Annotated in this window: 241 protein-coding genes, 10 tRNA genes and 7 pseudogenes (2 of these 258 only partly in view); 165 read left to right on the plus strand and 93 right to left on the minus strand. The window is 57.1% G+C overall.

Going from position 1 to position 220,136, the window contains the following annotated elements; genetic code table 11:
- The 6 genes in view from CKW15_RS05815 to CKW15_RS05840 are tightly spaced (at most 27 nt apart) and all read left to right on the plus strand, a layout consistent with a single transcriptional unit that may run on beyond the window.
- Positions 1-843: the 3' portion of a glycosyltransferase gene (locus CKW15_RS05815; protein WP_095151808.1), read on the plus strand. It extends 240 nt beyond the left edge of the window; the window shows 843 of its 1,083 coding nt (coding positions 241-1,083); its start codon lies off the left edge, out of view; the stop codon is at positions 841-843.
- 15 nt (positions 844-858) lie between these two features.
- Positions 859-1,971: a polysaccharide pyruvyl transferase family protein gene (locus CKW15_RS05820; protein ID WP_095151809.1), complete on the plus strand. Its 1,113-nt coding sequence runs from the start codon at positions 859-861 to the stop codon at positions 1,969-1,971.
- Entirely contained in the window at positions 1,968-3,197 is a 1,230-nt protein-coding gene (locus tag CKW15_RS05825) for a polysaccharide biosynthesis C-terminal domain-containing protein (RefSeq protein ID WP_095151810.1), read from the plus strand. The genes CKW15_RS05820 and CKW15_RS05825 overlap by 4 nt, the downstream gene beginning before the upstream one ends.
- Entirely contained in the window at positions 3,188-4,291 is a 1,104-nt protein-coding gene (locus CKW15_RS05830) for a hypothetical protein (protein ID WP_095061207.1), read from the plus strand. The genes CKW15_RS05825 and CKW15_RS05830 overlap by 10 nt, the downstream gene beginning before the upstream one ends.
- Before the next feature lie 12 nt (positions 4,292-4,303).
- Complete coding sequence (locus tag CKW15_RS05835; RefSeq protein ID WP_095151811.1) at positions 4,304-5,341, plus strand: acyltransferase family protein; 1,038 nt, start codon at positions 4,304-4,306, stop codon at positions 5,339-5,341.
- Positions 5,342-5,368: 27 nt separating this feature from the next.
- Positions 5,369-6,535, plus strand: a complete 1,167-nt coding sequence (locus CKW15_RS05840) for an SGNH/GDSL hydrolase family protein (RefSeq protein ID WP_095151812.1) — start codon at positions 5,369-5,371, stop codon at positions 6,533-6,535.
- 70 nt (positions 6,536-6,605) lie between these two features.
- Here the strand turns inward: CKW15_RS05840 and CKW15_RS05845 are convergent, their stop codons facing one another.
- Complete coding sequence (locus CKW15_RS05845) at positions 6,606-7,022, minus strand: mannose-1-phosphate guanylyltransferase (protein ID WP_095061214.1); 417 nt, start codon at positions 7,020-7,022, stop codon at positions 6,606-6,608.
- Positions 7,023-7,069: 47 nt separating this feature from the next.
- Positions 7,070-7,903, minus strand: coding sequence for a UTP--glucose-1-phosphate uridylyltransferase GalU (galU, locus tag CKW15_RS05850; protein WP_095061217.1), 834 nt, complete (start codon positions 7,901-7,903; stop codon positions 7,070-7,072).
- A 378-nt stretch (positions 7,904-8,281) separates the two neighbouring features.
- Between galU and galE the strand changes: the two genes are divergently transcribed.
- The 7 genes from galE (at position 8,282) to CKW15_RS05890 (ending at position 16,291) form a co-directional block, all read left to right on the plus strand.
- Positions 8,282-9,298 carry a UDP-glucose 4-epimerase GalE gene (gene galE / locus CKW15_RS05855; RefSeq protein WP_095151813.1) on the plus strand — a complete coding sequence of 339 codons (1,017 nt, stop codon included), beginning with the start codon at positions 8,282-8,284 and terminating at the stop codon, positions 9,296-9,298.
- A 232-nt stretch (positions 9,299-9,530) separates the two neighbouring features.
- Complete coding sequence (locus CKW15_RS05860) at positions 9,531-9,767, plus strand: hypothetical protein (RefSeq protein ID WP_095061221.1); 237 nt, start codon at positions 9,531-9,533, stop codon at positions 9,765-9,767.
- Between the two features lie 144 nt (positions 9,768-9,911).
- Positions 9,912-10,988: a polysaccharide biosynthesis/export family protein gene (locus tag CKW15_RS05865; protein WP_095151932.1), complete on the plus strand. Its 1,077-nt coding sequence runs from the start codon at positions 9,912-9,914 to the stop codon at positions 10,986-10,988.
- A 14-nt stretch (positions 10,989-11,002) separates the two neighbouring features.
- A complete protein-coding gene (locus CKW15_RS05870; protein ID WP_095151814.1) occupies positions 11,003-11,668 on the plus strand; it encodes a YjbF family lipoprotein in 666 nt (221 codons plus the stop codon).
- Entirely contained in the window at positions 11,665-12,426 is a 762-nt protein-coding gene (locus CKW15_RS05875) for a capsule biosynthesis GfcC family protein (RefSeq protein ID WP_095061225.1), read from the plus strand. The genes CKW15_RS05870 and CKW15_RS05875 overlap by 4 nt, the downstream gene beginning before the upstream one ends.
- Positions 12,423-14,501 (plus strand): YjbH domain-containing protein, encoded by a 2,079-nt coding sequence (locus tag CKW15_RS05880; RefSeq protein ID WP_095151815.1) that lies wholly within the window; start codon positions 12,423-12,425, stop codon positions 14,499-14,501. The genes CKW15_RS05875 and CKW15_RS05880 overlap by 4 nt, the downstream gene beginning before the upstream one ends.
- A gap of 827 nt (positions 14,502-15,328) precedes the next feature.
- Positions 15,329-16,291, plus strand: coding sequence for a transposase (locus CKW15_RS05890; protein ID WP_095151816.1), 963 nt, complete (start codon positions 15,329-15,331; stop codon positions 16,289-16,291).
- Positions 16,292-16,547: 256 nt separating this feature from the next.
- Here the strand turns inward: CKW15_RS05890 and CKW15_RS05895 are convergent, their stop codons facing one another.
- The 3 genes from CKW15_RS05895 to CKW15_RS05905 all read right to left on the minus strand — a co-directional run bounded on the left by CKW15_RS05895 (position 16,548) and on the right by CKW15_RS05905 (position 19,991).
- The gene (locus tag CKW15_RS05895) at positions 16,548-17,942 is read right to left on the minus strand and encodes an undecaprenyl-phosphate glucose phosphotransferase (RefSeq protein WP_095060985.1); all 1,395 of its coding nucleotides are present in this window, start codon (positions 17,940-17,942) and stop codon (positions 16,548-16,550) included.
- 376 nt (positions 17,943-18,318) lie between these two features.
- The gene (locus tag CKW15_RS05900) at positions 18,319-18,978 is read right to left on the minus strand and encodes a winged helix-turn-helix domain-containing protein (RefSeq protein ID WP_095060982.1); all 660 of its coding nucleotides are present in this window, start codon (positions 18,976-18,978) and stop codon (positions 18,319-18,321) included.
- Between the two features lie 272 nt (positions 18,979-19,250).
- On the minus strand, positions 19,251-19,991 hold the full coding sequence (locus CKW15_RS05905; protein WP_095060981.1) for a winged helix-turn-helix domain-containing protein: 741 nt from the start codon (positions 19,989-19,991) through the stop codon (positions 19,251-19,253).
- 550 nt (positions 19,992-20,541) lie between these two features.
- Between CKW15_RS05905 and CKW15_RS05910 the strand changes: the two genes are divergently transcribed.
- Positions 20,542-21,378 (plus strand): undecaprenyl-diphosphate phosphatase, encoded by an 837-nt coding sequence (locus tag CKW15_RS05910; protein ID WP_095060979.1) that lies wholly within the window; start codon positions 20,542-20,544, stop codon positions 21,376-21,378.
- 55 nt (positions 21,379-21,433) lie between these two features.
- Here CKW15_RS05910 and dusA read toward each other — a convergent pair whose 3' ends face one another.
- Positions 21,434-22,429 (minus strand): tRNA dihydrouridine(20/20a) synthase DusA, encoded by a 996-nt coding sequence (dusA, locus tag CKW15_RS05915; protein WP_095060977.1) that lies wholly within the window; start codon positions 22,427-22,429, stop codon positions 21,434-21,436.
- Positions 22,430-22,639: 210 nt separating this feature from the next.
- Here dusA and CKW15_RS05920 point away from each other — a divergent pair, with 210 nt between their 5' ends.
- On the plus strand, positions 22,640-22,858 hold the full coding sequence (locus CKW15_RS05920) for a hypothetical protein (RefSeq protein WP_095151817.1): 219 nt from the start codon (positions 22,640-22,642) through the stop codon (positions 22,856-22,858).
- Positions 22,859-22,948: 90 nt separating this feature from the next.
- Here the strand turns inward: CKW15_RS05920 and CKW15_RS05925 are convergent.
- The 5 genes and pseudogenes from CKW15_RS05925 to CKW15_RS05945 all read right to left on the minus strand — a co-directional run.
- Positions 22,949-23,320 (minus strand): annotated as a pseudogene (locus CKW15_RS05925) (copper resistance protein CopD); the annotation flags it as partial.
- A 3-nt stretch (positions 23,321-23,323) separates the two neighbouring features.
- Positions 23,324-23,707, minus strand: coding sequence for a copper homeostasis periplasmic binding protein CopC (copC, locus tag CKW15_RS05930; RefSeq protein ID WP_095151818.1), 384 nt, complete (start codon positions 23,705-23,707; stop codon positions 23,324-23,326).
- 52 nt (positions 23,708-23,759) lie between these two features.
- Positions 23,760-24,623 (minus strand): copper resistance protein B, encoded by an 864-nt coding sequence (locus tag CKW15_RS05935; RefSeq protein ID WP_095151819.1) that lies wholly within the window; start codon positions 24,621-24,623, stop codon positions 23,760-23,762.
- A gap of 10 nt (positions 24,624-24,633) precedes the next feature.
- Positions 24,634-26,340, minus strand: coding sequence for a copper resistance system multicopper oxidase (locus CKW15_RS05940; RefSeq protein ID WP_095151820.1), 1,707 nt, complete (start codon positions 26,338-26,340; stop codon positions 24,634-24,636).
- 105 nt (positions 26,341-26,445) lie between these two features.
- A complete protein-coding gene (locus CKW15_RS05945; protein ID WP_095060969.1) occupies positions 26,446-27,147 on the minus strand; it encodes a murein L,D-transpeptidase catalytic domain family protein in 702 nt (233 codons plus the stop codon).
- A gap of 81 nt (positions 27,148-27,228) precedes the next feature.
- Here CKW15_RS05945 and CKW15_RS05950 point away from each other — a divergent pair, with 81 nt between their 5' ends.
- The 4 genes from CKW15_RS05950 (at position 27,229) to CKW15_RS05965 (ending at position 32,686) form a co-directional block, all read left to right on the plus strand.
- Positions 27,229-28,983: a murein L,D-transpeptidase gene (locus CKW15_RS05950; RefSeq protein WP_095151821.1), complete on the plus strand. Its 1,755-nt coding sequence runs from the start codon at positions 27,229-27,231 to the stop codon at positions 28,981-28,983.
- A 123-nt stretch (positions 28,984-29,106) separates the two neighbouring features.
- On the plus strand, positions 29,107-30,678 hold the full coding sequence (locus CKW15_RS05955) for a diguanylate cyclase (protein ID WP_095151933.1): 1,572 nt from the start codon (positions 29,107-29,109) through the stop codon (positions 30,676-30,678).
- A gap of 269 nt (positions 30,679-30,947) precedes the next feature.
- Positions 30,948-31,742: an exodeoxyribonuclease III gene (locus tag CKW15_RS05960; protein ID WP_095151822.1), complete on the plus strand. Its 795-nt coding sequence runs from the start codon at positions 30,948-30,950 to the stop codon at positions 31,740-31,742.
- A 113-nt stretch (positions 31,743-31,855) separates the two neighbouring features.
- Positions 31,856-32,686 carry an arylamine N-acetyltransferase gene (locus tag CKW15_RS05965; protein WP_095151823.1) on the plus strand — a complete coding sequence of 277 codons (831 nt, stop codon included), beginning with the start codon at positions 31,856-31,858 and terminating at the stop codon, positions 32,684-32,686.
- Between the two features lie 55 nt (positions 32,687-32,741).
- Here CKW15_RS05965 and CKW15_RS05970 read toward each other — a convergent pair.
- Positions 32,742-33,048 (minus strand): annotated as a pseudogene (locus CKW15_RS05970) (BrnA antitoxin family protein).
- 3 nt (positions 33,049-33,051) lie between these two features.
- On the minus strand, positions 33,052-33,243 hold the full coding sequence (locus CKW15_RS05975; protein ID WP_256583111.1) for a hypothetical protein: 192 nt from the start codon (positions 33,241-33,243) through the stop codon (positions 33,052-33,054).
- A gap of 114 nt (positions 33,244-33,357) precedes the next feature.
- On the opposite strand from CKW15_RS05975, the gene CKW15_RS05980 reads away from it, so the two are divergent.
- Positions 33,358-34,899: a nucleobase:cation symporter-2 family protein gene (locus CKW15_RS05980; protein WP_095151825.1), complete on the plus strand. Its 1,542-nt coding sequence runs from the start codon at positions 33,358-33,360 to the stop codon at positions 34,897-34,899.
- Between the two features lie 188 nt (positions 34,900-35,087).
- Here the strand turns inward: CKW15_RS05980 and CKW15_RS05985 are convergent.
- Positions 35,088-35,163, minus strand: a tRNA-Asn gene (locus CKW15_RS05985).
- A 230-nt stretch (positions 35,164-35,393) separates the two neighbouring features.
- Between CKW15_RS05985 and CKW15_RS05990 the strand changes: the two genes are divergently transcribed.
- Positions 35,394-35,624, plus strand: a complete 231-nt coding sequence (locus CKW15_RS05990) for a hypothetical protein (RefSeq protein ID WP_046027137.1) — start codon at positions 35,394-35,396, stop codon at positions 35,622-35,624.
- On the opposite strand, the gene CKW15_RS05995 is transcribed toward CKW15_RS05990, so the two are convergent.
- Complete coding sequence (locus tag CKW15_RS05995; RefSeq protein WP_095060955.1) at positions 35,621-35,830, minus strand: hypothetical protein; 210 nt, start codon at positions 35,828-35,830, stop codon at positions 35,621-35,623. The two genes, CKW15_RS05990 and CKW15_RS05995, sit on opposite strands and share 4 nt — an antisense overlap.
- A 235-nt stretch (positions 35,831-36,065) precedes the next feature.
- Positions 36,066-37,262: an amino acid aminotransferase gene (locus CKW15_RS06000; RefSeq protein ID WP_095060953.1), complete on the minus strand. Its 1,197-nt coding sequence runs from the start codon at positions 37,260-37,262 to the stop codon at positions 36,066-36,068.
- Positions 37,263-37,597: 335 nt separating this feature from the next.
- On the opposite strand from CKW15_RS06000, the gene uvrB reads away from it, so the two are divergent.
- Positions 37,598-39,613 (plus strand): excinuclease ABC subunit UvrB, encoded by a 2,016-nt coding sequence (gene uvrB, locus CKW15_RS06005; RefSeq protein WP_095060951.1) that lies wholly within the window; start codon positions 37,598-37,600, stop codon positions 39,611-39,613.
- Positions 39,614-39,653: 40 nt separating this feature from the next.
- On the opposite strand, the gene CKW15_RS06010 is transcribed toward uvrB, so the two are convergent.
- Together CKW15_RS06010 and CKW15_RS06015 are read right to left on the minus strand one after the other, a co-directional pair.
- A complete protein-coding gene (locus tag CKW15_RS06010; protein WP_177408853.1) occupies positions 39,654-41,144 on the minus strand; it encodes an MDR family MFS transporter in 1,491 nt (496 codons plus the stop codon).
- 49 nt (positions 41,145-41,193) lie between these two features.
- Positions 41,194-42,282: an HlyD family secretion protein gene (locus CKW15_RS06015; RefSeq protein ID WP_095060947.1), complete on the minus strand. Its 1,089-nt coding sequence runs from the start codon at positions 42,280-42,282 to the stop codon at positions 41,194-41,196.
- Between the two features lie 229 nt (positions 42,283-42,511).
- Between CKW15_RS06015 and gltX the strand changes: the two genes are divergently transcribed.
- The 10 genes and pseudogenes from gltX to CKW15_RS06065 all read left to right on the plus strand — a co-directional run.
- On the plus strand, positions 42,512-43,993 hold the full coding sequence (gene gltX, locus CKW15_RS06020; protein ID WP_095151826.1) for a glutamate--tRNA ligase: 1,482 nt from the start codon (positions 42,512-42,514) through the stop codon (positions 43,991-43,993).
- A gap of 217 nt (positions 43,994-44,210) precedes the next feature.
- A tRNA-Ala gene (locus CKW15_RS06025) sits at positions 44,211-44,286 on the plus strand.
- Between the two features lie 79 nt (positions 44,287-44,365).
- Positions 44,366-44,441: transfer RNA gene (locus tag CKW15_RS06030), tRNA-Glu, on the plus strand.
- A 53-nt stretch (positions 44,442-44,494) separates the two neighbouring features.
- Positions 44,495-44,570 (plus strand) — tRNA-Ala (locus CKW15_RS06035).
- Between the two features lie 81 nt (positions 44,571-44,651).
- Positions 44,652-44,727, plus strand: a tRNA-Glu gene (locus CKW15_RS06040).
- Positions 44,728-44,911: 184 nt separating this feature from the next.
- A complete protein-coding gene (locus CKW15_RS06045; RefSeq protein ID WP_095151827.1) occupies positions 44,912-45,451 on the plus strand; it encodes a TetR/AcrR family transcriptional regulator in 540 nt (179 codons plus the stop codon).
- Between the two features lie 29 nt (positions 45,452-45,480).
- A complete protein-coding gene (locus CKW15_RS06050) occupies positions 45,481-46,314 on the plus strand; it encodes an alpha/beta fold hydrolase (protein ID WP_095060941.1) in 834 nt (277 codons plus the stop codon).
- Between the two features lie 48 nt (positions 46,315-46,362).
- Entirely contained in the window at positions 46,363-46,800 is a 438-nt protein-coding gene (locus CKW15_RS06055) for a thioesterase family protein (RefSeq protein WP_095060931.1), read from the plus strand.
- Positions 46,801-46,972: 172 nt separating this feature from the next.
- Complete coding sequence (locus CKW15_RS06060; protein ID WP_095060929.1) at positions 46,973-47,932, plus strand: tRNA-dihydrouridine synthase; 960 nt, start codon at positions 46,973-46,975, stop codon at positions 47,930-47,932.
- A pseudogene (locus tag CKW15_RS06065) lies at positions 47,929-48,036 on the plus strand (heat-shock protein); the annotation flags it as partial. The gene CKW15_RS06060 and the pseudogene CKW15_RS06065, both read left to right, overlap by 4 nt.
- A 58-nt stretch (positions 48,037-48,094) precedes the next feature.
- Here CKW15_RS06065 and CKW15_RS06070 read toward each other — a convergent pair.
- Entirely contained in the window at positions 48,095-51,373 is a 3,279-nt protein-coding gene (locus CKW15_RS06070) for an EAL domain-containing protein (RefSeq protein ID WP_095060927.1), read from the minus strand.
- Positions 51,374-51,438: 65 nt separating this feature from the next.
- Positions 51,439-52,329: a LysR family transcriptional regulator gene (locus CKW15_RS06075; protein ID WP_095060925.1), complete on the minus strand. Its 891-nt coding sequence runs from the start codon at positions 52,327-52,329 to the stop codon at positions 51,439-51,441.
- Positions 52,330-52,476: 147 nt separating this feature from the next.
- On the opposite strand from CKW15_RS06075, the gene leuC reads away from it, so the two are divergent.
- The 32 genes and pseudogenes from leuC (at position 52,477) to CKW15_RS06235 (ending at position 86,563) form a co-directional block, all read left to right on the plus strand.
- Positions 52,477-53,895, plus strand: a complete 1,419-nt coding sequence (gene leuC / locus CKW15_RS06080; protein WP_095060923.1) for a 3-isopropylmalate dehydratase large subunit — start codon at positions 52,477-52,479, stop codon at positions 53,893-53,895.
- A gap of 11 nt (positions 53,896-53,906) precedes the next feature.
- Complete coding sequence (gene leuD, locus CKW15_RS06085) at positions 53,907-54,551, plus strand: 3-isopropylmalate dehydratase small subunit (RefSeq protein ID WP_053157879.1); 645 nt, start codon at positions 53,907-53,909, stop codon at positions 54,549-54,551.
- 140 nt (positions 54,552-54,691) lie between these two features.
- The gene (locus tag CKW15_RS06090) at positions 54,692-55,459 is read left to right on the plus strand and encodes a class I SAM-dependent methyltransferase (RefSeq protein WP_095151828.1); all 768 of its coding nucleotides are present in this window, start codon (positions 54,692-54,694) and stop codon (positions 55,457-55,459) included.
- Between the two features lie 51 nt (positions 55,460-55,510).
- Positions 55,511-56,593 carry a 3-isopropylmalate dehydrogenase gene (gene leuB / locus CKW15_RS06095; protein ID WP_095060919.1) on the plus strand — a complete coding sequence of 361 codons (1,083 nt, stop codon included), beginning with the start codon at positions 55,511-55,513 and terminating at the stop codon, positions 56,591-56,593.
- A 66-nt stretch (positions 56,594-56,659) separates the two neighbouring features.
- On the plus strand, positions 56,660-57,772 hold the full coding sequence (gene asd / locus CKW15_RS06100; protein ID WP_095060917.1) for an aspartate-semialdehyde dehydrogenase: 1,113 nt from the start codon (positions 56,660-56,662) through the stop codon (positions 57,770-57,772).
- A gap of 248 nt (positions 57,773-58,020) precedes the next feature.
- A complete protein-coding gene (locus CKW15_RS06105; RefSeq protein WP_095060905.1) occupies positions 58,021-59,031 on the plus strand; it encodes an aspartate-semialdehyde dehydrogenase in 1,011 nt (336 codons plus the stop codon).
- Between the two features lie 206 nt (positions 59,032-59,237).
- Complete coding sequence (locus CKW15_RS06110; RefSeq protein WP_095060903.1) at positions 59,238-61,922, plus strand: FimV/HubP family polar landmark protein; 2,685 nt, start codon at positions 59,238-59,240, stop codon at positions 61,920-61,922.
- Positions 61,923-62,171: 249 nt separating this feature from the next.
- Positions 62,172-62,996 carry a tRNA pseudouridine(38-40) synthase TruA gene (gene truA, locus CKW15_RS06115; RefSeq protein ID WP_095060901.1) on the plus strand — a complete coding sequence of 275 codons (825 nt, stop codon included), beginning with the start codon at positions 62,172-62,174 and terminating at the stop codon, positions 62,994-62,996.
- Between the two features lie 63 nt (positions 62,997-63,059).
- Positions 63,060-63,686 carry a phosphoribosylanthranilate isomerase gene (locus CKW15_RS06120; protein WP_095060899.1) on the plus strand — a complete coding sequence of 209 codons (627 nt, stop codon included), beginning with the start codon at positions 63,060-63,062 and terminating at the stop codon, positions 63,684-63,686.
- A 226-nt stretch (positions 63,687-63,912) separates the two neighbouring features.
- Positions 63,913-64,833, plus strand: coding sequence for an acetyl-CoA carboxylase, carboxyltransferase subunit beta (gene accD / locus CKW15_RS06125; protein ID WP_095060897.1), 921 nt, complete (start codon positions 63,913-63,915; stop codon positions 64,831-64,833).
- On the plus strand, positions 64,830-66,137 hold the full coding sequence (gene folC / locus CKW15_RS06130) for a bifunctional tetrahydrofolate synthase/dihydrofolate synthase (protein ID WP_095060895.1): 1,308 nt from the start codon (positions 64,830-64,832) through the stop codon (positions 66,135-66,137). The genes accD and folC overlap by 4 nt, the downstream gene beginning before the upstream one ends.
- Entirely contained in the window at positions 66,121-66,792 is a 672-nt protein-coding gene (locus tag CKW15_RS06135; RefSeq protein ID WP_095060893.1) for an SPOR domain-containing protein, read from the plus strand. Before folC ends, CKW15_RS06135 begins: the two co-directional genes overlap by 17 nt.
- A gap of 98 nt (positions 66,793-66,890) precedes the next feature.
- Positions 66,891-67,451 carry a CvpA family protein gene (locus tag CKW15_RS06140; RefSeq protein ID WP_095060891.1) on the plus strand — a complete coding sequence of 187 codons (561 nt, stop codon included), beginning with the start codon at positions 66,891-66,893 and terminating at the stop codon, positions 67,449-67,451.
- A 41-nt stretch (positions 67,452-67,492) separates the two neighbouring features.
- The gene (gene purF / locus CKW15_RS06145; protein ID WP_095060889.1) at positions 67,493-68,998 is read left to right on the plus strand and encodes an amidophosphoribosyltransferase; all 1,506 of its coding nucleotides are present in this window, start codon (positions 67,493-67,495) and stop codon (positions 68,996-68,998) included.
- A gap of 73 nt (positions 68,999-69,071) precedes the next feature.
- On the plus strand, positions 69,072-70,283 hold the full coding sequence (locus CKW15_RS06150) for an O-succinylhomoserine sulfhydrylase (protein ID WP_095060887.1): 1,212 nt from the start codon (positions 69,072-69,074) through the stop codon (positions 70,281-70,283).
- Positions 70,280-71,056, plus strand: a complete 777-nt coding sequence (locus CKW15_RS06155) for an SDR family oxidoreductase (RefSeq protein WP_095060885.1) — start codon at positions 70,280-70,282, stop codon at positions 71,054-71,056. The genes CKW15_RS06150 and CKW15_RS06155 overlap by 4 nt, the downstream gene beginning before the upstream one ends.
- A gap of 207 nt (positions 71,057-71,263) precedes the next feature.
- A tRNA-Val gene (locus tag CKW15_RS06160) sits at positions 71,264-71,339 on the plus strand.
- 53 nt (positions 71,340-71,392) lie between these two features.
- A tRNA-Asp gene (locus CKW15_RS06165) sits at positions 71,393-71,469 on the plus strand.
- A 105-nt stretch (positions 71,470-71,574) separates the two neighbouring features.
- A tRNA-Asp gene (locus CKW15_RS06170) sits at positions 71,575-71,651 on the plus strand.
- Positions 71,652-72,018: 367 nt separating this feature from the next.
- Positions 72,019-72,528, plus strand: coding sequence for a sigma-70 family RNA polymerase sigma factor (locus CKW15_RS06175; RefSeq protein WP_095058096.1), 510 nt, complete (start codon positions 72,019-72,021; stop codon positions 72,526-72,528).
- Positions 72,525-73,475, plus strand: a complete 951-nt coding sequence (locus CKW15_RS06180) for a FecR domain-containing protein (RefSeq protein WP_095058095.1) — start codon at positions 72,525-72,527, stop codon at positions 73,473-73,475. The genes CKW15_RS06175 and CKW15_RS06180 overlap by 4 nt, the downstream gene beginning before the upstream one ends.
- A 67-nt stretch (positions 73,476-73,542) precedes the next feature.
- The gene (locus CKW15_RS06185) at positions 73,543-75,966 is read left to right on the plus strand and encodes a TonB-dependent receptor (RefSeq protein WP_095151829.1); all 2,424 of its coding nucleotides are present in this window, start codon (positions 73,543-73,545) and stop codon (positions 75,964-75,966) included.
- Positions 75,967-76,044: 78 nt separating this feature from the next.
- Complete coding sequence (locus CKW15_RS06190) at positions 76,045-76,986, plus strand: ABC transporter substrate-binding protein (protein WP_095058093.1); 942 nt, start codon at positions 76,045-76,047, stop codon at positions 76,984-76,986.
- Positions 76,986-77,975: an iron ABC transporter permease gene (locus CKW15_RS06195; protein WP_095058092.1), complete on the plus strand. Its 990-nt coding sequence runs from the start codon at positions 76,986-76,988 to the stop codon at positions 77,973-77,975. Before CKW15_RS06190 ends, CKW15_RS06195 begins: the two co-directional genes overlap by 1 nt.
- Positions 77,968-78,999, plus strand: coding sequence for an iron chelate uptake ABC transporter family permease subunit (locus CKW15_RS06200; RefSeq protein WP_095058091.1), 1,032 nt, complete (start codon positions 77,968-77,970; stop codon positions 78,997-78,999). The genes CKW15_RS06195 and CKW15_RS06200 overlap by 8 nt, the downstream gene beginning before the upstream one ends.
- Positions 79,000-79,011: 12 nt before the next feature.
- The gene (locus CKW15_RS06205) at positions 79,012-79,803 is read left to right on the plus strand and encodes an ABC transporter ATP-binding protein (RefSeq protein ID WP_095151830.1); all 792 of its coding nucleotides are present in this window, start codon (positions 79,012-79,014) and stop codon (positions 79,801-79,803) included.
- Entirely contained in the window at positions 79,800-80,582 is a 783-nt protein-coding gene (locus tag CKW15_RS06210) for an IucA/IucC family C-terminal-domain containing protein (protein ID WP_095151831.1), read from the plus strand. Before CKW15_RS06205 ends, CKW15_RS06210 begins: the two co-directional genes overlap by 4 nt.
- A gap of 47 nt (positions 80,583-80,629) precedes the next feature.
- Positions 80,630-80,809: pseudogene (locus CKW15_RS28670) on the plus strand (LysR family transcriptional regulator); the annotation flags it as partial.
- A gap of 175 nt (positions 80,810-80,984) precedes the next feature.
- A complete protein-coding gene (locus CKW15_RS06220; protein WP_095058088.1) occupies positions 80,985-83,816 on the plus strand; it encodes a xanthine dehydrogenase family protein molybdopterin-binding subunit in 2,832 nt (943 codons plus the stop codon).
- Positions 83,809-84,348, plus strand: a complete 540-nt coding sequence (locus tag CKW15_RS06225) for a (2Fe-2S)-binding protein (RefSeq protein WP_007982256.1) — start codon at positions 83,809-83,811, stop codon at positions 84,346-84,348. Before CKW15_RS06220 ends, CKW15_RS06225 begins: the two co-directional genes overlap by 8 nt.
- Before the next feature lie 2 nt (positions 84,349-84,350).
- Positions 84,351-85,589 carry a cytochrome c gene (locus tag CKW15_RS06230; protein ID WP_095058087.1) on the plus strand — a complete coding sequence of 413 codons (1,239 nt, stop codon included), beginning with the start codon at positions 84,351-84,353 and terminating at the stop codon, positions 85,587-85,589.
- Between the two features lie 2 nt (positions 85,590-85,591).
- Entirely contained in the window at positions 85,592-86,563 is a 972-nt protein-coding gene (locus CKW15_RS06235; RefSeq protein ID WP_095058086.1) for an XdhC family protein, read from the plus strand.
- A 79-nt stretch (positions 86,564-86,642) separates the two neighbouring features.
- Here the strand turns inward: CKW15_RS06235 and CKW15_RS06240 are convergent, their stop codons facing one another.
- Positions 86,643-87,926, minus strand: a complete 1,284-nt coding sequence (locus tag CKW15_RS06240; protein WP_095058085.1) for an FAD-binding oxidoreductase — start codon at positions 87,924-87,926, stop codon at positions 86,643-86,645.
- 184 nt (positions 87,927-88,110) lie between these two features.
- Here CKW15_RS06240 and CKW15_RS06245 point away from each other — a divergent pair.
- Positions 88,111-88,187 (plus strand) — tRNA-Val (locus CKW15_RS06245).
- A 112-nt stretch (positions 88,188-88,299) separates the two neighbouring features.
- Here CKW15_RS06245 and CKW15_RS06250 read toward each other — a convergent pair.
- Both CKW15_RS06250 and CKW15_RS06255 read right to left on the minus strand, forming a co-directional pair.
- A complete protein-coding gene (locus CKW15_RS06250; RefSeq protein ID WP_095151832.1) occupies positions 88,300-89,439 on the minus strand; it encodes a tyrosine-type recombinase/integrase in 1,140 nt (379 codons plus the stop codon).
- Complete coding sequence (locus tag CKW15_RS06255) at positions 89,439-89,672, minus strand: hypothetical protein (protein ID WP_095058083.1); 234 nt, start codon at positions 89,670-89,672, stop codon at positions 89,439-89,441. The genes CKW15_RS06250 and CKW15_RS06255 overlap by 1 nt, the downstream gene beginning before the upstream one ends.
- Positions 89,673-89,683: 11 nt before the next feature.
- Here CKW15_RS06255 and CKW15_RS27960 point away from each other — a divergent pair, with 11 nt between their 5' ends.
- Positions 89,684-90,202, plus strand: coding sequence for a hypothetical protein (locus tag CKW15_RS27960; protein WP_143498369.1), 519 nt, complete (start codon positions 89,684-89,686; stop codon positions 90,200-90,202).
- Positions 90,203-90,365: 163 nt separating this feature from the next.
- On the opposite strand, the gene CKW15_RS06265 is transcribed toward CKW15_RS27960, so the two are convergent.
- The 4 genes from CKW15_RS06265 to CKW15_RS06280 form a co-directional block, all read right to left on the minus strand.
- On the minus strand, positions 90,366-90,806 hold the full coding sequence (locus CKW15_RS06265) for a hypothetical protein (RefSeq protein ID WP_095151834.1): 441 nt from the start codon (positions 90,804-90,806) through the stop codon (positions 90,366-90,368).
- Between the two features lie 4 nt (positions 90,807-90,810).
- Entirely contained in the window at positions 90,811-91,077 is a 267-nt protein-coding gene (locus CKW15_RS06270; protein WP_095151835.1) for a hypothetical protein, read from the minus strand.
- Between the two features lie 90 nt (positions 91,078-91,167).
- Entirely contained in the window at positions 91,168-91,404 is a 237-nt protein-coding gene (locus CKW15_RS06275; RefSeq protein WP_095059285.1) for a hypothetical protein, read from the minus strand.
- Positions 91,401-91,754 (minus strand): hypothetical protein, encoded by a 354-nt coding sequence (locus tag CKW15_RS06280; protein WP_095151836.1) that lies wholly within the window; start codon positions 91,752-91,754, stop codon positions 91,401-91,403. Before CKW15_RS06280 ends, CKW15_RS06275 begins: the two co-directional genes overlap by 4 nt.
- A 106-nt stretch (positions 91,755-91,860) precedes the next feature.
- Here CKW15_RS06280 and CKW15_RS06285 point away from each other — a divergent pair, with 106 nt between their 5' ends.
- Positions 91,861-92,610, plus strand: a complete 750-nt coding sequence (locus tag CKW15_RS06285) for a hypothetical protein (protein WP_095151837.1) — start codon at positions 91,861-91,863, stop codon at positions 92,608-92,610.
- A 90-nt stretch (positions 92,611-92,700) separates the two neighbouring features.
- Complete coding sequence (locus CKW15_RS06290) at positions 92,701-92,886, plus strand: hypothetical protein (protein ID WP_095151838.1); 186 nt, start codon at positions 92,701-92,703, stop codon at positions 92,884-92,886.
- A gap of 7 nt (positions 92,887-92,893) precedes the next feature.
- Here CKW15_RS06290 and CKW15_RS06295 read toward each other — a convergent pair whose 3' ends face one another.
- The gene (locus tag CKW15_RS06295; RefSeq protein ID WP_095151839.1) at positions 92,894-93,817 is read right to left on the minus strand and encodes a DNA cytosine methyltransferase; all 924 of its coding nucleotides are present in this window, start codon (positions 93,815-93,817) and stop codon (positions 92,894-92,896) included.
- Positions 93,818-93,869: 52 nt separating this feature from the next.
- On the opposite strand from CKW15_RS06295, the gene CKW15_RS06300 reads away from it, so the two are divergent.
- Positions 93,870-94,496 (plus strand): hypothetical protein, encoded by a 627-nt coding sequence (locus CKW15_RS06300; protein WP_095151840.1) that lies wholly within the window; start codon positions 93,870-93,872, stop codon positions 94,494-94,496.
- Between the two features lie 187 nt (positions 94,497-94,683).
- Complete coding sequence (locus CKW15_RS06305) at positions 94,684-95,217, plus strand: hypothetical protein (protein ID WP_095151841.1); 534 nt, start codon at positions 94,684-94,686, stop codon at positions 95,215-95,217.
- Between the two features lie 26 nt (positions 95,218-95,243).
- Here the strand turns inward: CKW15_RS06305 and CKW15_RS06310 are convergent, their stop codons facing one another.
- The 12 genes from CKW15_RS06310 to CKW15_RS06365 form a co-directional block, all read right to left on the minus strand.
- A complete protein-coding gene (locus tag CKW15_RS06310) occupies positions 95,244-95,567 on the minus strand; it encodes a hypothetical protein (protein ID WP_095151842.1) in 324 nt (107 codons plus the stop codon).
- A gap of 351 nt (positions 95,568-95,918) precedes the next feature.
- Positions 95,919-96,257 carry a hypothetical protein gene (locus CKW15_RS06320; RefSeq protein ID WP_095151844.1) on the minus strand — a complete coding sequence of 113 codons (339 nt, stop codon included), beginning with the start codon at positions 96,255-96,257 and terminating at the stop codon, positions 95,919-95,921.
- A gap of 81 nt (positions 96,258-96,338) precedes the next feature.
- A complete protein-coding gene (locus tag CKW15_RS06325) occupies positions 96,339-96,695 on the minus strand; it encodes a hypothetical protein (protein WP_095151845.1) in 357 nt (118 codons plus the stop codon).
- Position 96,696: 1 nt separating this feature from the next.
- On the minus strand, positions 96,697-97,170 hold the full coding sequence (gene ssb / locus CKW15_RS06330; RefSeq protein WP_095151846.1) for a single-stranded DNA-binding protein: 474 nt from the start codon (positions 97,168-97,170) through the stop codon (positions 96,697-96,699).
- A 9-nt stretch (positions 97,171-97,179) separates the two neighbouring features.
- Complete coding sequence (locus tag CKW15_RS06335; protein WP_095058073.1) at positions 97,180-97,797, minus strand: lambda exonuclease family protein; 618 nt, start codon at positions 97,795-97,797, stop codon at positions 97,180-97,182.
- Positions 97,781-98,563 (minus strand): ERF family protein, encoded by a 783-nt coding sequence (locus CKW15_RS06340; RefSeq protein ID WP_095151847.1) that lies wholly within the window; start codon positions 98,561-98,563, stop codon positions 97,781-97,783. Before CKW15_RS06340 ends, CKW15_RS06335 begins: the two co-directional genes overlap by 17 nt.
- A 7-nt stretch (positions 98,564-98,570) precedes the next feature.
- Positions 98,571-99,671 (minus strand): hypothetical protein, encoded by a 1,101-nt coding sequence (locus CKW15_RS06345; RefSeq protein WP_095151848.1) that lies wholly within the window; start codon positions 99,669-99,671, stop codon positions 98,571-98,573.
- A gap of 156 nt (positions 99,672-99,827) precedes the next feature.
- The gene (locus CKW15_RS28440; RefSeq protein WP_177450551.1) at positions 99,828-99,989 is read right to left on the minus strand and encodes a hypothetical protein; all 162 of its coding nucleotides are present in this window, start codon (positions 99,987-99,989) and stop codon (positions 99,828-99,830) included.
- The gene (locus CKW15_RS06350; RefSeq protein WP_095151849.1) at positions 99,986-100,177 is read right to left on the minus strand and encodes a hypothetical protein; all 192 of its coding nucleotides are present in this window, start codon (positions 100,175-100,177) and stop codon (positions 99,986-99,988) included. The genes CKW15_RS28440 and CKW15_RS06350 overlap by 4 nt, the downstream gene beginning before the upstream one ends.
- On the minus strand, positions 100,177-100,572 hold the full coding sequence (locus CKW15_RS06355) for a hypothetical protein (RefSeq protein WP_095151850.1): 396 nt from the start codon (positions 100,570-100,572) through the stop codon (positions 100,177-100,179). The genes CKW15_RS06350 and CKW15_RS06355 overlap by 1 nt, the downstream gene beginning before the upstream one ends.
- Positions 100,573-100,593: 21 nt before the next feature.
- Entirely contained in the window at positions 100,594-100,923 is a 330-nt protein-coding gene (locus CKW15_RS06360; RefSeq protein WP_143498374.1) for a hypothetical protein, read from the minus strand.
- Positions 100,924-101,312: 389 nt separating this feature from the next.
- The gene (locus CKW15_RS06365; protein ID WP_095151852.1) at positions 101,313-101,585 is read right to left on the minus strand and encodes a hypothetical protein; all 273 of its coding nucleotides are present in this window, start codon (positions 101,583-101,585) and stop codon (positions 101,313-101,315) included.
- A gap of 446 nt (positions 101,586-102,031) precedes the next feature.
- Between CKW15_RS06365 and CKW15_RS06370 the strand changes: the two genes are divergently transcribed.
- Positions 102,032-102,304, plus strand: coding sequence for a DUF1654 domain-containing protein (locus tag CKW15_RS06370; RefSeq protein WP_371856290.1), 273 nt, complete (start codon positions 102,032-102,034; stop codon positions 102,302-102,304).
- Positions 102,305-102,423: 119 nt separating this feature from the next.
- Here the strand turns inward: CKW15_RS06370 and CKW15_RS28350 are convergent, their stop codons facing one another.
- From CKW15_RS28350 to CKW15_RS06410, 8 genes are all read right to left on the minus strand, one after another.
- On the minus strand, positions 102,424-102,891 hold the full coding sequence (locus CKW15_RS28350; RefSeq protein ID WP_159953394.1) for a PDZ domain-containing protein: 468 nt from the start codon (positions 102,889-102,891) through the stop codon (positions 102,424-102,426).
- A gap of 897 nt (positions 102,892-103,788) precedes the next feature.
- On the minus strand, positions 103,789-104,625 hold the full coding sequence (locus CKW15_RS06380) for a DUF3037 domain-containing protein (protein ID WP_095151855.1): 837 nt from the start codon (positions 104,623-104,625) through the stop codon (positions 103,789-103,791).
- On the minus strand, positions 104,622-105,362 hold the full coding sequence (locus CKW15_RS06385; RefSeq protein ID WP_095151856.1) for a HipA family kinase: 741 nt from the start codon (positions 105,360-105,362) through the stop codon (positions 104,622-104,624). Before CKW15_RS06385 ends, CKW15_RS06380 begins: the two co-directional genes overlap by 4 nt.
- Before the next feature lie 96 nt (positions 105,363-105,458).
- Entirely contained in the window at positions 105,459-105,647 is a 189-nt protein-coding gene (locus CKW15_RS06390; protein ID WP_095151857.1) for a hypothetical protein, read from the minus strand.
- A gap of 25 nt (positions 105,648-105,672) precedes the next feature.
- The gene (locus CKW15_RS29025) at positions 105,673-105,960 is read right to left on the minus strand and encodes a helix-turn-helix transcriptional regulator (protein WP_095151858.1); all 288 of its coding nucleotides are present in this window, start codon (positions 105,958-105,960) and stop codon (positions 105,673-105,675) included.
- Between the two features lie 32 nt (positions 105,961-105,992).
- A complete protein-coding gene (locus CKW15_RS06400; protein WP_095058059.1) occupies positions 105,993-106,226 on the minus strand; it encodes a hypothetical protein in 234 nt (77 codons plus the stop codon).
- Positions 106,227-106,260: 34 nt separating this feature from the next.
- Entirely contained in the window at positions 106,261-106,518 is a 258-nt protein-coding gene (locus tag CKW15_RS06405) for a hypothetical protein (protein ID WP_095151859.1), read from the minus strand.
- A gap of 99 nt (positions 106,519-106,617) precedes the next feature.
- Positions 106,618-107,499, minus strand: a complete 882-nt coding sequence (locus CKW15_RS06410) for an XRE family transcriptional regulator (RefSeq protein WP_095151860.1) — start codon at positions 107,497-107,499, stop codon at positions 106,618-106,620.
- Between the two features lie 104 nt (positions 107,500-107,603).
- Here CKW15_RS06410 and CKW15_RS06415 point away from each other — a divergent pair, with 104 nt between their 5' ends.
- The 13 genes from CKW15_RS06415 to CKW15_RS06485 all read left to right on the plus strand — a co-directional run bounded on the left by CKW15_RS06415 (position 107,604) and on the right by CKW15_RS06485 (position 114,396).
- Positions 107,604-107,798, plus strand: a complete 195-nt coding sequence (locus tag CKW15_RS06415) for a Cro/CI family transcriptional regulator (RefSeq protein ID WP_095151934.1) — start codon at positions 107,604-107,606, stop codon at positions 107,796-107,798.
- A 32-nt stretch (positions 107,799-107,830) separates the two neighbouring features.
- Entirely contained in the window at positions 107,831-108,031 is a 201-nt protein-coding gene (locus CKW15_RS06420) for a hypothetical protein (RefSeq protein ID WP_009048020.1), read from the plus strand.
- A 19-nt stretch (positions 108,032-108,050) separates the two neighbouring features.
- On the plus strand, positions 108,051-108,263 hold the full coding sequence (locus CKW15_RS06425) for a hypothetical protein (protein WP_095058055.1): 213 nt from the start codon (positions 108,051-108,053) through the stop codon (positions 108,261-108,263).
- An 82-nt stretch (positions 108,264-108,345) separates the two neighbouring features.
- A complete protein-coding gene (locus CKW15_RS06430; RefSeq protein WP_095151861.1) occupies positions 108,346-109,143 on the plus strand; it encodes a Rha family transcriptional regulator in 798 nt (265 codons plus the stop codon).
- Complete coding sequence (locus CKW15_RS06435) at positions 109,143-109,922, plus strand: DnaT-like ssDNA-binding domain-containing protein (RefSeq protein WP_095151862.1); 780 nt, start codon at positions 109,143-109,145, stop codon at positions 109,920-109,922. The genes CKW15_RS06430 and CKW15_RS06435 overlap by 1 nt, the downstream gene beginning before the upstream one ends.
- On the plus strand, positions 109,922-110,581 hold the full coding sequence (locus CKW15_RS06440; protein ID WP_095151863.1) for a replication protein P: 660 nt from the start codon (positions 109,922-109,924) through the stop codon (positions 110,579-110,581). The genes CKW15_RS06435 and CKW15_RS06440 overlap by 1 nt, the downstream gene beginning before the upstream one ends.
- The gene (locus CKW15_RS06445) at positions 110,574-110,924 is read left to right on the plus strand and encodes a hypothetical protein (RefSeq protein ID WP_143498377.1); all 351 of its coding nucleotides are present in this window, start codon (positions 110,574-110,576) and stop codon (positions 110,922-110,924) included. Before CKW15_RS06440 ends, CKW15_RS06445 begins: the two co-directional genes overlap by 8 nt.
- Positions 110,921-111,145: a hypothetical protein gene (locus tag CKW15_RS06450; protein WP_095151865.1), complete on the plus strand. Its 225-nt coding sequence runs from the start codon at positions 110,921-110,923 to the stop codon at positions 111,143-111,145. The genes CKW15_RS06445 and CKW15_RS06450 overlap by 4 nt, the downstream gene beginning before the upstream one ends.
- Positions 111,142-111,612: a hypothetical protein gene (locus tag CKW15_RS06455; RefSeq protein ID WP_095151866.1), complete on the plus strand. Its 471-nt coding sequence runs from the start codon at positions 111,142-111,144 to the stop codon at positions 111,610-111,612. The genes CKW15_RS06450 and CKW15_RS06455 overlap by 4 nt, the downstream gene beginning before the upstream one ends.
- Before the next feature lie 199 nt (positions 111,613-111,811).
- A complete protein-coding gene (locus CKW15_RS06465) occupies positions 111,812-112,414 on the plus strand; it encodes a recombination protein NinG (RefSeq protein ID WP_095151868.1) in 603 nt (200 codons plus the stop codon).
- Positions 112,411-113,082 carry a hypothetical protein gene (locus tag CKW15_RS06470; RefSeq protein WP_095151869.1) on the plus strand — a complete coding sequence of 224 codons (672 nt, stop codon included), beginning with the start codon at positions 112,411-112,413 and terminating at the stop codon, positions 113,080-113,082. Before CKW15_RS06465 ends, CKW15_RS06470 begins: the two co-directional genes overlap by 4 nt.
- Positions 113,083-113,869: 787 nt before the next feature.
- Positions 113,870-114,199, plus strand: a complete 330-nt coding sequence (locus CKW15_RS06480) for a phage holin, lambda family (RefSeq protein ID WP_095151871.1) — start codon at positions 113,870-113,872, stop codon at positions 114,197-114,199.
- Positions 114,200-114,201: 2 nt separating this feature from the next.
- Positions 114,202-114,396: a hypothetical protein gene (locus tag CKW15_RS06485; RefSeq protein ID WP_095151872.1), complete on the plus strand. Its 195-nt coding sequence runs from the start codon at positions 114,202-114,204 to the stop codon at positions 114,394-114,396.
- A 54-nt stretch (positions 114,397-114,450) separates the two neighbouring features.
- On the opposite strand, the gene CKW15_RS06490 is transcribed toward CKW15_RS06485, so the two are convergent.
- Together CKW15_RS06490 and CKW15_RS06495 are read right to left on the minus strand one after the other, a co-directional pair.
- Entirely contained in the window at positions 114,451-114,747 is a 297-nt protein-coding gene (locus CKW15_RS06490) for a hypothetical protein (protein WP_095151873.1), read from the minus strand.
- A gap of 11 nt (positions 114,748-114,758) precedes the next feature.
- A complete protein-coding gene (locus tag CKW15_RS06495) occupies positions 114,759-115,082 on the minus strand; it encodes a hypothetical protein (RefSeq protein ID WP_095151874.1) in 324 nt (107 codons plus the stop codon).
- Positions 115,083-115,204: 122 nt separating this feature from the next.
- Here CKW15_RS06495 and CKW15_RS28675 point away from each other — a divergent pair, with 122 nt between their 5' ends.
- The 16 genes from CKW15_RS28675 to CKW15_RS06575 all read left to right on the plus strand — a co-directional run bounded on the left by CKW15_RS28675 (position 115,205) and on the right by CKW15_RS06575 (position 125,823).
- Positions 115,205-115,864, plus strand: coding sequence for a terminase small subunit (locus tag CKW15_RS28675; RefSeq protein ID WP_095151875.1), 660 nt, complete (start codon positions 115,205-115,207; stop codon positions 115,862-115,864).
- Positions 115,827-117,113: a terminase large subunit domain-containing protein gene (locus CKW15_RS06505; RefSeq protein WP_095151876.1), complete on the plus strand. Its 1,287-nt coding sequence runs from the start codon at positions 115,827-115,829 to the stop codon at positions 117,111-117,113. Before CKW15_RS28675 ends, CKW15_RS06505 begins: the two co-directional genes overlap by 38 nt.
- 2 nt (positions 117,114-117,115) lie before the next feature.
- The gene (locus CKW15_RS06510; protein ID WP_095151877.1) at positions 117,116-118,489 is read left to right on the plus strand and encodes a DUF4055 domain-containing protein; all 1,374 of its coding nucleotides are present in this window, start codon (positions 117,116-117,118) and stop codon (positions 118,487-118,489) included.
- A gap of 1 nt (position 118,490) precedes the next feature.
- On the plus strand, positions 118,491-119,606 hold the full coding sequence (locus tag CKW15_RS06515; protein ID WP_095151878.1) for a hypothetical protein: 1,116 nt from the start codon (positions 118,491-118,493) through the stop codon (positions 119,604-119,606).
- Positions 119,607-119,710: 104 nt separating this feature from the next.
- The gene (locus CKW15_RS06520) at positions 119,711-120,448 is read left to right on the plus strand and encodes a DUF6651 domain-containing protein (protein ID WP_095151879.1); all 738 of its coding nucleotides are present in this window, start codon (positions 119,711-119,713) and stop codon (positions 120,446-120,448) included.
- Positions 120,449-120,457: 9 nt separating this feature from the next.
- Positions 120,458-121,426, plus strand: a complete 969-nt coding sequence (locus tag CKW15_RS06525) for a major capsid protein (RefSeq protein WP_095151880.1) — start codon at positions 120,458-120,460, stop codon at positions 121,424-121,426.
- Positions 121,427-121,475: 49 nt separating this feature from the next.
- A complete protein-coding gene (locus tag CKW15_RS06530; protein ID WP_095058034.1) occupies positions 121,476-121,754 on the plus strand; it encodes a hypothetical protein in 279 nt (92 codons plus the stop codon).
- Between the two features lie 3 nt (positions 121,755-121,757).
- On the plus strand, positions 121,758-122,135 hold the full coding sequence (locus tag CKW15_RS06535) for a hypothetical protein (RefSeq protein ID WP_095151881.1): 378 nt from the start codon (positions 121,758-121,760) through the stop codon (positions 122,133-122,135).
- Between the two features lie 2 nt (positions 122,136-122,137).
- Positions 122,138-122,524: a glutamate 5-kinase gene (locus CKW15_RS06540; RefSeq protein ID WP_095151882.1), complete on the plus strand. Its 387-nt coding sequence runs from the start codon at positions 122,138-122,140 to the stop codon at positions 122,522-122,524.
- Positions 122,524-122,904 carry an HK97 gp10 family phage protein gene (locus CKW15_RS06545; protein ID WP_095151883.1) on the plus strand — a complete coding sequence of 127 codons (381 nt, stop codon included), beginning with the start codon at positions 122,524-122,526 and terminating at the stop codon, positions 122,902-122,904. Before CKW15_RS06540 ends, CKW15_RS06545 begins: the two co-directional genes overlap by 1 nt.
- Positions 122,901-123,293: a phage tail terminator-like protein gene (locus tag CKW15_RS06550; RefSeq protein WP_095151884.1), complete on the plus strand. Its 393-nt coding sequence runs from the start codon at positions 122,901-122,903 to the stop codon at positions 123,291-123,293. The genes CKW15_RS06545 and CKW15_RS06550 overlap by 4 nt, the downstream gene beginning before the upstream one ends.
- Before the next feature lie 8 nt (positions 123,294-123,301).
- Entirely contained in the window at positions 123,302-123,721 is a 420-nt protein-coding gene (locus tag CKW15_RS06555; RefSeq protein WP_095151885.1) for a hypothetical protein, read from the plus strand.
- Between the two features lie 73 nt (positions 123,722-123,794).
- Positions 123,795-124,715, plus strand: coding sequence for a phage tail tube protein (locus CKW15_RS06560; protein ID WP_177450553.1), 921 nt, complete (start codon positions 123,795-123,797; stop codon positions 124,713-124,715).
- A 72-nt stretch (positions 124,716-124,787) separates the two neighbouring features.
- The gene (locus CKW15_RS06565) at positions 124,788-125,273 is read left to right on the plus strand and encodes a hypothetical protein (RefSeq protein ID WP_095151886.1); all 486 of its coding nucleotides are present in this window, start codon (positions 124,788-124,790) and stop codon (positions 125,271-125,273) included.
- Between the two features lie 2 nt (positions 125,274-125,275).
- A complete protein-coding gene (locus CKW15_RS28680; RefSeq protein WP_095151887.1) occupies positions 125,276-125,515 on the plus strand; it encodes a hypothetical protein in 240 nt (79 codons plus the stop codon).
- A gap of 35 nt (positions 125,516-125,550) precedes the next feature.
- Positions 125,551-125,823 (plus strand): hypothetical protein, encoded by a 273-nt coding sequence (locus CKW15_RS06575; protein WP_095151888.1) that lies wholly within the window; start codon positions 125,551-125,553, stop codon positions 125,821-125,823.
- On the opposite strand, the gene CKW15_RS06580 is transcribed toward CKW15_RS06575, so the two are convergent.
- On the minus strand, positions 125,801-126,028 hold the full coding sequence (locus tag CKW15_RS06580; RefSeq protein WP_095151889.1) for a hypothetical protein: 228 nt from the start codon (positions 126,026-126,028) through the stop codon (positions 125,801-125,803). The genes CKW15_RS06575 and CKW15_RS06580 overlap by 23 nt on opposite strands.
- A gap of 219 nt (positions 126,029-126,247) precedes the next feature.
- On the opposite strand from CKW15_RS06580, the gene CKW15_RS06585 reads away from it, so the two are divergent.
- Positions 126,248-126,925 carry a PDZ domain-containing protein gene (locus tag CKW15_RS06585; protein WP_095151890.1) on the plus strand — a complete coding sequence of 226 codons (678 nt, stop codon included), beginning with the start codon at positions 126,248-126,250 and terminating at the stop codon, positions 126,923-126,925.
- Positions 126,926-127,064: 139 nt separating this feature from the next.
- On the opposite strand, the gene CKW15_RS06590 is transcribed toward CKW15_RS06585, so the two are convergent.
- A complete protein-coding gene (locus CKW15_RS06590; RefSeq protein ID WP_095151891.1) occupies positions 127,065-127,328 on the minus strand; it encodes a hypothetical protein in 264 nt (87 codons plus the stop codon).
- 146 nt (positions 127,329-127,474) lie between these two features.
- On the opposite strand from CKW15_RS06590, the gene CKW15_RS06595 reads away from it, so the two are divergent.
- The 3 genes from CKW15_RS06595 (at position 127,475) to CKW15_RS06605 (ending at position 130,307) form a co-directional block, all read left to right on the plus strand.
- Positions 127,475-127,771 carry a zinc ribbon domain-containing protein gene (locus tag CKW15_RS06595; RefSeq protein ID WP_095151892.1) on the plus strand — a complete coding sequence of 99 codons (297 nt, stop codon included), beginning with the start codon at positions 127,475-127,477 and terminating at the stop codon, positions 127,769-127,771.
- A gap of 54 nt (positions 127,772-127,825) precedes the next feature.
- A complete protein-coding gene (locus CKW15_RS06600) occupies positions 127,826-129,781 on the plus strand; it encodes a tape measure protein (protein WP_095151893.1) in 1,956 nt (651 codons plus the stop codon).
- A gap of 316 nt (positions 129,782-130,097) precedes the next feature.
- On the plus strand, positions 130,098-130,307 hold the full coding sequence (locus tag CKW15_RS06605) for a hypothetical protein (RefSeq protein ID WP_060543699.1): 210 nt from the start codon (positions 130,098-130,100) through the stop codon (positions 130,305-130,307).
- A gap of 353 nt (positions 130,308-130,660) precedes the next feature.
- On the opposite strand, the gene istB is transcribed toward CKW15_RS06605, so the two are convergent.
- From istB to CKW15_RS06620, 3 genes are all read right to left on the minus strand, one after another.
- Positions 130,661-131,404 carry an IS21-like element helper ATPase IstB gene (istB, locus tag CKW15_RS06610; protein WP_060543700.1) on the minus strand — a complete coding sequence of 248 codons (744 nt, stop codon included), beginning with the start codon at positions 131,402-131,404 and terminating at the stop codon, positions 130,661-130,663.
- The gene (gene istA, locus CKW15_RS06615) at positions 131,401-132,951 is read right to left on the minus strand and encodes an IS21 family transposase (RefSeq protein WP_060543701.1); all 1,551 of its coding nucleotides are present in this window, start codon (positions 132,949-132,951) and stop codon (positions 131,401-131,403) included. The genes istB and istA overlap by 4 nt, the downstream gene beginning before the upstream one ends.
- Before the next feature lie 259 nt (positions 132,952-133,210).
- A complete protein-coding gene (locus tag CKW15_RS06620; protein ID WP_060543702.1) occupies positions 133,211-133,498 on the minus strand; it encodes a hypothetical protein in 288 nt (95 codons plus the stop codon).
- A 112-nt stretch (positions 133,499-133,610) separates the two neighbouring features.
- Between CKW15_RS06620 and CKW15_RS27965 the strand changes: the two genes are divergently transcribed.
- Positions 133,611-134,651, plus strand: a complete 1,041-nt coding sequence (locus tag CKW15_RS27965; RefSeq protein WP_060543703.1) for a hypothetical protein — start codon at positions 133,611-133,613, stop codon at positions 134,649-134,651.
- Positions 134,652-134,996: 345 nt separating this feature from the next.
- Here CKW15_RS27965 and CKW15_RS06630 read toward each other — a convergent pair whose 3' ends face one another.
- A complete protein-coding gene (locus CKW15_RS06630; RefSeq protein WP_082457623.1) occupies positions 134,997-135,227 on the minus strand; it encodes a helix-turn-helix domain-containing protein in 231 nt (76 codons plus the stop codon).
- Positions 135,228-135,335: 108 nt separating this feature from the next.
- On the opposite strand from CKW15_RS06630, the gene CKW15_RS06635 reads away from it, so the two are divergent.
- The 3 genes from CKW15_RS06635 (at position 135,336) to CKW15_RS28935 (ending at position 137,672) form a co-directional block, all read left to right on the plus strand.
- Entirely contained in the window at positions 135,336-135,920 is a 585-nt protein-coding gene (locus tag CKW15_RS06635) for a hypothetical protein (RefSeq protein WP_060543704.1), read from the plus strand.
- Positions 135,920-137,305: a DEAD/DEAH box helicase gene (locus CKW15_RS06640; protein WP_060543869.1), complete on the plus strand. Its 1,386-nt coding sequence runs from the start codon at positions 135,920-135,922 to the stop codon at positions 137,303-137,305. Before CKW15_RS06635 ends, CKW15_RS06640 begins: the two co-directional genes overlap by 1 nt.
- A 73-nt stretch (positions 137,306-137,378) precedes the next feature.
- Positions 137,379-137,672, plus strand: a complete 294-nt coding sequence (locus tag CKW15_RS28935; RefSeq protein WP_060543705.1) for a BPSL0761 family protein — start codon at positions 137,379-137,381, stop codon at positions 137,670-137,672.
- 398 nt (positions 137,673-138,070) lie between these two features.
- Here the strand turns inward: CKW15_RS28935 and CKW15_RS06650 are convergent, their stop codons facing one another.
- The 12 genes from CKW15_RS06650 to CKW15_RS06705 form a co-directional block, all read right to left on the minus strand.
- Positions 138,071-139,555, minus strand: a complete 1,485-nt coding sequence (locus tag CKW15_RS06650; RefSeq protein ID WP_060543706.1) for a multicopper oxidase family protein — start codon at positions 139,553-139,555, stop codon at positions 138,071-138,073.
- 11 nt (positions 139,556-139,566) lie between these two features.
- A complete protein-coding gene (locus tag CKW15_RS06655) occupies positions 139,567-139,986 on the minus strand; it encodes a hypothetical protein (protein WP_060543707.1) in 420 nt (139 codons plus the stop codon).
- Positions 139,987-140,088: 102 nt separating this feature from the next.
- A complete protein-coding gene (locus tag CKW15_RS06660) occupies positions 140,089-140,481 on the minus strand; it encodes a hypothetical protein (protein ID WP_060543708.1) in 393 nt (130 codons plus the stop codon).
- Between the two features lie 228 nt (positions 140,482-140,709).
- Positions 140,710-141,072: a DUF3302 domain-containing protein gene (locus tag CKW15_RS06665; protein ID WP_060543709.1), complete on the minus strand. Its 363-nt coding sequence runs from the start codon at positions 141,070-141,072 to the stop codon at positions 140,710-140,712.
- 54 nt (positions 141,073-141,126) lie between these two features.
- Positions 141,127-144,285 carry an efflux RND transporter permease subunit gene (locus CKW15_RS06670; protein WP_095057875.1) on the minus strand — a complete coding sequence of 1,053 codons (3,159 nt, stop codon included), beginning with the start codon at positions 144,283-144,285 and terminating at the stop codon, positions 141,127-141,129.
- Positions 144,282-145,766 (minus strand): efflux RND transporter periplasmic adaptor subunit, encoded by a 1,485-nt coding sequence (locus tag CKW15_RS06675; protein WP_095057876.1) that lies wholly within the window; start codon positions 145,764-145,766, stop codon positions 144,282-144,284. The genes CKW15_RS06670 and CKW15_RS06675 overlap by 4 nt, the downstream gene beginning before the upstream one ends.
- Positions 145,763-147,019 carry a TolC family protein gene (locus tag CKW15_RS06680; RefSeq protein WP_060543712.1) on the minus strand — a complete coding sequence of 419 codons (1,257 nt, stop codon included), beginning with the start codon at positions 147,017-147,019 and terminating at the stop codon, positions 145,763-145,765. The genes CKW15_RS06675 and CKW15_RS06680 overlap by 4 nt, the downstream gene beginning before the upstream one ends.
- Positions 147,020-147,120: 101 nt before the next feature.
- On the minus strand, positions 147,121-147,456 hold the full coding sequence (locus CKW15_RS28685; RefSeq protein WP_082457624.1) for a hypothetical protein: 336 nt from the start codon (positions 147,454-147,456) through the stop codon (positions 147,121-147,123).
- Between the two features lie 134 nt (positions 147,457-147,590).
- On the minus strand, positions 147,591-148,058 hold the full coding sequence (locus CKW15_RS06690; RefSeq protein ID WP_060543713.1) for a DUF411 domain-containing protein: 468 nt from the start codon (positions 148,056-148,058) through the stop codon (positions 147,591-147,593).
- A gap of 161 nt (positions 148,059-148,219) precedes the next feature.
- Complete coding sequence (locus CKW15_RS06695; protein ID WP_060543714.1) at positions 148,220-149,275, minus strand: copper resistance protein B; 1,056 nt, start codon at positions 149,273-149,275, stop codon at positions 148,220-148,222.
- Between the two features lie 12 nt (positions 149,276-149,287).
- Complete coding sequence (locus tag CKW15_RS06700) at positions 149,288-151,207, minus strand: copper resistance system multicopper oxidase (protein ID WP_060543715.1); 1,920 nt, start codon at positions 151,205-151,207, stop codon at positions 149,288-149,290.
- 223 nt (positions 151,208-151,430) lie between these two features.
- Complete coding sequence (locus CKW15_RS06705) at positions 151,431-151,637, minus strand: co-regulatory protein PtrA N-terminal domain-containing protein (RefSeq protein ID WP_060543716.1); 207 nt, start codon at positions 151,635-151,637, stop codon at positions 151,431-151,433.
- 448 nt (positions 151,638-152,085) lie between these two features.
- Here CKW15_RS06705 and CKW15_RS06710 point away from each other — a divergent pair, with 448 nt between their 5' ends.
- Entirely contained in the window at positions 152,086-152,562 is a 477-nt protein-coding gene (locus tag CKW15_RS06710; RefSeq protein WP_060543717.1) for an antitoxin Xre/MbcA/ParS toxin-binding domain-containing protein, read from the plus strand.
- Between the two features lie 258 nt (positions 152,563-152,820).
- Here the strand turns inward: CKW15_RS06710 and CKW15_RS06715 are convergent, their stop codons facing one another.
- The 4 genes and pseudogenes from CKW15_RS06715 to CKW15_RS29030 all read right to left on the minus strand — a co-directional run.
- Positions 152,821-153,021: a heavy-metal-associated domain-containing protein gene (locus CKW15_RS06715; RefSeq protein ID WP_082457640.1), complete on the minus strand. Its 201-nt coding sequence runs from the start codon at positions 153,019-153,021 to the stop codon at positions 152,821-152,823.
- 112 nt (positions 153,022-153,133) lie between these two features.
- Complete coding sequence (locus CKW15_RS06720) at positions 153,134-155,497, minus strand: heavy metal translocating P-type ATPase (RefSeq protein ID WP_082457625.1); 2,364 nt, start codon at positions 155,495-155,497, stop codon at positions 153,134-153,136.
- Positions 155,498-155,499: 2 nt separating this feature from the next.
- Entirely contained in the window at positions 155,500-155,757 is a 258-nt protein-coding gene (locus CKW15_RS06725; protein ID WP_060543719.1) for a DUF2933 domain-containing protein, read from the minus strand.
- Positions 155,758-155,859: 102 nt separating this feature from the next.
- Positions 155,860-156,022, minus strand: a pseudogene (locus tag CKW15_RS29030) (plastocyanin); the annotation flags it as partial.
- Between the two features lie 97 nt (positions 156,023-156,119).
- Here CKW15_RS29030 and CKW15_RS06730 point away from each other — a divergent pair.
- From CKW15_RS06730 to CKW15_RS06815, 18 genes are all read left to right on the plus strand, one after another.
- Positions 156,120-156,809, plus strand: a complete 690-nt coding sequence (locus CKW15_RS06730; RefSeq protein WP_060543720.1) for a heavy metal response regulator transcription factor — start codon at positions 156,120-156,122, stop codon at positions 156,807-156,809.
- Positions 156,806-158,194, plus strand: coding sequence for a heavy metal sensor histidine kinase (locus tag CKW15_RS06735; protein ID WP_095151895.1), 1,389 nt, complete (start codon positions 156,806-156,808; stop codon positions 158,192-158,194). The genes CKW15_RS06730 and CKW15_RS06735 overlap by 4 nt, the downstream gene beginning before the upstream one ends.
- Before the next feature lie 255 nt (positions 158,195-158,449).
- Complete coding sequence (gene copC, locus CKW15_RS06740; RefSeq protein WP_060543722.1) at positions 158,450-158,833, plus strand: copper homeostasis periplasmic binding protein CopC; 384 nt, start codon at positions 158,450-158,452, stop codon at positions 158,831-158,833.
- Positions 158,834-158,836: 3 nt separating this feature from the next.
- On the plus strand, positions 158,837-159,775 hold the full coding sequence (gene copD, locus CKW15_RS06745; RefSeq protein WP_060543723.1) for a copper homeostasis membrane protein CopD: 939 nt from the start codon (positions 158,837-158,839) through the stop codon (positions 159,773-159,775).
- A 468-nt stretch (positions 159,776-160,243) separates the two neighbouring features.
- A complete protein-coding gene (locus tag CKW15_RS06750; protein WP_256583120.1) occupies positions 160,244-160,933 on the plus strand; it encodes a phage tail tape measure C-terminal domain-containing protein in 690 nt (229 codons plus the stop codon).
- Between the two features lie 19 nt (positions 160,934-160,952).
- Complete coding sequence (locus tag CKW15_RS06755; RefSeq protein WP_095151897.1) at positions 160,953-161,537, plus strand: hypothetical protein; 585 nt, start codon at positions 160,953-160,955, stop codon at positions 161,535-161,537.
- Complete coding sequence (locus CKW15_RS06760; protein WP_095151898.1) at positions 161,537-162,139, plus strand: hypothetical protein; 603 nt, start codon at positions 161,537-161,539, stop codon at positions 162,137-162,139. The genes CKW15_RS06755 and CKW15_RS06760 overlap by 1 nt, the downstream gene beginning before the upstream one ends.
- Positions 162,140-162,141: 2 nt before the next feature.
- Positions 162,142-162,540, plus strand: coding sequence for a hypothetical protein (locus tag CKW15_RS06765; protein WP_095151899.1), 399 nt, complete (start codon positions 162,142-162,144; stop codon positions 162,538-162,540).
- Positions 162,537-165,623 carry a DUF1983 domain-containing protein gene (locus CKW15_RS06770; protein WP_095151900.1) on the plus strand — a complete coding sequence of 1,029 codons (3,087 nt, stop codon included), beginning with the start codon at positions 162,537-162,539 and terminating at the stop codon, positions 165,621-165,623. The genes CKW15_RS06765 and CKW15_RS06770 overlap by 4 nt, the downstream gene beginning before the upstream one ends.
- Positions 165,624-165,674: 51 nt before the next feature.
- Positions 165,675-165,983, plus strand: coding sequence for a hypothetical protein (locus CKW15_RS06775; RefSeq protein ID WP_256583114.1), 309 nt, complete (start codon positions 165,675-165,677; stop codon positions 165,981-165,983).
- Positions 165,980-166,639: a hypothetical protein gene (locus tag CKW15_RS06780; RefSeq protein ID WP_095151902.1), complete on the plus strand. Its 660-nt coding sequence runs from the start codon at positions 165,980-165,982 to the stop codon at positions 166,637-166,639. Before CKW15_RS06775 ends, CKW15_RS06780 begins: the two co-directional genes overlap by 4 nt.
- Before the next feature lie 24 nt (positions 166,640-166,663).
- Complete coding sequence (locus CKW15_RS28690; protein ID WP_256583115.1) at positions 166,664-167,608, plus strand: phage tail protein; 945 nt, start codon at positions 166,664-166,666, stop codon at positions 167,606-167,608.
- Positions 167,608-167,958 carry a hypothetical protein gene (locus CKW15_RS06790; protein ID WP_095151903.1) on the plus strand — a complete coding sequence of 117 codons (351 nt, stop codon included), beginning with the start codon at positions 167,608-167,610 and terminating at the stop codon, positions 167,956-167,958. Before CKW15_RS28690 ends, CKW15_RS06790 begins: the two co-directional genes overlap by 1 nt.
- Entirely contained in the window at positions 167,955-168,236 is a 282-nt protein-coding gene (locus CKW15_RS06795; protein ID WP_095151904.1) for a tail fiber assembly protein, read from the plus strand. The genes CKW15_RS06790 and CKW15_RS06795 overlap by 4 nt, the downstream gene beginning before the upstream one ends.
- Positions 168,237-168,350: 114 nt before the next feature.
- The gene (locus tag CKW15_RS06800; RefSeq protein ID WP_143498380.1) at positions 168,351-168,896 is read left to right on the plus strand and encodes an HNH endonuclease; all 546 of its coding nucleotides are present in this window, start codon (positions 168,351-168,353) and stop codon (positions 168,894-168,896) included.
- Positions 168,896-169,321: a cell wall hydrolase gene (locus CKW15_RS06805; RefSeq protein ID WP_095151906.1), complete on the plus strand. Its 426-nt coding sequence runs from the start codon at positions 168,896-168,898 to the stop codon at positions 169,319-169,321. The genes CKW15_RS06800 and CKW15_RS06805 overlap by 1 nt, the downstream gene beginning before the upstream one ends.
- Positions 169,318-169,833, plus strand: a complete 516-nt coding sequence (locus CKW15_RS06810; protein ID WP_095151907.1) for a DUF2514 family protein — start codon at positions 169,318-169,320, stop codon at positions 169,831-169,833. Before CKW15_RS06805 ends, CKW15_RS06810 begins: the two co-directional genes overlap by 4 nt.
- Before the next feature lie 247 nt (positions 169,834-170,080).
- Positions 170,081-170,446: a hypothetical protein gene (locus CKW15_RS06815; RefSeq protein ID WP_095151908.1), complete on the plus strand. Its 366-nt coding sequence runs from the start codon at positions 170,081-170,083 to the stop codon at positions 170,444-170,446.
- 53 nt (positions 170,447-170,499) lie between these two features.
- On the opposite strand, the gene CKW15_RS06820 is transcribed toward CKW15_RS06815, so the two are convergent.
- The 3 genes from CKW15_RS06820 to CKW15_RS27970 form a co-directional block, all read right to left on the minus strand.
- Complete coding sequence (locus CKW15_RS06820) at positions 170,500-170,709, minus strand: hypothetical protein (RefSeq protein ID WP_095151909.1); 210 nt, start codon at positions 170,707-170,709, stop codon at positions 170,500-170,502.
- A gap of 605 nt (positions 170,710-171,314) precedes the next feature.
- Positions 171,315-171,521 (minus strand): hypothetical protein, encoded by a 207-nt coding sequence (locus CKW15_RS06830; RefSeq protein WP_095151910.1) that lies wholly within the window; start codon positions 171,519-171,521, stop codon positions 171,315-171,317.
- Positions 171,522-171,880: 359 nt separating this feature from the next.
- On the minus strand, positions 171,881-172,114 hold the full coding sequence (locus tag CKW15_RS27970) for a hypothetical protein (RefSeq protein WP_143498383.1): 234 nt from the start codon (positions 172,112-172,114) through the stop codon (positions 171,881-171,883).
- A 54-nt stretch (positions 172,115-172,168) separates the two neighbouring features.
- Between CKW15_RS27970 and CKW15_RS06840 the strand changes: the two genes are divergently transcribed.
- Positions 172,169-172,351, plus strand: coding sequence for a hypothetical protein (locus CKW15_RS06840; protein ID WP_095151912.1), 183 nt, complete (start codon positions 172,169-172,171; stop codon positions 172,349-172,351).
- Positions 172,352-172,504: 153 nt separating this feature from the next.
- Positions 172,505-172,960, plus strand: coding sequence for a DUF2214 family protein (locus tag CKW15_RS06845; RefSeq protein ID WP_095151913.1), 456 nt, complete (start codon positions 172,505-172,507; stop codon positions 172,958-172,960).
- Positions 172,961-173,126: 166 nt separating this feature from the next.
- Here CKW15_RS06845 and csrA read toward each other — a convergent pair whose 3' ends face one another.
- Positions 173,127-173,318: a carbon storage regulator CsrA gene (csrA, locus tag CKW15_RS06850; protein WP_053161267.1), complete on the minus strand. Its 192-nt coding sequence runs from the start codon at positions 173,316-173,318 to the stop codon at positions 173,127-173,129.
- 250 nt (positions 173,319-173,568) lie between these two features.
- Here csrA and CKW15_RS06855 point away from each other — a divergent pair, with 250 nt between their 5' ends.
- Positions 173,569-173,934, plus strand: coding sequence for a penicillin-binding protein activator LpoB (locus CKW15_RS06855; RefSeq protein ID WP_095058004.1), 366 nt, complete (start codon positions 173,569-173,571; stop codon positions 173,932-173,934).
- Between the two features lie 81 nt (positions 173,935-174,015).
- On the opposite strand, the gene CKW15_RS06860 is transcribed toward CKW15_RS06855, so the two are convergent.
- The 3 genes from CKW15_RS06860 to CKW15_RS06870 form a co-directional block, all read right to left on the minus strand.
- Positions 174,016-174,705, minus strand: a complete 690-nt coding sequence (locus tag CKW15_RS06860) for an endonuclease (protein ID WP_095151914.1) — start codon at positions 174,703-174,705, stop codon at positions 174,016-174,018.
- Positions 174,706-174,709: 4 nt separating this feature from the next.
- Entirely contained in the window at positions 174,710-174,979 is a 270-nt protein-coding gene (locus tag CKW15_RS06865) for a DUF1654 domain-containing protein (protein WP_095058002.1), read from the minus strand.
- Between the two features lie 180 nt (positions 174,980-175,159).
- Positions 175,160-176,248 (minus strand): asparaginase, encoded by a 1,089-nt coding sequence (locus tag CKW15_RS06870; protein ID WP_095058001.1) that lies wholly within the window; start codon positions 176,246-176,248, stop codon positions 175,160-175,162.
- Positions 176,249-176,874: 626 nt separating this feature from the next.
- Between CKW15_RS06870 and CKW15_RS06875 the strand changes: the two genes are divergently transcribed.
- Genes CKW15_RS06875 through CKW15_RS06905 form a run of 7 tightly spaced genes read left to right on the plus strand, consistent with a single transcriptional unit; the run spans position 176,875 to position 183,841 of the window.
- Positions 176,875-177,831 (plus strand): sugar ABC transporter substrate-binding protein, encoded by a 957-nt coding sequence (locus tag CKW15_RS06875; RefSeq protein ID WP_095151915.1) that lies wholly within the window; start codon positions 176,875-176,877, stop codon positions 177,829-177,831.
- A 54-nt stretch (positions 177,832-177,885) separates the two neighbouring features.
- Positions 177,886-179,439 carry a sugar ABC transporter ATP-binding protein gene (locus CKW15_RS06880; protein ID WP_095151916.1) on the plus strand — a complete coding sequence of 518 codons (1,554 nt, stop codon included), beginning with the start codon at positions 177,886-177,888 and terminating at the stop codon, positions 179,437-179,439.
- The gene (locus CKW15_RS06885; protein WP_095057998.1) at positions 179,436-180,413 is read left to right on the plus strand and encodes an ABC transporter permease; all 978 of its coding nucleotides are present in this window, start codon (positions 179,436-179,438) and stop codon (positions 180,411-180,413) included. Before CKW15_RS06880 ends, CKW15_RS06885 begins: the two co-directional genes overlap by 4 nt.
- A 3-nt stretch (positions 180,414-180,416) precedes the next feature.
- Positions 180,417-181,436, plus strand: a complete 1,020-nt coding sequence (locus CKW15_RS06890) for a LacI family DNA-binding transcriptional regulator (protein ID WP_095151917.1) — start codon at positions 180,417-180,419, stop codon at positions 181,434-181,436.
- A 21-nt stretch (positions 181,437-181,457) separates the two neighbouring features.
- The gene (rbsK, locus tag CKW15_RS06895; protein ID WP_095151918.1) at positions 181,458-182,375 is read left to right on the plus strand and encodes a ribokinase; all 918 of its coding nucleotides are present in this window, start codon (positions 181,458-181,460) and stop codon (positions 182,373-182,375) included.
- The gene (gene rbsD, locus CKW15_RS06900) at positions 182,372-182,776 is read left to right on the plus strand and encodes a D-ribose pyranase (RefSeq protein WP_095057995.1); all 405 of its coding nucleotides are present in this window, start codon (positions 182,372-182,374) and stop codon (positions 182,774-182,776) included. The genes rbsK and rbsD overlap by 4 nt, the downstream gene beginning before the upstream one ends.
- Before the next feature lie 36 nt (positions 182,777-182,812).
- Entirely contained in the window at positions 182,813-183,841 is a 1,029-nt protein-coding gene (locus CKW15_RS06905) for a nucleoside hydrolase (RefSeq protein ID WP_095151919.1), read from the plus strand.
- Positions 183,842-183,875: 34 nt separating this feature from the next.
- Here CKW15_RS06905 and CKW15_RS06910 read toward each other — a convergent pair whose 3' ends face one another.
- Complete coding sequence (locus CKW15_RS06910; protein ID WP_095057993.1) at positions 183,876-184,088, minus strand: hypothetical protein; 213 nt, start codon at positions 184,086-184,088, stop codon at positions 183,876-183,878.
- Positions 184,089-184,219: 131 nt separating this feature from the next.
- Here CKW15_RS06910 and CKW15_RS06915 point away from each other — a divergent pair, with 131 nt between their 5' ends.
- Positions 184,220-184,525, plus strand: coding sequence for a hypothetical protein (locus CKW15_RS06915; RefSeq protein ID WP_095057992.1), 306 nt, complete (start codon positions 184,220-184,222; stop codon positions 184,523-184,525).
- A gap of 165 nt (positions 184,526-184,690) precedes the next feature.
- The gene (locus tag CKW15_RS06920; RefSeq protein ID WP_095057991.1) at positions 184,691-185,011 is read left to right on the plus strand and encodes an I78 family peptidase inhibitor; all 321 of its coding nucleotides are present in this window, start codon (positions 184,691-184,693) and stop codon (positions 185,009-185,011) included.
- A 71-nt stretch (positions 185,012-185,082) separates the two neighbouring features.
- On the opposite strand, the gene CKW15_RS06925 is transcribed toward CKW15_RS06920, so the two are convergent.
- Positions 185,083-185,295, minus strand: a complete 213-nt coding sequence (locus CKW15_RS06925; RefSeq protein ID WP_003179963.1) for a cold-shock protein — start codon at positions 185,293-185,295, stop codon at positions 185,083-185,085.
- Between the two features lie 292 nt (positions 185,296-185,587).
- On the minus strand, positions 185,588-185,890 hold the full coding sequence (locus tag CKW15_RS06930) for a hypothetical protein (RefSeq protein WP_095057990.1): 303 nt from the start codon (positions 185,888-185,890) through the stop codon (positions 185,588-185,590).
- A 374-nt stretch (positions 185,891-186,264) separates the two neighbouring features.
- On the opposite strand from CKW15_RS06930, the gene thrS reads away from it, so the two are divergent.
- The 15 genes and pseudogenes from thrS to CKW15_RS07010 all read left to right on the plus strand — a co-directional run bounded on the left by thrS (position 186,265) and on the right by CKW15_RS07010 (position 198,631).
- On the plus strand, positions 186,265-188,187 hold the full coding sequence (gene thrS / locus CKW15_RS06935) for a threonine--tRNA ligase (protein ID WP_095057989.1): 1,923 nt from the start codon (positions 186,265-186,267) through the stop codon (positions 188,185-188,187).
- Entirely contained in the window at positions 188,187-188,738 is a 552-nt protein-coding gene (gene infC, locus CKW15_RS06940) for a translation initiation factor IF-3 (protein WP_172435341.1), read from the plus strand. Before thrS ends, infC begins: the two co-directional genes overlap by 1 nt.
- Positions 188,739-188,798: 60 nt before the next feature.
- Positions 188,799-188,993 carry a 50S ribosomal protein L35 gene (gene rpmI, locus CKW15_RS06945; RefSeq protein ID WP_002553160.1) on the plus strand — a complete coding sequence of 65 codons (195 nt, stop codon included), beginning with the start codon at positions 188,799-188,801 and terminating at the stop codon, positions 188,991-188,993.
- 28 nt (positions 188,994-189,021) lie between these two features.
- On the plus strand, positions 189,022-189,378 hold the full coding sequence (gene rplT, locus CKW15_RS06950) for a 50S ribosomal protein L20 (protein WP_007905879.1): 357 nt from the start codon (positions 189,022-189,024) through the stop codon (positions 189,376-189,378).
- Positions 189,379-189,487: 109 nt separating this feature from the next.
- Positions 189,488-190,504, plus strand: coding sequence for a phenylalanine--tRNA ligase subunit alpha (gene pheS / locus CKW15_RS06955; protein WP_007905876.1), 1,017 nt, complete (start codon positions 189,488-189,490; stop codon positions 190,502-190,504).
- 26 nt (positions 190,505-190,530) lie between these two features.
- Entirely contained in the window at positions 190,531-192,912 is a 2,382-nt protein-coding gene (gene pheT, locus CKW15_RS06960; RefSeq protein ID WP_095151920.1) for a phenylalanine--tRNA ligase subunit beta, read from the plus strand.
- 3 nt (positions 192,913-192,915) lie between these two features.
- On the plus strand, positions 192,916-193,218 hold the full coding sequence (gene ihfA, locus CKW15_RS06965) for an integration host factor subunit alpha (protein WP_002553164.1): 303 nt from the start codon (positions 192,916-192,918) through the stop codon (positions 193,216-193,218).
- A complete protein-coding gene (locus CKW15_RS06970) occupies positions 193,199-193,555 on the plus strand; it encodes a MerR family transcriptional regulator (protein ID WP_003179985.1) in 357 nt (118 codons plus the stop codon). Before ihfA ends, CKW15_RS06970 begins: the two co-directional genes overlap by 20 nt.
- An 88-nt stretch (positions 193,556-193,643) precedes the next feature.
- Positions 193,644-193,720: transfer RNA gene (locus CKW15_RS06975), tRNA-Pro, on the plus strand.
- A gap of 213 nt (positions 193,721-193,933) precedes the next feature.
- Positions 193,934-194,143, plus strand: a pseudogene (locus CKW15_RS28695) (potassium transporter TrkH); the annotation flags it as partial.
- On the plus strand, positions 194,104-194,832 hold the full coding sequence (locus tag CKW15_RS06985) for a ParA family protein (protein WP_095151921.1): 729 nt from the start codon (positions 194,104-194,106) through the stop codon (positions 194,830-194,832). The pseudogene CKW15_RS28695 and the gene CKW15_RS06985, both read left to right, overlap by 40 nt.
- A 142-nt stretch (positions 194,833-194,974) precedes the next feature.
- Complete coding sequence (locus CKW15_RS06990) at positions 194,975-195,388, plus strand: arsenate reductase ArsC (RefSeq protein WP_090454558.1); 414 nt, start codon at positions 194,975-194,977, stop codon at positions 195,386-195,388.
- Between the two features lie 424 nt (positions 195,389-195,812).
- Entirely contained in the window at positions 195,813-196,046 is a 234-nt protein-coding gene (locus CKW15_RS07000) for a hypothetical protein (protein WP_095058098.1), read from the plus strand.
- 204 nt (positions 196,047-196,250) lie between these two features.
- Positions 196,251-197,348 (plus strand): carboxynorspermidine decarboxylase, encoded by a 1,098-nt coding sequence (locus tag CKW15_RS07005; RefSeq protein WP_090454561.1) that lies wholly within the window; start codon positions 196,251-196,253, stop codon positions 197,346-197,348.
- Between the two features lie 29 nt (positions 197,349-197,377).
- Complete coding sequence (locus tag CKW15_RS07010) at positions 197,378-198,631, plus strand: saccharopine dehydrogenase family protein (RefSeq protein WP_095057975.1); 1,254 nt, start codon at positions 197,378-197,380, stop codon at positions 198,629-198,631.
- A 296-nt stretch (positions 198,632-198,927) separates the two neighbouring features.
- On the opposite strand, the gene CKW15_RS07015 is transcribed toward CKW15_RS07010, so the two are convergent.
- From CKW15_RS07015 to pstS, 6 genes are all read right to left on the minus strand, one after another.
- Complete coding sequence (locus tag CKW15_RS07015) at positions 198,928-199,563, minus strand: hypothetical protein (protein ID WP_090454565.1); 636 nt, start codon at positions 199,561-199,563, stop codon at positions 198,928-198,930.
- On the minus strand, positions 199,563-200,261 hold the full coding sequence (locus tag CKW15_RS07020) for a hypothetical protein (RefSeq protein ID WP_090454566.1): 699 nt from the start codon (positions 200,259-200,261) through the stop codon (positions 199,563-199,565). Before CKW15_RS07020 ends, CKW15_RS07015 begins: the two co-directional genes overlap by 1 nt.
- A gap of 101 nt (positions 200,262-200,362) precedes the next feature.
- Positions 200,363-201,196 carry a phosphate ABC transporter ATP-binding protein PstB gene (pstB, locus tag CKW15_RS07025; protein WP_371856289.1) on the minus strand — a complete coding sequence of 278 codons (834 nt, stop codon included), beginning with the start codon at positions 201,194-201,196 and terminating at the stop codon, positions 200,363-200,365.
- A gap of 2 nt (positions 201,197-201,198) precedes the next feature.
- Positions 201,199-202,092 (minus strand): phosphate ABC transporter permease PstA, encoded by an 894-nt coding sequence (gene pstA / locus CKW15_RS07030; protein WP_095058097.1) that lies wholly within the window; start codon positions 202,090-202,092, stop codon positions 201,199-201,201.
- Positions 202,092-203,057, minus strand: coding sequence for a phosphate ABC transporter permease subunit PstC (gene pstC, locus CKW15_RS07035; protein ID WP_090454569.1), 966 nt, complete (start codon positions 203,055-203,057; stop codon positions 202,092-202,094). The genes pstA and pstC overlap by 1 nt, the downstream gene beginning before the upstream one ends.
- Before the next feature lie 70 nt (positions 203,058-203,127).
- Positions 203,128-204,159: a phosphate ABC transporter substrate-binding protein PstS gene (gene pstS / locus CKW15_RS07040; RefSeq protein ID WP_090454571.1), complete on the minus strand. Its 1,032-nt coding sequence runs from the start codon at positions 204,157-204,159 to the stop codon at positions 203,128-203,130.
- 234 nt (positions 204,160-204,393) lie between these two features.
- On the opposite strand from pstS, the gene ppk2 reads away from it, so the two are divergent.
- From ppk2 to CKW15_RS07090, 10 genes are all read left to right on the plus strand, one after another.
- Complete coding sequence (gene ppk2 / locus CKW15_RS07045) at positions 204,394-205,311, plus strand: polyphosphate kinase 2 (RefSeq protein ID WP_090454573.1); 918 nt, start codon at positions 204,394-204,396, stop codon at positions 205,309-205,311.
- A gap of 353 nt (positions 205,312-205,664) precedes the next feature.
- Complete coding sequence (locus tag CKW15_RS07050; protein ID WP_095057973.1) at positions 205,665-206,441, plus strand: transporter substrate-binding domain-containing protein; 777 nt, start codon at positions 205,665-205,667, stop codon at positions 206,439-206,441.
- 64 nt (positions 206,442-206,505) lie between these two features.
- Complete coding sequence (locus CKW15_RS07055) at positions 206,506-207,183, plus strand: amino acid ABC transporter permease (protein WP_095057972.1); 678 nt, start codon at positions 206,506-206,508, stop codon at positions 207,181-207,183.
- The gene (locus CKW15_RS07060) at positions 207,180-207,914 is read left to right on the plus strand and encodes an amino acid ABC transporter ATP-binding protein (RefSeq protein ID WP_095057971.1); all 735 of its coding nucleotides are present in this window, start codon (positions 207,180-207,182) and stop codon (positions 207,912-207,914) included. The genes CKW15_RS07055 and CKW15_RS07060 overlap by 4 nt, the downstream gene beginning before the upstream one ends.
- Positions 207,915-207,934: 20 nt before the next feature.
- The gene (locus tag CKW15_RS07065) at positions 207,935-209,170 is read left to right on the plus strand and encodes a cysteine desulfurase-like protein (RefSeq protein ID WP_095151923.1); all 1,236 of its coding nucleotides are present in this window, start codon (positions 207,935-207,937) and stop codon (positions 209,168-209,170) included.
- Positions 209,171-209,206: 36 nt separating this feature from the next.
- On the plus strand, positions 209,207-210,067 hold the full coding sequence (locus CKW15_RS07070; RefSeq protein ID WP_095057969.1) for a MurR/RpiR family transcriptional regulator: 861 nt from the start codon (positions 209,207-209,209) through the stop codon (positions 210,065-210,067).
- A 52-nt stretch (positions 210,068-210,119) separates the two neighbouring features.
- Complete coding sequence (locus CKW15_RS07075) at positions 210,120-211,016, plus strand: allantoinase PuuE (RefSeq protein WP_095057968.1); 897 nt, start codon at positions 210,120-210,122, stop codon at positions 211,014-211,016.
- A gap of 177 nt (positions 211,017-211,193) precedes the next feature.
- On the plus strand, positions 211,194-212,327 hold the full coding sequence (locus CKW15_RS07080; protein ID WP_095151924.1) for an aminotransferase class V-fold PLP-dependent enzyme: 1,134 nt from the start codon (positions 211,194-211,196) through the stop codon (positions 212,325-212,327).
- 110 nt (positions 212,328-212,437) lie between these two features.
- Entirely contained in the window at positions 212,438-213,874 is a 1,437-nt protein-coding gene (gene hydA, locus CKW15_RS07085; protein ID WP_095151925.1) for a dihydropyrimidinase, read from the plus strand.
- The gene (locus CKW15_RS07090; protein WP_095151926.1) at positions 213,871-214,617 is read left to right on the plus strand and encodes a 2-keto-4-pentenoate hydratase; all 747 of its coding nucleotides are present in this window, start codon (positions 213,871-213,873) and stop codon (positions 214,615-214,617) included. The genes hydA and CKW15_RS07090 overlap by 4 nt, the downstream gene beginning before the upstream one ends.
- A gap of 113 nt (positions 214,618-214,730) precedes the next feature.
- Here the strand turns inward: CKW15_RS07090 and CKW15_RS07095 are convergent.
- Positions 214,731-215,266: pseudogene (locus CKW15_RS07095) on the minus strand (transposase); the annotation flags it as partial.
- A gap of 317 nt (positions 215,267-215,583) precedes the next feature.
- Between CKW15_RS07095 and CKW15_RS07100 the strand changes: the two are divergent.
- A complete protein-coding gene (locus CKW15_RS07100; protein ID WP_095151927.1) occupies positions 215,584-216,642 on the plus strand; it encodes a 3-keto-5-aminohexanoate cleavage protein in 1,059 nt (352 codons plus the stop codon).
- 241 nt (positions 216,643-216,883) lie between these two features.
- Here CKW15_RS07100 and CKW15_RS07105 read toward each other — a convergent pair whose 3' ends face one another.
- The 4 genes from CKW15_RS07105 to CKW15_RS07120 all read right to left on the minus strand — a co-directional run.
- Positions 216,884-218,140, minus strand: a complete 1,257-nt coding sequence (locus CKW15_RS07105) for a serine hydrolase (protein ID WP_095057963.1) — start codon at positions 218,138-218,140, stop codon at positions 216,884-216,886.
- 104 nt (positions 218,141-218,244) lie between these two features.
- Entirely contained in the window at positions 218,245-218,538 is a 294-nt protein-coding gene (locus tag CKW15_RS29035; RefSeq protein WP_095057962.1) for an antibiotic biosynthesis monooxygenase, read from the minus strand.
- An 11-nt stretch (positions 218,539-218,549) separates the two neighbouring features.
- Positions 218,550-219,296: an SDR family NAD(P)-dependent oxidoreductase gene (locus CKW15_RS07115; protein WP_095057961.1), complete on the minus strand. Its 747-nt coding sequence runs from the start codon at positions 219,294-219,296 to the stop codon at positions 218,550-218,552.
- 247 nt (positions 219,297-219,543) lie between these two features.
- Positions 219,544-220,136, minus strand: the 3' portion of a protein-coding gene (locus CKW15_RS07120) for a LysR substrate-binding domain-containing protein (RefSeq protein ID WP_095057960.1). 313 nt of this gene lie beyond the right edge of the window; 593 of the gene's 906 nt are visible here — the last part of the coding sequence; its start codon lies off the right edge, out of view — the gene reads right to left on this strand; its stop codon occupies positions 219,544-219,546.

A 220,136-nucleotide genomic window follows, 5' to 3' on the forward strand; every position in this document is an offset into this window, starting at 1 on the left:
AAGGAAAAACCCGATGTCGTGCATTTGCACAGCACCTTTTCCGGCGTCATCGGGCGTTGCGTCTGCGTGCTGTTGCGACCATGGCGCAAGCCGAAAATCGTTTACTGCCCGCATGCTTTTTCGTTCCTGATGGAAAGCTCGCCAACCAAGCAGAAAGCCTATGCGTGGATCGAGCGGGTATTGCAGAAGGTCACCGATGTGATCATCTGCGTCAGCCAGTACGAGCTCGACAAAGCCGCGCAGTTCGGCATCGAACGCCAGCGCATGACGCTGATCTACAACGGCATCCATCACAAGGATGACGCGCCGAAAACCACCAGTCCCGAGCCCATTCATCTGCTCTTCGTCGGCCGTCTCGATTATCAGAAAGGCTTCGACGTGTTGCTCAAGGCGTTCGCCAGCGTGCAGCGCAGTGACTTGAAGCTGACGGTGGTGGGCAGTGCGGTGAACGAGGATTCGGTCGAGTGTCCGCCAATGGAAGGGGTTGAATACCTGCCGTGGGTGACGCCGAGCGAAGTCCAGGCGCTGTACCGGAAAGCCGATGCGCTGATCGTCCCGAGTCGCTGGGAAGGCTTTGCCATGGTGCCGCTCGAAGGCATGGCCATGGGCTTGCCGGTGATTGCCAGCGACTGTACGTCGCTGCCCGAGTTGGTCACTAACGAGGTGTCCGGCTACGTCTTCCCCAGCGGCGACCACCAGGCGCTGGCCGATGTGCTGAAGAAAATCCAGAAGCCGCGGTTGCTCGACCTCGGCAGCGAAGGGCGCAGCATCGTCCGCGAACGCTTCAGCGCGGCGTTAATGATCCGCCAGACCTATGACCTGTATCGCGCCCCCACTTTTTAAGTAGAACTCAAGCTTATGAACGTAACGATTTTGCATGGCTACAGTGCGTCCAACTCCGGTGACGGCCTGCTCGTGGATCTGGCCATTGCCCTGGTGCAACGCAACTTTGGGGAAGATACGTCGATCAGTGTCGTGGCTTCCGATCCGGAGTCCTTCAACTACTTGCCGTACCCGCGTTTTGACGCACCGGTGATGGCAGCCAAGGGCTTGGGTCGGGTCAAGCAAGCGGTGTTTCTCAATCAGTCCTACGCGGGGCTGGCTGATCTGCTGAAGAAAACCGATTTGATCGTCGGCGTCGGTGGCGGCTACATGCGTTCCAAAAGCGCCTTCGAACACATCAAGTTGAATCTGGGCCACGCCAAGCAACTGGAAACCGCGATTCTCAGCAAAGTCCCGTCGGTGTACCTGCCGCAAAGCATCGGCCCGTTTCATGGCGAGAGCCGCAAGATCGTCGAGCATTACGCCAGTGCCGACGCCGTGTTTGTGCGCGACAACCGCTCCTCGGCGATTTTCGATGCCTGTGAAAATGTCTACCGCGCGCCGGATCTGGCGGTCCAGTCATTGGCCAGCAAAATCCTCATGCAACCCAAGTTCACTCGGTGCGCGTCGTCGCCCGCCACGGTGTGCGTGGTGCTGCGCAAGCCACCGGAGTGGAGCAAGGAAAAGAAGGTCGCTTACGTAGCCAACCTGAAGTTGCTGCTGCAGCGCTTGAAGAACAAAAGCAAAGTGGTTTGCGCCGTCCAGAGTGCGGTGCGTGGCAACGATGACGGTGCGTTCTATCGGGAGTTGGGCATTACCGAAGACTTGCTGCCGTTGAAGGCGACGATCGCCAAGTATCAGCCGGACCTGGTGATTTCCGTGCGCCTGCACGGCGCCATCGAATCGCTGCTGTCCGGCGTTCCGGCGTACCACATCAGCTATGAGCGCAAGGGTTTTGGCGCCTATCAGGACATGGGCGTGGAAGACTGGGTGATCAACGGCGGCGATATCGATGTCGACACCATCATCAACACGGTTTACGCGCCGAACGCACTGTCGGATTTCGGCAAGCGCCTGACCGACACCTGCCGCGAGATTGAAGCCAAAACGGTGGCCATGGACGAGATCATCAAAGGCATCGTTCGATGATATTCCGGTTGTTGCTCCGGGGCGGGGCGTTAGGCGCGAAGTTTTTGCTGGTGCTCGCCATCACCCATTACCTGGGGTATGACGCGCTGGGCTTTTACGGCGTGGTGATGGCCGCTTCGTTGATCGCCTCGAAGTTTTACAGCGTCGGCTTCAGTTCGGAAATCAATCGGCTGATCAGTGTCGGAGGCAGTTCGCGACGGGTCGTCGACAAGGTGCTGCTGTTGTACCTGGCCGTGGGGCTGCTGTTGTCGGTGGCGACGGTGCTGATCTATTCACTGTTCCAACAGGTTGAAGCACCGACCGCGCTGATCCTCTGCGTGACGCTGGTACTGCTCACCGAGCACCTGTCGTTCGAGATCAACTCCTTCGTGTTTTCCGCGCAGAAAGCCACGGCGGGTGCGCTGCTGTTTTTCATCAAGACCGGCCTTTGGGCGATGTTGGCGGTGGGTGGGATGATGCTCGGCTGGGTATCCGGGATCGCCAGTGTGCTGTGGTTGTGGGTTGCGGCCAACGTGCTGGTGATCGTGGCCGGTTACCTGATTGTGGTGAACGTGCACAAGGGGCGAGTGAGCGGGACGCTGGCCACGGCAACCGTGTGGAAAGCCGGGTTGCCGTTCTATCTCGGCACAGGGTTGATCGCGCTGAGTCAGTATGCCGAGCGCTTTCTGATTATCGACATCGAACCCTACGCCAGCCTCGGCAAGTACGTGTACGCCTGGTCGGCGGCCAATACCTTGCAAGCGCTGTCCTACGCGGTGGTGGCGGTGGTGGGTATTCCAGTGCTCGCCAAGCGTTTTCAGGCGGATCAACAGTCGTTCACGGTCCGGCACTTGTTCGTGAATAAATGGGTCATGCGTTCGCTGGTGGTTTCCGCTGTGGTGGCGGTGCTGATTTATCTGTTCTTCAACGTTGTGCTCGATTACGTCGCCACGAGCGTTCCGCGCCCGGACAACGCGATTCTCGGTGTGCTGATTTTTTCCTTTGCCCTGCGTGCGGTGGGCGACATCGTTTGGGGTGGTTTGATTGCCTCGAAAAACAGTCGTGTATCACTCGCCAGCGCGGCGATCTGCTTGTTGGTTTCGGTGCCGGTCAGTTACCTGCTGATCAAGCACTATTCGATTTACGGCGCCGCGTGGGGCAACGTTTTTGCGATCATCGTGCAGCTGGGCGTGATTGCCGTGTTGACCCGTGTAACCCGGCCGAAAGGGGCGCTGGCATGGGGTTGAAACTGCCGTGCATCGAGTTTCGCGGCAAGAAACTCGATTCCTCGATTTCGTTCCTGATCCTCTTTACCGGGTTGTTTCTGTCGGTGGCCATGCCGCTGTTGATCCCCCGCGATCCGGGGCCGGATGCCATGACCTTGTGGTCGTCCTACGCCCGTGCCGACAACTGCAATTTCTGGAACCCGTTCTCGCCGGATCGTTCTTCCTACGAGTGTTCGGCGTTTCTGCTGCGGCCCACCGGGATCAATCTGACCAATGCCTGGGCCTACGGCATGTTCTGCAATTTTTTCCTCACGGCGATTCCGGTGGTGGTCTTCCGGCGCATGCCGCTGACGATTTTCGGCACGCTGTGTCTGTGGGGCGTTGTTCGCTCGTTTTTCCTTGAAAACCTGACCAAGGAAATCATTGTGTCGGTGGCGGTGTTGAGCATTTTGCTCAGCGCTTTGACGCGCAAATATCGCGGCGGCTTTTTCTTCTCGGCGGTGATCTACGGCGTGCTGATCAGGCCCTACTGGATTCTGTTTTCACTGTCCTGGGTCGGCGTCTGCGTGATGAAGAAGTACGTCTCGCGCCTGACTTTTTTCCTGATGCTGTTCCTGTTCTACCTGGCGGTCGCCACGGCGATCCAGGTGGCGCTCGGGTTTCCGGTGTCGTCGATTCGCGCCAGTAACAACGAACTGCGCACGGCGGGTGAGGAAGGTTCCAAGTCGTTGATCGTCTCGTGGCTCAGCGGCAGCGACTTCGTTTCCCAGGCGCTGGACTCAATGATCATCTTCTTCCGGTTGTCGTTCCCGGTGGAGCTGATTTTGCTGTCGGGGCCGGGGCAGGTGATCTTCGTGGCGTTGATGATCATGACCGCGTTGCTGCTGTTCAAAGTCATCACCTCGACCGATTACAAAGGCGCGACGATCCAGACCAAACCCAAGGAACTGATCGCGATTCCGTTGGCGTTTCTGCTGGTTCAAGGCCTGTTCGAGCCGGACTTTGGCTCCTTCGCCCGGCACTTCTCGATGGTGGTGCCGGTGTTGTTCGTGGGCCTGGGCTTGATGTTGCGGGCGAACAAGCCGGTGCAGGTTGAATCAAGAATTTTGAATTGAGGCAGGTGCTTTATGTCGAGCAAGAAAAAGTCCCTGGAGATCGAAACCCTGCGTGGCCTGGCGTGCCTGTTGCTGGTGCTTTATCACGTCATCGGCCCGTTGGGCGGCGGCTTGAAAATAGACCTGGGCTCGCCGTTCCGGGTGATCGCCGACTCGATGGTGTATGTGCGCATGCCGCTGTTCACCTTCATCTCGGGCTACATCTATTCCATCTACAAAATCCGCGGCAATGACTTTTCGGCGTTCTTCTCCGGCAAGGTGCGGCGGTTGATCGTGCCACTGTTTTGCGTCGGGATTCCGTTCTCCGTGTTGCAGGCGGTTGGCCCGGGCGTGAACAAGGACGTCGGTGTGATCGACGCATTGCTGTCGTTCTGGGTGCCGATCAACCACTTCTGGTTCTTGCAGGCGGTGTTCATCATTTTCATGTTCGTCGGCCTGCTGGAATGGCGTGGGCTGTTGCGCACGGCGACCCGGTTGTACCTGCTGTTTGCGTTTGCAGCGGTGGTGTTTTTGCTGCCACCGTTCAAGGTCGATGCGTTTGGCATCAACGGGGCGATTTACCTGCTACCGTTTTTCGTGGCGGGGATGATTGGCCAGGAAAAGGTTGGCGCGTTGAAGCAATCGCTCAAGGTGGTTGGCCCGCTGGTGTTCGTGGTGATATCGCTGACGCTGCTGTATGTGGCAGCAGTGGATCGTGAGTTGATCGTCGATCGCCGCAGCCTGATCGGTTTGACGGTGGGTTGCGTGTCCTGCATGGCGTTGCTGTCGAGTGACATGCGCTCGAAGTGGCTGACCTGGCTCGGCGGGTATTCCTATGGGATTTTCCTGTTCCACGTGTTGTTCGCCGCGACTTCGCGGTTTGTGCTGGGGCGCCTGGGCGTGAAAGACGAAAGCCTTCTGGTGCTCGGTGGCGTGACGTGTGGCTTGTTGGGGCCGGTGGTTCTGTCGATGGTTTTCAGTCGATTCAACTTCACCTCCGTGCTGTTTCTGGGTGAGCGTGCGGCGGCTAAAAAAACGCCGGTAAACGTCGCCCCGGTGCCCCAGACTTGATGTTTGTCCGAGGGAAGGAAGCGATGCATGTTGGCAGTTGATGACGTCCAGCCTGTTGCAGCATCAGTGGTCGAGATTGGTGACGCTCGCGAACGGTTTGGTCAGTGGCGCGAAGGGAAGGCGGGGAAGGTTCTGTCCATCTCGGTGATTGGTGACAGCTACAGCGCCGGGCAGGATTTCTATCTGAACAAACTGGTGCAGCGGCTGGCTGGGGAAGCGGGTTTTGCAGGCCCCGGTTATGTCGGCTTCAACCACGGCGCGGCACTGGGCGGCACCCATTTCAAATACACCCGCAGCAGCGAAAAATACTTCGGCGGTGATTGGCAGGTCTCCGCGCTTGGACAGGCCAGCCCCGACAGTCGCACCCTTACCGGCCGGACTGGCGCCTGGCTGCAGATCGATGCCAATCCGACACCGGCCATCAACACGGCTGTCACCCAAGCGAAACTGCTCTACCTCGGCAATGGCGAACCCAACGAGGTGCGCTACCGCTGGAACCCTTCGCAAAACTGGCAGCCATTGACGCTGGCGGGCGAGGGTGTGCAGGAAGTGCCACTGCCAGGCACATCGGCGGCGACAGACTGGGCGTTCCGGTTGGAGGTGGTAAACGGCGCGCCAACGTTGTTCGGCCTGTGGATGAGCAACGATCAGGGCGGCGTGCGGGTATCCAAACTCGCAGCATCTGGCGCAACGTCCGCTGACTTCTACCGCAGCGATAGCGGCTGGCAGGCGCAGTGGAAGTCGGTGGTGTCGAAGATTCCCGCAGACGTCTACCTGATCATGCTGGGCGGTAACGATCAGGGTTTCGGCGTGAAACCCGAGCAATACCTGAAGAACATTCAAGGGTTGGTGGGGATGGTCCGCGAGATTCAACCGACGGCGAGCATCAATCTGATCCTGCGTCAGGACACGACGCGTTCCAGCGCTTACCCGATGTCGGCCTATGCGCAAGTGCTGGAGCCCTGGGCCCGCGAGCAGCATCTGGGTTACGCCAATCTGCAATGTGCATTCGGCACCGACGTCAAACGCTACACCGCCACCATGATCGGCCCGGACAAGATTCATCCGGTTCCGGCCACGGGTGGGCGGGTGATCGCTGATTTCTTTTATCGTCTGATCGTCGGTGACAACACCGGGCTATCAGCACAGGACGCCTGTAGGAGCGAGCTTGCTCGCGATGGTCGTCAACGATAACGCGCGAATCCTGAAGAATTGCGGTGTCATTGAGTTTTTCGTCGGAACGCCGCCCGGAGCAAGCTGGCTCCTACAGGGTCGCCGATTCGAAGTGCTCCAGATGGGTGAGCAGCTCTGCGGTTTTAAGCGGCATCAGTTGCGTAGCGCAGCGGGTTTCCACGTTGATGATGATGGCCGGGTCGTTACAGCAAATGCGCACCCGGAATCGCCAATCGCTGAAAATCACTTTCAGTCCGTCGCGGTCATCCATCTCCAGCGCCTGCCCGCGGTAGAGCTTTTTCAGGTGAGCGAGGAGGGGATAGGGGTCGAGCATCGGCCGGCGGATGTCTCCGGAAGACGGAAACATGCCGATTCGCTCCACCAGCAGCGTGGGGCCGAGCCAGGATTCGTTGGCGCTCGGCAACCGCTGATGTCGCGATACGGAGGACATCACCCCGAGGTTGCCCACCTCCATTTCAATGAATGCCGAGAGTTTTCCAATGTTCATGGTTGGCCTGCCTGAATGAAGAGTGGGCGTCGGGTGCTGGAGCCGCCTCAGCGGCCCTTGAGGTACACGTTGTCGTAGCAGAAGTTGGTCGCCTGCAAGTAACCCTCGGCATCGCCGCAATCGAAGCGCAAACCCTTGAACTTGTAGGCCAGCACACAACCGTTCTGCGCCTGTTTCATCAGCGCGTCGGTGATCTGGATCTCGCCACCTTTACCCGGTTGGGTGTCGGCGATCAGGTCGAAGATATCGGGCGTCAGAATGTAGCGGCCGATGATCGCCAGGTTCGACGGGGCGTCTTGCGGGGCCGGTTTTTCCACCATGTTGTTGACCCGGTAGAGGCCGTCGGAGATCAGCTCGCCGGCAATCACGCCGTACTTGTGGGTCTGGTCGCGCGGTACTTCCTGGATGGCCACGATCGAGCAGCGGAATTTTTTGTAGAGCTGGATCATTTGCGTAAGGACGCCGTCACCTTCCAGGTTCAGGCACAGGTCATCGGCCAGCACCACGGCGAAGGCTTCGTCACCGATCAACGGGCGACCGCTGAGGATCGCGTGACCCAAGCCTTTCATTTCGATCTGGCGGGTGTAGGAGAACGTGCAGGTGTCGATGAGCTCGCGGGTACCGGCCAGGAACTTCTCTTTCTCGGTGCCGCGAATCTGGTGCTCGAGCTCGTAGCTGATATCGAAGTGGTCTTCCAGCGCGCGTTTGCCCCGGCCGGTCACGATCGCCATGTGTTGCAGGCCGGCATCCCGCGCTTCCTCAACGGCGTACTCGATCAATGGCTTGTTGACGATCGGCAGCATTTCCTTGGGCATGGCTTTGGTTGCCGGCAAGAAACGGGTGCCATAGCCAGCAGCGGGGAACAAGCATTTACGAATCATAAAAATATCCTGGACAGTCATGGAACACAGCGGGTGCGCGCAATAACGGGTGATTGCAAGTTTCAATGATTATTGAAGGCTTACTTTAATACCTGAATTGTGCCGCTAGTGGCAAATAGCGATGTGTGGATAGCGCGGCAATGTTATGAGATGTCGGGTTGATAGTTGTTAGTTATTTTTAGTCGGTATCTGTTGATAGTGGTGAGTGCGGCGGAGTGCTAATAAGTATCCAGGAATACAGTTTGGCCTGAAAAAATATTTATTGCCAGTCGTTGAACTAATTTTGTTCTGGGTTGTTGTCGCTCTTGTTTGTGTGGTTCAGCGCACACCTTTAATAAGAGAGGCTTGACACGCACTTCTCCAACTATGGACCGCACTATGAAAATTCTGGTAACGGGTGGAGCTGGATATATCGGTTCGCACACCACGCTCGCGCTGCTTGAAGCAGGCTATGAAGTTGTTGTGCTGGATAATCTTTGCAACAGCAGCGACGCGGCACTGCACGCGGTGGAAGCCATTTGCGGCAAAAGTGCGCTGATGATTCGCGGTGATGTGTGCGACCGGGCTTTGCTGGACCGGATTTTCCAGCAGCACGCCATTGATGCCGTCCTGCATTTTGCCGGGCTCAAGGCTGTGGGCGAAAGCGTGCAAAAACCGCTTGAGTACTACCAGACCAACGTCAGCGGCAGTATCACGCTGTGTCAGGCGATGGCCGCTGCCGGGGTGTTCCGCCTGGTATTCAGTTCATCGGCCACGGTATACGGCGCGCCGGAGCAGATGCCGATCCGCGAGGACTTCCCCACGGGCAATGCCACCAATCCCTATGGCCAATCCAAGTTGATCGTGGAAAACGTGCTGCGCGACCTGAGCCTGGCCGAGCCGCGCTGGAGTATCGCGCTGTTGCGTTACTTCAACCCGATCGGTGCCCACGACAGCGGTCATATGGGCGAAGACCCCAATGGCATCCCGAATAACCTGGTGCCCTACATCAGCCAGGTGGCGGTCGGCAGTCTGCAAGAGTTGTCGATCTTCGGTAACGATTACCCCACGGTCGACGGCACTGGCGTGCGTGACTACATCCACGTCGTGGACCTGGCGGACGGCCATCTCAAGGCTTTGCAGTCCATCGCCGGGCGCTCCGGCGTTCATACCTGGAATCTGGGCACGGGCGATGGTTACAGCGTGATGCAAGTGCTGCGAGCGTTCGAGCAGGCGTGCGGTCAGCCGGTGCCTTATCGGATGAAACCGCGTCGCTCAGGGGATGTCGCCGAGAGCTGGGCCGACCCCTCCAAAGCGGCGAAAGAGCTGGGCTGGAAAGCCACACGCAACCTTCAGGAAATGATGACCGACACCTGGCGCTGGCAATCCAGTCATCCCAAGGGTTACCTCGGATGATGTCGTTTTGACCTAATGTTATTTCCAGTCAGGTTGTTAGATATCGTCGGGAAAATACACTGGCTATGCGTTTTGCAAGCCCGTAGATATAAACCTGCCGTTCGACTTTTATCAGTTGGGTAAGACTGTGAAAGAACAACGGATCTTGTTCGCACTTTTCGCGGACTTGAACTCTACCACCTCTAACGTAATGCCTGATGTCTATCAGGTTGAATGTTAGAAAGGAGTTGATATGAAGAAAGTGATGGCAATCGCCCTGTTGACGATGTTGAGCAACTGGGCGTCCGCGGTAGAAGCGCCGCTTACTGCAGCGACCAATGTATTGGGGAATGTGGCGGCGACTCAAGCCACTGCTGCCAGTACTGCAATGGTCGCCAGTGCTGTAGCGGCGTCCAACAGTGGTGGAAGTGCAAACGGCGGTACCACCGGTACGACGGGTACCACCGGTACAACCGGTACGCACAACTAACTGAAATACCTGTTGGTGCAGTACAAGGTCGCCCGACGAAAGTCGGGTGACTTTGTTTTTAGATTCGCCCTTGAATAGCGTAGTGCCATTATGACTCGTAGTTTTTCTCTTTTAATGTTGGCAAGCATCGCTTTACAAGGTTGCATGTTTTCCCCCGGCCAATACCTGAGCACCAGTGATATCACGCGCGAGGGCGCCAGCGAGAGCAGTCGGGTCGAGCTCATTCCGATCACGCCCAAGCTCATCTCCATGAACCGGGCCACGTACAAGCGCGAGTCCGTGCCGAGCGAGTTGTTGACGACCCCGGCCGAGTACCGCATCGGCAATAACGATGTGTTGTACATCACGGTCTGGGACCACCCGGAGCTGACGGCCCCCTCCGGCGCGCAACAGCAGATCGATGCCAACGGCCGTCTGGTGCGTGCCGATGGCACGCTCTATTACCCGTTCATCAAAGAAGTTCAGGCGGCCGGCAAAACGATCCAGCAACTGCGAGCAGACATCGAACAACGACTGTCGGCTTTCATCGCCGAGCCGCAAGTGGATGTCGCCGTGTTGCGTTTTTCCAGTCAGAAAGTCGTGGTGACGGGCGCCGTTTCGAAGGCCGGTCCGCAAGCGATTTCCACCAATCCGCTGAGTGTGGTCGAGGCCCTCGGTACGGCCGGTATCGATACGGCGAGTGCTGACTTGTCCGGCCTGATGCTGACGCGAAACGGGCGGGTGTACACGCTCAATCTCGACACGCTCAATCTCGACACGCTCAATCAGCAGGATTCCGAGTTGCAGAATGTCTACCTCAAGGGTGGCGATCAGCTGTATCTGCCGTACAACGACAAGAAGCGCATCTACGTGATGGGCGAGGTCAATCAGCCTCGTGCACTGAGTTTCAAGACCGCGACCATGAACCTGTCCGATGTGCTGGGTTCGGTGGGTGGATTGAGTCAGACCACCTCCAACGGCAACGCCGTGTACGTCATCAGAGGGGTTGAAAACCTCGATGTGGAACCGGCAAAGGTCTATCAACTGCAAGCCGAGTCACCGACCGCCATGGCACTCGCCACGCACTTTGAAGTGCGTCCCCAGGACGTCGTTTATGTCGGTCCTGCCAACGTGACTCGCTGGAACCGCTTCATCAGCCAATTGGTGCCGTCGGCATCCATTGTCGGTACGGGCGCGTCCGCGGCGAAGAACATGAGCGAAGTCAGCAGCAACAGCAATTAAGGCCGGGTCCGATCGTGAGAACGTTGAATGTTGGCGTCTGCTTGATAGCGGCCTTGATGTTGTGTGGCTGTAACCCGCTGATGGTCGCCTCGTTGACCAACCTCAAGTCGGCGGTGGTGGGGCCGGATGAACTGGACGTGACCGCGGCCCAGGTGGCGGATGTCCGCTATCCGCAACTCAAACTGACCACGCCGTCCGGCTCGGGTGTGCTGGCGCTGGTGCGCGAGCGCGACGACCTGCAGTTCTGGGTCGCGTCCGGCAAGCAGGTGCTGCTGATGCGCGATGGTCTCGCGGTGCGCAGCGTCGGTCTGGGCCTGGAGGGCGATCTGGACGGGACGCGTCTTACTGACGCTTCGCCGTTCAAAAAAGGCCTTCATCAAGTGCCGGATGGTTACACCAGCCAGCGCTGGATCGATCTGTATCAAGGCCAGGAAGTCGGCGTGATGTTGAACAGTCGCTTCTCCCGCAGATCCATGGAAACCCTCGAAATCCTCAACAAGGAATACACCGTGCTACGTGTCGATGAGCAGATTGACGCCCCGGCCATCGGCCTGCGTGCGACCAATCGTTATTGGGTCGATCCCGTTGACGGTTTCATTGTGCAGAGTGAGCAGCAATTGACCTCGCAGTTGCGGGTCAAGATTGTGCAACTGACCCCTGACCGCAGGCATGTCCCTTGAAGCGGGTCAGGGCGCTATCGGCGTGCCTGCTGTTGATCACCGGCATCAGCCAGGCAGCGGTCACCGTCAGCGGTGACGTTGCCCACCCGGGCGCGGTCGACCTGCCAGCGGGCGGGCGCTTGCTCGACGTGATCAGCGTGGCGCAACCCAATGCCGAGAGTTACTGGTTGGCGGGCGTCTTGCTGCGGCAGTCCCTGGTTGAAGAACAGACCCGACTCAAGGCCGGCGTGCTGTTTGATCTGGACGTGTTGCAGCGCATGGCGATGCTCTTCGACAGACCGAGCCGGGCTGCCCTGGCGTTGCGTTTGGCCGAGGACGTCAGGCGCATGCCGGTCACCGGGCGCCAGGTGGCCGTTCTGGACCCGGTCGCCGTGGAAGTCGGGTTCGCCCGCAACATTCGCCTGGACGACGGTGACCGTCTGATCTATCCGCTGCGGGTCGATGAGGTCGAGGTGCTTGGCGCTGTCGCCGAACCTTGCCGGTTGCCCTATCAAGCGCTGCAAGAGGCCCGCGAGTACCTGCAAGGCTGTGCGCCGCTCGAGGACGCTGACGCGGATTACCTGTGGTTGATCCAGCCCAATGGCGTCTCCCGGCGAGTCGGCATCGCGCACTGGAATCGCGAGAGCGGGCAGATACCGGCCGCCGGCAGCAAGATTCTGGTCCCGGTCAAAAACGATGACCTTGATCCGCCTATCCCTGAGCTGAATCAGCAGTTGGCCGAATTTATTGCCACGCAGCTGGCTGAGGTGGTTCGTTGAATTTACGTTTTGCAGCCGTATTGTTGTTTCCGTGTGGTTTGGCCTATGCAGAACCGCGTATTACCCAGAATGATTTCGGTGGCGCTGGCCTGTTGCAAACGCCGACGGCGCGGATGGCGCCGGCCGGTGAGTTGAGCCTGAACGCCAACCGCACCGATCCCTACAGCCGTTACAGCGTTTCACTTCAGCCACTTGAATGGCTGGAAGGCTCGTTTCGCTATACCGCGATCACCAACCGGCCTTACGGCCCCGAATCGCTGAGCGGCAGCCAGAGCTATAAGGACAAGGCGGTCGACCTCAAGGCCCGCGTCTGGGAAGAAACCCATTGGGCGCCCGAAGTGGCCGTGGGCTTCCGGGACATCGGCGGTACAGGCCTGTTCTCGAGTGAGTTCGTGGTGGCCAACAAGCGCTACGACAACCTTGATTTCAGTGCCGGTATTGCCTGGGGTTACCTGGGTAATCGCGGCGACTTCGAAAACCCGCTGGGCTCTATCGATGAGCGCTTCAAGACCCGACCGGACAGTGAAGGGACCGGTGACGTTAACACCGGGGCGTACTTTCGCGGCAGCCCTTCCTTTTTCGGCGGCGTGAGCTATCAGACGCCTTGGGATCGGCTCAGTCTGAAACTCGAATACGAGGGCAATGATTACAAGAACGAACCGAAGGACAACGAGATCAATCAGGACTCGCCGATCAACCTCGGCGCGGTGTTCAAAGTGACTGACTCGATCGATGTCAGCGCGGCGTGGGAACGTGGCAACACGGCGATGTTCGGCGTCACCTTTCACACCAATTTCGTCAGCCGCAAGGCACCGGCGAAGACGTTCGATCCACCGGCCGAACCCTTGCCTGCGAAGGCGCCGAGCACCGAGATGGATCAGGTCAACTGGGCCGATGTATCCCGGCGCCTGCAGCAAAATGCCGGGTACAAGATTGAGCGCATCAGCCAGCGCGATTCCGAGTTGATCGTGTATGGCGAGCAGCAGCGTTACTTCCATTCCGCCAAAGCCGTAGGCCGCGCGAGTCGGATTCTGGACAACAGCGTCAACGACGAGATCGACTGGTTCACCGTGGTGAACAAGCGCTACGACCTGCCGCTTGAAGAAACCAGCGTGCCTCGGCAAACCTTCCGCGAAGTGATCAACAACGAGGAGCCGCTGCAAACGCTGCACCGCACGACTGAGATCAATCCGGCGATGCCACACAACGAGAAAACCCTCTACACCGAAGCGATGCAGCCATTCGCTTATGGCGTCGGGTTGGGCTTCAAGCAGAACGTGGGTGGCCCTGATGGCTTGCTCTATCAATTCAGCGCCGACGCGGACGCCGAGTACCGGTTCAACCGCAACACCTGGTGGAGTGGCTTGCTCAGTGCCAACCTGATCAACAACTTTGACAAGTTCACCTATGACGCACCCAGCGGCTTGCCGCGTGTGCGCACGGACTTGCGCCAGTACATGACCACCTCCGATGTCACCATGCCGCTGTTCCAGGTCAGCCATGCCGAGCAGTTGGACAAAGACCTGTATGGCATGGTGTACGGCGGCTATCTGGAGTCGATGTTTGCCGGTGTCGGGGGCGAGGTGCTGTTTCGTCCGACCGGTGAGCGCTGGTCGTTGGGGGCGGACCTGAACTACGTCCGTCAGCGTGAGTTCGACCAAGGGTTTGGTTTGCGTGATTACTCGGTGGTGACCGGTCACATCACCGGCTACACCGACTTGCCCCACGATACGCTGGCAGCCATCAGCGTCGGGCGTTACCTGGCCGGCGACTGGGGCGGCACGCTGGACATCTCGCGGGAGTTTTCCAACGGCGTACGGTTTGGTGCCTGGGCAACCATCACCACCGCAACCGGCGCGGAATACGGCGAAGGTAGTTTCGACAAAGGCATCTACCTGTCCATTCCGTTCGACGAACTGATGAGCATGTCGACCATGCGCCGCGCCAACCTCGTCTGGTCACCACTGACCCGGGACGGCGGCGCACGGCTCAATCGCAGCTACCAACTGCACTCCATGACCGACAGCCGCGACGACGACATGTTCTACCGCAACTTCGGCAAGATCACCGAGTAACCTGTAGGAGCGAGCCTGCTCGCGATGGCGCCAGCACATCCAGCATTGATGTCAACTGACCCAACGCCATCGCGGGCAAGCCACGCTCCTACATTGGTTCTTTGGCCAACCGCAGATTCTGAAAAAACCCCAATCCCCTGTGGGAGCTAGCCTGCTAGCGATGGCGTCGGTAAATCCAGCATTGATATCGACTGACCCAACGCCATCGCGGGCAAGCCGCGCTCCTACAGTGTTTTTTTGGCAAACCGAAGATCCAGGCAATCCCCCAATCCCCTGTAGGAGCGAGCCTGCTCGCGATGGCGCCAGCACATCAGCATTGATTTCGACTGACCCGACGCCATCGCGAGCAAGCCGCGCTCCCACATTGGTTCTTTGGCCAACCGCAGATTCTGAAAAACCCCCAATCCCCTGTGGGAGCTAGCCTGCTAGCGATGGCGTGGTTAAATCCAGCATTGATATCGACTGACCCGACGCCATCGCGAGCAAGCCGCGCTCCTACAGTGATTTTTTGGGGACCCGAAGATCCAGGCGATCCCCCAATCCCCTGTAGGAGCGAGCCTGCTCGCGATGGCGCCAGTACATCAGCATTGATGTCGACTGACCCGACGCCATCGCGAGCAAGCCGCGCTTGTATGTTGAGACTTGAAGGGGTGGGTGGGACTAAAGCCTCGCTTCTGACTCTGACCAGTACAGACCGTGGGAGACATCGTCCCACCCCTTCACCTAATGCGCCGATAAGGAATGCATCGGCTCGGACCGACGATAGAAGCAAGCCAGCGCAACGGTGAACCCCACAAGCCTTTAAACCGTAGCTCGGAGGATGGGCCATGACAATCTCGAATTCGCAGGTGGTCGTTGGTGTGGATGTCGCAAAGGACGAGATCGTTGTCTATCGAGCCGATCAGCAGCAAACCCAGGTTGTTACAAACGAGCGCTCTGCGCTCAAGCAGTGGCTCAAGAAGTTGCCTGCGAACAGCGCCATCGCGCTTGAGGCGACCAATACCTATCACCTTGATACAACGGAAATGGCCCATGAGATGGGCCATGACGTTTACGTCATTGATGGTTCTCGGCTCAACCGATATCGCGATGGAATAGGGATTCGAGCTAAAACAGATGCTCTGGATGCAGTGCTATTGGCACGCTACCTGAGCAAGGAATCCGACCGGCTACGAATCTGGAACCCACCGCCCAAGGCTTACACGCAGCTCAAAAGCGTGCTGCGCCGCAGGGCCGAGCTCGTTCAGCATCGAGTTGCACTCAAACAAAGCTGGAAGGATGAACCCTTGCTCAAGGAGGCGCTGGCGAACTATCTGGCCAATATTGAGCAGACTGAAAAAGACATTCAGTCGCTCTTGAGGAGCATCATCAGTGAAGCGGGCATGGACGCTCAGGTAAAACGCTGCCAAGCCGTTGAGGGGGTAGGTGTACTGACAGCCACCGCTGCGGTAACCGCCTTCATGCGTGGAGAGTTTTCTGACAGCGATGGCTACGTTGCTTTTCTGGGGATGGACCCACGAGTCAGACAATCAGGTAAGAAAGATCAACGACGTTGCTTATCCAAACGAGGTGACTCGGAGTTTCGGCGTTTATTTCATAACAGTGCCATGGCCGCAAGCCGCTCTGCGACCTGGAAACCCTACTACCAAAGCTATTTGGCACGAGGTCTGAAAGGGACCGAGGCGCTGGTGATACTTGCCAGAAAACTGGCTCGGGTACTGTTTGCCTTGATGAAAAACCAAAGTGAATACAAGCCTATTTCTATGTTTGGGGGTTCCCCCCAAACATAGAATCTCCCACATTGGTTCTTTGGCCAACCGCAGATTCTGAAAAACCCCCAATCCCCTGTGGGAGCTAGCCTGCTAGCGATGGCGTCGGTAAATCCAGCATTGATATCGACTGACCCGACGCCATCGCGGGCAAGCCGCGCTCCTACAGTGTTTTTTGGCGATCCAGAAATCCCGGCAGACCCCAACCCCCAAATCACACCCACAAAAAAGGGGACTCACGTCCCCTTGCGGTGTTGCCTTGTGCAGGCCTAAACCATCAGTAGATGTCCTTCGACAACAACGTGAACGGCGTCTTCACCAGGATCTTCAGGTCCAGCCACAACGACCAGTTGTTGATGTACTTCAGATCGATTTCGACACGCTTCTGCATCTTATCGATGGTGTCTGTCTCGCCCCGGCAACCGTTGACCTGCGCAAGGCCGGTAATACCCGGTTTGATTCGGTGACGCGCCATGTAAGCGAGAATTTTTCCGGAGTAGTAGTTGTTGTGCGCGATGGCGTGAGGACGCGGGCCGACCAGCGCCATGTGCCCTTGCAGCACGTTGAACAGTTGCGGCAACTCATCCAGCGAAGTGCGACGGATGAAGCGCCCGACCGGCGTGATGCGCGAGTCGTTACGGCTGGCCTGCTTGACCTCGTGATCATCGTGCACGCGCATCGAGCGGAACTTCCAGACCTGAATCACCTTGCCATTCCAGCCGTGACGGTCCTGCTTGAAGAACACAGGGCCGGGCGAGTTGAGTTTTACCGCCAGCGCAATGACCAGCAGAACCGGGCTCAACAGGATGATAGCCAGCAGCGCCACGCTTTTCTCCACCAGGCTTTTACTGAGCGCGGCAGTGGGGCGACTGGTCAGCGGACTTTCGTTCAAGTAGATCGCTGGCAGGCCGTCCACGACTTTCACCGAGTGATTGAGCAACGTCAGGCTGTTCAAGTCCGGCACCCAGACCACGTCAACGTTGGCACCCAACAAATCGACGTACATGGCTTCGATCTTTGCCGCTTCCGACAGGGGCAGGGTGATGTACAAACGACGGATGTCATGGGTTTTGATCAGTTCCAGCAGATCCTCCTGGGCGCCGACGATGCGCGGTGCACCTGGTTCCAGATTGGGAAGGGCGCCGTTGCTGACCAGACCCACCAACGGCAGGTTCTCGAGGTTGCTCAGCTTGTGCGCCAACCCCAGCGCCAGTTCGCCGGTGCCAACGATCAGGGTTTTATGCTCGCTTTTGCGTGAGCGCTGGTAGAACTTCGAGAATGCATGCAGTGGCGCATACAACAACGCCTGACCGAGGAACCCGTACACCGCCCAACCAAGGATCACTTGCCGCGAAAACAGCTCATCAGCCTTGCAGACAAATGCGATGCAGGCCAGTGCTGCCATTGTCATGGTCCAGCCCATGAACAGGCGCCCCAGCCCGGTCAGATAATTGTCTCTTTTTCGATATACACCGCTAAATGTATAAGCCGGGACCGAGGCCAGTACGGCGAGTGTTGCGCACATGCGGTAGTAGAACTCGACCGCTCCCGTGTGCTGTTCAGCAAGTATGAACAACAATGAAACTACAAAGCCTTGCGCCAGCGCCCATTGCCCCCAAAAGGTCAGTCCCTTGAGGCCGGTGTTTCGATTGATACTAAGAGTAAGATCCATACAATATCCCCAAAAGACGTCCATTCAGGTTTCGACAGTTGAAAACCGAGTTGTTAAGTAGGCTTATTATTGTTATTGGAGCGAGTGTCCTGAGGTAACAACGTCGATATGCCGAACTGTCGTCAGTCAATAGACTAAGTTATTGGCAGGGATGCTGTCTGACGAGTTCTAACAAGGTGGCAAAGTGCCAATCACGCAAGTTTGTAAAAGTGCGGGCGTTAGAAAAGGTCGAATAGGAAGGGGTGAATAGTGGGTGTGGTATTTGGTACTGTAACAGGGAGGGAGTAAGAGAGTCGCAGTAGTAGGGGCGTCAAACAGAGTGCTCTTTTATTATTGTGATCGCACTTTTCTGTTTGTTCGTTCAGGGAGGACTTGCTTACGCCAAGACTTCCTGGATCAGGCAATAGCCACGGTTGCGCACGGCACGAAACAGACGTTCGCCATTACTGGCGCTTTTGAATTTGTCTTGCAGGCGACTCAGGCACATTTCCAGTCCGCGATATTGCTCTGGCTCTCTGCCGATGCTGAGGATCAGATCGTCTCGACTGACGACACGCTCCTCGTGGTGCAACATTTTCTTGATCAGCGTGGCCTCCAATCCGGTCAGGTTGATCTCGATACCCTCTTTGACCAATGCACTTTGATCATTGTCGAGTTGCCAGGCTTCGCTGCAAACAGCGTCGTTCGCGATTTTTCGGGGGGCGTCGCTTATTTCACCCGTTATTGCCGGTACGTTATGGAATGGATTCGCGGATTGTGCCGCCAGCCATTCGGACTCAAGTGTGGCGAGGATTCTTTGTGTATCGTGTTCGATACTGCGCGCGACATTTTTCCTTGAAACGCTCGGGTAAGTGAACCCCATCAGCACTGGAGCGGAAGAGGGCGAAGCAACACCTTCAATAAACATTTGTGCCTGGGACGTGCCAAACGAATTGAAGCGCTCACTGGACAGGATGGTCTCGAGTTCACGCTGCGACGTTGTGCTATGAGTCACGACGACAAAGTATTTTCTTGGGAGGGTTGTACTAATTTCCATGTCTCTCTCCTAACGTACACACCAAATTTGGCTAAAAAGATGATCGGCAGGGGAGTAACGACTCCCACGGAAGTAATCGAAAGGCAGGGTTTGGGCCCAAAATGGCCCTCGATAGGTTCCACTCGATCTTGCTATAGAATAAAACTTTTATTGTTATGGTTCGATGTTGCCACCGTCATGTAATCGATAAATCACCAACTCGGATAAACGATGAGTCGATAGGGTTGATGGCATTCGGCTAGTTGATATCAAAAGGCCTTGAACTCTTTGAGTCAGGGCGTTGAGATCAGCCCCCTCATCAGGCGGTATCCATGCCCCCGAATGCTCTGGATCGCGTTTGTACCATACATGTCCTTGATTTTTCCACGAAGACGACTGATCGACTTTTCCAGGGCTCTGGGGTCATAAAAGTTGCTGTTCAACCCCATGATGGTGGCAATTTCATCATGGCTTAGTATGTGGTTACTGGTGTGTGCAAAGGCTTCCAGAATCTTCATTTCTGCAAAGGAAATGTCCAGTTTCTTGCTGGTGCCCAGTAGGCAAATGCGAGTAGGGTCCAATATCAGATTGATATCTCTTTGCCATTCTTCACTACTAAAGAATTCGGCAAGCAGCGCCGAGCTTTCATCGGAAAGAGTAGTCAGCTTGATACAAAAGTCGGCCCCTGCCAGATAGTACTTTATCTTGTTGAAGGCGCCGCGACCCGTGATGACCGCACAAATGATGGGTTTCAAGTTGCCGGTGCGCAGGTTTTCCACTAGCGCGAGGCTTTCTTCGAGGGCTTGGGGGCTATCGATGATGATGAAGATGGCTCGATACGAACCAGAGCGTTCATTTGTCTTATATGAACTAGTGTAGGCGTTGGCCTCTAGAGCCATATCGGTCCGCACATGCCTTGCGACTAGCGCTCTAAAATGTTCAGCCACGCCACGGGTACGACCCAGAGTGAGGACTCCGGGTTCATCGTTTGTCTGGCGCTGGCTTCTAGTCGCTAAGTTCCCTGTAAGCATCATGCATTGACTCGAATAGGTGCTGACATCGGGATGTTAAAGCACCGGTTCTCATCTGTGACTGACAATTGGTAACATTTACGCGGATTTTAGACGTGGCTCCCGAGTTTTCTAACAATAACTAAGCTTTTCAAGCTTTTAGTTGATTTTCTCGGCTGTCTGAACTAGTGGAATAACGTCGTTAGATGGTGGCAATATGGAATTGTGCCACTATTTTGAATCGGTGGCGATTTGTTTTTATGTCCTTTTGCCACTGTTTTCATCAGTGGGTGCCATCACTCATGACAGAAGGCTTAGTCCCGTAGAAATACAAATAGTGTGAGCACGGTCACACTTAATAACGACTGAGACTTTTTCTGTCGAGCACTAAATTTCTTCCGGACGTATTCGTAGGCGGACGATTATTAACATGGCTTGAGTGTGTCTTTTGATAAGACATATTCTCCCTCGCCAAATCGGGTGATGGATGTCGCTACACCGATTGCTTTTCAGCATCTCAATATCTGAGTGCAGTTGACGGGCCATACTCAAAAAATGGTCTGACGGAGGATTAATGGATTTCTGGACCCTGTTCACGGTGTTGATTTTAGGTGCGGTAGAAGGCTTGACCGAGTTTTTGCCCATCTCAAGTACGGGCCACCAGATCATTGTTGCAGACTTGTTGGCGTTTGGCGGGGAGCGCGCCATGGCGTTCAATATCATTATTCAGCTGGGCGCCATTCTCGCTGTCGTTTGGGAGTTTCGCCCCAAGATCTTCGCAATCATCAAAGGGTTACCGAGCCAACGCAATGCACAGCGTTTTACTCTCAACTTGCTGATCGGATTTCTTCCGGCCGTTGTGCTGGGGGTGTTGTTCGCTGACAAGATTCATGAATATCTATTCAATCCGATCACTGTAGCCGTCGCATTGGTTCTCGGTGGTGTCGTGATGTTGTGGGCCGAACAGCGGGATCATGTGGTGCATATCGAACATGTTGACGACATGCGCTGGCCAGATGCGCTGAAGGTGGGGTTTGCGCAATGCCTGGCGATGGTGCCGGGTACTTCCCGCTCTGGATCGACGATCATCGGTGGCTTGTTGTTTGGTCTATCACGCAAGGCTGCCACCGAGTACTCGTTCTTTTTGGCGATGCCAACGATGGTCGGTGCTGCGGTGTATTCAGGCTACAAGTACCGGGACCTGTTCCAGAGCAGCGATCTGCCGGTTTTCGCGCTGGGTTTCGTGACAGCGTTTTTCTTCGCCATGATCGCCGTACGCGGCTTGTTGAAGTTCATTGCGAACCACAGCTATGCGGCATTCGCCTGGTACCGGATCGTGTTCGGATTGTTGATCCTGGCCACCTGGACGTTCGGCTGGGTGAACTGGACGGCGGCCGCAGCCGCAGGCTGACAGCAGAGCCAGGCGGATCAAACCGCCTGGCTGAAATGGCGAGAGCGACCGGGCATTAACGCCCTTCAAGCAACTCGGCAGCTTGATCGAGCAAGGCCAAAGGTTCTTTGGCCTTGTGAATATCCACCGACAACAACTGACGAAACTTCCGCGCTCCCGGGAACCCGGTGCCCAGTCCGAGTACGTGGCGAGTGATGTGGTGCATCGATCCACCCGCATCAATGTGCGCCGCGATGTAAGGTCGCAACTGCGCCAGCGCCTCGGCGCGGCTGATGACCGGTGCCGTGCTGCCAAACAGCTGTTGATCGACTTCGGCCATCACATAAGGGTTGTGATACGCCTCGCGACCCAACATCACGCCGTCGAAGGTCTGCAAATGCTCATGGCAGGCTTCCAGCGTCTTGATCCCGCCGTTGAGAATGATCTCCAGCGCCGGAAAATCAGCTTTCAACTGTGCTGCCACGTCATAACGCAGGGGCGGAATGTCGCGGTTTTCCTTCGGCGACAACCCCTCCAGAATCGCAATCCGCGCATGCACGGTAAAACTCGTGCACCCGGCATCCCGCACCGTGCCGACGAAATCACACAACTCTGCGTAACTGTCTCGCCCGTTGATCCCGATCCGGTGCTTGACCGTCACCGGAATTGACACTGCATCCTGCATCGCCTTCACACAATCGGCCACCAACTGCGGATGCCCCATCAGGCACGCGCCGATCATATTGTTCTGCACCCGATCACTCGGGCAGCCGACATTCAGATTCACCTCGTCGTAACCATGCTCCTGCGCCATCCGCGCACACGCCGCCAAATCCAGCGGAACACTGCCACCGAGTTGCAGGGCCAGCGGGTGCTCGGCCTCGTTGTGCCGCAGAAAACGCTCGTGATCACCGTTGAGCAGGGCTCCGGTGGTGACCATTTCGGTGTAGAGCAGGGCGTTTTTCGACAGCAAGCGCAGGAAGAAGCGGCAGTGGCGGTCGGTCCAATCCATCATCGGCGCCACGGAAAAGCGGCGGGAGAGCGGGGCGGGTGTAGCGTTGGTTACGGACATGGGGGATCTGGAATCGGTGAGGCTGGGAGGTGGGGGAGTTTATCAGGAATGGGGCTGTGGAGTTTGGGTGCGTCGGGATACGCCCACGCTCACGCGCAACCTGAACATTCACTGTCGCCTCGCCACATTTCATGATCCCCGGCACAGACCAGGCATAGCATGCCCACCAAAGGTCTTGTCGCCCACGCCTCAACCCACAGGAATCAAAAAATGATCGCAAACCTCGTCAAAGTCTCGCTGATTTCCGGTGCTTTGTTGTTGAGTGCCTGTTCGGGTGTGAGTGCCCATCGCGATGATTCGGCTGACTCGGTGCAGCCTGCCGGCTTCGGCCCGGGGCCGACCAGCAACCCCGACCAGATGAATTTTCATGGCAGTGCGCTCGGCAATAGCTACGGTGAATACGGTTCAGGTTTGTTGCACGACGACTGATACGTACTCCGCACAAAAAACGATCCGTTACTTGGCGCCAGGCACCGTCAGCCACAGATCCACGTAGGGAGAAATGTTCTCCTGTGTGAACAACCACATTCCGTAGAGGCTGGGTAAAACCTCATCGAGCTTCGGCCCGACGATGAACAGGTAGTTCACCACGCCCGTGACGGTGATGCCCACGATGATCAGCGCACCGACAAGCTAAAATCGCCTGACGGCACGAGCCAGCAACCGTATGTATGCTTCGGTTTGCAGGGCGCGGGGTTGTGCCATCAAGGCAAGCGCTAGCAGTGCGCCGAGCCCGGCTGTTGCCATCAACAACCGTCGAAAGGGCAGCACTGTTCCGGATAGCCGTTCCTGTCCCTTGAAGCTGTAGAGCCCGAACAGCGCGACGCCCAACAACAGCATCAAATCCACATACAACACAAACCGCAGCACGACGTTGGCCGAGTCGCTTATCGATCATTTCACTTTGAAGATGATGTTGCCGGTGATCGGGTGGGTGTCCGAAGACACTGCGCGCCATTCGACCTTGTAGGTGCCGGTAGTCAGGGGTGATGTCGGGATGATGAACATGGTCTTCGGGTCAGTGCCGCCACTGACTTTGGCCTTGACCGGCATCGGGGCGTGGGCCATGCCGGCCATTTCGGTCATCAGCAGTTTTGCGCCGGAAAACTGGGTGACGAGGTTTTCGGAAAAATGCAGTTCGATCTTTTCAGGTGATGCACCTTCTACGCCTTCCGCCGGGGTGGAGGAGAGTAGTTTGGGGTGTGCTTGAGCGAAGGTGCTGACAAGCAGGCCACTGAGCAACGCGATTGCGACGGCGGTGGGTTTGATGATGCGCATGCAAGGTCCTTTACCGCTCGAAGCGGTTGTTGTTGGTTTTGGGTGAGTCTGTTCAGAACCACATCCGAATACCGAGCACGAGGCGAGTTTCGCTGCGGTCCTCGCCTTCGTCGTTGGCGTAGTCGGCGGTGTTGCCGTAGGTGCGGTTCCAGGTCACGCCGAGGTAGGGCGCGAATTCCCGGCGGATTTCGTAGCGCAGGCGCAAACCTGCCTCGGCGTTGGACAGGCCGGAACCGATGCCGCGTTGCGGATCGTTTTTGCCGTAGGCGTTGAGTTCGGCGGTCGGTTGCAGGATCAGCCGATTGGTCAGCAGGATGTCGTAGTCGCCCTCCAGCCGCACGGCGCTCTGGCCGCCTTCGCCGATGAAGGCCGTGGCTTCGGCTTCGAAGTTGTACAGCGCCATGCCCTGCACGCCGAACGCGGCCCAGGTTTGCGGGGCGCCGGGTTTGAAGTCCTGGCGCACGCCGCTGACGACGTCCCACCACGGGGAAATGGCGTGGCCCCACAGGGCCTGGATTTCCGCGTCCTCGGTCACGCCGTTGGTGCGCTCGCCTTCGGAGCGTAGCCACAGGCGATCGATGTCGCCGCCGACCCAGCCGGACAAATCCCAGGCCAGGGTGCTGCCGTCATCGGCGTCCTGCCATTCCAGTTTGTCGGCAAGGAAAAAGGAATTGAACGTGCGGTCATGTACCTGGTGACCGGCGGGATCGACATACACCGCCGCGCGATCGGCATCGGTCAGCACCGGGATCGGCGTGCGGCTTTCGCTGGGGGCGGCGGGCTGCATCTGGCCATCGTCCATGCCTTGCATCTGTCCGAGGTCCATCTGGCTGTGATCCATGCCTTGCATGTCATTGCTGACGGCCATCGCCGTCGAGGTCGCGAGGGCCAAAAAAAACGGGGTGAATCGAATCATGGGATGCGCCTCATTCTTCCACGCGAACTTCACGGAACATGCCCATTTCCATGTGGTACAGGAGATGGCAGTGATAGGCCCAACGGCCGAGCGCATCGGGAGTGACCCGATAGGTGCGCCGGGAGCCCGGTGGCATGTCGATGGTGTGTTTGCGCACCATGAACTGGCCGTTCTCGTCCTCGAGGTCGCTCCACATGCCATGCAGGTGGATGGGGTGCATCATCATCGTGTCGTTGACCAGTACGATCCGCAGTCGCTCGCCGTACTTGAGGCGCAGCGGCTCGGCATCCGAAAACTTCACGCCGTTGAACGACCAGGCGAATTTCTCCATGTGACCGGTCAGGTGCAACTCGATGGTGCGGCCAGGCTCGCGGCCGTCCGGGTCTTCGAAGGTGCTGCGCAGGTCGGAATAGGTGAGCACGCGGCGGCCGTTGTTGCGCAGGCCCATGCCGGGGTCGGCGAGTTTCGGTGAGGTGGACATGGCCTGCATGTCCACCAGCGGGTTGTCGGTTTCCGAGGTCGGGTGGGACTGCATACCGGGCATGTCGCCCATGGCCATGTTGCTGTGATCCATGCCCGCCATGCTGCCGTGGTCCATGCCACCCATGCCCATGTCGTCCATGGTCACCAGCGGTCGTGGGTCCAGTGGTGGTAACGGCGCCGACAAACCGGCCTTCACCGCGAGGGTGCCGCGGGCGTATCCGCTGCGATCCATGGCTTGGGCGAACAGGGTGTAGCTCGCCTCGGAAGGCTCGACGATCACGTCAAAGGTCTCCGCCACGGCAATGCGAAACTCGTCGACGCTCACCGGTTTGATGTGCAGACCGTCCGCCGCGACCACGGTCATTTTCAGGCCGGGAATGCGCACGTCGAAGTACGTCATGGCGGAGCCATTGATGAAGCGCAGGCGCAGCTTTTCACCCGGGCGAAACAGGCCCGTCCAGTTCGTGTCCGGCGCCTGGCCGTTCAACAGGTAGGTGTAAGTGGCGCCACCGACGTCGGCCAGGTCGGTGGGGTTCATCTTCATCTCGGCCCACATTTTGCGATCGGCGACGGTCGCTCCCCAGCCTTTTTCGCTGACGTCGTGGATGAAGTCGCCCACGGTGCGTTTGTTGAAGTTGTAGTAATCGGATTGTTTTTTCAGGGTCTTCATCAGGCTGGCCGGGTCTTGGTCGGTCCAGTCGCTGAGCATCACCACGTAGTCGCGGTCGTACTGAAACGGCTCCGGCTCCTTCGCGTCGATGATCAGCGGGCCATAGACACCAGCCTGTTCCTGAAGCCCTGAATGGCTGTGATACCAGTAGGTGCCGTTCTGCCGCACCTTGAACTGATAGACATACACTCCGCCCGGTTCGATGCCTTTGAAACTCAGCCCCGGTACGCCATCCATGTTGGCTGGCAGCAGGATGCCGTGCCAGTGAATGGAGGTGCTGTCCTTGAGTCGGTTGCGGACGCGCAGCGTAACGGTGTCGCCTTCACGCCAACGCAGCAGCGGGCCGGGGAGGCTGCCGTTGATGGTCATCGCCGTGCGCGGGTTGCCGGTGAAGTTGACCGGAGTTTCACCGATGAGCAGGTCGAAATCGCTGCCGGCCAACACCTGCGGTTCGCCGGGGCTGGTGATCGCCCAGACCGGCGTGCGCCACAGCCCGAGGCCGGCAAAGAGCCCGCCAACGGCCAGGCCTTTGACGAAGGTGCGTCTTGATGTGGGGGTATGCATCGGTTTATCCGCCGTCAGCCTGTTGAACGTGTCGACGAGGCTAACGGTCGGTGTCTTTCAGCAAACTGAGGCGGGGATTACAGTTTTGACAGGTAGATGCGTTGTTTACTGGCGCGACGTGGTCTTGTCCGAAGACGCCACGGTGTTGCCACCGCAATTGATATAAGAAGACGATTTCAACCAGCGCTGGTCCGGGTAATAGGAAAACAACAACTGCCCGTCTTTCATCGAGTCGATCAGCTTCTGCGCAATCGCCGGTCTCACCGCCGGGCAACCCAGGCTTCTGCCGATCCGGCCGTTGGCGCGGGCCAGTACCGGGCTGACATAAGGGGCGCCGTGAATGACGATGGCCCGGTCAAATGCGTTGTCGTTGAAGCCTGGCTCCAGGCCTTCCATGCGCAGGGAATAGCCGTTCTGGCCGCGATAGCTCTGTTGCGTGCGAAACAGGCCGAGGCTGGTGGCGTGGCTTTCGTTCTTGTTGGAAAACAGCGTGGCCATGTTTTCGCCGCTGTTGCGGCCATGGGCAACCAGTTCGTGAAACAGCAACTTGCGGCGTTTAAGATCGAACACCCACAGGCGTTGTTCGGTCGAAGGCAGGGAATAATCGATCACTGCCAGCCTTTGGGCAGCAGGCTTGCCTTGGGCACGGCTGCATTGCGAGGCGCGGACGGCGAGGGCAATCACTTTAGCGTTGGCGTCTGGTGCAGCTTTGACCAGCGCGTTTTCAAGCGAATCGGCGTAGGCTGACGTTACTGAAAGGCTCGTCAGTAAAATGGCAAATAAAAGGCCAGAGCGGATTAGCGCCATAGTCGGGTCTCATCGTGATAATTTCGAGTCTAGCAGCGAGCAGGAAGCAAGCCGTTTGAAACGGGAGATTAAGGATTATCCATGGTGCAATTAACAAGGTTATTCGTCATAAGCCGCATGTTTTTTATGGGCTTTCTGATCAGCGGTGCAGCGATCGCGCAAACTTCGCCGATTGTGCCGGTATCTCCGGCAAGCAACGAAATTGATGCCGCGGCGCCGAATGATGCTATCGGCCAAGCGATCCAGGCAACGCTGGAGCCACTGCGCACGGCGTTTCCGCCGGTGCTGACCTCCAAACGCCATCAGCGCGTGGATGTCGATCGGGTGGTCATGGATTTTTACATGCATCGTCACTATCGCGCCGCGTGGACGGATGACCGCGATGTGACGCAGTTGCTGAAAAGCCTCAACGACACCCAGATCGACGGCCTGAACCCGGCGGACTTCCGCATCACGGAGTTGGCGCAGGCCCATGAAGCGCTGGTGGCGGCCATGCCTTCGACGTCGCAACGGGCGATGTTCGATATGGCGGCGACCCGCACCTTCATTACCGCGTTGCTTCAATTGCGCCGGGGCAAAGTCGATCCGTCGCGGCTGGATATCCACTGGAATTTCGACCCGGCCGGTGTTGATCCCCGCGAGGACATGAACACCCTGTTCGCCGCCCTCGATGCCCATGATGTGGCACGTGCATTTACCCAGGCGCCTCCCCAGGAAATGATTTACCGCGACCTGCGTGAAGGGCTGGCGAAGTTGCGCCAGGTTCGCAGTGCCGGTGGCTGGCCAAAAGTGACCGAGGGCCAATCGCTCAAGCCTGGCATGGAAGGGCTCGCGGTCGGACAACTCCGTGCGCGCCTGGTGGCGGGCGGATATCTGGCTCCTGGCGTGTCGAAAAAAGCCCTCTATGACGACAACGTCATCGCCGCGGTGAAAAAGTATCAGACCGAGCAATACCTGGGCGCCGACGGCGTGGCGGGGGCGGCGACACTGGCGGCGTTGAACGTGCCCGTCGAGGCGCGGATCGATCAGGTGCGGGTAAACATGGAGCGCGCGCGTTGGCTGCTGTACAAGCTGCAGGGCACGTTTGTCATTGTCGATATCGCCGGGTACAAAGTGGCGATGTATCGCGATGGTCTGCCGATCTGGCGTTCGCGGGTGCAGGTCGGTAAACCGGTACGCAGTACGCCGGTGTTCCAGGCCGAGATCACTTACATCACGTTCAATCCGACCTGGACGGTGCCGCCGACGATCCTCAAGCAGGATGTGATTCCGAAAATCCAGAACGACCCGGGCTACTTGGCCGCCAATCGGATTCGTGTGCTGGATCGGGAGGGCAATGTGCTCAGTCCGTCGAGCGTCGACTGGAGCAATCCGCGGGGCATCAGCCTGCGTCAGGACGCCGGGCCCGACAGTTCGCTGGGCCAGGTCGTCATCCGCTTCCCCAACGACTATGCGATTTACCTGCATGACACGCCGCATCGCGAGTTGTTTGCCAAAACCGTTCGGGCCACCAGTTCGGGTTGCATTCGGGTGGAAAACCCGTTGCAACTGGTTGAGTTGCTGTTCAACGACCCGGTCCGCTGGAACAGTGCAGGCATCCAGAAACAACTGGCCAATGGCAGGACCGAAAACATTCGGCTACCGGTGAAAGTGCCGGTGCTGTTGGCTTACTGGACCGTAGACCTGAGCAACGAGGGGCGGGTGACATTCAAGCCGGATATCTACGATTACGATGCCCGGGTGCTGAAAGGGCTGAATGGTCCGACCCGATTGCCGGCACTGGACCTGCGTCGTACTGAAGCGCCGCTGGCGGTAACGGGGGAAAACAGGCAATAGGGCGCGAACAGCGCGCGCCACCCGGCAAGTGGTCGGCTTTTATCCCGGATAACCCCGTAAACTAGGCTCACACCGAGGGATTTGGGTTTTCGCCCATGCCTTGCCCCCAACAGGATGAGCTTTTTGCCTACACGCCTTCACGACTCGCACCACACCCCCGGTGTTGCATTGAAACGCATACCGCTACGCAAGGCGGCGGTGTTGTTCATTGCCACGGTGTGTCTGTGCCTGTGCGGGCTGCTTTACCTGCAGTTGGAACAATCCCGGCGACATGACCTGAGCCTGGCGCAAGTGGCATCGTCGAACCTGACGCGGGCCATGGCGCAACAAGCCGAAGACACGTTCATGAAGGCTGACCTGGTGTTGAGCAGTCTGGTGGACTGGATTCAGCTGGACGGTTTTGGTCCGGAACAGCGGCCGCTTTTGCAAAAAACTTTCGCCCGGCGAGTGCTGGCGCTGAAGCAGCTGCACGGCATCCTGCTGTTCGATCAGAAAGGGCAATGGGTGATCAGTTCGTTTGAAGACCTGCCCCGTGGCGCCGGTGTCGCAGATCGCGATTACTTCAAGTTTCACCAGCAGAACGTGACGTCCTTGGTGCACATCGGCCCGGCAATCCGCAGTCGGGAAAGTGGTGAGTGGATCATTCCGATTTCCAAGCGGATCAACGACAAGAACGGTCACTTCCAGGGCGTGTTGATGGCCGGCATCAAGATGTCGTACTTCGATCAGTTTTTCAAAAGCTTCAGCCTCGATGACAAGGGTTCGATGTTTCTCACCCTGACTGATGGAACGTTGCTGGCGCGTCGTCCTTTTGTCGAGGCGCAGATCGGAACGTCATTGGCGCAGGGCGATATCTTCCAGAAGTTCCTGCCGCTGTCGACCGCCGGCCATGCGACGTTCACTTCCATGATTGATGGCGTCGAGCGCCTCTACGGCTATCGACAACTGGAAACGTATCCGCTGGTGGTTTCGGCGGCATCGTCCCTGGATGCCATTCTCGCCGGCTGGTACGACACCGCGTTTCGCTCCAGCCTCATCGTTGCCCTGGTATTGCTGGGTGTGGGGCTGTTCGGTTGGGTGTTCATTCAACAGGTGCGGGTCGGCGAACGGGTCGAGGCGGATCTGCGTCGCGCGCAGGAAGCGCTGGAGTTGATCGCCACCCATGACAGCCTGACCGGTTTGGCCAACCGTCGCTTGTTCGAGCGGGCGCTGGACGTCGAGTTCGGTCGCGGTGCTCGTCAGGCCAGCCCGCTGAGCCTGATCATGCTCGATATCGATTACTTCAAACGCTACAACGACACCTATGGCCACGTGGTGGGGGATCACTGCCTGGCCGAAGTGGCGCGGGCGCTGAAAAGCTGCTGCCACCGCAAGGCTGATCTGGCGGTGCGTTACGGCGGTGAAGAGTTCGCCGTGTTGCTGCCCGATACCGACATCCATGGCGCCATGACCATTGCCGAGCAAATCCGCCGCAGTGTCATCGACAAAAACATCAGCCACACCGGCTCGCCACATGGCTATGTGACGATCAGCCTCGGTTGCTATTCGTTTGTGCCGAGCGGGCGTGACAGCATGGACGTGTTCATTGAGCGGGCGGATGCGGCGTTGTACCGGGCCAAGCATTCGGGTCGCAACTGCACGGCAACGTTGTTGAGAGAGGTGGGCGTCGAAACGCTGATGCGTTCCGACCGTTGAAGGCTTTTCGACGGTGTTTCACTGGCTTGACACCCGGCCCAAAGGTCCGTTTAACCTGACCATGCGTTTGTACGGGCCGAAGCTTGATGCGTTGAACGGTAAATGGAACCCGGCACCGGTCAAACAACTGTGAATCCTGGGTAAGAAAGCAGCCGATAGCGCTGGATTCAGTTGAGGCGCCGCACGTAGCCTGGACAGGGCAACAGACGCAACCACCGAAAGGGTCAAGTGTCAGACATTGGGCATCTCGTCCTCAGGAGAGTCCGTCCATGAAGAAGCTGCGTATCGCGAAGTTCAACGTCAATGGCATACGTGCCCGGTTGCCAAACCTGTTGGCGTGGCTTGAGCGCGAAAAACCCGACATCGCCTGCTTGCAGGAGCTGAAATCGGTCGACAGTGCGTTCCCTGTCGCCGAACTGGAAGCGGCCGGTTATGGCGCAATTTGGCACGGTCAGGCGTCCTGGAACGGCGTAGCGATTCTGGCGCGTGAGGCGCAGCCGCTGGAGAGTCGGCGAGGCCTGCCGGGCGATGAAGGTGACAGTCATAGTCGCTATCTGGAAGCGGCGGTGCATGGCGTGTTGGTCGGCTGCCTGTATTTGCCTAACGGCAATCCACAACCGGGGCCGAAGTTCGATTACAAACTGGCCTGGTTCGAGCGCTTGATCCGCTATGCCGAGTCACTTCAAAGCAGCGAGCATCCGGTCGTGCTGGCCGGTGATTACAACGTCGTGCCCACCGACCTGGACATCTACAACCCGCGCTCCTGGCTCAAGGACGCGTTGTTGCAACCGGAGAGCCGCGAGTGCTACCAGCGCCTGCTGGACCAAGGCTGGACCGACTCGTTGCGCCACGTGTATCCACACGATCGGCTCTACACCTTCTGGGATTATTTTCGTCAGCATTGGCAAAAGAACTCCGGATTGCGCATCGATCACCTGCTGCTCAATCCCGCCTTGAGTCCTTATCTGCAAGAGGCCGGGGTCGATGCGTGGGTGCGCAACGAACCCCGTGCCAGCGACCATGCGCCGACCTGGATACAGTTGAGCTCGCGCAAGCTGCGTTGAGTTTTTCATGCAGGGCAATTGGCTAAATCAATTGTCGGCGGCACCGGTTCATCCCTTATACATAGCGCCCATTGGCGGAAAGATCCGCCGCTTGCGTGCAAAAGGATTGAACGATGAGCGAACCACGCCTCACACACCTTGCGTTATACCTGCAACGGCTGGGCTTCGATGAGCCGCCAGCGCCGACCCTGGAAAACCTGCGACGGCTTCAATTGCGCCACACTGGCGAATTCCCGTTTGAAAACCTCACCACGCTGTCCGGCGAACCGGTGCTCATCGATCTGCCGTCGATCGAGCAAAAAGTCCTGCACGACGGTCGTGGGGGTTACTGCTACGAACTCAATAATCTGTTCCTGGCCTTGCTCCAGGAATTGGGTTACGACGCCCGCGCCATCAGTGGCCGAGTGGTGATGGGGCAGCCGGAGGGGGCGTGGACGGCGCGGACTCATCGCTTGAGCCTGGTCATCATCGATGACATTCGATACATCACCGACGTCGGCTTCGGCGGCATGGTGCCCACCGCTCCACTGCTGCTGGACTCTCGCGTTGAACAGCTCACGCCTCACGAACCGTATCGCATCGAACCGCACGTCGACGGCTACACCCTGCGCGCTCTTGTCGGTGACGAGTGGCGCGCCATGTACATCTTCGATCTGCAACGCCAGGAAGACATCGATTTCACGGTCGGCAACTGGTACGTCTCGACCCATCCCGAGTCTACGTTCACCCGGCAGCTGATGGTGGCGCGCACCGGGGAGGGCTGGCGACGCACGCTCAACAACGGCAGCTTCGCCATTCACCGTGTCGGCGAGGACAGCAAGCGGCGGCAGGTAAGTGATGTGCAGGCCCTGATTGAGTTGCTACAGACCGAGTTCGGCATTCGTGTTCCGGGCCATGCGCAGTTGCAGCAGACGCTCGAACGATTGATCGAGGTGCCGAAGTAGGCTCAGCGTTGTAAACACCTATCGGGCTGATCTGATTGATCGGCCCGTTTTCGTTTCAGGGCCGAACGCTCGGCTCGATTACGCGTTGAATTTCTTGAAGCGCTTCTGTCAGTTTTTGCTGGAGGTTTTTCAGTTCGTCAGCCGTGATGTCTTTTTTTGAGCAGGCCTGCTTTGTCGCCACCGAGCAATGCCCGGCGCAACGTGTTGTTGATCACCGTCTGGTAACCGTATCCCTCGCTTTCTGCTACTGCCCGTGCGGCCTCGATGACAGCGTCATCAAGCATGATGGTGATGCGTGTCTTGCCTTTGCTGGTGGCCATCGCCCCACGCTTGGCATCGCTGAATTCGTATTCATCTTTCATTGTTCATGCCTCCAGATATTGATGGCGCTCGCGTATACAGGCTAGACACGCGGAATTGATTCGTACGAAATTCGGGTCGCGGTAGATGTGCGGAACGACCAGCAAACGACCTTTTGCATCCATTCCCATGGTGACCCAGCGCTGCTCGTCATGAAATACCGCTTCGGTTTCGGCGAGGCTGACGCCTTGATGCATGACAAATGGACCGGTATCCATTTTGTGACTGATAAGTTGTATACAACTCTATAGACATTTGTCCCGTGTCTTGCATACAGTGTGCGCATAACAAAAACCAGGGAACCCCCTAACATGAAAACGCCCCATGTTTCACACAAACGGCCCGAGGACGAAAACCTAGGGATCGGCGCGAATATGGCTTACGGCCTGCAACATGTTCTGACCATGTACGGTGGCATCGTCGCCGTGCCTTTGATCGTTGGTCAGGCTGCCGGGCTGTCGCCGGCGGACATCGGTTTGTTGATTGCTGCTTCATTGTTTGCGGGGGGGCTGGCAACGCTGCTGCAAACCCTGGGTCTACCGTTTTTTGGTTGTCAGTTGCCGCTGGTTCAGGGCGTGTCGTTTTCTGGCGTCGCCACCATGGTGGCAATTGTCAGCAGTGGCGGGGAGGGTGGCTTCCAGTCGATTCTGGGGGCTGTCATCGCGGCGTCGCTGATAGGTTTGTTGATCACGCCGGTGTTCTCGCGAATCACCAAGTTCTTTCCACCGTTGGTCACGGGGATCGTGATCACCACCATTGGCTTGACGCTGATGCCGGTGGCCGCTCGCTGGGCCATGGGTGGCAACAGCCATGCGCCGGACTTCGGTAGCGTGGCGAACATCGGTCTGGCAGCGGTGACGCTGGTACTGGTGCTGCTGTTAAGCAAAATCGGCAGTGCGACCATCTCGCGTCTCTCGATTCTGCTGGCCATGGTCATCGGTACCATCATCGCAGTGTTCCTCGGCATGGCGGATTTTTCCTCCGTTGGCGAAGGTCCGATGTTCGGCTTCCCGACCCCGTTCCACTTCGGTATGCCAACCTTCCACTTCGCCGCGATCCTGTCGATGTGCATTGTGGTGATGGTGACGCTGGTGGAAACGTCCGCCGACATCCTGGCGGTGGGCGAGATCATCGACACCAAGGTTGACTCCAAGCGTCTGGGCAACGGCCTGCGTGCCGACATGCTGTCGAGCATGATTGCACCGATCTTCGGCTCCTTCACTCAGAGTGCCTTTGCCCAGAACGTCGGGCTGGTGGCGGTCACCGGGATCAAGAGCCGATACGTGGTTGCCACTGGCGGTGTGTTCCTGGTGGTCCTGGGCCTGTTGCCGTTCATGGGACGAGTGATCGCTGCGGTGCCGACTTCGGTGCTCGGTGGTGCCGGTATCGTGTTGTTCGGTACGGTCGCAGCCAGTGGTATCCGTACCCTGTCCAAGGTCGATTATCGCAACAACGTCAACTTGATCATTGTCGCCACTTCGATCGGCTTCGGCATGATCCCGATCGCGGCACCGAACTTCTATGATCATTTCCCGAGCTGGTTCGCGACCATCTTCCATTCGGGCATCAGTTCTTCGGCGATCATGGCTATCTTGCTCAACCTGGCTTTCAACCACCTCACGGCGGGTAACTCCGACCAGCAGTCGGTGTTTGCGGCAGGTACCGAGCGGGTGCTGCGCTATCAGGATCTGGCAGCGTTGCGTGAAGGCGACTACTTCAGCGACGGCAAACTGCATGACTGCGATGGCAAGGAGATTCCAATTGTTGAGCCTGACCATGGGCATGGTCATGGTCATGGTCATGGTCATGGAGAGTCGCCAGCGCTGCATTCGAAAAGCAGTGAGCATGTCTGACGTTTACGTCGACTGAAAAAGGGCCGATCTGTTGAATAGACAGATCGGCCCTTTTTTGTAGATCAAAGGATCGCAGTCTTCTGCAGCTCTTACATAAAACGTAGCCGTGGGCTGCGATCCTTTGTTTTATGCGGACCACAAAAAAGCCCCTGAACCTTTCGGTTCAGGGGCTTCTTGATATTGCTGTCTGGCTCCACGACCTGGACTCGAACCAGGGACCCAGTGATTAACAGTCACTTGCTCTACCAACTGAGCTATCGCGGAATGGCGCCTATGTTACTGATTCAAAAAGAGAAGTCAAGCGCCGGATGATCAGGTGAGCCATTCAAGGGGACGGAAGGTGATTTGTCGGTGATTGGCGGTTACCGGATTCGCTTGCGGGGGCTAACATGGCTGCCCGGAAGTGGTAACACGCGCTGCCGGCCATTCGCCGAAAAGGTACGCGCCATGACTTGCTTGACCACAACACCGCCTCGCAACAACGAGGTGTTCGCATGAGCATCGCTCAAATCAGCCTGCCCAAAGGGGTCGGTCCTCACGCTGAAAAACTGTTCGATGCTATCACTCAGGCCAGCAACGCCGAGGAGTTGAACCGTGCAGGTGGCAAGGCTGAAGGTTTTGTTCTGGGCCTGGAAAGTACCAAAGCGATCAAGAGCCAGGTCGCCGAGTCGCTGTACGTGGCCTATGACGACGCGGCCAGCCAGCGTGCGACCGAACTGGCTTAACCGCCGAAGGTAATCGTGCCTAGCATCAGTTTGGCATAGAGCGCGGTGGCACCCAATTGCACCAGCCACAGGGCCAGGCCACCGAGAAACACACCGGCAGCGACTTGCATGACCAGGTTGTTGCCGCGTTTGGCCGGGGCGCGGGGGATGAAGCGATCCAGGTCATCCAGATCGTCGCGGTCGGCGCGCAGGTCATCGTTTTTCATATCGGCACTCGTCAGAATAGCGGGGCGTACACGAAACCTGCAGGAGCCGGCTTGCTGGCGAAGAGGTCAGAATCTCCGACATCGATGTCGGTCTCCCGAACGCTATCGCCGGCAAGCCGGCTCCTACAAGGGTCTGTGTGCAGTCTAAGGGCTTGGTCCCGTTATTGAGCAATCAACAGGACAAATAAAAAACGGGAAGCCAAAGGGCTTCCCGTTTTTCGTCTCACGGCGTGATTCAGATCACCTGAACGATGGCGTCAGTCACAGCCTTGATGTTGCTCTGGTTCAGCGCGGCGACGCAGATGCGGCCGGTGTCCAGGGCATAGATGCCGAACTCGTTGCGCAGGCGGGTCACTTGCTCAACCGTCAGGCCGGAGTAAGAGAACATGCCACGCTGACGGCCAACAAAGCTGAAATCGCGCTGCGGCGCGTTCTTCGCCAGGGTGTCGACCATCTGGATACGCATGCCACGAATGCGCAGGCGCATTTCGGCCAGTTCGGCTTCCCACTGGGCGCGCAGTTCCGGGCTGTTCAGCACGGCGGCGACGATGCTTGCACCGTGGGTCGGCGGGTTGGAGTAGTTGGTGCGGATCACGCGTTTGACTTGCGACAGCACGCGCGCGCTTTCTTCTTTCGATTCGCTGACGATCGACAGCGCGCCAACGCGCTCGCCATACAGCGAGAACGATTTGGAGAACGAGCTGGAAACGAAGAAGGTCAGGCCCGATTCAGCAAACAGGCGCACGGCGGCGGCGTCTTCGTCGATACCATCGCCAAAGCCCTGGTAGGCCATGTCGAGAAATGGCACGTGACCTTTGGCTTTCACCACGTCCAGCACGTTGTTCCAGTCCGCCGGGCTCAGGTCGACGCCGGTCGGGTTATGGCAGCAAGCGTGCAGCACAACGATCGAACCGTTTGGCAGCGCGTTCAGATCTTCCAGCAGGCCAACACGATTTACGTCGTGGGTCGCGGCGTCGTAGTAGCGATAGTTCTGCACCGGGAAACCCGCGGTTTCGAACAGGGCGCGGTGGTTTTCCCAGCTTGGGTCGCTGATCGCCACGACGGCGTTCGGCAGCAGTTGCTTGAGGAAGTCGGCACCGATTTTCAGGGCGCCCGTACCGCCAACGGCCTGGGTGGTGATCACGCGGCCAGCGGCGATCAGCGGCGAGTCATTGCCGAACAACAGTTTCTGCACAGCCTGGTCATAGGCGGCAATACCGTCGATTGGCAAATAGCCACGGGAAGCGTGTTGAGCAACGCGAATGGTTTCGGCTTCGACAACGGCGCGCAGGAGTGGAATTCGCCCCTCCTCGTTGCAATAAACACCGACCCCCAGGTTGACCTTGTTGGTACGGGTATCGGCGTTGAATGCTTCGTTGAGGCCCAGGATTGGATCGCGTGGTGCCATTTCGACAGCGGAGAACAGGCTCATTATTGCGGCGGCTCTGAATGGAAAATGGAGGGACGTGTCGCGCTCCAGCCGAATGCACTAGAGCGGTGCACAAACGGGGAGCTAGTATAGAGGCCATCTGCGATTGATGGCGACAGGCGAATCGGCTTTTCCCGTAAGTTTTTCCGATTATTTTTTGACCGTTAGTCGATTGTTGTCATCAAAGGCTTTACGCGTTGTAGGACGTTTGCCTTGAAAGCGACGGCAATCGGCTCCACATTGAGCGCAATCCAGTTTTTTCCTCGGGCGACAACGGTCGTTTGCGGTCTTTCTCGTTCGTGTCGGTTTTGCCGGCAAGAGTGATCCAGAGGTATTTCATGTCTGAATTCCAGCTAGTCACCCGTTTCGAGCCCGCCGGCGATCAGCCGGAAGCCATCCGCCTGATGGTCGAGGGTATCGAAGCCGGGCTGGCGCACCAGACGCTGCTCGGTGTGACCGGCTCGGGCAAGACTTTCAGCATCGCCAACGTGATCGCCCAGGTACAGCGCCCGACGCTGGTGCTGGCGCCGAACAAGACCCTCGCGGCGCAGCTGTACGGGGAATTCAAGGCGTTCTTCCCGAACAACGCGGTCGAGTACTTCGTTTCCTACTACGACTACTACCAGCCCGAAGCCTATGTGCCGTCCTCCGATACCTTCATCGAGAAAGACGCCTCGATCAACGATCACATCGAACAGATGCGCCTTTCCGCGACCAAGGCGTTGCTGGAGCGCAAGGACGCGATCATCGTCACCACGGTGTCGTGCATCTATGGTCTGGGCAGTCCGGAAACCTACCTGAAAATGGTGCTGCACGTGGATCGGGGTGACCGACTCGATCAGCGGGAGTTGCTGCGGCGTCTGGCCGATCTGCAATACACCCGCAACGACATGGATTTCGCCCGTGCGACCTTCCGCGTGCGCGGCGACGTGATCGATATCCACCCGGCGGAATCCGATTTCGAGGCGATCCGCATCGAACTGTTCGACGACGAGGTGGAAAGCCTGTCGGCGTTTGATCCTTTGACCGGTGAGGTGATCCGCAAACTGCCGCGCTTCACCTTCTACCCGAAAAGCCACTACGTGACGCCCCGGGAAACCCTGATGGGCGCCGTGGAAGGGATCAAGGAGGAATTGAAGGAGCGCCTGGAATACCTGCGTTCGAACAACAAACTGGTGGAAGCTCAGCGCCTGGAGCAGCGCACCCGTTTCGACATAGAGATGATTCTCGAATTGGGTTACTGCAACGGCATTGAAAACTACTCGCGCTACCTGTCCGGACGCGCATCCGGTGAAGCGCCGCCAACCTTATACGATTACTTGCCAGCGGACGCCTTGCTGGTGATCGACGAATCCCACGTCAGCGTCCCGCAGGTCGGTGCGATGTACAAAGGCGACCGCTCGCGCAAAGAGACACTGGTGGAATACGGATTCCGTCTGCCGTCGGCGCTGGACAACCGGCCGATGCGCTTTGACGAGTGGGAAAGCATCAGCCCGCAGACGATTTTCGTCTCGGCGACACCGGGCAACTATGAAGCCGAGCACGCTGGGCGCGTGATTGACATGGTGGTGCGTCCGACCGGGCTGGTGGACCCGCAAATCGAGATTCGCCCGGCACTGACCCAGGTCGACGACTTGTTGTCGGAAATCAGCAAGCGCGTGGCGGTCGAAGAGCGGGTGCTGGTCACCACGCTGACCAAGCGCATGGCCGAGGACTTGACCGATTACCTGGCCGATCACGGCGTGCGCGTGCGCTATCTGCACTCGGACATCGACACCGTGGAGCGGGTCGAAATTATTCGCGATCTGCGTCTTGGCACCTTCGATGTGTTGGTGGGGATCAACCTGCTGCGCGAAGGTCTGGACATGCCTGAAGTGTCGCTGGTGGCGATCCTCGATGCGGACAAGGAAGGCTTCCTGCGGTCCGAGCGTTCGCTGATCCAGACCATCGGCCGTGCGGCGCGTAACCTCAATGGCCGGGCAATTCTCTACGCCGACCGGATCACCGGCTCCATGGAGCGGGCCATCGGTGAAACCGAGCGTCGTCGCGACAAGCAGATCGCCTTCAACCTGGCCAATGGCATCACCCCCAAAGGTGTGTTCAAGGACGTTGCCGACATCATGGAAGGCGCGACCGTGCCGGGTTCGCGCAGCAAGAAGCGCAAGGGCATGGCCAAGGCTGCCGAGGAAAACGCCCGGTACGAAGCGGAATTGCGCTCGCCTGGCGAGATTGCCAAGCGCATCAAAGCCCTGGAAGAGAAGATGTATCAGCTCGCTCGCGACCTAGAGTTCGAAGCAGCGGCGCAGATGCGCGATGAGATTGCCAAGTTGCGCGAAAGACTGCTGACGGTCTGAACTTAAAATGCGCTCGCCACATGTTGTGTATGGCTCAATATCAATGCGCCTCGCCAGCCTTCAACCCCTCCGGCAATTTCTTGGTCAGCAACACCGCCAGCATGCTGATCCCCAGTGCAATCCCGACAAAATGAAACGCATCGTTGTAAGCCATGATCGACGCCTGCTGATGGGCGATTTCACTGAGCTTGGCCAGCGCCGCCGTTTCATTGCCCAATCGATCGCTCAACGAGGCGATGCGCTCGGCGACCTGCGGATTGCTCGGCACCAGGGCCTCGCGCAAGTAATCGAAGTAAACCTTGGTCCGCGCATCCAGTAGCGTGGCGAGGAGGGCGATGCCAATGGCGCCGCCGAGGTTGCGCAGAATGTTGAACAGGCTCGACGCCGATCCCGCGTCCTGCGGAAGAATGTACGCCGTGGCGATCAACGAAATGGTGACCATGATCAGCGGCTGGCCGAGGGCACGGACGATCTGGATCTGATTGAACTGCGGCCCGGCAAAGTCCGGGTTCAGCACACCCGAGGAAAAACTCGCCAGTCCGAACAACCCGAAGCCCAGCGTGCACAGCCATTTGGGCGAGACATACTTCATCAGCTTCGGCACCAGCGGAATCAGAAACAGCTGCGGCACGCCCATCCACATGATCACTTCGCCGATTTGCAGGGCGTTGTAGTTCTGGATCTGCGCCAGATACAGCGGCAACAAATAGATCGAGCCGTACAGGCCGACCCCCATCCCGACACTGGAAATGCTCGATAAGCCAAAGTTGCGATTGCGCAGGATGCCGAGGTTGATCAGCGGATTGGGCTTGGAGGTCTGCACGATCACAAAGGTGATCAGGCTGATCAGCGCGATACTGCCCAAGGCCACGATCAGGCTCGATTCCAGCCAGTCTTTGCGATGGCCTTCTTCCAGGAATACCTGTAAACAGCCGAGACCGATGCCCAGCGTGAGGATGCCGGCGTAGTCGGTGCTTTTGAGTAACTCCCAGTGTGCTTCTTTCTTTTCGAGGCCGTACATCAGGCCGGCGATCATGAGCAAGCCGGGCGGGATGTTGATATAGAAGATGTATTCCCAGCCCCAGTTTTCCGTCAGCCAACCGCCGAGGGTCGGGCCAATGGAAGGGGCGAAGGTCGCCGTCATGGCAAACATCGCCATGCCTTTGGCGCGGTGATGCTCCGGGAGTTTGATCAGCGTCAGGGTGAAGGCGAGCGGGATCAGTGCGCCGCCGGTAAAACCCTGCAGGGCACGGAACACAATCATGCTTTCCAGGCTCCACGCCATGGAGCAGAGCAGGGAAGCGAACAGAAATCCGATGGATACCCACACCGCCAGGCGTCGCGCCGAGAGCAGTTGAACCAGCCACGCGGTCAGCGGGATCATGATGATCTCGGCCACCAGGTAGGAAGTGGAAATCCACGAGCCTTCTTCCAGCGTCGCCGACAGCGCGCCTTGAATATCCTTGAGCGACGAGTTGGTGATCTGGATGTCCAGCACCGCCATGAAGGCGCCGAGCATCACGCTCATCACCGCAATCCAGTCCCGCCGGGTCGGCTCGCCGACCGGGCGGATCAGTTGATCACCGGCCATCGGCAGGGGCGTCTTTGAGGCTCACTTTCACGGTGACGTCTTCCGGGGCGTCCTTGATGTTCACCTTGGCGGTGACCGACATGCCCGGACGAATCTTGCCGCGCAGCGGATTGTCCGCAGCGAAGGTCAGTTTGACCGGAATCCGTTGCACGACTTTGGTGAAGTTGCCCGTGGCATTGTCCGGAGGCAGCAGGCTGAATTGCGCGCCCGAGGCGGCAAACAGGCTGTCGACCCGGGCTTCGATCGGTGTATCGCCATAGGCATCGAAGGTCAGCTCGGCTTTCTGGCCGGGCTGCATGTGACCGATCTGGGTTTCCTTGAAATTCGCCTGAATCCAGATGTCTTCGTCCGGCACGATCGACAACAGATAGGCACCGGCCTGCACAACTTGACCGTTACGCGCAGCACGCTGGCCGATCAGGCCGCTGATGGGGGCGTGGATCTCGCTGCGGGTCAGGTTCAGTTCGGCCTGGGCCAGGTCGGTTTTGGCGTTGGCGATCTGCGCGTCGAGGCGTTTGATGTCGGCATTCAGTGCATTGACTTGCTGGCGCTGACTTTGCGCATCGGCTTGGGCTTTGGTGACTTGCGAGCGGGCGATGTGGTTTTCTGCGGAAAGGCTCGTCACGCGTTCTTCCGAGATATAGCCGGGTTTGCGCAAGGTTTCGGCGCGAATCAGGTCGATTTGCGAGCGACCCAGGCTCGCCTGGCTGGACGAGACTTGCGCTTCGCTGGCGGCAATCAGGCTGCCTTGCTGAGTCAGTTTGCTCTGGGCTTGCAGGCGTTCGGCCTGGCGGGTGGCGAGGGCGGCGTTGGCACGGTCGACGGCGAGGCGGAAGTCTTCGCCTTCGAGCCTGATCAGCAATTGGCCTTTCTCGACATGCTGGTTGTCCTGCACCAACACTTCGTCGATGCGTGCGCCCAACTGGCTGGACACGCGGGTGATTTCACCCTGGACGTAGGCGTTATCGGTGCTTTCATAAAAACGACCGTTGAGGAACCAGTGGGCAAACAATCCCCCGGCAATCAACAGGACAATCAGCAGGAAGGTAAGCAGGCGACGCTTGAGTTGGGCAGGCATGGGCAAACTGTAGTCAAGAAATTGTAAGAGAAGTTTACAGCACCCAAATCTGTCATATCACCGATAAGCGGTAAATGCCGACGACTGATATTCGGCCATTCACCACGCCATACAGGCATTCCAGTCGCAACCTTGGCTTAAATGCCCTGTTAGCTGGAGCCGGGCGGGTGTCGCCTGTTACCATTCGCGCCTTGTTTGAACTTCGCTTTTATTCTTTTCGAGACATGCCATGACCACCGTCCGCACTCGCATCGCGCCATCGCCTACCGGGGATCCCCACGTAGGCACCGCTTACATCGCATTGTTCAACTACTGCTTTGCCAAGCAGCATGGCGGTGAGTTCATCCTGCGGATCGAAGACACCGACCAGTTGCGTTCGACCCGCGAGTCCGAACAGCAGATCTTCGACGCCCTGCGCTGGCTGGGTATCAACTGGAGCGAAGGCCCGGACGTTGGCGGCCCGCACGGTCCTTATCGTCAAAGCGAACGCGGCGATATCTACCAGAAATATTGCCAGCAGTTGGTAGAGCTCGGTCATGCCTTCCCGTGCTTCTGCACCGCCGAAGAGCTGGACCAGATGCGCGCCGAGCAAATGGCTCGCGGCGAAACTCCGCGTTACGACGGCCGCGCCTTGCTGCTGTCCAAGGAAGAAGTCGATCGTCGCCTGGCTGCCGGCGAACCGCACGTGATCCGCATGAAGGTACCGAGCGAAGGCGTCTGCGTAGTGCCGGACATGCTGCGTGGCGACGTTGAAATCCCGTGGGACCGCATGGACATGCAGGTCCTGATGAAGACCGACGGCTTGCCGACGTACTTCCTCGCCAACGTCGTCGACGACCACCTGATGGGCATCACCCACGTATTGCGTGGCGAAGAATGGCTGCCATCGGCGCCGAAACTGATCCTGCTTTACGAGTACTTCGGCTGGGAGCAGCCCGAGCTGTGTTACATGCCGCTGCTGCGTAACCCGGACAAGAGCAAGCTGTCCAAGCGCAAGAACCCGACTTCGGTGACGTTCTACGAGCGTATGGGTTTCATGCCTGAGGCGATGCTCAACTACCTGGGTCGCATGGGTTGGTCGATGCCGGACGAGCGCGAGAAGTTCTCGCTGCAGGAAATGGTCGACAACTTCGATCTGAAGCGCGTCTCCCTTGGCGGGCCGATCTTCGACATCGAGAAACTGTCGTGGCTCAACGGTCAATGGCTGCGTGACCTGCCGGTCGAAGAGTTCGCCGCGCGGGTGCAGAAGTGGGCGCTCAATTCCGAATACATGATGAAGATCGCACCGCACGTGCAGGGCCGGGTTGAAACCTTCAGCCAGGTTGCACCGTTGGCCGGGTTCTTTTTTGCCGGTGGCGTGAACCCGGATGCCAAGTTGTTCGAATCCAAGAAGCTCTCGGGCGATCAGGTTCGTCAATTGATGCAGTTGATCCTGTGGAAGCTCGAAAGCCTGCGTCAGTGGGAGAAGGACAGCATCACTGCGACCATTCAGGCCGTGGTCGAATCGCTGGAACTGAAACTGCGCGACGCCATGCCGCTGATGTTTGCGGCGATCACCGGCCAGGCCAGTTCGGTGTCGGTGCTCGATGCGATGGAAATCCTCGGGCCGGACCTGACCCGTTTCCGTCTGCGCCAGGCGATCGACCTGCTGGGCGGCGTGTCGAAGAAAGAAAACAAAGAGTGGGAAAAGCTGCTGGGCGCTATCGCCTGATCCCACAGGGTTGACCTGTAGGAACCGGCTTGCTGGCGAAGCGACCTTGCGGCCGCCATCGCTGGCAAGCCAGCTCCTACAGTTGGGGAAAACCCCTGATTTTTCGGGGGAGGGCGGTAAGTGATTGTTATGTCGGCAAAAAATTTCAGTTTATTTGCAAAATAAGTTTGACAGACTTTCGATGCGCCCTTAAGATTCGCCCCGTCCTCAGCGATGAGGGGCTATAGCTCAGCTGGGAGAGCGCTTGCATGGCATGCAAGAGGTCGACGGTTCGATCCCGTCTAGCTCCACCAATTTACACTTCAAGGTCTGGCCACACCGGCTTTGAAGCGATCAACACTCAGCGTTGATCTGTTGTATAGAAGGGTTTGCGTCCCCTTCGTCTAGTGGCCTAGGACACCGCCCTTTCACGGCGGTAACAGGGGTTCGAGTCCCCTAGGGGACGCCAGTTTTACAGAAGTGATGTTGCAAGATGTCACTCCGCCGCGAGGCGAAAAATCCGGGGCTTTAGCTCAGCTGGGAGAGCGCCTGCATGGCATGCAGGAGGTCAGCGGTTCGATCCCGCTAAGCTCCACCAATTTTACAAGTTCAAGGTCTGGCCACACCGGCCTTGAATCGATCAGCTCTCAGCACTGATCAGTTGTATAGAAGGGTTTGTGTCCCCTTCGTCTAGTGGCCTAGGACACCGCCCTTTCACGGCGGTAACAGGGGTTCGAGTCCCCTAGGGGACGCCACGATTACCCGCTCTGCGGGATTTTATAAGGGTCATTCAATTATTGAATGGCCCTTTTGTTTGTCTGGCGTTTGGCAAAATCTCCCTTTCTCTTTCAAACTGTTCTTCAGACCAGCGGTCACATCCACGACTTGCGAAAAATTATTATGAGAATAATATTTGAGTCGTAATATTCGGAGGCAACGATGAACGATAAAAAAGCTCAAACCCGCGAACGCATCCTCAAGGCCGCCAGCTCCGCGCTGATTCAGCGTGGCCCGGCCGAACCGAGCGTGGGCGAGGTGATGGGCGCGGCGGGCCTGACGGTCGGCGGCTTCTACGCGCACTTCGAAAGCAAGGACGCCATGATGCTGGAGGCGTTCAAGCAATTGCTCGGTCACCGGCGTGACCTGATTGCCGACATGGATAGCGAACTGACCGGCGAAGAACGTCGTGCGTTGGTGGCGGCGTTTTATCTGTCGCGCAAGCACCGTGATTCCTCCGAGTCGGCTTGCCCGATTCCCGCGTCGGTCGGTGAGCTTGGCCGGCTGCCGGATGCCTTCCGTGTCGCCCTCAACGAGCACATGGAATTGATGGTCGCGCAATTGGCGGCCAGCCCCGAAGAAACCGATAAAGCCTTGGCCGACATGGCCTTGATGGTGGGTGGTCTGGCTCTGGCGCGGGCGCTGGGGCCGGGAGAATTGTCCGATCGATTACTGCGTGCCGCCAAATCGGCAGTGCGTTGACCTGAAGGCTGCGGCCTGGGGAGAATGCGATGAGCACGTTGAAGTGGGTTCGTGGCGTTAATGGCACCTTGGGCTGGGTTGCACCGAAACTGGTTGCAAGCAAAATGCGACTGGCTTTCATGACGCCGCGGGATCTGCCGCCGCGTGACTGGGAATTGCCGCTGTTGGCGAAGTCCGAACGCATCACTTTGCGATTCGGTCTTTCAGCGTTGCGCTGGGGGCAAGGCCCGGCGGTTTTGCTGATGCACGGTTGGGAAGGGCGGCCGACGCAGTTCGCCAGCCTGATCACGGCGCTGGTCGATGCCGGATATTCGGTGGTCGCGCTGGACGGTCCGGCCCACGGCCGCTCACCGGGCAGTGAAGCGAATGTGGTGCTGTTCGCCCGCGCCATGCTTGAAGCCGCCGCTGAATTGCCGCCGTTGCAAGCGGTCATTGGCCACTCCATGGGCGGTGCCAGTGCCATGCTGGCCGTGCAGCTGGGCCTGCGCACCGAAACACTGGTCACCATTGGCGCCCCGGCCCGCATCCTCGGCGTGTTGCGCGGGTTTGCCCGTTATGTTGGGTTGCCACCCAAAGCCCGTTCCGCGTTCATTCGCCAGGTCGAGAAAGATGTCGGCATGCGCGCAGCGATGCTCGACGTCGCCCATTATCAACTCGACATGCCCGGCTTGATCGTCCACGCCGAAGACGACAACTTTGTCTCGGTCAAGGAGTCGCAACTGATCCACGAAGCCTGGTTTGATAGCCGCTTGCTGCGCCTGCAGGAGGGCGGTCATCAGCGGGTACTGGCCGATCCTCGGGTGATTGACGGGGTGTTATCACTGCTGGCCGGTCGCAGCCTGCAATCGCGCCAATCGGCCTGAGCATCCGTTACACTGCCCCGGTCGAAACTATCTGACCGGGAGTGGGGCATGGGCTGGGATCGGGAAACGCCATTTATCATTGATCTGCAAGTGGGTGCCGAGGACATCGATGGGTTGGGCCACGCGAACAACGCGGTGTACGTGACCTGGCTGGAGCGTTGTGCCTGGCGCCACTCCCAGCGCCTGGGCTTGGATCTGGTCGAGTACCGTCGGCTGGACCGTGCCATGGCGGTGGTGCGGCACGAGATCGATTACCTGGCGGCCGCCTACGAGGGCGACGAGTTGCAGTTGGCGACCTGGATCGTCGATTGGGACCAGCGCCTGAAGATGACCCGGCATTTCCAGCTGATCCGCCCGAGTGACAACACCACGCTATTGCGCGCACAGACCACGTTCGTTTGCATCGAGCTGTCCACGGGCAGACCCAAGCGGATGCCGGCAGAATTTATCGAGGGCTACGGCCCGGCGTTGCAAGTCCCGGCCTGACACGGCCCTGTGGCGAGGGAGCTGGCTCCCGTTAGTGCGCAGCACTCTTCATTTGCAGGGGGACCGCTTCGCGCTCCAGCGGGAGCAAGCTCCCTCGCCACAAAGGTATGCGCAAGTCTTTCGCTCGATAATCCAGTAAACTGCCGCACGTTTTTCGTTGAGTGTGTTTTTCATGCAAATTGCTTTGGCGCCCATGGAGGGGTTGGTCGACGACATCCTGCGCGACGTGCTGACCCGAGTGGGCGGCATCGATTGGTGTGTGACCGAGTTCATCCGGGTCAACGACCAGTTACTCACGCCCGCCTACTTCCACAAGTTCGGACCGGAGCTGCTCAACGGCGCGCGGACCGCCTCTGGCGTGCCGCTGCGCGTACAGCTGCTGGGTTCCGACCCGGTGTGCCTGGCGGAAAACGCCGCGCTGGCCTGCGAGTTGGGTTCCGAGGTGATCGACCTGAACTTCGGCTGCCCGGCCAAGACCGTCAACAAGTCCCGTGGCGGTGCGGTGTTGCTCAAAGAGCCTGAACTGCTCAACCAGATCGTCGAGCACGTGCGTCGTGCCGTGCCTGCACACATTCCCGTCACCGCCAAGATGCGCCTGGGGTTCGACAGCCCGGACGGTTCGCTGGTCTGCGCCACGGCCTTGGCCGAGGGCGGTGCCGAGCACATCGTGGTGCACGCGCGAACCAAGGTTGACGGGTACAAACCGCCTGCGCACTGGGAATGGATTCCACGGGTGCAAGACGTCGTGAAGGTTCCGGTGTTCGCCAATGGTGACATCTGGAGCGTCGAGGATTGGCGCCGGTGCCGTGAAATCAGCGGCGTGGAAGACATCATGCTCGGCCGCGGCCTGGTTTCGCGCCCGGATCTCGCCCGACAGATCGCCGCTGCGCGTGCCGGTGAGGAAGTGGTCGAGATGACCTGGAGCGAGCTGCTACCGCTGATTCAGGACTTCTGGCTGCAAGCCAAGGCGCAGATGACAGCGCGTCAATCCCCTGGTCGCCTGAAGCAATGGTTGGCGATGTTGACCCGTAATTATCCCGAAGCCGTAGAGCTGTTCACCGTCCTGCGACGCGAGACAGAACTGGATCAGGTCTCGCGTTTGCTGGGATTGCCGGTGGCGGAAGCGGCCTGAACAACGGTCTGTTGAGCATTGACCTGCTGCGGGTGATTCCTGAAGAGGCGAAAGCCAGGCGCATCCCGATCAACGGGACGCAAAAGCCAGCTCTGCAACACTAAGCCAGAGCAAGAAAAGGGCGCCAACGGCGCCCTTTTTTGTACCTGTTCTTTGTAGGGATCATTTCAGTAATTTCTGAAACTCTTCAACCGGCAGCGGCTGGCTGTGCAGATACCCCTGATAGAAGTGACATTCCAGCCCTTGCAGAAACTCCAGCTGCTCCGCCGTTTCCACCCCTTCGGCAATCACTTTCAAGTCCAGGCTGCGGGCCATCGCGACGATAGCGCGAATGATTTCGGCGTCGTTCGGGTCGCTGGTCGCATCGCGGATGAAAGATTGGTCGATTTTCAAGGTGTCGACCGGCAGGCGCTTGAGGTAGGTCAGCGAGGAGTACCCCGTGCCGAAGTCATCCATGGCGAAGCTCACGCCGAGTTTTTTCAGGCGGCGCATTTTGCTGATGGTGTCTTCCAGGTTCTGGATGACGATGCCTTCGGTAATTTCCAGTTTCAGTATCGAGCAGGGCAGGCCTTGGCTGGTGAGGCTGCTTTCGACGCGTTCGACAAAATCGTTCTGACGGAACTGACGCGGGCTGATGTTGACGCACAGGCTGAACCGATGCGGGTCCACCAGGTGTTTATCGACCAACTTCTTGAACGCCAGGCAGGCTTCATTGAGGATCCAGTTGCCGACCTCAAGAATCAGTCCACTGTCTTCCAGTACTTTGATGAACTCGTTGGGTGATTGCGCACCGAGTTCCGGATGAGTCCAGCGCAGCAATGCCTCGGCACCGACGATACGGTCGCCCCGGGCGTCGATCTGGGGTTGGTAATGCACACGAAATTCGCCTCGGGAAAGGGCCAAGCGCAAGTCGGTTTCCAGGCGCAGGCGTTCGCTCGCGGCCTTCTGCATGGTGTTGTGGTACATCTGCGCGGTATTACGCCCCGAGTCTTTTGCTCGATAGAGCGCGATATCGGCGCGTTTGAGCAGGTCCGTTGGTGTCGAGCCGTGATCAGGAATCAGAGCAATGCCGATACTCGGTGTCACCTGCAGGCGATGGCCGTCGAGGAACATCGGTTCGGATAGCAGTTCGCGCAGGGTGTCGGCCAGTTCCCGCACCTGATCGCTGACTGCGCTGCGCGAACCTTCGAGGCCGCTGAGCAGCACGACGAATTCATCACCGCCCAGGCGTGCGACGGTGTCTTCCATGCGCACGCTCGCCTCAAGGCGGGCGGTGATGATTTTCAACACGGTATCGCCCACCGGATGACCGAGGGAGTCGTTGATGTGCTTGAAGTGGTCGAGGTCAAGGAACATCAACGCGCCGCGCAGATTGTGGCGTTTGAGCAGGGCGATCTGTTGGCTCAGGCGATCCATCAGCAGTGCGCGGTTGGGCAGGTTGGTCAGCGGGTCGTGGTAAGCCAGGTGACGAATTTGCGCTTCGGCATTTTTCAGCAGGCTGACGTCCCGCGCGGTCAGCAACAGGCATGCGGTTTCGTTGAGGGTGATCGGCTCAACCGAGACTTCGACGGTCAGCAACTCACCGCGCTTGTTGCGTGCGAGCATTTCCCGGTGATGGACCCGGCCCTTGGTGTGCAATTCGGCCAACAAACCCGACCGCTGTTTTTCTTCGGCCCAAATCCCGACCTCATAGACCGTGCGGCCCACCACGTCCTCGGTGCGGTAACCGGTCAAGCGGCAAAAGCCGTCGTTGACCTCCAGATAGAAGCCGGTGTCGCGCTCGGTGATGGTGATGGCATCGGGGCTGGAGTGGAACGCCTTGGCGAACTTCTCTTCGCTGGCCTTGAGTGCCGCTTCCGAGCGCTGTTGCTGGGTGATGTCACGCAATGTGGTGACGATGCAGGGCTGTTCGCCAACGCTGATCTGGCGGCTGGAAATCACGCAGGTCAGTGACTGTCCGTCCTTGTGCTGGACCTGTATCGCGACATTGCTCAGGTCTTGTTCGCGGATGACTTGTTCGATGCGTCGCAAGCTTTGGGCCGAGGCATCCCACAGGCCGATTTCATCGGCGCTGCGATCGATCACGTCGGCGGTGTTCCAGCCGAAAGTCTGGGTGAAACTGGAATTGATCTCGATGAAGTGGCCGGTGTCCTGGCGAGTGACGCAGATCGGGTCTGGGCTGACTTGAAACAGGGTGGCGAACTTCTCTTCGGAGGCCACCAGTTTCTGTTCGCGTTCAACCTGATCCGTGATGTCGAGCAGGGTGCCGGCCATGCGCAATGGCGCACCGTTTTCATCCCGATAGAGGCGGGCTCGGCTTTCCAGGTAGCGTGAACTGCCGTCCGACAGTTGCACACGATAGGTCAGTTGATAGTTGCCGGCCGGGCCTTCGCGCAGGCTGCGGTAGGCGTCGCGCATGGTGTCGCGTTCTTCGCCCGGTACCCCTTCGAAAAAATCGTCAAAGGACTCATGGAACGGTATGGCTTCCATCCCGTGCAGTTGAGCCGCGCGTGCCGAGCCATAGAGCATGCCGCTGGGAATGTGCCAATCCCAGGTGCCGAGTTGCGCCGAGTCCAGGGCCAGGTCAAGGCGTTCCTGACTGTCCTTGAGGGCGTGTTCGGCGATTTTTCGTTCGGTGGTGTCGAGGAAGGTGCTCAGCAAGTACGGCTGGCCTTCGAGTTCGACCTTCTGGGCGCTGAGGATGCCGTCGTGAATCTGCCCGTTGCTGGCGCGAAATTGCACCTCCATGCTGACCAGATCGCCTTTGGCCTTGGTGGCCTTGACCAGTTCTGCCCGCTGTTCAGGGTGCACCCATAGGCCCAGTTCCAGCGTTGTGCGGCCGATCGCATGTTGTACCGGCCAGCCGAACAGGCTTTCGAAATACTGGTTGGCTTCGGTGATCAGGCCATCTTCCTGGCGGGTCAGCAGGACCATGTTCGGACACAGATGAAACAGCGTGGCGAAGCGTTTTTCCGAGCTGCTCAGCGCGTGCTCGCGCTGGCGCTGTTGGGTGATCTCGCGGATCACACCAATCATGCGTGGCCGGCCGTGCTTGTCCGGCAACAGGCTGCCGCTGACTTCCAGCCAGTGCAAGCTGCCATCGGGCCAGCGAATCCGGTGGTGCATGGCCTGTTCCAGTGGCGCGCCGGCGATCACCGCATGGAACGCACGAATGGTTTTCGCCCGGTCTTCCGGGGGTAGCAGGTCGAGGTATTCCATGTCCGCCGGCAACGGTCGGCGGGGGTCGAAGCCGAACAACGCCTGTGTGCCTCGTGACCAACTGATCTGCCCGCGTTCAATGTCCCAATACCAGGCACCCAGGTGCGCGCCGTTAAGTGCGGCCAGCAATTGCGAGGCACTTTCCCAACTCTGCTCCGAGTTTTTAGGGTCAATCGCCTGTATACGCGGCATCGGCGGAATACGGTCAACAGATTTCGGCATTGGCAAGCCTTAGGCTGAATGGGCGTTTGGCACAGGTGTTCGCGGCTTTATAGGCTTAGCACAATTTAGCCTTGAGTCCCTGGCAGATCGAGTTGGGCGTCCAGCAGGGCCATGAAAGCCCGGGCAGCATTCGACAATGTCCGTTCGGTGTGCAGGATATAGCCTAGCTGGCGAGTGAGCTGTATGCCCGGCAAAGGTATCCTCGCCACCTGATCGTCGAGCATGGTGCGCGGTAAAACACTCCAGGCCAGGCCGATCGAGACCATCATCTTGATGGTTTCCAGGTAGTTGGTGCTCATGGCGATGTTGGGCGTCAGGCCTTGGGCTTCAAACAGGCGCTGCACGATGTGATGGGTAAAGGTGTTGCCGCCGGGGAAAACGGCGGGATGCCGGGCTATGTCCGCGAGGGTGACCTTGCCGTTGTTGAGGAGTGAGTGCTCCGGGGCAACCACGAAGTCCAGCGGGTCGTCCCATACAGGCGTGGCTTTGACCAGTGTGTGGGGTTCCGGCGCGAGGGTGATGACAGCCAGTTCAGCGCGGCCGTGGAGAATTTCCTCGTAGGCGACTTCTGAGTCGAGGAACTGAATATCCAGCGCCACCTCGGGATAGCGTCGGGTGAACTCCCTTAATAAGGGCGGCAAGCGGTGCAGGCCAATGTGGTGGCTGGTGGCCAGGGTCAGACGACCGGTCACTTCGCCCGTGAGGTTGGTCAGGGCGCGGCGCGTATCATCGAGGACATTCAGAATCTGATACGCCCGTGGCAACAGGGCGCGGCCAGCCTCGGTCAGCCCGACCTCGCGGCCCAGTCGATCGAACAGTCGCACCTTTAATTGCTGCTCCAACCCGGCGATGCGTTTGCTGATCGCCGGTTGAGTCAGGTGCAGCCGTTCGCCCGCACCGGAGAAGCTTCCGGTCTCGGCGATGGCAATAAAGGCATTGAGATTGGCCAGGTCCATGGTTGTATTCCAGTTGGTTATCCAAAGCATAAAAAATATGAATTTGAGTTATTTAATGTAACCCCATAGGATCAGCCTCACAAGCCAAAGGGTTATTGAGACTTTCAAGGCCCGGGGCATAGAAACAAGCTGATGAGGAACCGTCTGATGGCCGGCAAAACGCTCTACGACAAGCTCTGGGATTCGCATTTGGTCAAACAGCGCGATGATGGCTCTGCGCTGATCTACATCGATCGTCACATCATTCACGAAGTGACCTCGCCGCAAGCCTTCGAAGGCCTGCGTCTGGCCGGGCGCAAGCCATGGCGCATCGATGCCAACATCGCGACCCCGGACCACAACGTACCGACCACCCCGGAGCGCAAGGGCGGCATCGAGGCGATTGTCGACCAGGTCTCGCGTTTGCAGGTTCAGACCCTCGACGACAACTGCGATGAATACGGCATCGTCGAGTTCAAGATGAACGACATCCGCCAGGGTATCGTCCACGTTATTGGCCCTGAGCAGGGCGCGACCTTGCCGGGCATGACTGTGGTCTGCGGTGACTCCCACACCTCGACCCATGGTGCATTTGGCGCTCTGGCTCACGGTATCGGCACCTCCGAGGTCGAGCACGTGCTCGCCACTCAGTGCCTCGTCGCCAAGAAAATGAAGAACATGCTGGTGTCCGTCGAAGGCCAATTGCCGTTCGGCGTGACCGCCAAGGACATCGTCCTCGCGGTGATCGGCAAGATCGGCACCGCCGGCGGTAACGGCCATGCCATCGAATTTGCCGGCAGCGCCATTCGCGACCTGTCCGTCGAAGGCCGCATGACCATCTGCAACATGTCCATCGAGGCCGGCGCTCGCGTAGGCCTGGTGGCCGCTGACGAAAAAACCGTGGCTTACGTGAAGGGCCGTCCATTCGCCCCGAAAGGCGCGGAATGGGATTTGGCCGTCGAAGCCTGGAAGGACCTCGTCTCCGACGCTGATGCCAGGTTCGATACTGTGGTCGAGCTCGATGCGACCCAGATCAAACCGCAAGTCAGCTGGGGCACTTCGCCTGAGATGGTGTTGGCGGTAGACCAGAACGTGCCAGATCCTGCGAAGGAAATGGACCTGGTCAAGCGCGATTCCATCGTCCGCGCCTTGAAATACATGGGTTTGACCGCCAACCAGGCGATCACCGACATCCAGCTCGACCGCGTGTTCATCGGTTCCTGCACCAACTCGCGGATCGAAGATTTGCGCGCTGCGGCCGTGATCGCCAAGGGCCGCAAAGTGGCTTCGACCATCAAGCAGGCCATCGTGGTGCCGGGCTCGGGTCTGGTGAAGGCGCAGGCCGAATCGGAAGGTCTGGACAAGATTTTCCTCGAAGCCGGTTTCGAATGGCGCGAGCCGGGTTGCTCGATGTGTCTGGCGATGAACCCGGACCGTTTGGAGTCCGGCGAGCATTGCGCGTCGACCTCTAACCGTAACTTCGAAGGCCGTCAGGGCGCCGGTGGCCGTACCCACCTCGTCAGCCCGGCCATGGCCGCGGCCGCCGCTGTGAACGGTCGTTTCATTGACGTCCGTGAATTGATCTAAAGGAGCGCAGCATGAAAGCTTTTACCCAGCACACTGGACTTGTCGCGCCTTTGGATCGTGCCAACGTCGACACCGACCAGATCATCCCGAAGCAATTCTTGAAATCGATCAAGCGCACGGGTTTCGGCCCGAACCTGTTCGATGAATGGCGCTACCTTGATGTAGGGCAGCCGTATCAGGACAACTCCAAGCGCCCGTTGAACAAGGACTTCGTCCTTAATGCCGAGCGTTATCAAGGCGCCAGCGTACTGTTGGCCCGTGAAAACTTCGGTTGCGGTTCCAGCCGTGAACACGCGCCGTGGGCACTGGAAGAGTACGGTTTCCGCAGCATCATCGCGCCGAGCTACGCCGACATCTTCTTCAACAACAGCTTCAAGAACGGCTTGCTGCCGATCATCTTGAGCGACGCCGAAGTCGATGAACTGTTCCAGCAGGTCGAGGCTAATCCGGGCTATCAGTTGCAGGTCGATCTGCAAGCCCAGACCGTGACTCGCCCTGACGGCAAGGTGTTGAACTTCGAAATCGATGCGTTCCGCAAGCATTGCCTGCTCAACGGCCTGGACGATATCGGCCTGACCTTGCAGGACGGCGATGCGATTGCGACGTTTGAGGCCAAACATCGTGCGAGCCAGCCTTGGTTGTTTCGCGACGCGTGATTTTGTGTAAGGCGTAATGACGCCATCACCGGCAAGCCAGCTCCTACAGTTGAAACGCATTCCCCTGTAGGAGCTGGCTTGCCGGCGAAGAGGCCCGCCCAGACAACACCAGGCTAAACCCCAAAAAGGAAGAAGTCCCCATGACCAGCACCGCCCAGCACAGTCAGGTAGTCCAAAAGCAATTCGGTGAACAGGCTTCGGCCTACCTGAGCAGCGCCGTTCACGCTCAAGGTACCGAGTTCGCGCTGCTACAGGCTGAGCTGGCGGGGCAGGGCGAGGCCAGGGTTCTGGACCTGGGCTGCGGCGCCGGCCACGTGAGCTTTCAAGTTGCCTCGTTGGTGAAAGAAGTGGTGGCCTACGACCTGTCGCAGCAGATGCTCGACGTGGTGACGGCCGCTGCCATCGATCGTGGTTTGAACAATGTGTCCACGGTCAATGGTGCCGCTGAGCGTCTGCCGTTTGCCGATGGCGAATTCGATTTCGTCTTCAGCCGTTATTCGGCGCACCATTGGAGTGATCTCGGCCTGGCATTGCGCGAAGTGCGTCGGGTGTTGAAACCGGGTGGCGTCGCCGCGTTCATCGACGTGTTGTCACCGGGCAGCCCGTTGTTCGACACTTACCTGCAAAGCGTCGAAGTGCTGCGCGACACCAGCCATGTGCGCGATTATTCCGCCGGCGAGTGGTTGCGCCAGGTCAGCGAGGCGGGACTGCACACCCGCAGTACCACTCGTCAGCGCCTGCGCCTGGAGTACAGCAGCTGGGTCGAACGCATGCGCACGCCTGAAGTGATGCGCGCGGCGATCCGCGAGTTGCAGCAGTCGATGGGCAACGAAGTGCGCGAATATTTTGAGATTGAGGCTGATGGTTCGTTCAGTACCGATGTACTGGTACTGATGGCCGAGCGATAGAATTTTTCCGGGTGCGTCCATGGGCGCACCGACTGATGACATGAGGAAAGCATGAGCAAGCAGATTCTGATTCTCCCAGGTGACGGTATTGGCCCGGAAATCATGGCCGAAGCGGTCAAGGTGCTGGAGCTGGCCAGCGACAAGTTCGCCCTGGGCTTCGAGCTGAGCCACGACGTGATCGGTGGCGCTGCCATCGACAAGCACGGCGTGCCACTGGCCGACGAGACCCTGGAACGTGCCCGTGCGGCCGATGCCGTGCTGTTGGGTGCCGTTGGCGGCCCGAAATGGGATGCCATCGAACGTGACATCCGCCCTGAGCGCGGTCTGTTGAAAATCCGTGCGCAACTGGGCTTGTTCGGCAACCTGCGTCCGGCAATCCTCTACCCGCAACTGGCCGAGGCTTCCAGCCTGAAGCCGGAAATCGTTGCCGGCCTGGATATCCTGATCGTTCGTGAACTGACCGGCGGCATCTACTTCGGCGCGCCACGCGGTACCCGCACCCTCGAAAACGGCGAGCGCCAGTCCTACGACACGCTGCCGTACAGCGAAAGCGAAATTCGCCGTATCGCCCGTGTCGGTTTCGACATGGCCATGGTCCGTGGCAAGAAGCTCTGCTCGGTGGATAAAGCCAACGTGTTGGCCTCCAGCCAACTGTGGCGTGAAATTGTCGAGGAAGTGGCCAAGGATTACCCTGAAGTCGAACTGAGCCACATGTATGTCGACAACGCCGCCATGCAACTGGTGCGTGCACCGAAGCAGTTCGACGTGATCGTCACCGACAACATGTTCGGCGACATCCTGTCCGACCAGGCTTCGATGCTCACCGGTTCCATCGGCATGCTGCCATCGGCGTCCCTGGACACCAACAACAAGGGCATGTACGAGCCGTGCCACGGTTCGGCGCCGGACATCGCGGGCAAAGGCATCGCCAACCCGCTGGCGACCATTCTGTCGGTGTCGATGATGCTGCGTTACAGCTTCAATCAGCAGGCTGCAGCCGATGCCATTGAGAAAGCCGTCAGCCTGGTGCTGGATCAGGGCTTGCGCACCGGTGACATTTATTCGGCAGGTTGCACTAAAGTCGGTACGCAGGAAATGGGTGACGCAGTAGTCGCCGCGCTGCGGAATCTGTAATCTCTCGGGCCCGCTGCCAAATTCAAGACAAAGCAGCGGCCCACATTTCAAGAAGGTGTAGTTGCGATGAAACGTGTAGGTCTGATCGGTTGGCGCGGTATGGTCGGTTCCGTGCTCATGCAGCGGATGCTGGAAGAGCAGGATTTCGATCTTATCGAGCCGGTGTTTTTCACCACTTCCAATGTCGGTGGCCAAGGCCCGTCCGTGGGCAAGGACATTGCTCCGCTCAAAGACGCTTACAGCATTGAAGAGCTGAAAACCCTCGATGTGATTCTGACCTGCCAGGGTGGCGACTACACCAGCGAAGTCTTCCCGAAACTGCGTGAAGCCGGCTGGCAGGGTTACTGGATCGACGCCGCTTCCAGCCTGCGTATGCAGGATGATGCGGTGATCGTTCTGGATCCAGTGAACCGCAAGGTCATCGACCAGCAACTGGACGCGGGCACCAAGAACTACATCGGCGGCAACTGCACCGTCAGCCTGATGCTGATGGGCCTCGGTGGCCTGTTCGAAGCTGGCCTGGTGGAGTGGATGAGCGCCATGACTTATCAGGCGGCCTCCGGTGCCGGCGCGCAGAACATGCGTGAACTGATCAAGCAAATGGGCGCGACCCACGCCGCTGTCGCCGATCAACTGGCCGATCCGGCCAGCGCGATCCTCGACATTGACCGCCGTGTGGCCGAAGCCATGCGCAGCGACGCGTACCCGACCGAAAACTTCGGCGTACCACTGGCCGGCAGCCTGATCCCGTGGATCGACAAGGAATTGCCGAACGGTCAGAGCCGCGAAGAGTGGAAGGCCCAGGCCGAGACCAACAAGATTCTCGGTCGCTTCAAGAGCCCGATTCCAGTCGACGGCATCTGCGTGCGCATCGGCGCCATGCGTTGCCACAGCCAGGCTTTGACCATCAAGCTGAACAAAGACGTGCCGATCGCCGATATCGAAGGGCTGATCAGCCAGCACAACCCTTGGGTCAAGCTGGTGCCGAACAACCGCGAGACCAGCATTCAGGAACTGAGCCCGACCAAGGTCACCGGTACCCTGAACGTGCCGGTGGGTCGTCTGCGCAAGCTGAACATGGGTTCGCAGTTCATCGGTGCATTCACCGTCGGCGACCAGTTGCTGTGGGGCGCGGCCGAACCGCTGCGTCGCATGCTGCGGATCCTGCTTGAGCGTTGATCGATTGATGCAATGAAAGAACCCGCGCCTTGAAAGAGGTGCGGGTTTTTTTATGGGAGTTGTGTCGCCAGTCAGGCCGCCATCGCCAGCAAGCTGGCTCCTACAATGATGAGCTTACTCACACCTGTAGGAGCCGGCTTGCTGGCGATGGCGATCTCATCGGCGCCGCATAACCCCCTGCGGAAATTGCCTGTGTGCCACCCACCCGGTAAAGTGCCGCTCCCCCCGTTTCGCCAGAGGTAAAACCCATGAGCCAGACCATTGATATCGCCGTGATCGGCGCCACCGGTACTGTCGGCGAAACGCTCGTGCAGATTCTGGAAGAGCGCGATTTTCCAATCGGTAACCTGCACTTGCTGGCCAGCAGCGAATCCGCCGGCAGCTCAGTGCCGTTTCGTGGCAAGAACGTGCGTGTGCGCGAAGTCGATGAATTCGATTTCGGCAAAGTGCAGTTGGTATTTTTTGCCGCAGGCCCGGCGGTAACCCTGAGTTTCGCTTCGCGCGCCAGTGCTGCCGGTTGCTCGGTGATTGATCTGTCCGGAGCCTTGTCGGCCGAACAAGCGCCGCAAGTGGTGCCGGAAGCCAATCCACAGGTACTGGCCAACTTGAAAAAGCCATTCCTGGTCAGCAGCCCGAGTCCATCGGCCACCACCCTGGCGGTAGTGCTTGCACCGTTGCTGAGCTTGATGGAATTGCAACGTATCAATCTGACCGCCAGCCTCGCGGTGTCTGCCCAGGGCCGCGAAGCGGTGAGCGAGCTGGCGCGGCAAACCGCCGAACTGCTCAATGTGCGCCCGCTTGAACCGAAGTTCTTTGATCGGCAGATGGCATTCAACCTGCTGGCACAAGTCGGCAAGCCGGATGATCAGGGCCATACGCTGCTGGAAAAGCGGCTGGTACGTGAACTTCGCCAGGTCATGAACCTGCCGTCGTTGAAGATTTCTGTCACTTGCATTCAAGCCCCGGTGTTTTTTGGCGATAGCTTTAATGTGACCCTGCAGTCGGCAAGTGATATCGACCTGGCGAAGGTGAACGCAGCCCTGGAAGACGCGCCGGGTATCGAGCTGGTGGAAGCCGGCGATTATCCGACCCCGGTTGGCGATGCGGTGGGGCAGGATGTGGTCTACGTTGGTCGGGTTCGCCAGGGTATCGACGACCTGTCGGAACTTAATTTGTGGCTGACGTCAGATAACGTACGCAAAGGCGCTGCGCTCAACGCTGTGCAACTGGCTGAGTTGTTGATAAAAGACCTGCTGTAAAAGATACTTTGCTACAAATTGTCGAATGTTTCCGGGCGAGCCTATGCTTGCCCGAATGCTGACGGCAGAGCCACTCTGCGTGGCTTTGCGGAGCAACAATGAAATGACCGCGCGCGACGACCTTCGCCGTTGCGCGCAATGCCTTGCGGCAGCGACTATCAATACCTTCTCGCTGGCCGAGGAATGTTCAAACTAAGGATGAACTAATGGTTCAAGTTCGCAAACTGGTGTTAGCAATAGCGGCCGCCTCGGCGCTGTCCTCCGGTATGGCGCATGCCCTCGGGCTCGGGGAGCTGACCCTGAAATCGACGCTCAACCAGCCGCTGGTTGCGGAAATCGAGCTGCTTGATGTCAAGGACCTCACCGTTGCCGAAGTGGTGCCAAGCCTTGCTTCGCCTGACGATTTCGCCAAGGCCGGTGTCGACCGCCAGGCGTTTCTCAACGACTTGACCTTCACCCCGGTACTCAACGCCAGCGGCAAAAGCATCCTGCGCGTGACCTCCAGCAAACCACTCTCCGAGCCCATGGTGAAATTCCTGGTGCAGGTGATGTGGCCGAACGGCCGTCTGTTGCGCGATTACAGCGTGTTGCTCGATCCGTCCAAATTCTCACCACAAACCGCTGAAGCGGCTGCGCAACCGACGTCTACGGTTGCCGCGCCTGTCACCGGTGCGACCAAACCGTCCCAGCACACCACCTCGCCACGCGATACCCTCTGGGAAATTGCTGCGAAGGCGCGTAACGGCGGTTCGATCCAGCAGACCATGCTGGCCATCCAGGCCTTGAACCCGGATGCGTTCATCGATGGCAATATCAACCGCTTGAAAACCGGCCAGGTGTTGCGCCTGCCGGATCAGGCGCAGAGCACCGGTTTGCCGCAATCCAAAGCCATCGCCGAAGTGGCAGCCCAGAACACCGCATGGCGTCAGGGCCGTCGTTACGTCGCCAAGCCAGGGGCAGGGCAGCAGCAGATCGACGCCACCCATCGCGCCCGCGGTGAAGATGCTCCGAAACAGGCGGCCACCGATAAGCTGAGCCTGGTGTCTGCCGAATCCGGCAAGAACCTTGGCAAAGGTGCGGCCGGTGATGCCAAAGCCTTAAACAACAAGTTGGCGGTAACCCAGGAAAGCCTCGACACGACGCGTCGTGACAACGCTGAACTGAAAAGCCGCATGACCGATTTGCAAAGTCAGCTGGACAAGCTGCAACGCCTGATCGAGCTGAAAAACAATCAATTGGCCAAGTTGCAGGCCGAAGGGGCTGCGGGCGCACCGGCTGCCACAGCGCCAGCGATGTCGGCTGAGCTGGCTGCCGATCCCGCGGCAACGCCATCGCAGACTGCTCCAGCCCCGACGCCAGCTGTAGCTGCGCCTGAGGCGACGGCTCCAACGCAGGCACCCGTCGAAACGCCAGCAGCCACATCCGACGATCAAAAATTCAACGAACTGCTGACCAACCCATTACTGCTCGGCCTGATGGGTGGTGGCGCTGTAGTGCTTCTGCTTCTGCTGCTGTTGTTGGCTCGTCGCCGCAAAGCCCAGCAAGAAGCTGAAAAACATCTGCGCATGGCCCGTGCGCTGGCTGAAGAACAGCCGTTTTCGGCTGACCTTGATCTGCCGGAAAGCAGCTTTGAAGGTCTTGAGGTTCCATCGCCAAGTGTGAAACTGGCGACTGCACCGAAACCTGCTCCTGCGCCAGTGGTTGCACCGGTTGTGATGACCACGCCAATCGCTGCGCCGTTGGTTGCACCGTCTGCCGAGCGTTCCGATGATGTGCTGGGTCAGGCGCAATCGCACATCAACGCCGGTCGCCTGAATCAGGCCGCAGCGTTGCTGGAAGACGGCGTCAAGCAAGAGCCCCAGCGCAGCGATGTGCGCTTGAAACTGATGGAAGTCTACGGCCAGCAAGGCGACCGCGATGCGTTCGTTGCGCAGGAACGTCAGTTGGTGGCCAATGGCGACAACTACGCCCAGGTTGAAAAGCTGAAAAGCCGCTTCCCGGCGATGGTACTGGTTGCTGCCGGTGGAATCGCCGCCGCCGCGGCTACCGCCGAACTGGACGCGCAATACGTCAAGGATCTGCTGCTGGATGAGCCGCAAGCACCGGCCGCCGTTGATGACGATCTCGACAGTGCTTTCGACTTGAGCCTGGACGATCTCGAAAACGTGACACCGGCGCCGGCTGCTCCGGTCCCGGCCGAAGATGGTCTCGACAGCGCCTTCGACCTGAGTCTCGATGACTTCGAAAACATTGCTCCAGCGACACAACCTGAGCCGGATGCGACCCTGGGCGAGCTGGAAGAATTCCCGCGGGATGACGATTTGAGCTTTGAGTCGGTATTGCAGCAGCAGACCGATATCAGGGACAACCTCGACGACCTGGCAGACTTCGATCTGGATTTGGATCTGGGGGCGGAGCCAACGCCAGCCATTCTCGCTGAAGACGACTTCTTGCTGGATCTCGACGAAGGGGTGAAAGATCTGCCGTCGGTTGACGCTCCAGCGGTTGCTGAAGCACCGCTGGACGACCTGGAGCTGCCATCTGACTTTGATCTGTCACTGGCTGACGAAATGGACGCCACGGAAGCTGCAGATGCGCCGGACGCCTTTGCCGTCGAGCTGGACGACGTCAACGCCGAACTGGATCGCCTGTCCCAGAGCATCAGTGAGCCGAGCTTCACCGTGGACGATGCTCTGGCCACAGTTGACGAGGAACCCGAGTTTGACTTCCTGTCGGGTACTGATGAAGTCGCTACCAAGCTCGATCTGGCCCAGGCCTACATCGACATGGGTGACAACGACGGCGCCCGGGACATCCTCAATGAGGTGGTGACGGAAGGCGATGCCGGTCAGAAGAGCGAAGCCGAGGAAATGCTTTCGCGTCTGGTGTGAGTCAATCGTTGCAAATGAAACGGCAGCCATTGAGGCTGCCGTTTTTGTTTGTTGAGTCAAAAGATCGCAGCCTGCGACAGCTCCTACAGGGGATTGCATGCTTTTTTGTAGGAGCTGCCGCAGGCTGCGATCTTTCGATCTTCAGTCGACCAACTCTGGCATCCCCGCCCGAGCGCCTTATAATGCCCACCTTTGCGTCAATCAGCAGGCTGTCACTCCTTGGCAAATATAGATAATCCGGCCGCCGAAATGGCGGCCGACGGCTTTTTCCGGGTCGCGTTGGGCGTGGAATACAAAGGCTCGCGGTATCGTGGCTGGCAGCGTCAGGCCTCTGGCGTGCTCACCGTGCAGGAAACCCTCGAAAACGCCTTGTCCAAAGTCGCCGACTCCCCGGTGTCGCTGCTTTGTGCCGGTCGTACGGATGCCGGAGTGCACGCCTGCGGACAAGTGGTGCATTTCGATACGCAGGTCGAGCGCTCGATGAAGGCCTGGGTCATGGGCGCCAATATCAATTTGCCCCACGACGTCAGCGTCAGTTGGGCCAAGGTTATGCCGCCGCACTTCCATGCGCGGTTCAAGGCGATCGCCCGGCGCTATCGCTACGTGATTTACAACGATCAGATTCGTCCCGCGCATCTGAATGAAGAAATCACCTGGAACCACCGTCCGCTGGACGTCGAACGCATGGCCGAAGCGGCTCAGTATTTAGTCGGCACCCATGATTTCAGCGCTTTTCGCGCCGGTCAGTGCCAGGCCAAGTCGCCGATCAAGGAGCTTCATCACCTGCGCGTCACGCGCCACGGCAAGATGATCGTGCTGGATATTCGTGCCAGCGCGTTCCTTCACCACATGGTGCGCAACATTGCCGGCGTGCTGATGACGATTGGCGCCGGCGAGCGTCCGGTGGAGTGGATGAAAGAAGTGCTGGAAAGTCGTATACGCCGTTCCGGCGGGGTGACGGCGCATCCGTTTGGTCTTTACCTGGTGCAGGTCGAGTATCGCGACGAATTCGAGTTGCCCGAGCGTTACATCGGTCCACACTTCTTGACCGGTTTCTCGGAACTTGACGGCTGACGCCCTCGAACGCTTTTGCTACCATCCGGGACTTTCCCGGATTTGTCTTGGAGTTGTGCCGACATGTCAGCCGTTCGCAGCAAGATTTGTGGGATTACCCGCATAGAAGATGCGTTGGCAGCCGTCGAGGCCGGGGCGGATGCCATTGGATTCGTGTTCTATGCCAAGAGCCCCCGGGCAGTGACGTTCCAGCAGGCGCGCTCGATCATCCAGGCGCTGCCGCCGTTCGTGACCACTGTCGGTTTGTTCGTAAATGCCAGCCGTTGCGAATTGGGGGAAATCCTCGATGCGGTGCCGTTGGGCCTGCTGCAGTTTCATGGCGATGAAGTCGCCGCGGACTGCGAAAGCTGGCACCGACCCTACATCAAGGCGCTGCGGGTCAAGGCCGGTGATGACATTGCGGCAGCCTGTAATGCTTACCCGAGTGCCAGCGGAATTTTGCTCGATGCCTATGTCGAAGGCATTCCCGGGGGAACCGGTGAAGCGTTCGACTGGTCTTTGATACCGCAAGGCCTGAGCAAACCGATTATCCTGGCCGGTGGCCTTACGCCCGATAACGTCGCAGAAGCCGTGGCGCGGGTTCGGCCCTATGCCGTGGACGTCAGCGGCGGGGTAGAGGCAAGCAAAGGCATCAAGGATCATGCAAAGATTCGCGCCTTCATCAAGGCAGCCGTAGGAGCTGTCTCGTGAAACGAGGCTGCGATTTGTCGATGTGACGGCTGGCACACTGCCGCCGTCTTTAACTGCACTTGCACAAAGCAGGCAAGGCTGAGGGTTTTCGGGGTTGCACGCAGGTCATGTTTCGCGCTGACCGTGGCGACCCTTCGATCATCGCCGTACACATGAATTTAGCTCAAGGGCATACACGGGGTTGCGAACCAGAGCGTTCGGGCCACCGGTACTGGAGAAAGAAAGCATGAGCAACTGGTTAGTAGACAAACTGATCCCTTCGATCATGCGTTCCGAGGTCAAGAAGAGCTCGGTGCCTGAAGGTCTTTGGCACAAATGCCCGTCTTGCGAGGCGGTGCTGTATCGTCCCGAGTTGGAAAAGACCCTGGATGTTTGCCCCAAGTGCAACCATCACATGCGTATCGGCGCCCGCGCCCGTATCGACATCTTCCTCGACGTCGAAGGCCGTGCCGAGCTGGGTGCGGACCTGGAGCCGGTTGACCGCCTGAAATTCCGCGACGGCAAGAAGTACAAGGATCGCCTGACCGCTGCACAAAAGCAGACGGGCGAAAAAGACGCCCTGGTCTCCATGAGCGGTACCTTGCTGGGTATGCCGGTTGTGGTCTCGGCGTTCGAGTTCTCCTTCATGGGTGGTTCGATGGGCGCCATCGTCGGTGAGCGTTTTGTTCGCGCCGCCAACTACGCCCTGGAAAAACGCTGCCCGATGATCTGCTTCGCCGCTTCCGGTGGTGCGCGAATGCAGGAAGCGCTGATTTCCTTGATGCAAATGGCCAAGACCTCCGCGGTGCTGGCGCGTCTGCGTGAAGAGGGCATCCCGTTCATCTCCGTGCTGACCGATCCGGTCTACGGCGGTGTTTCCGCCAGTCTGGCGATGCTGGGCGACGTGATTGTCGGTGAGCCGAAGGCGCTGATCGGTTTTGCCGGTCCGCGTGTTATCGAGCAGACCGTTCGCGAAAAACTGCCGGAAGGCTTCCAGCGCAGCGAGTTCCTGCTGGAGCACGGTGCCATCGACATGATCGTTCACCGTCAGGAGCTGCGTCCGCGTCTGGGCAATCTGCTGGCGCAAATGATGGGCCTGCCGACGCCGACATTCGTCGCTGCACCTATTGAGCCGATCGTGGTTCCACCGGTACCTGCCAACGTATGACCGAGCGCACCCTTGGCGAATGGCTCGCCTACCTTGAGCAGTTGCACCCTTCGGCCATCGACATGGGCCTGGAGCGTTCGCAACAGGTAGCGTCCCGCATGGGACTGGGCAAGCCGGCGCCTCGGGTGATCACCGTCACCGGCACCAACGGCAAGGGTTCTACCTGTGCCTTCGTGGCGTCATTGCTGCGGGCGCAGGGCCTGAAAGTCGGGGTGTACAACTCTCCGCACCTGCTGCGATACAACGAGCGGGTGCAGGTTGATGGCGTCGAAGCCACTGACGCGCAGCTGTGTGAAGCCTTTGCTGCGGTGGAAGCGGGTCGCGGCGAAACCTCCCTGACTTATTTCGAGATGGGCACGCTCGCGGCATTCTGGCTGTTTCAACAGTCAGCGCTCGATGCAGTGGTGCTGGAGGTCGGTCTGGGCGGGCGTCTGGACACGGTCAACGTGGTGGATGCCGACATTGCGCTGGTCACCAGTATCGGCGTCGATCATGCGGATTATCTGGGTGATACCCGCGAATCCGTGGCCTTCGAAAAGGCCGGCATTTTCCGCCAGGGCGCGCCTGCACTCTGTGGTGACCTGAATCCCCCTCAACCCCTGCTGGATAAAGCGCGCGAGCTCAGCTGCCCGTTTTTCCTGCGTGGGCGTGATTTTGATCTGGGTGTCACCGATCACAACTGGCAATGGCGCGGTCTTGATGCTCAAGGTCGTGTGGTTGAGTTGCACGATCTGCCGTTGCTCGACTTGCCGATGGAGAATGCCGCGCTGGCTCTGCAGGCTTACCTGTTGCTCGGTTTGCCTTGGGTGGATGCGCAGATTGTCAAGGCGCTGCAAGCGACGCGTGTCGTTGGTCGTCTGGACCGTCGTGAGATCGACTGGCAGGGTAAACGCCTGAATTTGTTGCTGGATGTAGGGCATAACCCCCATGCGGCGGAGTATCTGGCCCGTCGTCTGGCGAGTCGTCCTCCGGTTGGCAAGCGCCTGGCGGTGTTCGGGCTGCTGGCGGACAAGGATCTGGATGGTGTTGTCGGTGAGTTGAGTGCTAGTGTCCAGCACTGGGCCGTTGCGCCGCTGGATTCTCCGCGCGCTCGGCCGGTTGCTGAGTTGCAGGGCGCGTTACAGAGCCTTGGCGCGTCGGTAACGTGTTACGACAGTGTGGCCGCCGCCCTGGAAGGGCAGTGCGCGCAAGCAACGAACGACGATGAAATCCTGTTGTTCGGATCATTTTATTGTGTCGCCGAGGCCCTTGAATGGCTGGCCCGGCGCTCCACGGAGGAAGCGGCAAATGGCATTGCTGGATAAAGCATACAAACAGCGTATGGTCGGCGCCCTGGTGCTGGTAGCGCTGGCGGTGATTTTTCTGCCCATGCTGTTTTCCCGTCAGGATGAACAGCGTTCGGTGACGGTTGACGCTCCGTCGGCACCACAGGCTCCGGCGATGCCCCAGGTACAAGTGGAGCCAGTGGTGGTGCCTGAGCCGCAAGCATTGCCTCAAGAGCCGGTGCCTAGCGATGACGAAATCGCTCAGCAGGAAACGCCTGTTGTGCCGGCTGTACCGAGTGCGCCAGTGGCGCCGGTTCCCGCGGTCAAATCGGCAGCGCCTGCGCTGGCCCCGAATCCAGCGTTGGCCGCCAAGCCTGCTACTGCGCCTGCTCAGCCGATCACCACGGCACCGAGCAAACCAGACACCACACAAAGCCGCGTCGATGCCAATGGGCTGTCGGTCAGCTGGTCGGTGCAACTGGCCAGCCTGTCCAGTCGTGAAAGCGCGGAAAAACTGCAAAAGTCCCTGCGTAGCCAGGGTTACAACGCCTACATTCGTGCTGCTGACGGCAAAAACCGGGTGTTTGTCGGGCCGTTGATCGAGCGCGCCGAAGCGGATCGCCTGCGTGACTTGCTCAGCCGTCAACAGAACCTCAAGGGGTTCGTCGTGCGCTTTCAGCCAGAGCGCGGTTAAAACTATCGCTCCTATTTGAAATGCACTGACAATCGCAGCTTACCGATAAGCATGGGCTCTGCTAAAATGCGCCGCCTTATCCGTCTGTAGGCTGCACTGTGCCATTTACCTGGGTTGACTGGGCGATCGTTGCTATCGTCGCCATCTCCGCATTGATCAGTCTGAGCCGCGGCTTCGTCAAAGAAGCTTTGTCGCTGGTGACCTGGATCATCGCAGGAGTCGTTGCCTGGATGTTTGGTGGCTCATTGTCCGAGTACCTCGCCGGATACATCGAAACGCCATCGGCTCGTACAATCACGGGCTGTGCCATCATGTTTGTCGCCACGTTAATCGTAGGCGCAATGATCAATTATCTTATCGGCGAATTGGTACGCGTCACCGGGCTTTCCGGGACCGATCGATTCCTCGGCATGGCCTTCGGCGCCGCACGCGGTGTGTTGCTGGTGGTTATTGCTGTCGGGCTGTTGAGCCTGGGGCCGGTACAGCAGGACGGGTGGTGGAAAGAATCACAGCTCGTGCCAAAATTTCTATTGGTCGCCGACTGGTCCAAAAACCTGATTCTCGGGTGGAGCAGTCAGTGGCTTGCCAGCGGTATCAGCGTACCCGCTGAAATACCGTTCAAGGAACACCTCTTGCCGATGGCCAAAACGCCTCAGTGAGCAGTGTTCAGTTCAGATCCATTAAGTAGGGGTTGCGTCGCATGTGTGGCATCGTCGGTATCGTCGGTAAGTCGAACGTCAATCAGGCGCTGTATGACGCGCTAACCGTGCTCCAGCACCGCGGCCAGGACGCTGCCGGTATCGTGACCAGCCATGATGGCCGGTTATTCCTGCGCAAGGACAACGGCCTGGTGCGTGATGTGTTCCAGCAGCGTCACATGCAGCGTCTGGTTGGCCACATGGGCATTGGCCATGTGCGCTACCCGACCGCGGGCAGCTCGACTTCGGCCGAAGCGCAACCGTTTTACGTCAACTCGCCTTACGGCATCACCTTGGCGCACAACGGTAACCTGACCAACGTTGAACAACTGGCCAAGGAGATTTACGAATCTGACCTGCGCCATGTCAACACCAACTCCGACTCGGAAGTGCTGCTCAACGTGTTCGCGCACGAACTGGCCCAGCGCGGCAAGTTGCAGCCAACCGAAGAAGACGTTTTTGCTGCCGTCACTGATGTGCACAACCGTTGCGTCGGTGGTTATGCCGTTGTAGCGATGATCACCGGCTACGGCATCGTCGGTTTCCGCGATCCGCACGGCATCCGTCCGATCGTATTCGGCCAGCGTCACACCGACGAAGGCGTCGAGTACATGATCGCTTCGGAAAGCGTTTCCCTGGACGTGCTCGGTTTTACCCTGATTCGCGACCTGGCACCGGGCGAAGCGGTCTACATCACTGAAGAGGGCAAGCTCTACACCCGTCAGTGCGCGACCAACCCGTCCCTGACGCCGTGCATCTTTGAGCACGTCTACCTGGCGCGTCCGGACTCGATCATCGACGGCGTGTCGGTCTACAAGGCTCGTCTGCGCATGGGTGAGAAACTCGCCGAGAAGATCCTGCGCGAGCGTCCGGAGCACGACATCGATGTGGTCATCCCGATCCCGGACACCAGCCGCACCGCGGCCCTGGAGCTGGCGAACCACTTGGGCGTGAAATTCCGCGAAGGCTTCGTGAAGAACCGCTACATCGGCCGGACCTTCATCATGCCGGGCCAGGCAGCACGGAAAAAATCCGTACGCCAGAAACTCAACGCCATCGAGTTGGAATTCCGCGGCAAGAACGTGATGCTGGTGGACGACTCCATTGTTCGCGGTACTACTTGCAAGCAGATCATCCAGATGGCCCGCGAAGCCGGCGCCAAGAACGTTTACTTCTGCTCCGCGGCCCCGGCTGTTCGCTACCCGAACGTCTACGGCATCGACATGCCGAGCGCTCACGAGCTGATCGCCCACAACCGTACCACTCAGGACGTGGCCGACCTGATCGGCGCCGACTGGCTGATCTATCAGGACTTGCCTGACTTGATCGAAGCGGTCGGTGGCGGCAAGATCAAGATCGACAAGTTCGATTGTGCGGTGTTCGACGGCCATTACGTCACCGGTGACGTCGACGAGGCTTACCTGAACAAGATCGAGCAGGCACGCAACGATGCCTCCAAGGTCAAGACGCAGGCAGTCAGTGCGATCATCGATCTGTACAACAACTGAGTAATTACCGGCCCTGAGGGGCCGGTTTTGTATCTGGCTTTTAAACTACGAGAATAGGGAAAGGAGTGACAGCATGAGTCAGGATTGGGATGCCGGTCGGTTGGACAGCGACCTCGAAGGCGTAGCGTTCGATACCCTGGCCGTACGTGCCGGTCAGCACCGCACGCCGGAAGGCGAACACGGTGATCCGATGTTCTTCACCTCCAGCTACGTATTCCGTACCGCCGCCGACGCCGCTGCGCGTTTCGCTGGCGAAGTGCCGGGTAACGTTTACTCGCGCTACACCAACCCGACCGTGCGCGCCTTTGAAGAGCGCATTGCCGCGCTGGAAAGCGCCGAGCAGGCCGTGGCCACCGCGACCGGCATGGCCGCGATCATGGCGGTGGTGATGAGTCTGTGCAGCGCTGGCGATCACGTGCTGGTGTCGCGTAGCGTGTTCGGGTCGACCATCAGCCTGTTCGAGAAGTACTTCAAGCGTTTCGGCATCGAAGTCGATTACGTAGCCCTGGCGGACTTGTCCGGTTGGGACGCGGCGATCAAATCCAATACCAAATTGCTGTTCGTCGAGTCGCCGTCCAATCCACTGGCTGAATTGGTGGACATCGCGGAACTGTCGAAAATCGCTCACGCCAAAGGCGCGATGCTGGTGGTCGACAACTGTTTCTGCACGCCGGCATTGCAGCAGCCGCTGAAAATGGGCGCAGACATCGTCGTGCACTCGGCCACCAAGTTCATCGACGGTCAGGGCCGTTGCATGGGGGGCGTCGTTGCAGGTCGTGGCGAACAGATGAAAGAGGTGGTCGGCTTCCTGCGCACTGCCGGGCCAACGCTTAGCCCGTTCAACGCCTGGATCTTCCTCAAGGGCCTGGAAACGTTGAACCTGCGGATGAAGGCGCATTGCGCCAACGCCCAGCAACTGGCCGAGTGGCTGGAGCAGCAGGACGGTATCGAGAAAGTCCATTACGCCGGGCTCAAGAGCCATCCGCAGCACGAGTTGGCCTTGCGCCAGCAGAAGGGTTTCGGGGCGGTGGTGAGTTTCGAGGTCAAGGGTGGCAAAGAGGGCGCCTGGCGCTTTATCGACGCCACGCGACTGATTTCGATCACCGCCAACCTGGGCGATAGCAAAACCACCATCACGCACCCGAGCACAACTTCGCACGGACGTCTGGCGCCGCAAGAGCGTGAAGCAGCCGGTATTCGTGACAGTCTGATTCGCGTTGCTGTCGGCCTCGAAGACGTGGCCGATCTGCAAGCCGATCTGGCACGCGGTCTGGCTGCGCTGTGATCGAGTTGTCCACGCCGTCCGCTGGCTCCAATGGTCGTGTCGCACTGGTAACCGGTGCGGCGCGAGGTATTGGCTTGGGGATTGCCGCCTGGCTGATCAGCGAAGGCTGGCAAGTCGTATTGACGGACCTGGACCGCGAGCGCGGGTCGAAAGTGGCGAAGGTCCTGGGTGATAGCGCCTGGTTCATTGCCATGGATGTCTCGAACGAAGGGCAGGTGGCACTCGGTGTTGCCGAGGTGTTGGGCCAATTCGGGCGTCTTGATGCGCTGGTCTGTAACGCCGCGGTTGCGGATCCGCACAACATCACTCTGGAAAGCCTTGATCTGGCCTACTGGAATCGTGTGCTGGCGGTAAACCTCAGTGGGCCGATGTTGTTGGCCAAGCACTGTGCGCCGTACCTGCGCGCTCACAGCGGGGCGATCGTCAATCTGGCTTCGACCCGTGCCGGGCAGTCGGAGCCTGACACAGAGGCTTACGCGGCGAGCAAGGGCGGCCTGCTGGCCCTGACTCACGCGCTCGCAATCAGCCTGGGCCCGGAGATTCGGGTCAACGCCGTCAGCCCTGGCTGGATCGATGCGCGCGACCCTTCGGCACGCCGTGCCGAACCACTGACTGATGCCGATCATGCCCAGCATCCGGCGGGCAGGGTGGGGACGGTTGAGGATGTGGCGGCGATGGTGGCGTGGCTGTTGTCCAGGAACGCAGGGTTCGTTACGGGCCAGGAGTTTGTGGTCGACGGCGGTATGACCAAGAAAATGATCTACAGCGAGTGACGCTGGCGGATCTGATCAACCGTAGGAGCGAGCCTGCTCGCGATCGGTCGGAACATTCGGCATCCAGGTTGGCTGGCAGGCCGCCATCGCTGGCAAGCCAGCTCCTACAGGTTTTATGCGGATTTCGTCTTTTTCAGAAAAACTTCAATCCTACTATTGACTTAGGTTCGCTACCTGCGTAAATTTCGCGGCCTCGGAGATGCAAACGGGTGATTAGCTCAGCTGGGAGAGCGTCTGCCTTACAAGCAGAATGTCGGCGGTTCGATCCCGTCATCACCCACCACTTCCGAGAGACTTGCGAAAGCAAGAGGTAGGCTGAAATGCCTCCACCGACGCGCAGCGGTAGTTCAGTCGGTTAGAATACCGGCCTGTCACGCCGGGGGTCGCGGGTTCGAGTCCCGTCCGCTGCGCCATATTTTCCGAGTCAGGTTCGCCCTGATTCGAGATTAAAAGAGAGATTGAAAAGTCTCAGAGCTTTTAATCAGACGAGTTAATTGAGCGTCAGCTCAAAGCGATACGCAGCGGTAGTTCAGTCGGTTAGAATACCGGCCTGTCACGCCGGGGGTCGCGGGTTCGAGTCCCGTCCGCTGCGCCATATCTGCCCCGAGGCCCACTGAACGCCTTGGAGCTACGAAGAAACCACTGGTTACTTCGAGTCGATAGCAAAGACCCTGGTCGAAAGACCGGGGTTTTTTGTGTCTGCGATTTGTCTTTTTCTCCTTCCTCACGACCTTCAGGGTTTCGCATCTGCCGACCAAGCGCGGATGGCCGATGCCTCTTGAAAATCCCCTCAATAGTCCGCTGCCTCGATAAACCGGCGCCGCGCGGCCGATATCTCGGTCTGTGATCAAATTATTCAAGCCTTTACCGGGTGCAATTCGCACAAAGGACTTGGTTTGACCTCTCAACACTAATTAGAATGAGTCGCATTTAAAATATTTCTTCGCGCAGGGTTTCTTTAGATGAGTGATGCAGCGTTGCCGCCGGAGCAAACCTTCCACGACCTGTACCGCGACCATCGGAGCTGGCTCGAAGGATGGTTGAGACGACGCATGGGCAATGGCAGCGACGCGGCGGATCTGAGTCAGGATACCTTCGTTCGTTTGCTCGCCAGCTCCCAGCGCATCGCCGACCTGCAAGAGCCTCGCGCCTACCTGGCGACAGTCGGCAAGCGGCTGCTGGCCAACTTCTACAAGCGCCGCAGCCTGGAGCAAGCTTATCTCGATGCATTGGCGTTGCTGCCCGAGGACTGCGTCCCGTCTCCCGAGGAGCGCTGGATCCTGCTGGAAACCCTGCAAGCCCTGGACGAATTGCTCGATGGGTTGCCGGGCCCGGTACGCCGAGCATTTCTTTTGAGTCAACTGGAAGGCCTGGGCTACCAAGAGATTGCCGAGCGTCTGCAAGTATCGGAGCGCACGATCAAGCGCTACATGGCTCAAGCCTACGAACATTGCCTGCTGGTGGAAATGTGATCGGCTCGCCACCTTCGGCTGAAACCCGCCAAACCGTGCGGGCCGCCGCGCAGTGGCTAGCCCTCATGGAATCCGGCTACGCCAATGAGCGGGACCGGGCGTTGTTGCAGAGCTGGCGCGATAGCGATTCCAGCCATGAGCAGGCCTGGCAGAAAGCACAACTCTTGCGCCAACGCTTTGCCGTTCTGCCTTCGGCCTTGGCCATGGCCAGTCTCGACCGACCACAAGCCAGTCGACGTACGGTGCTCAAGCGCGCCGTCGGGGCGGTGGCTTTGCTGCCGACTGCCTGGCTGATCAGTCGACAGTTACCTCTGGATGTCTGGAGCGCCGACCTTCGGACCGCCACCGGGGAAAGTAAAAAAGTCCGGTTGGTCGATGGCAGCGCTGTGCAACTGAACACCGCCAGTGCCGTCGATATCGACTTGAAGAGCCGGCACCTGACCCTCGTGGAAGGCGAAATGGCACTGAATGTACCCGGGATGTCGCCGCTGACAATTCTCACGCGCTTTGGGCAAGTGGTCGTCAGTCAGGGCGAGGTGTGTGTTCGTCAGGGGCAGATGGGCTGCAAGGTCTCGGTGCTCAAGGGCACAGTGCAGTTGCAGCCTCTGCACGGACCGGTCTTTTCGTTGCGCGGCGGCCAGCAGGTCAGCCTTCAAGCGGCGGGTGCTAGTGTCGTAGAGCCATTTGACGTACTCGCCCCGGGCTGGCGTGAGGGTGTGCTGATGGCGCAGAACCAACCCTTGGGGGATTTCCTGCGCGAACTCCGCACCTATCGTCCGGGCGTGTTGCGCTGGGAACCCGAGCTGGAATCGTTGCGCATCACCGGCAGTTTTCGCCTTGAAGACACCGATCGTATTCTGGCTTTGCTGGCGGCCAGCCTGCCACTGGAAGTGCATTCACGTACGCGTTACTGGGTAACGCTGGTACCGCGCAAAAATAGTGTTTAAAGCGTGTCCCCTTTTTTCGTGTCGCTTGTCATTCAAGGCAAGTGAAACGAAATCAGAGAGATTCTCAATGCTCGCAGTGATGTCTAGCAGTATGCGTCCGGCTCCATCCAGGTTGCGCCCGTTGTTGCACTTGAGTCTGTTGTTGAGCCTGAGTGCCTGCCCCTTATTCATCACTGCCGGTTGGGCCGAAGACGCGCCTCGGCGCAGCTATCAGGTGCCAGCCGGTAGCCTCGACGCTGCGCTGACTCGTTTCGCGGGGTTGGCCGGGGTCAATCTGTCAGTGGACCCGGCACTGGTGAGGGGGCGCACCAGCCCCGGTCTGTCCGGCGACTTCGCGGTGGAGGAGGGCTTCGCCCAATTGCTGCAGGGTTCCGGTCTGCAATTGCAGCCGGTGGGTGAACAGGCGTACATGCTGACCCCGGCACCAACCGGCGGCAGCCTGCAATTGGGTGCTACCTCCATTTACGCGACGGCGGACACGGCGGACGGTGATCCGTATGTCGGCGGGCAGGTGGCACGCCGTGGGTCGCAAGGCTTGCTGGGCTCGAAAGATTTCATGGAAACGCCGTTCAGCGAGACCACCTACACCAGTGAGTTGGTGAAAAACCTGCAGGCGCGTACCTTGGGCGACCTCGTGGCCAGCGATCCCTCGGTTCGCGCCACCAACCCGGCGGGTGGGCGGTATGAGCAGTTCACCATTCGCGGAATGAGCCTGTTCAACAGTGACGTCTCCTACAACGGTCTCTACGGCATTCTGCCGACATACACCATCGATATGGAAATGGCCGATCGCGTCGACATCCTCAAAGGCCCGAGCCAGCTCATAAATGGCATCTCGCCACGGGGTAGCGTGGGTGGCGGGATCAACGTGGTGCCCAAGCGCGCCACCGACGTGCCCATCACTTCGTTTACCGGCAACTACGCTTCCGACAGCCAGGTCGGCGGGGCCGTGGACATCGGTCGGCGCTTTGGTGAGGGGGACATGTTCGGTGTTCGTTTCAACGGCGTGAAGCAGTCCGGCGATACCGAATGGGATCACCAGAGTGTTGATCGCGAGATGGCTGTGCTGGGCCTGGATTTTCGCGGTGAACGCCTGCGGCTCTCGACGGACGTCGGACATAACGAACGTGACACCGACGCCCCGCAGGAACGCGTGCAGGTCGGCGCCAACGCTCAGGTTCCGCACGCCAGCGATGTTCGCCACAACTATGCGCAGCCGTGGAGCAATGCGCGTACCAAGGACACCTTCGGTACGGTGACCGGCGAGTACGATGTCAGCGATGCCGTCATGGTGTACGCCGGTGCGGGCGCGCGTAAAAGTAATCATGACTTCCTCCGGCACGCCGTAGCGGTCACCAACAACGCAGGTAACTTCAGCGTTCTGCCACGTGACTTCACTCGTGACGAAAATGTCCGGACGGCCAACGTCGGGGTGCGCAACTGGTTCCATACCGGTCCGGTGAGCCATGAGGTCAACCTGGCTGCCAGTTATTTCTATATGGATTTCGAAAACGGCGGCGCCCGTTATGCCGCTGCGCCGAGCAACATCTACAACCCGGTGCAGACACCGACCCCCATCAATCCCACGCGCCTTGATTCCGAGGTGTATACCGAGAACCGCTCCAGCAGCGTCGCGTTGTCCGACACACTGGGCTTTTTCGATGATCGGGTGCTGCTGACCCTCGGCGCTCGCTGGCAGCGAGTGCAGGTCGATGATTGGGCGGACGATGTCAAAGGCGACACGGCCTACGATGAGGAAAAGGTTTCGCCCTCGGGCGGCATCCTGTTCAAGGCCACCGACAAGCTCTCGTTGTATGCCAACTACATGGAAGGCCTGAGCCAGGGCAAGATCGCGCCTTCGACCTCGGTGAACGAAGACGAGATATTCCCGCCGTTCATCAGTCGGCAGGTCGAGGTCGGTGCCAAATATGATGCGGGGGCGTTTGCCATCACCACCGCGGTGTTCCGGATCAAGCAACCGGCTTATGAAACCAACGCCACGACGCGGGTTTTCGGTCCGAACGGCAAACGCGAAAACAAGGGTGTGGAAGTCAGTGTGTTCGGTGAGCCGCTCGAAGGTTTCCGTCTGCTCGGCGGTGTCATGTACATCGACAGCGAGCTGACCGATACCACCAAGGGCACCTTTGACGGCAACCGCGCGCCTGCCACGCCGGAATACAACGTCAACCTGGGCGCCGAGTGGGACGTGCCGAATGTACAAGGCCTGACCTTGACCAGCCGCAGTCTCTATTCCAGCTCGCAGTACCTGGACCAGTCCAATAACAAGGAAATCGATTCCTGGACGCGTGTCGACGTGGGCGCGCGCTATGCCTTCAAGGTCGAGGAAAAGAACATCACCCTGCGGGCCAATGTCGAGAACGTGGCTGACAAGCGCTACTGGAGTTCCGCCGGGGCCTCGGATGACAGTGAGCCTGGATTGACGCTCGCGACGCCACGAACCTACCTCCTTTCGGCAACCGTCGACTTCTGAATCGATTCAACCGTGCGTTGCGCCACAGGGAAGGGCGCTGCCGAGTTGTGTCATGCATCGATTGCAGAGGACCAGAGCATGCCCAGCCTCACTTGCCCGCTCAAGAACGGACAGATCAACACGCCCTCCAGGCGTACGCTGTTGCGCCTGTCTTTGGGCGTACTTGCACTCAAGTGTGTCCCGTCGGCGTGGGCCCGGGCCGACGTCGCGCCACTGCGGGTGATCACCCTGTTTCAGGGCGCCACCGACAGCGCCGTGGCGTTGGGTATCACACCTTGCGGCATCGTCGATTCCTGGAGTGAAAAGCCCACCTATCGCTATCTGCGCTCGACGCTGGAGCTGGTGCCCCATGTCGGCCTGGAAACCCAGCCCAGCCTTGAGGACATCGCGCTGCTCAAGCCGGACGTGATCATCGCCTCGCGCTTTCGCCATGAGCGCATCGCACCGCTGCTCGGGCAGATCGCCCCGGTAGTGATGCTGGAGGAAGTGTTCGAGTTCAAAAAGACCTTGGCGTTGATGGGCCTGGCCTTGCACCGCCAGCAGCGGGCCGAGGAGGTGTTGGCCCGCTGGCAGCTACGCACGGCACAACTGCGCCAGCAACTGCAGCACAAGTTTGCCGGGCGCTGGCCGCCAACGGTGTCGATTCTGGATGTCCGTGAAGACCATATCCGCAGTTATTTACCGGCAAGCTTTCCTGGTTCGGTGATCACCGAGCTGGGGTTCGGTTGGAGTGACGCCAGTCGGGCGGCGAATGGGGTATCGATCAAACTCACCAGCAAAGAGAGTCTGGCGGTGGTCAATGCCGACATTTTCTTTGTCTTCTTGCGCGAGGATAAACCGGCAGTGCAACGAAACTATGAAAGCCTGGTGCAGCATCCGTTGTGGCAGCAAATGCGAGCACCGCAGCAGGCGCAGGTGTGGCGGGTCGATGGGGTGGCCTGGAGTCTGTCGGGCGGAATGCTCGGGGCGAACCTCATGTTTGATGACGTTGCGCGGCTGATCACGGCGGACCTGTCCTGATGAGCAATGGTTTGAAGCTGTGCTGCGCCGGGATCGTGTTGCTGCTCAGCGGCGTAATGAGCCTGGCGGTCGGAGCGACCTGGATTCCGTTGTCGCACATTGCAGCAGCGTTCGTGAATCCCGACCCGCTCAGCGTCAGCCATGTGCTGGTGACCACCACACGCCTGTCGCGCACCTTGATGGCGATGGCCGTGGGCGCGAGCCTGGCCGTGGCGGGGGCCTTGATGCAGGCGCTGACGCGCAATCCGCTGGCGTCCCCCGGTTTGTTCGGGATCAATGCCGGCGCGACCTTCTTTATCATCCTGTGCTCCTCGGTGTTTTCCCTGTCCTCTCCGGATACCTGGCTGTGGTGTGCGTTCATCGGCGCGGCCGTGTCCGGTAGCATCGTGTGGCTGATCGGCAACATGGGGCAGGGCAGTCTCAGCCCGTTGCGCATTGTGCTGGCGGGGGCGGCGATGGCCGCGTTGTTCTCCGCATTCAGCCAGGCGTTGCTGGTGGTCAATCAGGAGGGGCTGGACACGGTGCTGTTCTGGCTGGCGGGCTCGTTGACCGAGCGCAGCCTGTCGGTCGCCGCGCCCCTGCTGATATGTGGCGTACTCGGGCTGTTCGGCGCGATGTTGCTGGCGGGGCAGGTCAACGTGCTTAACGCCGGCGAGGAGATCGCCACCGGCCTGGGCCAGCGCACCGGGTTGATCCGGCTGCTGATGAGCGTGCTGGTGGTCTGTCTGGCGGGCAGTGCCGTGGCCTTGGCCGGCAGCATCGGGTTTATCGGCTTGCTGGTGCCGCACATGGTACGCAAGGGCCTGTCCATCGATCATCGCTGGTTACTGCCGGGTTGCGCGCTGCTTGGTGCGATTGTCCTGCTGCTGGCCGATACCTTGTCGCGGGTGTTGATCCTGCCGCAGGAGGTGCCGGTGGGTGTGATGACGGCATTGTTCGGCGCTCCTTTTTTCATTCTGCTGGCCCGGCGTGGAGGTCGTTATGGATAAGGTCCTGACCTGGCGCCGTAGCGGGTTTTCCCGGCGGATCAACGTCACCACTGTGTGGCGGTTGCTGTCGGCATTGATGGTGACGGTGCTGATCATGCTCGGCTCGCTGTCGCTGGGCAAAGTCATGCTGTCGCCGCTGGAGGTGCTGAGGGTTCTGCTGTCGAACCAGGACGCCAGCCTGACGTTCATTGTCGAGCAACTGCGCTTCCCACGCATGCTGCTGGCGGCGTTGGTGGGGGCGGCGTTGTCGGTGTCCGGGCTGATTCTGCAAAGCATCATCCGCAACCCGCTGGCGTCGCCCGACCTGCTGGGTATCACCAGCGGCGCCAGTGCGGCGGCGGTGCTGTATCTGTCGTTTTTCTCCGTCGCATTGGGCCAACAGTATCTGCCGCTGGCGGCGATGCTCGGGGCGGGGCTGGCGGCATTGGCGATTTATTTGCTGGCCTGGAAGCAGGGGGCCTCCCCGCTGCGCCTGGTGTTGATCGGGGTCGGCATCAGCGCGATGTTGACCGCCGCGACCACCTTCATTCTGGTCTTCAGCCCGTTGACCACAACCCTGTCGGCGTATGTCTGGCTGACCGGCAGCGTGTACGGCGCCAGTTGGCCGGAGCCGTTGGCGCTGGGTGGCTGGTTGTTGGGTATTTGCCCGCTGCTGGTGCTGCTGGCCCGGCAGGTGAGGGTGCAACAGCTGGATGACTCTCTGGCTCAGGGCATCGGCGTTCGCGTGCAGTGGCTGCGTGCCGGTTTGTTGCTGGTGAGCGTGGCATTGGCCGGTGCGGCGATTGCCTGGGGCGGGGCGATAGCCTTTGTCGGGCTGATTGCGCCGCACATTGCCAGGCGTCTGGTGGCCCCGGGTTTCGGTGGTCAGGCAGCGATGGCGGCGCTGGTCGGGGCGAACCTCGTGGTGCTGGCCGACCTCGCCGGGCGTGTCCTGTTTTTGCCGCTGGATCTGCCGGCCGGGATTTTTGTCGCCGTGCTGGGCACACCCTTTTTTCTCTATTTGTTGATCAAACAGCGTCATTGAGGAATTCAACGTATGACGTCGATTGCAAGTCGCGGCCTGACCCTGAGTTATCAGCGCCAGGTGATTATTGATGCGCTGGACATGCAACTGCCCCAGGGCAAGATTTCGGTACTGATCGGCAGCAACGGCTGCGGCAAAAGCACCTTGCTCAAATCCTTCGCCCGACTGCTCAAACCGCAACAGGGCATGGTGATTCTCAACGGTGTGGATATCCAGCAAAAGTCCACGGCCGCCGTGGCCCGGGAGTTGGCCATTCTGCCTCAGACCCCCAGCGCGCCGGAGGGCATCACCGTCAGGCAGCTGGTGGCGCTGGGGCGTTATCCGTATCAGAGCTGGATGCAACAGTGGTCGGCGCAAGACGAAGCCATGGTCAACCGCGCTCTGGCGCAAACCAGTCTGCAGGCCCTGGCGGACCGACCGGTGGACGCGTTGTCCGGCGGGCAACGCCAGCGTGCGTGGATCGCCATGACCCTGGCCCAGGACACCGGCATCGTGCTGCTTGATGAACCCACCACCTTTCTCGACCTGGCGCACCAGATCGAAGTGCTGGACTTGCTGCGCGACCTCAATCGGCTCGAAAACAAAACCATCATCATGGTGCTGCACGACCTCAACCTGGCCTGTCGTTACGCCGACCACATGGTCGCGGTGCACAACCGGACGGCCTTTGCCCAGGGGCGACCCGACGAGGTGTTGACCGAGGCGCTGGTCAAGACCGTGTTCGACCTCAACTGCCGAATCATTCCCGATCCGTTCTTCGGGACGCCGCTGTGCATTCCCTTCGGTCGGGAGTTGCCGCAATGAGTCTGGCGCGTCATTTCACGGCAAAGGAGTGGGCGGTGCTCTCGGGTGGGTTGCGGCTCAAGGACGGCACCGGACGCGATCCGTTGCGTTCGCTGATGGCCCGGGATTTGTTGCAGGAGGAACGGTGCGAACAACTGCTGGACGCCTTGGGCCCGATGATCGGCTCGCCAACCCGGGCGATTACGGCCTCGCTACTGGGCAAGCGTTTGTCGTTTCTGGCGACCGGTGCCTGTTTGTATGCGATGTCGGCGTATGACAAAGGGCTATTGCTGACGCTCGACAACACGGTGATCGAATACGGTCACGATGAGGGGCTGTGGACGTCTTCGATACCGCTGCATCATGGTTCGCCGCTGACCTATGGTCTGAATGAGCGCGAGGCCTGGCGGGAAGCCCTGGTGCAGGGACTGTTCGCCGGACTGCTGAAGCCGTTGTGGCAAACCTTCAACCGGGTCGGTGGAGTTTCCCGGCGCATTCTTTGGGAAAACACGGCTGTGCGGGTGTATTCGCTGTATGAAAAGCGTATGGCGAAAATCGAGGACCCGTCAGTGCGCGAGCGCTGTGAAGCGGATTTCAATTGGCTGCTGACACAAGCCGAGCCTGCGCTGTTCGGTCTGGATTACAACCCGCTGAGCCATTTCCGCCGACCGCCGACGCTGGTGGACGAAGGGCAGCGTAGCATTCGCTTTCGCCGAACCTGTTGCTTCTATTACCTGGCCACCGAGCCCGCTGATTACTGTTCGACCTGTCCGTTGCTACGTCCGGGGAAATGCCGATGAGTGAGCGGATCGACCCTCGCCAGCAAAGAGATAGCCGCTGTTCAACGACCGACGCGATCATGGTGCTGTCGTAAACTGCATTGCGCGACTATCTTGAAATGGGCCAGGTGATGGCGCTGGATGTCTAGATGACGCCATTCGGGTTGATGTTGCGCAAGGGCGAACATATCAGTCGGGAGTTGGGCTTGTTCATTGATCTGCTGCGTCGAAAAGCCGCGGTTTTTTGATTCTTCAGTCAGTTTTTTGTTTTCCATAAGCCCATAAACCTTTAAAGTTAACCTTTCGGTCAGCTTTGCACTGTCATCACAGCCCTTTGCTTCGTCAAAAAGGGCTTCTGCAAGACTCGAGATTTCCAGCACATAACCAGAAGGGCGGACCCCATAACCGCCCAGAGGATGATCCATGTCCAACCGTGAAATATCCCGGCGCTCGTTCCTTCAAGGCGGGCTGGTAGCGGGTGTGAGCGTGACGCTCACACCATTGAGCAGCCAGGCGCTGGCAGCCTTGATGGAAAACAGCGTGACCGTGCCGTCCGAACAGTGGCTCGGCAACAACGGCAAGGCGCGTGCCCGTAACGATGCCTTGTCCAAGGTCTGCGGCAGCAAGGTCTTTGCCCGCGACATCCGCGCCAAGGACATGCCGGGCTGGCCGCAGCAGCAGGGCCACGCCATGTTGCTGAAAACCATCAAGGCCGACCGCATCTACGCAGGCTACGACCTGTCGTGGCTCGGCGCCGATTTGCAGCCGGATCGCATCGTCACCGCCGAAGACCTGATCAAGGACGGCATCGTGTTCCCCGAAGAACACGCCCCCGATCCGTTGCTGCCGGCCGGCAAGGTGCCGATGTTCATCGGTCACCCGGTGGCGATCCTGATCTGGAACGATTTCGAGCGTTTCCGCCAGGCCAAGAACCAACTCAAATTCAATGACAAAGCGATTCGTTACGGTGCTCAGGTGCCGTTCTACGAAGGCGATCCGTACGGCAGTTTCCGTTACGTGCGCGTCGGCGGCGCGACCTCGGCGGACGAAGACGAGTTTGCCAGTCTCAAGGATTCGATCCTGTTCCCGATGTTGAAAAACCGGCGTCCGGTGTGGAACTCCCAGCCCAATCTGCACGGAAACCTGACCGAGCGCGGGTTGTTCTACGCCGAGCGCATGAAGCAGCAGATCGACACGCCACCGGATAACTGGCTGGTATTCGACGAGCGCTACAAGACGCCGTCAATCGAACCGGCCGCGATGGAGCCGGACAACGGCAATGGCTGGTACGACCCGGCGACCAAGACCCTGCATTTCGTGGTGGCGACACAGTGCCCGCTGGAAACGGCGACCGAGACCGCGAAGATGATCGCGCCGTCGCGTTTCGGCCTGGCCAACCTGAACATGCACCCGGGTTACACCGTCGGTTACGGCTCGAAAGACCACAACATTTTCGTCTACTACGCAGCGCTGGCCGCGTTGTACGGCGCCGGTGTGCCGGTGCGCCTGGCCAACGACCGCTACGAGCAGTTCCAGAGCGGCATCAAGCGTCACCCGTTCGATATTCGCTACCAATTGGCGGTGGACAAGACCGACCACAGCTTCAAGATTTTCCGCTCCGAGATGAGCGTCGACGGCGGCGGACGGATCAACTACAGCCCATCGGTGGCGGCAGTTGGCGCCACGGCGGCGCAGTCGATCTACTACATGCCGCAGAACGATTTGCAGGTCACGGCCTATCACTCCCGCGCCGTCGAGGCCGGGTCGATGCGCGGTTACGGCACCCTGCAGAGCATGGCGGCCACCGAGATGATGGTCGATGAAATCGCCGGTCGCCTGGGTGTCGATGCCATTGAGCTGCGCCGCAAGAACGCACTGCGCTCGGGCATGAAAAATACCCAGGGCGCGATCCCGGCCGGTGCTTTGCGCCTGCACGAGATTCTCGACAAAGCGGCCGTTCACGACACCTGGAAAAACCGCGACGCGATCAAGAAACAGCGTGAAGCCGCGGATCCGGATAACTGGTACGGCGTCGGTTTTGCCATCTGCCAGAAAGACTTCGGCACCGGTTCCGAAGCGCCGATGGCCAGCGTCGAGTTCACCGCCGATGGCCGTATCAATCTGCGTCACATCGGTATCGAAATCGGCACCGGTATGTCCACCTCCCAGGCGATGGTGGTGGCCGACTTCCTCGGTCTGCCGGCGCATGAAGTGAAGACCGGCGAAACCGAATGGAAAGAGTTGCAGCTGATCAGTGGCGGCAATCCGTACATCATGAGCCAGGCCGAGCAGGACAGCTTCCTGCGCAATCCTCGTTGGGTTGGCAAGGTTGCATCGGCCTCGTCGGCGACCAACTCGGCGTACTACTTCAGCCACGCCACCCGTGAAGCGGCGCGCGTGCTGTTCAACCACGGCTTGTGGCCGGCGGCGATGGAGATCTGGCGACAAGGTCCTTACGGCGGCCAGGCCAACCCTTACGTGGTGCGCCGCGAAGACGCCCATTGGGTCGACGGCAAACTCACTGCCAACGGCATGGAGCCCCTGCCTTTCGCCGTGCTGGCCAAGCGCGCTCACGAGCGCGGCCTGGTGACCGGCGCAACCGTGCATGGCTTCAACCGCTGGAGCTGGGCCGAAGCCGAGTACAGCATCGATGGCGTGCGTGAGCGTTTGCCGCTCGATGGCCTCGCGGTCAAGTACGGCGACGGTGCGCCGAAGGCGAAGCTCGCGCAGATGAACAGCGCCGGTTTCCATCTGCTGGATCGGCAGAACATCGCCTACCCGGCAACCCAGTTGAACAACGCAGCGGTGACTTACTACAGTCCGGTCGCGACGCTGGTGGAAGTGAAGGTCAACAAGGGTTCGAACGAAGTGTCGGTACTCAACCATCACTCGTGGGTCGAGTGCGGTCGGGTGCTGGTGGAAGAGCTGGTCAAGGGGCAGCTCGAAGGCGGCATCGCCATGGGCATCGGCCATGCGCTGATGGAAGAAATGCCGTTGTACGAAGGCGGGCCGGGGGAGGGTGACTGGAACTTCAACCGTTACCGCTTGCCGATGGCGCGCCACGTTGCGGTGTGGAAACAGACGGCGGAAATCCTGCCGCCATTGTCGCCAAGCGATCCATCGAAGGGCATCGCCGAAGTGGTGATGATCCCGGTGGTGGGTGCCATCGGTAACGCCGTGGCCCATGCCATCGGTAAACGTGTCCGCGACCTGCCTATCACTTCTGCTCGCATCAAGGAGGCCCTCAATGGCTAACCGTCCGCTTCAACTGACCCTCAACGGTCAATCCGTCGGCCCGGTGGACATCCCTGATGACCTGCCGATGATCGACTACCTGCATGAATACAAGAACCTCACCGGTTCGCGCCTGGGCTGCGGCCAGGGCATCTGCCACGCCTGCGTGGTGATCGTCGACAACCCGGACGGCACCAGCGAAGAAGTGCGCACCTGCATCACCGGCGCGCACTATTTCGAAGGCAAGAAAGTACGCACCATCGAAGGTCATGCGACCCGCGACGAACAGGGCAAGGTCACTGAACTGAACCCGATCCAGCAGCGCTTCGTTGATGAGTTCGCCTTTCAGTGCAGCTACTGCGCGCCGGGCTTCGTCAATGCCGCGACCGTGCTGGTGGAAAAACTGCAGCGTCAGCCGATCGTCAAAAGCCAGCTGGAAAAAGTCATCGAAGACAGCCTTGGTCATCACATCTGCCGTTGCACCGGGTACGTGCGCTACTACAGTGCCACGCGCAACGTGCTGACCGATCTCGGCCTGGTCAAGGAGGGTTAAGCATGAAGCATCTACTGTCCCGCCTGACGTTGGCGGTCGGCCTGGCCGCGCCGGTATTGCTGGCCCACGCCGATGACACGCAGGTCAAGCAAGGCGAATACCTCGCTCGCGCCGCCGATTGCATGGCGTGCCATACCGCACCGGGTGGCGCGCCGTATGCTGGCGGCCTGCCGATCGTCTCGCCGTTCGGCACGATCTACGGCACCAACATCACCCCGAGCAAAGAGCACGGCATTGGTTCGTACAGCGATGAAGACTTCTTCGCCGCACTGACCGAAGGCAAGCGTCGCGATGGCGCGAACCTGTATCCGGCGATGCCTTACACCTCGTATCACCTGATCCCGCGTGCAGACTCCGACGCGATTCATGCGTACCTGAAAACCGTCGAGCCGATCGAGCGTGCCGCGCCGGTCACCAGCCTGAGCTTTCCGTTCAACGTGCGCCTGGGCCTGATGGGCTGGAACATGATGTACGGCAAGGATGTGAAGCTGGAGTCTGCCGAAGGCAAAAGCGAAGACTGGAAGCGTGGCCAGTACATGGTCGACGTACTAGGTCACTGCGGTGAGTGCCACACACCACGTGGCTTGCCCGGTGCGATGCAGATGGACAAGCGCATGACCGGCGGCATTCTCAATGGTTATCTGGCGCCGAGCCTGCTGGCCAATGACCTGGCGGCTCGCGGCTGGAACCATCAGGACCTGAGCTCGTTCCTCAAGCACGGCATGAGCGCCCAGGGCACGATGTTCAACGAGATGTTCCCGGTGTTCCACAACAGCACTCAGGGCCTCACGGACCCTGACTTGGCGGCGATGGCGACCTTCCTGCTCGGCGATCAGCCACCGGCGGCGAAAGTCCTCACCGAAGTGCCTTTCGACAAACTGAGCCCAAGCGCCCAGCGTGGCCGTCAGGAATACTTGAATGTCTGCGCCGGTTGCCACGCGCCAGGTGGCGAGGGCAAGCCGCACATCGCGGTGGCCATGCGCGGCAACACTACGTTGCGCCTGGAAGATCCGCGCAATCTGGTGCGTGTAATCGACGACGGTATCGGTGAACAGAAATTCTCCGGGTTCGAGCACATGCAGCCGATGCCGGGGTTCGTCCAGAAGCTGAACGACGAACAGCTCACCGACCTGCTGAACTATCTGCGTCAGGGATGGGGCGGTCAGCCGGGTGATCTTGCGGTGAACAACGTGCAGAAGTTGCGGGCCGATGCGCCGCCGCTCGAGCACAAGGCGCACTGACCATGCAGCATCTCGATCTGCAAGTGATACGCCGGGCGCTGGAGTGGTCGACGGCCGGTCAGCGCATCTGGCTCTGCACGGTGCTCGCGACCTACGGCTCGGCGCCGCGCGCGCCGGGCTCGTTGTTGGCGGTGAATGCTCACGGGCAATGGATCGGCTCGCTGTCCGGTGGCTGCGTTGAAGAGGATTTCCTCGAGCGCGTCGCCGAGGGGGCGTTCGAGAACGCAGTCAGCGTCGTTCGTTACGGCGAAGGCGATGATCCGCGCTCGCGGGTGAGCCTGCCCTGCGGCGGTGTGCTCGATGTGTTGGTGGAGAAGCTTGAAGCCGATTGCGAGGTTCAGGCGCATCTGCGAGAACTGGAGTCAGCGCTGTTGGGGCGACGTCGGTTGATCCGTGAAGTCGACCTGGCCAACGGTGCGCGCAGTCTGTTCGATGATCGTGAACAGGGCGTGCGCATCGAGCGTGAAATCGATCGGGTTCGCGTGCGTATCGGCGCGGCCCAGCGCTTGCTGCTGGCTGGGTATTCCAGCGTCGCTCAAGCCTGTGCCGAGTTCGCTGTCGGTCTGGGGTTCGAGGTGATCCTGTGTGATCCGAGGGACGAAGTGCTTGAAGGCGTCGTGTTGGATGGCGTGGAGATTCGTCGTCAACTGCCGTCGGTGTTCATCGCCGATGGTGGCTGCCACAGCGATACCGCGGTGGTGGCGTTGACCCATGATCCGCGCATCGATGACCTGGCGATGATGGAAGCGGTTCGCACAGATGCGTTTTACATCGGCGTGATGGGTTCCATGCAGACGTCGCAAAAGCGTTTCGAGCGCTTGCGGCGGATTGGTGGGCTGGGGGATGCAGAGTTGGCGCGGATTCACGCGCCCATCGGCCTGAACCTGGGCAGCAAGACGCCAGCGGAAATTGCGCTGGCGGTGCTGGCGGACATTCTGCGGATTCGCAGCGGTATCCCACGGGATCGTCTTTAAGATCAGAAGAACGCAGCCAAACGCATTCCCATGTAGGCGCTGCCGAAGGCTGCGATCTTTCGATGCTGATCTTTAGCAGTCAATACCCGAACTTGTCCCGCAACCCGTAATACCACGCGCCCAATGCCGCAAACGGCGTGCGCAGCATTTGTCCGCCGGGGAATGGGTAGTGAGGGAGGTCGGCAAACGCATCAAAACGTTCTGCCTGACCGCGTAGTGCTTCGGCCAATACCTTGCCTGCCAAATGCGTGTAGGTCACGCCGTGGCCACTACAGCCCTGGGAATAGTAGATGTTGTCGCCCAACCGTCCGACCTGGGGCAGGCGCGACAGGGTCAGCAGGAAATTGCCGGTCCAGGCGTAATCGATTTTCACATCCTTGAGCTGCGGGAACGCCTTGAGCATCTTCGGGCGAATGATCGCTTCGATGTTCGCCGGATCCCGCGCGCCATACACCACGCCACCACCGAAAATCAGACGCTTGTCGCCGCTCAGGCGGTAGTAATCGAGCAGATAATTGCAGTCTTCGACGCAGTAATCCTGTGGCAGCAGGGCTTTCGCCAGTTCTTCGCCCAACGGCTCGGTGGTGATGACCTGCGTGCCGCAAGGCATCGATTTGGCGGCGAGTTCCGGAACCAGATTGCCGAGATAGGCATTGCCGGCCACGATGATGAACTTGGCCCTGACCTTGCCTTGCGGGGTATGCACTACCGGGTTCGCGCCGCGCTCGATGCGCACCGCCGGCGATTGTTCATAAATCGTTCCACCCAGGGACTCGACTGCCGCCGCTTCACCCAGCACCAGATTAAGCGGGTGAATATGGCCGCCGCTCATGTCGAGCATCCCACCGACATATTGATCGCAGGCCACGACTTCACGAATTCGGCGTTGATCCATCAGCTCGAGTTGAGTGTGGCCGAATCGCTCCCACAGACGCTTCTGGGACTCGAGATGACCCATCTGCTTGGGAGTCATGGCGGCGAACACGCCACCGTCCTTCAGATCGCATTGAATGTTGTAGGTGGCAACCCGCTCGCGAATGATCCGTCCACCCTCGAACGCCATCTGACCCAGCAACTGCGCCTGTTTTGGGCCCACGGTGCGCTCGATCACATCGATATCACGGCTGTAGCTGTTAACGATCTGGCCACCGTTACGCCCCGACGCCCCAAAACCTACCTTGGCCGCTTCGAGTACAGTCACCTTGAAACCGTTCTCCAGCAGGAACAGGGCAGCGGACAACCCGGTATAACCGGCGCCGATCACGCAGACATCCGTCTGGACTTCATCCTGCAATGCCGGCCGTGGCGGAACCGCATTGGCCGATGCGGCGTAGTAGGACTCTGGGTAGGGAGTGTTCGCCATCCGGCAGCCTCTGTTTAATATATTTTACGAGTGCGTTGATCCTACCCGAGATAAAAATCCCCCGCCAGCCACCCGGAAAATCCACTTCGCACTCGCGAAATTAAATATTTTGCATATTCATAGGGTTAGCGCGAAAAAAGGTGTTGACACCCCTCCGGAATTCCGTAGAATGCCGCCTCACAGCAGGCACGTAGCTCAGTTGGTTAGAGCACCACCTTGACATGGTGGGGGTCGTTGGTTCGAGTCCAATCGCGCCTACCAAACAAAATCCGCTCTGCTGGGCGGTCTAGAGGGGTCACCGGAAACGGTGACCCCTTTTTGCTTTTTTCCTTTGGGCAAACTTTGGGAATATTTTGGGCAAACGACCACTGCGTTACACCTTCAGGTCGGCTTTCACCTTCATATAAACCACCGTTTCATCACCGTGCCCCGCTTGGTAGTGCTCGGTCATCTTCACGTCAGCGTGACCCATCAAGCCTTGGATGTATTCCTGCTCGAAACCCTGTTGCTCATACAGCCACGCGCCGAGCGCCCGGATCTCGTGAAAGGTAGGGCGCTCGCCAGCTGGTATGTCGTCGTAAGCGTGTGAATCGTCCCGCGCCTGGGCAAATGACTTGGTAAGGTAGTCCGCTGTCACCGCATTCCAGTGTAGCTTGGCGTCCAGCTGGCTCCGCTTGCGTGCTTTCGGCGAGTAATGGATCAGGTAAGGGCAGACAACCGGCGACTTTATGCACTCCAGAACCACCTCCCGCAGCGCCTGGCCCATGACGATCTCAAGGTGCACGGGCTTTCCGTAGTTCTGCGTCTTCCCGGGCGATACCTTGATGGTGTTCTGCTCGAGGTCCACGGCCGATTTCGGCCACACCACGATATCCTCCCGCCGCTGAAGACTCAGCAACCCAAGCCGAATGGCGCGTTTCAGCCAGATCGGCGTCCCCACGTATTCCAGAATCGTGTTCAGTCCCTCAACGGTATGGCGCTGGCGCTTCTTCTCGGCCTCCTTCTTGACCAAGGTCAGCTCGGCTGAATTGCGCTCGCATAGGCCCTTGGCCACGGCGAACGCGAACACCTGGACCAGCAACCCGCGGTGCTTCGTGTAGGCATTGTTCTCGAAACCATCCAGGTACTCCGCGATAGTCAGCACATCCAACTGCCCCATCATCAAGTCGCCCAGGTCCTCGCGGTACCGGGCCAACTTGAATTTGATTTCCTTCAGCGTGCTCGCGGCGTAAGTTTTGGTGGTCAGCCATTCCTTTTCGAAGCGCTCCAGGCAGCCGCTGAACTTCGGCGCCGCGTCACCGGTGATCATCGCCAGCAACGCCCCGTCGTCTGCCAGCAGCGGCAGCAGCTTGGCGTTGGCGGCATTGGCCAGCTTGATGGCCTCGGCCATTGGCTTATTGATGCTGGTCTTCTTGCCGGTGATCGGGTTTTTGTACTGCCAGTACTTCCCGTTCGGGTAGAGATTCGCTGGCAGGTCCCGGTTCTTCACTGTTCTGGCGCGCGGCGGAGCCATTAGCCCACCTCCATCATCTTGGCGAGCAACGGATCGTTCGATCCAATCACGGCCGCCTGCAAATCTACGAAGTACATCCCGCCCTTTACCTCTCCAATCACTTCGCCTTCCTCAATCCATTTTTTCAACTGCTGCACACTCGGCTTGCCGCCGGCGTAACGCAACTTCCTGTACTCGCTCACCTCCATCAGGCGCGGGAGCTTTACCGTAATCTGGGCAATGACTTTTGCCATGATGATGCTCCATGCCGCGCGTGGCGGCAGAAGGTGGTGAAGGGTTAGGGCTTGGCGATCTTGTTCCAGCCGCCCTGGCGATGGGTTTCGTGGTAGGTGTCGGTTCCGCGGTGCTGTCCGTGGCTGATTCGGCAGAGCCTGCAGGTTCTGGAGTTACCAAAATCGCCATACTTGACTGCTTCGAACCTGGTCCAGCGATGGCCGAACGGCTTGCATATCAGTGTTCTGGCCGTCATCACGATGGCGTTCCAGAGTTTCGGGTGCTTGGAGTGAAGGTCGTTGTGGATGTGGTTCAGTCGCATCCCAATGCGCCAACGCAATGGTCGGCTCTTGTCGGCCTTGCGAAGCGGTTCAGTGATGAGTTTTCCGATTTGTTTGAGCACAGGAATACCTCGCCCGCTGGTCACCGGCAGGCTTATGGTTTAATGAAATTGATCTTGAACGGGAGGCGGCGATGCAAAAGGCGTTTCGAAACCCTATTTTTATTACCGGCGTTCCAATGGCGATTTTCGGTCTCGGCGTTGGTCTGAACCATTTGCTCAGGGGGGTGCCATTCGGTTATCTCGCTTTTGGCTTACTAAGCTCAGGGTGCACCTTGTTGTTGATTGGGTGGATACAAAGGAATGACTGAGGCTCTCGCCCTCACAGCCGGCCCCTTGTAGATAAGCCCGAGCATGTAGAGCGGGGCGAAGATCATGGGGTCACCTGCTTGATGTTCGACTCGACCCATTTGCGCATGCGCTGCCAACGATGCTCTGGGGTTTCGGCAACCCACTTCCCGCGACCATCAGCCTGCATCTCGTAATTTCCGGGGTGCTCGTCATTTTCGTAGACGATCTCGGCTGCCATTGCTTCGGCGATACCGAAAGCCTCTGACACGCTTTCTCGACAATGCGAATCAATGGAGCTCATTTCCAGCCCGCGCCTGGCGCCGAGAACGCCCAGCGTGCAGAACTGGCCATCCGCTTCGAGCGTGTCGGTCACCAGTTGCTTATCCGGCATCGCATCGAGTGCGTCGCGCAGCTCGACCAGGAACGACTGGCCGCGCTTCCCGCTCAGTGCCGACTTCACGGCGCCCCGCCAGCACACCAAACCCCATCCGCCGCAATCATCGCTATATCCGCTTCTGCTCATGGCGTCACTCCGTACCGGCCAGATAGGTCGGCTCAGTGGCGGCGGCGAGATATTCACGCAAGGTGCCGACAATCTTCGTGCGGTCATCCTCGTCGCACCAAGGCTTGTCGAGCCATTTGTCGCTGACCAGATCAACTTCCCATTCGCTATAAGCGCCGGACTCTTCGCCGTTCATTTCCTCAAGCACTCGGCGCGCTCCAGCCTCATCGAACGCGGCGACCCAATCGCAATCACCTACCGCGTAACACTTGAGTGCATTTTCTTCAGGCATGACTGTTCCTTTGCCGCTATAGCGGCTGACTTTGAAGGGGGAGGGAGTAAATTGCGGATGGAGTACAGATGTACTCCTCTTGCTGCGGGCTTATCCGCGCAGCTCGACATCCGTTGTTATCGCCTTCACAACTACCGGGCCAAGTATCCGGACGCCACGCTGGTCGTCTTTGAATGCTCGATTGATGCGACCGATTGCCGCTTCACGGGCCTGCCGATAAACCTGATCGATCATGCAGTCTGGCCCCCAACTGCCGAGGTTGGTCAGCTCGATCGTGAGCGTCACCGTCGCACCGGTGGTGGTTCGGACTATTGGTCGCTTGGTCATGGCAGTTCGTCCCCGACGATCATCTTGCAGGGGCCTTGCCGCACTTTTGCAATTTCCGCCAGCAGCTCATCAATGCGCTGATCCGCTGCGTTCAGGCGCTGTTGCAGCTCATCGGCGCGACGCCAGAGATTGAAGTCTGGAACTGGCTTGCCGGCCATTCGATGCTCGATCATGGCCCACACAAGGTGGTACTCAGGCCAGTCGTGCTCGACCACTACGCAATCAACCATCGCTTTTGACTGGCAGTCGCGTAGATATTCGGTCTCGTCTTTCGGCAGGCGATTGAGTTTCAAAACGATGTAGCGGTCTTCGCGCAGGAACGGCTCGGCCGGTTTGTTTTCTGTGGGCATGGGCGTCCTATGCCGGGGCATGCCCGGGCGGTCGATGAATTAGATTTCTCGCTGCCAGAAACCAGCTTCGGCATAATCAGCAGAATCACGATTTCTGGAGAATAAAATGAAAAAGGACTGGGTTATTTGGGTAACTTGTATTTGCCTGTTTTTTGCGGGAGGCGTTTATTTCAATATGCTTGATGGGATGTCCTGGAAGAAAGAAGTAGGGCTTAGCGATGTTATTGGTGGTATTTCCGCTGTTGCGGCTGCTGTAGCTGCAATTGCTGCTTGGCAGTCTGCGAGAATATCAAGAGATTCGGCCGAGCAAAGCCGGCTGTTTTCTCGGATGCAGGCATATGTAATGCACCGACAGCAATTTGAAGCCTTATTGGCACAGATTGAGCATGACTGTGCGATAAAGTTTAGGAAAAAAGATGCGCTTTACAATGATATTTTTCCAGATAACCGCCATATGGGTCGTGCTTTTGACATGTCTGCGCACGGAGTGGAGGTTTTCTCTTGGAAGCAGTCGTTTCTCAACCTTAGAGAAAGATCTAATAAATATCCCGGAATGGGGATTCGCGAGCTGAGCACTTGGATGATAGATCAGGTTTTCCTTTATTCTAATTCTCTGAGGTTCGAATTTGAGGCTGAAGGTAAAGTGTTTTATCTCGGAGGGATAAGAACAAATATTGGTCTTGAGCAGCCTATGTTGCCGCTAAAAAAAATTAGCGATGTACTTAATCAGATTCTTATCTTTGGGATGGTTGACGAATACATGGCGATGTCGTCTCCGCCAAACTGGTTTGATGAAAGTCTCAAGTCACTTGCTGATTCCTGCCCAAACTTAAAATTCGAAGTAGAGCTAAAGTAGCCCCTCTTTTAAGCGCCTGCCTCGACGACTAGCGTGATTCGTAAATTGGGACGATGATTTGCACCTGGCGCAAACCTGACGGTGGTTGCGATGAGTGCGAAAGTCGATGTGATGGCGTTACGACTGATCGGCGATGAGGTGGTACGGCTGCTCAGCCTTCCCGATGACAGGCTTGATGAAGCCGAGACTCGCGCAGGGCTCAAGGTGATTGCTGAGCTGGCCCGATGGCGGGACGTTGTCTATCCGGATGAGCTAGCGCTTCAGCGGAAGGGGTGAGGGTGGGTTAGGCCGCGGCGTTCAGTGCTTCGATGATTCGCTGACCAGCCAGCGGCGGTACAGCGTTTCCAGCCATATGCATCGTCAGTCGGTGATTGTCCGGTCGCTTGGTGTCGGCAGGGAACGACATGGCAGCAAGGGCTTCGTTCGCCGAGAGCATTCGCATCTCATCGCCGCGAACCAAGGCCCACCGGTCCAGGGTGGTGATGGTGCCGATGGGGCGCTCCAGGCAGCGACCGGTCAGGCCTGATCCAGAGCCGTAGTAGGGCATGATGAATCGGTCACCGAAGCGCTCCCGGCCATTCTTCACGCGGAGCAGCGTCGATTCTGCGCGGCCAGGCTTCACGACCTTGCTCCACTTGCCCGCGTCGAAATCGATAAAGGATGAAGCTGGAACATGCCGGCGCTGGTGCAGTTGAAGGTCCAGCGGTGCTTTGCTTCTGGTGCAGACCAGAAACAGGCGCACACGGTGCTGGGGCACACCGAGATCTGCGCAATCAACGACATGCGGCGCGAGCATGTAACCGAGCGCTGCCATGGCCTGCGACCAAGCTGGGTACAAGGCCCAGTCCGTGAACTCTTCAACGTTCTCGACGAGCACCACTTCCGGTCGGTGGAACTCTGCAGCCGACACAACCGCCCAGGCTGTCGAACGCGACGAGTCGTGCTGAGCGTTACCGGACTTCTTGCCCCGTGCCTTCGAATGCCCTTGGCAACAAGGCGAGGCCAGCATGATGTCGTGGGCCGGCACCTTCGACCAATCAGCCTGGTGCAAGTCTTGGCAGATATGAATCGCATCCGGGTGGTTAGCACTGTGCCACTCAACCGCGACCGGCCAGTGATTGGCGGCCCAGAGTACGTCGATACCGGCATTGCGGGCACCGGTAGACCATCCGCCGAGTCCGGCGAACAAATCGATTGCTGTAGGCATTGAGAATCTTCTCCGCGTATATTTGCCCGTCAATTTTTATGGTGGGTAAAGGATGTTAAACGACTACGGAAAGGAGCTGTTTAAGCCCTGGATATCAGTGCAAAACATTGTTTTGGTTATTGCAATGATTTTCGTGATCGCGCTGCTGAAGCTCACAAGGAGTGAACTGGCAAGCTGGGTTCAGGCTGTTGGGTCGATTGCAGCCATTTGGGCAGCATTAAGAGTAGTTCAAATCCAGCAAAAAAAAGCTCAAGAGCGTATATCTTCTGAGTTGATTGCAATGGCTGAATCTATTCTACTATTGGTTAGAGAGGCGGGCATGCAGTCCGCTATTTTGGCATCAGCTGTTAATTGCGGTACTCCCTTGAAGGTATTTAGAATGAATTTTCTAAGGAGAAATAAAGAATTAATGAGATTCACGCTTTCTGCACTGGAGAGTGTTTCAATTAGTGATCTCGGGTCGCCGCTATTACTTGCGATGTATCTGGAGATCTCTGCTGCTATGTCATACATGTATCGCATTCTTGAAGAGGTTAATACGCTTGATGAAGACGGTGTAGAGCGCTATCAAATGCTCTGTGTTGATATAAATTCCAATAATTTTTGGTTGCAAAATATGCTTAAAGGATTCGAGGCTGCTCATATAACTAGACTGGAAAGCATTAATGATTTCAAGTGACTGTCAATTAATAGCGAAACCTAATTCGTCACCTTTAGGTATTGTGTTTTTTGTCGCAAGCGTCCTTGCGCAGATCAATATGACCGTTGGTGCTACTTGCAAGGCGCCAGCTCAACCGGCTGGCGTGATTCGTTGAAGTGGGGTATTTGTGTTCTGCCCGGCCTGGCGCCGGAACAGAGGGTGCGCTATGAAACAGCTCGTTCAGAAAAATGACTTGCCGGCCTACCTGAGAGGCCTAGCTGCAGCATCTATGCTCGTTGTCAGCATGAGTACGCCAGTTATGGAGATAGCCTCGACAGTGAGGTCGACCTATGAAATGGCTTATCTCGTGGAGAACTATGGCCAGTACATTGGTGAGGGCCCATACATGATCGAAAGTAAAGACGGTCATGAGTGGAAGGACGCGCCAATTCCAGATCCGGTAATCACGGGTTACGCATTTGCGTTCACCGTTTGTGCGAGGCTTGTTCGTTCAGGTAAAGAGATTGGTGGTCACCATTCCCTACGAAAATCTCTGGCTGGCTATGAATACATCCAAATGGATAGGCTAGATGATGCAATGGTCTCATCGATTCTTATAAAGATGCCGACTGATCCTGCGGAGCTTCAAGCACTTCGCGATCTTCTCGCCGAAACCACTGTCATGTTTTCGATAGATGATGGGTCTGGTTTTTTTCACCTTGGTAACACGATGATGGGAAAGGGGATTTACCATTCCTGACTAACAGCGCAATAGGTGAGGGTGGGTCAGCGGGCGAAGTCCGATATCTCGTCAATCACCTCATCAACCGCCTCAGCCAGTTCACCAGCGCTCATATCGGCATGACCTTTCAGCAGGTAGAACACGCGCTGAATGCAGTCCTGCATTTCATCTGCCGCGCCGCTGTATCCCTCGGCATCTTCGAGCTGAGACCGGAGATCTTCAATCTCCCCCTTGAGCATATTGACCTCGCCGAGGTAGGTGCCGCGGTACTCGACTGATCGGCGCGCCATTTCTTGCTGAGCATCCTCGTCGATGCCCGCGTAATGAATCAGCTCTTCATCACTGAGAGCTGCGACAGGTAGTCCCATGGGTTATCTCCAGTCAGGCGCCGCCCTTTGTGACTGGATGCGACAGTAGGGTGGGTGGTTTATTCGGGTTGGTCTACGCTTTTGACTACATCTCAATGCCGGCTTCGGCGAACCAGTTGGCTCAGGCCACTGCTCGAAAGGACTCATATGAAATTCAATATTGTTACCTTGGGCTTGTTCGCTGTTCTGGCCGGCTGCACAAGCGCCGGCCCATACGTCACTAATATTTCCAGTGATGGCCGTAACGGCTTGAACATCGAGAAGTGCTCTGTGGAGATGAATGCTTTCACGAATACCGTTAGCACCTCCGAATGCACGACCCAGAACGTGCAACTCAGCCGAGGTAACTGATCACGGTAAGGTCGCTAGTGGCGCGAAATGTTCGTCACCGGGATCGCGCTTCAGCTCGGCCAAGCTCTCATTCCGAAACATCCGCGCCACGTTTTCGCTTATCTGCACTTTGTGGCGCGGACTTTCCATCGCCTGGAATGAAAGGGTCGGTCCGAGCGCATAAGCGTTCAGAATCAGGTTCTGCACCGCCTCATTGATTTCAGTAATTCCGTTCCAGGCCATCAGTTCGTCAAGCTTCTGCCGGGTGCCTAGCCGGCACCGGTGTCGCAATTCTTTCTCGTCGTATTCGATCCGCTTCTCGGCAGCCTTCGCCGATCGCTCTTGTCCACTCTTGGCCATGGTCAACCTCTTCTATTCCGCTGGCCGGCATTCCCAGCCAGGTCTGCCGTTTGCGCTGCTGAACTCGAACCATCCTGCGCATCAGGCTGATGCCGGGAAGTCGAGCGAGTAATCGGCGATCAGCCGGCGGCATAGCGTTTCGCTGATGCCGAGGTGCTTACTCGCTTTGTACCGAGACATGCCGGCTGCTTTGCACTCCACTAACTGTGCGGCCAGGGCGGCCTTTACCTCACCGCTGATGGGTCGCCCGCGCTTGCTTTTTGCCGCGTCGATGGTGCGATAACCGTATGCCGGCTTCGGAAGTGCCTCTATGCCGGGACTGTCCTTTCCGACGCCTATTGGGATCAGTTGAGCCTGACCTCCGGATGCAAAGAAGGCAGCTTTCGCCGCCTCCAGTCCACTTTGCCGCCTTGCGGCTTCTACGAATTCTTGGTCCATGTCAGGCACCGTTTAAATGGTGGAGGGGCGCGAAGGGGATGTCGTCGTCGAAGCTGTCGGGCGGCGCGGCTTGCTGGTTTTGCGCTGGCTGAGCTGCCGCCTGTTGCCGGGATTGTTGCGGCCTGGCCTGCTGCTGCGGTTGATTGGCCGCCTGAGGCGGTGAGCCGACGAACTTGATCAGGATGATTTTGCCGGTCAGCTTGAAGCCCTCACCGCCGCCGGTCTTGGCGTAGGTTTCGATGTGGGCGTCGTCCATGGTGAAGTAGACCTGCTGGCCCTTGAGCAGATAGGGCGCCATGGCTTCGGCCTGCTTGCCCCAGAGGGTGGCGTCAACCCATTGGGTCGGGCGCTTGCCGTCCTGGCCTTTGCGGCCGTAGTCGCAGGCCAGCGCCAGATTGATCACGGGGTCACCGCTAGGGGTGAAGCGCAGTTCAGCGTCACGGCCAATGCGGCCGACGTCGGTAAGTGTTGGCATGGAATGTCCTTAAGCGGCGATGCCGAGCACGCGATTCATGCGCTCGTCGAGGATTTCGTAGAAGGTTTTGACCCGTTCGCCCATCTTGCGAATCATCACTTCGTCGCGGTAGGCACGCTTCACGAACAGCTTCATGCCCGGCCAGTAGCTGACGAAGTCGATCCACTCTCGGTCCGACACCCAGAGGCCACCCTGGCACTGCGCGATGTGTTCCTTCGGTATCTCGCCGGACAGGATCACTTCCACCTGAAATTTAGGCAGCTTGGTTTTGATCTCGCACAGGCCGTCTTCGCTGATCAGCGAATCTGGCGAGTAGCCAATTCCGTGATTCAGGATGATGCCGACCTGCTCGGTGGTGACATCCAGTTGCGACTGGTACAGGCCGCGGGCAATGCCTTCGTACTCATGACCGCGCTCGGTGTGCCGGTTACCTTGGAATGGGTCGGCAGCTTCACCGGTGATGCGTTCGCCGATGAGCGTGTTCATGTAGGTGAATGCGCCGGCGCCGAAACCAGCTTCGCCCTTGCCGTTGACCAGCAAGGTGTCCAGCTCCGAGCAGGTCACGATACCCAGGCGCAGATCCAGCCACTCTTGAGTCCCTTGCTCAACGTTACTGATGATTTTCATCGTCTTTCCCTTCGGTGGTTTTGCTGTTTTGGGTGGCTGACTTGGTGAGCATGGCCAACACCTGGTCAAACATGGATTTCTCAACGGAGGTCGGTGTGCCGTGGATGCCGGCGAAAGCGGACTTCGCTTTGTCGCTGCACTTCTCCAGCAGCATGGCGAGCTGCGCGGCCTGGGCAGAAGTCACGCGCGGCGTTACCTGTGCGGCCGGGCCGTTGCCGTCATCGTCTTCGCCGGTAGTGGTGATGTTCAGTAGCAGGCCTGCGGTGTACCGCTTGCCGTAGCTGACGCTGGAAGCCACGGCCTGCACGCCGTTCTTGCTGCCGGAGGTATCCACCGGCAAGACGATCGATGTCACTTCACGGTGCCCGGCCCGGTGGCTCAGTACGCCCTCAACCTCGATGCCTCGCTCGTTGCGCGGCGTGCGAAAGGTGAGGGCAAAGCCATACTTGGCCATCACTGGCTTGATCATTTCGTTGATGTCTTCCCAGAGTGCGTAGGTGCTCTGGATTCGGCCGCTCTTGTCCTTGATGCCACCGCGCTCGCCGATCACCGGCATTTCTTCCTGCATCTGGGCCAGTGCATCGTCGTACTGCTGCTTGGCCTGCTGCGCCTGGAAGCGCTCATGCATGGCCATCAGGCGCTCCATCTTGTCGATGTCAGCGTCGGGGCTCATGGCCACCTGCTGGATGATCGACATGATGGTCGCCGACTCGGTTTGAATGGCCGGCACGCGCTCGACCTTTTCTGTCACTGCAAGATTGCTCATGGCGACCTCAGTACTGAATTGAAATGGCGGGGATCTTGCGCTGGTGGATCAGGATGATGACGGCCTTCGCCACTTCTTCATCAATGCCACCAGCTATTAGGGCTTTCTGTGCGGCGAGGCAGATGGTCTTCTTGTGTTCCTTGTCGGCCTCGCGCAGCCGCTCTTGGCGCAGGATTTCGTCTGCTGCTGCGTCCGCCCTGGCTTTTTCATCCAGTCGCGCCTGCTCGACGGCTTGTTTCTGTCGCTCGACCGCTTCCAGGCGGTCATGCTCAGCCTTCTGCTCTGCCTCAAGCTGCTCGCGTTTTGCCTGTTCGGCACGACGTTCTGCTTCAGCGGTCTGCAACTTCAGGTCGTTCTCGCGCTTCTCAGCGGCTGCCTGCTCGTCACGGACGCGCTGAGCTTCGGCGTCACGCTCACGCTGAGCCTTTTCCTCAGCCTCCCGCGTGGCACGCTCAGCGGCCTCGCGGGCGATGCGGTCCTCGTTGTCCTTCTTATCTCGGGCTTCCTTCTCTTCGCGCAGGCGGACCAGTTCAGCCTGTTCGGCTTCGTACTGCTGGCGGGCGGCGAGGGCAGCGCGAAGCACACCCAGTGCCTTGTCCTTGGCTCGGGCGGCTTCGGCTTCGAACTCTTCCCAGGCATCACCCAGGGCAATCGCTTCAAGTTGTGCGACTCGTTCGGCAAGGTCTTCGGCGGTAATGCCGTCCAGATCCACGGACAGAAACCGGAAGCGCTCAATTGCATCGTTGTGTTTTTCGACTCGAGCATCCTCGGCGGCCTGCCATTCATTCAGCGGGCGGCGGACTTCTTCTTGCCAGGTGTCCAGGGTGTCGCGAACGCGCTTACGCTCGGCGTCGATCTTCTTAGGGACTTCCTTCAGGTCGGCGACCAGCTTCTTACCTACGTCGTCCAGGGCGGTCTTGGAGCGGGCGACCCTGTAGGCCATCGAGGCAATTGCTTCGCGCCCCTTGCGGGTGCTGATGTCCGGCGTGAAGCCGTCGATCTCGGTGCGGATCACCTGAAGCCAAGGCTCCAGACCTTTTTCAGCGGAGTAGACGGCGAGGGCGGTTTCTTGCGGCGGCACAACGGCCAGTTGCTGTTCTGCGGACATGACAAATCCTTGCCGCGATGCTCGCAGCGTTTGAAGGTGTTGGTTATTGGGTGAGTTGCGAGCAGTAGGAGCTGGCCAACATTACGAAGGTGGTGCCAAGGAGGACAACTGCCGATCCTCGCCAGAACCAGTAGCGTTTGGCTCTCTGATAGTTGGTCATCGCCTCGCCACCGGACGGCGCTTGAGCCATTCAGCCTTGATCGGATACGGCAAGTCAGCGACTCGCATGCTGAGCGGAAGCACGATGGTGCCGCGCACCTGGGCCTTCACTTCGTCAAGCATTTCGTCGATCAGGCTTTTCACTGGCGCAGTACTCATGACAACTCCTTGCGCTGCCTGCAATGCTTCAGCAGGCGTCGGCAGTAGTGGTTGAATTCTTCGAGGGTGATCTTCTGGTCGGTCATCAGGTTGGTGATGATCTGCTGAACCAGAATGCTGTTGCCGGGCGGGATGTCTGGATGCTCAAGACCATCCAGCGCCTCATCGATCAGGATATGAGGGCTCATCAGCCCCAATCCTCTGCGGCCTGCTCAACGGCCAGATCAAACCAAGGTTCGACCAGCTCCAGAGCGATGTCCTGAAGGTCGTGCGGGCCGAGCAGTTTTTCCGCGAAGCCCCTTACGTTGCCGCCCTTGATTGCAGCGACCACCAACTGAGCAAAGAGGTCTTCATCGTCCTCTCCGTCGATCTGGCGCTGATTAAGCTGCGTCTGAACCTTGCCGAGAAAATCCCCGTACCCGATGACCTTCGTCTGGCGACGAGTGCGGATCACAACGTCACAGCCCAACACAAGCTGCTCGGCGGCGTTGTACGACCAATCGTCTGCCGCCTCGTCGCGAGCTGACGTGTCTACGGGAGTCATGTGGTCCCAGCGGGACTGTGCTGCTGCGAGTGCGCTCATGGCGACCTCCAGTGTTTGGGGTTAGGCGGTGGCCTTGGTGATGGCGGCGTCGATCTTTTTTACAGTGACGTGTTGCGCAACCTTTTCATCGCTATCAAACCAGTCAGGCGCGCCGACCTTGAGCGCAGTAGCGATCACTTGGCGAGACTCGATGAGCGCCGCCAGCAACTCAGGCGCGGCAGCGATCAGCTTGGCGTTGGCTTCGCCTTCTGCGATTAGGTGGTTGTAGGAAGCGATTACGATGTCGCCGCCTTCAGCTGTCACCTGAGCCTCTATGCGGTCATAGGCGTTGTATCCAGACCAGTAACCCCAAGGCCCCGGCGTGTGTTTCGTTTCCATGACTTGCTCCATCTGGTTGATCCGCACCCACTCGAAAGCACTCAGCCGCCCGTTTTATGCCGTTGGGCGCAGGGGTGAGTGCTTGCGGGTGAGGTTGGAGGGGGAAGGGTGCAGATGACCGGAGCTGACCCCGGCATGACAGGACTCAAACCTGCCTACGTTTAACGATCTGTAAGTGTCAGTTCACTAGCATCAAGCGGGTCTGACCGTTCCGCCGTCTCCAGCGGACTATGCTTTCGCATCCGATCCCTGAACTACATCAGGGGTGTTTTCCCGTACGTGAGCCCATCAGCCTGGGCATTCATCTGCTTTGTCTCGGTGATACAGGTGTCCAGCGTCTGCTGGGTTGGCTTCCGCATCCGTCTGCCCACTCGCTGAATGGACAGAGGTGATGCTGTCGATCAGTCTTCTTCGCCCTGAGCGAGCATCTTTTCGATGTCTCCAGCGGTTGGCTTCTTCCAGTTCTTGATCTGGCCGGTTTCCAGATCGATGTTGAGGATGAGGTAATCGCCGTAGTGATCGCCGGGGAAGAAGTCCGGCACGTAGCCTTCGTAGCTGCCCACTTCTTCGCCCTGTGCATCCTTCAGGCCGGCAGTGAAGCCGTCGCGCACCTTGATGTGCAGGTGCAACTCAGTCACGTCGACCTGCACCGTTTTCTGCTGATTGATCTGCATGCTGCTGTCTCCGGTTGATTTCCCAATGCACCCGGGTAACCAGGTGCATCAGTGAAATGTTCCGTTCTTGCTGGCACTGCTTATCGGGTCATTCACGCGGTTCGAGCCTTTCGCTCTAGTCAGCCGTCGAGGTGGTCCTCGCGTTGGTAGCCTTTCGGGGCTATCTGATCTCCGGTCGCCGTAGAGGCAGTGCCGTCTTTGTTCGTATTGCGCTGATTGTTAAAGAGCGACTCCTGATCGGAGCGGACCCTTTGAGGCCCTTCGCAGTGGCTGTGTGTCGCTGCGATGGGCTTAGTTAACCATCGGTATATTTTAACGTCAATACCGATGGTTAATTTATTTTTGATGAGCGTGGAGTATGCTTCCTTCACAACTGGACATATATACAGTATTAGGGGTGATGAATGAGCAAGGCGCAGAAGTCTAAGCCGGCAGTACGAACTGAGATGTCCGGGGTAGAGCGTCTAGGGTTACGCGTGTCAGCAATGATCAACTCGCCGCGCTCCCAGGACAGGTGCTCGGTGCTAATTCATCGCATGGACACGGATCAGGATGCTGAGTGGGACGAAGTCATGGGGCAGATATCCGAGACGGATGGGGTGTCCATGGTCTTTCAGGATGATGGCGGGGTTCTACTGGAATGGGAGGCGCCAAGCGACGAGGATAGGGTGCTTGAGATGGGCGAGGTCGACGCCGTGGTGGAGGCGGTTCCTTTCTAGGCTCCCCAAAAAGCCCGCCACTGTGCGGGCTCATCGATGGGGCAGGGTGGTCGAGCGGGGAATGGCAGGCAACAGAAAGCCCGCTCAGTGGCGGGCTCTCTGTAGATGGGGGCAAAGCGTTATTGACCTATTAGGACGGGCGCATCGTAGAATTTTTGTGCATGCCAGACCTTAAGTCTGGCTGTAGACCCGATGGCTGATTGGCCAATGGCTAAGCGAAAGTCAGCTGTATCTTTAATGGGGTTGTCATTGATTGCCACCACGACATCACCTCTTGATAGCCCGGCCTTTTCAGCGTTACTGCCAGGAGAAACACTATTAATCCATACGCCAGCTGTTGGAAGCTTTAGCTGTGGTGCTTTAACAGGATCAATTGTATCGATGGATGCCCCGATGCGGCCTGCCAGCGGGGACAGCGTAGGGCAATTTCTATCTTTAAGTGATTCCGTCACTGCAGATTTTTGAGCACGTCCCACTTGCGGAGCTATGGGGCCGGTAGAGGCTATCAAAGAGTCCGCGTCAGCCAAAGAAAGCTGTAAGTAGTCGCACGATCGGCCCTGATACTTTGCAACCGTTTCTCTGGCCAAAAACTCCTCCAGCGACGAGCCCTGCACAGACTTATTGGTGTTTGTTGTGGGGGTGGCGAGGGCTATTGGCGCTGTCACAGGTGGGACGACGGCCGCTGATGGCGCGGAAGGCGTAGTGTTCGTTTTTACATCGTCACCCCCAGACATAGACGCCGCGACCATCAGACCCGTGCCGACTGCAGCCGCACCTAACAAGGCCCCCGAATCCATGCTCGCCGCCCCTATTACAAGGCCCACTACGGCTAATTCTCCTGCACCGCCATCGGAAGCACACCCACTTACGCCTGCAAAACAGTAAGCTGCCGCTAATAAACGGACTGACTTTGAGACGTCTACGAGCATTTAAATCCCCAGGGTGATGGACGATACGCACTCGTATCTCCATGCATAATGGCCATTCGCCTTGATTTTGTACACTTTCGAAATTTTCTAAGGCGTTGCGTTGGGGGGCGGGAGAGGGGCTGATACCGAATCGCAGGCAAAGAAAAGCCCGGCGCTTGGTCGGGCTTTCTGTGCGGGGTCAAATCCTTTTGTCTTTTCAATCTGCACTCCGATATGTGAGCGCTTCGTGAAAAGCATGTCGCAGAAACGAATGGGCCGATCAGTGGCGGGACCATGCTTTCAAAATGGACGTCGGGGAGGGCGAAATCAGGACGAAAAAGACCCGCATGGGCGGGCAAAAAAGCATTCGCTGATCCTTCAGCAGTCTCGTGGTCAGTGTAGATCCAACGAGGGAGGGTGCAAGGCTAGAACGAAGTAGCCCGGCGCAGTGGCCGGGCTTCTGGTAATCGATGCCAAATCCCTTTGGCTGACTGCATTGTGCTGGGTGGATATGACGATGGTGTGACAAGGGTAAAAATAGAAAGACCAGGAGGCGGGCCGGTGCCCGACCAAGACTCAATGAATCCTGGCGATACCGGCAGCGGCTTCCATTTTCTGGATATATGCAATTTTGTCAGTAGCACTATTTAGATTGTATATAAAATCTGACCCTTCGTTGAGAAGGTCAATTGCCTCTGACTTATCTTTCTCATCTGAAGATGATGCGGAATAAACAGCATAGCATCTTGTTTTATTTCCAAGCTCAAGCTTCGCTTTGGCAAGGATGAAGGACTTTAATCCCGCCTCCTTAAATTTCATGGAGGAGTCGCGCGCAGCAAGATCGATAGTTTCTGTAATGTGATATACGCCATTCTTCATGGCAAAGTCGGCATGAAGATTTGCTCGCTCGGAAATCGGGAATTTTTCAACGATGCGATGGTTCATAATATCTTCGATGCTGGTGCTGAAAAGATTATGCTGCTGGAACAGTTTACGCAGGTTGGTGATTATTCTGGTTCCAGAGGCCCGCGTAGCCCTAGGTTTTGGAGGTATCACCAAATCCTCCATCAGGTTGGCAATCTTAAGGTTTACTTGTTCATCTGCGTCGCATTTGAAGTAACCAAGAGAGGTTAGTTGGTACGAGCTAGGTAGCATGCTACGCAGAAAATCAAACTCGCTTTGAAAACTTGCCAGGCTGGAGTCGATTGAGCTGAATATTTTTTTGATGCGGGCTTCAGCAATTTTTAATTCGTTAGCAGTGGTAATACCATCTACGGCTCTGATTTTCCTGATTGACTCACACATATGAATTGAGACTTCATTGTGCAGAAATACGAGAAGACCTATATTGACGGTTTCATTGCGTTTTCTATCCGGAGTGAACTGAATTAAGCTATATCTAACTATGCTCATTTGAGCACTCCTCTAAGTTGTTCGCAACGATCCAGCCTTTCTTGGCTGCCCCACCATCCCACTGCTAAATCAATATTATCGCCCTGCTTCCATTGCTCAGGTATAGCCGCTGCGCTAGGAACGATCCAATTGTCAGGAAGCCCGGCAATAGAATCTATCATCTTAAGGGCCACTGACGCGTCAAAACCATACATCCGCTCAAGAAAACGATGGGCCATCATCGTATTCGAGTCGGCTGGTGGAAGTCCTCGTAATTGAGGGCTATGGGCAAGCCATGCCAAGCTAAAATCGAATGCAAGCAAAACAACTCTGTCTAAACTGGTACGAAACAAATAATTTTTGCCATGCCGATCAGTGTTGTTCAAAAAAAGATCGAGCGCGTAAATCGATGAAAGACGCTCTTTTAGGTTGGATATCTTGCTGTCCATCTCTCCAGCCTGAAGCGCCAAAAGGCAGTCATCTTCATCGAGTTTTCCCCCTTCTATGCGCGACCCAAACCAAGGCTCGCCCTTTTCAGAGAAAATTATTTCAAATGGCGGGGTGGCCACTCGACAGGCTCGAGCCAGGTTGGTGCATAGCCATTCTGTGGCCGGAACGTATTTGTGGTCAGGATGACTCGCCTTATAGGCATAGTCCATGCCGTCGTCACATCGGCAAAATCCGCCCGCGTGTGCGGTACCGGTTTTTTGCGGATAGACCTCCTCCACGTTTATTTTGACAAGGCTTTGCTGAATCAAAAACACTACTCCAATGTGTGCTTGCCATCCGGCATCTTGCGCCAAATCCCAGCCGCGCTATCTACTCAGCCTTCCCCCGCACAATCCTTCCCGCCCTCAGCCAGCCATAGCAATTCTCAGTGCTATCGAAGCCTCAAGGAGCTTTTGCGCCTGCGTTGTGACAGCCCACGCCAGCTCATCATTCCCAGCTTCTTTGAACGCTGTAGCCAGATCGAGCAGTTTCTCCACCTCAGCCTCGATGACGCGAACGGATTCACCTATCTGGTATTGAAGCGAGTGCGCCATGCCGTTAACCCTCGATCTGGATCACCTACGAATTACCTCCGTGCTTTAGCCTTATGTCGTCAGCTAGCCGCGGACTGAATTTGTCGACCTGAATGCCGGTAAGCTTGAGCACTGCTTGAGCCACTGCAATGTTGAGAGCTCTTTTTCCACGAAAGTAGGCGTTCGCGGCGGCAGGGCTTATCCCTAATTCACTCGCCACATGGCATTGGGTGATGCGCAATTTCTTGGGCCTGCTCTCGTTGTACTCAGCCATAGCTTTGCACAGGGCCAGGCACTCATCTTGTTCCCATATCCACAACCTGCTACGAAACATAAATACTCGCTCAAGCGCTCAAAGCCTCCTGGCTATGTGGTTCGTGTTATTTGCCCGCTCTTGACTTCATCCGCAAGCGCCATCAGCCGATCCTCGGTTTCTTGGAAACTCACGGCGATCCTCATGAGCTCCTGTGCGTCGTTTTCTTGTCCCGCCTCTGATAGCTTCGTTGCAACTTGGAGCAGATCGACACCTGACCACTTCAGTAGAGCGGCGGCCTGCTTCAGGTCGCGGCGCAGATCCTGGTTGGGCTTGGTGAGTGACATGAAGGCTCCTGCAGGTCTTCAGATGTGCCAGACATTAGCTGTGGGAAAACCATTTCTTGATCCTCTGCCGCACTGAGGGGCGAGGTGGATGGTGATCGCCAACCAAGCTTTCAAGTGCGAGAGTCGCTTTCGTGGTTCGCTCCCTTAGTGTGCTGAGTCGACTATGCAGCTCTTTCTTCAGGTGCTTTCGCTCGTCGGGCGGAGACAGCTCTATCAGCTTGCGAGCCATGAAAAAGTTCAGCTCCATCTGCTGGTCCAGAGCTTCGGTGATTTCGTTGATCGCGTCTTTCATCCAGAGCCCACTCAATTGAAACCAAGCTCACACCGGCGGGTGGCTTGTTGAAGCATTCACGTCTACCGGTCACCGCCGCACCAGGCTACCCGGCCAGCCTCAAGCCTTTCGCGCATTCCAAATCATCAGAACCTTGGCGTGGATCGTCACGTCCTCAATCCTGGCTTCTTGGTCTTTAAGTTTTCCGTTGTCAGAAATCAGCCAGAATCGCTCCGCGTCCATAACTTGGACGCGCTTTATATACAAGTGATCAAGCCACGTAAGTACGTAAATGCCATCGCCTGCGAATTCATTTACCCCTTTATCAACGATCAGTGGGTCTTTGTCGTTGATCGTGCCTTCCATGCTCTGTCCCCAGCCTGTAATCATGGCTAAGGAGTGGGGTGATGTGTACGACACGCCTTTCTCGCGCAGGACATCTTCGCGAATGATGAGGTTTCTGATGACCTCGTTATATTCGGCCGGGACCTGACCATGGCCCATAGCAGCGCGTACATCGTATTGGCGAATAACGATCTCCTCCGGTCTGGCCTTTAGCCCGGAAAAGTCTGCCTGAATAACCTTACCCTGCACTTCCCCGGCCGCCGTGAGCGCAGCTGCCGCAATTTTCTCTTGCGCTTCCGCATCGAGATTCTTGCCGGCGTGCTTGCGAATCATCTCCATGACTTTCTCGGCGGCGCTCGACCCACTCGACACTATTGTCTTGGTCGGCGCGCTGGTCAGGGCTGCTATCTCATCAGCCAGGCGCTGACTGAATGCCGAAACTGGCTCATCAAGCATGCGCGCAAGCACGGCAGCGAACTTGGTGTTCAGGGGGTTGATGCCCTTGAAGTACAGGTTCACGGCAGCCGGCGTCATTCCCGCCTCATCGGCGATCTTCTTCTGGCTGAGCTTCAGCTCGTTCTTCTTCGAGAGGAACAGTTTGTGCGCGGCCGAGCACTCAGCGAGAAGCTCGGGCGGAAGGATTCGTTTCTTGGTCATCGCGCGAATGTATACCAATGGTTAAAAATAAGAAGAAACCATCGGTATTGATTAAAACTTAACAGATGGTTAATATCGGCCTCATCACCAGCAGAGGCACGACCATGAATGAGACTCCCCTCGACGAGTTCGTGGCTGACAAAGGGCAGTCCGAAGCCGCACGACTTCTTCGGGTTACTGCGCCAGCCATCCACAAAGCCTTAACCGCGAAACGGGACATCCGAGTGCTTGAGCTTCCAGATGGAAGCTTCCAGGCGAAAGAGCAGCGTCCGTTCCCATCACAGAAATCAGCCGCTTAACCAATCTCATCAGCCACACAGGAAAACCCAGCATGTACATGGACCCCAATCAAAAGCGCGCCATTCCGGTGAAGGTTCGTTTCGAACCTGTTCTTGATCGGATTCTGCGTCGAGCCGCAACGAAAACCCGCATGCAGCATGCGACCTATCTCTACGAAATCATCGAGTGGGCCGTTGCGAACGGCGTTATCGAGGAACTCATGCAGGACAAACAAGAAGATATCGCGGGCTGAAGCCCCTTTGGAGGGCCAAATGACCGTAGAGCTTGAAAGGCTGCCTCCGCAGACGCGGAAGAGGGTGGAAGAGCTAATGCATGCCAACGGCTGGAGCCTCAGCCAAACCATCAATGAAATGACAGAGCTCGCCATTGCTTACGGGGCACTTTCAGAAGTGGGCCGCAAAAAAGCCAAGGTGCTGCAACTGGTGACCCCAATGAGGGCCTCTTGCAGGGACTCTTCCGGGTAACCAAGAGGGCCTCTGCCAAATTCGAGACGAAAAAAAGCCAGGTTCGTGGCCTGGCTCTCTTAAAACGCTTGTGGAGCAAATCATGCACCAATCAATCCAAACGATCAATACCCAGGCCAGTGTCGCGACACAATTTGGCAACGGTGAAAACGTGTCGCGTACCACCATGTCGTCTCGCGAGATCGCCGAGCTCACAGGGAAGGCTCACTTCCATGTGAAGCGCGACGTCTTGGCGATGCTCAAAGACCTCGGCGAGGATGCATCCAAGTTTGGATGCATCTATCTCGACGCGCTGAATCGCGAGCAGACCGAGTACATGCTCGATCGTGAGCATACCGACTGCCTGCTGACCGGTTACAGCGCCGCCATGCGGATGACAGTGATTCGCCGCTGGCATGAGCTGGAAGCACAGGTTGCAAAGCCTCAGCAGCTCTCGACTATCGAAATCCTGCAGATCGCCATGGAGTCTGAAAAGGCCCGCTTGTTGCTGACGGCGCAAGTCGAGCAGCAGGCCGAGAAAATCCACTCCATGGAAAACCTGTTCAAGGAAGGGATGACCCACACCCAATTCTGCAAGGGGCTCAATGGGGTCAACGTTATGCAGGTTGGCAAATACCTCGAAGCACGGAACTGGCTGTTCAACGAGAGCAAGTCCGGTCTGCGCTTCCGAGTGGCCTCGTACGCTCGCGACAAATACATGACCGAGCATCAGCACGAAGTCACCCCACACGGCAAAGAGCCGTTTGTTTCCTTCACGCCAGTTCTGCTCAAGAAGGGAGCCGTCCGCCTGTACGACCTGTACCTGGCTGGCGAGCTGCCAATGAAGAAGACCTGGGACGGCCTTTTCACTCACGACAAAGCACTCAAGGGGGCCGCGTGATGGCTCGCATTCGTACCGTCAAGCCCGAGTTCTGGTCAAGTGAGCAGGTCATGTCCTGCCGCCCCATGGCTCGCCTACTGTTCATCGGCATCTGGAACTTCTGTGATGACGGCGGCAATCACCCGCTCGCACCGCGGACCATTAAGGCCCTGGTGTTCCCCGGTGATGACATCACCACCAACGAAGTCAGCGAATTGCTGGGCGAGCTTGAAGGTGCTGGTCTGACTTTGAGCTACCAGGTAGACGGCAAAACCTACCTCCACGTAAGCGGCTGGCGGCATCAGAAGATCGAGAAAAAGAACTTCAAATACCCACCTGTGCCTACCGAATTCGATGACCAGTCGGAGAGCGGTCGTCGACAATTCGCCGAGGAGTCGTCGACTAGTCGCCTACCGGTAGACCCCGGAAGGGAAGGGAAGGGAATAGGAGAAGATCAACACAACTCACTACACGCTAGCGAAGCTGATTTTGCCGATCCAAGCCTGCCGACTGAAATGTCGCTGGATTGGGTGCCCGACGAGAAGCTGCTGAAGAACTACGCCTTGCGCATGGCGTTGCCTGTCGCCCTGTTCACCACTGAGGCCATCGGCGGGTTTGTCTGCCACTACACGGCAAGTGGCCGCGCAGAGACGCAGGCGGGCTGGGTGAGTCTTCTGGTGAAGTGGATCAAGCGCGACAACGCAGCGGCAAACAATGTTCGTCAGTTCCCTCTGAAGCGCCAGGCCAACGGCCCCGACTTCGACGACAAGAGCTGGGCTGATGACTTGGGGGCGCTGTGATGAAAACTCCGAATCAGCTCATGCAGACCCTTGGCAACTTGCCTGCGGTGGAGGCTGCTCCGCTCAAGATCGACACCGGTACCGCCGACGTCGTGAACTCGCTGTTCAAGGAGTTGCAGGCGATCTTCCCGGCGTGGCGACAGGCTTGGCCAACCGATGAGGCGCTGATGACTGCCAAGCGCACCTGGGTGAAGGCGTTCATGACCGAGGGTATCAAGCAGATCGAGCAGATCCGCTTCGGCCTGCAGAACTGCCGCAAGCTGGGCAGCGACTTCGCGCCGTCGGTTGGGAAGTTCATCCAGATGTGTCAGCCAACCCCGGAAGCCCTCGGCATTCCGTCTCACGAAGCCGCATACGCCGAATCCGTCGCCAATGCTCACCCGAGCAAGGCAGGCAGCCGGGAGTGGTCGCATCAGGCCGTGTACCACGCTGCGAGCCAGTGCGGCTTCAACGCGCTGAACACGATGAAGGCCGAGGTCAGCCGCAAGCTGTTCGACCGTAACTACGACATCACCATCCGCATGATGCTCGCCGGTGAGCGCCTGCGGAACATTCCGCTGGCCCTGCCTGAGCGTGTCGACGGCCGCACAACACCAGCGATTGGCAATCGAGCGTTGGCGGATCTTCGCAAGAGCCGGGGAGGGCATGCACATGGGTAACGAAAGGATGCGTGAAGAGTTCGAGGCGTGGGTGCTGAGTGAATATCCCAACCAGCGTATGAGCAAGTTCGCTGACGGTGAGTACCACAGCACCACGATTCAGTACTGCTGGCTGGCATGGCAGGCGGCGCGCCTTCCTTCCGGCGTCGTATCAGCAACTGCATGGCGCGTGATCGACGCCAAAGGCAAGCGGTTCACCGTTTACAACAAGGATTTGGCGATGGCTATCAGCGATGCGGGGCTGCACGTCGCTCCGATGTGTGACATTCCGCCAGAGGGTTGGGAGTGCAGTCGAACAAGTGGTCACGAAGGCCCATGCGCCGCTTCGGAGGTGCAACTATGACCATCGACATAAGCGCGCTGACTATCCGTGAGGTTGCGCACTACAACGGCGGCAAGGCCTTTTTCGCCTATGGCTATGAGTGTGTACAGCACCCACGGCTGACGCTGTTCAGGCGGTTTGACAAGAAGCCGAAAACCGTCACGAACACTTGGCGAGTTGATGGTGCCGATCAGGCCAGCCTTGAGGCCGCGGTCGCAGCGCTGGGCGAGGTGACCCAATGACGGACAAAATTAGCGTCAACAGCCAGGCCAAGCTCTCCGAAGCCATCACCAGCCTGACCACCATGTACCGCGACAAGAAGTTCGTCGTCGTGTCGCTGCGCCCGGGCAAGGACCGCACGCTTGACCAGAACGCCTTGTGGTTCAGCTTGTACCAGCGCATCGCTGCGATGACGCAGATCGGCGACGTGGAAGACGCTCGCCGCTACTGCAAGTTGCACTTCGGGGTTCAGATCCTGCTGAACGAGGAAGACGATTTTCGAGCAGCTTGGTACCAGACCATGCGTCACCTGACCTACGCACAGAAGCTCGACATGATGGGGGGCTGTTCGCTGTTCGGTCCTGACGGATTCCCGGTAACTCGGTTGTTCAGTCGCGTCCAGGGTATCGCTTACACCGATCGCATCGTTGCCGACTTCACGGAGCGCGGCGTGGTGTTCACGGATCTGCTGGGCGAGGTGGCTGCATGACGACCCACCAATGTGAATGCCATCGCTGCATCGATGAGCACAAGATTGGCGCCGAAGGGCCTTTCGGATGGCTACCGCTGTCCTACGTGAAAATGATCCTTTGCCCAATTTGCGGCTGCAAGCGATGCCCGCGGGCGAGTGATCACGACCTTGCCTGCACTGACAGCAATGAGCCTGGCCAGCCAGGGAGTGTGTACCAATGAGTCTGGCAGCCAAACAGCCACGCCCGAAGAAGTGCAAGAACCCCGCTTGTGGCATCAGCTTCCCGCCGCAGCGCCTGGGTCAGGCCGTGTGCAGCCCCAAGTGCGGACTGGCCATCAAGGACGTGAACCAGGAGAAGGCGCGTAAGTCGCTGGCTCAGGTCGAGCGCCGGGAGATCAAGGTTCGCAAGGAGAAGCTGAAGAGTAGGGCGGGACACCTTCGCGAGGCCCAGGCCGCGGTGAACGAGTTCGTCCGCCTGCGTGACGCGCACCTGCCCTGCATCAGCTGCGACTCAATGCCAAGCGATCACGACCTGATAACAGGCAGCCGCTGGGATGCTGGTCACTATCGTTCAGTTGGTGCCTGCCCAGAGCTGCGCTTTGAGCCGCTGAACATCCATCGCCAGTGCGTGAAGTGCAATCGGAACCTGTCCGGTAACGCGGTGGAGTACCGCATCCGGCTGGTGAAGCGCATCGGCGCCGACAAGGTGGATTGGCTGGAAGGGCCTCATTCGGCCCGCAAGTACACCGTGGAAGAGATCAAGACCATCAAGGCCGACTACCGGGCACTGACCAGAGAATTGAAGGGAGCAGCAGCATGACCTATCGCAACGTGGTATCCGCAGTAGTTCGGGCGCTGGCCGCCGAAACCATCAACTCTGCCGGCGGGTGCGACTTTGAGCCGAAGGTGCAGTGCGCCAAGCAGAAAGGGGAGATCGTCGGCAAGGAGGCCGCTTTCCTCACCGACTGCTGGGTGTTCGGTCGTCTGCACAAGTCTCTGTCGGCTGCACACTGGAGAGCTCTGGTTGCGAAGTACTCCACGCACGACGAACGCAAGCATGGCGCCATCCTGGAGCTGCTGAACTCGGTCAAGTCGCCAGCACCGAAGCGGTTCCGGGAGTGCGCGATTCTGACATGGGCCATTCCGCAGGTTGGCGGCAGGCATGAGTCAGCCACAGTCGAAGTGGTCAGTCGTGAGGCCGAGGCTATTGCCAAGAACAAGGCCTTGGTTGATTCGTTCAATGAGAAGGGCTTGCGCGGTATGGATGACACCGTGGACCGCAAGCAGACGCTGAAGCGATCAACAGCCGTGCTGCCTGCCGCCTGGTACAACATCGACAACTGGGACAACGACGGCAAGCCAGAGTCGACCCGGTACCGGTGGCGCTCCTCGATTCGCAAGAGCCTGGATGATCTGGTCAACGAAGCATTGACTGCAGCGCAAGAGATCATGGATGCAGAAGGTTTAATCGAAAGTTGCGCGGCATAGCGAATAGTTATTGCAAGTAGTGAGAGAATGAGAGAATATTTACCCATCCTGTCGATCTTGCGCGTTAGGGATTGACACATAGAAGCCCGGCCACTGCGCCGGGTTTTTTATTGCGCTCAGATTGCACGAAGTCGAAAATAGAGCTTCCAACTACACACTGGGAGAGCTTTATGGTTTTGCGTGGCATGGCACAGATGCATGTCGACGACTTGGCGGAAAGGTTCAAGAAGTTGGTGGTAGGGCAGGCTAGCAGTGCGGATATCCAATTTGCGTGGGTTGTTTTTTATCAGGGTCGAATGTTCGGGGCTTATTCAACGGCCGCGCTTGCGCTGCAGAAAATAACGGACATTGAGCGCTGCATTAGCCTTGATGAGGTCCCAGTCCCTCAGACCTCAAGCGACTAAAGTTTTCATCAAGACCCCGCCTAAAGCGGGGTTTTTTATTGCCAGAAATTTACCTGTAGCCAGGACAGCCCTCGGGATGGTCTGGACGTCGATAGCCGGATAGTGCGACGTACGGAATCAGCACCGGCAGCCCGCGCACTCTGAAAGCACCATGCTTGCCAGAGTGGCGCGAGACCGGATCAGCGAGACAGATGCAATGGGGCGTCGGCGTTGTGGATGTCTTTGGCTGGCAGCGTGGGAAGACACGCGCACCTTTTCAGGGCCTCTGCATCCGCAGGGGCTTTTCGTATCTGGTACCCACGCCATCGTCTTTGCTCCGAGCGGATGAGAGAGGCGTGGAGTGCCGGACCTATTCTCGCGCTCCCCGAGAGGGAGGAATCCGGATGCCAAACATGCCTGACAAACCAGACACCTGGCTCATCGTCATGGCCTGGCTTAGCCAACACTCCCCGATGTTCTACGCCGCGGCGTTGTCGTGCTGGATCGCCTTCTTGCGCGTCATCTACGGGGGAGGCGGGCGGCGACAGGCCCTGCTCGAATCCTGCCTGTGTGGCGCGATCACAGCTGGGGCGTTCCCGCTGCTCGAATACTTCAACCTGCCTTCAAGCCTTGCAGCTGCCCTCGGCGCTGTCATCGGTACCCTCGGCGTGAAGAAGGTTGCCGACCTGGCCGACCGATTCACCGACTTCAAATTGCCCAAGCGGCAGGAGTGACTATGCAACTGATCGACAACTGGAAAAAAGCGCTGAGCATGACCAGCGTTCAGGCGGGTGGTGCCATTGCTGCACTGGGTATCGCTGAACAGCTGATGCCGCAACTACAGGCCGTGCTGCCACCGGTGGCCTATGGCGTGCTGGGGCTACTGGTGATGATCGCTCGCGTGGTGCTTCAGCCGAAGCTGGCCAAGTAGGCAGGAAGGTGTGCCGCAGGTGAGTGCGGCACAACAACCAAGCTCCAGAGGTTATTAGCTTTTCTTGGGCTGGCGCGTACCTTCATACGCTGCTGTGATCTCTACATAGGTAAAAGGTCGGGACAGGTTGTCCTCATCAAAGACCTCCGCGCCGTCAAATCTTTTGTGGCTCAGGCCGTTAAACGCAATTGGCTTACATTTTGGATGCGTGACTTGGTAATGAGGCTTTAGGCCTGTGCCTGTCGTGCCTAGCTTGAGTAATGAGCCCTCGCGCATTTTCTCGCACATACTCCTGAGGCGTAGAAGCCCAAGGGTCAGCAGTCGATCGTGATCCCACTCCAATTTGCTCATATCGACCCCCCTCAAGGATGTTTGGTGTAGCGTGCGGCGGTCCTATACAGGTCCCCGACTCTAATCCCGACATCGGTTTGATCTAAAGAATAGCCGCGGCTTTCCATGACTTGGCGAACCATTCTGCCGGTCATTCGCTTGACGCGGTCGGCCCGGATCTCATCCCCGAACTTAGCCAGCAGGTGGGGCTGAAGACCCTCAAGAGCTGGGCGCTTCAGGTACGTTGTCGTTTCCATACAAGCGATTGAAGACTCGGCATGCAGGTAGGTCCATATAGCTTCGCCAAGTGGCGTGCTAGAAACGTCAGAGAATGTGCCCGGGTCAAACTTGTTCATCGTAGGTGACCTCGCTTCAAGACTGGATGTTTGAGATAGTAGTTACTACCCGGCTAATATGTACTGCTGTTATTGGCAGGTCAACACTTTTTTGCGAGGCACCAAAGTCTCAAGGAATCCCTATGGCGCTGACAGCAAAACAGCAGCGCTTCGTCGATGAGTACCTGAAAGACCTGAATGCCACGCAAGCCTCTATCCGTGCGGGTTACAGCAAGAAGACAGCCGCATCCATCGGACAGGAGAACCTGACAAAACCTGAGATTGCGAAAGCATTGAAGGAGGCGATGCAGGGAAGGTCGGAAAGAACAGCCATAACCCAAGACATGGTGCTGCGTGAGCTCGCCAAGATCGGCTTCAGCGACATCCGCAAGCTAGTGCGCTGGGGTGAGACTCAAGTCCGGATGGTTGACGCTGAAGAAGGTGGGGATGACGACCTTGTCCCGTACCACGGCCTTGCACTTATCGACTCAAGCGAAGTTGACGATGACACCGCCGGCGCCATCGCCGAGGTTTCTCAGGGGCGCGATGGGCTCAAGGTAAAGTTGCACGACAAGAAAGGCGCGCTGGTCGACATCGGTCGCCACCTCGGCATGTTTGCACCACCTGGTCACGCCGACCTTGATGCCGAACTGAAGCGCATCGAGGTCGAGAACAAGCGCCTGCTGAATGAGAAGCTGCGCCGCGAACTGGAAGACCCGGATAAGGGCCTGCCCGAGCCCAAGCAAGTAATCATCGGGGTTGAAGATGCAAGCGATCCTGATGCTGAACAAGCCTCAATTTGAGTTCATCAAAAGTCACTACAAGTTCATGGCCTTCGTCGGAGGCTACCGCAGCGGTAAGACCTTCGTCGGCTGCGTGCGGATGTGCATCAATGCTTTGGAGTTCCCTGGTATTCCCCAGGGCTACTTCGCTCCCACGTACCCGCAGATCACCGACATCTTCTACGACACGCTCCCGGGAGTCGCAGAGGCGTTCGGTTTGTTCGCTGACATCGTGGCGAGCAACAAGCGTGTGTATCTGCGGGACAAAAAAGGCAGGTGTCTTTCCACCATCGTCTGCAAGAGCATGGAGCACCCGCACCGCATCGTCGGTTTCAACATCGCTCACGCGCTGGTCGACGAGATCGACTGCATGCCGATCAAGAAGGCCGATAGCGCGTGGAAGAAAATCATCGCACGGATGTCGACAGTCTGGCCTGGCCGTGAGCAGAACACCATCGACGTCACGACGACGCCTGAAGGTTTCAACTGGGTCTATCGCAAGTTCATCAAGGAGCTGGCTGCCGACCCGTCGCAGCGCGAGTTCTACGGAATCGTGCACGCTTCGACACGGCAGAACGCCAAGAATCTACCGAAGGACTACATACCGTCCCTTCGCAAGTCATACCCAGCAAACCTGGTCGATGCGTACATCGACGGTAAGTTCGTCAACCTGACGTCGGGCAGCGTGTACCCGAACTTCAATCGGGTTACCTGCCATACCGATGAGGAAATTCGCCCGGGCGAGGATCTGCATATCGGGATGGACTTCAACATCAACCGGATGGCGGCCTGCGTATTCGTCATTCGCAACGGCGAGCCGCTGCTACTGGATGAGCTCACCAACCTGTTCGATACGCCGGCCATGATCGAGGCGCTGGATACGCGCTATCAGGGTAAGCACAAGATCACCGTCTACCCGGACGCCAGCGGCAAGAACCGCAAGAGCGTCAACGGCAGCGAGTCGGATCACAGCCTTTTGAGACAGGCCGGCTACTCGGTGCGTGTCAACCCATCAAACCCGATGGTTCGTGACCGGGTTCTGGCAGTCAACGCCATGTTCCTCAATGGCGAAGGCCATCGCCGCCTGAAGGTCAATACGGACAAGTGCCCGGTAACCACTCAGGTTCTGGAGCAGCAGGCCTACAACGAGCAGGGCGAGCCCAACAAGGACGGCACGGAAGACCCGGCCGACGCCTTTGGCTACTTCGTCGTGCATCGATACCCGATCGTCAAACCGGCGAAAACCCAAACCCAAGACCTGAGAATTTAACCATGAGCAACGACGACCCGAGCATCAAGCTCCCGGCGGTAGACCGCATGCGCGAGTATTGGGCCATTGTCGATCCGCTGATGGGCGGGACTCAGGCCATGCGGGCGGCTGGCAAGGCCTTGCTGCCTCAGTACCCGGCTGAAAAGGATGACACCTACAAAGAGCGTCTAGCCCTGTCCACGCTGCTCCCGGCCTATGCCGAGACGGTAAGCAGCAGCACATCCCGAGTATTCGCTGAGCCCCTTCAGTTGGGTGAAGACATTCCAGAACCGGTCAAGCTGCTTTGCGACGATATCGACCTGGGCGGCAATGACCTCAATTCGTGGTCGGTCGAGTGGTTCCGCTCGGCGCTGGCCAGTGGCTTGTGTCACGCGATGATCGAGCATCAGCCAACCCTCGATGCTGAGGGCAACAAACTGTACAAGACCGTCGCCGAGGAAGAGGCGGCAGGGGTTCGCCCTTACGCCGTCATCATCAAGCCGGGCCAGGTGCTCGGCTGGCGCTTCAGTGGCGGCAAGCTGATGCAGGTTCGCTACATGGAGTCGGTCGAGGTCGCAGACGGTGACTTCGGCATCAAGTGCGTGGATCAAGTCCGCGTGCTGGAGCCGGGCAGCTGGCGTACCTACCAAAAGGCCGAGAAGGGTGGCGCCTGGGAGCTGAACGGGCAGGGCCCGACCAATCTCACATACATTCCATGGGTGACGTTCTACACGGGCCGCACAGGGCCGATGACGGCTAAGCCGCCACTGCTTGAGCTGGCCCACCTGAACGTCAAGCACTGGCAGTCACAGAGCGACCAGGACAACTTGCTGCACGTTGCCCGCGTCCCGCTGCTGTTCGTGTTCACCGACAATGAAGAATTCCAGCTGACTATCAGCTCGGCCAGCGCGACCCGCATGCCGAAGGACGGCAACGCCAAGTACGTCGAGCACACGGGGGCAGCAATCACCGCCGGCCGCGACTCACTGAACGATCTGGTCGACGATATGCGCATGGCCGGGGCGAAGCTTCTCCAGAAGGACAAGCAGGTCGTGAAGACGGCGGCACAGGCTAACGAGGAAGCGGCGCAGGAATTGTCCCCGCTGGCTCGCCTGGCTGGCCAGTTCGCTGACTGCATTGCCCAGTTGCTCCAGATTCTGGCCGATTACGGCAGCCTGGGCGAAGGTGGCCACGTCGAAATGCGAGGCAACTTCGACAGCGACTTCGCGCCTGAAGTGTCTCTGCCCAACCTGATCAGCATGGCCAACTCCGGCAAGCTCAGCGACGAAACGCTCTACTCCGAAATGCAGCGCCGTGGCGTCATCAGTGACGAGATCGACTGGGAGTCCGAGAAGGCGCGCATCGAGGAACAAGGACCAGCACTAGGGGCGCTCTGATATGGCAACGGTCAACGAGCAACTGCAATCGGCATCGATCGGTCATGCGGTTGACCTGCAACACCTCAGCAATTCCGAGGCGCGCAAGGTCATCAAGCTGCTGAACAGCGTGGATGCCGACCTTCGCGCCAAGCTGATCGATGCCATCGAGCGCCTGGGTGCCGACTCCTACACGGCCAAGCACCTCAACGCCGTGCTGGTCTCGGTGCTGGAGCTGAACAAGTCGATTTATGCCTCGATTGGCGAGGTCATGGCTGAGTCGGTCGTCGACATCGGCCAGTACGAGGTCGAGTATCAGGGGGCGCTGTTCACGCGGGTCATTCCCGGCCAGGTTCTGGTCGAGGTCAAGCTGAACACGGTCAACCTGGCGCAGGTGCGAGAAATCGCGCTCAGTCGACCATTCCAGGGGCGCTTGCTCAAGGAATGGATAGGCGACCTTGAGGCAGGCCGGGCGGCGAAGATTCGCGACGGCATCCGCATCGGCATGACCGAAGGCCAAACCACTGACCAGATCGTTCGTCGCATCATGGGTACCAGGGCCGAGGGCTACGCTGACGGCTTGATCGAGCGCAGTCGGCGCGACCTTGATTCAGTGGTGCGGACGGCGATCAGCCACACAGCACAGGGCGCCCGCGAGGCCTACTACCAGCAAAACGACGACCTTGTCGACGAGGTTCGCTGGCTCAGCACCCTAGACAACAAAACATCCGCCCCGTGCAGGCTGCGTGACCGTCTCGTCTACACCAACGACAGCAGGCATGCGCCAGTCGGCCACAAAGTCCCCTGGCTCAGCGGACCGGGCAAGCTGCATTGGTGCTGCCGGTCGACCTCGATGCCGATCATCAAGAGCTACGAGGCACTGAAGCTGTCAAAGGGCCTGCCAGAAAGCACGCGGGCGAGCATGGATGGTCAGGTGCCGCAGTCCACGAATTACGGCGACTGGATCAAGTCGCAGAGCGCAGCAAGGCAGGATCAGGTGCTGGGTCCGGCGCGCGGCAAGCTGCTGCGTGATGGCGGGCTCGATCTGGATCAGTTCTACAACGACAAGGGCAAGCTGCTCACCCTTGATCAGCTACGCGAACAGGACGCCGCGGCATTCGCCCGAGCCGGCCTGTAACCACAAACCAAATCATTCAGCCCTGGCATACGCCGGGGCTTTTTATTGCCTGTCTGTTCGGATGAGCGGGGCGCACTGGGCCGGATGGCTCGCAAGGAGACAAGATGAAACTCAAGCTCGACGAAAACGGCCATGTAGTTGTCCAGGAAGGCAAACCGGTTTACGTGCACGACGATGGGAAGGAAGTGGTTTTCGATGCCCCTGGCACCGTGTCCACCATTACCCGCCTGAATGCCGAGGCCAAGAGTCACCGCGAGCGCGCCGAGACTGCCGAGAAGACCCTGAAAGGGTTTGATGGTATCGCCGACCCTGCCGCGGCTCGCAATGCGCTGGACGTTGTGTCCAAGTTGGATCAGAAAAAACTGGTGGATGCCGGCGAGATCGACACGGTACGCAGCGAAATCAGCAAGGCCTTCCAAACCCAGCTGGATGAAGCCAACGGCAAGGCGCAGACCTACGAGCAGCAGCTGTATGCCGAGAAGATCGGCGGCAGTTTCGCCCGCTCGAAGTACATCGCCGACAAGTTGGCTGTGCCGGTGGACATGGTTCAGGCCACCTTCGGCCAGAACCTGAAGATCGAGGAAGGCAAGGTCGTCGCTTATGACACCCAGGGCCAGAAGATTTTCAGCCGTGCGCGTCCGGGCGAACTGGCCGACTTCGACGAAGCCATCGAGACACTTGTTTCGCAGTACCCCCACCGCGACCACATCCTGAAGAGTTCCAACGCCAATGGCGGCGGCGCTCAAGGCGGTGATGGCGGCAATTCCGGCGCCAAGGGCAACTTTGGCGGCAGCAAAGCAGATCGCGTAGCAGCCATTAAGGCCATGACCGCAACAAGTTAAGGAGCAACTATGTCCCTGTCGAACATGAAGGTATTCAACGAATACCTCAAGAAAACCACCATCGAAACCCTGGCGCAGGACGTTGAAAAATTCAACGCCGCCTCCGCTGGCTCCATCCGCCTGACCACTCAAGGTATCGACGGCGACTTCCTGCAAGAGTCGTTCTGGGCTGGCCTGCACAGCGCTCAGCGCCGTGTTGACCGCTATGCCGCCAACGGCGCGCAGGCTGCAACCCCGCTGACCCAGAAGCAGTACGACTCGGTGAAGATCGCCGGCGGCTTCGGCCCGATCCTGTGGGAGCCTTCGCAGCTGTCGTGGGTTGAGAAGAACCCGGAAGAAGCCCTGGAAGTGATCAGCCGCAACCTGTCCGAAGCCATCATGTCGGACCAGCTGAACACCGCCATCGCCGCCCTGGTCGCCGCCATTGGCAACCAGCCAACCGCCACCAACGATGTGTCCGCCACTCTCGGCGTGGACTACGTCGCCATCAACAACGCTCACGCGCTGTTCGGTGATGCCTCGCAGCGTCTCATTGCGCAGGTAATGACCGGCGCCATGTATCACAAGCTGATCGGCAAGAACCTGGTCAACGCCGAGAAGCTGTTCACCTTCAGCGGTGTGCAGGTTGTCGACATCCTGGGCAAGGCCGTGATCATCACCGACGCCGCCGCGCTGTACGAGGCTGGCACCCCGAACAAGCAGAAGGTGCTGAGCCTGGCCGACGGCGCTGCGATGGTGATGGATGGTTCCGACCTGATCACCAACATCCAGACCTCCAACGGCAAGGAGCGCATCGAGACCACCATGCAGGCCGACTACACCTTCGGCATGGGTCTCAAGGGCTACACGTGGGACACCGCCAACGGCGGCAAGTCTCCGACCAGCGCTGAGCTGGCCACCGGCACCAACTGGGACCTGGTTGCGAACAGCATCAAGGCCTCCGCTGGCGTTATCACCATCGGTGACGCCACCAAGTAATCGAGACGGCGGCCTTCGGGTCGCCTGATCCACCTGCCAGGAGTCCACCATGGACGAGAAAGTCGTTTACGAGAAACACCCGGTGACCGCTGAACGCAAGGCTGAACTGCGCCAGAAGGGTTACAAGATCATCGACGCCAAGTTCGCGCCGGATGACTACAAGCACCCTGAGCCGATGAAGAAGGGGGCTTCGGGTGGTGACAAGCCGTCCAAAGGACTGCGGGTCGAAGAGATCAAGGTGAAGCTGACCGAGAAAGGCATTCAGTTCGATGCTGAAGCCGAGCGGCCAGCCCTGGCCGAGTTGCTCGACAAGGCTGATCAGGAATAACCCATGACCGACTTCATCACTGTTGCAGACGTTGACGCATTGCTGGGGTCGGGCTGGGCGGGTGCCGGTGATCCGGTTATGTCTGTGATGCAGGCCAACGCCTGGCTGACCAGCAAGATTAAGCGTCCTGTTCCCGCCGAAGTACCGGCCGAGATCAAGCAGGCCGGCGCCCAAGTTGCAAAAGTCGCCTCGACTGGATCCCTGTACAAGGCCACCGACCGCGAGACGGCCAGCGAGTCGGTATCGGCTGTCTCTGGCACGTCCGTCAGTGAAACCTACGTTCAGGGCTCTGTCGCGCTGTCTTCTGGGGAGAACTTCGCCTTGGCGCTGATCTACCCATGGACCACCGGCACCAATTCCATTCCGATGGTGAGGGGCTGAGCATGGGCCTACAGGAAAAGCTTCAGACCAAGCTGGCCAAGGCGTTCGACGGGAAGCTGGCCGATGCTGTGTCGGCGTTCACTGGCTCGTATCAGGGGCCAGGCGTGTGGGACCCGGTCGAGGAAACCACCACGGCCATCACCGTGACCTACACCGGGCGCGGCGTGCTGGCCAAGTACGAAACCAAGCGCATCGACAACATCAACATTCTGTCGGGCGACCTGCAGCTGATCGCGCTGACCAATGAGGTCACGGACCGTCCAGCAGAAGGGCACACGATCGCGGCGCCGGATCTGGCCGACCGGGCCAAGAGCGTCAGTTACGTAGTCAAGGGCGTGCAGGTTGATCCGGCGTCAGCTACCTGCCAGATACAACTGAGGGCGCCGTAATGGGCACGGGGTGGAGCTTTCCGCCGAGCGCCTTTGTGGTGCAGATCGATGAGGAAGTCAGCAAGAGGGTCAGAAATATCGCCTTAGCGCTGCTCGGCGAAATCATCGAGAAATCACCGGTTGATACTGGTCGGTTCCGTGGCAACAACATCGTCAGCATTGGCTCGCCGGTCTACACATCCACAACTGAAGTTGATCCGAGCGGTAACGAAACGATCAGGCGAGGCGGGGCAGTCCTGTCGGGTCTGGAGCCGTACACCCAAGTCTTCATACAGAACAACTTGCCATATGCCGAGCGCCTCGAAAACGGCCATTCAAGCCAGGCGCCGACCGGTATTTATGGGCTGTCCTTCATCGGCGTGAGCGAGGTCTACAAGTGACATATGAAGACATCCGCAAGCTGATCACGGCGCGCATGGTCGCCTTTGCCGGACTGCCGCAGTCGAGCATCAACTACCCGAACACCCAGATATTCACGCCGCCAGCTGACGGCCTCTGGTGCCGCCTGAACATCCAGCACGCAACGGCCTTCATGGCTGGCATGGCTGACAAGCCGTACACCCGCAAGCCCGGGCAGATCAGCATCCAATGCTTCGCCCGGGTCGGCACCGGCATGAAGGCGCTCAACGTCCTGTCGGATCAGCTCGAAGCGCACTTTGCCTACTGGCAATCGGGCGATCTCGAATGCATGGAGGCGAGCCAGATCCCGGCCGGAGAGTTCGAGGGCTTCTATCAAATCAACGTCAACATCCGGTTTCGCGCCGGCTGAGAGGGAAAATGCAAAGCCACAATTTCAAGCCAGGCGTGTCAGGGTGGAAGCTCCACAAAAATGGCGCGTTTGAATTTCACTCGTCGGGCGACCCATGCCTTGCCAGTCTTGGCAAAAAGGAACAGCCAAAGCCATTTGTCGTAGTCGACGGCGTGACCTACATCAGCGAGGCCGAGGTGGAGCGCGGATCAATCACCAATGCGAAGATCGGCGATAGCTGGTCGATCAAGATGGAGTTGCGCGACGGGCAATATTTCGCGGACGGGATTGGTCTTGGAGTAGGTCAGTGTTTTTGTAAGGGCGGATTCACCGGTGACGGCCCGAAGTCTGCTGATCTAGGCCTCGTTGATCTGATCCGAGAAGCCGCATCGAAAGGCGCGAGCGACGGATACCGCGCAGTGCTGGAAGATCTCAAAAAGTCCACCTGAGCAGAACGCCTTCTGATTCATTTCTTAACCCGCCTTGAGCGGGATTTTTTATGCCCGCAAATAGGAGGCTCCAATGAGCTCTGGCGCAAAAGTCGTTTCACACATCATCGCTGAGGTGACGCCCGGCGTGACCCCGGCCGGCACTTGGGACACGCTTCGCTTGACTGGCAATGCGCTGACCCCGACGGTCAACACCCAGGTCAGCGACGAAATCACCGACACCCGGCTCAGCCAAGGTTCGGTGGCCACCAGCATCGATATCGGTGGCGATCTGTCTGCCGAGCTCTCGTTCGGCTCGTTCGATCAACTGCTGGAAGCGGCGTTCTACGGTGCTTGGACTGCTGACGTCCTGCGCGTTGGCGATACCCGTCACACCTTCAGCATCGCAAAGGGCTACAACGACGTCGGCGTCTACGGTGTGTTCAAAGGCGCACATGTGTCGACCTTTGCACTGGACATCCCGTCCGACGGCAAGATCACTGCCACCTTCAACATGGCATGCCTGGACTACACCGACAGTGAAGTGTCGATCGTAGTCGCGCCGAACGCACCGACAACCACGCCTTTCCTGTCGAACAACAACGTTGGCACGATCCTGGTGAACGGTCTGTCGCTGGAAGGCGTGGCCTGCGTCTCGGCCATGACTGTGAATCTCGACAACAGCTTGCAGGCTCAGCGCTGCCTCGGCTCCGACAGTCTTGGCCCGGGCGCGCATATCGCTACCGAGGCCGCCATTACCGGCAGTATCACTCTGGCGTGGTCCAAGCGGGCGTGGGAGATCTGGAAGAACACTTTCACCCGGACCCCGATTGCCGTGGTGTTTCCGATTACTGATGCCCTGGGCAATAAGTACACCTTCAACTTCCCGGCCGTGGAAGTGGATGGCGAGCTTCCGAATGGCGGTAAGCGTGACCTGATCGAGATTACGTTGGACTACACCGTCGCCAAGCTCAGTCCGACCATCACCCGCGAAGCTGCTGACCCTACTCCGTAACACCATTTGACCGCTCCGGCTCAAGCGCCGGCCGGGGCGGTCCTTTTATTGGCGTGGCGTTGAGGAATATCCATGGCTTTGCGACTGATCAAGAAAGACCAAGCAGGCACCGGCCTGCGCTGGGCGAAGTTCGACGACGACACCAAAGTGCTGCTGGCCGGTATCGACAACTCCGAATACCAGGTCGCGTTGGAGCGCATGCGCCGCCGTATTCAGCGCAACGATGCGCGGTTTGAGGAAGGGCAGGTTGGCGTGATCGCGGGCGAGATGACCGAGCATCAGAACCATTCCATGCTGCTCAGCCACTTCATCGTGAAGGACTGGGAAGGCGTACTGGACGCCGAGGGCAACCCAATCAAGTACAGCCCAGCGATCGCCGCTGAACTGCTGGAAACCAATATCGAGTTCTTTGTCTTCGTTCTGCGCGAAGGCGCGGCAGCTGCCAATGACGCAGCAGAAGAGCGAGCCGAGTCGGTGGGAAAGCCGTTGCCCGCTTCGAATGGGAGCAAGAGTGGGGCGGGGAAAGCGAAAAGCGTCGGGCGGTCTACTCGCGCCTGAAACTGGCCGTACCTGACGAGCCAGAGAGCGACCCGCTCACGGCCTACCTGCTGAACCTTTATCGCAACGTCTGCCGAGGTCGCCGGTACATCGCTGGCATGGCCGGTGCCTTCCCGTTACCTCTGTCGGCGCGTGAGATATCTGATTGGCTGGAATCGCATCCATCGCCATTACCGCGTGATGAAGTCGACGAGGTGGTGTTCGCGCTGGATGCGGTGTGCCTGGCGGGGAGTACGGATTGAAATTTCATGATGCGGCAGGGCCGCAGGAGAATGGGATGAGCAAGCATTTTTTAGTTGAAGATGATGGGTCGATTTCTATCAATGGGGCAGAGGTTTTGAGGTCGCAGCGGGTTGTCTCGGCTGCCGGTGTTTCTTTGCCGGCTGACTTCGGCAAAAAGCAACAAGAAAAAGCCGACCTGCTTGGGCGTCGGCTTTCCGATTTAGAGGCCGGATTGGAACGCCTCAAGCGTACCGACGAAGAAATTCGTCAGCACGCGACTCAGTTCAAGCAGTTCATCGAGAAGCTTACGGCTGCTGGTCCCGAATGAGGCACGCGGATTTCGCTGTCTCGATCACTTGGTTGTAAGTTTTGTTCTTCCCCGTTTCGTCTTCTTTATGCGGTACGCGCATCTGCTCAATGAGATCGGTAAATAGTGTGAGGTCCAGCGCGTCTTTCTTCCTCACCGCTGCAATTAATGCGGTGATGATCTGGCTTTGGGCGATTACGGTTTCTTTGAGTGCTTCGTTTGACATCTTTACTTTCCTTGCTTCATCCGCGCCGAAATTGGCGCTACCCCAGTCCTTGGGCTTGCAGGCAAAGGACTGAGTAATCCTATTGTGGGCAGAAGGCTACTATTCAGAGGCAGCAAGTAGCTACTGGGGATTCGTACAGGCGCACCTCAATTGGACAGGTTCATGCCAAAACAGTAGCTTTCAATTCACAAAAGAAAATCACCTGCATCAGGGAAGGCTATGTCGATCAAGCTCATGACGTTAATGGTTACAGCAACCCCACTACTGGTGAGCTGCATTTTCCTTCCGATGAGCGCCGAGGAAAAAGCGAAATACGCTGAATTTCATCGCCAAACCGAGTCTCCGGCAACTTACGAAGCTATGGACTGCAATACACTATTAATTACGCAAACGAGCTACGAGCAGTACGCAACTCCCAGAACGGAGAAAATCCGGCAAGTGATTGGTCAGGTAGTTACTCAGCGAGGATGTACGGGCACGGTCGCAACCAATCCAGGGGTTGCAACGAGCGCTTCACCAGCCACGCAGATTGTTCCAAGAGCTACCCCAAGTCAGATTCCTTTGGCGGCGGTGCCGGCACCGGCTGTCAAACCGGTTCCTGTAGGACGTTTAGGGGCGCATATAAGTCCAGTGACTCCGGCAGTAGTCAAAAGCTTCGGTTTAGCCTCTGAAAAGGGTGTTTTGGTTTTCGGGCCAGAGACAGGAATCGATGCCGCGAAAATGGGGCTTCTACCTGGCGATATTATTTTGGAGATCGCAGGCACTCCGGTGAATAGTCCTCCTGAGGTTACAGCCATCATTAGCCGCATGACCCCGGGTGATAACGCATCAATAAAGGTATGGCGCTATCGTGCCGTCACCGACGTTTGGATCGAGGTTTCCGATAGCCAACTGTGAGCCAACCTTGGTAAAGCCACAGCGTCGTGCAATCTCGGTGATACAGTCACCTCTTTCAGGGCGAGGAAGAAGCATAAAGCCCAGCCACCCGCTGGGCTTTTTGCGTCTGGTGGACGTGGGGCTCGCCCGGCGAGCCGGGCTAATCTTGGATTGCGTTAACCTGCTGATCGAGAAGCTCCAGAAGCATCTGGTCGTGTGATGCGCGTGTTGCCATATAGAACATGCATCGATCCAGAAGGATCCGTTTCATGCTCCTGGCCGACGCAAGGTGCCTGGGTTCGACAGAGATCGTCGCGGTCTTGCCGCTGCGAGTATCGGTCACTTCCAGGTGATAGCGCCCAATCAAGCCGTCGTCTCGTTTGGTGTGGCCGAGGCATTTGAAGTTGAGGGCAGTCTCTGTCATACAGGTCTCCATGTTGACTGAATGTGTGTAAATCCTTCATCTCAAGCCCAGCTCGCGTTGGGCTTTCTCGTGCCGGGGATGCGTACAGGCAGTTTTGGCGCTTCCTGTGGATGGTGGTAAATTGCTGCCATAAACAAGGAGACGTCATGGAATATCTCATCATCTGGATTGCTATTGCAGCGCTCAGCGGTTACTACGCGAATCAAAAAGGTCGAAACGTGGTTGGCTGGGTGGTTCTTGGTTTCTTCTTGTCTGCCTTGGCGCTCGTTGTTCTTTGGTTTCTTCCGCCGCTGGGTATTGATGATGAAAAGAGCAGAGAGATAGCGAGAAAGTTTGGCGTGTCAGCCCGGTATAGAAAATGCCCTGCATGTGCGGAGCTGGTACAAAAAGAGGCAGTCAAGTGCAAGCACTGCCAGACGGATTTGCCGGCTCTTGCCGAGTAAACGAAACATCACAAAGACCCGCTTCGGCGGGTTTTTTTGTACCTGGAGATTGATATGACGCAGACCTCACGCCTAGTTATTGAAATTGATAGTCGCGACGCAGAGAAAAAAGCGGAGGACACTCGAAAAGCATTAAGCGAACTTGAGGATCAAGGTTTGCTGATAAATCCGGCACTAAGCTCGGCGAGTAAGGCTATCCAGAGTGTGGGGGCCAGCGCGCAGTCCACAACACCACAAGTTAAGGGGATGGAACGTCAATTCCGTTCATTGGCGGCCATGGCTTCCGGGCTTGCTGCCCCCCTAGCAGCCGCCTTTAGCGTGACCAAAATCAGTCAGGCTGCCGCCGAGTACACCAATATCACGAACCGCTTAAGGCTGGTCACCGAAGGAAGCCAGCAGCTCAGCAAGGCGCAGCAAGACGTATTCCAGGTGGCACAGAATTCGCGGCAGGCGCTCGACACTACTGCCCAGGTTTATCAGCGCATTGCGCAAAACGGCAAGCAGCTTGGGTTGTCTCTGGGCCAAGTAGCTAGCATCACCGAAACGGTAGCCAAATCCGTTGCTCTCAGCGGGGCAAGCGCTCAGGCAGCTGATGCATCAATGGTCCAGTTCGGACAAGCTCTTGCATCTGGCACGCTTCGAGGTGACGAGCTTAATTCGATCATGGAGCAGACACCCGCTCTTGCCCAGGCAATCGCGCGCGGCCTTGGCGTTACGATCGGCCAATTGAGAACGATGGGGGCGGAGGGAAAGCTAACCTCGGAAAGCATCGTTCGAGCCTTGGAAAACCAGAAGGGGAAGGTTGACGAGCTCAGCGCAAGCTTGCAGGTAACGTCTGGGCAGGCCATGACCGCGTTCAACAACTCCCTGATTGTGACCATTGGCAAGCTGGATGAGGCTACAGGTGCCAGCAGCAAATTTGCCAATAGTATTCTGGCGCTCTCGCAGGCAGTAGATAGATACAACTCCGGTGAATTCCTGGACTTTTTCAGGGATGACAAGCAAACCGTGGCCGGCTTGAATAACCAGCTAAACGTGACGCTGTCCCAGGTGCGCGACTTGACCGACGCCCGCGCCAAGCTGGACAAAAATAACGCAAGTGACACCGTTTTCTTCAAGTTCAAGTTCTATGATCGCGCCGAGATAGACGAAGAAATCTCCGGCCTACAGGCAAGGGCTGGCACTATTTCTGCGCTAACCAATCGCATGCAGAAAGGCGCTGTCGATCTTGGCTCTCAGAAGCCAGCCGGTGATGCACCGAGCGCAACCGTAAATCCGGCCTACGAGAAGCTTCTAACCGACCTAAAAAAACAGGCGGCGCTCCAGGGCGAGAACACCGAGGCGGCGAAAGTTCGATACGCGATCGAGAGCGGCGAATTAGGAAAATTGTTGCCGGCGCAACAGCAGCTCCTCATCCAATACGCGAAGGAAAAGGACGCCAAGGCCGCTAGCGAGGCCGCCACGAAGAAGGCGGTCCAAACCAGCGAGCAGGCGCGGAACGCAACGCAGCGCGCATTCGATACTGCGGGCGAGAACTACCAGCGTCAGATCGAATTGATAAACGTCACAACCGATAAGCAGAACGAAGCATCCGAGGCTACGAAGCTAGCCTTCGAATTGGAGAGCGGCAAGCTCGCCGGCCTAACTGCGCAGCAACAGACCTACCTTCGGGGCAAGGCCGACGAATTGGATGCTTTGAAAAAGATCCAGGCAGCCAACGAGGCGGACGCCAAGTTCAACGCATTCCTCTCTGCCCAGGAGAGCCAGACTCAAACGCAGAAAAACGGCTACGACATGGATCTGGCAGGGCTCGGATCGAGTGATAAAACTCGCGAAAGGCTCCAGCAGGAGATGCAAATAAGGCAGCAGTACGAGAATGACTTAAAAGCGCTGGCAGCTCAGCGAACCAGCGGCGACCTCACCCAAAATGACTACGTCCGCCAGACTGAAGCGTTACGTGAGCAACTTGCAGAGAGATTGGTGATTCATGGGAAATTGCACTCCACTTGACCACCTATTTGCATTGCATCTGACCAGTCAATTGCATTCGACTTGACCACCCGTTTGCAATCGACTTGACCAGTCAATTGCATTCGACTTGACCAAGATGATTTAAATTGAGGTCTCACCAACTACGGGCCGGCTGGCAGAAAATTTTTGCCTCAACCTCCCTGACTATCGCCCCCTAAGTTCTGATGGGGGCCGCATGAGAGAGCTGGAGATAGCACCTGGATTACGCACCTGAGCTCCGTTGGGGCTAGCATTGAGGAAGACAATCGAAGTATCCGTCTTCAGGTCGATCATCTGTGGCAAGGATCATTCATCGATGGGCATCGAGCAGACAAGAACGTTGATCAGCACCCGCAGCGAAGAAAACGCCAATCGACTATTGACGGCAGGATGGACTCTGTTACTTGTGGCAGACCGCTGCGAGGGTGAGCACCAATGGCTGGTCTATCAGTTCGCGTGGCAGCGTGAGGGTGAGCCAGTGGAGATCACGTTTACTGGCGTCGAGCCTGGCCCAGAAGCTTTCTAAAATTGATCCGCCTGTTGTTGTTCATGGCGTACGAAGCGGAGCCACCAATCTTATTCACGAGTTGTTAATTCGTAAATGCCGAAGGTGGTCCAGTTAAGCAGCGTAGCGCAACAGTTGCCGTAGTGGCCTCCGTCGCATAACGTACGTTGACTCCAAGGAATGCTACCAAAGCAGCTGATACATTGTGCAGTGGGCGCGTGAACGCCTCACCGCATAGATAGTGCTAACAAACAATTAGTTACACGCCGATTGACCGAGCGTTTGCATTCGATTTGACCAGGTATATTGGATATAACCAGTGCCTGCCATTGACGCGCGCACCACCCGCACCAGCCACTTGCCTGGCGAAAAGCTCAGCGCTTGCGGCTTTTGATTTTGCGCATAGACTCCCCTTTGAGCTGGATAACATGAGATTTATGCACGATTCGATCAAGGATAGCGTCCGCAATCGTTGGGTCAGTAAACAAGTCATACCAACTCTCCTTTGGATACTGGCTGGTAATAAGCAACGAGCCGTTTTGAGACTGTTGATCAATGACATCCAGAAGGAAGGGACCAAGCTGCGCATCAATTCCACCGATACCAAGATCATCAATGATCAAGAGCTCGGTTCGGATCAATTGTCGACGAAGTTTGGGGAGTGTGTGATCCGCATAAGAAAGAGATATTTCTTCGAATAGACTTGTTGCTGTACGATACAGAGTATGTGAGCCAAGTCGGCAAGCCTGATTTCCAAAGGCACAAGCCAGCCAGGTTTTCCCAGTACCTGTTGCACCGGTGATGATTATGTTTTGTCGACGCCGTAGCCACTCGCATTCACCTAAGGTCATGACTACGTTGCGATCCAACCCGCGATTGGCTTTAAACTCGATATTTTCAAGGGTCGCTTCTGACTCACGCAGCTTGGCCGCCTTTAGCAAACGCTCAATCTTTCTGGTCTCGCGCTGACATGTCTCTGCCTCCATCATCAAACCAAGCCTCGTATCGAAAGGCTGTTTAAGCAGAGTAGGTTCTTCAAGCTGACGCTCATAAGCGATCGCCATTCCCGTTAACCCAAGATCCAGCAGTCCCTGAGCGGTGTTCAATGCTTGTTTCATACCGGTTCATCTCCCTGTACGGAGTAGTATTTGGCACCGCGAATATTTGAGTGCTCAATTAGCGGCGTTGAAACTTTGAACACAGGACGCCGGTCAGACCCGTTACGTAAAATTGACCGGAGTCGTTCCGTGCTCAAAATGTTAAGCGAGTTTGCATAGGCACAAGCCGACTCCAATCGAGACGCTTCAATTTGTCCTTTGCGCACGTCGCGTCTGAGCGCGACTACAGCCCGAAGCCCTGTGGCGAAGTCCCTTCTGTCATCGAGATTCTTTTTAGCGAAAAACAAAGTTTCTGAGCCGATACTCTGTGCCCAAGCCAATAACATCTCTGGTTGTGAATCCTGAAAGTGTTTGTGGTTACGAGGCAAATGCTCTCGTAATGTGCTGACTCCTCGACTGTGTTCCACACGATGTGTGCTGATGATTTGCCGTTGGAAACTGACGTCAAGCCACTCATCGTTTACGCGTAGATCTACAATTTGGTTAGCAAAATGAAAAGGGACCGAATAATGATGCTCGTTGAATTCAACGTGATAATTGCTACCGACCCGGATATGGTAAAACCATTGGCTATAGTTGTAGGCTCTCTCAGGAAGTGGCTGCAAAGCTGGTGACTCAATTTCAAGAAACCGCACCATTCTGCTTTTGGGATATGTTTTAGTAACTCTGTCGTTCAAAGCTCTTGCCCAATAAGTAATTTGCTCATTAAGTTCGTCTAATGAGAAAAATGTACGTTCGCGGAGCCTCGCGAGAACAAATCTTTGTACAATTTGAACACCTATCTCGCCCAGCGATTTGTCTTTAGGCTTGCGAGGCCTCGCAGGGGTGATGGTTATGCCATAATGTTCAGAGAGTTCTGAATATGCGCGATTCAATACAATTTGATCACGAGTTGTTTTGAGCACCGCAGCTTTCAAATTATCGGGGACAACAAATTTTGGTACACCTTCAAAAAACTCTAGGGCTCGCACGTGACAACGTAGCCAGTCCTGAGTTGTCTGACTTGCGACAGCTGTCGCGAATGTATATCCCGAGGCTCCCAGAACAGCGACGAAAACCTGAGAGAAACTGACCGTACCTGTTAATGGATCTGTTATAGGCATCGTGCGTCCGCAAAAGTCGACGAACATTTTGTCACCAGGCAGGTGCACCTGTCTCATGCTGACCTTTTGTGTGCTCAGCCAATTACGATAGAGTCGAGTGAACTGAGCATAGGAAACACCAAAGGGCTCTTCTTCCCTAAACTCCTGCCACAACAGCTCAAGCGTCATGTCAGGCAATCGAAGCTGTTCGTGGACATCCAGCCAAAGTGGACAAGCCTTTCTGTTAGCTGCCCCCTTTGTTTCGCTACACAGACGGGTAACAAGCATCTTATTGTCTAGTTCCCTGAGATTTTCCCAGGTTTCGCCGCTTTGTTTCAGCTGATCCCGAATTGTGCGAACCGTATTGTGAGATACCTTCGCTAGCCTGCCTATGGCCCGGTTGGACAGATTATTATCCTCCGCAAGGCGTAGTACCTCGCGTTGCTTTTCTATTGGTAGCCTCATCGTTGCTCCCCGCGATGGGCGCGTGAACGCCTCACAAATCGCGCCGTGTGGAATTTAAAGATGAACGGGGTTTGGCCGGCTTGACGCCGAACGCAGGGGAACACAGAATGGCAATGTCTTGGACTTGAAACCTGACATCACCTTAAAAAGCCTGGGGCGCCAACCCCGGGCTTTTTTGTGCTCCTGAACTGTCGCTTTACGGTTCAGTCGTCTTTCATGTCGTTACCTCTTTTTCCTATGGCTGATCTTATCGATCGCGTCATTGAGCTTCTATTTGCACTGCCTCGGGCAGCTGTGTCGATGTGAGACGCTGCCTGGCAATCCATGTCGCCACCTCTTTAGATAAGGCAAAGGCCCCGCGCCGGTTTGGTACGTCGAACAGAGGCACCTCGATTCGCCCTCTCTGCTTGGCCTTGCGAAATGCTTCGTGGGACGCGTAGCCCAATTCCCGCCACAACGCGGTACTACCGAGCATGAGTCCGTAGCGCTCTACAAGGTCGTGTTCCAGTTCGGAGGCGAGTGCCTCTATCTCGTTGTGTTCATTCATGACGCGGTTTGTCCCGTGTAGTCACGCTGCATATTAGTAAACGGCTCACTTGCGTTCCAGCCGTAAGTCACCTACATTTTTTACGGTACAGTTTTTCACGAGGCCACAGTAAATGACTGATATTTCTAGAGTAAATGGGGTCGATATCGAGGATACGCAAAAAAAACGGAACAAATTTTATGAAAAAAATTCTACCCCGCGGAGCCCAATTGAAACGATGCGAGTACGCTACTGGTACGAAGGGCTAAAGCAGCGCACTCTCCTATCTTCTGCATATGCATTGGAAAAATACTTTGAGAAGGAGTCGTTTAAACGAAATGGTAATGGGACAATCCGTCATTATCGAAGTAAATGGTCAGGTTATGACAAAGACCTAAACACCCCGAAGTCCGAAACTCTCAAGCGCGTTGAGCTTCTCGCACCTGGTTCAACTCGAGAGTTGGGACATCCACTATGGGAAATAATGCGGTCGGTAGGTAAAAAGAGTGTCGATGCAGATGCATACATGAGAACACTTAGTGTCGACATACAAGCGGTAATTTTTTCGTCAGAATTTTCAGGCTTGTCTGCTTACTCGAAACGAGTGCCTGTTACACAACGACTATTAGAAATGCTTGAGAAGCGAGCCAGTCTCGACTGTGTAGCTTGTCTCATTTGCTTGATACTTGAAGCGACACAGCAAAAGCGCAGTGCAACTGCTGTGAAAGCGGCGCGTGCTTTGCACAATGTACTTCTAATGATTGCAATTGAACTCCAAGCCCGAAAAATTGCGTCTCCATTCTTGGATTGGGTAATTGAGCACATCTTGCCTCTAGGGGTTTTACCTCATCTTAAATTATGGATGATAACTAGCGACTACGTGTTTGCGTCCGCCCATGTAAACGTGATGGTTTATCAGACTGCGTCTCGACAGGGGAAAAGCCTGGATTGGCCTCATCGTGTCAAGGTTATGCAGCGGTTGATTCAAGGGAGAATGGGGTTCGATGTCTACTATGCCATGAGACCTCATTTTGAAATTAGGTCTGACCTTAAAGACATCCCAATTAAGCTGGTCAAGGATTTCGAGCGTGCCTCTAAACTTCGGACCTGGGGCTGGAAATGTATTCTTGAAGGGCGATCAGAACGCGTCCCTCCGAAGGAACTTTTCCAGTAAAGGGGGCCGTACTGAAAGAATACCCACTTCGAAAAACGATGGGGCTTGGCCGGAAGGAGCGAATAAAACATGAAGAGACTTTGTAGTTATCAACGATGCCGGGACACGGCGTTAATTTTTTTGGCCGAACTGGCGTCAGCCCACATTTGAATCGATCAGAGATAATTCAGTTGTACCAATGTATCAAAAGATGGCTGATTTCGCGCTAGGCTTTTGAACCGTTCTGAAGCCCACGATTGGTATCCATTCAGCTTTCGAACTGTGATGCTAGATGTCGAACCAGTTCGGTTGTGCAGTCCGGTGCGCGAGTTGTTTTTCACAAAAGCAGTGGGTCCAGTTGTTTTCTTACAGGTATAAGTCTGAAGTTAGAGGTGGCAATAACGTTGCTGGTTCACACTCCAATATGCCGGCTATTTGGTATAGCTTTTCTATCGTTATATTTACCTCTCCTCGCTCAATACGTCCCATATAGCTACGGTCGACTTTGCAAATGAGTGCCAGATTATCTTGTGAAAGGCCTTTGGCCTTTCTTTCTGCCCGAATGTTTTTGCCCAACACCTTTGCCAGTTGCTGCATAGCCGCCTCAGCCCACTTGAGACGGCACTATCCTGTGTTTGCGGACGAATCGACCACGGACTATAATCCGTATTTTGGCCGTTCCGTGATTCTCCCTCAGGTACCTGTATGAAATCTGATTCTTTCACCTTCGACAGGCAGCTGTATGCCATGCTCCAGCAAGAGGGTTTCGAGCATTTTACGACCCGTGATGTGCGAGATGCCTATGCTAGACACCTCGAAGGAATGAATGTCCGCCTGAGTGACGTACGACGGTATGTCTATAAACAGATTCGACGTATGTTGCACGTAGGCTGGATTGTCCAAGATGAAGATCGCCGTAAGCGCGGACAGGTCTATCACATGCGATCAGTCCCAGATCATTTACGGCTGAATCTCGTCGACTCCGAGTTTGTAAGCAAACCCGCCTGCACAACCAAGGTTAGGAAAGGGCCCGCACGTGACCTTCCAGCCACACCCAAGGCATCGCCAGATACAAATGTGACTCAGCATTTAGAGACCCTGCTTAAGGAGGTCCGACTGGATTTCCTTTCGTCAATGGGGGAAGCGGAACGCTATAAACAGATATTAGAGGAGATGCCACACATTAGAGAGCAAGTAGAGGGTGAGTACCTGCAAGCACGAGATAGAAGCTCACGCCTGTTGGGCCACCTGCGTGCGGTCGAGAAGACATTGAAGACACTCACATCATGATGAATGGATCACTGAGGAATTGGCAAAGTAGGTGCATTGATACGGCTCTGAACCATTATATCTCTAGCCCTCATCTTTTCTGTCAGGCGACGCCGGGCGCTGGGAAGACCCGAATGGCGGCAGAATTGGCAAGCCGTCTTCTGGAGCGCGACAAGATTGATCTGATTCTCTGCTTTGCACCTTCATGCCAGGTAGTAGAGGGTTTCCGGACTACATTTTCTAAAGTGCTCGGTCGGCGTCTGGATGGTTTGTTAGGAGCAATTGGTGCTGCTTGCACCTATCAAGCGATGGAATATCGAGAGGAAGCCTTTTGGAAGCTTTTTGATGAGTATCGAGTTTTTGCTGTTTTCGATGAGATTCATCACTGCGCGGGGCACGACTCACTATCAAGCAATTCGTGGGGGCAACAGATCATTCAGCGTGTACAGGACCGTGCAGCGTTCACTCTGGCGCTATCGGGTACACCTTGGCGCTCCGATCAAAATGTTATTTCTCTGGCACGGTATTCAACCCCGGAAGGTGAGTTGATTTGTGATTACCGCTATGGGCTTAAAGAGGCCATCACCGATCGCGTTTGCCGGTCACCTCGCATCGTTTTAATGGATAACCAAGAGGTACGCCTTATGGAGGACGGGGATAATTACGGTTCGGTTAGGCTGTTTCCTAGCATTGCAAATCTTTTAGACGAATCTCCCGTTTCTTACGAGGACCTGCTTTACCACGATGACATTCTCTGTCAGCTATTGAGCAAGGCATGCGAAAAACTTAACGATGTCAGAAAAGAGAAGCCGGATGCGGCAGGCTTGGTAGTTGCCACAAATATTAAACATGCTCACCAAATAGCTTTAGAGTTAAAGGCAAAGGGCGAAATCTGCTGCGTCGTGACAAACAAAACGCCGGATGCCCAGCAGATAATAAATAGTTTTAGAAATAGTCATTGTCGATGGATAATTTCAGTTGGGATGATTAGTGAGGGTACAGATATTCCTCGGCTTCAGGTCTGCTGTTATCTGAGTCGCATTCGCACCGAACTGCACTTTCGACAAGTACTGGGAAGAGTTCTTCGGCGGATAGGGGAGTCTGATGATCAAGCATGGTTTTATGTTTTAGCCGAGCCATTACTGCAACGCTATGCGCAGCGACTTGCCGATGATCTACCCGAGGATTCAGCAGTCTGTATCCAGGTTAAAGTCCCAGCAAAAGAAGCCCGTGGTGAGGAGTTAAATGTTGAGGATCCTGATGAATATTTCGAGATAAATAGCTCTGGATACTTGGAGTCAAAATATCAGGTTGGTGATTTAACACCTGATGAGTTTCGATTGGAGTCGACCTTCGCCGTAAATTTTTCGCAGCACTTTCGACATCAGTTGCTGAGTGTTTTCTGATTGAATAATGCGCACTTAGTCTGCGCCGACGGACGCAGCTGCTTCAGCGACTTAACAGGAGCGATAAATCTTTATGACTAAGGTACATGAGCGTACCCGTAGCGTTGTCCAGACAGAGAGATTTCTACAGGATCTTGCCCATGACGCGAGCGTGCCCGAATCCTTACGACTTCGTGCCAAAGGCCTGCTGCGTCATTACCCCGCTGCGAGTGATATTTGGCTCGCTGGCAAATTAGAGGAGCGCCGGAAAGCCGAGCTGTATCTCGTTGAGGAGAAACATGGACCTCTACCGCCGGTACTAGGCGTCTGGTTGGTTACTGAGCTCCTGTTCTCTGACGACGGCCCAGATAGCGTTTCTCGGACTTAGCGATCCTCCATTTCGTAGCCATTTCAGTAGGTAAAGTGCTGTCAATTTCGTAGGTTGCAACGCTGAACATAGTTATGCCGGCCGTTCGAGCCTTCCGCCTTATGACTGCGATAGCTACATGCCAATGTGTAATTGTCACTCAGTCTCATAATTGGGAACCGCTTGGCAGGGTGTAATGCGTGCGCACTTATACCAAGCGATAGTCCGGTGAGTGCAACGTCAAGAGCTTGAGCCGGAGTAATTTGGGATGGCTATTTCTGCGCGGCAGTTTATCGATATCAGCGGTCGATGAACCTGCTTCGCGGAAATGATCAAGCCAATACCTGCCTAACTCGAAACTTCTCCGGCTTGTTGGAATCTGACGAATGTTCTGCCTATGACGACATTGTTGTCTCCGCTCAAACCACCTCAAGCTGTCCCATCATGCCCATTGCCTCATGTTCGAGGATGTGGCAGTGAAACATGCGTAAGCCGGGCCATCGCTGTACTGTTTTAATACGTACGACTTCATTCGCGCGCAGGTTGACCGTATCCTGCCATGCACGGAATGGAGCGGGCGTGACCACTCCCTCAAACTCGCGCTCAACTACTTGGAATTGGGTGCCGTGTAGGTGAAAGGGATGGTCCATGTCGCTGCGGTTGACGATTTCCCAAAGCTCCACTTCATTGACTCGGCTGGTCAGATCGATCCGTTGCATGTCGTATTCCTGATCGTTGACTAGGAACTGAACGCTATGGCGACCATTGGCCATACTCATGCTTTCACTGAATACTACCTGCTTAGAGGTTGACGTCGGGCCAAGGTCGTCCACTGAGCCAAGATGGGCAGGCAAGTCTGCCTGTACCTTGGAAGTGACGGCTGCAAAATCAACTGTTAGCAGGGGGATGATTCGATCAGGCGCCACATTACCCATCTTGCCCCGTGGATATACATTAGCAATTAGCTCTGCTTTGTCTCGACGGTTACTGGCGTCGACTATGAGTTCGGCCCGTTGGCCGGGCGCCAGTAAGTATTCGGTCAGTCCTGGCTGTGCAGCTTCCAATAAACCACCGTCCGTTCCTACTAGAGTCAGCGTACTACCGGGCAGCGTGAGTTGTAGATATCGGGCACTACAGGCATTCCAAACGCGCCAACGCTCGCGTCCTCCTGTATCGAATGGCAATACCGGTTGACGCTGGGCGTTGACCAAGGCGAACTGACCTTCGCGACCATTCATCCAGTCGTTTTCTTCATTTGGTGCAATGGCAGCATAGCGGTCCAGTTTGAGATCAGAGATCACTAACAGTCGTTCCGGCAGTGTGATCAGTGGGTCTTTGCGCGATCGGACCACCAGAGCCCCAGCCAGTCCACGGAAGGCTTGCTCGGCGGTATATTGGTGTGGATGAGGGTGGTACCAGTAGGTACCGGCACTACCCTCGGGCAGATTGAAACGATAGATACGGCTTCCGCCGGGTGGCACTGGGTCTTTCGGGTTACCGTCCTGCTCCGGCGACACTGGCAAGCCATGCCAGTGAATAGTGGATGGCTGTTTAAGCTGGTTCACGAAGGTGATTTCCACCGTGTCCCCCTCAAATAGCTCAATCAAAGGACCGGGCAGAGTGTCGTTATAGGCCCAGAACTCGGTCGAAGCATGACCGGGGATAAACGGCAGCGTTACAGGTGCAGCGATCAGCTTGCCTTGGAAGTTGCCTGGCTGATTGCTGGTGTTGGTCAGTTTGGTGAGTTCCCGAAGAGTACCACCTTTGGGCAGTGACTCTGATGCCAGCAATGGCAGCCCAAGAGGCGACGACGGGGAGCCCATGGTCTCGACCGACCAGGCGCGCAACCAAGGAGTTACCAGTCCTGCTACAGCCATCCCGCCGAGAAAGGTACGTCGTTGCATCTGGGTCACCTTCACTTAGTCATTGGCATGTTCATCATGTTTGACTGCTGATCCATCATTTTCATCATCATGTCCATCATCCCCATACCTCCACTGTTCTTATCCCCAGACATGTTCATACAGCCCATTGCGCTATGATGTTTGCTCATCATGGCCATGCTGTCCTTCATCGTTTTCATGCCTTCTTGCATGGCCGCATGGCGCTCGGCGGGAGTCTTTGCAGCCGCTGCTTTGTCATGTGCAGCCTGCATTTTCTGCATTTGATCGGTCATAGCTTGAGTCATGGCCGCCGACTCTGGTGCTGGTGCTGGTGCTGTATTCTCGGCTGAGTTGCTTGGTACGTCGGCTGGGTGGTGCGCATCTTCGGCAGAGGCCATGAACGCACTGCTTGCCAAAATCGTGGCTAGAACCAATTTGGAAATTGCTTGCATGATGAGCTCCGGAGATTGTGAAGGGTAAGCAGGAACAACTGAGTCGCAAAAAAGCGGCGCAGCAAGACAGAGCGACCGGTGCCGGCCACTTTGAAATTGGGGTTAATCGTTGGAACGAACGAAAGTCAGGCGGGCTGGCCTCCCCGGCGGTGCGGGGCGCTTCAGTTGAAGAGCGGCGAAGGAGAATTTCTCTTCTGGGATAAGTAGGAGTACTGCCGCAGTTAACAGCAAAAGGACTACCCAGTTGATGGGGTCTAATACTGGAATCTGCGATGAAGGTTTAATCGCCGTGGCAACGTCCTCACACGTCTGGAGGCAACCATTGGCGTGGAGAACATGATCAGGCTGCAAATACTGCTCGGCAGTGTGTGGCGTAGCTACATTGTGACCTGTCTGCACCAGACAACCCTGGATTGCCATTACCGCCACAGCCAACACCCACACCACGAGGGTGAGGTGCAATAGGCTTTGACGATGACGGCGGAACCAGTACATGGAGTACTTCCTCGACTTTTTACGTCGTAACAATTTTCAGTCTAGCTTGCAAAGAAATAGAAACATTGATCGAAGTCAAGCAAGCGAGGGGTGACGACCAAGTTCAAAACTCATCTTGGATCACCCCTAGCTTTGGGCTGGGCTCGGCATCGATACCTTACAACTGCGCCAAGCGCAGATCGTCTGGTGCGAAATCGGTATGGAATACCTGCTGCGAGCGAGCGGAGCTTAGATGCCCTCTTCAGAATTAGCCGATGCCTTTGGCGACGTCGCTGTCTCTTCCAGGCGCTCAATGCGCTGTTGCAGGTCTGTGATCTGTTGCTCCAGGTGAACGACATGGTTTTTCGGCGATTGTCCATCGCTGAAACCCCACCCTCGATCTTCCCTGTACAAGGTTGCCCAAATCCACAGAAACGGCCAGAGCACGTGTAAGGTGAACATGCTTACCCAAGCAGTCGCATGGATCGCATCCTGATGAGGGTGATTGCGGCTCACGGCGATGTTATAGGGGATGTCATGCAACATGAGGATTCCGTAAAACAAAACCAAACCGACAAATATTAAGAGGCCCAAAGCGAAGTAATCGAGCATGACTCCCTCCGTCGTCTTCAGTTACGGTGCTAGAAACTGCAATCAGGGTCAGTTTCATACGATCTTTTCTAAAGTGTTGGTGGGTTCAGCAGATAGGTGTCGACGGCGCATCAGACGATAGGCCGCAGGGATGACAAACAGAGACAATAAAGGCGCAGTGATCATGCCACCGACCATAGGTGCGGCAATGCGGCTCATCACTTCGCTACCGGTACCACTGCCCAATAAGATTGGTAACAGACCAGCAATGATGACCGCCACGGTCATAGCCTTGGGTCGAACACGCTGCACGGCGCCTTCGCTAATCGCGGCGATTAACCCACGCTCGGTACTGTCGTCTGCCTCTTCGCGTTCGGCCCAGGCGTTTTTCAGATAAAGCAGCATGATCACGCCAAATTCGGCAGACACACCTGCTAGAGCAATGAAACCGACGCCGGTAGCCACCGACAGGTTGAATCCCAATAGGTAGAGGAACCATGCGCCACCCGTAAGAGCGAATGGCAGGGTGGCCATGATCAGCAAGGCCTCGTCGAAACGGGAAAAGGTCAGGTAGAGCAGTACGAAAATGATCAGCAACGTGGCCGGTACCACCAACTTGAGCCGTGCGTTGGCTCGCTCTAGAAACTCGAACTGCCCGGAGTAGCTCAAACTCATGCCTGGCTGCAACTTGACCTGCTCACCGACGACCCGGCGCAAGTCGGCGACCACCGAGGCAATATCCCGGCCCCGCACATCGATGTACACCCAGCCGGAAGGCCGTGCATTCTCGCTCTTGAGCATCGGAGGCCCTTCACTGACTTTGACCTTTGCTACTGTTCCGAGGGTAATCTGACTCCCCAAAGGGGTGTAGATCGGCAGCTGCTCCAATGCACCGAGCGAGTCGCGCCATTCTCGGGGATAACGCACGTTGATCGGAAAGCGTGCGAGCCCTTCAATTGTCTCCCCGACGTTTTCACCACCAATAGCACCGGCCACGATCGACTGCACATCGGCGATGTTCAACCCGTAGCGGGCAGCTGCCTTACGATCGATATCCACATCGATGTAACGCCCACCCGTCAATCGTTCGGCCAGAGATGAACTGACCCCAGGCACGTCCTTCGCCACGCGCTCGACTGCCTGAGTAACTGCATCGATCTCCGTGAGGTTGGGACCGGTAACTTTTACCCCGATTGGACTCTTGATACCGGTGGCGAGCATGTCGATGCGGTTGCGGATGGGCGGTATCCAGATATTGGTCAGCCCCGGGACTCGCACCGCTCGATCCAGTTCTTCCACCAGCTTCTCTTGGGTCATCCCGGGGCGCCACTGCTCGCGTGGTTTGAATTGGATGGTGGTCTCGAACATCTCCAAGGGGGCTGGATCGGTCGCGGATTCAGCGCGGCCGGCTTTGCCAAAGACATGTTCGACCTCTGGCACGGTTTTGATCATGCGGTCAGTCTGTTGCAGCAGTTGCGCGGCCTTCTGCGCCGACAACCCCGGTAGGGCCGAAGGCATATAGAGTAAATCGCCCTCGTCCAGCGCAGGGAGGAATTCGCCGCCCAAGCGAGAGACCGGCCATAGCGCGCTGAGAAAGACCAAGAGCGCGACCAACAGGGTGATTTTCGGACGATGCAGTACCGCGTCCAGGGCCGGTTGATAGATCCTGATCAACCAGCGGTTCAGAGGGTTCTGCTCCTCTCTGGGGATTCGTCCACGAATCCAGTAGCCCATCAGCACTGGCACCAAGGTTACCGATAGTCCGGCCGCAGCGGCCATGGCGTAGGTCTTGGTGAAGGCCAAAGGACCAAACAGACGTCCCTCTTGATCCTCCAGTGTGAACACCGGTATGAACGAAAGTGTGATGATTAACAGACAAAAAAACAGTGCCGGCCCTACCTCGGCCGCCGATTCGGTCATTACATGCCAGTGTTGTTCACCCTTCAGTTCCTTCCCCGGGTGGGCCGCGTGCCAGGCCTCGATCTTTTTGTGAGCATTTTCGATCATCACCACGGCGGCATCGACCATGGCGCCAATGGCGATAGCGATCCCGCCAAGCGACATGATGTCGGCATTAATCCCTTGGAAGCGCATAACGATGAAGGCAATCAGCACCCCCACCGGCAGAGAGATGATAGCCACTAGGGATGAGCGAAAATGCCAAAGGAATATCCCGCAGACCACCGCGACGACGAGGAATTCCTCAAGCAGTTTGTAGCCAAGGTTCTCCACGGCACGATCAATCAGCTTGCTGCGATCATAGGTGGTGACGATTTCTACTCCGGCTGGCAGACTGCTCTTCAGGTCGTCAAGTTTGGCTTTGACCGCAGCAATGGTTTGGCGAGCGTTCTTGCCACTGCGCAGAATCACCACGCCGCCGACGGTCTCACCTTCGCCATCGAGTTCGGTGATGCCGCGACGCATTTCCGGCCCCATCTGGATAGTCGCGACGTCGCCGAGGGTCACTGGTACACCACCAGCGCCAAGCTTGAGTGGAATCGCACGGAAGTCATTCAGTGTCTTCAGGTAACCGGAAGCGCGCACTATAAATTCGGTTTCCGCCATTTCCAGCACCGCACCACCGGTTTCCTGATTGGCCTTACCGATAGCCTCGGCCACCTGCGCCTGGGTGATGCCCTGACTGGCAAGTTTGAGCGGATCGAGCTGCACCTGGTACTGCTTGACCATGCCGCCCACAGTGGCGACCTCCGCCACATTGGGCAGGGTCTTGAGTTCGAACTTGAGAAACCAATCCTGTAGTGCGCGTAGCTGCGCCAGATCGTGCCCACCACTGCGATCCACCAGTGCGTACTGGTAGATCCAGCCCACCCCCGTAGCATCCGGACCCAAAGCCGGTTTGGCGCTGGCCGGCAGACGGCTTTGTATCTGGCTCAGATACTCCAATACCCGTGAGCGAGCCCAATACAAGTCGGTACCGTCTTCAAACAACACGTAAACAAAGCTGTCGCCGAAAAAGGAATAGCCGCGAACTGTTTTGGCCCCTGGCACCGATAGCATGGTGGTGGCCAGTGGGTAGGTCACCTGGTTCTCGACAATCTGCGGCGCTTGCCCCGCATAAGGAGTGCGAATAATCACCTGAACATCGGAAAGATCTGGCAATGCATCGATGGGGGAGCTCTGAACCGCCCAGACACCCCAGGCCGTGACGAACAGCGTGGCGAGCAGTACCAGGAAGCGGTTGGCTACTGACCAGCGGATCAGGGCGGCAATCATGGCTGACCCCCTAGTTTTTCCAGGCGTTCAACGCGCAAACCATCATCGGTTTGACGCAGTGAAATCCTAACCTTGTCCCCCGCTTTAAGTCCTTGTCTGAGAACAGGGTCAGCCAATGGAAAGGTCATGGTCATGCCTGGCATGCCCAGCGTTTTGAATGGACCATGGGCGAGCGTCACGTCTTGGTTGTTGATCTCGACAATCTGGCCTTCGGCCTCATGCAAGGCGGCAGCTGCGGCAGTGGATGGCGGAACTTCCAGAGTCGGCGCGACAAGCCCCTTGAGGCTGGCCTCCGAGTCGAGCAGGAACTGCCCTGAGCTGACTACCTGCTGACCTTCTTCCAACCCCTTCAATACCACTGTCTTGCCTTCGTTTTCCTGCCCGAGTTGCACTTCTACAGGTCGGTAGCGGCCAGCGCCTTCAGCGAGCATCACCAAGACACGTCGGCCAGTGCGGATGATTGCCTCGCTCGGCACCCACAATACGCTTTGATCTGTCGAACGATTCAGGTGCACCCGGACTGTCATGCCCGGCCGCAGTTGCCCATCAGGATTGGGCAATTCAACCCGCACGCGCACGGTCCGGCTGTCTGGATTGGTTTCGGGCAGAATCGCGCTGACGGTGCCACTGAGTACTTTCCCCGGAAAGGCTGGCAAACGTGCTTCGACCGCTTGCCCGACGATGATCGATCCAGTCTCCGACTCTGGAACAGCCACCGCTAGCCAGATACTACTCAAGCCATTAACCCGAGCCAGAGTCACGCCGGCGGCCACAGTCATACCTGAACGGACACTCAGCTCTAACAGCACACCGCTGATGGGGCTGGTGAGTGTCAAGATCGGCTGAACCTTGCCGCTTCGCTCGACTTGAGCAATCAGCGTCGCTGGCATCCCGGTCAAACGCAGCCGTTGTCGTGCTGCCGCCAGCAAGTCGGCATCGCCGATGCGTTTGAGTGCGAGAAACTCTTCCTGAGCAGCGGCCCATTCGGGTACCAGGATATCGGCCAACGCCGCATTGGCTTTGAGTACATCGCCTGGAGCATGGGCATACACCCGCTCCACAAAGCCGGCAGTACGCGATTGAATGACCGCGACATCCCGCTCGTTGAATGCTAGCGCACCCACCACGTCCAGACTGGAAGCAAGGAGTCCACGGGTGACGGTGGCCAAGCGCAAGCCGAGATTCTGGGTCAGGCCAGGGTCGATGCTCATGGCCGCATTGTCCGCCGAGGAATCAGCGTATCGGGGCAACAGCTCCATATCCATGAAGGGCGACTTGCCCGGCTTATCGAATTTCTGTTGTGGCTGCATCGGATCGTACCAATACAGAACTTTGCGTTCGTCTTGCGTTTTAGGTGCTTGCTCAGCAGTTGTTTCAGGCGTTGCACTCATGCGCTGGTGAGAGATCCAGTAACCTCCGATAGCGCCCAAAGCAATCAAAAAACCTGCCAGTGAAGCCCCTTTCCAGATTCGAGTGCTCATTGTTTGGTATCCCCATAAGCAAAATACAGGCGAGCACTGGTGAGGGCGCGTTGTTCTTCGTAGTCGATCTGTTTGAGGCGGGTTTCGATAAGCGCACGTCGAGCCGTAATGACTGCTGCCAAGTCGCTTTTACCTGCGCTGTAGCTGGCCATAGTCAAATCCACTTTTTCCTTGGCCAGCGGTATTAAGCTGTCCTGACTGCGGTGCACGGCACGGTTCAGACGCTCGTACTCCGCCAGATCGTCCTCCAGTTGCTGGGTCTTTTCACGTACAAGAGCTTCGCGCTCCGCCTCCAGCTGATTCAGTTCGGCGTGTTTGGCGGCGATTTTCGGGTTTTGTCGAGAGTCGGGGAACAGTGGTAGGTCGAAAGTAAATTGCACGCTGACCATATCGCCGAACTGACTGTCGCGGTGCTGGTAGTCGAGCTCCCAACTCCAATCGGACTGCTTTTCCGACTCGGCTTCACGCACCTTGGCCTGCGCTTCGCGAGTCATTGAAGCGGAAGCCGCCACGGCAGAGTGCTGTTGCAGCTTCTGGGAATAACTTGAGGCATCGATGGGCCAATCGGGAAAGCTGCCGACGAGCTTGTCATTGGCCGCTGGGCCAACCCAGCGCTTGAGTGCCGCTCGGGCTTTCGCACGTAGACGAATTAGCTCGTCCTGTTGTTCCGCCAACTGAGCCGCCTCCTGTTTGGGCGTGATCGCATCGGCAGGTTGAGCTCGGCCACCGGCAATCTGCGCCCGAACGGTATCAGTCAATAGACGGTTCTCCCGGTAAAAATCCTGAAACAGCGCCTCTTTCCGTTCGACGGAGTAACTGCTGATCCAAGCTGATGCCGTGGCCTCACGAACGTTCAGTCGCTCGAAACGGCTTTCGGCCTCAGCTCGCGCTACGGACGCCTCAGCAACTTCAATGCGTGCTTTACGCTTGTCACGGTTGGGTACCTCCTGCATGACCCCGACCATCTGCATGGTCATGGGGTCCTGCTTCAGGTGCCCACCCTCAGGGCCGCTGATGGGATAGTTTTGTACGCCCAGCAGGAGCTTCGGATCGGGTAGTTCACCGGCTGGAATGGCTGCGCTACGGGCTGCTTGCTGTTTAGCAGCTTGAGCGGTCAGTGAAGGGGCGTTGTTTTCAGCCAAGCGTAAGGCTTCGTCGAGTGTTAGGGGCGCAGCAAGGCTGGGCAATGCCAGAATGCTTGCCACCAAGGCGACCAAGAGGGGCCAACCAGTGCAGTAACACTTGGAATTCATGCTCACGATTCCTGTGAGGATCTACTGCGCGCCACGTTAAACATGCGCACAGATATGCCATCCCGCGCCAAAGCAGGATGAGATTCAGTGTGGTACAGGAATCAAGCGCGAGGCGGTCGCCAAACTCTCGACGGGGCATGAATAGGCAGGGAATCGTTGAAAGTTGTCAGCATTTGTGGACTGGACAAATGAGTGACAGGTTTCCGAAACGACACTTGTAGCAAAACGGCGCTCCTGCAATCCTGGCCAGGATTGCAGCATTTACCATGATCGACGGAGCAGTTCATGTCGACGCCGCAGTCCTGGTTCATCTCACTCATCATAATCATGGTTTTCATGGGGCAAGGTTCTAGCGGTGACTGAATGCCCGCCATCCCACTCAAGGGAAGCGCCAAGTTGATCAGGAGAATGAGGCAACACCGCAGATAGCGTCTCATGCGAGGGAGTCTAGACGCTGAAAATTGGCTGTACAAATACGTATCTATCAGGAGAACCAGCCAAATAGCGTCTGTAGGTCAACATGCCCTATGCTCCCTCTTGTCATAAAGGCGGCAGAGCCGCCAAACACTGATTAGTTTGCCGGGTACTCAGCGATCACTTGGTCAGTACCGGCTTTGCTCAGACCGATCACCTGATAAGCATCCTGCTTTCCATCGACTTCCATACCAGGCGAGCCTGCCGGCATACCCGGCACAGCAATCCCTATAAGGTCATCACGTTTGCTCAAGGCAACTATTTGCTCAGCAGGTACGTGGCCTTCTACAAATTTTCCGTTGACCACTGCTGTGTGGCATGACGAGAGACGCGGAACAACGCCCAAGTCTTGCTTGATCGTGCTCATATTGGTTTCTACATGATCAACGACGGTGAAACCGTTAGCTTCAAGGTGCTGGATCCACTTCTTGCAACATCCACAGTTCGCATCACGATGGACGTCGATCGTCAGCGACTCTGCTGCATGACCAACTGAACTGATAAACAGAGCCGCGAATGCGGCGAGGCGAAGTGCCCGGCTGGGACGAAGAAAGTTATTTCGCATGGGGGGTGCTCCTTCCCATCAGCATGGGTACGAATTTTAGGCTGAGCGGCCGAAGTTGCTTGGGCATCATGTGAAGCCTTCACAACCTGAGGATGGCCTGGCTTGGTATCTTCACCCTGAGAAGGCGCAGCGTCCTCATCATGGGCATGGGCGCTGCTTTCTTAAAACCACATCCGAATACCGGCGACAAATCGCGCCTCGTTCGTATCTTCTCCTTCATCACTAGCGAGGTCGGCAGTCTCGCCATAAGAGCGACTCCAGGTCACCCCGATATAGGGCGCAAACTCGCGGACAATCTCATAGCGCAACCGTAAACCCACTTCCGTATTGGCCAAACCAGAGCCAATACCGCGCTGAGGATCGTCTTTCCCGTAGAAGTTCACTTCAGCGGTAGGCTGCAAGATCAGGCGATTGGTGAGCAGAATGTCATAATCACCTTCCAGCCGAGCGGCGGTCTGGCCGTTTTCGCCGATGAATGCGGTGGCTTCAGTTTCAAAGTTGTAGAGGGCCATGCCTTGGATGCCGAAGGCACCCCAAGTCTGCGGTGAGCCTGGTTTGAAGTCTTGGCGCACGCCGGTAACAACATCCCACCATGGACCGATTGAGTGCCCCCAAAGCGCCTGGAGCTCGGCGTCTTCCGTCACACCGTTGGTGCGCTCACCTTCCGAGCGCAGCCATAAACGATCGACGTCACCGCCGATCCAACCTTTGGCTTCCCAATTCAGAACGCTGCCGTTATCCGCATCCTGGTATTCGAACTTGTCCAAGAGGATGAAAGAGTTGAGTTTTTTGTCATGAACACCATGACCTGCAAGAGGCGGAAACGCCGCTTTACGATCAGCCTCGGTTAACACGGGGATTGGCGTTCGACTCGTACTGGTCGCCTCAGTATCCATATTCATTTTGCTGTGATCCATGCCTTCCATTTGACCCTGGTCCATCCGGCCATGATTCATATTGCTGTGGTCCATCGCCTCCATCGAACCATGATCCATGTTGGAGTGATCCATCTGGCCGTCTTTGGCGGGGATTGGCTTTTGAGGTGCGGCCGGTTTCGACTCCGCTCCCGAAGACATAGTCATCGACGGATCCATCTCTTCAGCGGCACTGGCCAAACCAACAAAAGCGGCACTGAAGGAGACCGTCAGTGCCATCAGCGTCGGACGTAGAAGCTTCCAGGTCATGATCTCAATCCGTTTTTTTGGTTTTTGGGTCATATCCCGTCTCCTTTACTCATCAACCCGTACTTCACGGAACATCCCCATCTCCATGTGAAACAGCAGGTGGCAGTGATAAGCCCAGCGTCCCAGCGCATCAGCTGTTACTCGATAGCTACGCTTAGTGCCTGGCGGCATGTCGATCGTATGCTTGCGCACCATGAAATTGCCGTTCTCATCCTCCAGGTCGCTCCACATACCGTGGAGGTGGATGGGGTGGGTCATCATGGTGTCATTCACCAAGGTGATGCGCAGACGCTCGCCATACTTGAGGCGCAATGGTTCAGCATCAGAGAATTTGATGCCGTTAAATGACCAGGAAAACTTTTCCATATGACCGGTCAAGTGCAGCTCAATGGTGCGATTGGGCACGCGACCATCCGGGTCCTGGAACGTGCTCTTAAGGTCAGAGTACGTTAGAACTCGACGGCCGTTGTTCCGCAAGCCAATGCCGGGATCGTTTAGCTTCGGCGCTGTGCTCATGGCTTGCATATCAACCAACGGGTTGTTGGTTTCGGATGCCGGGTGAGACTGCATAGCGCCTCCGCCCATGCCCGCCATCGTGCTATGGTCCATACCGGCCATGCCGGACATATCGCCCTGATCCATGCCAGTCATCTTGCTGTGGTCCATACCGTTCATACCGGGCATATCGCCCTGATCCATGGCCGTCATCTTGCTGTGATCCATACCGGTCATGCCGGACATATCGCCCTGATCCATGCCCATCATCTTGCTGTGGTCCATACCGGCCATGTCGCCCGGTTTCATTGTGCTGTGATCCATGCCTGCCATATTGTCGTGATCCATTCCTCCCATCCCCATATCATCCATGGTCAACAGAGGACGTGGATCGATCGCGGGAACAGTAGCTTTGAGCCCTTCGCGTACTGCCAGGGTTCCGCGGGCATATCCGGTTCGATCCATGGACTGGGCGAAAATGGTGTAGGCCTCCTGACTGACAGGCTCCACAATTACGTCATAGGTTTCTGCCACGGCAATGCGGAACTCATCGACGCTGACCGGATTGACGTGTTGGCCGTCGGCGGCCACCACGGTCATTTTCAAGCCTGGGATACGAACGTCGAAATAGCTCATTCCCGAACCGTTGATAAAGCGCAGTCGCAGCTTCTCGCCCGGTTTGAAAATACCGGTCCAGTTACCGTCAGGGGCCTGGCCATTCATGAGGTAGGTGTAAGTATCCCCACTGACGTCTGCAAGATCGGTGGGGTTCATTTTCATTTCGGCCCACATCTTGCGATCCGCCACTGTCGCGGACCAGCCTTTCTCGCTGACATCGTTGATGAAGTCGCCGACGGTAGGTTTGTGGTGGTTGTAGTAGTCCGACTGTTTCTTGAGTTTGGCTAACACGCGACCAGGATCTTCATCAGTCCAATCGGTCAGCATCACCACATAATCGCGGTTGTATTGAAATGGCTCTGGCGCCTTCGAATCGATCACGATTGGACCGTAGACGCCTGACTGTTCCTGAAAACCAGAGTGGCTGTGATACCAATAGGTACCATTCTGATGGACTTTGAATTTGTACTCGTACATGCCATCGGGAGCGATACCGTGGAAGCTCAAGCCGGGTACACCATCCATGTTGGCCGGCAGAATGATCCCGTGCCAATGGATGGAGGTGTCCTGGTCCAGTCGGTTTTTCACCCGCAGCGTGACCGTTTCTCCTTCACGCCAGCGCAGCAGCGGTCCCGGCAAAGAACCATTGATGGTCATCGCCGTGCGCGCCGAGCCTGTGATGTTCACTGGAGTTTCGCCAATGAACAAATCAAATTCATTGCCGGCCAATACGTTCGGGAAACCGGGACTAGTTACTGCCCAGACAGGGGTACGCCACAGGCCGAGACCGCCGAGAATGCCACCAGCGGCCAGGCCTTTGACGAAGGTCCGCCTAGAGGTTTTGGAATGCATGCCGTTTATGTCCACTCAGTCAAAAAGAAAGCCGTGCGAAGCACTTTGTGCGTTTCGCTTATCGGTTCGGGGGCAACTTCTCTGGAGTTCTTCTAGCATCTTTCCTGAGCCTTGCCCGCCGCCGAAATTGACAACACTCATACGGCAGACGAGCTTAGAAATTGCCACACTTTAACTATCAGGGTGATTACATTTCTGTCAGCTTGGGTATGTGCCAAATGGATCAGCAGCTGGTGTGGTCGGCAGCTTTAGCTTTGCTCTCGGCTACGGGGAGCTGAGTGCCTTGCTTCTGGGCAATTTGGTACGACTCCATCGAGTCCTTTCTGGCCGCCTCCATACGTTCAAATGCCCGATCACCACCGCCTGCGGCCATAGCCAGGGAAGAGACGGTCAAAGCTGCAATGGCAAACAGGGTTTTCATAGATTTCATTTGGATATCCTTGGATGAGTTTTCAGTTACCCCATTAAATCCACATCGAGAAAAATGGTTTTGGGGCTGAGCTCAAGGCTCGGTGCCACCTTAACCGTCGTTCCCTGTCAGGAACCTTAGGTGAACATTACAGGTGCGTAAGGTTGCGCTTTTCTTCCTGAACAATCGTCTGCGTACGTTGAAACAGGGAAAGCATCCGGCCAAGTCACCTTCCGAACTCCCGCATTGATGCGAATGCAAATGGGCGGCCGGTGGGAATGCAATTTGCTGGTCAATAGGGCCCCACGTTACAGTCGGTCCATGGGTAAGCGACTTTTACTTCAACCCAATCAGCACGGTAGATGGTCAGTGCAGAGGGGCAGGACGAAGAGCTCACGAGGCAACCTAAACGCAGCGCCCATATGTTGCCTTTGCGATAGAAAAACCCAATTGGTTTGATGGAGTCGTGATGACCACTACAACGACCACTCGACGCCGAACAAAAAAGGAAGAAAAAGCGCGTGATTTATTGATTGCCATGTTTTGGAGCTTCAGCGCAAATCGAGGTTTTCTCAATGAATCGGAACGATTACTCCAGATCAGTGAAGGGCTTCCCTCTCAACTTTTTCAAGCCCTTTGTGCGAACTTTGCTCTTCAGGAAAGTAGCTTGGAAATGTTGTTCAATATTTCGACCTCCACGCTCAAACGACATAGGCGTCAACAAAAGCCTCTTGATCCTGTTGCGTCCGGACGACTAGATCGAATTGCGGCTGTTTGTCACTTGGCTGAGGAGGTCTGCGACAGCAGACAAGCAGCCACCGACTGGATGTCAAAGCCGAATCAAGCCCTCGGTGGTAGTAAACCCATAATGCTCTGCAAAACTGAGCGCGGAGCCGTGCAAGTTAGCCGTGTGCTTCAAGTTATAAAATGGGGTGGAGTAGTCTAAGTTTGTAAGCGTCTGCCAAACACACCTTGCGTGTTTTCTACTGCCGCGATGCTTAGTGTATGGAAATTAGCAAAATTATGTCCTGAGCATAAACTCGCTAATTTCGATACACATGCTGGGTGCGACGGAAATTGCTCATCGGCAGAATAGCGCTCGTGAGCGCAGGGCTGAGTTGACCGCCGAGACCTGCGCTCACATCTGAAATGCGGCATGGAGAGCTTATGCATGAGGGCATTAACGCGGAGCAAGATCACCGTCTCAGGCACTAACCGTGGAAGGAAAACCCAACGCTTCAACAGCCGCACGGACTCGCTCTGGGCTTTCGATACTTTCAACGTTGACCTTGCCAGCAGCAGGATCCACTGAAACAGCAGCCTCGCTATCCAACGACTGAATAGCTTTGGTGATTTTGCTGACACAGCTACCGCAAGCAATGCCTGAAACATTCAAGACGAACATAGTTATTCCTCTCATGGTGAGCGGCCTTTTTAGCCGCAGGAACAGCATCAACGTTGCCACGATAGGAAGGTCAAGAGTTCTTTACATCCTAGTTTGAATGGATGCCTGGGCCTCAATCTATACGGACGTTTCTCAACCGCAATGCGTTGAAAACGACGGATGCGGAGCTGACGCTCATCGCGAGGGCCGCGACCATTGGTGATAACAGGTGTCCGGTCAGTGGATACAATAGGCCCGCAGCGAGTGGTATCCCCATCGCGTTGTAGAGGAAGGCGAAACCAAGGTTCTGCCGCATGTTTTTTACTGTTGCGACAGAAAGAGCACGCGCTCGAAGAATTCCCATTAAGTCGCCTTTAACCAAGGTCAATTGTGCACTGTTCATCGCGACGTCTGTCCCTGTCCCCATGGCGATGCCCACATCTGCTCGGGCCAAGGCAGGCGCATCATTGATACCGTCGCCAGCCATGGCAACCCGACGACCGTGTTGCTGAAGGTCCGCGACCAGACGCTCCTTGTCCTGAGGTTTCACTTCGCCGTGGACTTCTTCGATCCCCATTTCCTTGGCTACAGCTCGTGCCGTGGTGAGTCCGTCGCCAGTGGCCATGATGATTTTTACATTGTCAGCCTTGAGCTTAGTGACGGCCTCTTTGGAGGTTGGCTTAATCGGATCTGACACCGCGAGCAATCCAGCCAGCACTCCGTCGACAGCCACATAGATGATGCTGATACCTTCAAGTCGTAACAGCTCCGCACGATGTTGGAGAGGGCTGATACTCACGCCTGCCTCCTCCATCAAGGCGGTATTACCCATTTGGATTTTCTTGCCGCTAACCATGCCGCTGACTCCGATTCCAGATCCAGACTCGAACGATTCAGGCTTGCTCAATACAAGGTTTTCAGCTCGGGCGTGATCAACAATTGCGTGAGCCAGAGGATGCTCACTGCCTTGATCGAGGCTGGCAGCCAATTGAAGGACATCATTGGGGTCGAAAGGCGTTGTGGCCTCTACACTGTGGAATACCGGACGCCCCTCTGTCAGGGTGCCGGTCTTATCGACGATCAGCGTATCGATCTTGCAAAGGTTCTCGATGGCACTGGCATCCCTGAACAGTACCCCCATGCTGGCTGCCTTACCCGAGGAAACCATGATCGACATGGGGGTCGCGAGCCCTAATGCACAGGGGCAGGCGATGATCAGCACGGCCACTGCATTGATCAGACCGAAAACCCAACTGGGTTGAGGACCAAAAAAACCCCACCCCAGAAAAGTCAGTACCGCAATTGTGATGACACCCATTACAAAGTAGCCGGCGATGACATCGGCCATGCGTTGCATGGGGGCTTTGGAGCGTTGAGCACGAGCTACCATCAGCACGATTTGCGATAGCACCGTCTCGGCGCCAACTTTCTGCGCCTCCATCACCAGACTGCCATGTGTATTGAGCGTGGCGCCGATCAGGCTATCTCCAGCTCTCTTCATTACTGGTACTGGCTCGCCGGTCAGCATCGCCTCGTCGACTGCGCTTTCGCCTTCCAGTACTAAACCATCAACAGGCACCTTTTCACCTGGCCTTACCCGGAGGTGGTCACCCTTGTGGACATGGGTCACCGGGATATCTTCCTCTTGGCCATCGGCGTTGATTTTGCGTGCCGTTTTGGGTGAGAGCCCCAGAAGAGATTTAATGGCAGCGGAGGTTTGCGATCGGGCTTTGAGCTCAAGAATCTGCCCAAGTAATGTTAATGAGATGATTACTGCTGCGGCTTCGAAGTAGACCCCGATGCGTCCATCTTGCGTGAAGCTGGCGGGAAAACTCTGGGGGAAGAGCGTGGCTACAATACTGTAAAGATAAGCAGCCGCTGTACCCAGGCCAATCAAGGTCCACATATTTGGACTGCGAAGCCGAATAGAGGCTACACCCCTCACAAAAAAGGGCCAACCAGCCCAGAGAGTCACCGGGGTTGCAAGAAGCAGCTCCACCCAGTTCTGTTGGGTTCCGTGGAAGAGTTGTAATGAATGTCCCGCCATCGCGAGCAGAGTCACTATCACAGTTAATGGCAATGACCACCAAAAACGACGGGCAAAATCCTTGAGTTCGGGGTTTTCCTCCTCTTCCAACCCTGGCATGACCGGTTCCAATGCCATTCCACAAATCGGGCAAGTGCCAGGGCCTGGCTGTCGTATCTCAGGGTGCATGGGGCAAGTGAATTCAGTACCCAACTGTGGCTCAGCCGAGGGCTCGATGTGACTAGAGGGATGGCTATCAGACTGATCAGCAGCGTAATGTTGAGGTTCTGCTCGAAATTTCTCTTGGCATTTCAAGCTGCAAAACTGATATGCCTGTCCCTCATAAAGCTCACTGAACGGGCTCGGCCGAGTAATAGCCATACCGCACACTGGATCATGTAGACCTCCATCATCGGAGGACTTTACCGAATGGGCGTGATTTTGGTCGCGGTGATCCGTGGCGTCAGACATGGTTAGTTTCCGTTTTCGTCCTTGTTGGCTTCCGAACTTCCGTGTCGTCCATGACCGCCGTGCCCGTGCCCGTGCCCGAAAAAGTGCATCAACGGACAGATCAACAGAATCAAATAGGGGAGATAAGGTGAAACATGGCCGAAGTGTTCCCGGACCACGTAAAAACCCCCGATTGCAACCAGCATGATCAGCACTACACCTGTTTTGCTCCTCCAGAAAGGTGAAGCAGCGTTTTCAACCGAATGCCGATGGTTAGCCATGACTTTGCTCCTATTGTCCTGCCCAGAGTTGCAGTGGCATCTGCGTCTGAGAGTAGTCCACGCTCGCCTTGAGGCTATGATCTCGATCAATCAATCCAAGCTTTACTTCACTTCAAACTGGCCAACCATTCCTGATTGATAGTGGCCTGGTACATTGCTGGAAAACTCCAGGTCTGTGCTATGGGAGACGGTCCAGGTAGGGTCTTTGTTTGCGTCAGGCTTATTCAGAGGATGTTGGATCGTTGTGCTCCATCCTGACCATCTTCGTCCACCTGAGGCCAAGATTACTTTTCTGTCAGTTTCTGGTTGGCTCGACGAATTCGATGCAAACTCAGCCAATGACAATTTTGAGAGCCACCTCTATGAGACTTCTGATTGCCGAAGACGAACCGAAAATAGGTATCTATTTGCAGCAGGGTCTTACCGAGGCTGGGTTCAATGTCGATCGTTACACCAGCGGCACTGAGGCTCTTCAACATGCTTTAAGCGAAGCATATGACCTGCTGATTCTGGACGTCATGATGCCAGGGATGGATGGATGGGAAGTCCTTCGGAGGGTACGCCTGTCAGGAAAGGACGTTCCGGTACTCTTTCTGACGGCACGAGATCGTGTTGAAGATCGAGTCCACGGTCTTGAGCTCGGAGCTGATGATTACCTCATCAAACCCTTCGCATTCTCTGAATTGCTAGCTCGAGTCAGGACACTGCTCCGCCGTGGTCACGGCATGCCCTCGCAAACTCATATGAAAATTGCCGATCTTGACGTTGACCTGCTCAAACGCAGGGCCATTCGGGCAGGCAAACGCATAGATCTTACGGCCAAAGAGTTTGCACTCCTGGAACTACTGCTCCGTCGCCGAGGCGAAGTGCTACCAAAGTCGCTCATCGCCTCGCAAGTCTGGGACATGAACTTCGACAGCGACACCAATGTAATTGAGGTAGCGGTGCGCAGGCTCAGGGCGAAGATTGATGATGGCTTTGAGGTCAAGCTGATCCAGACCTCGCGAGGTATGGGTTATATGCTCGATGCACCAGATTCGGAATCGGAATGAACCGTCTATCCCTGACTACGCGCATGAGCCTGATGTTCATGCTTGCAGTAACGGCTGTGCTCACCATCGCCGGCCTCGGTTTCAACAACCTGAGCCGGCACCACTTCAAAATGCTGGATCAGCAGGCCCTGAACGAAAAGCTTCACTCAACTCAAAGAATTTTGGGAGAGCTGAAAAATATCGATCAATTCAACGAGTTAAAGCCCGAGTTACAAGCGTTGCTTGGGGCTCACCGTGACCTGACGGCCCTAATTCTGGATGTCGACGATAAACTACTTTTCGCTGATCCCCAGCCCATGAAGGTTCCGAAAGAGTTCCTCTCGGTGACAACCAACACTGTATGGGAATGGCAAGACCAAAAGCACATGTTCCGTGGTTTGACAGCACAAGCGATGGTCAATGGTCATGACAAGCCGTTGACCGTAATCTTGATCCTTGATGTTACTCATCATATGGCCTTCTTCGAGACCCTCCAGCGATGGTTTTGGATCGGGCTGGCGATCAGTGCGCTTGTCAGTGCCGCTTTAGGCTGGATGGTTGCACGCAGTGGTATGCGTCCAATCCATCAAGTGACCATGGTCGCGGCGTCGATGTCAGCCAAATCACTCAAGGATCGTATCCCCCTGGGGCCGGTCCCAAAAGAGCTGCAACAGATGGTATCGTCGTTCAATGCGATGCTGTCCCGACTAGATGATGCGTTTGTGCGGTTATCAAATTTCTCAGCAGACATTGCTCACGAACTGCGTACCCCAGTCAGCAATTTGATGACTCATACAGAGGTGGTGCTCTCTAGAAAACGGAATATTGAGGACTACGAAGACAATCTGTATTCGAATCTCGATGACTTGAAGCGAATGTCGCGAATGATCGACGACATGCTTTTCCTTGCCAAGTCCGACAACGGGTTAATCAAGCCTGAAAACAAACAGATCGACCTGCTGGAGGTCGTGGAGAAACTGCTTGAGTATTACCGCCTATTGGCTGATGAACGCGACATCAACCTGGCTGTTTCAGGAGCAGGAAGTGTACGGGGCGATGTATTGATGATTCACAGAGCCATTTCGAATTTGCTTTCGAATGCTTTGAGGTACACCCCAGAGGGAAGGACCATCAGTGTCGATATCAAAGAGAGAAGTACGTCCACAGTAGTGACGGTGGAAAACCCAGGGATTGTCATCCCCCCCGAGCACTTAGAAAAGCTCTTTGATCGATTCTTCCGAGTAGATCCGGCACGACGCGAAGGAAGCCCCAGCAATGCCGGACTGGGACTGTCAATTACGCGGTCGATCATAGAAGCTCATGAGGGCAAGATCTGGTGCACCTCATCCAATGGAAAAATAGCCTTCCATATGGAGCTCCCTGGCGTCGGCCTGAAAGGCGCTTAAACCCAGGGCAGCGTTTAGCCTGCGAAGTGTGGCACATCCCAAGCTTACTGAATTGTAATCGAACGGTCTGTTCTCATGTGGCATCGTGTACCAGCACTGTGGCGTGGGAGTCTTGACCTGTTCCCTGAGTGCAGTGCTTACCAGGACGCGACATACGCTCGATTTCCGTCTCTGGTTTTTATAAGAGTCGAGAAGTAAAAACAGATCTCCCCAACCAAACCTCGAATCAACAGCTCAAGCTGTGAGGAGTCTTGCATGTCCTTCTTTAAAGCTACCACCGTAGCTGTTGCGCTTACCGCCGGCTTACTTCTGAGCGGGGTTGCTCAAGCGCATCCGAAACTGCTTTCTTCCACTCCTTCGGAAGGTTCGACCTCCGTCGCACCTGCCAAGATCGAGCTGCACTTCTCGGAGAACCTGACGACTCAGTTCTCAGGTGCAAAACTGATCATGACCGACATGCCCGGCATGCCGAATTCCCCCATGGGCGTCAAGGCTGGGGTCTCGGGCGGTGATGATCCGAAAATGATGGTCATCACACCGGCGGCTCCATTGACCACTGGTACTTATAAAGTTGAATGGCGTGCAGTCTCTTCGGACACTCATCCGATCACCGGTAACTTTTCTTTCAAAGTGAAATGATTCATGAGCGACTCAATCAATATCCTGATTCGCTTAGCTCTTTATCTGGACCTGATGCTGCTTTTTGGATTGGCTATTTTTGGTTTGTACAGCCTCAGGGGAAAGGAGCGGGTATCCGGCGCAGTCTTGAATTTTGAGTCGCTCCTTTTCAGCACCGTTGTTGGTGGTTTACTTCTGTCTTTTGCCGCTATGTTGTTGCTTGCGAAAGCAATGAGCGGCGTTTCAGAGTTTACGGAGCTTCGCCAACATATCTTCGAAATGGTGCTTACTGGTACCGATGTCGGGCTCACCTGGATGGTCCGAATTGCAGCGCTTGTTTTGGCAGGTATAGCTGTCAATCTCAACAAACGCTTCCCAACCTCCAGCCTTTGGGTCGTTACTCTGGCTGGTGCCATTGCGCTCGCTACCTTGGCATGGACAGGCCATGGCGCGATGGACGAAGGCAATCTTCGTTATATGCATTTCATTAGCGATATCTTTCACCTTTTGGCAGCCGGCGGCTGGATGGGAGCACTGGCCGCATTCGCTTTACTGCTGCATACTAAAATTCTAAATGGTGAACAAGAGTTACGAATTCTCTCCCGAGCTCTTACTGAGTTTGAATTGGCTGGTGCAGTGATCGTGGTGAGTCTAAGTGTTTCGGGCGTTGTGAATTATCTTTTCATTGTAGGTCCAACAATTGATGGGATAACGCTCAGTACTTATGGTGTATTACTTAGTTTAAAGGTTTCACTGTTTGCAGTAATGATGGCATTAGCTACGTTGAACCGCTTTCACTTGAGCCCACTTTTAGAACGATCGATCCAGGGCGGTCAATACACTGGAGCTGTTAATGCTTTGCGACGCAGTATGGCTGTAGAGCTCACGCTAGCAATAATCATACTTTGCCTAGTCGCTTGGTTAGGAACCTTGAGCCCAGAGATGGGTATGAGCATGGAGTAGAGTGTTGGCGCTGTTTGCAAATTACCCCCAGGGGATTGCTGATTTTTGTATCAGAAATTATGGATAAGCTCAGCAGCATCTCGATGACAGAACCTCACTCCATCAAGTATCACCAGGACTGTCCGAAGCAGTCTTTGAGTGAGCCGACCTACTGTTCATGCTTCGACAAATTGGACAGGTCCATCGTGGCGTAGACCCGCTCGCAGCAGCGAAAATCGATTCGGCCCCCCACTGATCAAACAAGTGCAAAAATTTGCACCGTGAATGCGACACAACCATCAAAGGCGGTGGGCTTTGGCATCATTTCAGCCCTGTCTAGCTCCAAGGCAAGCGTGTGCCAAGCTTTTTTGGTCGAAGAAATACGTTATCCATCGCTGGTCAAGTCGATTGCAAACGGGTGGTCAAGTCGAATGCAATTGACTGGTCAAGTCGAATGCAAACAAGTGGTCAAATCAATGCAATTACCCAATTCAGCAGGATTATTACAATCAGCTAGATAAGGCGCAGTCTGATTGGGCGCTTGGCGCCTCAGCAGCATTTCAAACCTACGCCGATGAGGCGGCGGATGTCGCTGGCCAAACGAAGACGCTGTTCACCAACGCCTTCAGCAACATGGAAGACGGGATTGTCGATTTTGTGAAAACCGGGAAGCTGTCCTTCAGCGATCTGGCTGACGGGATCATTGCTGACTTGGTCCGCATTAGTGTGCGGAAGGCGGCAGTCGGCATATTCAGCAGCTTTGCCGGTGCCGGGTTCGGTATGGGCTTCTCCGATGGCGGTTATACCGGTGACGGCGGAAAGTTCGAGCCGAAGGGCGTGGTGCACGGCGGCGAGTTTGTTGTTAACAAGGAAGTGGTCAGCCAGCCTGGCGCCCGAGAATTCCTTGAGCGCATGAATGCGAATACCAAGGGCTATGCGGACGGCGGCTATGTCGGGTCGGCAGCTTCGGCTACGAAATCCAGCGTTACGCCGATCTCGTCGGCATCAACCGCCGCTCCGGTCATTCACCAGCACTTCAGCTTCCAGGGTACGCCCGACGACGCGACCGTCAACATGGTCAAAGAAGCCGCGATGCAGGGGGCGAAAGGTGGCTACGAGCTTGTCGTCCGTGACCTGAAAATGAACGGAACCATCCGCCAGCTGATCGCGCGGCGCTAAAGCATTTAAGGAGTACTGCATGGCTCTCACGTGGCCGGCTTCGCTGTGCCCGTCAGAAATGACGTGGGGCATCGTCAACAACAGCAGGGCGTTCACTTCGACGCTTTCGAATGCCCAGCAGATCGTCGGCTACCCGGGGGCGTACTGGCAGTGCACGCTGACCTTCGGATTGCTGACCAGAGCCCAGGAGCGCGAGCTGTCGGCGTTCCTCGGGCGACTGGATGGGATGTTCGGCACGTTCAACCTTCCAGCCTTCACCCGGCGTCGAACGGCGAGCATTGGCGCGCTTACGGTCGTCACCGGCAATGCGCAGGCGCGCAACATGCTCATCGCCGGAGCCGCGCCCAGCACGGCCATTTTCAGCGCAGGCGACTACATCACCATCGCCGGCGAAATGTTCGAGGTCACCGATCCGGCATCATCGAACGCGCAGGGAAATGTGACGGTCCTGCTCAACAAGCGGATTCGCAAGTCTCTCACGGCGGGCGCCGCAGTCGAGTACCTGAACCCGTACTCGGAAATGCGCATGACCACCGATACATGGGCGATGTCCGTCAAGCCGGTGATCGCAAACGGCAGCTACCAATTCAGGGAGGCGTTCTGATGCCATCAGCATTCCCGTTTAGCCAGAACGTCGTGAACATCATCGCCACCGGCAAGTTCATGCCTGTATACGCGGTGCAACTCGACTTCGTTGACGGCATGGTCTTCGCGCACACCGGTACCGGAGATCTTGTGGTCGACGGGATCACGTACCTGGGCGTTGGCAATTTCGGCCAGGTCAGTCAGTCGCAGGAGAGTGACAACTCAGGCTCGCCAATGTCGGTCGAGCTGACCCTGAGCGGCCTGGATGCGTACATCCTGCCCGAGACGAACGTGCGCGGCTGTCGCGGGCGTGCAGCCAAGGTCATGTTTGTCGTGTTCGACGAGGCTGGCAATTACGCGGCGGACATCCTGTTTTCGGGGCGAATGGATGCTTCCAAGTTCTCGTTCGCCGGTAATGGCCAGGACGGCAACAACATTACCGTCCCGGTCATCGATCGCATGGCCGAGTGGAGTCGTACCGGCACCGAGCGCTTCACCGACGAAAACCACCGCGCGCGCCATGAAGGCGACCGGTTCTTCTACGCGATCGCCCAGATGTCCGAGTGGCCCATTTACTGGGGCTCGAGGAAGGACGCACCGACATTCACCTATGGAAGCTAGCCATGCGCTACCGAGACTGGACAACCCGTCTGAACGACGTGATCAAGGCCGCCCAAGAGCGGCCTTTTTCATGGGGCGAATTTGACTGCTGTCTGTTCGCTGCTGACTGCGCGGCGGCGGTGTGCGGAGTGGATCCAGCCGCGCAGTACCGCGGCAAATACACGACAGAGACAGGCGCAAAGCGGCAGCTGAAGAAGCAGCACGGCAGCCTCGAAGCTGCGTGGGACGCCTGTTTTGTGCGGGTTCCGCTGACCTTTATCCAGCGCGGCGACGTGGTGATGTACGACGCACCAGGTGGCCGAAGCATGGCTGTTTTCTGGGCTGGCGATTTTTGGGCAACAACCGACGACGGAGCAGTCCGGGTCGAATGCGAGCCACTGGCCGCGTGGAGAATTGAATGAGCAGCGGCGTAAAGAAACTTGCTCAAGTCGCGGTCGGCGCTGCCATTGGCTTTGCTCAGGGCGGTCCGTGGGGCGCGGTCGCTGGCGCGGCACTGGCTTTCTACGCTTCCGAGCAACAGGAAAAGCTCAACACCAAGTCGCCGCTGCGCGACAACGAGCCGTCGGCGCAAACCGTGCGCTCGTCAAAGGCACCGGTGCGCTTCATCCTTGGCCGGGTTTCAACCGGTGGCGTACTGGTCTGGGCTCAGGAGCAATCAGGCGCGCAGGGTGAGGGTGAATGGTTGCACCTGGTCTACGTGTTGTGCGAAGGCGCCATCGATGCGCTGGAAAGCATCTACTTGGGTGAAGAGGAAATCTCTTCGTTCGGCGCGCTGGCCAGCTACGAGCTGGTCGTCAACCCGACCCAAGTTAACGCCTTCCTGAAGGCCAACTGCCCAGACTGGAAGGACTCGCAGATCGGCCGCGGGCTTTCCTATGTTCGGGTGTCGCTGCGGTATAGCGCAGAAAAGTTCCCGTCTGGGATTCCGGATACCCGTTTCGTGGTTCGCGGGCGTAATGACATCTACGACCCGCGCACCGGCACGGCTGTGTACAGCGCAAACACCGCACTGCACCTGCTTTGGTTCCTGCGCAACCGCTGTGGCGTGCCGGACGATGAGATCGTGTTCGAGACCTTCGCCAGTGCCGCCAACGTCTGCGACGAGGCTGTCAGCAACGCCGATGGATCGACCAGTCAGCGCTATCGAACTGCCTGCGTTATCGGCGCCGACGAGCAGCGCACCGGTGTTTTGCAGAAGCTAGAAGCTGCTTCCGGTGGTCGCTTGATCCGTGTCGGCGGGCGCTGGATGTTTCAGGCCGGCGCTTACTACGGCCCATACGATTTCGAGATCACCGAAGACATGGTAATCGGCACGGTCACGGGCAGCACTGAGCCAACCAACGACTCAGCAATCAACACCGTGCGCGGCACGTTCATCGATCCGGAACAGTCCTGGACTGAGACCGACTACCCAGAAGTAAGCGTGTCCGAGTGGATTGTTGAGGACGGCGGCGAGGCAGCGGAAACGCTGACCTATTCGTACGTCACCGATCCATATCAGGCCCAGCGCTTGGCGAACATGGAGCTGCGCCGGCGCCGTGCGGGTGGTGCGATCAGCATCCCGATGAACTTCTCCGGTTACAACTGCCGGCCAGGTCGGGTGGTACGGGTCAACCTGCCGTCGCTGAACATCCTCGGCGAGTTCATCGTTTCAGACTGGTCGATGGGCGACAGCGAAGGCTGCACTGTGCAGGTCAAACAGTACGAGGCGGCGATATTCGACGACGCAGTTGGTCAACCATACAACCCGATCGGATTCATCAACCTACCGGCTGGCGGTCTTGGGTCTCCAACAGGTTTGGCCTGGACGCAGAACACGGGGGCGGAGGTTGTGCAGGGCGTCCTCGCCTGGGCTCCACCTACCGGGATCGTGTCTTCGTACGTCGTCATCGTTCGCCAGGGTGCGACCGCCATTCAGTCGCACTCGGTGCCAGCGACCTCGACACAGTGCGCCATCAACAGCTTGCCGTCCGGTAACTACACGATGAGTGTGGCGGCAGTAGGGCCAATGGCGAGATCTGGTGAGGCGAGTATTTCCGTCAGCATCAACGGGCCGCCAATCCCTGAGTCCTGCGTGGTGCAGTCCTCGATCGACAACATCGTGTTGATCCCACAGAACACTGCGACCGGCCTGAACGGTGGCACCTACGAGTATTTCTTCAGTACGTCACCGACGGGCACGGCGAATGACGCAGATTATCTGGGTCAGGGCCTTTCCTTCACGCACACCGGCCTGGCGTTCTACACGAACTATTACTACTTCATTCGCTCATCGAACGCCTATGGGAAAAGCTCATTCCTTTATGTGCCGACTCAGACCTCGAACGATGTGTCTGCATACCTTTCGGCGCTGGGCGGGGAAATCACCGAGACGCAGCTTTATCAGCACCTGAATGATCGAATTGACTTGGTCGACGGCGACGGACCTGGCTCGGTGAATGAGCGAATAGGAGAACTGCAGACTGAAATAGACGGTCTGGTGGACGCCCTGGCTTACGTTCCGACAGACGCATATGTCAGGGACAACACCGTTCGGGTAGGGGATAACCTTTGGACCGCGATTGTTGACGTGCCTGCGGCAGCTGACGGTTCAAACTCCCCGCCGAATCCGACCTACTGGGTTAACAGCGGTCAGTCGATTAGGGCGGCGAATGCCCAGGCTGCACAGGTCACCAAAAACACTGCCGACATTGCAACCGTTGAGGGGAAAACAACAGCGACCGCAACGCAGCTTCAGGCGCTACAAGCCTCGTCCCGCGATGACAATGGGGAAGGGGAGTTGGCGGACGCGCTGAAAGGCTGGGACAGCACCGCATCGGCGGCCACGGAAACCAAAGTTCGGACCTCTGAAAACTATGCCATGGCTCAGCGACTTACCACTCTCGACGCAAGCGTCGGCGAGAACGAGGCCAACATCACCGAGCTGGAGCAGGTGGTTGCGACCAATGAGTCGGCGACGGCTACGAAGATCTCCCAGCTGAATGTCTCGGTCGCGAACAACACCGCCGCCATTCAGGAGACCTCAACGGCGTTCGCCGACACCAATGGCAAGTTGTCGACAATGTGGTCGGTGAAGATGCAGGTCGCAGCAGACGGCAAGTACGTCGCCGCTGGCATCGGTCTCGGCATCGAGAACACCGGCGCCGGACTGCAAAGCCAGTTCCTGGTTGCCGCAGATCGGTTCGCCATCGTCAACACCATCGCCGGCGGCGGCATCTCGGTTCCGTTTGCGGTGCAGGGCGGGCAGGTGTTCATGAATCAGGCGTTCATTCAGGACGGCACCATCACCAACGCGAAGATCGGCAGCTACATCAGCTCGACCAACTACATCGCTGGACAGCAGGGCTGGATTCTCAATAAAGACGGAACGCTTGAGATCAATGGCATTATCCCTGGACAAGGGCGAATGGTGATCAACGCGCAGAACGTATCGGTTTACGACGCCAACAACGTGTTGCGTGTTCGACTCGGCTATCTGGGGTGAAAAATGGCTTCATTTGGCCTTCGCGTTTTTGATGAAAACGGTGGCCTATCCATGGACACCAACTCCTTTACCTACCAGGTGATCTGGCAGGGCGTGATCGACTTCAGTGGCGCCACGCCCAGCTACACGCTGAACATCCCGGGCTTCAACCCGGCCAACTGCGTGTTCATGATCATTCCGACCAGAGCACAGGATGTGCAGTCGGCAGAGAACGATGGTTTGGGTAACACCAAGTCGTACCCCTACGTAACCACGGCAGTGGGGCAGGTAGTTGTCCTGCCTAAAAACCCATCCGCCGGTGCGTCCACCGGGCAGACAAGGATTGTCTCAAAGGCCTACGCGATAAGGTTTGCGACATGAGCTATGGATTCCAAAGCATCAATGACAACTCCTTTGTCCAGATCGATTCTGAAGCGCCACGGCTGTGCTTGTTGACCAAAGGCTCGTACTCAGGGACGACCAATGCGTCGGGGACATTTGCCCGAGCAATCACCAGCCAGGATCCGCCGCTGGTGTTTATCCGGCCGGATGCAGGTGTGATTCAGGTGCCAATATCGGTGTGGTTCACCGGCGGGCCTGGCAACTGGACAGGCTTCGCCATGAAGGCGTCCAACATCACGGCAACGCTGAGCGGTCAGTATTTCGTGGCCGCGTGGGCTTCGATGGGCACCGCGGCGTACGGACTGCGGCTGTGGGATCAGAGCGCCGCGCTGGTCTATGACAGTGGCGCACCGGCTGTTGTCGTGACCTTCGCAGCGGGCAACTGGACGTACGTGGGGAGCGATGTGCTGGCTGTTGGTCGCCGTTACATCTGGGCAATTACCAAGGCTCTTGGGGCTGGCGAGTACATCTCACTGAACCCGTTTGCCATGAATTGCCACAACGACGCTTCAGGTGGAGGTTGTGGGTTGGCCGTCGACTACACCGCCGGCCGAATCATGATGTACAGCCTCGCCACCACCGCCTGGACCGACCAAGGTCACCGGCCATTTCTCTGCGCCAAATTACTGGCCTGAACACCTTATTTCTGGAGATATTCAATGCCCTGGTACAAATCAGGAACGGTCTCTGTCACCCAAAATTCCAATGCCGTGATTGGCACCGGCACCGCTTTCATTTCCAATGCCAGGGTCGGCGATGCCTTTCGTGGTCCGGACGGTGGCTGGTACGAAGTCACCAACATCGCCAGCGACACGGCCTTAGCGATCTCGCCGAACTATCAGGGGGTGACCAACTCCGCCGGTATCTACGCACTGGCACCCATGCAGGGCTACGTAAAGGACTCGGCCGATGCACTGCGGGCGCTTGTGAATCAGTACGGCACGCAATTGGCCGCGCTGGGAACCACCGGCAATTACGACATATTGCCGCCCAACAAGGGTGGCACCGGGATTACGGATCTTTCGGCGTACATCCAAGGACTGCTCAATGACCCGGACGCATCTTCAGCTCGCCTCACCTTAGGTTCCGCCAAATCTGGCGCAAACAACGACATTACATCGTTGACCGGACTGATCACTGCGCTGAGCGTGGCGCAAGGTGGCACTGGCGTTACCTCAATTGCCGCGTTGCTGGCTGCACTACAAGCAGCAGGTGCTTACGGAAAGAGCAACGCAGTTGGTGCGGTATCGCAGACAGGTGGAATTCCAACTGGGGCGATTGTCGAATCAGGCAGCAACAGCAACGGCACTTACGCTAAATACATCGACGGGACGCTGATCTGCAGGTCACCTCCGATGGCCTTGACAGGGCCGACTATCAGTTTCGGCGCGCTTTTTCTTTCGCCATTAGCAGCTGATTGGACTTTTCCTGCGTCCTTTGTTGGTGTTTCGCCAGCTGTTTCAGGCAGCACCGGTAATGATCCTGCTTTTATAGTGAGCGGTCGATCAACCAGCATATCTTCGGCAAGTTTCGTAGGCATCTATCCGGCATCTGCACCGCCTGCCTGGACCATTTATACAACAGCTATCGGAAGGTGGTTCTGATGAAAATTAAGCTCTCCCCAGTACGGAGTGATGATGAACTTGAGGTATCCAAAGCTGGCGATGTATTGACCATCAATGGCGAACTCTTCGACTTCACACAGCTGCGTGAAGGCGACACCTTGCCCGCAGTCGCCATATCATCTAAATGGTTTAAGGGCGAGATAAACAGGGTAGGGGCTGAGCTTGAACTCACCCTTATTCTGCCTTTGCCGTTGAACTACAGCCAAGAACAGGCATTTCCAGAGCCGCTGCTTGAGGTTCCAGACGGCTTGGTCAATTTGCCGGGGCCGCTGCCACCTAAGGCGCAGGAAGTTTTCTCAGGCCCGCAAACTCAGGACGCCAAAGTATGAGCGGAAATATCGATTGGTCGTACTTGATCACCAGTGCAATGAAAGAGCAGGCGGCAAAGGATCAAGTGCTGGCTGCCGCCGTAGCTGAGAACGCTAAGCGGCGGGCGGTAGCTGATAGGGCCATTGCCCCACTACAGGATGCCGTGGATATCGACGAAGCTACCGATGCTGAAGTGTTGCTGTTGAAGGCTTGGAAGAAATACCGAGTCGCTCTGAGCCGTGTGCCTGAACAGGTCGGCTATCCCTCCACGATTGAATGGCCAACTGCTCCGGCCTGAGTTTCGACGAACACCCACACCCGCCATTGAGCGGGTATTTTTTTGCCTGGAGAAAGTGATGACCGAATCCGATAAGGACCGCGACATCCTCGCCCAAACGCTTTGGGGTGCCCTGTGAGAATTCTGCCGGTGCCCGCCGGCGTGAACCTTGATGCGCTGGAGTGGCGTCGATGCCATGCCTCCAATGATTATGAAGTCAGCGAGTATGGGCACGTCCGGCGGCGCACTCCGGGCCGCCGAACCTATCAAGGCAAGATACTTTCTTTCTGTTGGCACAAGGCCGGGTACCCGCGCTTCAAGCTGACGATCAATGGCGAGCACCAGCACTTCGAAGCACATCGGCTTGTTGCGATGGCGTTCCTTGGGGCGCCGGCCGGCCCGGGTATGGAAGTTGCACACGGCGATGGGAGGCCGAGCAACAACCATCACAGCAACCTCTCATGGAAAACCCGGATCGAGAACGAGGACGACAAGATCGCCCACGGTACACGGCCGACCGGCTCGCGCAACGGCGGCGCAAAATTGAATGACGGAGCAGTGCTGCTTATTCGCGCAAGACGCGCAGCCGGCGTAACACTTTCCGCAATCGGTGAAGAGTTCGGAATCGCCTTTCAGACCGTTTCGAAAATCGTTAATAGAAAGTCTTGGAGTCATATCTGATGAGCGTGACTGAAAAAGATCGCGACGTTTTGGCGCGCACGCTTTACGGCGAGGCTCGCGGCGAAGGAGTTGCCGGCCAGATTGCCGTGGCCTGGACGATCCGCAACCGCGTAAACGACGGCAAGACCAAATCGTGGTGGGGGGAGGGCTATGTCGGTGTGTGCCAGAAGCCGTACCAGTTCAGCTGCTGGAACAAGAACGACCCGAACTACCAGTCCCTGATCGGCGTGAAGCAGATCCCATTCCGTGAGCTGGCGCAATGCCGTATCGCTGCTGACCAGGTGATCGATGGCAAGGTGCCGGACCCAACCGGTGGCGCCACGCATTACTACGCGACCACCATGCCGAAGCCACCGACGTGGGTGAAAGGCGCCAAGGAGACATTGAGGCTCGGTCACCACGTATTCTTCAAGGATGTGCCATGAAGCCGTTGTGGTTGCGTTGCCTTCCTTATTTTGCGGCGCTTGTGCTGGCGGTCGGCGCATTGTTTGGTTCCTACCACCACGGTCTGTCGGTGAAGGATGCCGAGTGGCTTGGTAGATGGAACGACCGCAACACCTTAGACGCCAAGGCTCTGGCTGCCAGCGTGTCCGCCGAACGCGCCAAAGAACAGGCTCGTCAACAATCCATCAATAAGGCAATTCAAGATGGCCAACAGATCATCGATCAAGCAATGGCTGATGCTGCTGCCGCTCGCGCTGCTGCTGACGGCGTGCAGCTCGCCGCAGACAATCTTGCCCGTCGACTCGCAGGTAGTGAAGCCAGCGGCAATACCTGCGCTGCCTCCGCAAGCAAGGCAGCTGCCCGTGCCGCCGCCGTGCTTGCCGACGTGTTCAAGCGCGCTGACCAGCGAGCGGGAGAGCTGGCTGCAATTGCTGACCAAGCCAGAGCTCGGGGGCTGACTTGCGAGCAGGCGTATGACGGGCTTTCGAAGTAGGGATTGTGTTCAGTCGGCAGAACGCCGTAGATGGCTGGGCCAATTCTTGGGCCAATTTTTCGGGGAAGGAGGGAGTAGGGCGGGGAAACTTCGGGAATTGGCCCTTGATTTCAAGGGCTGATCCCCCGTGCATCCCCGTGTTGACGTCATAATTAAATGTCGCGTCCTTCTTGATTCCGGCTTCGTTGGCGCTTATTGGCCATAATGGGATGGAGAACTCTGAAGCTACCTGCCTAAAGGCCTTCTTATGATAAAGCTATTCCCCACAGCGATACTCGCCACAGCATTGCTCTCTGGATGCGCCCTTTATGCGGATACAAACTTTCAGCCATATGAAGCAAAAAATGGAACATTTGAAGGGCAGGGTGGTGCAAAGGAGACCATCGATGGCATCGATTTTTGGACAAACGGTGAGCCGCCTCGAAAATTCAAGATGCTTGGCGTTATTAACGATGTCCGCGTATCCAATCCGATCACCATGAACGGCTTGAAGGGGGCTGTTGCTCAAAAAGCCAAGGAGGCCGGCGGTGATGCAGTGATCTGGAATGGTGAGTCAAATCGACATGGCGACCGTGCCAGCTCAAAGTTTGCCGTAGTCAAATATCTTGATTAACAGAGTCCACAGCATGGGGGGGTTAAAGACCTTAGCGTAGCAATCAATTGTTTTCACTCCGGTGCCATCATCACTGCGAGCGTCATTTTGATGAACTCTTCATTCTTGTCGATGGCTTCCAAGGCGCCGCGCACGTTGTCGGCGACGTCGGCCGATCCGTGCTGCTCGACCCAGTTCGAAAGCTCCATGATGGCGGCTTCCAAAGCGAGTTGATTTTCGTTGAGCTTGTAAAGCAGGGAAGGGAGCAGATCAGAGTTTGGCATCGCGAAATCCTCCGTGGAGATTTCAGCGTAGCACTCGAGGGTTGAGGTGGTGTGTGGTCGGGGGATGTCGGGTAGGAAGGTTCAGAAAAAGCAAAGCCCCAAAGGTTCGCGGCTCCGGGGCTTCTATTTTCGCCAGCATCCCTTAATGTCTGGCGAACGTGGCGGCGAGAATACCAGCGTTAAATCTGTGATTCACTACTGCGATTGGTTAATTGTGTTCGTTCGGCAGGACGCCGCTGGAAGGGCACTACTGTAGGAATATACAACGCTAAGTTATTGATTCTTATAGAGTGAAATCTCTTTTTTGCACCCTATCTAAAACACTTATTTTTTCTTATGAATCAATTGCTTGCGTTGGTTTCGGGGTCACCTTGACATGGTGGGGGTCGTTGGTTCGAGTCCAATCGCGCCTACCAAACAAAATCCGCTCTGCTGGGCGGTCTAGAAGGGCTCACCGAAAGGTGGGCCCTTTTTTGTTGTCGATTCGAAAAGCGACTCACCTAAAAGCCAGATCGGCACCCGTCTCCAGGTGCCTATATATGCGGAGGTAGGCGATCACGTGCGGCAGAGTCCAGTCAGCAAGTGATCGCAGCTTCGGCAACCGGTCAGGGCGCGTAACCGACTGTATGGACGTTGTGACTGTCCTGCACGCTCGCGATCAAGTGCAATGGAACGTCCTGTTGCGCACCAAGTGGTGCTACTTCGAAGCTCACCACGATGTGCACACGTCGGTCGCTCAAATCGGTCATCTCTTCAGCCTTTTGCTTGGCCAATCTCGCGTGGTTCATGGCGATTTCATTGAGCGTTGACACGTTACATCTCCTGGTGACTGCCCAGCGCTTGCTGGAGTTTTTAAGCGTTGATTAGAGGTTGCTGCGTCAGAATTATGTCGTTCCTGGCTGCTACGAGCGTCCTGTGCAATCCTTAAGCCACTGCGTGTCAGGAATGTGACATCGAGTCATTAGAAGCGACGAATGGCGAGTGGCAGAGCGCTTTTCGGACATACCAAATAGCCATCGTTTAAACTGCTTGGATGTTGGGGCCAATGCATCGTGGCCTCTTTGTTGAAACAGCGCTCTAAGAGGCCATGGAAGTGCCAAACGAAAACTCCCGACCCCTTCAGAAAAACTCCGACGCTAAACGAGCCCAGTGGTATTGGCGGGCTCTGTACTTAAAGGTGTGGATGCTCGCGACATTTTTGATAATCGCTTTGTTCAGCTTGGGTGTCATGGCGCTCACGGCAGCTTTTGAGATGGGGCTTGAATGGCATCAGCGATTGGTCGCGTTCGGTCTCGGCGCCGTAATAACGGCTGGCGGACTGGCGATATTGAAGGCGATCCTCCCGCAAAATTCGTTTGTCAGGCTGTTTAAAAGACGTGGATGAGTTCGGGCCAGTTGCGCTCATGCGCATCCTTTCGGGCGTAAACTGGCGGTGCTACCTCATCAAAAGGAGCCGCACATGAACGACGATCAAATGAACAGAGACAGGGCTGTTTGGGATCAATACTTCTGCGCTGCATTGATTGCCGAGAGCAATCTGACGGCCCCGGTTGTCGGTGGGGCCACTCACGAAGACAGGCAGAACCTGTTGATCGAGAGAGCAAAAGCCCTCGCTGACAAAATGATGGAAAACCGAAAATAACCAGAGCCCAGCCTTCGCGCTGGGCTTTTTGCGTCTGGGGCTGAGCCGATTCCTGCGCTCAATGAGTACGCAGAGTCTGTAGACATGCAAGCTGCCCGTTCATGGACTACTACTGACTGGCTGATTCAACTTCGTCCTGAAAGGAGTTTTCCGATGCTGACTCACTGGTTTCTTGCGGCGGTTCATCTTCTGGCGGTTGCCCTGGGATTGTGGGCGGTGCTGGCGCGTGGCGTGGCGCTTCGGCGTCTGGGCGACGGCACGGGCGAGGCGCGCAGTGTTCTGATTGCGGACAATGTGTGGGGTGTTTGCGCAATCACGTTGCTGATCAGTGGCGGGGTGCGAGCGTTTGGCGGGTATGAGAAAGGCACGGACTATTATCTGCATCAGCCGCTGTTCCACCTCAAAATGACGCTTTTCGTTCTGATCTTGCTGCTGGAGATTGCGCCAATGGTGACGCTGATCAAGTGGCGGATGGCTTTGGCGCGAGGAGTGGCTATCGATACCAATCGTGTGGGACTGTTCGCACGGATCAGTCATATCGAAGCGCTATTGGTGCTGCTGATGGTGGTGGCCGCTACCGGGATGGCGCGTGGCGTGATGCTCGGTTAGGTCTGCTTGGGGTAAACAGGAAACGTCTGACAGTCAGGGCCGGCGCTTGCCGGTAGTATCAGGCGTGCAACGTGCTTGTAGGGAGGTGCAAGGCGGGTACAGCGCTTGAATCTTTAGCCAGCCGTGATTCCGGAATGAACGGGCTGGCTACTGACTGCAACAGGATTCAGGGCTGTGGCTTTTCCGGGGCGGTGAGGCCGGCCTGAATGCGTTGATAAATTTCTTCGCGGTGAACCGCAACGTCTTTCGGGGCGTTGATGCCGATTCTTACTTGCTGGCCGCTTACGCCCAGGATGGTGATCGTAATGTCATCACCGATGTTTATGCTTTCACCGACTTTGCGGGTGAGTATCAGCATGGTCTTCTCCTTGATTGCTTTATGGGGCACCTGATTCGGACAGTGCAGAGGTCGGTGGTATGTATAGATTAGTGCGAAGTCTCACAATTTGGGTGCCTCTTTCTGACGTGCAGATGCAGCATTAATTCCCAAGGCGTAACTATACAGAGGCCGCAACCATCATTCTCGCTGTTTTGTGCCCATTTTGTGGCACTCGCGAAGGATTCATGGGTGTTAAAATCACCGCTTTAAGCATTTTGAGGGAAGCGCTGTGCGCAAAATGGTCGGGATGTTCGTTGTATTGGCGCTGGCGGGATGCGGTGAAGGCAAAAGTGTCGATGCGCAAAAGCCGCAGCCAGCCGTGGCGGCCACGCCGGCGCAGGTGTCGGGGCCACAGTGGGATCTTGAAGTGCGAGGGGAAACACCTCAGGCGGTCAGCGATCTCAGTGGCTGGCTGATCGAGCACAGTTTCATGTCCAGCGTGGTCAAGGAAAACGGCAAAACCCGAATTCTGCTGGGGCCGTTCACCTCGAAAGCCGAAGCCGAGGCCAAGCAGGACGAAGTCCGCGCAGCACTGACCCGGGCGAAAAAACAGAACATTGAAGTACTGCTGCTTGAGCGTCCTGCCGCTCAGTAACAATCAGTTTGTTGCGGGCATCGAAAAAAGGCCTCGGGGTGCAAACCTCGAGGCCTTTGTATATTCGGTGTCGTTTCAGATTCAGCCGCAGGCTTTCAGGTCGACTGCCCCGACAAACTCGTTGCCGCGGCCCATGACGCACGCCACGCTCTGATTGCGCTGGCGCTCCCATGCCTGGACAGGGTATGTCTTGTTCCAGGCCTCATAGAGTTGCCGATCCTGCTTCGACAAGCGCAAACCATACTGCTTGCTCATGTAGAAATAAGTCCGGGCGATCATCCCGCGAATGGAAGGCCGGGGCATGACTTTCTTGGCCTTGAAATCAACCTGGGTCAGGCATGAGCCGTATTGACCCGGCTGCTCCGGCAACCAGCCAAAACTGAAGTTGCTGCGATCTCCATTCACCTCTCCGATGCTGGGCACCAGGTTATGCAGATCGGCCTCGGCTCTCTGATAAGCCGGATCGTGACTTGAGCAGTTCTTGCGCCCACCCTCTTGCCAGCATTGGCGCTGATGACCGATTTGCCAGGCTGGAACAATGTGCTCCCACTCAATGCGGGAGGCACGTTTGGCGTTTTTGCGTGGTACATACCCGCAGGCCTCAAGATTCACCCGATTGCCGGTGTACTTGCAGCCACAGTAGAACTCGGTGGATTGCGGGGCATAAAGTTTCCAGGCGACTTTCTTCGCTTCGTTGAAAGTGCGCGGGGCATCGGCTTGAGCCCCCACGGCGAAAAACAAAAACAGCAAAGCTAAACAACGGACGCTCATTGACTCAATCTTCCTTCGGCACAACCCAGAAAATCTGCACGCCACCATCGTCGCGATAGGCGAGGGTGACGTTGTCGTTCTCATCGATTTCTTCGAGCAAACGCTCCCATTCATCCACGGGCTCGTCCGGAAGGCGGAAGATCAGCGCTGCTTTGGCTTTTTGTGCAGTGGGGGAGTTGATGATTTTCTGAACGCGAACGCCCATGCGTACATAGGTGTCGGGGGAGGCAGAGGTAGTGTCCACAGGATTATCCTTATTAAGCTGTACGTGCATACAGTATTTAACTGTAGGCCTTTTCGCAACTGCTTAAAATTCAAGAAAATCCTCTGACAGCGGTTTGTCCCGTTTGGTGTAAGACAACTGCAGATTTTTTGTCAGACTTGAGCAAGCCACTCGCCGAAGCTGGCGAGTGGTGCTGGAGGCGCCCGATCGGAACCGATCGGGCGAAGTGAATCAGTATTCCCAGAACATCCGTTGCAGCTCTTTGCTGTCGTTGGTTTTGGTCAGTGCGACCATCGCCAGGATGCGTGCCTTCTGCGGGTTCAGGTCATGAGCCACAACCCAGTCGTACTTGTCGTCCGGCTGTTCGGCGTTGCGCAGCACGAAGCCACCGGCGTTGACGTGGGAAGAACGGATGATTTGCACGCCATCTTTACGCAGGGCTTGCAGGGACGGAACGACACGTGAAGAGACCGAACCATTGCCGGTGCCAGCGTGGATGATGGCTTTGGCGCCCGATTGAGCCAGGGCTTTGTAGGCGGTGTCGCTTACGTTGCCATAGGAGTAGGCGATTTCAACATCCGGCAGGCTCTTGATGGTTTTGATGTCGAATTCCGAGTCCATGGTGTGGCGCTTGGCTGGAAGACGGAACCAGTACGATTTGCCTTCAACCACCATGCCGAGAGGACCCCAGGCGCTTTTAAACGCTTCGGTCTTGATGTTGATCATTTTGCTCACATCACGACCCGACTGAATTTCGTCGTTCATGGTGACCAGGACGCCTTTGCCGCGAGCTTCTTTGCTGCTGGCGACGGCCACGGCGTTGTACAGGTTCAGCATGCCGTCGGCGGACATTGCAGTGCCCGGGCGCATGGAGCCGACTACGATGATCGGTTTGTCGGTTTTTTCCACCAGGTTCAGGAAGTACGCGGTTTCTTCCAGGGTGTCGGTGCCATGGGTAATGACGATGCCATCGACGTCGTCGCTGTCGGCCAGCTCCGCCACGCGGCGACCCAACTGCAGAAGGTTTTCGTTGGTGATGCTCTCAGAGGCGATTTGCATGACCTGTTCGCCGCGAACGTTGGCCACTTGGCTCAGTTCCGGTACGCCGGCGATCAATTTATCGATGCCGACTTTCGCCGCTTGATACGTAGCGCTGTTGGCGGCGCTGGCGCCAGCGCCGGCAATGGTGCCGCCGGTAGCGAGGATCACCACGTTCGCCAGTTTCTGTTGGGTTTCGGCTTCTTTTGCCTGAAGGGCGGTAGGCAGGAGCAGCAGAAGGGCCAAAGCGCCCGGAACAAAGGTCTTGAGTGCAAGTGTCATTATTCTTCTCTTCTAGTTGTGAGACGGTGCTGATGCAAGTTCATCTAGATTCGACCCAAGCGCATCTGAGCGCTCGGGGTGCAGGAGAAGAGCAGGATATGTACCAGTTACACGGAGCGTTTAAATAAATCACATAACATGATGATTTTAAACAATATTTGTTGCTTTATGTTTGGGTGGTGTCGCCTGCGGCTGTCCGGGTTTCCGAATATTTTTGGCTTCTCCGTTCGGCTCACCGAAACAGAAACAGCGCTTGGGCGCTAAAGAAATCCCCGCACTGGCCGATGTTGTTTCAAAGGACTTTTTCAAGGTGTTCACATATCACCATTCAAGGGCAGATAGCCGATACCAGCGGCACCATCCTTCAGGTGAGCGTCAGTCTGATCAAGGAGCTGGCCAAGGGTTCCAGCACCGGATCGGTCGTTAACACGACGGTATGAAGTGAATGCCGTGTTCCCCATTCTGCGTTGAGTACGTTTTTTCGGTCGTTGACAAGTTTCGGCAAGATTCGCATAGTTCGGTTCACGCAAACGTTTGCGCGACTCCGGCGACGGCTCTTGTCGAAGCCGTGTTGCTGACGCCAGTGCAAGCGTTGCTCACAATAATCATAAGATCGGAGTGAACCCATGAAGCTGCCATTCGCTGGACGCCTTCTTGCTGTCGCTATGCTGGTTGCCGCATCCGCTTCTCTGCCTGTCTCTTCGGCTTTCGCCGAAACACCTGAAAAACCCAAAGTCGCGCTGGTCATGAAATCCCTGGCCAACGAATTCTTCCTGACCATGGAAGATGGCGCAAAGGCCTATCAGAAAGACCATTCCGGCGAATTCGACCTGATCTCCAACGGTATCAAGGACGAGACTGATACCGCGGGCCAGACACGTATCGTCGAGCAGATGATCCTGGCCAAGGTCAATGCGCTGGTCATTGCGCCGGCGGACTCCAAAGCCATGGTTCCAGTGATCAAGAAAGCCATCGATGCCGGGATCACCGTGATCAACATCGACAACCAACTGGATCCGGCCGTCGTCAAAAGCAAAAACATCAGCGTGCCATTCGTGGGTCCGGACAACCGCAAGGGCGCACGTCTGGTGGGTGACTACCTGGCCAAGCAACTGAAGGCAGGTGATGAGGTCGGCATCATTGAAGGCGTGTCCACCACCACCAACGCCCAGCAGCGCACTGCCGGTTTCAAGGATGCGATGGAGGCGGCGCAGATCAAAGTGGTGTCCTTGCAGTCTGGTGACTGGGAGATCGATAAGGGCAACAAGGTCGCCGCGTCGATTCTCAGCGAATACCCGCAAACCAAGGCCCTGCTGGCCGGTAACGACAGCATGGCGGTGGGGGCGGTTTCTGCCGTGCGTGCGGCGGGCAAGACCGGCAAAGTACAAGTGGTGGGCTACGACAACATCAATGCCATCAAACCCATGCTCAAGGATGGTCGAGTGCTCGCCACCGCTGACCAGTTCGCGGCCAGGCAAGCAGTATTCGGCATCGAGACTGCGCTCAAGATTCTCAAGGGCGAGAAGGTCGGCAGCGGCACCAACGGCGTGATTGAGACGCCTGTAGAGCTGGTTACCCAGTAATCCTCTGACGACACAAAAGCGCTCGTCCTTCCGGGCGGGCGCGTGGAGAGTTTTATGTCAGTTTCCACTCCGGACGTTGTCCTCACGGTCAGTGGCATCGGCAAGACTTACGCGCAACCGGTCCTGACCGGGATCGACCTGACGCTCAGGCGCGGTGAAGTACTGGCGCTGACCGGTGAGAATGGTGCCGGCAAAAGCACGCTGTCGAAGATCATTGGCGGTTTGGCTACGCCGACGACCGGCCAGATGCAGTTTCTTGGGCAGGACTACCGTCCGGGCAGCAGGGCACAGGCGGAAGGCATGGGCATCCGCATGGTCATGCAGGAGCTCAATTTGTTGCCGACCTTGTCGGTGGCGGAAAACCTGTTTCTCGACAACCTGCCCGGCATTGGTGGGTGGATCAGCCGCAAGCAACTGCGCAAGGCAGCCATCGTAGCCATGGCCCAGGTAGGGCTTGACTCGATCGACCCCGACACGTTGGTCGGCGAGTTGGGTATCGGTCATCAGCAAATGGTCGAGATCGCCCGCAACCTGATCGGCGATTGCCATGTGCTGATTCTCGATGAGCCGACCGCGATGCTTACGACGCGCGAGGTCGAGATGCTGTTCGAGCAGATCACTCGGCTGCAGGTGCGCGGCGTGTCCATCATCTATATCTCCCACCGCCTCGAAGAGCTCGCCCGCGTTGCTCAACGCATCGCAGTGCTGCGCGATGGCCATCTGGTTCGCGTCGAGCCGATGGCCAACTACAACAGCGAACAACTGGTCACGTTGATGGTCGGTCGTGAGCTCGGCGAACACATCGATATGGGCGCGCGCGAAATCGGCGCTCCAGCCTTGACGGTCAAGGGACTGAGCCGTTCCGACAAGGTTCGCGACGTGTCTTTCGAAGTTCGCACCGGTGAGATTTTCGGCATTTCAGGGTTGATCGGAGCAGGGCGCACCGAGTTGCTGCGCCTGATTTTCGGGGCGGATCTGGCAGACAGCGGCACGGTGGCACTGGGCTCGCCTGCGCAGGTTGTCAGCATTCGCTCACCGGTCGATGCAGTTGGTCACGGTATCGCGTTGATCACTGAAGATCGCAAGGGCGAGGGCTTGCTCTTGACCCAATCGATCAGCGCCAACATCGCATTGGGCAACATGCCGGTTATCTCCAGTGGCGGCATCGTCGACAACAACGATGAACATGCGCTGGCTCAGCGCCAGATCGATGCCATGCGCATCCGAAGTTCCGGTCCGGGGCAATTGGTGTCCGAGTTGTCTGGCGGCAATCAGCAGAAAGTGGTGATTGGCCGTTGGCTGGAACGTGATTGTTCGGTGCTGCTGTTCGATGAGCCGACGCGGGGCATTGATGTCGGCGCCAAGTTCGACATTTACAACCTGCTGGGTGAACTGACCCGCCAGGGTAAGGCGCTGGTGGTGGTGTCCAGTGACCTGCGTGAGTTGATGCTGATTTGTGACCGGATCGGTGTGTTGTCGGCGGGGCGTCTGATCGAGACGTTCGAACGCGACAGCTGGACTCAGGATGATTTGCTTGCCGCTGCATTCGCCGGCTACCAAAAACACGATGCGCTGCTCAACGAAGCTGCGCCTAGGGATCTTCCATGAAAACCGCTTCTTCCGCCGGCAACCGCAGCGGCAACTTCTACGGCCTCGGCACCTACATGGGGCTGGCCGGGGCCTTGCTGGCGATGGTGGTGCTGTTCTCGACCCTGAGCAGTCATTTCCTCTCCTACGACACGTTCAGCACGTTGGCCAATCAGATTCCCGACTTGATGGTCCTGGCGGTCGGCATGACCTTCGTGCTGATCATCGGCGGTATCGATCTGTCGGTAGGGTCAGTGCTGGCGCTCGCGGCTTCGACGGTCAGCGTGGCCATTCTCGGCTGGGGCTGGAGCGTCCTGCCCGCAGCGTTGCTCGGCATGGCCGCGGCGGCGTTGGCCGGGACCGTCACCGGTTCGATCACTGTGGCGTGGCGCATTCCGTCGTTCATTGTGTCCCTCGGTGTGCTGGAGATGGCCCGGGGTGTGGCGTATCAAATGACCGGTTCGCGCACGGCCTACATCGGCGACGCGTTTGCCTGGTTATCCAACCCGATCGCCTTCGGCATTTCCCCGTCGTTCATCATCGCTTTGCTGATCATATTCATCGCCCAGGCGGTGTTGACCCGTACCGTGTTCGGTCGTTATCTCATTGGCATCGGTACCAACGAAGAGGCGGTGCGTCTGGCTGGGATCAATCCCAAGCCCTACAAGATTCTGGTGTTCAGCCTCATGGGGCTGTTGGCCGGTGTTGCTGCACTGTTCCAGATTTCGCGCCTGGAGGCGGCGGACCCCAATGCCGGTTCCGGTCTGGAGCTGCAAGTGATCGCAGCGGTCGTGATCGGCGGGACCAGCCTGATGGGTGGACGCGGCTCGGTCATCAGCACATTCTTTGGTGTATTGATCATTTCCGTATTGGCGGCCGGCCTGGCGCAGATTGGCGCCACTGAACCGACCAAGCGCATCATCACCGGTGCGGTAATCGTAGTGGCGGTGGTGCTCGATACTTATCGCAGTCAGCGCGCAAGCCGGCGGTCCTGAGTCATGGCAACGATCAAAGATGTGGCTGCGCTCGCGGGAATTTCCTACACCACGGTTTCCCATGTGGTGAACAACACCCGGCCAGTCAGCAAGGACGTACGGATCAAGGTCGAAGAGGCGATCAAGACCCTCGACTACGTACCCAGTGCCGTGGCCCGCTCACTCAAGGCCAAAACTACGGCGACCATTGGTTTGCTGGTGCCCAACAGTCTCAACCCGTATTTCGCCGAACTGGCGCGGGGCATCGAGGATTACTGTGAGCGCAATGGTTACTGCGTGATCCTCTGCAACTCTGACGACAATCCGCAAAAGCAGCGCAGCTACCTGCGCGTATTGCTGGAAAAACGCATCGACGGCCTGATCGTCGCCTCGGCCGGTGGAGACATTAGCCTGGCGCAAGGTTTGGCGGGTGTGCGCACGCCGATGGTGATCGTCGACCGAGGCTTGGAAGGCGTCGATGCCGATCTGGTGCGAATCGATCATGAATATGGTGCTTATCTGGCGACCCGGCACTTGCTGGAGTTGGGGCATCGAGATATCGCAACGATCAGCGGCCCGGCAACCACCAGTGTGGCGCAAATGCGTCTGTCCGGTTTTTGCCGGGCCCTTAAAGACGCAGGCGTGGAAGTGCCCCGCGAACGCATGCTGGAAAGCGACTTCACCAGCACCGGCGGTTACAACGCCGCGGCAATCCTGTTGGCCCAGAACCCGCCCAGCGCCATTTTTGCGGGCAACGACATGATCGGTATCGGCGTGTTACGAGCCGCCGCCGAGCGCAACATCCGTGTGCCGACGCAGCTGTCAGTGATTGGCTTTGACGATATTCAGATGAGTCGCTACGTCTATCCGGCGTTGACCACTGTGGGACAGTCGATCCTGCAGCTGGGCGAGATGGCCGCAGAAGTGCTTTTGCGGCGGATCGCCACGCCGGATCTGGCCACGGAGCAACGGATCGTGACGCCGAGCATTGTTGTGCGCGAATCGACAGCTCCGTTGCCCGGCGTATTCGACGAATACCGCTGAAACTGAATGAATGAGTACTGTATGTCAGCAAACGTAGTGGTAATAGGCAGCCTGAATATGGACCTGGTCACCCGGGCGCCACGTCTGCCGCGTGGCGGTGAAACCTTGATCGGCGAATCGTTTGCCACGGTTTCCGGTGGAAAGGGCGCAAACCAGGCCGTGGCCGCGGCACGATTGGGAGCACAAGTCTCGATGGTCGGTTGCGTGGGGAGTGATGCCTACGGCGAAGCGCTGCGTGGAGCCTTGCTGGCTGAACAGATCGATTGTCAGGCGGTCAGCACGGTTGATGGCTCCAGTGGCGTGGCGTTGATCGTGGTCGACGATAACAGCCAGAACGCGATCGTTATTGTCGCTGGCGCCAATGGTGCGCTGACACCCGCGTTGATCGGTTGTTTTGATGCCGTACTGCAAGCTGCCGATGTGATCATTTGTCAGCTTGAAGTGCCGGACGCCACGGTCGGCCACGCGCTCAAGCGCGGTCGTGAGTTGGGCAAAACCGTGATCCTGAACCCGGCGCCGGCCAGTCAGCCGCTGCCGGCTGATTGGTATGCCTCGATCGATTACCTGATTCCCAACGAAAGCGAAGCGTCGGCCTTGAGTGGTTTGCCGGTGGATTCTCTGCAAAGCGCTGAAGCCGCCGCGACCAGACTGATAGCAATGGGAGCTGGCAAGGTGATCATCACGCTTGGTGCCCAAGGATCATTGTTCGCGAGTGGTGATGGTTTCGAACACTTCCTGGCACCTGTCGTGAAAGCGGTTGATACAACGGCGGCTGGGGATACGTTTGTCGGCGGCTTTGCTGCAGCGTTGGCGGCTGGCAAAGGCGAAGCCGAAGCGATTCGCTTCGGACAGGTCGCCGCAGCGCTGTCGGTCACCCGTGCTGGTGCACAACCCTCGATTCCCACCCTGTCCGAAGTCACGGTGTTCAAAACCTCATGAAAAAGACACCGCTATTGAACGTTGCGCTGTCGCGGCTGATCGCGTCATTGGGGCATGGCGACATCGTGATAATCGCTGACGCCGGTTTGCCGGTGCCGCCGGGTGTGGAGCTGATCGACCTGGCCTTGACCCAGGGTATTCCGGATTTTGTCAGCACCTTGAAGGTTGTGCTCAGCGAAATGCAGGTCGAAAGGCATGTGCTGGCGCAGGAGATTCTCGAGAAAAAACCGTCAGCGCTGGCTGTGCTTGATGAGCTGAGCGCTGAAGGGGCGCTGGGACAGCGGGAGTGGCTCAGTCATGAGCAGTTCAAAGCCCTCAGTCGCCAGGCGAGGGCGATTGTTCGGACCGGTGAATGTCAGCCGTACTGCAATATTGCTCTGATTGCCGGAGTAACGTTCTGAATCGTTTTTGATTTTCCAATGCACAAGGAGTGCGCCATGTACCGCTATGCTAAGAAACTGCACCATTTGTTCCGGAGTCTGCTGCTTTTGTCCGTTATTGCTGCAACAAACGCCCAGTCGGCGGAAAAAATCGACCTGATCATCGACACCGATCCGGGGGCCGATGACGTGGTCGCCTTGCTGTTTGCGCTGGCTTCGCCGGATGAACTGAATGTTCGTGCGTTGACCACTGTTGCAGGCAATGTTCGTCTGGATAAAACCTCGCGCAATGCACGGCTCGCCCGGGAGTGGGCAGGGCGGGAGGAGGTGCCTGTTTATGCGGGCGCGCCGAAACCGCTGATGCGCACACCGATCTACGCCGAGGACATCCATGGCAAGGAAGGTCTGTCGGGTGTCACCGTGCATGAGCCGAAAAAGGGCTTGGCCGCAGGCGGCGCGGTGGCTTATCTGATCGAGACCCTGAAGGCGGCCAAACCCCATAGCATCACCATTGCCATGCTGGGCCCGCAGACCAACCTGGCCCTGGCGTTGATCCAGGAACCTGAAATCGTCCAAGGCATCAAGGAAGTGGTGATCATGGGTGGTGCACACTTCAATGGTGGCAATATCACGCCCGTGGCGGAGTTCAACCTGTTCGCCGACCCGCAGGCTGCCGAAGTGGTACTCAAAAGTGGCGTGAAACTGACCTACCTGCCGCTGGACGTGACCCACAAGATTCTCACCAGCGAATCGCGACTGCAGCAAATAGCCGTCCTGAACAATAAGGCCAGCAAGCTCGTGAGCGACATTCTCAATGAATACGTCAAGGGTGATATGGAGCATTACGGCATTCCGGGTGGTCCGGTGCACGATGCCACGGTCGTCGCCTACCTGCTCAAGCCCGAGTTGTTCAGCGGTCGCTCGGTCAATGTGGTGATCGATAGTCGCGAGGGGCCGACGTTCGGTCAAACCATCGTTGACTGGTATGACGGACTCAAGGCGCCGAAGAACGCTTTCTGGGTTGAAAGCGGAGACGCTCAAGGCTTCTTCGATCTGTTGAGCGAGCGCCTGGCGCGATTGAAATAGGTTTTAGCGCCCGCAGGTGCTGGCCCTGCGGGGTTTACCCCCGCCCGATATCCGTTGCGGCCCGTTGGTCTGCCAGATGCTTTTCGAAAACCTGTTCGATAAACGATTGGGCGGCGTCGGCTCCCAGGTCCCTGACCAACAGATCGATACCGATAATGGCCAGCTCTTCGGTGCTGCCGGGGCTGTATGAGCTGTGGCCGTCCTGCCACTTGGCCTTGATGTCGGCGTCGATGCTTACAGTGGTCATGATGGCGCTCGTGAAGTCTGGGGGATTGAGCGTCGAGTTAAGCATTTTGCGGGGCGTTTGGCACTCCGACTTAGGCATGATTGGAGCGCTATGCGACACTTGGTCTTTGACGAAAATTCAAGGAACGTGCCGTGCAGATCGATTTGAACTCCCCAGATGGCCTGACCCTTGACGCTGTGCGTCAGATGCTGGCAGGTGCCAGTGACGATGAACATACCCAATTGCGGGTCACCAAGGGAGGGGTTGCCTATATTTCCTCGGGTGTCGTGGGCGGCACCGATATCGACGGGTTGTTGTTTCGTCTCGAAACGTGGGCCAAGGGTTCAGGCTACGTCGGGCTGGTTGCAGCTAGCGATGAAGTCTGGGTCATGCAAATCTTCAATGCGTTGAAAGATAACTGGCCAAATCCTGCGTACGACTACATTGACGTTTATTGACCGTCGTTCATATTCAGTCACGATTGAATGGTTAAGGGGAGGGCGGCACTCAGGCAGAATCGCGGCTCGTCCGGATCAGGGGCGCGGTGTCAGTGCTCCTTGTGAAACCAAACGCCAGCCTGGTTGTCGCACGATCTCAGCTTAATCATTGAATAAGGAGGCTTCATGCCTTGGAAGCTCGCGTCATTGGGTGCTTTGTTGGCCGCTGCCACACTGGCCGGTTGCAACACTACCTCCACGGAGTCGACAGCAGGCACTGCTACGACAACTGACACGGGTCACAGCCGTTGTGAGGCAAAGGCTGCCGAATTCACCATTGGCAAAAAGGCATCGCCAGAACTTTTGGAGCAGGCGCGTACTCGCGCCGGGGCACAAAATGCACGGTTCCTCTTGCCAACCGATATGGTGACGCTGGAATACCGTTCCGATCGACTGAATCTGAACACCGATGCCAATCGGGTCGTCACCCGCGTCAACTGCGGCTGACCACTCACGCTTTTGTTTCATCCATAAAAAACCCCGTCACATGGACGGGGTTTTTTTAGTGCGCCTGGAAATTACTCTGGGCGAACTTGAGCAGCTTGCATACCCTTTTGGCCTTTCTCAGCCACGAAGGAAACAGTCTGGCCTTCTTTCAGGCTTTTGAAACCGTCGCTTTCGATAGCTTTGAAGTGTACGAACAGGTCGTCACCGCCACCTTGAGGAGTGATGAAGCCGAAGCCTTTTTCATCGTTGAACCATTTAACGGTGCCGGTTTGGCGATTAGACATGGTGTATCTCCAAGAAACATATATTTTCAGTAGTACTGTGCTGCTCAGGCCAACTGGGCACACCCGAGTATCATAGTCGAAATGTTCGCTTTGGGAGCCCCCCGGACGCACTGTTTGCCAACCAGTCGTGTTTTCTTTGTGTCCTTTGGCGGCTGAAAGCCCCGTTCTATAAGGCTTTCAGTCGAAAGTTAAGGCGATAAAAAAAGCTGAAAAACCTGAATAAATTGTACGAAAGGGCCTGTTTCAGCAGCTTTTTAACAGTATTTCAGGGGTTGAAAGCGCGAGGGCGAGCTTATTTTTGCTCTTTGTTGGTGGCCTTGCAGGCTGCAATTTTGCTCAGTGCCTGCTGCTTCAAAGTGTCGCTGGCCGTGTTGTTCATCAGGGACTGAATATCGGCGGCAGGGTACGACTTGATCGCATCGGCACCGCAGGCGCAGTGGGATTTCGCTGCGGGTGTACCAATCTTCTCGGCAGCGGCAGGAACACACTGAGCCATGTATTTCTCCCGTTCGCCTTTCGGCCATTCTGCATGGGCGGCCAGTGGCAGCAGGAGAATGACGGGGGCGACGACTGCGAATAAACGATTCAGACGCATGCTGAGATACTCCTTGTGGGTCAAATGTCTTGTTATCTGAGAGCGATAGTGCACTTCAAGTTCAGCACTCTGGCATAAAAACAGCCATTTTACCCAGCTACAAAACCTGCACGCCGTGGCAACCGTTCATCTGTGCTAGCATGCGTCGCTCGGGCGTTTGCAGGCTCCGGTTGACCTTCAGTCCCGGCAGCGGCTAAAGCACGATTAACCCTGATTTGAACCCCAGTCACTCTGGTTCGGTTTCCGGTTGGCCGCAAGGCTCCTGCCGCTGTAAGGCAGGCGTTCGTCATTGAATGGCCTGGATCGGATCTTGTACTGGCTCATCCCAACCCACGTGACCTTTGGTAGGGGTCACCACTAGGAGAGGAGGCGCCATGCCAACTATTACTCTTCCCGACGGCAGTCAACGTTCATTCGATCATCCGGTTTCCGTAGCCGAGGTCGCCGCATCCATTGGTGCCGGCCTGGCCAAGGCCACTGTAGCAGGCAAGGTCGATGGCAAACTGGTCGATGCCAGCGACATCATCAACAGCGACGCCACGCTGCAAATCATCACGCCCAAGGATGAAGAGGGGTTGGAGATCATCCGCCACTCTTGCGCCCACCTGGTCGGTCACGCAGTCAAACAACTGTATCCGACGGCCAAGATGGTTATTGGTCCGGTCATTGATGAAGGCTTCTATTACGACATCGCCTTTGAGCGTCCTTTCACTCCGGACGACCTGGCTGCTATCGAACAGCGCATGCAGCAGCTGATCGAGAAAGATTACGACGTGATCAAAAAAGTCACTCCGCGTGCCGAAGTGATTGAAGTGTTCAAGGCCCGTGGCGAAGACTACAAGTTGCGCCTGGTCGAAGACATGCCGAACGAGCAGGCTATGGGCCTGTATTATCACGAAGAATACGTCGACATGTGCCGCGGTCCGCACGTGCCGAACACCCGCTTCCTGAAATCCTTCAAGTTGACCAAGTTGTCCGGCGCCTACTGGCGTGGCGATGCCAAGAACGAGCAATTGCAGCGCGTTTACGGCACCGCATGGGCCGACAAGAAACAACTGGCTGCGTACATTCAGCGTATCGAAGAAGCTGAAAAGCGCGATCACCGCAAGATCGGCAAGCGCCTGGGCCTGTTCCACACCCAGGAAGAGTCGCCGGGCATGGTGTTCTGGCACCCGAATGGCTGGACTCTGTACCAGGTACTTGAGCAGTACATGCGCAAGGTTCAGCGCGACAACGGTTACCTTGAGATCAAGACACCTCAGGTCGTTGACCGCAGCCTGTGGGAGAAATCCGGGCACTGGGCCAACTACGCCGACAACATGTTCACCACCCAGTCGGAAAACCGCGACTACGCCATCAAGCCAATGAACTGCCCTTGCCACGTGCAGGTGTTCAATCAAGGTCTGAAAAGCTACCGCGAGTTGCCGATGCGTCTGGCCGAATTCGGCGCTTGCCACCGTAACGAGCCGTCGGGTGCATTGCACGGCATCATGCGCGTCCGTGCATTCACTCAGGATGATGCTCACATCTTCTGCACTGAAGAGCAGATGCAGGCTGAATCCGCTGCGTTTATCAAGCTGACCATGGACGTCTACGCCGATTTCGGCTTTAAAGATGTCGAGATGAAGCTGTCCACTCGTCCGGAAAAACGCGTCGGTTCCGACGAGCTGTGGGATCGCGCCGAAGCTGCATTGGCCGCAGCCCTTGATAGTGCGGGCCTGCCGTACGATCTGCAGCCAGGTGAAGGTGCATTCTACGGTCCGAAAATCGAGTTCTCGCTGAAAGATTGCCTTGGCCGTGTCTGGCAGTGTGGTACTCTGCAGCTCGATTTTAACCTGCCTGTCCGTCTGGGAGCCGAATACGTCTCCGAAGACAACAGTCGCAAGCACCCGGTAATGTTGCACCGGGCGATCCTGGGCTCCTTCGAACGTTTCGTCGGAATCCTGATCGAGCACTACGAAGGGGCATTCCCCGCGTGGCTGGCTCCGACCCAGGCAGTGATCATGAACATCACTGATAAGCAGGCAGATTTTGCCGCCGAAGTTGAAAAAACTCTCAACGAAAGCGGATTTCGTGCCAAGTCTGACTTGAGAAATGAAAAGATCGGCTTTAAAATCCGCGAGCATACTTTGCTCAAGGTTCCTTATCTCTTGGTTATCGGAGATCGGGAAGTCGAGATGCAGACTGTCGCTGTGCGTACTCGTGAAGGTGCTGACCTGGGCTCGATGCCCGTCGCCCAGTTCGCTGAGTTTCTCGCGCAAGCGGTTTCCCGGCGTGGTCGCCCAGATTCGGAGTAATTATTATTAAGCGTGAAATGAGACAAGATAAACGAGCTGCACCGAAAGCCCCGATCAACGAGAATATCTCGGCACGCGAGGTTCGGTTAATTGGGGCTGAAGGTGAACAGCTTGGGATTGTGTCAATTGAAGACGCGCTTCTTAAGGCTGAAGAGGCCAAGCTGGATCTGGTGGAAATTTCCGCCGATGCAGTACCCCCTGTTTGCAAACTGATGGACTACGGCAAATCGATCTTCGAAAAGAAGAAGCAGATTGCTGCGGCCAAGAAAAACCAGAAGCAGATTCAGGTTAAAGAAATCAAGTTTCGTCCAGGGACGGAGGAAGGGGATTACCAGGTAAAACTGCGCAACCTGGTACGTTTCCTGAGTGATGGGGACAGGGCCAAGGTATCCTTGCGATTCCGCGGCCGTGAGATGGCCCACCAGGAGCTGGGGATGGAACTCCTCAAGCGAGTTGAAGGTGACTTGCTCGAGTACGGTTCGGTCGAACAGCATCCTAAGATGGAAGGACGCCAACTGATTATGGTCATCGCCCCGAAAAAGAAGAAGTAATCAACAGGGCACGGCAGGCCTTCTGATTATGTTTATCAACTGAATGCGGAGTATCCGAACATGCCAAAAATGAAGACCAAAAGTGGTGCTGCTAAGCGGTTTCTGAAAACTGCTAACGGTATCAAGCACAAGCACGCTTTCAAGAGCCACATCCTGACCAAAATGTCGACCAAGCGTAAGCGTCAACTGCGCGGTAGCAGCTTGCTGCATCCGTCTGACGTGGCAAAAGTCGAGCGCATGCTGCGCCTTCGTTAATTTTAGTCAAGAATAGAGGAAGTAACTCATGGCTCGTGTAAAGCGTGGCGTCATTGCCCGTAAGCGTCACAAAAAAATTCTGAAACTTGCTAAAGGCTACTACGGCGCACGCTCCCGCGTATTCCGTGTTGCCAAGCAAGCGGTAATCAAGGCAGGCCAATACGCCTACCGTGACCGTCGTCAGAAAAAACGTCAGTTCCGCGCTCTGTGGATCGCTCGTATCAACGCTGGTGCTCGTATCAACGGTCTGTCCTACAGCCGTTTCATCGCCGGCCTGAAAAAAGCGTCCATCGAGATCGACCGTAAGGTTCTGGCTGATCTGGCAGTGAACGAAAAAGCGGCGTTTGCTGCGATTGTCGAGAAAGCTAAAGCCACCTTGGCTTAAGTACCCCCGACAGTCACCCGGCCTCGCATCTGTGGGGTCAGGTGTTAAACGTCATAAATAGGGGAAGAGCCTTCAAGCTCTTCCCCTATTTTGTATCTGGAGTCTGTACATGGAAAACCTGGATGCGCTCGTCTCTCAAGCACTAGAGGCTGTGCAAAGCGCTGAAGATATCAATGCCCTGGAGCAAATCCGGGTTCACTACCTTGGCAAGAAGGGTGAATTGACTCAGGTGATGAAGACCCTGGGGAATTTGCCGGCAGAAGAGCGTCCGCAAGTCGGCGCGCTGATCAACGTTGCCAAGGAGCGTGTCACAGAGGTTCTCAATGCACGCAAGGCACTGTTTGAGGAAGCCGACCTGGCTGCCAAACTGTCTGCGGAGTCCATTGACGTAACCCTGCCTGGCCGTGGTCAGACCTCCGGTGGTCTGCACCCGGTTACTCGTACTCTGGAACGTATTGAACAATTCTTCACCCATATCGGCTACGGCATCGCCGAAGGCCCTGAGGTCGAAGACGATTACCACAACTTCGAAGCGCTCAACATCCCAGGCCACCACCCGGCCCGGTCGATGCACGATACCTTCTATTTCAATGCCAACATGTTGCTGCGCACCCATACCTCGCCGGTACAGGTCCGCACCATGGAGTCAAAACAGCCGCCGATCCGCATCGTCTGCCCAGGCCGTGTGTACCGTAGCGACTCGGATATCACCCACTCGCCGATGTTCCACCAGGTCGAAGGCCTGTTGGTCGATCGCGACATCAATTTCGCCGACCTCAAAGGCACCATCGAAGAATTTCTGCGGGTGTTCTTCGAAAAAGAGTTGGCCGTGCGTTTCCGCCCTTCGTACTTCCCGTTCACTGAGCCATCCGCTGAAGTCGACATGGAATGCGTGATGTGCAGCGGTAAAGGCTGTCGTGTCTGCAAACAGACCGGTTGGCTGGAAGTCATGGGCTGCGGCATGGTTCACCCGAACGTGCTGCGTATGTCCGGGATTGACCCGGAAGAGTTTTCGGGCTTTGCCTTCGGCATGGGTGTTGAGCGTCTGGCCATGCTGCGTTACGGCGTGAACGACTTGCGTCTGTTCTTCGACAACGACTTGCGGTTCCTCGCGCAATTTCGCTAGTCGTAACGAATTCTTAGGAGAGCAGGATGAAATTCAGTGAACAATGGTTGCGTGGCTGGGTTAGCCCGCAGGTAAGTCGCGACGAGCTGGTTGCTCGTCTGTCGATGGCCGGTCTTGAGGTCGATAGCGTAACGCCGGCCGCCGGTGTTTTCAGTGGCGTGATCGTGGGCGAGGTGCTTAGCACCGAACAGCACCCGGACGCCGACAAGCTGCGCGTTTGCCAGGTCAGCAACGGTTCGGAGACCTTCCAGGTTGTATGCGGTGCACCCAACGTGCGCCCGGGCCTGAAGATCCCGTTCGCTACCATCGGTGCCGAATTGCCGGGCGACTTCAAGATCAAGAAAGCCAAGCTGCGGGGCGTTGAGTCCAACGGCATGCTGTGCTCGCAAGCCGAGCTGCAAGTGGGCGAGGGTAACGATGGTCTGATGGAGCTGCCGGCAGATGCGCCGGTGGGTCAGGACATTCGTGAATACCTGAACCTGGAAGACGCCAGCATCGAGGTCGACCTGACCCCGAACCGCGGTGACTGCCTGTCTCTGGCGGGTCTGGCCCGTGAAGTTGGCGCGCTGTATGCCGCTCAAGTCACTCGTCCGGTGGTTGCAAGCGTTCCAGCGGTCCATGACGAAGTGCGATCGGTTGAAGTGCTGGCGCCGGCGGCCTGCCCGCGTTACCTGGGTCGTGTGATCCGTAACGTCGACCTGTCAAAGCCTACACCGCTGTGGATGGTCGAGCGTCTGCGCCGTGCTGACGTGCGCAGCATCGACGCCGCCGTCGATATCACCAACTACGTGATGCTGGAGTTGGGTCAACCGCTGCACGCTTTCGATCTGGCCGAAATCAATGGCGGCATTCGTGTGCGCATGGCTGAAGAAGGCGAGAAGCTGGTACTGCTTGACGGTCAGGAAGTTAGCCTGCGTAGCGATACGCTGGTGATCGCCGACCACACCCGCGCACTGGCAATTGCCGGCGTCATGGGGGGCGAGCATAGCGGCGTCAACACCGCGACCACTCGCGATATCTTCCTGGAAAGCGCGTTCTTCGATCAGATCGCCGTCGCTGGCAAGGCCCGTTCCTATGGCCTGCACACCGATGCATCGCACCGCTACGAGCGTGGCGTGGACTGGCAGCTCGCCCGTGAAGCCATGGAGCGCGCCACTGGCCTGCTGCTGGAAATCACCGGTGGCGAAGCCGGCCCGATCATCGAAACTGTGAGTGAGCAGCACCTGCCGTCGATCGCCCCGATTACCCTGCGGGCTCAACGCATCACCCAGATGCTGGGCATGGAAATGGACTCGGCTGAAGTTGAGCGTCTGCTCAGCGCTTTGGGCCTGACCATTACCGCTGATGGGGCAGGGCAGTGGCGCGTAGAAGTGCCAAGCCATCGCTTCGATATCAGCCTGGAAGTCGACCTGATCGAAGAGTTGGCGCGTCTTTATGGTTACAACCGCTTGCCGGTTCGTTATCCGCAAGCGCGTCTGGCGCCGCAAGCCAAGGCGGAAGCCCGTAGCGACTTGCCGGAACTGCGTCGTCTGCTGGTTGCTCGTGGTTATCAGGAAGCGATCACCTACAGCTTCATCGATCCGAAACAGTTCGAGCTGTTTAACCCGGGTGTTGAACCGCTGTTGTTGGCTAACCCGATTTCCAACGATATGGCTGCCATGCGTTCGTCGCTGTGGCCTGGTCTGGTCAAGGCGCTTCAGCACAACCTGAACCGTCAGCAGGATCGCGTTCGTCTGTTCGAGAGCGGACTGCGCTTCGTCGGTCAGCTCGAGGGCTTGAAGCAAGAGCCGATGCTGGCCGGTGTCGTTTGCGGCAGCCGCCTGCCGGAAGGCTGGGCGCAAGGTCGCGATGTCGTCGACTTCTTCGACGTCAAGGCTGACGTGGAAGCGGTGCTGGGCTTCGCCGGTGCGCTGGGTGCATTCACTTTCGTGCCTGGTAAACACCCAGCGTTGCATCCGGGTCAAACCGCGCGCATCGAACGTGACGGGCGTCTGGTTGGCTTCATCGGCGCAATTCACCCTGAGTTGTCGAAAACCCTGGGTCTGGATCGTCCAGTGTTTGTTTTCGAGATGGTTCTGGCGGAAGTGGCCTCGGGCAAAATGCCGAAATTCCACGAGTTATCGCGCTTTCCTGAAGTTCGTCGTGACTTGGCACTGATCGCGCACAAAGACGTCGCAGCCTCGGCTGTATTGGACGTAATCCGTGAAAATGCAGGCGAATGGCTGACAGACCTAAGGCTATTTGACGTGTATCAGGGTAAAGGCATTGATCCTGATAGAAAAAGCCTTGCAGTTGGCTTGACCTGGCAGCATCCATCGCGCACTCTTAATGACGATGAGGTGAATACCACGACGCAAAACATCCTCACCTCGCTCGAAAAAAGGTTGGACGCCACGTTAAGGAAGTGACGTATGGGGGCTTTGACGAAAGCTGAGATGGCGGAACGTCTGTATGAAGAGTTGGGCCTGAACAAACGGGAAGCCAAGGAATTGGTTGAGCTGTTTTTCGAGGAAATCAGGCACGCTCTTGAAGACAACGAACAAGTCAAATTGTCCGGTTTCGGCAATTTCGACCTTCGGGACAAACGCCAGCGGCCTGGCCGCAATCCGAAAACGGGAGAAGAAATCCCGATCACGGCTCGCCGTGTGGTCACCTTTCGTCCAGGGCAGAAGTTGAAGGCCCGAGTTGAGGCTTATGCTGGAACCAAGTCATAACGACGAGCTACCCGTCATCCCAGGCAAACGCTACTTCACCATTGGTGAAGTCAGCGAGCTTTGTGCGGTCAAACCGCATGTGCTGCGCTATTGGGAGCAGGAGTTTCCTCAACTCAACCCCGTCAAACGCCGCGGCAATCGTCGGTATTATCAGCGCCAGGATGTGCTGATGATCCGGCAGATCCGCGCGCTTCTTTACGATCAAGGGTTCACCATCGGCGGCGCACGCTTGCGTTTGTCCGGCGATGAAGCCAAAGACGACACCACGCAATACAAGCAAATGATTCGCCAGATGATCGCTGAGTTGGAAGATGTTCTGGTGGTTCTCAAGAAATAATTTCCTGCTTTTAAATACTTCCAGTTTTCAAAAGCTTGCGATATATTCTTGAGCGTCCTTCGAGGTGAAGGACGGTTTCACGCCTAGTCGGGGCGTAGCGCAGTCCGGTAGCGCACTAGCATGGGGTGCTAGGGGTCGAGTGTTCGAATCACTCCGTCCCGACCATATAATTCAAAGGGTTGCGAGATTTTATCTCGCGACCCTTTTTATTTTTTGTCGTTTTTACCCCTACAAAACGACTGGCACTGGGTGGAATCTTTGGCTGATACAAAGGCCAGAGCATGTCCCGGAAGGCACAAGCAGCACGTCAATGCGTCCAGTCAGACCTTCAGACCGGCAGCTTCCCAATGGCACTGATGCCACTCTGCGCGTTGACCGCTGCTGGTCAGTAGTTTGAAGCAGTTGATCCATCCTCGAGCCGTGATTCAGAAGAAGTACAACGGTCATCCCATTGATGAGGAGATCGTGCGCTCGCTTTTGACCTTCTCGTTTTTCTTCACCATCACGATTGCCGCCATCGCCTTGGGCTTGGCTCTCATTGGCCTTGATTGGACAACGGCATTGAGCGGCGCCGCTACTGCGGTGTGTACCGGACGCTGGTTGTCGACCTGGACGCCCAGGCCAACTCCACGTATTACCTCACCGGCCTGACCGGGGATGATATTTCGGTGGGTATTGCGGACTTTTTCAAGCAAACGCTGTCTTCTGGGCCGGCAGCCAAAAAATGTCGCGCTCATATCGTTGAGACACCCTACGACAATCTTCACCTCATCACTGCCAGCCACGAGCTTTCGGATTTACAGCCCAAGCTGGAAGCGAAGTTCAAGATAAACAAGCTGCGCCGGCTGTTGGATGACATTTCACAAGACTACGACCGGATTTACATCGATACGCCGCCGGCGATGAATTTCTATGCGTTCAGTGCGCTCATCGCCGCCGATGCGGTTTTGATTCCATTTGATTGCGATACCTTCGCTCGCGAAGCGTTGTACCAGGTGCTGGCACAGGTGACCGAACTTCAGGCTGACCATAATGAATCACTGGCCGTTGAAGGAATTGTCATCAATCACTACGTCAGCACCACTGGCGTTCACCGCAATCTGGTCGAGGAACTCATCGGGGAAGGGCTGCCGATTCTTCCGGTGTATCTCAGCAGCTCGGTCAAGATGCGTGAATCTCATGAGCGGTGCCTGCCCTTGATCTACCTCGACAGGCATCACAAGCTGACAGGCCAGTTCGTTGATCTCTTGCATGTGCTGGAGGCGGCAACTGAGTGAACGCTACTGTTACGGCCGGCGGCTGCCGAGAATTGAAAGATCTGGAGATAATGCATTCTATCGACTTGAAGGTGGGCGATCAAAACGCTGCTTAACTGAACAGGGCGTTTTCTCGGATCACTGTTCGAGCGAGGAGAAAGAAATGGCTGACAAAATTCGGGTGCTGTTTGTCTGCGCTAAAAATGACGTCCGTTCGTTGCTGGCCGAGGCTATGCTTCGCCACACTGACTCTTCAAGCTTCGAAGCTTTCAGCGCTGGCCTTGAGCCCGGTGAGGTTGATCCTCGAACCGTAGAATCTCTCGAACACATCGGCATAGAGACCAACGGTCTGCGTAGCAAATCGATTAATGAATTTGACGGGCAGCAGTTTCACTACGTGATCACGCTGTGTGATAAATCCTCGGAAGACGCTTCACGGATGCCGTCCTCCGGTGAGGTGATCGTGTGGTGTTTTGAGGACCCGACGACCAGTGAGAAACATGAGCCTTTCCGCCATGCACTCCAAGAGATTCACGACCGCATCAAAATGTTTGTCACAGTGAAGACAAGGCAGTGAGCTTGGATTCAGTGAAAACGACTACAAACTGTTGTTAGACTTGCATTCCAATGACCGCTATTGGCATGTGGATTCAAGCGGCCAGCAGCGGACTGAATGAGTTTCTCGATTCACTTTGAAGGAAAGCTTGCGCTCACTCATAAAACTTACCACCAAGCAAAATTGCTGCACAACGCAGCCATACGTTTAGCTTTTGCTACTGGCGGTCGCTCCAGTAGCCGCTGCATCAAAAAACGTATCCACAGATCCATTTTCCGATCCCCGGCGCCTGGTCCATAGGGAGATAATGACATCGTCTGCTCCAAGATACGCTCACTGGTAAAATCAGAACCAAGAGCTCCGATAAACCCGATGAACGATTGCTCATTGTTTACACCTTCCAACAACTTATAGGTACAGACTGGAAAAAAACAATGGTGATCCCATGAGCTGTCTTATTTGTGCAGGTGTCGCTGAACGCATTCGGTGCCGTGGCCCGTGGGAGGAAAGAGATTGTCCCGCCTGTGGCCACTATCGAGTTTCCGATGCGCTCGTGTTGGCACTGATGGAGCAGGGGCAAATTTTTGATGTGAGCAAAACAAGGATTTGGCTGGCCAGTAAACGCAAGGAAGTAGCCATTCCATCTATTGAGATCGACCAAGCGCTTTTGGTGCCATGAAGTGTCTATTGTCTAAAGCTGACTGCCCTCGCTTGCATTCGCCTTTATATCCGTGAGTTACGCGTCGTAGTAAGTCACGTTCTGGACGCTCGAATCACGTGGCTATATAGACTCAGTGAGCTGTACCTTCTAGCTCTTTCGATATGTAGTCAGCGAAGGCACAATGCCTATCCTTTTTTGGCTGGCCTTGCAGGAGGCCTTGAAATGATCAAAACGCCGTACTACCTCATCGACAAACAGAAGCTGCTGGTCAACATGCAGAAGATCGCCTATGTGCGCGAGCAGTCGGGGGCCAAGGCCCTGCTGGCGCTCAAGTGCTTCGCGACCTGGTCGGTGTTCGACCTGATGCAACAATACATGGACGGCACCACCTCGTCGTCCCTGTACGAACTCAAGCTCGGTCGTCAGAAGTTCGAAGGCGAGACCCACGCCTACAGCGTGGCTTGGGCCGATGACGAGATCGAAGAGATGCTCGACAACAGCGACAAGATCATCTTCAACTCCATCAGCCAGCTGCAACGCTTTGCCGAGCGCTCGCAAGGCAAGGTCCGCGGCCTGCGGGTCAACCCGCAAGTAAGCAGCTCCGACTACCTGCTGGCCGACCCGGCGCGCCCGTTCAGCCGGCTGGGCGAGTGGGACCCGGTGAAGATCGAAGGCGTGATCGATCAGATCTCTGGCTTCATGTTCCACAACAACTGTGAGAACGGCGATTTCGGCCTGTTCGACCAAATGCTGTGCACCATCGAAGAACGCTTCGGCGAGCTGCTGCACAAGGTCAACTGGGTGAGCCTGGGCGGCGGCATTCACTTCACCGGCGAAGGCTACGCGCTGGACGCGTTCTGCGCGCGGCTCAAGGCCTTCTCGCAAAAATATGGCGTGCAGGTTTACCTGGAGCCGGGCGAAGCGGCGATCACTAACAGTGCCTCGCTGGAAGTGACCGTGCTCGACACCCTGTACAATGGCAAGCACCTGGCGGTGGTGGACAGCTCCATCGAAGCCCACTTGCTGGACCTGCTGATCTACCGCCTCAACGCCAAATTGGCGCCGAGCGACGGCGAGCATACCTACATGGTGTGCGGCAAGTCGTGCCTGGCCGGGGACATCTTCGGCGAGTATCAGTTTGATAAACCGCTGGCCATCGGCGACCGCCTGTCGTTCGTCGATACCGCGGGCTACACCATGGTCAAGAAGAACTGGTTCAACGGCCTGAAAATGCCGTCCATCGCAGTGAAACAACTCGACGGTACCGTCGAGGTGGTTCGTCAATTCGATTTTGAAGACTATCTGTCCAGCCTTTCCTGAAACGGACAGATAAAGGAGAAGTAAAGCAATTGAAAAAGAACGTTCTTATCATTGGTGCAGGAGGTGTCGCCAAGGTGGTGGCCCACAAGTGCGCGCAGCACAACGACGAACTTGGTCGTATCGCTATCGCGTCGCGCAACATCTCCAAATGCCAGGCCATCATCGACAGCGTCAAGGCTAAGGGCAGCCTCAAACAGCCCGCCGAAATCCAGGCATTCTCGCTGAACGCCCTGGATGTCGAAGCGACCAAGGCGCTGATCCGCGAAACCGGATCGCAGATCGTCATCAACGTCGGTTCCGCCTTCCTAAACATGTCGGTGCTGCGCGCCTGCATCGATGCCGGCGTGGCCTATCTGGACACCGCCATTCACGAAGAACCGGGCAAAATCTGCGAGACGCCGCCCTGGTATGGCAACTACGAGTGGAACCACCTGCAGGAATGCCAAGAGAAGAACATCACCGCCATTCTCGGTGTGGGCTTCGACCCGGGTGTGGTCAACGCCTATGCGGCGCTGGCACAACAACAGTATTTCGACCGCATTGATTCGATCGACATTCTCGACGTCAATGCCGGCTCCCATGGCAAGTATTTCGCCACCAATTTCGACCCGGAAATCAATTTCCGCGAGTTCACCGGACAGGTCTGGAGCTGGCAGAACAGTCAGTGGACCAGCAACACTATGTTCGAGGTCAAGCGTACTGATGACCTGCCGGTCGTAGGCGCGCAGAACCTGTACCTGACCGGCCACGATGAAGTGCACTCGCTGTCGAAAAACCTCGACGTGCCCAACGTGCGTTTCTGGATGAGCTTCGGCGAGCACTACATCAATGTGTTCACCGTACTCAGGAACCTTGGCTTGCTCTCCGAGCAACCGGTCAAGACCGCCGAAGGCCTGGAAGTCGTGCCGCTGAAAGTGGTCAAGGCCGTGCTGCCTGACCCGAGCTCGCTGGCGCCTGGCTACACTGGCAAGACCTGCATCGGCGACCTGATCAAGGGCACCAAAGATGGGCAGCCGCGCGAGGTGTTCATCTACAACGTGGCCGACCATGAAGAAGCCTACGCAGAAACCGACAGCCAAGGCATTTCCTATACGGCTGGCGTGCCGCCAGTGGCTGCAGCGCTGCTGGTCGCCCGCGGCGAGTGGGACGTGCAACGCATGGCCAACGTCGAAGAGCTGCCGGCTATGCCGTTCCTCAGGGCGCTGGACGTGATGGGCCTGCCGACCCGCATCAAGGATGAGAATGGAGACCGCCCCTGGAGCGGTAACGCCGAAGGCTCGTAACATACAACTGAGCTTCATTGCCTGCTGCAAAAACGCCGCTCAATAAGCGGCGTTTTTGTTTGTACGTGACTTTTTTGAATACGCCGAAGAGAGCTCACAACCTATGCTTTTGTTCCGGCTCTTCGTACTGGAGCGGCATCTAACACCGTTCTTAAAAACTGTAGATACAGGCAGAAGGCCAAAGACTGCCTAATGCTGACTGGTTTTTTTCATCGATTCCAATTGAGCTCAACTACGCCCAGTGTGAATTGGTGATCGCTCAGCGAGCGATCTAAATATTTCAGATGTACTAAAAATCAGGAGGAAAAAACTTCCGAGCGTTGTTGCGCTGGCGCCTTGTGTCTGAGCGGTTGCTGCCAAGCTAGCTGCGCCTGGAGTTCAGCTACTGCATCCAAGACTCTCTGTGCCCAGCGCTCGTCTTCCGGATGTACGACAACCACGCGAAAACCGTGGTCATGACCTTCAATCTGCACACCTTCGGAATCATCGACATGCAAGTCGATATCGAATGCTGGCGGAAATTTCGAAGGGGCGTTCGACAGCCCATGCATCGTCAGGGCATGGTTATGCCGCACACTGTTGACCACGCCGTCGACGCGGATACCGTAAAGTAATAGCCAACGCCGGATGTAGGAAGGCGTGCGACCCGATGACGTGTAGACCCAGATACTGCAGCCCTGGCGACGTAACTCTCGGGTCAGGGAGCGTGTTCCGATACGCAACGGCTCACCCAGCCAACGGTGGACACAGGCCGGCAGCCGGTTTTTCTCTACTGCGCACTGGTGGAGTTGGCAGGCCAGCGTGTCATCGATATCGAACGAAATCCGTATGCGCGGACGCCTGAACACGGGCATCGGGATGGCACACTGGATGGCTTGCCATACACGGCTGCCGAAAGTTCGGCATTTAGCGAGCATTGGATGCCAGCTCATCAACGGCCTTCCTGATGGACGGGCAAGGGCTTGTCTTTGAGAAAAAACTTCATTGGATCAGGCGCCTGTTCTTCCAGGAAGGCTGCATATTTTTTCTTGATCTTGGGCAGTTCGTACAGCGCCTTGATTCCATGCTTGGCGGAGTTGCGTATGACTGAGGATGGGTTGAAATAGCCCTCGGCGTTTTCCAGCGTCAGCACGAACGGCGGTAAACCTGCGCGCATGAGCAAATAGCTGACGATGAGCGACCCACTGCGGTTGTTGCCTTCTATGAACAATTGCGGCTTGCTCAGGATGCGCACGTACACACCCGCGGCACGCTTCCAGACTGATTCACTGCGATACGCGCTGTACCAATTGAACAAGTCTTTGATTCCACCCTCCACGTTGTTGAAGAAGTGTTCCTCGGTGGCAGCAAGGTGTTGAGCGAATTCCAGCCGGCGCGCCGGGTCTCGACCGCACAGGACCGTGGCATTGATCTCCAGCATCAGATTCAACTGCTGAAGATCAAACAGGTCGACGCCACGTGCAATGTAGTCGTCAATCAGGGCATAGCCATCAAGCACGTTCTGAAGCACTTCGTCCGTCAAGGGATCTCGTGGCTCGGTGAAGTGCCTGCTGAGCTCAGCAAAACGACTTTGCACCTCACGCAGCGCACGTTCAATCGCAGACAAATCAAGACGACGCTTTGCAGACATTGGCAATCCTGATGAAAGAGGGGTGGGAAGGTAAAACGACCAAATGCATGCCAATGTCGTTTGGCCCTTGGCTGCATTCGGTCTGACCGGACGGTTTTTGCCTAGCTGAATTTTCCGCTGATGTAATCGCTGGTCATTTGCTCGCGCGGATTGTCGAATATCTGGGCCGTGGGGCCCATCTCAACCAGATAGCCGGTACGCGTGCCCAGTGAAATATCCACCGAGAAAAATGCCGTCGTGTCAGCGACACGGATCGCCTGCTGCATATTGTGGGTGACCAGAGCGATGGTGTAATCCTTCTTCAACTCGACCATCAATTCCTCGACGCGGCGGGTGGCAATCGGGTCGAGTGCCGAGCACGGCTCATCCAGCAACAGGACTTCCGGTTCGGTGGCGATGGCGCGGGCGATACAGAGTCGTTGCTGCTGGCCCCCTGAGAGGGACAGACCGCTGACCTTGAGCTTGTCCTTGACTTCATCCCACAGCGCGGCGCCCTGCAGGGCGTGCTTGACGCGGTCGCCCAGATCGCCCTGGTAGCGATTGAGGCGTAGGCCAAAAGCGACGTTATCGAAGATGCTCATCGAGAACGGGTTTGGTTGTTGAAACACCATCCCGATATAGCGGCGCACGACCACGGGATCAACGCCCTTGCCATAAACGTCTTGCCCGAGGAAATGCACATGACCCTCGAAGCGAAAGCCTTTGACTAGGTCATTCATCCGGTTGAGGCTGCGCAGTACGGTACTCTTGCCGCAGCCCGAAGGACCGATGAATCCGGTGATCTTGTTTTTTTCGATCGGCACATGGCTGTCACGCACCGCCATGAAATTGCCGTAGAAAATCTTGTCCAGCTTGCAGTCCATGACCACAGGGACCTGTGTCTCGAGCGGGGCAACTTTTTGCGCAGATAATACATTCACACTATGTGCTCCCATTCTTAAAACTTTGGCTTGCCGAAGATTCGGCTGACGATATTCACGATCAGCACGATCATCACCAACACCAGCGAGGCCGCCCAGGCGAGCTCAAGCTGATTGTCGAACGGCATGCCGGAGAAGTTGTAGATCAGTACGGCGAGCGATGCGGTCGGATTCATCACCGCCAGGCTGCCGTCGTGGTAGATCCAGTAATTGCTGAACAGGGCGGTAAACAACAGCGGCGCGGTTTCGCCGGCTGCACGGGCCACCGCCAGCATCACGCCGGTCAGGATCGCTGGCAGGCCGGTAGGCAGTACGATTTTCCAGATCACCTGCGATCGGGTGCAGCCCATACCGTAGGCAGCATCCTTCATGATCTTGGGCACCATCCTCATCGATTCTTCAGCCGTCAGCACAACGATGGGCAGCATCAATACTGCCAGCGCCACGCCACCTGCCGGTGCCGAGTAGGTGCCCGTGGTCATCACCACCAGGGCGTAGGCAAAAACCCCCGCCAAAATCGAAGGCAATCCGGTGAGCATCTTGGCGGCAAAGCGCGCGGCGTTGGCCAGCTTGCTGTCCGGCCCAAGCTCAGCCAGAAAGATGGCCGCCATGATGCCGACCGGAACCGCGATGGCAGCGGCGATACCGACCATAACGAAGGTGCCTGCCATCGCGTTGCCGAAGCCGCCACCCGTCTCGAAGCCGGTCGGCGGCAGTTCGGTGAACACCTCTACGCTGAGGCGGGCACCACCACGTGTGATCAGCATGTAGAGCACGGAAATCAGGGGCACGCTGGCCAGCAGGGCGCCAGCCCAGACCAGCGTAGTTAACACTAGGCTGCGCAGGGCGCGTCCTTCAAACTTGCGCTGCAGACTGGGCAAAGCGGCTGTCGAAGAAGTGATGTCAGTCATCATTTAGTACCACGCTGGGCATAGACCATGATCATGGAGCCGATGACGTTCACGATCAGGGTGATCAGCATCAGGACCAGTGCTGCATACATCAACACCTCGATCTCGGTCGGTCCCGCCTCGGGGAAGTTCAGCGCCAACAAGGCCGCGAGCGTGTTGGCGGGTGCAAACAGAGAAAGGGAAATGTTGTTCGAGTTGCCTACCAACATGGCCAGGGCCATCGTTTCACCCAAGGCCCGACCCAGACCCAGCACCAGCGAGCCAAAAATGCCGGTGGCAGCGGAGGGCACCATGACCTTGAGAATCGCTTCCCAGTGGGTGGTTCCCATGCCATAGGCCGCCTGCTTGGTTTTCATCGGAACGCCGGTGAGGGCATCCTGCGAAACAGCGGCAATGGTCGGCAGAATCATGATGGCAAGCACCAGCGCGGCAGGTAACAGCCCCGGGCCACTCAAGGTCGTGCCGAAAAAGGGGATCCAGCCAAGTTCACTGTTCAGCCAATCCGTGAGGGGACGAATGGCCGGGATCACCACGTAGATGCCCCACAGGCCATAAACGACGCTGGGAATGGCCGCGAGCAATTCGACAATGGTGCGAAAAACGGCCGCCAGTTTCGCGGGCAGGAAATCCTGGGTCAGGAAAATCGCCATGCTGACGCCGAAAAAGCCTGCGATCATCAAGGCGATGAAGGCGCTGTAGAGCGTGCCCCAAATGGCCGGCAGGATGCCGTACTTGCCCTGGTTCACGTCCCACACGGTTCCCAAAAGGACGTCAAAACCGTGTTTCTCCATGCCTGGAAGTGCTTTGCGTCCCACCTCGAACACCAAGGCAAAGACCAGCGCCAGAACGAGAACCACACCGATGCGCGCCAGTGCGCGGAAGGTGCGATCAACCAGAAAATCCTTTGCAGACGGTGGACGGCAGGCGGAATCCGGATTGACCGGTACGACAAATGGCTTGTTCATGGGCTATTCCGGCGTAGGGGAGAACGCTCTCGGCGAGGCTGGAAGCACACGCCGAGAGGTCTCGCGAGCGTCACTGGATGTTGGCGGAAGCTTTGCGAACCTGATCGACGACCGATTGCGGCAGGGGGATGTAGCCCATCGAATCGGCGATTTTCTGACCTTCAGTCAGGCTGTACTCAACCATTTCACGCATGGCTTTGGCCTTGGCCGGGCTTTCGTTCTGCTTGCGGAAGATCATCCAGGTGTAGGAAGTGATCGGGTAGGACTTGGCGCCATCCGGATCAGGCAGCCAGGCCACCAGGCTTTCAGGCATCTTCACCGCAGCCAGAGCTTCGGCACCGCTCTCGGCATTCGGCACAACGTAGTGACCGGCCTTGTTCTGCAATTGGGCAAAGTCGACCTTGGCCAACTTGGCGAAGCCGTACTCGATGTAGCCAATGGCGCCCGGGGTCTGACGTACGGTAGCGGTCACGCCATCGTTTTTAGGCGATTTGATGAATTTGTCGCTGGCTGGCCAGTTGACGGTGTTGCCTTCACCTAACTCTTGCTTGAACGCCGGGTTGATTGCCGCCAAGTGCTTGGTGAATACCGCGGTGGTGCCGCTGGAATCTGCACGCACGACAACGGTGATCGGTGTAGCAGGCAGTTTCAGCTCCGGGTTGGCCGCGACGATCTGCGGGTCATTCCATTGGGTGATCTTGCCCAGGAAGATGTTGGAGTAAACATCGCGTGGCAATTTCAGCCCTTTAGGACTGCCTGGCAGGTTATAGGCCAGGACGATTTCACCCGCTGTCATCGGCAGCAACTGCGCGCCTTCGGCAACCTTGGCGATGTCCTCGTCTTTCATCGCCGAGTCGCTGGCGGCGAAATCGACCGTTTTGTTCAAAAAGTCCTGCACACCTGCACCGCTGCCCTTGGATTGATAATCCACGGTGACGCCAGCGGTTTTCTTGCTGAAATCCTTGAACCAAGTGAGGTAAATCGGAGCCGGAAAACTGGCGCCGGAACCTGTCAGTCGAACGCTTTCAGCAGCGAAAGACACTGAGGTTGCACAAAGAGAAACCGTAATGGCGAGCGCAACAGACTTCATCAAATTTTTCATCGAAGGAACTCCTTGTGATAGCGGGCTCCGAAACTCTGCAACAATCTTGTTACGCCTTTATGAAAGTCCGATGGCACAAGATCTCGCTGATTGACTTGTCTGCCAGCTCGATATCGCCTTGCACCCGTAGCCGCCCTTGATACGGGCCTGCTTTGAAGCAAAAGTTTTTGTAATTACTTCGTAACCAAGTACGACTAACACTGAGTCAGGCCCTTCCCGACGCGAGTTGCTCCTATGCTATCAACCGAAGACACACTGATACAGCGCATCCGCCGCGAGCTGCTTGATCACAGTGACGAAGAGCTGGAACTGGAATTATCCGAAGACGGCACTGACCTGAATGCTCTGTTCGATGAGCAGGTAGAGGAAGGAAGTGAGAAGGAAGCTCGAAGAGTTTATTTCAGCGAACTATTCCGCCTGCAAGGCGAATTGGTGAAGCTGCAAAGCTGGGTGGTAAAGACAGGCCACAAAGTAGTCATTCTGTTCGAAGGTCGTGATGCCGCGGGCAAAGGTGGTGTCATCAAGCGCATTACCCAACGGCTCAATCCTCGCGTGTGTCGAGTTGCCGCGTTGCCTGCACCCAATGACCGCGAACGTACTCAGTGGTACTTCCAGCGCTACGTCTCACACCTGCCGGCAGCGGGTGAGATCGTGCTCTTCGACCGTAGTTGGTACAATCGCGCAGGCGTCGAACAGGTGATGGGTTTTTGCAACGCCGATCAGTACGAAGAGTTCTTCCGCACTGTGCCAGAGTTCGAAAGAATGCTTGCACGCTCCGGCATTCAGCTAATCAAATATTGGTTCTCCATTTCCGACCAGGAACAGCACCTGCGCTTTCTCAGTCGCATTCACGACCCGCTCAAGCAGTGGAAACTCAGCCCAATGGATCTGGAGTCCCGTCGGCGCTGGGAAGCCTATACCAAGGCCAAGGAAGTAATGCTGGAACGCACCCACATCGCCGAAGCGCCATGGTGGGTGGTGCAAGCCGATGATAAGAAGAAAGCAAGACTTAACTGCATCCACCACCTGCTCGGGCAGATGCCCTATGAAGAAGTAGAGTTACCGGTGATCGAACTACCGCAACGCGTAAGACAGGAGGATTACTCCCGCAGTCCGACGCCACCGGAACTCATCGTTCCTCAAGTCTATTAAAGAGAGGCTGGAGCGAGGCGCCCTTCGATTGGAGAGCAGCATTTTTTCGCATGTCAGATGGTCTTGCCTGACGCCTTGTTTTCGGGCCGTTAGGGCGTTTTCCCTCACTCGCTCCGCGACGCTAAACCCTGGAAGCAGACCCAGCGCGACAGCCGTATCGCAATGATTTACGAGGGTTCTGACCGTAACTAGCCTTTTGGACGTGACGTTTAAGGAAAGCTGAAGACGATTTTGGAGTAAAAAATTCACAGATAAAAGGCATTGAAATAAATACTCCAGTGTTTTACTCTCGTCCCTAGTTGTACGAGATCAACCGCTGTTAGCACCTAAAAAACAAACAATCGGGAGCAAACATGAAAGCGAAAGTGATGTTGGGATTGTTCATGACCGCCGCAGTTGCACTGCCAGCGTGGGCCGCGGACTGGACCGTAGGTGCTAACGTGGGCAACGTGCCTTGGGAGTTTCAGGATTCCAAAGGTGAGTTTGTCGGCTTCGAAGTTGATGTCGTAAAAGAGGTCGCCAAACGAGCCGGAAAAAGCGTCGAGTTCGTCAATATTCCCTTCAACGGCCTGTTCAGTGCCGTGCAATCGAAGCGTGTTGACATCGCTATCTCATCCATCACCATCACCCCGAAACGCCTGGAGTCGGTTGCCTTCGCACAGCCTTACTTTGACAGTGATCAGTCCCTCACCGCACTGACCACGTCCAAGGTCAAGAGCCTGACCGACATGAACGGCAAAGTGGTTGGCGTCGATACCGGCTCGACCGGCGACATGTGGATCGGCCAACACAAGGACGAATACAAGTTCGCCGATGTCTCGCGATACGAAGGGCTTTCGCCAGCCATGCTTGACCTGGCGTCCGGGCGCATCGATGGCTACCTCAGCGATATTCCGGCGCTGCTCTACTACATCAAGGACAAGCCGCAATACACCATCGTCGCGCGTATTCCCACCGGTGAACGTTACTCGCTGATGCACGCCAAAGGCTGGGCAATGACTGATCAGGTCAACGACATCATCAGCAAGATGAAAGAAGACGGCACACTTGGAAAGATCCACAAACAGTGGTTTGGCACCGAAGCCGATAAGGATTCGAGCACCATGAAAGTGACCGCGGTCCTCAAGTAAGCCCTGCCGATGCTGCATGTAAGTGGCGACATCTGTTCGCCACTTGTAATGACCGAGGTATCCCATGGATCTTTTGCAGACATTTTTTAACTGGAACGTACTCGTCGAGTCGCTTCCGCTGATGATGCGCGGTCTGGGCGTGACCATTGTGCTGGGGGTGGTGAGTATTGCCCTGGGCTTGGTGGGCGGGCTTTTGCTGGCGTTGCTGCGGTTGTACTCCTACGCACCTGTTCGAGCACTTGCGCGCATCTACATCGATATCATGCGCTCCATTCCGTTGCTGGTTTTGTTGGTGCTGATCTATTACGCGCTGCCTTTTGTCGGCATCCGACTGTCGTCTTTTGCTGCTGCTGCCAGTGCACTCTCTTTGGTCTCATGCGCCTACAGTGCAGAGATTTTTCGTTCGGGCATCGAAGCCATTCCCCGTGGCCAGTTCGAAGCATCGGCTTCTCAGGGCATGAGCTTTTTCAACACCATGCGCGACGTCGTTTTGCCGCAGGCCATTCGCATCGTAATGCCGCCCATGACCAGCAATTGCATCAACGTCATGAAAGACACCGCGCTTGCCTCGGTGGTTGCGATGCCTGACTTGCTAAAGCAGGCCACCCAGGCTCAGGCACTGGCGGCCAACCCGACACCGCTGGTAGGGGCTGCCTTGCTGTACCTGTTGCTGCTGTTGCCGTTGGTGCAGATGGTCAGCTGGGTTGAGCGGCGTAATGCCTCTGGAGGAAAAACTGCATGAGCACGTTGATCGACATTGAAAAACTCGACAAGTACTACGGCAACTTCAAGGCGTTAAGCGATATCAACCTGCAGGTTGAAGAGGGTGAAGTGGTGGTCATTCTTGGCCCGTCAGGTTCGGGAAAATCGACCTTGATTCGCTGCATCAATCTGCTTGAAGACTACCAACAAGGCGATATTCGTGTAGGGGGTGAGCGGGTTGAAAACGGTCCGCGACTGAGCGCCATCCGTAGTGAAGTGGGCATGGTGTTTCAGAGTTTCAACCTCTATCCGCACCTCACTGTGCTCGACAATGTGTCGCTGGCGCCGATCCGTGTTCGCGGGTTGAGTCGGCGTGACGCGCACGCCAGGGCCAAGGAGCTATTGGTGAAGGTCGGTATGGGCGATCACGCGCACAAATACCCGAGCCAATTGTCTGGCGGCCAACAGCAGCGTGTTGCTATTGCCCGCACCATGGCCATGGAACCTCGCGCAATTCTATTCGACGAACCGACGTCGGCACTGGACCCGGAAATGGTTGGCGAGGTCCTTGATGTCATGCAGAACCTTGCTCGCTCCGGCGTCACGATGGTCGTGGTCACTCACGAAATGGGCTTTGCCCGTCGGGTCGCCGACCGGGTGATCTTCATGGAAAGTGGACGCATTGTTGAGCAGAACATCCCGGAACCGTTTTTTACCGCACCTAAGGAACCTCGCACACAAGCGTTCCTTCAGGCCATCTTGCACCATTGACTCAGGCTGGAGAAAGTAGAGTGAATCCTCTCGATATCGATTATGTTCGCAAGCAATTTCCAGCACTGGCCGATGGTTATGTCTACATGGATAACGCTGGTGGTTCGATGGTACTGGGCACCGTGGCTGGGCGGGTCTGTGATTACCTGCTGAACAACAGTGTGCAACTGGGCGCTTCTTACCAACCTTCCGTTGTTGCTGGCGAGCGAGTGATGCAGGCGCGCCACTCGGTCATGCAGTTGATCAATGCTGAACATCCCGAAGAAGTGATCATGGGCGGCTCGACCACCCACTTGTTGCAAATTTTGTGTCGCGCCATCGCCCCGTCAATCGTTCCGGGTGATGAAATTATCGTCACCAATTGCGATCACGAGGCCAACATCGGCCCATGGGTCAAACTGTGCGAAAGCCGTGGTGCGACCTTGCGCGTGTGGCAGGTCAATCTCGACAGTTGTGAGCTGGAGCTCGATGACCTGCAGGTCTTGCTCAATGACAAAACCCGCTATGTTGCGATGACCCACACCTCGAACATTCTCGGCTCGGTCAATCCCGTCGCCGAGGTTGCGCGGCGTGTCCATGCGGTGGGCGCCAAGCTGTGCGTGGACGCCGTCGCTTATGCGCCACACCGTCTGGTCGATGTTCAGGCCAGCGGCGCCGATTTCTACGTCTATAGCTTCTATAAAACGTTCGGCCCGCACTTTGCCGTGCTCTGGGGGCGCCGTAATTTGTTGCTGGAGTTGCCGAGCCTCAATCACTTTTTCATCGGCCAGGACGTTGTGCCTTACAAATTGCAGCCGGGCAACGTCAACTACGAGTTGTCATTCGGCTGCATTGGCATTACCGACTACTTGCTCGACATCGGCACCCGGCTTGGAGCACAAGGCAGCGAGCGCCAGTGCATGCAGGCTGCGTTCGATGCCTTCGAGGTGCAGGAAGATTTGCTCGCCGAGCGTCTACTGGCGTTTTTGCGCCAGCGCGAGGGTGTTCGGATCATTGGCAAAGCGCATACCCCCAATCGAGTGCCAACCATCAGTTTCGTGGTTGAAGGCATTCGCTCGGAGTTTGTTGTGCGCAGGGTCGATGAGCACCGGATCGGCATTCGTTTTGGTGACTTCTATGCGCGGCGCCTTATCGAAGCCCTTGGGCTTGCCCAGTTTGGTGGGGTAGTGCGGGTGTCGTTGGCGCATTACAACACGCTGGAAGAAGTCGACCGCCTCATCACGGCGCTGGATCAAACCATCAATGCGTTGCGTTGACCGGCGTACACACTTCCATTTTGACGAGCCTTGATCATGGCCTTACCTGAAACCCTTGCAGAGCTGCGTGACAGTATTGCGGCCCAGCACGAACAACTGACAGGTCGCCTGCGCGATGCTGCACGATTCCTGATCGACAACCCGCATGAGGTTGCACTCAATACGGTGGCCGAACTGGGTAAGCGTTCAAGCATCGCGCCTTCCGCTTATATTCGGCTGGCTCAGGCCCTTGGGTTTTCAGGTTTCAAGGACTTGCAACGATTGTTTCGCGCACCGCTGCAACAGGTTGCCGACACCCACAGCGAACGTATTCGGCACTATGGCGGTGAGACGTTGCTGGAGGACCCGAGTGACGTCGGCGGGATTTTGCGGGAGTTCAGCCAGGCCAACATCGTTTCTCTGGAACACCTGGCTGAAGGCGGCGAACAGGCCAATATCGAAGCCGCGATCGCCCATCTGCAAGTGGCTCGTACCACCTTCGTGATCGGCATGCGTCGCGCGTTTCCGGTGGCGGCGTACCTCAGTTATGCATTGAGCCGCATTGGTCAACGTACCGTGCACATCAGCGGTGCTGGCGGCACGTTGCCGGAGCAGGTCAGTGCCATAGCCGATGATGATTTGTTGATAGCTATAAGCTTCCCGCCGTACGCCCATGACACCGTTGAAGCCTGTCGCCAGGCACGGGAGGCGGGTGTGACGCTGGTGGCGATCACTGACAGCGTTCTGAGTCCTATCGGGCAGATGGCCGATACGGTGATTGAGGTCAACGACGCCGAATTGCTGGGCTTTCGTTCTCTCACAGCTTCGTTCTGCATTGCCCAAACCCTGGCCATGGGGCTGGCGTTTCGGGAGTGGGGTTCCCTGAGTCATGACCGGTTGAACGATATCGACTGTTAAACCCCTGTTTTTACCCTTGATCCAATAGTCAGAATTTCAGGAGTACATTCCGATGGTTTCACCTGCCCGCGATTTGATCGGTTACGGTAAAAAACGCCCTCAAGGCACTTGGCCCAATGGTGCGCGTTTGGCCGTCAGCCTCGTCATCAACTACGAAGAAGGTTCCGAGCGTTCGCTGGCCATGGGCGACCCGGACCAGGAGTCGATGACCGAATGGGGCAGTTACGCCATACCCGACGGCACCCGCAATCTGGCAATGGAATCGATGTACGAGTACGGTTCCCGCGTCGGAATCTGGCGAATTCTGGATATTCTCGACCAGCAATCGGTTCGCGCGACGTTTCATGCCTGCGCAGTGGCGTTTGAGCAGAACCCCGATGTCGCCCGTGCGGCGGTAGCCGGTGGTCATGAAATTTGCAGCCACGGATATCGCTGGGAGGAAGTGTTTCGCCTGACCGAAGAACAGGAGCGTGAGCACATGCGCCTGGCAATCGAATCGTTCGAGCGCACCTGTGGCAAACGCCCTGTGGGCTGGTATTGCCGCTATGGCGCCAGCGTCAACACCCGACGGCTGGTCGCGGAAGAGGGCGGTTTTCTCTACGATTCCGATGCCTACAACGACGACGTTCCCTACTTTGTCGAGGTTGAAGGTAAGCGTCACTTGGTGGTGCCTTACACCGCCGACGTGAACGATTTCCGCTACTGGAATTCTCCGGGGCTTTCGCAGGCATCGGACTTTTTCGAATACATGAAAGAAAGCTTCGAGGTCCTTTATGAGGAGTCGGCTGACGGACCCCGCATGATGTCGATTGGACTGCACCCACGTATGGTGGGCCGTCCCGGGCGGGTAAGGGCGATCAAGCAATTTATCGAGTTTGCCAAGCAACACGGCGGTGTCTGGTTTGCCACGCGCGAAGAAATTGCCCGTGCCTGGCTTGAACGAGCGTGATTGCGTGGCAATCACGCCGGATCAAAAAATGATGCTATCCCCACTGTGGTGAAAGAGTTCAGGGGGAACAGCCAGCCGCTCGACAGAAGTCGCCATTCAATCCCGAGCAATCTTGTCATTTGCCAAGGCTTAGGGCAGGGTCGATACCACTGACATCTCTGCCAAAGGAGTCACCCCATGTCAAAGCTATATCCCAGTATCGATCCTGAGGGGCTGGTCGAGTACTCCGTGGTCTACACCGACCGCTCGCTCAACCACATGTCGCAGTCCTTTCAAGGTGTGATGAAGAACATTTCCACGACCCTGAAACAGGTCTACAACGCCCAGGCTGTTGCGGTGGTCCCGGGCAGCGGCACATTCGGCATGGAAGCGGTGGCGCGACAGTTCGCCACCGACCAGCAATGCCTGGTGATACGCAACGGCTGGTTCAGTTATCGCTGGAGCCAGATCCTTGAGATGGGCAACATCCCGGCGGCCACTACGGTGCTCAAAGCCCGACCGATCGACACGGGTCGCCAGGCTGCCTACGCCCCACCCCCTCTGGACGAAGTGCTGGCAGCCATTGCCGCTTCGAGGCCGCAGATTGTCTTCGCCCCCCACGTTGAAACCTCATCAGGGATTATCCTGCCCGACGACTACCTGCGGGCCGTCGGCGACGCCGTGCATGCGGTGGGTGGCCTGTTCGTGCTGGACTGCATCGCCTCAGGCACGATCTGGGTTGATATGCACAAATGCGCAGTCGACCTGCTGATCAGCGCACCGCAGAAAGGCTGGAGCGCCTCCCCTTGTTGCGCCCTGGTGATGTTCAGTGCTTTGGCACTCGAGCGCATTCAGCAGACGCAAAGCAGCAGCTTCGCCTGCGACCTGAAAAAGTGGCTGCAGATCATGCAGGCCTACGAACAGGGCGGACATGCCTACCATGCGACCATGCCCAGTGATTCCCTTGCGCGATTCAACGAAGTGATGAAAGAGACCCAAGCCTACGGTTTCGACAAGGTCCGCGGCGAGCAACAGGCACTGGGCGATCGGGTGCGCGCAATGTTGACCGGCAAAGGCTTCAAAAGCGTGGCCGCCGCCGGCTTTCAGGCCCCTGGCGTCGTGGTGAGCTACACCGATGATGCCGACATCAAGAGCGGCAAGAAATTTGCCGACCACGGCCTGCAGATCGCCGCTGGAGTGCCGTTGCAATGCGACGAGCCGGCCGACTTCCAGACCTTCCGCATCGGTCTGTTCGGACTCGAAAAGCTGCACAATATCGAGTGCACCGTCAGCACCCTCGAGCAGGCGCTGGACGAGGTGATGGTTAGCTAAGCGGGTATTCGACACCGTTACCACCGTGGTCCCGGACATGTTGAAAAGCACGGGCGTAGACATGCGCCGCCTGACCGGCCGGGGCCGGTTACTTCTGGAGGAGGGCTGGTATGCAACCTTTTGATACGGTGATTCGCAACGCCCGCGTGGTAACCGCCGCGGACACGTTCACCAGCGATATCGGCATTCGTGATGGGCGCATCGTCTCCCTTGGCCTGGATCTGGCGCATGGTCTCCAGGAAATCGACGCGGCAGGCCGGCATGTCACCCCCGGTGGCATCGACAGCCACGTGCACCTCGACCAGCCAACGGGCGACGGCTCGGTGATGGCCGATGACTTCTTCAGCGGCACGGTCTCGGCGGCCTGCGGCGGCACCACCACCGTCATCCCGTTCGCCTGCCAGCAGAAGGGCGAAAGCCTGCGCTCTGCCGTCGATGACTACCATCGTCGGGCGGGCAACAAACCGGTGATCGATTATGCCTTCCACCTGATCGTCACCGATCCTACCCCGCAGGTGCTGCGTGAAGAACTGCCGGCCTTGATTGCTGAAGGCTATACCTCGTTCAAAATCTATATGACCTACGATGCGCTGAAACTGGGCGACCGGGAGATTCTCGAGATGTTGTCGGTCGCGCGTCGTGAGTGCGCCATGGTGATGCTCCACGCCGAGAACAGCGACTGCATCGCCTGGCTCACCGAGCGACTACTGGCGGCCGGGCTGACTGCACCGCGCTACCACGCCGCGTCGCGGCCGATGCTGGTGGAGCGCGAGGCGACCCATCGTGCCATCGCCCTTGCCGAGTTGGTGGATGTGCCGATCCTGATCGTGCACGTGTCGGGTCGCGAGGCCGTGGAACAGATTCGCTGGGCCCAGAGCCTGGGGCTGAAGGTGTACGCCGAAACCTGCCCGCAGTACCTGTTCCTGACCGCTGACTCGCTGGGGTGTGACGACAGCTTCGAAGGTGCCAAGTGCATCTGCAGCCCGCCGCCGCGTGATGCCGCAAACCAGCAGGTGATCTGGGATGGCCTGGAGAACGGCTCGTTCGAGATTTTTTCGTCCGACCACGCACCCTTTCGTTTCGATGGCCCGGATGGCAAGAAGGCCCACGGTGAAGAGGTGTCGTTCGACCAGATCGCCAACGGCATTCCCGGTGTCGAAACCCGCATGGCACTGCTCTGGTCCGAAGGCGTGCGCAGTGGGCGCATCACCGCGCAAAGCTTTGTCGCGCTGACCTCCACAAATGCCGCCAAGCTGTATGGGTTGTATCCGCGCAAGGGCAGCATCGCCATTGGTGCTGATGCCGACCTGGTGATCTGGAACGAAGGTGAGTCGGTTCACCTGAGCAACGAAATGCTGCACCACAACGTCGATTACACGCCTTACGCCGGCATGACGCTGAGCGCCTGGCCGGCCATGACCCTGTCTCGCGGTGAGGTGGTCTGGGACGGCGAGCCGCGCGGTGAGGCGGGTCGCGGCCGGTTTCTGCCATGCGAGCGCCCGGCGCCCGCGCAACTGCGCCGACGCAAGACCGAGCTGGATTTGTGAGTGCGGTCGCGCAGGTGGCCGCCAGCCTGATTCGTGGTTGGCGTGAGGGTCGCCAACAACCGTTGCCAACCCTGGAACTGGCTAGCGAAGCCGAAGCCTATGCCGTGCAGCACCAGGTAGCGGATGCCCTCGGCTGGTTCGCCTCCGGGCCACCAGTGGCCTGGAAACTGGGTGGCGCGCCCGGAGGGCTGATCAGCACCGCCGGAGTACCTGCAATGGCGGTACACCCGTCGGGTTGGCAGGTTCCTCCGGGCGATGCCTTCGGTTTCGGGATCGAGGGAGAACTGATCGTGCGCCTGTCCCGCGACCTCGACGAACACACTGATCTGGCCATGGCCTGTGCGGCGGTCGATGTGTGGATGCCGGGCATCGAGCTGTGTGGCACGCGCTGGCTGCAGGGTGACCAGGCCGCGCCACTGCTTCGGCTGGCCGACCAGCAACTCAACCGCGCGCTGATACTTGGTGCAGCGCAAACGTTGGGGGAAATGCCGGATTGGTCAAGACAACAGGTGACGTTGCGGGTGGCCGGGGAGCCTGAGTTCGTCGGCGTAGGCAGCCATCCATTCGGTGAGCCGCTGAGTTCGCTGCCATGGCTGGCGCGTCACGCTGCAGCAATGGGCAGCCCGTTGCGAGCCGGTGATCTGGTGGCTACTGGTAGCTGGACCGGCATCTACTGGGCATCGGCCGGGGTGCAAGTGGAAGTTGAGTTTGCCGGGATAGGACGGGTTGCCTTGTCGACGTGATGCGTTTCAACGGCTTGCTGATTTCCAGTTTACGGAGCGAGCCGACGTATTGCTCCTGCTTAAAAGGCGTGGATTTTTGAGGCTTGCCTAGGGGCACTCCTTCAGGCTCCTCTCTCGACCTCCGCCGTGCGATGAGCCGGTGTGGGTTCCACATCCAAGATGACGCCTTGCTCGGTATCGATCAGATATTCGTGGAGTAAGCGTAGAACGCGGGCCCACCTGGAGCTGCGGTCCAGCAGGCTTGTGGATCATTCAGCGACAAACACTTCGGCAGTGTTTCGGCCAGAGCCTCTTCGTCGAGTGCCTCAAGATATTCACGCACAGCGAGGCTGCTCAGGGCCGGATCGCTCCCGTTGATCTGTTCATCGCCCGGTATGCCGCGCTGCCGACTCTCATCCGCCTTGATGATGCAGGCGTCCACAGCACAGCCTTCACCCTTGACAAGGCCAGCGTCCATGCAGCGACGCAGCACTTCATTGAATAACCAGCGAAACAGATCACTGCCCAGAAAACGGCCATGGCGGTTATTGGAAAAGGTCGAGTGATTGGGTACTTCGTCTTAAAGGCTCAACCGGCAAAACCAGTGATACGCCAGGTTCAAATGGGCCTCTTCGCGTAACCGCCGCTCTGAGCGAGTGCCGTAGTTGTAATAGATCCGAGGTCTCTGCTTCATCTGCAACACTCCTTCTGCTTACACAGAATTTAGTTGTGTTGCGCCCACCGGTTGAATCCACACTAAAAACCGGTCCACCGGCGCCCATGCTAGAAATTCACTTTTCGCAACATATGTCATGAAATGAAATGCCATTGTCGCCTGATGAAAAGCGACTGATCAGGCCCTCGGCTTACAGTCCAATCAGCCAACATACCTACCCTGTCATCGCAAGATGGAACGCGCCACCATAATCGGCACCAAGCCTTGCTGACGTTCCGCTCAACAATAATAAGTATTTTAGAGACCCCTATATGAACTTCCTTGATGGCCACCTCTTTGTCGAGAACCAGCAGCCTCTGATCATCACTGCAGCGCCGTATGCACCGTCGTGGCAGCCTTCAGATTTCCCCGAGGACATTCCGGTGTCCATGGCCGACCAGGTGCAGAAGGCCGTGGATTGCTACAACGCTGGGGCTACCGTGCTGCATTTGCACGTGCGTGAACTGGACGGCAAGGGCTCCAAGCGCCTGTCGAAGTTCAACGAACTGATCGCCGGTGTGCGTGAAGCCGTTCCAGAGATGATTATTCAAGTCGGCGGCTCGATCAGCTTTGCGCCGGAAACCGAGGGCGCCGCGGCCAAGTGGTTGAGCGACGATACGCGCCATATGCTGGCCGAACTCGATCCCAAGCCAGACCAGGTTACGGTCACCGTGAACACCTCGCAGATGAACGTCGTCGAGCACTGGGATGACGCCGACATCAAGGGCACCTCGATGGAAGACCCTGCTGTCTACAGCGCCTACAAGGAAATGACGGTGCCGGCGCAGCCGGGCTGGGTGGAAGAGCACGTGCGACGCCTAACGGCCGCGGGCATCCAGAGTGCCTTCCAGTGCTACAACATCAATAGCTTCGACTCGGTCGAGCGCCTGATGCGCCGCGGCATCTACAAGGGCCCGCTGGTCATGAACTGGGTGGCGATCGGCGGCGGGATGGACGTGCCTAACATCTACAGCCTGGCCAACATCGTGCGTGCCGTGCCGGACGGCGCAGTGCTTACCGTGGAAAGCTCGACGCGTAACGTGCTGCCGGTCAACATGATGGGCATTGCGATGGGCCTGCACGTGCGCTGCGGCATCGAGGATAACCTCTGGAACCAGGCGCAAACGGATAAAATGTCCACCGTTGAGCAGATCGAGCAACTGGTGCGCATTTCCCGCGAGTTCGGTCGCCCGATCGCCACCGCCCAGCAGGCGCGCGAGATCAGCAAGATCGGCGTGTTCTATGACACTGTGGAAGAAAGCCTGGAGGCCAATGGCTTCGCGCCTAACCGCAACGGTGCCCAGCAAGGGTTCTTGCGCAAGAAGGTCTGAGCCATTTTGTGAGGGCGCGAATATGGGGCTGGACTGGATGGATGAGTCCGGCCCCATTCGCTCATGAACTATGAACAAAAGGTGGGAGTTGTCGAGCCCCAGCCAGGCTGCGATGGGGCTGGCGTGGCAAACATAGATGTTGCCTTGCCCACCGCTATTGCAGCCTCGCTGAGGCTCGACAACTGCCACAAGGGTTTCACTTCGCTTACCGGATTCAATCCTTAAGCGAACAGCATTGCGCTTATTGAGCGGCCTTGGTGATGGCGTCAAAGGCGACCATGTCGTCGATGACCTCGCCACCGGTGGATTTGGTCTGTGCTTGCCACACCACAATCACCACATTGTGGGTTGGATTGATGTAGACGTACTGACCAAAAATGCCGGCAGCGGTGAACGCTTTATCTGCCTTCGAAGCCTCTGTCCAGGCAGGCCACCACATGGAAGCAAAGTCGCCATATGCCGCATCCGCGCCAGTGGTTGTACTGACGAAACTCATCCAGTCTTTGGGCAGTACCTGCTTGTCGCCGGCCTTGCCGCCGCTGAGTACGAACTGTCCGAAGCGCCCGTAATCTTCAAGCGTCGCACTGATACCGCTGCCGCCCACCTCATTGCCATTGGGGCCGTCGAGCCACCAGTTGGCGTCGCTTTGCATGCCATACGGTGCCCAGATTTTTTCACTCAAGTAATTCGCCAATGGCTTGCCCGTGGCGGCGCTGACCAATTGCCCCAGTACTTGTGTTTCCCCGGTGCTGTAGTTGGTCAGCGTACCTGGGGTCGCGATGCTTGGCCGTGTGGCCATGTACTTGAGTGCCGAGCCGGGTACTTGCGCGATTTGCAGCTTGAGCATCATTCGCCGGTCTGAGGTCGGATCCGCGTATTTCTCACTCCACTTGACCCCAGAGCGCATGGCCAGCACCTGGCGTACCGTCGCCTGTTCGTAACCACTGCCAGCCAGTGAAGGCAGGTATTTGGTTACTTTGTCATCCAGGCTTTTGATCGAACCGTCTTGCAACGCTGCGCCCACCAGCGTCGAGGTGATGGACTTGGCCACCGACATCGACATCCACCGGGTGTCCGCGGTATTGCCCTTTTCATAGCGTTCAGTAACGACTTTACCGTCCTTGAGCACCAACAGACCCGTTACATGGTTAAGCGTGACGTAGTCATCGAGGCTGTATTGCTTACCTTTGTAGTCAAAGGCAACTGGCCCGAGCGGCTGGCCGCTGCGCGGTAATGGAAAGGGATGACCGCCGGCCTTGATGGTGCGCACAGGGAACAAGCGATCAATGTTGCGGAAGGTGTTAACGGCCATGTCTTCGCTGAGCTTGCCGTTGTACATAGTCTCGACGTCACCAATCGGCTCCTGTGCATGGCGGTAGGGCTTCGTTGTATCCGCGTGGCTCGAACAAACTATTAACGACAGCACCAGTGCCGAAACGCACGTCACCGCCTGAACACGGCGTCGCTCAGCGATTGATGAATGATCAGAGTGCAACATGAAAGATTTCCTTATTATGGTTTTTGTGGTTGAACAAATAACATCCGCAAGTAACATGCTAAAAAACGCTTCCCCGGCGGCCTGCGGACCCTGGGATCACGTCGTCAAGGGGCGACCGCGGACCAGTGATGCAGTTGACGCTCCGCGTTCCACATAGGATGGACTCGCGCAAAATAGAGGGCGTAATAGGGACGTTTCATCTGTACATTTTCAAAATATGCTCGACTACTCCATGTTTCAACGAGTAACACATGATGGGGACAATCCTCGCTCTGCAGCACGTCAAACCCCAGGCAGTCAGGCTCACGTTCGATCAGCGTGCGCAAATTCGACAGCTCGTGCAGAAAGTCCGCGAGACGCTCAGACCGGATCTTTAGCTCTACCGTGAGAACATACATAACTGTTCAACTCAAAGTGAGTCAGTCAAGCCGCCATCGGTCAGGAGCGTGCGCCCCGTGATCCAGCGCGATTCGTCCGAAGCAAGGAATACGACCACGTCCGCGATGTCCTCGGGCTCACCGATACGCGCTGCGGGTGTCGCTGCGATCACCGCTTGCCGACGCACGTCGGGCGTCGCCGCAGTCATGTCCGTGCTGGTCATCGAGGGCGCTACCGCATTCACCGTGATCCCACGCGCGCCGAGTTCCTTTGCAAAACCATTTGTCAATACGGACACTGCCGCCTTGCTGGCTGCATAAATGGCCGTACCTGGACGGGGGGAATAGATCAAGTTAGTCGAGACGTTCACAACGCGCCCGCCGGTGGACGGAAAATGCGGAACCGCTGCCTGCATCATGTGCAATACGCTACTCATGTTGACGGCAAAGAGCCGGCTCACATGGTCCGCATCGATGTCCGCAAAATTGCGTCCCTCGAAAATGCCGGCGTTGTTCACCAGAATATCGATGCGGCCAAAACGCGCGACGATCATGTCGATAGCACTGCGCACAGCGGATGCGTCCGCTACATCCGCAGCAAAAGCCTCTGCCGCTCCCCCCGCCTCCCTGATCGCCCGAACCACCGACTGTGCCTGATCGAATCCGGATTGATAGACAACCGCAACGATTGCGCCCTCAGCTGCGAGCTTTCGGGCGATGGCAGCGCCGATGCCACGTGAGCCTCCGGTAACAACCGCAATTCTGTTTACAAGCTTCATCATTTGCTCCTGAAGATAGGTTGCTTCTGGCTCATCTATGCGCTGGATACAACCAAGACCAAGGGGCCAACGGAATGGCTAGCGCATCGGGAATTCACCGGACTTCAACGGCGATGACTCTATGATCCGCCGGCATCCAGAATGAAAGAGCCCGTAGGGTACGTTTGAACATGTAATGGGAATAAGACGGGGAAACGAGAAAGATTTTTTCCCTAGGGAAGAAATCTCCCCCGATTTGACATTACGGCTACGGTCCTTCAACCGCGCTGGGCAAACGCTCGATCAGAAAATCGGCAAAGGCCCGAACCGCTGGCATCAGCCCTCTGGCGGAGGGCAGGATCAAGCTCAATGTTCGTCGAGAAACCTCCCATTGGGGAAGGACCCGCACGAGCGTTCCATCGGCCAGTTCCGTCCGGCAGGTATGCAGTGGCACGACGGCAACGCCCTGGCCTGCAATAGCTGCTGCCTTGAGCAGCGAAACATCGTCTGAGCCGAGACGGTTTTTTAACCGTACCGTGGCCTGTTCTTCGCCCGGCCCCCGCAACGTCCAGACGCTTAAGCTGCTATGCGTCGCCAGGTGAAGACCGTCGACTCCATCTACATCTGTAGGATTGGCAGTCCGACGCTCGCCAAAGTAGTGGGGGCTGGCTACCAGCACCATCTGCAAGGTGGCCAGTTGGCGCGCGACCATCGACGACTCGACCAGGTCCTGTTCATGCGAACGCAGGCCAAGATCAAAGCCGTCTGCAATTAGATCGGTGTAACGGCTGCTTGCGATGATGTCGACGCTGACTTGGGGATAGCGGGCAAGGAATTCCGGCAGCAGTGGCGCAAGCAGCG

The sequence above is a fragment of the Pseudomonas sp. Irchel s3b5 genome (genome assembly GCF_900187435.1).
Lineage (GTDB): Bacteria > Pseudomonadota > Gammaproteobacteria > Pseudomonadales > Pseudomonadaceae > Aquipseudomonas.

What these genes read in the sequence shown, in the direction of transcription:
- CKW15_RS05820 (WP_095151809.1), top strand. Translation starts at nt 859, where the DNA reads ATGAACGTAACGATTTTGCATGGCTACAGTGCGTCCAACTCCGGTGAC.
- CKW15_RS05825 (WP_095151810.1), top strand. Translation starts at nt 1,968, where the DNA reads ATGATATTCCGGTTGTTGCTCCGGGGCGGGGCGTTAGGCGCGAAGTTT.
- CKW15_RS05830 (WP_095061207.1), top strand. Translation starts at nt 3,188, where the DNA reads ATGGGGTTGAAACTGCCGTGCATCGAGTTTCGCGGCAAGAAACTCGAT.
- CKW15_RS05835 (WP_095151811.1), top strand. Translation starts at nt 4,304, where the DNA reads ATGTCGAGCAAGAAAAAGTCCCTGGAGATCGAAACCCTGCGTGGCCTG.
- CKW15_RS05840 (WP_095151812.1), top strand. Translation starts at nt 5,369, where the DNA reads ATGTTGGCAGTTGATGACGTCCAGCCTGTTGCAGCATCAGTGGTCGAG.
- CKW15_RS05845 (WP_095061214.1), bottom strand. Translation starts at nt 7,022, where the DNA reads ATGAACATTGGAAAACTCTCGGCATTCATTGAAATGGAGGTGGGCAAC.
- galU (WP_095061217.1), bottom strand. Translation starts at nt 7,903, where the DNA reads ATGATTCGTAAATGCTTGTTCCCCGCTGCTGGCTATGGCACCCGTTTC.
- galE (WP_095151813.1), top strand. Translation starts at nt 8,282, where the DNA reads ATGAAAATTCTGGTAACGGGTGGAGCTGGATATATCGGTTCGCACACC.
- CKW15_RS05860 (WP_095061221.1), top strand. Translation starts at nt 9,531, where the DNA reads ATGAAGAAAGTGATGGCAATCGCCCTGTTGACGATGTTGAGCAACTGG.
- CKW15_RS05865 (WP_095151932.1), top strand. Translation starts at nt 9,912, where the DNA reads ATGTTTTCCCCCGGCCAATACCTGAGCACCAGTGATATCACGCGCGAG.
- CKW15_RS05890 (WP_095151816.1), top strand. Translation starts at nt 15,329, where the DNA reads ATGACAATCTCGAATTCGCAGGTGGTCGTTGGTGTGGATGTCGCAAAG.
- CKW15_RS05895 (WP_095060985.1), bottom strand. Translation starts at nt 17,942, where the DNA reads ATGGATCTTACTCTTAGTATCAATCGAAACACCGGCCTCAAGGGACTG.
- CKW15_RS05900 (WP_095060982.1), bottom strand. Translation starts at nt 18,978, where the DNA reads ATGGAAATTAGTACAACCCTCCCAAGAAAATACTTTGTCGTCGTGACT.
- CKW15_RS05905 (WP_095060981.1), bottom strand. Translation starts at nt 19,991, where the DNA reads ATGATGCTTACAGGGAACTTAGCGACTAGAAGCCAGCGCCAGACAAAC.
- CKW15_RS05910 (WP_095060979.1), top strand. Translation starts at nt 20,542, where the DNA reads ATGGATTTCTGGACCCTGTTCACGGTGTTGATTTTAGGTGCGGTAGAA.
- dusA (WP_095060977.1), bottom strand. Translation starts at nt 22,429, where the DNA reads ATGTCCGTAACCAACGCTACACCCGCCCCGCTCTCCCGCCGCTTTTCC.
- CKW15_RS05920 (WP_095151817.1), top strand. Translation starts at nt 22,640, where the DNA reads ATGATCGCAAACCTCGTCAAAGTCTCGCTGATTTCCGGTGCTTTGTTG.
- copC (WP_095151818.1), bottom strand. Translation starts at nt 23,707, where the DNA reads ATGCGCATCATCAAACCCACCGCCGTCGCAATCGCGTTGCTCAGTGGC.
- CKW15_RS05935 (WP_095151819.1), bottom strand. Translation starts at nt 24,623, where the DNA reads ATGATTCGATTCACCCCGTTTTTTTTGGCCCTCGCGACCTCGACGGCG.
- CKW15_RS05940 (WP_095151820.1), bottom strand. Translation starts at nt 26,340, where the DNA reads ATGCATACCCCCACATCAAGACGCACCTTCGTCAAAGGCCTGGCCGTT.
- CKW15_RS05945 (WP_095060969.1), bottom strand. Translation starts at nt 27,147, where the DNA reads ATGGCGCTAATCCGCTCTGGCCTTTTATTTGCCATTTTACTGACGAGC.
- CKW15_RS05950 (WP_095151821.1), top strand. Translation starts at nt 27,229, where the DNA reads ATGGTGCAATTAACAAGGTTATTCGTCATAAGCCGCATGTTTTTTATG.
- CKW15_RS05960 (WP_095151822.1), top strand. Translation starts at nt 30,948, where the DNA reads ATGAAGAAGCTGCGTATCGCGAAGTTCAACGTCAATGGCATACGTGCC.
- CKW15_RS05965 (WP_095151823.1), top strand. Translation starts at nt 31,856, where the DNA reads ATGAGCGAACCACGCCTCACACACCTTGCGTTATACCTGCAACGGCTG.
- CKW15_RS05975 (WP_256583111.1), bottom strand. Translation starts at nt 33,243, where the DNA reads ATGCATCAAGGCGTCAGCCTCGCCGAAACCGAAGCGGTATTTCATGAC.
- CKW15_RS05980 (WP_095151825.1), top strand. Translation starts at nt 33,358, where the DNA reads ATGAAAACGCCCCATGTTTCACACAAACGGCCCGAGGACGAAAACCTA.
- CKW15_RS05990 (WP_046027137.1), top strand. Translation starts at nt 35,394, where the DNA reads ATGAGCATCGCTCAAATCAGCCTGCCCAAAGGGGTCGGTCCTCACGCT.
- CKW15_RS05995 (WP_095060955.1), bottom strand. Translation starts at nt 35,830, where the DNA reads ATGAAAAACGATGACCTGCGCGCCGACCGCGACGATCTGGATGACCTG.
- CKW15_RS06000 (WP_095060953.1), bottom strand. Translation starts at nt 37,262, where the DNA reads ATGAGCCTGTTCTCCGCTGTCGAAATGGCACCACGCGATCCAATCCTG.
- uvrB (WP_095060951.1), top strand. Translation starts at nt 37,598, where the DNA reads ATGTCTGAATTCCAGCTAGTCACCCGTTTCGAGCCCGCCGGCGATCAG.
- CKW15_RS06015 (WP_095060947.1), bottom strand. Translation starts at nt 42,282, where the DNA reads ATGCCTGCCCAACTCAAGCGTCGCCTGCTTACCTTCCTGCTGATTGTC.
- gltX (WP_095151826.1), top strand. Translation starts at nt 42,512, where the DNA reads ATGACCACCGTCCGCACTCGCATCGCGCCATCGCCTACCGGGGATCCC.
- CKW15_RS06045 (WP_095151827.1), top strand. Translation starts at nt 44,912, where the DNA reads ATGAACGATAAAAAAGCTCAAACCCGCGAACGCATCCTCAAGGCCGCC.
- CKW15_RS06050 (WP_095060941.1), top strand. Translation starts at nt 45,481, where the DNA reads ATGAGCACGTTGAAGTGGGTTCGTGGCGTTAATGGCACCTTGGGCTGG.
- CKW15_RS06055 (WP_095060931.1), top strand. Translation starts at nt 46,363, where the DNA reads ATGGGCTGGGATCGGGAAACGCCATTTATCATTGATCTGCAAGTGGGT.
- CKW15_RS06060 (WP_095060929.1), top strand. Translation starts at nt 46,973, where the DNA reads ATGCAAATTGCTTTGGCGCCCATGGAGGGGTTGGTCGACGACATCCTG.
- CKW15_RS06070 (WP_095060927.1), bottom strand. Translation starts at nt 51,373, where the DNA reads ATGCCGAAATCTGTTGACCGTATTCCGCCGATGCCGCGTATACAGGCG.
- CKW15_RS06075 (WP_095060925.1), bottom strand. Translation starts at nt 52,329, where the DNA reads ATGGACCTGGCCAATCTCAATGCCTTTATTGCCATCGCCGAGACCGGA.
- leuC (WP_095060923.1), top strand. Translation starts at nt 52,477, where the DNA reads ATGGCCGGCAAAACGCTCTACGACAAGCTCTGGGATTCGCATTTGGTC.
- leuD (WP_053157879.1), top strand. Translation starts at nt 53,907, where the DNA reads ATGAAAGCTTTTACCCAGCACACTGGACTTGTCGCGCCTTTGGATCGT.
- CKW15_RS06090 (WP_095151828.1), top strand. Translation starts at nt 54,692, where the DNA reads ATGACCAGCACCGCCCAGCACAGTCAGGTAGTCCAAAAGCAATTCGGT.
- leuB (WP_095060919.1), top strand. Translation starts at nt 55,511, where the DNA reads ATGAGCAAGCAGATTCTGATTCTCCCAGGTGACGGTATTGGCCCGGAA.
- asd (WP_095060917.1), top strand. Translation starts at nt 56,660, where the DNA reads ATGAAACGTGTAGGTCTGATCGGTTGGCGCGGTATGGTCGGTTCCGTG.
- CKW15_RS06105 (WP_095060905.1), top strand. Translation starts at nt 58,021, where the DNA reads ATGAGCCAGACCATTGATATCGCCGTGATCGGCGCCACCGGTACTGTC.
- CKW15_RS06110 (WP_095060903.1), top strand. Translation starts at nt 59,238, where the DNA reads ATGGTTCAAGTTCGCAAACTGGTGTTAGCAATAGCGGCCGCCTCGGCG.
- truA (WP_095060901.1), top strand. Translation starts at nt 62,172, where the DNA reads ATGGCGGCCGACGGCTTTTTCCGGGTCGCGTTGGGCGTGGAATACAAA.
- CKW15_RS06120 (WP_095060899.1), top strand. Translation starts at nt 63,060, where the DNA reads ATGTCAGCCGTTCGCAGCAAGATTTGTGGGATTACCCGCATAGAAGAT.
- accD (WP_095060897.1), top strand. Translation starts at nt 63,913, where the DNA reads ATGAGCAACTGGTTAGTAGACAAACTGATCCCTTCGATCATGCGTTCC.
- folC (WP_095060895.1), top strand. Translation starts at nt 64,830, where the DNA reads ATGACCGAGCGCACCCTTGGCGAATGGCTCGCCTACCTTGAGCAGTTG.
- CKW15_RS06135 (WP_095060893.1), top strand. Translation starts at nt 66,121, where the DNA reads ATGGCATTGCTGGATAAAGCATACAAACAGCGTATGGTCGGCGCCCTG.
- purF (WP_095060889.1), top strand. Translation starts at nt 67,493, where the DNA reads ATGTGTGGCATCGTCGGTATCGTCGGTAAGTCGAACGTCAATCAGGCG.
- CKW15_RS06150 (WP_095060887.1), top strand. Translation starts at nt 69,072, where the DNA reads ATGAGTCAGGATTGGGATGCCGGTCGGTTGGACAGCGACCTCGAAGGC.
- CKW15_RS06175 (WP_095058096.1), top strand. Translation starts at nt 72,019, where the DNA reads ATGAGTGATGCAGCGTTGCCGCCGGAGCAAACCTTCCACGACCTGTAC.
- CKW15_RS06185 (WP_095151829.1), top strand. Translation starts at nt 73,543, where the DNA reads ATGCTCGCAGTGATGTCTAGCAGTATGCGTCCGGCTCCATCCAGGTTG.
- CKW15_RS06190 (WP_095058093.1), top strand. Translation starts at nt 76,045, where the DNA reads ATGCCCAGCCTCACTTGCCCGCTCAAGAACGGACAGATCAACACGCCC.
- CKW15_RS06195 (WP_095058092.1), top strand. Translation starts at nt 76,986, where the DNA reads ATGAGCAATGGTTTGAAGCTGTGCTGCGCCGGGATCGTGTTGCTGCTC.
- CKW15_RS06200 (WP_095058091.1), top strand. Translation starts at nt 77,968, where the DNA reads ATGGATAAGGTCCTGACCTGGCGCCGTAGCGGGTTTTCCCGGCGGATC.
- CKW15_RS06205 (WP_095151830.1), top strand. Translation starts at nt 79,012, where the DNA reads ATGACGTCGATTGCAAGTCGCGGCCTGACCCTGAGTTATCAGCGCCAG.
- CKW15_RS06210 (WP_095151831.1), top strand. Translation starts at nt 79,800, where the DNA reads ATGAGTCTGGCGCGTCATTTCACGGCAAAGGAGTGGGCGGTGCTCTCG.
- CKW15_RS06220 (WP_095058088.1), top strand. Translation starts at nt 80,985, where the DNA reads ATGTCCAACCGTGAAATATCCCGGCGCTCGTTCCTTCAAGGCGGGCTG.
- CKW15_RS06225 (WP_007982256.1), top strand. Translation starts at nt 83,809, where the DNA reads ATGGCTAACCGTCCGCTTCAACTGACCCTCAACGGTCAATCCGTCGGC.
- CKW15_RS06230 (WP_095058087.1), top strand. Translation starts at nt 84,351, where the DNA reads ATGAAGCATCTACTGTCCCGCCTGACGTTGGCGGTCGGCCTGGCCGCG.
- CKW15_RS06235 (WP_095058086.1), top strand. Translation starts at nt 85,592, where the DNA reads ATGCAGCATCTCGATCTGCAAGTGATACGCCGGGCGCTGGAGTGGTCG.
- CKW15_RS06240 (WP_095058085.1), bottom strand. Translation starts at nt 87,926, where the DNA reads ATGGCGAACACTCCCTACCCAGAGTCCTACTACGCCGCATCGGCCAAT.
- CKW15_RS06250 (WP_095151832.1), bottom strand. Translation starts at nt 89,439, where the DNA reads ATGGCTCCGCCGCGCGCCAGAACAGTGAAGAACCGGGACCTGCCAGCG.
- CKW15_RS06255 (WP_095058083.1), bottom strand. Translation starts at nt 89,672, where the DNA reads ATGGCAAAAGTCATTGCCCAGATTACGGTAAAGCTCCCGCGCCTGATG.
- CKW15_RS27960 (WP_143498369.1), top strand. Translation starts at nt 89,684, where the DNA reads ATGCCGCGCGTGGCGGCAGAAGGTGGTGAAGGGTTAGGGCTTGGCGAT.
- CKW15_RS06265 (WP_095151834.1), bottom strand. Translation starts at nt 90,806, where the DNA reads ATGAGCAGAAGCGGATATAGCGATGATTGCGGCGGATGGGGTTTGGTG.
- CKW15_RS06270 (WP_095151835.1), bottom strand. Translation starts at nt 91,077, where the DNA reads ATGCCTGAAGAAAATGCACTCAAGTGTTACGCGGTAGGTGATTGCGAT.
- CKW15_RS06275 (WP_095059285.1), bottom strand. Translation starts at nt 91,404, where the DNA reads ATGACCAAGCGACCAATAGTCCGAACCACCACCGGTGCGACGGTGACG.
- CKW15_RS06280 (WP_095151836.1), bottom strand. Translation starts at nt 91,754, where the DNA reads ATGCCCACAGAAAACAAACCGGCCGAGCCGTTCCTGCGCGAAGACCGC.
- CKW15_RS06285 (WP_095151837.1), top strand. Translation starts at nt 91,861, where the DNA reads ATGAAAAAGGACTGGGTTATTTGGGTAACTTGTATTTGCCTGTTTTTT.
- CKW15_RS06290 (WP_095151838.1), top strand. Translation starts at nt 92,701, where the DNA reads ATGAGTGCGAAAGTCGATGTGATGGCGTTACGACTGATCGGCGATGAG.
- CKW15_RS06295 (WP_095151839.1), bottom strand. Translation starts at nt 93,817, where the DNA reads ATGCCTACAGCAATCGATTTGTTCGCCGGACTCGGCGGATGGTCTACC.
- CKW15_RS06300 (WP_095151840.1), top strand. Translation starts at nt 93,870, where the DNA reads ATGTTAAACGACTACGGAAAGGAGCTGTTTAAGCCCTGGATATCAGTG.
- CKW15_RS06305 (WP_095151841.1), top strand. Translation starts at nt 94,684, where the DNA reads ATGAAACAGCTCGTTCAGAAAAATGACTTGCCGGCCTACCTGAGAGGC.
- CKW15_RS06310 (WP_095151842.1), bottom strand. Translation starts at nt 95,567, where the DNA reads ATGGGACTACCTGTCGCAGCTCTCAGTGATGAAGAGCTGATTCATTAC.
- CKW15_RS06320 (WP_095151844.1), bottom strand. Translation starts at nt 96,257, where the DNA reads ATGGCCAAGAGTGGACAAGAGCGATCGGCGAAGGCTGCCGAGAAGCGG.
- CKW15_RS06325 (WP_095151845.1), bottom strand. Translation starts at nt 96,695, where the DNA reads ATGGACCAAGAATTCGTAGAAGCCGCAAGGCGGCAAAGTGGACTGGAG.
- ssb (WP_095151846.1), bottom strand. Translation starts at nt 97,170, where the DNA reads ATGCCAACACTTACCGACGTCGGCCGCATTGGCCGTGACGCTGAACTG.
- CKW15_RS06335 (WP_095058073.1), bottom strand. Translation starts at nt 97,797, where the DNA reads ATGAAAATCATCAGTAACGTTGAGCAAGGGACTCAAGAGTGGCTGGAT.
- CKW15_RS06340 (WP_095151847.1), bottom strand. Translation starts at nt 98,563, where the DNA reads ATGAGCAATCTTGCAGTGACAGAAAAGGTCGAGCGCGTGCCGGCCATT.
- CKW15_RS06345 (WP_095151848.1), bottom strand. Translation starts at nt 99,671, where the DNA reads ATGTCCGCAGAACAGCAACTGGCCGTTGTGCCGCCGCAAGAAACCGCC.
- CKW15_RS28440 (WP_177450551.1), bottom strand. Translation starts at nt 99,989, where the DNA reads ATGAGTACTGCGCCAGTGAAAAGCCTGATCGACGAAATGCTTGACGAA.
- CKW15_RS06350 (WP_095151849.1), bottom strand. Translation starts at nt 100,177, where the DNA reads ATGAGCCCTCATATCCTGATCGATGAGGCGCTGGATGGTCTTGAGCAT.
- CKW15_RS06355 (WP_095151850.1), bottom strand. Translation starts at nt 100,572, where the DNA reads ATGAGCGCACTCGCAGCAGCACAGTCCCGCTGGGACCACATGACTCCC.
- CKW15_RS06360 (WP_143498374.1), bottom strand. Translation starts at nt 100,923, where the DNA reads ATGGAGCAAGTCATGGAAACGAAACACACGCCGGGGCCTTGGGGTTAC.
- CKW15_RS06365 (WP_095151852.1), bottom strand. Translation starts at nt 101,585, where the DNA reads ATGCAGATCAATCAGCAGAAAACGGTGCAGGTCGACGTGACTGAGTTG.
- CKW15_RS06370 (WP_371856290.1), top strand. Translation starts at nt 102,032, where the DNA reads ATGTCCGGGGTAGAGCGTCTAGGGTTACGCGTGTCAGCAATGATCAAC.
- CKW15_RS06380 (WP_095151855.1), bottom strand. Translation starts at nt 104,625, where the DNA reads ATGAGCATAGTTAGATATAGCTTAATTCAGTTCACTCCGGATAGAAAA.
- CKW15_RS06390 (WP_095151857.1), bottom strand. Translation starts at nt 105,647, where the DNA reads ATGGCGCACTCGCTTCAATACCAGATAGGTGAATCCGTTCGCGTCATC.
- CKW15_RS29025 (WP_095151858.1), bottom strand. Translation starts at nt 105,960, where the DNA reads ATGTTTCGTAGCAGGTTGTGGATATGGGAACAAGATGAGTGCCTGGCC.
- CKW15_RS06400 (WP_095058059.1), bottom strand. Translation starts at nt 106,226, where the DNA reads ATGTCACTCACCAAGCCCAACCAGGATCTGCGCCGCGACCTGAAGCAG.
- CKW15_RS06405 (WP_095151859.1), bottom strand. Translation starts at nt 106,518, where the DNA reads ATGAAAGACGCGATCAACGAAATCACCGAAGCTCTGGACCAGCAGATG.
- CKW15_RS06410 (WP_095151860.1), bottom strand. Translation starts at nt 107,499, where the DNA reads ATGACCAAGAAACGAATCCTTCCGCCCGAGCTTCTCGCTGAGTGCTCG.
- CKW15_RS06415 (WP_095151934.1), top strand. Translation starts at nt 107,604, where the DNA reads ATGAATGAGACTCCCCTCGACGAGTTCGTGGCTGACAAAGGGCAGTCC.
- CKW15_RS06420 (WP_009048020.1), top strand. Translation starts at nt 107,831, where the DNA reads ATGTACATGGACCCCAATCAAAAGCGCGCCATTCCGGTGAAGGTTCGT.
- CKW15_RS06425 (WP_095058055.1), top strand. Translation starts at nt 108,051, where the DNA reads ATGACCGTAGAGCTTGAAAGGCTGCCTCCGCAGACGCGGAAGAGGGTG.
- CKW15_RS06430 (WP_095151861.1), top strand. Translation starts at nt 108,346, where the DNA reads ATGCACCAATCAATCCAAACGATCAATACCCAGGCCAGTGTCGCGACA.
- CKW15_RS06435 (WP_095151862.1), top strand. Translation starts at nt 109,143, where the DNA reads ATGGCTCGCATTCGTACCGTCAAGCCCGAGTTCTGGTCAAGTGAGCAG.
- CKW15_RS06440 (WP_095151863.1), top strand. Translation starts at nt 109,922, where the DNA reads ATGAAAACTCCGAATCAGCTCATGCAGACCCTTGGCAACTTGCCTGCG.
- CKW15_RS06445 (WP_143498377.1), top strand. Translation starts at nt 110,574, where the DNA reads ATGGGTAACGAAAGGATGCGTGAAGAGTTCGAGGCGTGGGTGCTGAGT.
- CKW15_RS06450 (WP_095151865.1), top strand. Translation starts at nt 110,921, where the DNA reads ATGACCATCGACATAAGCGCGCTGACTATCCGTGAGGTTGCGCACTAC.
- CKW15_RS06455 (WP_095151866.1), top strand. Translation starts at nt 111,142, where the DNA reads ATGACGGACAAAATTAGCGTCAACAGCCAGGCCAAGCTCTCCGAAGCC.
- CKW15_RS06465 (WP_095151868.1), top strand. Translation starts at nt 111,812, where the DNA reads ATGAGTCTGGCAGCCAAACAGCCACGCCCGAAGAAGTGCAAGAACCCC.
- CKW15_RS06470 (WP_095151869.1), top strand. Translation starts at nt 112,411, where the DNA reads ATGACCTATCGCAACGTGGTATCCGCAGTAGTTCGGGCGCTGGCCGCC.
- CKW15_RS06480 (WP_095151871.1), top strand. Translation starts at nt 113,870, where the DNA reads ATGCCAAACATGCCTGACAAACCAGACACCTGGCTCATCGTCATGGCC.
- CKW15_RS06485 (WP_095151872.1), top strand. Translation starts at nt 114,202, where the DNA reads ATGCAACTGATCGACAACTGGAAAAAAGCGCTGAGCATGACCAGCGTT.
- CKW15_RS06490 (WP_095151873.1), bottom strand. Translation starts at nt 114,747, where the DNA reads ATGAGCAAATTGGAGTGGGATCACGATCGACTGCTGACCCTTGGGCTT.
- CKW15_RS06495 (WP_095151874.1), bottom strand. Translation starts at nt 115,082, where the DNA reads ATGAACAAGTTTGACCCGGGCACATTCTCTGACGTTTCTAGCACGCCA.
- CKW15_RS28675 (WP_095151875.1), top strand. Translation starts at nt 115,205, where the DNA reads ATGGCGCTGACAGCAAAACAGCAGCGCTTCGTCGATGAGTACCTGAAA.
- CKW15_RS06505 (WP_095151876.1), top strand. Translation starts at nt 115,827, where the DNA reads ATGCAAGCGATCCTGATGCTGAACAAGCCTCAATTTGAGTTCATCAAA.
- CKW15_RS06510 (WP_095151877.1), top strand. Translation starts at nt 117,116, where the DNA reads ATGAGCAACGACGACCCGAGCATCAAGCTCCCGGCGGTAGACCGCATG.
- CKW15_RS06515 (WP_095151878.1), top strand. Translation starts at nt 118,491, where the DNA reads ATGGCAACGGTCAACGAGCAACTGCAATCGGCATCGATCGGTCATGCG.
- CKW15_RS06520 (WP_095151879.1), top strand. Translation starts at nt 119,711, where the DNA reads ATGAAACTCAAGCTCGACGAAAACGGCCATGTAGTTGTCCAGGAAGGC.
- CKW15_RS06525 (WP_095151880.1), top strand. Translation starts at nt 120,458, where the DNA reads ATGTCCCTGTCGAACATGAAGGTATTCAACGAATACCTCAAGAAAACC.
- CKW15_RS06530 (WP_095058034.1), top strand. Translation starts at nt 121,476, where the DNA reads ATGGACGAGAAAGTCGTTTACGAGAAACACCCGGTGACCGCTGAACGC.
- CKW15_RS06535 (WP_095151881.1), top strand. Translation starts at nt 121,758, where the DNA reads ATGACCGACTTCATCACTGTTGCAGACGTTGACGCATTGCTGGGGTCG.
- CKW15_RS06540 (WP_095151882.1), top strand. Translation starts at nt 122,138, where the DNA reads ATGGGCCTACAGGAAAAGCTTCAGACCAAGCTGGCCAAGGCGTTCGAC.
- CKW15_RS06545 (WP_095151883.1), top strand. Translation starts at nt 122,524, where the DNA reads ATGGGCACGGGGTGGAGCTTTCCGCCGAGCGCCTTTGTGGTGCAGATC.
- CKW15_RS06555 (WP_095151885.1), top strand. Translation starts at nt 123,302, where the DNA reads ATGCAAAGCCACAATTTCAAGCCAGGCGTGTCAGGGTGGAAGCTCCAC.
- CKW15_RS06560 (WP_177450553.1), top strand. Translation starts at nt 123,795, where the DNA reads ATGAGCTCTGGCGCAAAAGTCGTTTCACACATCATCGCTGAGGTGACG.
- CKW15_RS06565 (WP_095151886.1), top strand. Translation starts at nt 124,788, where the DNA reads ATGGCTTTGCGACTGATCAAGAAAGACCAAGCAGGCACCGGCCTGCGC.
- CKW15_RS06575 (WP_095151888.1), top strand. Translation starts at nt 125,551, where the DNA reads ATGAGCAAGCATTTTTTAGTTGAAGATGATGGGTCGATTTCTATCAAT.
- CKW15_RS06580 (WP_095151889.1), bottom strand. Translation starts at nt 126,028, where the DNA reads ATGTCAAACGAAGCACTCAAAGAAACCGTAATCGCCCAAAGCCAGATC.
- CKW15_RS06585 (WP_095151890.1), top strand. Translation starts at nt 126,248, where the DNA reads ATGTCGATCAAGCTCATGACGTTAATGGTTACAGCAACCCCACTACTG.
- CKW15_RS06590 (WP_095151891.1), bottom strand. Translation starts at nt 127,328, where the DNA reads ATGACAGAGACTGCCCTCAACTTCAAATGCCTCGGCCACACCAAACGA.
- CKW15_RS06595 (WP_095151892.1), top strand. Translation starts at nt 127,475, where the DNA reads ATGGAATATCTCATCATCTGGATTGCTATTGCAGCGCTCAGCGGTTAC.
- CKW15_RS06600 (WP_095151893.1), top strand. Translation starts at nt 127,826, where the DNA reads ATGACGCAGACCTCACGCCTAGTTATTGAAATTGATAGTCGCGACGCA.
- CKW15_RS06605 (WP_060543699.1), top strand. Translation starts at nt 130,098, where the DNA reads ATGGGCATCGAGCAGACAAGAACGTTGATCAGCACCCGCAGCGAAGAA.
- istB (WP_060543700.1), bottom strand. Translation starts at nt 131,404, where the DNA reads ATGAAACAAGCATTGAACACCGCTCAGGGACTGCTGGATCTTGGGTTA.
- istA (WP_060543701.1), bottom strand. Translation starts at nt 132,951, where the DNA reads ATGAGGCTACCAATAGAAAAGCAACGCGAGGTACTACGCCTTGCGGAG.
- CKW15_RS06620 (WP_060543702.1), bottom strand. Translation starts at nt 133,498, where the DNA reads ATGAATGAACACAACGAGATAGAGGCACTCGCCTCCGAACTGGAACAC.
- CKW15_RS27965 (WP_060543703.1), top strand. Translation starts at nt 133,611, where the DNA reads ATGACTGATATTTCTAGAGTAAATGGGGTCGATATCGAGGATACGCAA.
- CKW15_RS06630 (WP_082457623.1), bottom strand. Translation starts at nt 135,227, where the DNA reads ATGCAGCAACTGGCAAAGGTGTTGGGCAAAAACATTCGGGCAGAAAGA.
- CKW15_RS06635 (WP_060543704.1), top strand. Translation starts at nt 135,336, where the DNA reads ATGAAATCTGATTCTTTCACCTTCGACAGGCAGCTGTATGCCATGCTC.
- CKW15_RS06640 (WP_060543869.1), top strand. Translation starts at nt 135,920, where the DNA reads ATGAATGGATCACTGAGGAATTGGCAAAGTAGGTGCATTGATACGGCT.
- CKW15_RS28935 (WP_060543705.1), top strand. Translation starts at nt 137,379, where the DNA reads ATGACTAAGGTACATGAGCGTACCCGTAGCGTTGTCCAGACAGAGAGA.
- CKW15_RS06650 (WP_060543706.1), bottom strand. Translation starts at nt 139,555, where the DNA reads ATGCAACGACGTACCTTTCTCGGCGGGATGGCTGTAGCAGGACTGGTA.
- CKW15_RS06655 (WP_060543707.1), bottom strand. Translation starts at nt 139,986, where the DNA reads ATGCAAGCAATTTCCAAATTGGTTCTAGCCACGATTTTGGCAAGCAGT.
- CKW15_RS06660 (WP_060543708.1), bottom strand. Translation starts at nt 140,481, where the DNA reads ATGTACTGGTTCCGCCGTCATCGTCAAAGCCTATTGCACCTCACCCTC.
- CKW15_RS06665 (WP_060543709.1), bottom strand. Translation starts at nt 141,072, where the DNA reads ATGCTCGATTACTTCGCTTTGGGCCTCTTAATATTTGTCGGTTTGGTT.
- CKW15_RS06670 (WP_095057875.1), bottom strand. Translation starts at nt 144,285, where the DNA reads ATGATTGCCGCCCTGATCCGCTGGTCAGTAGCCAACCGCTTCCTGGTA.
- CKW15_RS06675 (WP_095057876.1), bottom strand. Translation starts at nt 145,766, where the DNA reads ATGAGCACTCGAATCTGGAAAGGGGCTTCACTGGCAGGTTTTTTGATT.
- CKW15_RS06680 (WP_060543712.1), bottom strand. Translation starts at nt 147,019, where the DNA reads ATGAATTCCAAGTGTTACTGCACTGGTTGGCCCCTCTTGGTCGCCTTG.
- CKW15_RS28685 (WP_082457624.1), bottom strand. Translation starts at nt 147,456, where the DNA reads ATGAGACGCTATCTGCGGTGTTGCCTCATTCTCCTGATCAACTTGGCG.
- CKW15_RS06690 (WP_060543713.1), bottom strand. Translation starts at nt 148,058, where the DNA reads ATGCGAAATAACTTTCTTCGTCCCAGCCGGGCACTTCGCCTCGCCGCA.
- CKW15_RS06695 (WP_060543714.1), bottom strand. Translation starts at nt 149,275, where the DNA reads ATGACCCAAAAACCAAAAAAACGGATTGAGATCATGACCTGGAAGCTT.
- CKW15_RS06700 (WP_060543715.1), bottom strand. Translation starts at nt 151,207, where the DNA reads ATGCATTCCAAAACCTCTAGGCGGACCTTCGTCAAAGGCCTGGCCGCT.
- CKW15_RS06705 (WP_060543716.1), bottom strand. Translation starts at nt 151,637, where the DNA reads ATGAAATCTATGAAAACCCTGTTTGCCATTGCAGCTTTGACCGTCTCT.
- CKW15_RS06710 (WP_060543717.1), top strand. Translation starts at nt 152,086, where the DNA reads ATGACCACTACAACGACCACTCGACGCCGAACAAAAAAGGAAGAAAAA.
- CKW15_RS06715 (WP_082457640.1), bottom strand. Translation starts at nt 153,021, where the DNA reads ATGTTCGTCTTGAATGTTTCAGGCATTGCTTGCGGTAGCTGTGTCAGC.
- CKW15_RS06720 (WP_082457625.1), bottom strand. Translation starts at nt 155,497, where the DNA reads ATGTCTGACGCCACGGATCACCGCGACCAAAATCACGCCCATTCGGTA.
- CKW15_RS06725 (WP_060543719.1), bottom strand. Translation starts at nt 155,757, where the DNA reads ATGGCTAACCATCGGCATTCGGTTGAAAACGCTGCTTCACCTTTCTGG.
- CKW15_RS06730 (WP_060543720.1), top strand. Translation starts at nt 156,120, where the DNA reads ATGAGACTTCTGATTGCCGAAGACGAACCGAAAATAGGTATCTATTTG.
- CKW15_RS06735 (WP_095151895.1), top strand. Translation starts at nt 156,806, where the DNA reads ATGAACCGTCTATCCCTGACTACGCGCATGAGCCTGATGTTCATGCTT.
- copC (WP_060543722.1), top strand. Translation starts at nt 158,450, where the DNA reads ATGTCCTTCTTTAAAGCTACCACCGTAGCTGTTGCGCTTACCGCCGGC.
- copD (WP_060543723.1), top strand. Translation starts at nt 158,837, where the DNA reads ATGAGCGACTCAATCAATATCCTGATTCGCTTAGCTCTTTATCTGGAC.
- CKW15_RS06755 (WP_095151897.1), top strand. Translation starts at nt 160,953, where the DNA reads ATGGCTCTCACGTGGCCGGCTTCGCTGTGCCCGTCAGAAATGACGTGG.
- CKW15_RS06760 (WP_095151898.1), top strand. Translation starts at nt 161,537, where the DNA reads ATGCCATCAGCATTCCCGTTTAGCCAGAACGTCGTGAACATCATCGCC.
- CKW15_RS06765 (WP_095151899.1), top strand. Translation starts at nt 162,142, where the DNA reads ATGCGCTACCGAGACTGGACAACCCGTCTGAACGACGTGATCAAGGCC.
- CKW15_RS06770 (WP_095151900.1), top strand. Translation starts at nt 162,537, where the DNA reads ATGAGCAGCGGCGTAAAGAAACTTGCTCAAGTCGCGGTCGGCGCTGCC.
- CKW15_RS06775 (WP_256583114.1), top strand. Translation starts at nt 165,675, where the DNA reads ATGGACACCAACTCCTTTACCTACCAGGTGATCTGGCAGGGCGTGATC.
- CKW15_RS06780 (WP_095151902.1), top strand. Translation starts at nt 165,980, where the DNA reads ATGAGCTATGGATTCCAAAGCATCAATGACAACTCCTTTGTCCAGATC.
- CKW15_RS28690 (WP_256583115.1), top strand. Translation starts at nt 166,664, where the DNA reads ATGCCCTGGTACAAATCAGGAACGGTCTCTGTCACCCAAAATTCCAAT.
- CKW15_RS06790 (WP_095151903.1), top strand. Translation starts at nt 167,608, where the DNA reads ATGAAAATTAAGCTCTCCCCAGTACGGAGTGATGATGAACTTGAGGTA.
- CKW15_RS06795 (WP_095151904.1), top strand. Translation starts at nt 167,955, where the DNA reads ATGAGCGGAAATATCGATTGGTCGTACTTGATCACCAGTGCAATGAAA.
- CKW15_RS06805 (WP_095151906.1), top strand. Translation starts at nt 168,896, where the DNA reads ATGAGCGTGACTGAAAAAGATCGCGACGTTTTGGCGCGCACGCTTTAC.
- CKW15_RS06810 (WP_095151907.1), top strand. Translation starts at nt 169,318, where the DNA reads ATGAAGCCGTTGTGGTTGCGTTGCCTTCCTTATTTTGCGGCGCTTGTG.
- CKW15_RS06815 (WP_095151908.1), top strand. Translation starts at nt 170,081, where the DNA reads ATGATAAAGCTATTCCCCACAGCGATACTCGCCACAGCATTGCTCTCT.
- CKW15_RS06820 (WP_095151909.1), bottom strand. Translation starts at nt 170,709, where the DNA reads ATGCCAAACTCTGATCTGCTCCCTTCCCTGCTTTACAAGCTCAACGAA.
- CKW15_RS27970 (WP_143498383.1), bottom strand. Translation starts at nt 172,114, where the DNA reads ATGAGCGCAACTGGCCCGAACTCATCCACGTCTTTTAAACAGCCTGAC.
- CKW15_RS06840 (WP_095151912.1), top strand. Translation starts at nt 172,169, where the DNA reads ATGAACGACGATCAAATGAACAGAGACAGGGCTGTTTGGGATCAATAC.
- CKW15_RS06845 (WP_095151913.1), top strand. Translation starts at nt 172,505, where the DNA reads ATGCTGACTCACTGGTTTCTTGCGGCGGTTCATCTTCTGGCGGTTGCC.
- csrA (WP_053161267.1), bottom strand. Translation starts at nt 173,318, where the DNA reads ATGCTGATACTCACCCGCAAAGTCGGTGAAAGCATAAACATCGGTGAT.
- CKW15_RS06860 (WP_095151914.1), bottom strand. Translation starts at nt 174,705, where the DNA reads ATGAGCGTCCGTTGTTTAGCTTTGCTGTTTTTGTTTTTCGCCGTGGGG.
- CKW15_RS06865 (WP_095058002.1), bottom strand. Translation starts at nt 174,979, where the DNA reads ATGCACGTACAGCTTAATAAGGATAATCCTGTGGACACTACCTCTGCC.
- CKW15_RS06870 (WP_095058001.1), bottom strand. Translation starts at nt 176,248, where the DNA reads ATGACACTTGCACTCAAGACCTTTGTTCCGGGCGCTTTGGCCCTTCTG.
- CKW15_RS06875 (WP_095151915.1), top strand. Translation starts at nt 176,875, where the DNA reads ATGAAGCTGCCATTCGCTGGACGCCTTCTTGCTGTCGCTATGCTGGTT.
- CKW15_RS06880 (WP_095151916.1), top strand. Translation starts at nt 177,886, where the DNA reads ATGTCAGTTTCCACTCCGGACGTTGTCCTCACGGTCAGTGGCATCGGC.
- CKW15_RS06885 (WP_095057998.1), top strand. Translation starts at nt 179,436, where the DNA reads ATGAAAACCGCTTCTTCCGCCGGCAACCGCAGCGGCAACTTCTACGGC.
- CKW15_RS06890 (WP_095151917.1), top strand. Translation starts at nt 180,417, where the DNA reads ATGGCAACGATCAAAGATGTGGCTGCGCTCGCGGGAATTTCCTACACC.
- rbsK (WP_095151918.1), top strand. Translation starts at nt 181,458, where the DNA reads ATGTCAGCAAACGTAGTGGTAATAGGCAGCCTGAATATGGACCTGGTC.
- rbsD (WP_095057995.1), top strand. Translation starts at nt 182,372, where the DNA reads ATGAAAAAGACACCGCTATTGAACGTTGCGCTGTCGCGGCTGATCGCG.
- CKW15_RS06905 (WP_095151919.1), top strand. Translation starts at nt 182,813, where the DNA reads ATGTACCGCTATGCTAAGAAACTGCACCATTTGTTCCGGAGTCTGCTG.
- CKW15_RS06910 (WP_095057993.1), bottom strand. Translation starts at nt 184,088, where the DNA reads ATGACCACTGTAAGCATCGACGCCGACATCAAGGCCAAGTGGCAGGAC.
- CKW15_RS06920 (WP_095057991.1), top strand. Translation starts at nt 184,691, where the DNA reads ATGCCTTGGAAGCTCGCGTCATTGGGTGCTTTGTTGGCCGCTGCCACA.
- CKW15_RS06925 (WP_003179963.1), bottom strand. Translation starts at nt 185,295, where the DNA reads ATGTCTAATCGCCAAACCGGCACCGTTAAATGGTTCAACGATGAAAAA.
- CKW15_RS06930 (WP_095057990.1), bottom strand. Translation starts at nt 185,890, where the DNA reads ATGCGTCTGAATCGTTTATTCGCAGTCGTCGCCCCCGTCATTCTCCTG.
- thrS (WP_095057989.1), top strand. Translation starts at nt 186,265, where the DNA reads ATGCCAACTATTACTCTTCCCGACGGCAGTCAACGTTCATTCGATCAT.
- rpmI (WP_002553160.1), top strand. Translation starts at nt 188,799, where the DNA reads ATGCCAAAAATGAAGACCAAAAGTGGTGCTGCTAAGCGGTTTCTGAAA.
- rplT (WP_007905879.1), top strand. Translation starts at nt 189,022, where the DNA reads ATGGCTCGTGTAAAGCGTGGCGTCATTGCCCGTAAGCGTCACAAAAAA.
- pheS (WP_007905876.1), top strand. Translation starts at nt 189,488, where the DNA reads ATGGAAAACCTGGATGCGCTCGTCTCTCAAGCACTAGAGGCTGTGCAA.
- pheT (WP_095151920.1), top strand. Translation starts at nt 190,531, where the DNA reads ATGAAATTCAGTGAACAATGGTTGCGTGGCTGGGTTAGCCCGCAGGTA.
- ihfA (WP_002553164.1), top strand. Translation starts at nt 192,916, where the DNA reads ATGGGGGCTTTGACGAAAGCTGAGATGGCGGAACGTCTGTATGAAGAG.
- CKW15_RS06970 (WP_003179985.1), top strand. Translation starts at nt 193,199, where the DNA reads ATGCTGGAACCAAGTCATAACGACGAGCTACCCGTCATCCCAGGCAAA.
- CKW15_RS06990 (WP_090454558.1), top strand. Translation starts at nt 194,975, where the DNA reads ATGGCTGACAAAATTCGGGTGCTGTTTGTCTGCGCTAAAAATGACGTC.
- CKW15_RS07000 (WP_095058098.1), top strand. Translation starts at nt 195,813, where the DNA reads ATGAGCTGTCTTATTTGTGCAGGTGTCGCTGAACGCATTCGGTGCCGT.
- CKW15_RS07005 (WP_090454561.1), top strand. Translation starts at nt 196,251, where the DNA reads ATGATCAAAACGCCGTACTACCTCATCGACAAACAGAAGCTGCTGGTC.
- CKW15_RS07015 (WP_090454565.1), bottom strand. Translation starts at nt 199,563, where the DNA reads ATGAGCTGGCATCCAATGCTCGCTAAATGCCGAACTTTCGGCAGCCGT.
- CKW15_RS07020 (WP_090454566.1), bottom strand. Translation starts at nt 200,261, where the DNA reads ATGTCTGCAAAGCGTCGTCTTGATTTGTCTGCGATTGAACGTGCGCTG.
- pstB (WP_371856289.1), bottom strand. Translation starts at nt 201,196, where the DNA reads ATGGGAGCACATAGTGTGAATGTATTATCTGCGCAAAAAGTTGCCCCG.
- pstA (WP_095058097.1), bottom strand. Translation starts at nt 202,092, where the DNA reads ATGACTGACATCACTTCTTCGACAGCCGCTTTGCCCAGTCTGCAGCGC.
- pstC (WP_090454569.1), bottom strand. Translation starts at nt 203,057, where the DNA reads ATGAACAAGCCATTTGTCGTACCGGTCAATCCGGATTCCGCCTGCCGT.
- pstS (WP_090454571.1), bottom strand. Translation starts at nt 204,159, where the DNA reads ATGAAAAATTTGATGAAGTCTGTTGCGCTCGCCATTACGGTTTCTCTT.
- ppk2 (WP_090454573.1), top strand. Translation starts at nt 204,394, where the DNA reads ATGCTATCAACCGAAGACACACTGATACAGCGCATCCGCCGCGAGCTG.
- CKW15_RS07050 (WP_095057973.1), top strand. Translation starts at nt 205,665, where the DNA reads ATGAAAGCGAAAGTGATGTTGGGATTGTTCATGACCGCCGCAGTTGCA.
- CKW15_RS07055 (WP_095057972.1), top strand. Translation starts at nt 206,506, where the DNA reads ATGGATCTTTTGCAGACATTTTTTAACTGGAACGTACTCGTCGAGTCG.
- CKW15_RS07060 (WP_095057971.1), top strand. Translation starts at nt 207,180, where the DNA reads ATGAGCACGTTGATCGACATTGAAAAACTCGACAAGTACTACGGCAAC.
- CKW15_RS07070 (WP_095057969.1), top strand. Translation starts at nt 209,207, where the DNA reads ATGGCCTTACCTGAAACCCTTGCAGAGCTGCGTGACAGTATTGCGGCC.
- CKW15_RS07075 (WP_095057968.1), top strand. Translation starts at nt 210,120, where the DNA reads ATGGTTTCACCTGCCCGCGATTTGATCGGTTACGGTAAAAAACGCCCT.
- CKW15_RS07080 (WP_095151924.1), top strand. Translation starts at nt 211,194, where the DNA reads ATGTCAAAGCTATATCCCAGTATCGATCCTGAGGGGCTGGTCGAGTAC.
- hydA (WP_095151925.1), top strand. Translation starts at nt 212,438, where the DNA reads ATGCAACCTTTTGATACGGTGATTCGCAACGCCCGCGTGGTAACCGCC.
- CKW15_RS07100 (WP_095151927.1), top strand. Translation starts at nt 215,584, where the DNA reads ATGAACTTCCTTGATGGCCACCTCTTTGTCGAGAACCAGCAGCCTCTG.
- CKW15_RS07105 (WP_095057963.1), bottom strand. Translation starts at nt 218,140, where the DNA reads ATGTTGCACTCTGATCATTCATCAATCGCTGAGCGACGCCGTGTTCAG.
- CKW15_RS29035 (WP_095057962.1), bottom strand. Translation starts at nt 218,538, where the DNA reads ATGTATGTTCTCACGGTAGAGCTAAAGATCCGGTCTGAGCGTCTCGCG.
- CKW15_RS07115 (WP_095057961.1), bottom strand. Translation starts at nt 219,296, where the DNA reads ATGAAGCTTGTAAACAGAATTGCGGTTGTTACCGGAGGCTCACGTGGC.